Genomic DNA, 174,618 nt, shown 5'->3' with positions numbered 1-174,618 from the left:
CGTTTTATCTCCGTTTACCTTTCCTTCCTGGGGATTTTGGTGGGGGGTGTTCGGGGGTCGGGTCTCTGGGCCTCCCCCCCCCCCCCGCGGGCGGGGGGGGGGGGGCCCCGGGGCCCCCCCGCCTCCAGTCCGTCGTGGGGTCGCGTCGCGACGTTCCTGCCCATCGCACGCGGCATGGAAGGCAGAATCGCGCGTGGTGGGTCGGAAGGAACGACCTCCTACGAGCGGAACGACCTCCTGCGAGCGGAACGACCTCCGACGAGCGGAACGACCAGGGACGCGTGGAACGATCTGCCGCGGGTCAGAGGGAGTCGCGCAGCTCCGTGACCAGGTGCCGCACGACGGCACGCAGGTCGCCGCCGTGCTCCTGCGCGACCTGCAGCTGCCGCTGGTACGACGCACCCCGCTCGATCATGGTGTCGAGGTGGTGCAGTTCCTCCTGGCAGCCGAGGCGTTCGGCGATCGGGTCGAGCCGCTGCACCAGGTCGTGCACCTCGTCGGTCACGAGCCGCTCGTCGCCGGCGACGTTGGTGATGATCTCCGCCTCCATGCCGTAGCGGGCCGCACGCCACTTGTTCTCGCGGATGAACCACGGCTGCATCGTGGGCAGGGTCTCGCCCGCGTCGAGCCGGTCCGAGCAGGCGGTGACGAGGCACTGCACGAGCGCGGTGACGGCGCCGACCTCGTGCAGGGTCGAGATGCCGTCGGACACCCGGTTCTCGAGCGTGCCCCACTTCGGCGACGGGCGGATGTCCCAGCGCAGGTCCGCGACGCCCTCGACGACGCCGGTGTGGGTGAGGTCGCCGACGACCTCCTCGAAGTTCGCCCAGGCGCCGAGCTGCGGGGGCAGGCCGCCGGTCGGGAGCTGCTGGAACATGAGCGCCCGGTTCGACGCGTAGCCGGTGTCGGTGCCGGCCCAGAACGGGCTCGACGCGGTGAACGCCTGCAGGTGCGGGACGTAGGCGAGCATCGCGTTCATGATCGGGACGGCCTTGTCGCGGTGGTCGATGCCGACGTGCACGTGGACGCCCCAGATGAGCATCTGCCGTCCCCACCAGCGCGTCCGGTCGATGAGCGTCGTGTAGTGCTCGCTGTCCGGGGTGATCTCCTGTTGGTCCCACTGCGCGAACGGATGCGTCCCGGAGCACATGACGTCGGCGTCGAGCGGATCGGCCGCGTCGATGACCTCGCCGATCGTGTCGGACAGCTCCGCGGTGGCACCCCGCACGGTGTCGTGGACGCCCGTGACGACCTCGACCGTGTTGGTGAGGAGCTCCTCGGTGACCTTGTCGTGGTCGCCCAGTCGCTCGTGCACGGCGGCGATGACGGCGGGGGCCCGTGGGGCGAGGTCGCCGGTCGCGCGGTCGACCAGCGGGAGCTCCCACTCGACGCCGATGGTCGACGGGCGGGACTCGGTGAAGCGGATGTCCATGCTGTACATCCTGCCCGGATCGTTGTCGGACACGCACAACGAACCCCGGTCCCGGTCGTCGGGATCCGATTCCCAGGAGATCCACACCGGGCGTACCGTGGAAGCGCTAACAGGGAAGAGGTACGCATGCAGTTGGTCGTGCGCGGGACGTCCGCACCGCTCGTCGGGGAACTCGACATCCCGGTCTCGAAGTACCACGCGCACCGCGCGCTGGTGCTCGCGTCGCTGGCGAAGGGGACGAGCATCGTCTCCGGCATCAGCGCCACCCGGCAGGTCGAGTGGACCGTCGGGACGCTCCGAGCGCTCGGGGTCGACATCAAGCGGCGGGGCAACGAGTACCACGTCACCGGGCTCGGCGGCCGGTACGAGGCCACCGACGTGGTCGACCACGGGTCCCGCGGTGCCGACGGCGTCCTCAACATGGGGTCATCCGGCACGACGCTCTACTTCATGACCGGCCTGGCGTCCCTCGCGGACAAGCCGATGACCCTCTCCGGCATGAAGTACTTCCAGCGGCGCCCGATCAAGGCGCTGCTCACCTCGCTCGCCCAGATGGGCATCGAGCTCGAGGCCACGAACGACTGCCCGCCCGTCACCGTCCAGCCGAAGCGCCCGCGCGGCGGGGACGTCCAGATCGCCGGCACCCTGTCGCAGTGGATCTCCGGCCTGCTCCTGGTGGCACCGTTCGCCGAGCAGGAGACCCGGATCCACATCACCGGCGGACGCCTCAACGAGCAGCCCTACGTCGAGCTGACGGTCCGCATGATGCGGCAGTTCGGCCTGACGGTCGAGGTCTCCGACGACTGGCTCGAGTACCGGATCCCGGCGAACCAGCAGGCCACCCCGCACGACTACGTCATCCCGCCGGACATCGGCTCGGCCGCGTTCGGCATCGCCGCTGCCGGCATCCGCGAGTCGAACGTGCTGCTCCGCGGCATGACGGCGTTCACGACCGCCGAGACCGACCACCCGGAGAGCGAGTTCCTCGACCTCGCCACGGCGATGGGTGTCCCGATGCGGATCGACGAGGAGACCGGCTTCGTGCGCATCGAGCACGACGGTTCGCCGCTGCGGCCCCTCGACATCGACTGCCAGCCGATCCCGGACCTGCTGCCCGTCCTGTCGACGATGGCGACCTTCGCCGAGGGCACGACCCGGCTCTGGAACGTGGCGCACATCCGACTGAAGGAGTCCGACCGCGTCGCGGCGATGCTCCAGCTGAACCGGATGGGCGGCCGTGCCGAGCAGGGCGCCGACGAGCTCCGGGTGACCGGTGTCCGACCGGGCGAGCTGCACGGCAGCCCGATGTCCTCGTTCAACGACCACCGCGTGCTGATGTCGCTCGCGGTCGCCGCGTCGAAGGCCGAGGGCACGTCCTCGCTGACCTATCCGCGCGCGTACCGGATCTCGTACCCGACCTTCCTCGAGGCGATGAACGCCGTCGGGCTCGACATGGAGGTCGGCGACGGCCTGGCGGCCCAGGTCGCCCGCGACGACCGGATCGACGCGGCCGAGTCCGAAGCGCCCGAGCGCACCGACCTGGGGGAGTCGCGTGACGCCCCGGTGGCGCCGCAGGACCGCCCCGCGGCCGTGCTGCCCGAGCTCACCGGTGTCGACGCGGACCCGCTGGTGCTCAGCGAGAAGGTCCGCGCCCTGTCCGAGCAGGACCCGGACGGCCTGGCCGTGATCGAGGTCGGCGGCCCCGAGCCGGTGAACACCACGTGGAAGCAACTGCAGGACGAGGCCGACAAGGTCTCCGCGCTGCTCCTCGAGCTCGGTGTCCGGCGGGGCGAGTCCGTGGCGATGCAGCTGCCGAACTGGCGCGAGTTCGTGTCGATCACCCTCGGCGCCATCCAGATCGGCGCCGTCGCGACGCCGATCATGCCCGTGTTCGGTCCCCGTGAGACCACGATGACGCTCGCCCGGTCCCGGGCCCGCGTGGTGTTCCTGCCGAACCTCTTCCGGAAGCGCCGTCCCGCGCTCGAACTCCTCGACGTCATCGACGAGGCGCAGGCGCAGCAGCGTCGACTCGCCGTCGAGCACGTCATCGTGCTCCGTGCCGAGGCCCGGGGGATCGCGGACAGCCCGACGAACCAGGCACCCCTGCCGGCCGACGCCGCCGAACGCGTCGCGGCGAGCGACTGGAACTGGCGCTACTTCGACACGGCGCTCGAGGCGGTGCAGGTGGACGTCGACCAGATCCGGTCGCACGCCCCGGGCCCGGACGACGTCTGCCAGCTGCTGTTCACCTCCGGCACCACCGGCGAGCCGAAGGGCGTGCAGCACCCGCACCGCACCCTCGGCCTGGCGACCGCCATGCACGTCGCCCAGTCCGGCCTGACGAGCGAGGACCGGATCTACATCCCGTCGCCGCTCGCCCACCAGACCGGCTTCCTGTACGGCATGCTGCTCGCGTTCCGGCTCGGCGCCCCGCAGGTCATCCAGCCGGTGTGGGACGGCACCGTCGCGCTCGAGCAGGCGTTCGGCGCCGCGGGGGCGACCTTCGTGCAGTGCGCGACGCCGTTCCTGACGGACCTCGTCGACCTGGTCGAGGCCGGTGCGCCGCAGCCGGAGTCGCTCCGGATCTTCGTGCCGACGGGCGCCGCGGTGCCCCGGGCGCTGGCCCAGCGTGCGAGCAGTGTCCTCGGCAGCGCGATCCTCGGTGCGTTCGGCACGAGCGAGACCTGCCTCGGAGCCCTGTCGAGCCCGTCGGACGACCCGGCGGACGCCTACGGCCACGACGGCCGCGCGCTGCCCGGCATCTCGATCCGCATCGTCGACGACGAGGGTCACGAGCTGCCGGCCGAGACCGAGGGCAACTTCGAGCTGTTCTCGCCGACGATGTTCGACGGGTACCTCGACCGGCCCGACCTGACCGACGACGTCTTCACCGCGGACGGCTGGTACCGCACCGGCGACCTGGCGAAGGTCTCCGACAAGGGCTTCCTGTCGATCACGGGGCGCATCAAGGACGTCATCAACCGCGGCGGCGAGAAGATCCCGGTCGTCGAGATCGAGAACCTGCTCTACCAGCACCCGCTCGTCACCGACGTCGCGATCGTCGCGATGCCGGACGCCCGGCTCGGGGAGCGTGCCTGCGCGTTCGTCGTGCCGGCGGCGGGTGCCGAACGGCTCGACTTCGCCGGGATGCAGCGGGCGCTCGACAAGGCGGGCGTGAGCAAGTACTACTGGCCGGAACGACTCGAGTACATCGCCGAGCTGCCGCGCAACGCGGTCGGCAAGGTCCAGAAGAACGTCCTGCGCGAGCAGGCAGCCGCGCTCGTCGCGACGAAGGAGAACGAGACACGATGACGCTGGTCACGGAAACGGCAACCGAGCAGGACTTCCAGCAGCTCAAGACCGAGGTCACCGAATGGGTTCGCGGTCGCGGCGAGGAGTGGGCCGAGGAGATCGAGCGCACCGGACAGGTCGCGCCCGAGCTCTTCCAGGAGCTCAAGGACAAGGGCTGGCTGTCCCTCGCGGCGCCGACCGAGCTCGGCGGGCGCGACATCCCGTTCTCGCGCTACCTCGAGGTCATGGAGATCGTGTCGCGCTCGCACGCGTCGATCCGCATGCTCGTCCACGTCATCAACGGCACCTGGCGCGCGATGCAGCCGTACGCGACGCCGGAGCAGATCGAGCAGGTCGTCAAGCCGAGCGTCGCGGGGGACAAGCTCGTCGCCTTCACGCTGACCGAGGCCACCGCCGGCACCGGCGCGGACATCCGCACCACTGTCCGGCGCGAGGGCGACACCTACGTGATGAACGGTGAGAAGCACCTCATCACGTTCGGCGTGAAGGCGGACTACTGGCTCATCGCCGCGCGCCTCGAGGGCACCAGCGGCCAGGACGGCACGGTCGCGTTCCTGATGCCGAACTCCGGCCTGCCCGGGGCCGAGGTCGTCGACGACTCCGACACGATGGGCATCCGCGGCACTGACCACGCGATCCTGCGCTTCACCGAGACGCCGATCCCGGCCAGCGCCCGCCTGGGCGAGGAGGGCCAGGGCCTCGAGGTCGCGCTCGGCGGGTTCCTGCTGCCGAGCCGCGTGTCCGTCGCGATGAGTGCCGTCGGCCTGGCCGAACGGGCGAACGAGCTCGCCGTCGAGTACGCGAACAAGCGCGAGACCTTCGGCAAGAAGCTCTCCAGCCGGCAGGCGATCCAGTTCTACCTCGCCGAGAACTACGCGGACATCGCCGCCGCCCGCGCGCTGGTGCTCGAGGCCGCGCGCGCCTACGAAGAGGGCCGTCCGGACGCCGGCACGCTCTCCAGCGCCTCGAAGATGGTCGCCGTCGACATGCTCGCCCGCGTCACCGACAAGGCGCTGCAGGTGCACGGCGGTCAGGGCTACTGGAAGCGCAACGCGATCGAGCGCGTCTACCGCGACGCGCGCGCGCAGCGCTTCGAGGAGGGCACCAACGAGATCCAGAAGCTGGTCGTCGGCCGTGCCGTCGTGACCGGCCAGGCCGGGTTCTAGACCGCAACCCAGTACCGGACTGGAGGCGCGGTGCGGCCCCGCACCGCGCCTCCCGTCCGTCACCCACTCCCGCAACGCAACCCAGAAGGACCGACGTGACCGACAGCACCACCGCCCCCATCGCACTCATCACGGGCGCCTCGCGCGGCATCGGACGACTGCTCGCCCAGAAGCTCGGCCAGCGCGGCGTCACCGTCGTCGTGACGTACAAGGGCAACGCGGACCTGGCCGAGGAGTCACTGGCCGACGTGAAGGCCGCCGGTGGGGACGGCATCACGGCGCAGGTCGACATCGAGCAGCCGGAGTCGATCGACGCGCTCTTCGACCTGGTGCGGGACACCTACGGTCGGCTGGACTACTTCGTCGCGAACGCCGCCGCCAGCGCGTTCAAGCCGGTGAAGGAGCTCAAGCTGCACCACCTCGACCGCAGCTACGCGACCAACGCGCGCTCGTTCGTGCTCGGCGCGCAGCGTGCCGCCGAGCTGATGGACCGGGGTGGCCGCATCGTCGTCGTCACCTCGTACGGGTCGCTCCGCGCGTTCCCGACCTACGCCGCGCTCGGTGCCGCGAAGGCCATGAGCGAGTCCTACATGAAGTACATGGCGGTCGAGTTCGGTCCGCGGCAGATCACCGTGAACGCGGTCAACGGCGGCCTGATCGACACCGACTCGCTCGAGTACTTCTACACGAAGGTCCCCGGCCAGGCGCCGATCGAGTCCGTGTTCGAGAAGCTCCCGCTGCAGCGCCCCGGCACGGCCGACGACATGGCCGACGCGGTGGACTTCCTGCTGTCCGACAAGGCCGGCTACATCACCGGGCAGGTGCTGTCGGTGGACGGCGGCCTGACCGTGATCGCGCCGCCGTTCTGGGCGGACACGACGTCGCCGCTCCGTGACGCGGTGCTCCCCGCGGCAGAATAGGCGCATGAGCAGCGTCGCTTCCGCCCCCGTCGTGCCGGACTCCCTCCGGACCGTCTCCTCGCCGTGGACGCTCGGCCCCGTGACCATGCCGAACCGGGTGGTGATGGGGTCGATGCACACCGGGCTCGAGGTGCACGACGACGGCGGGGCCGGGATGGCGGCGTTCTACCGCGAGCGTGCCGCCGGCGGCGCCGCGTGCATCATCACCGGCGGCATCGCCGTCAGCGACGAGGCCCGCGGCGGTCCGGACTTCGCCGTGTTCGGCGTCGGGGGATCGGACGAGCGGTTCCGTGCCGCGGTCGAGGCCGTGCACGACGAGGGGTCCGTCATCCTCGCGCAGCTCTTCCACGCCGGCCGGTACGCGCTGGCGTCGGGGATGGTCGACCGCCACGGCGACCCGCAGCGCGTGGTGGCGCCGTCGGCCCTGCCGTGGGCAGCCGCCCGCGGCGTGGTGCCGTCCGCGCTCACGGTCGCCGAGATCGAGCGGACCATCGAGGACTTCGCCGCCGCCGCCCGCTCCGCACGGGACATCGGGTTCGACGGCGTCGAGATCATGGCGTCCGAGGGCTACCTCATCAACCAGTTCCAGTCGCCGCTGACGAACCTGCGCGACGACGAGTGGGGCGGTTCGCCCGAGCGTCGGCGGCGGTTCGCGGTGGCGGTCGTCGCCGCTGTCCGTGCGGCGGTGCCCGACCTGGCCGTGACGATCCGGCTCTCCGGCGCCGACCTGATGCCGGGGTCCTCGACGGACGACGACGTCGACGCCCTCGTGCACGACCTGCTGCCGCTCGGGCTCGACGGGATCTCGGTCGGCATCGGCTGGCACGAGTCCCGCACGCCGACCGTGCAGGCCGCGGTCCCGCACGGCGCCTGGCTGGCCTACGCCGCGCGCATCGCCGGGGTCGTCCGCGCCTCCCCGTACCCGGACGTCCGGGTGATCGCGTCGAACCGGATGACGGACCTCCGCGACGGCGAGGCCGTGCTCGCCGACGGGCTCATCGACGCGGTGGCCCTCGCCCGGCCGTTCCTCGCCGACCCGGCGATCGTGTCCCGCTCGCTCGCGGGCCGGTTCGCGCTGGTGAACACCTGCATCGGCTGCAACCAGGCGTGCCTCGACCGGTCGATCATCGGCCAGCCCGTGTCCTGCCTGGTCAACCCGCGCGCCGCCCGCGAGGTCGCGTTCCCGGCACGCCCGACGACCGACCCGAAGCGCGTCGACGTGGTCGGCGGTGGGCCGGCCGGGCTCGCGGCGGCCGTCGACGCCGCGCGCCGCGGGCACACCGTGACGCTCTGGGAGGCCACCGACCGGCTCGGTGGCCAGTTCGACCTCGCCGCCCTCGTGCCCGGGAAGGAGGACTACGCCGCGACGGTCCGGTCCGCCCGTGCGGAGCTCGAGGAACGCGGCGCGACGATCCACCTCGGTCGGGCCGCGACCGCCGCCGACCTGGCCGGCAGCGACGCGGTCGTCCTCGCCCCCGGCGTGGTCCCGCGCACGGTCGACATCCCCGGGTCCTCCCTCCCGCACGTCCGGACCTACGAGCAGGCACTGCGGGAGGGCGTCCCCGCGGGCACCGTCGCGGTGATCGGCGGCGGGGGGATCGGCGTCGACACGGCGGCGTTCCTCACCGAGTCGCCCGACGAGGCGCACCGTGCGACCCAGTTCGCCGCCCGCTGGGACCTCGACGTGTCCGAGGTCGTCGTCGGCGACGTGCCGCAACGGCTCCCCGCGGCGACCCGCACGCTCCGACCCGGCGGCGACGTCACCGTGCTCCGGCGCTCGGGCAAGTTCGGCCAGGGGATCGGCATCACGTCGCGCTGGGTCGCGATCGGCCGGCTCCGTGACACCGGCGTGCACCTGGTCGGCGGCGTGCAGGAGTACCTGCGCATCGAGCCGGGCGCGCTCTGGATCCGCGACGAGCACGGCGACGAACGGGCGGTGCCGGCGGACCACGTCGTGCTCTGCGCCGGGCAGGAGCGCGGGCCCGTCGACGGCCTCGTGGCGGCCCTCGAGGACGCCGACGTGCCGCACGCCGTCGTCGGCGGTGCCCGGGACGCCCGGAGCGTCGACGCGGTCCGTGCGACCTCCGAGGCACTCGAAGCCGTCCGACGACTCGCCCCGTAGCGAGTCGACTCGCATCCCGGCCGGGAATCTGTAAGAATGAACGGTCGAATCGCGCCTGCTCGACCCTCTATCCAGCTGTGCGCGACTCATTCCGAGCTTTCACCGTGTGTGCCCCCACGCCCGCGGTTCCGGTTCAACCACAACATCACGCAACAGGAGTAATTGTGGCTGTCAAGATCCGTCTCAAGCGCCTCGGCAAGATCCGTGCGCCGTACTACCGCATCGTCGTCGCCGACTCGCGCACCAAGCGCGATGGTCGTGTGATCGAGGAGATCGGCAAGTACCACCCCACCGAGGAGCCCTCGTTCATCGAGGTCAAGTCCGACCGTGCGCAGTACTGGCTCGGCGTCGGCGCGCAGCCGACCGAGCAGGTCGCGGCGCTCCTCAAGCTCACCGGCGACTGGGCCAAGTTCAAGGGCGAGAAGGACACCGAGTCCAAGGTCAAGGTCAAGCAGCCGAAGGAGCCCTTCGTCGTCGACTCGTCGAAGAAGGCCGTCCTGAAGCCGAAGTCGGAGAAGAAGGCCCCGGCCGCTCCGGCCGAGGCCGACGACGCAGCAGAGACGACCGAGGCGTAATTCCTTGCTCGCTTCCGCGCTGACGCACCTCGTCAAGGGGATCGTCGATCACCCTGACGACGTGCGCGTCGCCAGCTCCACCTCCCCACGCGGCGAGGTCCTCGAGGTGCGCGTGCACCCCGAGGACCTCGGCCGCGTGATCGGTCGCGCCGGACGGACCGCAAAGGCGCTGCGCACCCTCGTCTCGGCTCTGGCCGACGGCAAGCGGGTGCGTGTCGACGTGGTCGACACCGATTCCTAGGGAGACGACCCAGCTCCGGGTGGGTCGCATCACGAAGGCGCACGGGCTCAAGGGCGGCATCAAGCTCGAGCTCTACACCGACGACCCGGATCGTCGGTTCAGCCCGGGCGCCACCTTCACGCTCCAGGTCCCCGACGACTCACCGTGGTCGGGCAAGACCCTCGAGCTGGACGAACTCCGCTGGTACAACGGTCACCCCGTCGCGTTCTTCGCCGGGATCGACGACCGCACCGCGGCTGAGTCCCTCGCGCGCATCATCCTCTGGGTCGAACAGGACGCCGACGCCGAGACCGGCGAGGACGACGCCTGGTACGACCACCAGCTGGTCGGGCTCCGCGTCCTCCGCGACGGCGTCGAGGTCGGCACCGTCGCGCGGGTCGACCACCTGCCCGCGCAGGACCTGCTCGCGATCGACACCCCGTCCCGCGGCGAGGTCCTCGTGCCGTTCGTCTCGGCGATCGTGCCCGCGGTCGACATCGCGGCGGGCACCGTCACGGTGACGCCGCCGACGGGCCTCTTCGAAGAGCCCGAGGACACCTCGCGTCCGGAGACGGTCACACCGCCGGCCACGCCCCCGGTCACGCCCCCGGTCTCGTCGCCCGACGAGGACTGACCCGCGTGCGCATCGACATCGTCACGATCTTCCCCGAGTTCTTCTCGGTGCTGGACGTGTCCCTGCTCGGCAAGGCCCGGCAGGACGGCCTGCTCGACGTGCACGTGCACGACCTCCGCTCGTGGACGACGGACCGGCACCGCACCGTCGACGACACCCCGTACGGCGGGGGAGCGGGCATGGTCATGAAGCCCGAGCCGTGGGCGCTCGCGCTCGAGTCCATCCTGCGACCCGACGGTTCCTCGACCCTGGTCGTGCCGACGCCGGCCGGCACCCCGTTCCGGCAGTCGACCGCGCGGTCGCTGGCGTTCGAGCCGCACCTCGTCTTCGCCTGCGGGCGGTACGAGGGCATCGACGCCCGGGTGTTCGAGTGGGCCGCGTCACGCTGCTCCGTCGTCGAGCTCTCGCTGGGCGACTACGTGCTGAACGGTGGCGAGGTCGCCGCGATGGCGATGATCGAGGCCGTCGGGCGGTTGGTCCCCGGGGTCGTCGGCAACCCCGAGTCCCTCGTCGAGGAGTCGCACGAGGACGGTCTCCTCGAGTACCCCTCGTACACGAAGCCGGCGTCGTGGCGTGGCCTCGACGTGCCGGACGTGCTGCTGAGCGGGCACCACGCGCGTGTCGGTGCCTGGCGGCACGAGCAGCAGATGGAGCGGACGCGGCGCGTCCGTCCGGACCTGCTGCCCGACGCGTAGCGCGCGGCGCGCGCGTCGCGACCGTCTACCGGTCGCGCTCGTCTGCTGGTCGCGCCTGTCCGCCCGGTTCGCGAAAGCGACAGATGGCCGCGGAAGATCCGCGGCCATCTGTCGCTTCGGCGGTCCTGTCGCGGCGCGACCCACGGGATCCGTCGCGGTGACGGGGTGGTGGCGACGTGCAACGGACTGGAGGCGCGGTGCGGGCTGGCACCGCGCCTCCTGGCCCGCTACTGGTCGCGCTGGGCGCGACGGAGGGTGAGCACCTCGGGACCGGTCTCGGTCACCGCGACCGTGTGCTCGACGTGGGCGGCACGTGAGCCGTCCACGCTCCTGAGCGTCCAGCCGTCCGCGTCCTGGTAGAGCTCGTCGGTGCCCTGCATGAGCCACGGCTCGATGGCGACCACGAGCCCCGGCCGCAGCTTGAGCCCGCGGCCCGGACGACCGTCGTTCGGCACGTGCGGATCGCCGTGCATCGTGTGCCCGACGCCGTGACCGCCGAACTGCAGGTTCACGTCGTACCCGCCGTCGTGCGCCACCCGCCCGATCGCGTACGAGACGTCCCCGAGCTTGTTGCCCGGCCGGAACTGCGCGATGCCCGCGACGAGCGCGCGCTCCACGGTGTCGATGAGTGCCTGGTCCTCGTCACGGGGCGTCCCCAACTGCACCGAGACGGCGGAGTCGGCGACCCAGCCGTCGACGCTCGCGGCGAAGTCGAGACTGACGAGGTCGCCGTCCACGAGCGTGTAGTCGTGCGGCAGCCCGTGCAGCGCCGCGTCGTTCACCGAGGTGCAGAGGTTCTTGCCGAACGGCGACTTGCCGAAGGACGGGTGGTAGTCGACGTAGCAGCTCTCGGCGCCCCGGTCGGCGATCATCCGTGCGGCGACCCGGTCGAGGTCGAGGAGGTTCACTCCGACGTCGACGGTGTCGAGCAGCTCGTCGAGGACGTCGGCCACGAACCGGCCGGCGACACGCAGGCCGTCCAGCTCGGCGGGGGTGCGGAGTTCGATCATGCGTCCATCCTCGCGTGTTTTGCGCCGGCGGTCGTCTGTGGCAAGATGGGGAGCTGTGCCCTGGCTGGACTCTGCCACGGGGGAGTCGCCGACACCGGGCACACCACCACTTACCGAAATCGATCCGCGGCGACCCGTGTGCGTCCGCAGAGAGTGACCCAAACATGAGCCAGCTCCTCGACCACGTCGACGCAGCATCGCTGCGTACCGACGTCCCGGACTTCCGTCCCGGCGACACCATCAAGGTGCACGTCAACATCATCGAAGGCACGCGCTCGCGTGTCCAGGTGTTCCAGGGCGTCGTCATCGGCCGCCAGGGTCACGGCCTCGGCGAGACCTTCAAGGTCCGCAAGGTGAGCTTCCAGGTCGGCGTCGAGCGCTGGTTCCCGGTGCACTCGCCGATCATCGACCACATCGAGATCGTCACCAAGGGTGACGTCCGTCGTGCGAAGCTCTACTACCTCCGCGAGCTCCGCGGCAAGGCGGCCCGCCGCAAGATCAAGGAGAAGCGCGACAACTGATCGCCTTCACAGCGAGCGTCCGCGAGCCGGACAGCGCTGTCGGCCCCTCGTCCATGTACGGTTGTGCATCGACGGGGGGCCTTCTTCGTGCTGGCCCTTCGTGCTGACCCTTCACGGGTCTCGCGGGGTCGTGGCGGCTCCTCGAGGGTTTGTGGTGTGTGAACGAGAGCGGAAATGACGGACACGACTGACGAAACCGGGCAGCGGCCCCGGATCGAGAAGCGGCGCAACGGTGTCCTCACCTTCATCCGCGACCTCGTCATCATCTTCCTCGCGGCCCTCCTCGTCTCGTTCCTCGTCAAGACGTTCCTGATCCGCTCGTTCTACATCCCGTCGGCGTCGATGGAGAACACGCTGCAGATCAACGACCGCGTGATCGTCAACGAACTCGTCCCGAACGTGGTGTCGCTGAAGCGCGGCGACGTCGTGGTGTTCAAGGACCCGGGCGGGTGGCTCACCGGCTCCGAGGTGCCGAGCGTGACGCCCGACACCCAGCCGGCGAAGGCCATCGACTGGCTCCTCACCCAGGTCGGTCTCGGCACCGGCGACAGCGACGACCACCTCATCAAGCGCGTCATCGGGTTGCCCGGCGACAAGGTGTCCTGCTGCAACGACCTCGGACAGATGTCCGTCAACGGCGTCCCGATCAAGGAGCCGTACCTCAAGCTGCCCGCCGGTGCCCCCGCGTCGGCGACCGACTTCTCCGTCACCGTGCCGAAGGGCACCATCTGGGTGATGGGGGACAACCGGAACGACTCGAAGGACTCCCGGTACAACGGCGACACCCCGTCGAAGGGCTTCGTCCCGCTGTCCGACGTCACCGGTCGGGCGTTCGTGATCTCCTGGCCGTCGAGCCGGTGGACCTGGCTCGACGACCACCCCGAGGTCTTCGCCGGCGTGGAGGAGAAGGACCAGTGACCGCGGTCCGGCCGTCGCTCCGGCTCGAGAAGAAGCTCCTCGGCGAGGGGCGTCTGACCGTGATCGGCATGGACGAGGTCGGCCGTGGCGCGATCGCCGGCCCGGTCGCGGTCGGTGTGGCCGCGGTGACGATCGACATCGGCCGGGTACCGCAGGGGCTGGCCGACTCGAAGCTGCTCACCGCGCAGCGGCGCGAAGCACTCGACCCGGTCGTGCGTCGGTGGACCCGGACCGCGGTGGGCATGGCGTCCGCCTCCGTCGTCGACGAGCAGGGCATCATGCCGGCGCTCGGGCAGGCGGGTGCCGCGGCGCTCCACACCCTCGTCGACGAGGGACTGTCGCTCGAGGGCGCCGTGGTCGTGCTCGACGGTTCGTTCGACTGGCTCACCCCCGCCGTTCCGCTCGCCCTGCGGACGCTGTCCGATCCGCTCGAGGTCGTCGTGCGCGTCAAGGCCGACCGGGACTGCGCCTCCGTCGCTGCCGCCTCGGTCGTCGCCAAGGTCACGCGCGACGCCCTGATGACGGCGGCGCACGACGAGGCCCCGCACTACGCCTGGGCGTCGAACAAGGGCTACGGGTCGACGGCGCACTACGACGCGATCCGGTCGGTGGGAGCGCACGCGCTGCACCGGAAGAGCTGGCTGCACCAGGCGTCGAGCGTCGCGCTGGACGGGTTCGCCGAGTTGGACGCGCTCGCGGGCTGAGCGGGGCGGGGTCGTTCGGCGCGGGCGCGGGTGCGCGCGTGCTGGCGCGGGTGCGGGTGCGGGTGCGCGGGTGCGCGGGTGCGCGCGGCTGCGCGGGTGCGCGGGTGCGCGGGTGCGCGGGTGCGCGCGGCTGCGCGGGTGCGCGGGTGCGCATGTGCGGGTGCGCGCCGGGCAGGTGCGGGTGTGCGCGGGGGTTGTGCCGCGGGTGCCCGTGTCGCCGTAGACTGTGGGCGCGATGGATGACGACGAATTCGACGACTACGACCGCGAGGTCGAACTTGCCCTGTACCGCGAGTACCGCGACGTCGTGTCGCAGTTCCGGTACGTGGTCGAGACCGAGCGGCGTTTCTACCTGGCCAACGAGGTGGAACTCGCCCGCCGGGACACCGAGCACGATTTCTACTTCGAATTGACGATGAACGACGTGTGGGTCTGGGACGTCTACCGTTCCGATCGATTCGTGAAATCCGTGCGTGTGCTCACGTTCAAGGACGTGAACGTCGAGGAACTCACCTCTCGTGAACTCGAGCTGCCGAAGGAACTCGCACTCGACGAGTGATCTTCACTTCTAATGCAATCACGGGGAATCGCCGAGGATCGGTGACCCGGAATGCATTGTCGCGCTAATGTGGTGGGGATTTCCGTCCCCGACCCAGGAGTACGCCATGGCACAGAAGGTCACCGTTCAGCTCGTCGACGACCTCGACGATTCGCCCATCACCCCCGGTGAAGGCCGCACGGTCGAATTCGCGTTCGACGGCTCGTCCTACGAGATCGACCTGACGGACGACAACGTCGACAAGTTCCGCGAAGCGATCTCCGACTACGTCGCCGCGGCGCGCAAGGTCTCCGGCCGCCGTTCCTCCGGCGGTGCTTCGGCGCCGAAGTCGGCCCCGAAGCGCGGCAACTCCGAGGAACTCGGCAAGATCCGCGAGTGGGCGAAGGAGAACGGGTACGAGGTCTCGACCCGTGGCCGCATCTCCACGCAGGTGCAGGAAGCGTACGCAGCCGCGCACTGAGTGCGGTGCTGGAGGACCCGGACGACTTCGGTCGTCCGGGTCCTCTGCTTTGTGCCGCTCCTTCGTCTGCTTTGCGTGCGCGGCTCCGTCTCCTTTGCGCGCGCTGCTCCCTCCTCCACAGAAACCGATATCGGAGCCACTCTCCACAATCCTCGACGCTGCGCCCCGTCGCTCGTCCCGCTGCGCGAACCTCGCAGCGGAGGCAACGACATGGAGCAAACACCGCTGCGGAACGGCAGTCTCGGACGGTTCGGTGAAGACCGAGCGGCTGAATGGTTGGAGGAGCGCGGATTCCGTCTGGTCGAACGCAATTGGCGATGTGCCCGGGGAGAGGTGGACATCATCGCGTGGCACTCGTGCACGCTGGTGTTCATCGAGGTGAAGACCCGCTCGGGCATCTCGACCGGGCACCCGTTCGAAGCGATCACCGCATCGAAGATGTCCCGGCTGCGACGGCTCGTGCCGGCGTGGTTCGACGATCACCCCGAGGTCTCGGCGCGCGCCGTCCGGATCGATGCCGTCGCGGTGCACGTCGACGGGGACCGGGTCGTGGTCGAACACCTCGAGGGCGTCCGGTGACCGGCATCGGACGGGCCGCAGCCGTCGCGCTGGTGGGGGTCTCCGGTCGGCGCATCGAGGTCGAGGCGCACCTCACGAGCCAGCTCCCGGCGTTCAGCATCATCGGGCTGCCGGACACCTCGCTCGGTGAAGCCCGCGAACGGGTCCGGGCTGCCGCGGCGAACGCCGGGTGTCCGCTGCCGGCGCGGCGCATCACCGTGAACCTGACGCCGGCGGCGATCCCGAAGCGGGGGTCGGGGTTCGACCTGGCCATCGCGATGGCCGTCCTGGCCGGAGCGGACGTGGCGCCGAACGTCTCCGAGCGGATCGTGTACATCGGTGAACTCGGGCTGGACGGGCGGGTCCGACCGGTCGCCGGGGTCATCCCGATGGTGGTCGCAGCGCGCGACGCCGGCGCCGAACGAGTGGTGTTGCCGGTCGGGAACCTCGCCGAGGCACGCGTCGTCGGGGGCGTCACCTTGACCGGGGTCGACTCCCTGCGCGCCGCGGCCATCGACGCCGGTGCGCTCCTGCCCGGCATCGAGGTGGACGCCGTCCTGCCGATCGCCGCACCGCCGGAACGCCGTCCGGTCGCCGAGCTCGCGGACGTCGTCGGCAACCCGATCGGCGTGCGCGCGGTGATCGCCGCGGCGGCGGGTGGTCACCACGCGCTGCTCCTCGGGCCGCCGGGGGCCGGCAAGACCATGCTGGCCGAGCGGCTGCCCGGGCTGCTGCCCGACCTCGACGAGGACGCCGCGCTCGAGGTCGCGACGGTCCGGTCGATCGCCGGGCACGGCGCGGCGTCCTGGACCACGCGGCCCCCGTGGGAAGCACCGCACCACTCGGCGTCCACCATCGCGCTCGTCGGCGGCGGCACCGGTGTCATCCGACCGGGCGCGGTGTCCCGGGCGACCCAGGGCGTGCTGTTCCTCGACGAGGCGCCGGAGTTCCCGCGGTCGGTGCTCGACGCGTTGCGGCAGCCCCTGGAGTCCGGTCGGATCACGGTGCACCGCGCTGCCGGAGCCGCCGAGTTCCCGGCGCGGTGCCAGGTGCTCCTCGCCGCGAACCCGTGCCCGTGCGGGAACTCCGGCGACCGGCTCCACCCCTGCGAGTGCACCGCGGCCACGGTGCGGCGGTACCTCGGGCGGATCTCCGGTCCGCTGCTCGACCGCATGGACATCCGTGTGCGGGTCCCGCGGGTCACGACCGGGCACATCCGGAGCTCGGATGGCTCGACCCCGACGACCGCAGAGGCCCGTCGGGTCGTCGAGGACGCACGCGCCCGGATGCGGGAACGACTGCGGGGGACCGGCTGGTCACGGAACGCCGAGGTCGCCGGGTCCTGGCTCCGCGGTGCCGGGCGCGCTGAACCCGGCGCGACGACGGCCCTCGACTCAGCGCTCGACCACGGTGCGTTGACGATGCGCGGGTGGGACCGGGCGATGCGCTTGGCGTGGACCCTGGCCGACCTGCAGGGCGCGGAACGGCCCGGCGACCGGCACGTCAGGGAAGCACTCGCGCTCCGGGGCGCACTGTGACCGGCCGTGGCGGCGATCTCCTCGGTGCCCTGCGGACGGCGCTCGGGTCGATCGGGTCGGAGGTCGACCTCGTGCAGGCGGCATCGCGGGTGGCGTGGTCGTCGATCGCCGAACCGGGCGATGCCGTGGCGGGGGAGCTCGTGACGGTGCTCGGCGCGGAGCGGGCGCTCGGGCTCGTGCTGCGGGTGGTCGACGAGGACGGCCCGGACGCGATGGTCGCGGCCTGCGCCGAGGCCGGGGTCGCGGGCTCGGAGGCCCCGGACGAGTTCCGGCCCGTCGTGCGCGCCGCACTCGACCGCTGGCGCCCGCGGCTCGGACGATCGGACGTCGGGGACGTGCTCGCGGCGGCGCGGAGCGTGGGTGCGCGACTGCTCGTCCCGGGTGCGGACGGGTGGCCCGACCGGGTCGACGACCTCGGTCCGCACGCCCCGATCGTCCTCTGGACACGGGCCGCGGCCTCCGAGGCGCTGCCGTCGCTCGCCGTCGTCGGCTCCCGGGCGAACACCGTCGCCGGTGCCGAAGCCGCCGCCGAGATCAGCTCCGTGGGGGCAGACGCCGGCTGCGCGATCGTCAGCGGCGGCGCCTACGGGATCGACGCGGTGGCGCACCGGGTGGCCATCGCCGCGGGTGCTCCGACGATCGCGGTGCTCGCCGGGGGCATCGACCAGCTGTACCCCGCCGGCAACGTCGACCTGCTGCGGAACGTCGCGCGGCAGGGTGCGCTGCTCGCCGAGTCGCCGCCCGGCACGCGGCCGACGCGGTGGCGGTTCCTCGCCAGGAACCGGCTGATCGCGGCACTCGCGGACGCCACCGTGGTCGTCGAGGCCGGAGCCCGCTCCGGCGCGCTCAACACCGCGCACCACGCGGGGCAGCTCGGACGCCCGGTGTTCGCGGTGCCCGGGGCGTTCTCCTCGTCGGCGTCGGTCGGGTGCCACCGACTGGTCGCGCAGGGCCGCGCGCAACTCGTCGTCCACCCGCGGGACCCGGCCGACGCGGTGCTGGCCGGCGGACTCGGTGCCGGTGGCGCAGTCGTCGACGAGCCGCTGGTCGGCGCGCGGCACGACCCCGAGGTCCTCCGCGTGCTCGACGCACTCGGACGGCGGGCGATGAGCGACCACGACGTCGCCGTCCGGTCCGGGATGTCGCTCGCCGAGGTCGCCGACGCCCTCGCCCTCGCACAGCTCCAGGGACTCGTCGCGCAGACGTCCGGCGGGTGGGCGCGGGCGTGACGGGGGCCGGACCTACGCTGGGGCCGTGGCGGAGCGGACAGACGGACGGTTGGCGGTGGCGGTGGACGCCTTCCTGTCGCACGCCCGCCACGGACGCGGCCTCAGCGAGCAGACCGTGCGGGCGTACGCCAACGACCTCGAACAACTCGTCGCGTTCGGTGCTGCGCGGGGCGTGGAGTCGGTCGACGACCTGGGGCTCGAACTCCTCCGCGACTGGCTCTGGGACGCCGACCACCGCGGGCTCGCGCGGTCGACCATCGCCCGGCGGTCGTCGTCGGTCCGGGCCTTCACCCGGTGGGCGAGCGAGTCCGGCGTGCTGGCCGTCGACCCGGGCGCACGACTCCGTGCGCCGAAGGGGGCGTCACACCTGCCTCGCGTGGTGTCGGCGGATCAGGTCCGGTCGATCCTCGACGGTCTCGCGGGCCGTGCCGCGGCGGACGACCCGGTGGCGTTGCGCGACCTGGCGGTCGTCGAGCTCCTGTACGCGGCGGCCATCCGGGTGAGCGAACTCGTCGGCATCGACGTGCTCGACGTCGACCGTGGGCGGCTCACCGTCCGGGTGCTCGGCAAGGGTGGTCGCGAACGGGTCGTCCCGTTCGGGGTGCCGGCCCGCGACGCGCTCGAGGCGTGGCTCGACCGGGGCCGTCCCGCGCTGCTGGCACGCTCGGAGCAGCCGGAGACGCGCGCGCTCTTCCTCGGCGACCGGGGCGCTCGGCTCGGTGTCCGCGGTGCGTACCGGATCGTGGCGCGGGTGCTGCAGGACCTCCCGGGTGAGGGGCCGAGCGGCCCGCACACCTTTCGGCACACCGCGGCGACGCACCTGCTCGACGGGGGAGCGGACCTCCGTGCCGTGCAGGAGCTGCTCGGGCACGCGAGCCTCGGCACGACGCAGATCTACACGCACGTCTCCTCGGCACGCCTCCGCGAGGTCTACCGGACGGCGCACCCGCGCGCCTGACCCGGCCCGTGACCGTGCGGTGGTCAGCCGGTCCAGGTGCTCTCCGGCAGCAGGACTGGCCACTCAGCGGCCGGCAGGTACGGCGTCGGGTCGACGTACCGGCCGTCCACCCGTGCGCCGAGGTGCAGACACGGCTCTGACGCGGGGCAGTGCCCGACCGAGACGGAGCCGACCACGTCGCCCTGCGCCACGACGTCCCCGGCGGCAACCGACGGCGTGACGGAGTCGAGCGTGCTGACCAGTCCGTCGCCGTGGTCGACCGTCACCACCTGTCGCCCACCGACCGAGCCGGCGAACGCCACGGTGCCGTCGTCGACCGCCGCCGCGCCCGCGCCGAGCGCCGCCGGGACGTCGATGCCCCGGTGGCCCGCCGCGTAGTCGTCCGCGGGGGCTTCCCACGGTCGTGCCACCACTCGGGTCCCGGTGGGCCACGCCCACGGTGCGGCCCCGGTGGCCTGTGCGGCGACGAGCGCACCGGTACTGGATGACGACACGGGCCCGGCGACCGCACCCGGCGGCACCGGCGCGCACGACACGACCGTGCACGACACGACGAAGCACGACACGGCGCGGCACGACACGGCGAGGCGCGACCGAACCGCGCGTGGCGCGAACCCGCGCGACCGAACCGCGCGTGACACCACCGCGCGGGCACCGGCGACGAAGAGCACACCCGCCCGGGGTGGAGGTCGTGAGTCGATCCGCATGGAGCAAGCGTCGCGCGGTGGGCCGCGGGCGGGGGCGGGGGTGGGCGGATCTGTGGGTGGTGGGTCGCGCCTCCAGGCCTGTGGAGGAGGCGCGTGCGCAACGGACGACAACGCCGATGTCGCACGACGACGACCGTGTCGTCACCCCGCGGCTGCAACCGTTGCGGACGCGCGGTTGCGACACGATGGTTGTCGTACGACGTCGACGGTGTCGTTCCGAGTCGCCAGAGCGCACCCGCACCCGCACCCCGCCCCGATTGCACCCCCGCCCCGAACGGGGAGTACAGTCAGGGCCGCTCCGGAACACGCAACGCCGCTCGGACGGCGAACCAGCCGACCGCCGGGGCAGCGTGCGCCCAGCAGCACGGCGGCAGAACCCAGGAGCATCGTGTCGAACGCGACCACGCAGCACGGCGAAGACCGTGCGTTCAAGGGGAAGGTCACGCTGTTCGCCATCGCGGCAGCGGTCGGCGGGTTCCTCTTCGGATTCGACTCGTCCGTCATCAACGGTGCGGTCGACGCCATCAAGGGGGAGTTCGACCTCTCCGAGGGCGCGAGCGGCTTCGCCGTCGCCTCGGCCCTGATCGGCTGCGCGTTCGGCGCCTACTTCGCCGGTCGGCTCGCTGACCGCTGGGGTCGCACCCGGGTGATGTTCTGGGCGGCGGTGCTCTTCCTCGTCTCCTCGATCGGGTCCGGCTTCGCGTTCGCCACGTGGGACTTCGTCCTGTGGCGCCTCGTCGGCGGTCTCGGCATCGGCACCGCGTCGGTCATCGCGCCGGCCTACATCTCCGAGGTCTCCCCGAAGGCGATCCGTGGGCGGCTGGCCTCGTTCCAGCAGCTCGCGATCACGCTCGGTATCTTCGCCGCCCTGCTCTCCGACCAGTTCTTCGCGGTCACGGCGGGCAGCGCGTCCGCCGAGGTCTTCGGCCTGCCGGCCTGGCGCTGGATGTTCCTCGTCGGCGTGATCCCGTCGGTCGTCTACGGCATCCTGGCGATCACGCTGCCGGAGTCGCCGCGCTTCCTGCTCGCGAAGGGGCGGACCGATGACGCGCGTGAGGTGATGACGAAGATCGTCCCGCGCGACACGGTGAACACCAGCCTCGAGGAGATCCAGGACGGCATCAAGAAAGAGGCGAACGAGAAGAAGGGCTCCATCCGGGGCAACCGCTTCGGCCTCCAGCCCATCGTCTGGGTCGGCATCATCCTGGCCGTGCTGCAGCAGTTCGTCGGCATCAACGTGATCTTCTACTACTCGACGACGCTCTGGCAGGCCGTCGGGTTCAAGGAGAGCGACTCGTTCCTCATCTCGACGATCACCTCGGTCGTCAACGTGGCCGTCACCTTCATCGCGATCTTCCTGGTCGACAAGGTCGGTCGGAAGCCGCTCCTGGTGGCCGGTTCGGCGGGCATGTTCGTGTCGCTGACGATGGTCGCGATCGCGTTCTCGCAGTCCACCATCGTCGACGGTGCGCCGAGCCTGCCCGGCTCGTGGGGCGTCATCGCGCTGATCTTCGCGAACCTCTTCGTGGTGTCGTTCGGCGCCACGTGGGGTCCGCTCATGTGGGTCCTGCTCGGCGAGATGTTCCCGAACCGCATCCGTGCGACCGCGCTCGGAGTCGGCTCGGCGGCGAACTGGATCGCGAACTTCATCGTCACGATCTCGTTCCCGGTGCTCTCCGGCTTCAACCTCACGGTGACGTACGGCATCTACGCCCTGTTCGCCCTGCTCTCCCTGTTCTTCGTCATCGCGAAGATCCCGGAGACGAAGGGCCGCTCCCTCGAGGAGATGGGCATCACTGCCGAGGGCGAGACGGTGAACGCCAAGTCCTGACACACCCAGATCACCGGCCTGGAGGCCCGGATCACGTGAGCCGATCGGCGCACGTGATCCGGGCCTCCCGTCTGCTACGATTTCTCCAGCAGTGCGCTGATGCGCGCTGACTTCGCGTGTCCACTGAGCTGACGACGGAGCGACGTCTTCAGCTTGGCCCCGACCACCGGTCCCGCTCTCACGAGCGGGCGGTCGTGTGCCAGGGCACCAGGGATCACGACCTCCGGTCGTGCTCGACACAACCGCAACAGGGGCACAGTTCAGCTGTGCGCCGAGAACACAGAAGGAGGACGGCACATGGCCGTCGTCACCATCCGCCAGCTGCTCGACAGCGGCGTCCACTTCGGACACCAGACCCGTCGGTGGAACCCGAAGGTGAAGCGCTTCATCCTCGCCGAGCGCTCGGGCATCCACATCATCGACCTCCAGCAGTCGCTGGCCTTCATCGACCGTGCGTACGACTTCGTCAAGGAGACGGTCGCGCACGGCGGCACCATCCTCTTCGTGGGCACCAAGAAGCAGGCGCAGGGCTCCATCGCCGAGCAGGCGACCCGCGTCGGCCAGCCGTACGTCAACCAGCGTTGGCTCGGCGGTCTGCTCACGAACTTCCAGACGGTCTCCAAGCGCCTCGCGCGCATGAAGGAGCTCGAGGAGATCGACTTCGACGACACGACGAAGGGCTTCACCAAGAAGGAGCTCCTCATCAAGAAGCGCGAGCTGGACAAGCTCCACAAGACCCTCGGTGGTATCCGCAACCTCACGCGGACCCCGAGCGCGCTCTGGATCGTCGACACCAAGAAGGAGCACCTCGCCGTCGACGAGGCGCAGAAGCTCGGTATCCCGATCATCGGCATCCTCGACACCAACTGCGACCCGGACGAGATCACCTACCCGATCCCGGGCAACGACGACGCGATCCGCTCCGTCGGCCTCCTCACCCGCATCGTCGCCGACGCCGCGGCCGAGGGCCTGAAGACCCGCCACAACGGTGGCGACGACGAGGCAGCGGCCGAGCCGCTCGCCGAGTGGGAGCAGGAGCTCCTCGGCGGCGAGACCGCGACGCCGGCCGCCGACGCAGCGCCCGAGGGTGCGACCGTCGAGGGCAGCACCGTCGCAGAGAATGACGCTGACGCGCAGGTCGCCGCGAAGGAGATCGGTGAGCCGATCCCCGACGAGGCGAAGAACGCCGAGCCCACGGCCGAGGCCGAGGCTGCAGCGGAGACCACCCCCGCCGAGTGATCACCGGGGGCGTCGGGCCGATCGGTCCGGCGCCCCTTTCCTCTCTCGCGAACGCACAGTTCGCACACCGAACGCTCAGTCCAGAAAGGACTCCAGTCAATGGCCAACTACAGCCTTGCTGACGTGAAGAAGCTCCGTGAGGACCTCGGGGCCGGCATGATGGACGCCAAGAACGCCCTGGTCGAGGCCGACGGCGACTACGACAAGGCCGTCGAGCTCCTCCGCATCAAGGGCGCGAAGGCCGTCGCCAAGCGCGACGACCGTGCGACCTCCGAGGGTGTCGTCGTCGCGACGACCGAGAACGGTGCCGCCACCGTCGTCGAGCTCGCGAGCGAGACCGACTTCGTCGCGAAGAACGAGCGCTTCACCTCGCTCGCCGACAAGGTCGTCGCCGCGGTCGCCGCCGCCGGTGCCGCCGACGTCGCAGCCGGCAACGCCGCGCCGCTCGACGGCAAGACGGTCGCCGAGGTCATCGACGAGAACGCCGCCGCGCTCGGCGAGAAGCTCGAGCTCCGCACGGTCACCCGTGTCGAGGGCGAGAACTTCGAGGTCTACCTGCACAAGACCAGCCAGGACCTCCCGCCGCAGATCGCCGTCGTCATCGCCTACTCGGGCTCCGACGCCGCCGAGGCACGCTCGATCGCGCAGCACGTCGCGTTCGCGAACCCGACGTACCTCACCCGCGACGAGATCCCGGCCGAGGCCATCGAGAAGGAGCGCGCGACCGTCGAGGCGATCACGCGCGAGGAGGGCAAGCCCGAGGCCGCCCTGCCGAAGATCGTCGAGGGCCGCCTCAACGCGTACCGCAAGCAGGTCGCGCTCCTCGAGCAGGACTACGCGAAGGACAACAAGATCTCCGTCGCGAAGGCCGCCGAGAACGCCGGCATCACGATCCAGGGCTTCGCCCGCGTCAAGGTCGGCGCGTAACGAACCCGTGACGGGGTCAGGAACCAATCGGTTCCTGGCCCCGTTTTCGCGCCCCGGCTGGGCCGCGAGTAGATTCCCACGAGACATCCGACGAAGGGCATGGACCACATGACGAACGAGAAGACCGGCCGCCGCCGCGTCCTGCTGAAGCTGTCGGGGGAGGCGTTCGGCGCCGGATCGCTCGGGGTGAACCCGGACGTGATCAGCACCATCGCGAAGGAGATCGCGGTCGCCGCCCAGGAGGTCGAGGTCGCGATCGTCGTCGGCGGCGGCAACTTCTTCCGCGGTGCCGAGCTCTCGCAGCGCGGCATGGACCGTGGCCGCGCGGACTACATGGGGATGCTCGGCACGGTGATGAACGCCCTCGCCCTGCAGGACTTCCTCGAGCAGGCCGGTGCCGCCACGCGCGTGCAGTCGGCGATCAGCATGACCCAGGTGGCCGAGCCGTACATCCCGCGGCGCGCCGAGCGGCACCTCGAGAAGGGCCGCATCGTCATCTTCGGCGCGGGTGCCGGCCTGCCGTACTTCTCCACCGACACCGTCGCGGCGCAGCGTGCGCTCGAGATCGACGCGCAAGAGGTCCTCGTCGCGAAGAACGGCGTCGACGGCGTGTACACGGCTGACCCGAAGAAGGACGCCACCGCCGAGAAGCTCCACCACGTCACCTACCAGGACGCACTGCTCAAGGGCCTCAAGGTCGTCGACGCGACGGCCTTCTCGCTCTGCATGGACAACGGCATGCCGATGCACGTGTTCGGCATGGAGGGTGACGGCAACGTCGCGGCGGCGATCCGGGGCGAGCGCATCGGCACCGTGGTCAGCAACTGACCCCCGCCGCTGACTAGACTCGACGCCAGTACCGAAGGAGAACCACCGTGATCAGTGATGTCCTGACCGAAGCCACCGAGAAGATGGCGAAGGCGGTCGAGGTCGCCAAGGACGACTTCTCGACCGTCCGAACCGGCCGCATCAACGCCGCGCTCTTCCAGAAGATCCCGGTCGAGTACTACGGCACGCCGACGCCGCTGGCCCAGCTCGCGTCGCTGCAGACGCCCGAGGCCCGCACGCTCATCGTGACGCCGTACGACAAGTCGGCGCTCAAGGAGATCGAGCGCGCGATCGCGACGTTCCCGAACCTCGGCGCGAGCCCGTCGAACGACGGCGAGATCGTGCGCGTCACGATCCCGGAGCTCACGCAGGACCGCCGCAAGGAGTTCGTCAAGCTCGTGCGCAGCAAGGGCGAGGACCACAAGGTCGTCATCCGCAACATCCGGCGCCGCGCCAAGGACGACCTCGACGCGCTGAAGGGTGAGATCTCCGACGACGAGATCTCGCGTGGCGACAAGGACCTCGAGGCCCTGACGAAGAAGCACGTCGATCAGATCGACGACGCGCTGAAGAAGAAGGAAGCCGAACTCCTCGAGGTCTGATGCCCCGTCCAGACCAGGGCGGCGATGACCGCCCCACAGCACAGAAGCGTTCCGCCAAGGGGCTGCGCCAGGACTTCGATGCGCGGGCACGAGCTGCCCGCACGGACTTCGAGGCGCAGCTCCGGCAGCGGAAGGCCGACTTCGGCGCCCGCAACGAGGCGCTGACCGCTCGCACCGGCCGCAACCTGCCGGCGGCGATCGGCATCGCGCTGGCGTTCGCCGTGGTCATGCTCGGGTCGCTCCTCATCTGGACCCCGTCGTTCATGGTCGTCGCGGCGTTCCTGCTCGGCGTCGGCGTGTACGAGCTCGCGAGCGCCATGCGGTTCGCCGGGCGGGACGTCCCACGGATCCCGAGCGTGCTCGTGGCGGTGGGCGTCGTGCCGGCGGCGTTCCTCGGCGGACAGATCCCGGCGCTCTTCACGCTGCTCGGCGGCATCGTCTTCATCAGCCTGTGGCGACTGGTCGAGGTCGCGTTCACGCGCCCGAAGCCGCCGGCGGGCAACGTCTTCCGCGACCTGACGAACGGGCTGTTCGTCCAGGCCTACATCACGCTCCTCGGTGCCTGCGTGGTGCTGCTCTCGGCCCAGCGCGACGGCCAGCTCTGGGTGATCGCGTTCATCCTCGTCGTCGTGGCCGTCGACACCGGTGCCTACGCCACGGGGCTCAACCTCGGGAAGCACCCGATGGCGCCCCGGATCAGCCCGAAGAAGACGTGGGAGGGCTTCGCCGGCTCCGTCGCGGCGAGCATCCTGGTCGGCATCATCGTCGTGTGGCTCATGCTCGGGCTGCCCTGGTGGACCGGCATCATCCTCGGCGTGCTCATCTCCGGGTCCGCGACGCTCGGCGACCTCACCGAGTCGATGATCAAGCGCGACCTCGGCATCAAGGACATCTCGTCGTTCCTGCCCGGGCACGGTGGCCTGCTCGACCGGATCGACAGCATCCTGCCGTCGGCCGCGGTCGCCTACGTGCTGTACCTCGTCGTCAACCACTGACGGGTCGGTCGTCAACCACTGACGGGTCGGCACCGGCGGACTGGCACCGCGGAGCTCTCACTGCGGGGCTGAACGGCTCGCACCGCGCGCCCAGGTCATGCCCGGGTCCGGTCCTGGCAGAATGTCGCCGTGGCCACCACCTTCCCGAACGCAGACCGCTCCGCCCTCGGATACGACGTCGACGAGGTCGAGCGTTTCCTCGAGGACGCGCGTCGTGCCTACACGGCGAACGACAGCGCTCCCGGGATCGAGGCGGCGAAGATCCGCGCGACCGCGTTCTCGATGCGGAAGGGCGGGTACTCGACCGCGCACGTCGACGCCGCCCTCGAACGCCTCGAGGACGCCTTCGCCGCCCGCGAGCGCGACCGTGAGATCGCCGACGTCGGGCAGAAGGCCTGGTACGCCGAGGCCCGGGCGAAGGCCTCGGACGTCGTCGCCCGGCTGGAGCGCCCGGACGGCCAGCGGTTCAGCCGCGTGAGCTTCCTCGGCACCGGCTACCACCCGAAGGACGTCGACGCGTTCGCGAAGCGCCTCGCCGGCTACTTCAAGGAAGGCAAGGCCCTCAGCCTGACCGAGGTCCGCTCGATCGTCTTCCGACCGAAGCACGGCGGCTACCGCGAAGCGCAGGTCGACGCGCTGCTCGACGCCGTCGTCGAGGTCATGCTCGCGGTCCGCTGACGACGCGCTGGTCACGGGTGCTTCGCTTTCCGTGATCGTTCCGTTATCCTGGTCGAACTCATGGGCAGGCACACGGCAGACATCAGCTCCGACCGCGACACCAACGAGCACCTCGGCCTCACGGCCGCGGGTGAGCGCCGCGCGGCACTGAACCGAACCCGCACGGCGGAGAACTCGGTCCTCCCGGCGAACCCCGACGTGGTGACGGCATCGGTGCCGACCGCCCCGGTCAGCGCCCCCGGACCGCGCAGCGCTTCCGAAGGGCACAGCGTCTCCGAAGCGCACAGCGTCTCCGAAGCGCACAGCGCCCCAGAACCGCACAGCGCTCCCAAGTCGGTCGCCGCCGACCGCGTGTCGGACACGTCGACCCTCGCGGCCCGCGCCGCGACGCCTTCGGACCCCCGCATCGTCAAGCAGCGCCGCACGCGCGCGATCGCAGCGCCGTCGAAGCCGACCGCTGTCCGCGGCGTCAACTCCTTCATGCGCAAGCGCGCGACCATCCCGGCGCTGTCGTTCTTCGCGGTGTTCGGGTTCGTCGGCGGCTCGCTCTTCAACCCGATGCAGCCCGACGTGGCGCAGGCCGCGGTCTCCGCGCCGGTGCTCGTCAAGGCGCCGGCCGAGCCGCAGCAGTACACCGCGCACGGCACCTACGCCGCGTTCGACGTCACCCGTGACGCGTACGGCGTGACCCTGCCGAAGCCGAAGGTCGTCGAGAAGCCCAAGGTCGAGGCGACCACCGACACCGACGACGCCACCACCACCGACGAGCCGGTCAGCGCGTCGAACACCCTGGCTGCCGCGGCTGCGACGCCCGACCCGGGCAGCGCCCAGGCGATCGCGCAGCAGATGGTCACCGCCCGTGGGTGGGGCGCGGACCAGTACAACTGCCTCGTCTCCCTGTGGAACAAGGAGTCTGGCTGGCGCGTCAACGCGTACAACCCGAGTGGCGCGTACGGCATCCCGCAGGCTCTGCCCGGCAGCAAGATGGCCTCGGCGGGTGCCGACTGGCAGACGAACCCGGCGACGCAGATCACCTGGGGCCTCAACTACATCTCGGGTGTGTACGGCACCCCATGCGGCGCCTGGGGTCACAGCGTCGCGAACAACTGGTACTGATCGGCACGTCGAGTGCCGCGCAGCAACCGGCCGCGGCGCCCTCGCGGCCGCGTCTTCGGTCCTGAGGAGGAGCCAGCCGGTCTCGACCGGTTGATGAGCTCCTGGAAGCGCACCGAGGTCCGTCGGGGGCGCGAGTACCTGGTGCAGCCGATCTCGGCGGCGTCGGCGCAGAAGGAGTACATCTGCCCGGGCTGCGGCGGGACGGTGATGCCCGGGGTCGCGCACGTGGTCGTCTGGCGCGCCGACGGGGTCCTGGGCGACGAGGCCGACCTGGCGTCGCGCCGTCACTGGCACAACCACTGCTGGAGCATCGCATGAGCACCCGGACGACGTCGTGAGCACCGAGCTCGAGGAGATCCGTTCGAACACGGAGCTGCCCGCCCGACGCACCGAGGTCGAGCTCGTGACCGACGATCACCTCACCCTCGTCGGGGAACTCGCGGAGCCGCTCGACCGACCGGCTCGCGGCACGATCGTCACCCTCCACCCGCTGCCGACCGCGCACGGGTTCATGGACTCGCACGTCCTCAAGAAGGCTGCGGCACGGTTGCCCGCCCTCGCCGACATCGCGGTGCTCCGCTTCAACTTCCGGTCGGTCAGCTCACCGCGTGGCACCTCCGAGGGCACCTTCGGCGACGGTGTCTCCGAGGGCTTCGACCTCCGAGCCGCCGTGGCCGACGTGGTCGACCGCGGGCTGCCGACGCCGTGGCTGGTCGGCTGGTCGTTCGGCACCGAGGTGGTCCTCAAGCACGCGCTCGAGCACGTCGAGGCCGGTCACGTCGCCGGCGTCGTCCTGCTGTCCCCGCCGCTGCACCGCACCACGGACGAGGAGCTCGCACGCTGGGCCGACGTCGCCGTGCCCGTCGTGGCGCTCGTACCCGAGCACGACGACTTCCTGCAGCCGGACGAGGCCGCCCGACGCTTCGCGGCGGCGCCGAACGTCCGCGTGGTCCCGGTCGAGGGCGCCAAGCACCTGTGGGTGGGGGAGCGGTACGTGCGCATCGTGCTCGACGCGATCGCCGACCTCGTCGTCCCCGGCAGCGCGCCGTTGCCGACGCACCTGCCGTTGTAGAGCGGGCCGCTTCGGGCCGCGGGCCGACCTGGAGGCGCGGGGCCGCCCTCCCGGGGTCGGTCCGGTCAGCGCGTGGTCGCTGCTGCGTCCTCGTCGGCGTCGTCGTCCGCCGCGGCGCCCTCCGGCGCGGTGCCGAGCAGACCGGTCGCGTGCGTCAGCACACCCCGCAGGTTCTCGAGGTAGCCGGCCACGGCGTCGCGCTCCGTGCGGATCGCCGCGAGGCGGTCCTCGGACTCGGCGAAGATCGCGGCGGTGCGCTCCTCGGCGTCGGCGACCATCCGGTGCACGCGGTCCTGCGCGTCGGCGACGATCGTGCGGGCGTGCTCCTGCGCCTCGGTGGTGCTGGTGCGCTCGAGGTCGTCGGCCTCTTGCTGCAGGCGTTCGGCGCGCTCCCGGGCCTCGCTCGCCCGGCGCGTGGCCTCGGCCAGCTGCAGGTTCGCCTCGTCGAGGTACTTCTGGGTCTCGGTCACGGTCTCGTGGTGCTTCTGCAGGTAGTCCTGCTCGGCGTCGTCACGGCGTGCGGCGAGCTCGGACTCGAGCGTCGTCCGCGCTTCGTCGCGCTCACGGGCGATCTCGGAGCGGACCTCGTCGCGCTCCTTCGCCAGGTCGGCGCGGGCGGTGTCGATCTCCTCGCGCAGCGCGGACCGCTCGGCCTCGAGGGCGCCGAGTTCGGCGGTGCGACGGTCGGCGATCTCGGTGTCGACCTCGGCGTGCTCGCGGTCGCGGCGGGCGGCCAGTTCGTTCTCGTGCTCGCGGGCGGCCCGCTCGGCCTCGGCGTCGGCCTCGGCGCGTTCGCGTTCGATGCGGGTGGCGTGCTCGTCGAGCTCGCGCGCGATGCGGTCGGCGGTCTCCTGCACGAGACGCTCGTTCTCGGCGCGGGTCTGCTCCTCGTCGACGCGGAGCTGGGCCCGGGCGGCCTCGATCTCCTGCTCGAGCGCGGTACGGGCCCCGGCGAGCTCACGGTCCCACTCGGCGCGGGCGGCGGCGAGTTCCTCGTCGAGCACACGACGGCGGTCGGCCAGCTCGGTCTCGAGCGCGGCACGGCGACCGTCGACCTCGGATGCCAGGTCGGCACGACCGGTCTCGAGGGCGAGCGCGTGCGCATGCTGCTCCTCGTCGCGTTCGCGGTGCCAGGCGGCACGGCCCTCGGTGACCTCGCGCTCGAGGGCGTCGCGGCGCGTGCGCTCCTCGTGGTCGAGGTCGTCGACCCGTCGGGTGTGCTCGGCCTCGAAGACGCTCCGGCGGTGCTCGGTCTCGCGGTCGAGGTCGGCCGCGGCCTGGCGGGCGTCGGCGGACTCGCGCTGGGCGAGTTCTCGGAGCTCGGCGACCTCGTGCTCGACCTGGGCGCGGAGCGCGTTGGTCTCGCGGATGGCGACGGAGCGGACCTCGGCCGCCTCGGTCACGGCGGCCCCGCGGAGGGCTGCTGCCTCGTTGCGGGCGTCCTGCACGAGCAGACCGGCCTCGGCGCGGGCGCGCTCGATGGTGTCGGCCGACTCGGCACGGGCGCGGGTGAGCTCGTTGGTCGAGCGGGTGCGGGCGTCCTCGAGGGTGTCGCGGGCTTCCTCCTGCGCCTCGCGCAGGGTGCGCTCGGCCTCGGCCCGGCTCGAGGCGCGGAGTCGCTGCGCGTCGATGTCGGCCTGGCTGATGAGGCGGGTGGACTGTTCCTCGGCGACGCGGAGGGTGGACTCGAGGCGCGTGCCGAGTCCGCTGTACGTGGGGGTGCCGGCCTCGTCGAGCTCACCCTGGAGCTCGGAGACGCGGGACTGCAGGAGACGGATCTCCTTCGCGGCGTCGGCACGGTCGTTGTTCGACTTGATCAGCTCGCGGCGCAGGTCGTTCAGTGCACGGTCCACGTCGTCGCGGCGGTACCCGCGCAGCTCGTTCCCGAACTCGGCCTCGTCGTTCGCCACGTGTTCGCTCCTGGGTGCTCGGCGGAGGGCCCGATCCGGCCCGGGCACGATTGTAGTGGCGGCCGCGGACGGGCGGCTGTGACCGCGGACAGCGGTGGGGGATGCGCCGTCCAGGCTCGCTCGCTATCCTGGGGCGCTGATTCGCGCGCCGTCACCCCCACCCCGGCGCGGTAGGGAGAAGATCCGTGCGATTCGTCCTGGCGATCGTCAGTTTCGTCATCGGTCTGCTGCTGGTCGCGCTCGCGGTCGGGCAGCGGACGGTGTTCGAACCACCGTCGTCGCTCGTCGCGGCATCGTCCTCGAAGAGCTCGGCACCGGTCACGGTCATCCCCGGCTCGACCCTCAACGCGAACCCCGGCTACCAGCGCATCAACGTGTCCGGCTCCGGCAAGGTGTTCGCCGCCTACGGCAAGTCCAGCGACGTCGACGCCTGGGTGGGCGACGCCGAGCACACCACGATGCGCTTCGACGCCGAGCAGGACCGCCTCGTCGGCAAGACGACCGGCAGCGAGTCGAGCGTGCCCGACCCCGCCGGCAGCGACCTCTGGTACCAGGAGTACGACGGCGCCGGGCAGTTCACCGTCCGCCTGCCGAAGGACGTCTCCGTCATCATCGTCGGCGACGGGAAGTCCGCGGCGCCGAGCGACGTCTCCGTCACCTGGCCGCGCGACACCGCGACCCCGACCGTCGGGCCGCTCCTGGTGGCCGGCGGCGTCTTCCTCGTGGGCGGACTCGTCCTGCTCGTCTGGGCGTTCGTGCACCAGCGCCGTGGCCGTGGCCCGCGCCGCCGGAGCGGAGGATCGCGCCCGCCGCGCGTCCGCGCCTCGCGCCGTGCCGCAGCGGCCGGCGCGCAGGTGCCCGCCCGTGGCCGTCGCGGTCGTCGTGCCTTCGTGGCCGTCCCGGTGCTCCTCGTCGCCGCCCTCGGCCTCGCCGGGTGCTCGTCGGACTACTGGCCACAGGGCAGCTCGGCCGCCACGCCGACGCCCACCGCCACCGCGACCGGTGCCGCCGCGCAGACCGAACCCACCGCGGCGACGAAGCAGCAGATCGCCCGCATCGTCGACCGGGTCGCCGCCGTCGCGAAGCAGGCCGACGCCGCACGCGACGCGAAGGTCGCCGGCACCCGCTTCACCGGTGCCGCGCTCGAGCTGCGCGAGGCGAACTACACGATCCGCGGCAAGGACGCCGACGTGGACGCCCCGCCGGCGATCTCCGCCGAGCAGGTCTGCGTCGCGCTCCCGCAGCAGACCGACTCGTGGCCGCGCACCGTCTTCGCGGTCGTCGCCGAGGACTGCGACGCCAAGTCCGCGCCGCAGGCCCTGACGCTCGTGCAGGACTCCGCGCGCGACGACTACAAGGTCGCGTACGACGTCTCGCTCGAGGCCGCGGCGAAGATCCCGAGCCTCGCCCCGACGTCGATCGGTGCCGCGCTGCTGGCGCCGAACACGAAGCTGCTCTCGATCGCGCCCGACCAGATCGGCAGCGCGTACGGCGACATCCTGTCGAAGGACAAGGACAGCTCGTACGCGTCGGTCTTCCAGGCCGACGGCGACGGACTCCGCTCGACCATCGGCAAGGCGTACAAGGACAAGAAGTCCGAGTCGCTGCCGGACACCGCGAAGATCGAGTACTCGTCCGAGGTCCCGGAGGACAGCGCCGTGGCGATCGCGACCGACGGCGCCGGTGCACTCGTGTCCGCCGAGCTCAACGAGATCGAGAAGGTCACGCCGACCGCGGCCGGCGCCGAGGTGAACACCGAGGGTGCGGTCAAGGCGCTCTCCGGCGTCGACTCCAGCACGAAGGGCATCACCGCCACGTACGGCGTGCAGCTGCTCTTCTACGTGCCCCCGGTGGGCACCGATGACAAAGTGGTCCTGCTCGGCTTCACGCAGGGCCTGACAGCAGCGAGTGAGGTGCAATGACCAACGTCCCCCCGACCCCGTCCGGTCTCCGCGGAGCGGTCGACCTGTCGTCCCTGGTCGACCGCGCGCAGCGGCCGCCGCAGCCGTCCGCCGGTCCCGCGGGTGCTCCTGCCCCGGCCGGCGTGCCCGGTACGCCCGGCAGCGAGGGCGCCACGGACCTGACCGTCCCGTCGCTCGTCCTCGACGTCACCGACCAGACCTTCCAGGACGTCCTCCAGCTGTCCACGATCGTCCCGGTGATCGTCGACATCTGGGCCGAGTGGTGCGGGCCGTGCAAGCAGCTCTCGCCGATCCTCGAACAGCTCACGGCCGAGTACGACGGCCGCGTCCTGCTCGCCAAGGTGGACGCCGACACGAACCCGCAGCTCGTGCAGGCGTTCCAGGCGCAGTCGATCCCGACCGTCGCCGCGCTCATCGGCGGACGCCCGCTCGGGCTCTTCGTCGGCGCGCTGCCGGAGGCACAGGTCCGCGACGTCTTCGAGCAGGTGCTCGTCGCCGCCGAGCAGAACGGCGTCTCCGGTCGCGTGACCGTCGACGGTGCTGCCCCGGCCGACGCCGTCGAGCAGGGTGAGCCGGAACCGGAGCCCCTGCCGCCGCACCACCAGGCCGCGTACGACGCGATCGAGCAGGGCGACTACGCCACGGCGATCACCGAGTACAAGACCGCCATCCTGCAGGACCCGCACGACCAGATGGCCGTCGCCGGGCTCGCACAGGTGTCGCTCCTCGACCGGTTGAACGGCCACACCGCCGACGACATCCGTGCGGCTGCCGCCGCCGGGCCGTCGGACGTGACGGCGCAGCTCGCCGTCGCGGACCTCGACATCTCGGGCGGGCACGTCGACGACGCCTTCGGGCGGCTGCTCGACCTGGTCCCGACGGTGTTCGGGGACGACCGTGAAGCCCTGCGCGTGCGGCTCGTCGAGTACTTCGAGCTGATCGGTGCCGAGGACCCGCGCGTCGTCGCGGCCCGCCGTCGCCTGGCGAGCGCCCTGTACTGACCGCCTGGCGAGCGCCCTGTACGAGACGCACGCCCAGAACGGACGGGAGGCGCGGTGCCAGCTGGCACCGCGCCTCCCGTCCGTCTGTGGCCGCGTCGCGGGCCGCAGCCGGCCTACCGGGCCAGCTTCAGCCAGACCGCGCCGAGCGGGGGCACCACCACGTGGGCCGAGGCCGGGCGGCCCGCCCACGGGGTCTCGTCCGCCGTGACGACGCCGAGGTTCCCCACACCGGACCCGCCGTACTCGGCGGCGTCGGTGTTGAGGACCTCGTGCCACGCCCCGGCCGCAGGGAGCCCGAAGCGCCGCTCGACCGGCACGCCGGAGAAGTTCACGAACACCGCGAGGCGGTCGTCCCCGTCCTTCCGGAGGAACCCGAGCGTCGAGTGCGGCGCGTCACCGCCCTCGATCCACTCGAAGCCGTCGGAGGTGGCGTCGTGGGTCCAGAGCGCCGGGGTCTCGCGGTAGACCCGGTTGAGCGAGGCGACGAGGTCCTGCACGCCGCGGTGTCCCGGGTCGTCGAGGAGCCACCAGTCGAGCCCGCGGGCCTCGGACCACTCGGTGGGCTGGGCGAACTCCTGGCCCATGAAGAGCAGCTGCTTGCCGGGGTGCGCCCACATGAAGGCCAGGTAGGCGCGGACGTTCGCGCGCTTCTGCCACTCGTCGCCGGGCATCTTGCCGTAGAGCGAACCCTTGCCGTGCACGACCTCGTCGTGGCTGATCGGCAGCGTGAACTGCTCGCTGAACGCGTAGACGAACGAGAACGTGATCTCGTCGTGGTGGTAGCTCCGGTACACCGGCTCGCGCTCGATGTACTGCAGCGAGTCGTGCATCCAGCCCATGTTCCACTTCTGGCCGAAGCCGAGCCCGCCGGCGCTCGTCGGCTGCGTGACGCCGGGCCACGAGGTGCTCTCCTCGGCGATCATGACGATGCCGGGGTAGCGCTTGTAGGCCGTGGCGTTGGTCTCCTGCAGGAACGAGATCGCCTCGAGGTTCTCGCGACCGCCGTGGACGTTCGGCAGCCACTCGGTCCGTGAGTAGTCGAGGTACAGCATCGACGCGACGGCGTCGACGCGGAGCCCGTCGATGTGGAACTCCTCGAACCAGTACAGGGCGTTCGCGACGAGGAAGTTCCGCACCTGCGGCTGCCCGAAGTCGAACACGTAGGTTCCCCAGTCGAGCTGCTCGCCGCGGCGGGGGTCCGGGTGCTCGAACAGCGCGTGGCCGTCGAACTTGCCGAGCGCCCACTCGTCCTTCGGGAAGTGTCCGGGGACCCAGTCCATGATCACGCCGATGCCGGCCGAGTGCAGTCGGTCGATGAGGTACCGCAGGTCGTCCGGGCTGCCGAACCGGGAGGTCGGCGCGTAGTAGCCGGTGACCTGGTAGCCCCACGAGCCGCCGAACGGGTGCTCGGCGAGCGGCAGGAACTCGACGTGGGTGAACCCGAGGTACTGCACGTGCCCGATCAGCTGGTCGGCGGCGTCGCGGTACGACAGCCCCGGGCGCCACGAGCCGAGGTGCACCTCGTAGACGCTCATCGGGCGGTCGTGCGTGGTGGTCTTCGCCCGGTGCTCCATCCACTGCGCGTCGCCCTCGGACCACGTGTAGTCGGAGCGGGTGACGACGGAGGCGGTGAGCGGCGGGACCTCGGCGCGGCGTGCGAACGGGTCCGCACGCTCCACCCAGCCGGCGTCCGTGAGGATCTGGAACTTGTACCGCTGTCCGACCATCGCGCCCGGCCAGAACAGCTCCCAGACGCCGAGGTCGGTGAGTCGGCGCATCGCGGTGGTGCGGCCCTCCCAGCCCTCGAAGTCGCCGAGCACGCGGACGGCCGTGGCACGCGGTGCCCAGACGGTGAACGCGACCCCGTCGACGCCGTCGACGGTCTTCGCGTGCGCGCCCAGGTGGTGCCAGAGCTGCTCGTCGCGGCCCTCGCCGAAGAGGTGCAGGTCGAGCTCGCCGATCGTCGGCGGGAAGCGGTAGGCGTCGTCGGTCGTCCAGGTGATGTCGTCGGTGTCGATCGTCGGGTTCTGGTCGTAGTCGGCCTCGACCCGGTAGCGCCCGAGCGTGCCGACGGTGGCGCCGGCCCAGAGACCGTCGCCCTCGTGCGTCAGCTCGATGTCGTCGCCGTCGAGACGGACGATCCGGACCGCGGTGGCGAGGTGCCGGACGACTCGGACGCTCGTGCCACCGTCGACCGGGTGCGGCCCGAGGACGTCGTGCGGCTGCGACCAGCGTGCCTCGGCGACCTGCTGGCGGAGCCACTCCTCGACCGGAGCGGGGCGCGGCTCGACAGTGCCCGTGCCCGTGCCAGTGCCCGTCGACGGGGTCGTCGCACGGCCCGCTGCCGCGCCGCCGGTCGCTGCGAGCGGACTGCCGCCCTCGCTGGTCGGTGCGTCCGCACCGTCGCCGGGTCCGGCGGAGGCCTCGCCGGACGGTTCGCCGGACGGTTCGTCGGTTGGTTCGTCGGCCGGGCGCTCGGCGGGCGCGTTCGTCCGCACCGCCTCGACCGCGATGTGCCGGGGGTGTTCGGCGTCCGCCGCGTGCCCGGCGAGCGTCGCCGACTCCGGCACGTCGCGGTCGGGCGACTCACGCTGGGCGGGAGGCGCTCCGGGCAGGTCCTCGCCGGGGCCGGACACGAGCGGCTCGTACCGCGGTGCGGCCGCCTTCGGAGCGGGCACCTGTGGCTGGGCGGCGGCGTCGGGCGCGACGTGCTGCGCGGGATGGGTCGGCCGGGGCGTGTCCGCCGGCATCCGACGCGGGAGCACGGGCGGCGGGGGCGGGGGGACCGGCGGCACACTGGGGCCCTGGCCCCGGTCCGTCGGCGCTGCCTTCGGTGCGTCGTCCTCGGGGTGGGTGTCGGTCATCGGTGGGGTCCCTCCACGACGAGCAGGTGCACGGGTTCCTGGAACGCGTCCAGGCGGACGTAGTTCGACGATCCCCAGACCCAGCGCTGGCCGGTCACGACGTCGCGGACGTCGAACTGCTGCTCGGGGTCGAGCCCGAGCGCGGCGAGGTCGAGGTGGACCGTGGTCTCACGGGCCGAGTGGGGGTCGACGTTGGCGACGACGATCACGGTGTCGTCGCGGCCCGACCGGATGAACCGGCCGGGCAGGTGCTTCGAGTAGACGACGACGGCCGGGTCCTCGGCGTCGTGCACGTGCAGGTTCCGGAGCTGCCGGAGCGCGGGGTGCGCCTGCCGGAACCGATTGAGCATCGTGACGTACGGCGCCAGGCTGGCACCCTCGGCCTCGGCCAGGGCGAAGTCGCGCGGCTTGTACTCGTACTTCTCGTTGTCGATGTTCTCTTCCGAACCCGGACGGGCGACGTCCTCGAAGAGTTCGTAGCCGGAGTACATGCCCCACGTCGGAGCACCCGTCGCCGCCAGCGCGGCACGGATCTTATAGCCGGCACGACCGCCGAACTGCAGGTACTCGGTGAGGATGTCCGGGGTGTTCACGAAGAGGTTCGGGCGCAGGTACGCGCTCGTCTCGTGCGACAGCTCGTCGAAGTAGTCGGCGATCTCGTCCTTCGTGTTCCGCCACGTGAAGTACGAGTACGACTGCTGGAAGCCGACCTCGGCCAGCGCCCGCATCATCGCCGGGCGGGTGAACGCCTCGGCGAGGAACACGGTGTCGGGGTGCTCGTCGCGGATCTCGCGGATCACGCGCTCCCAGAACCAGAGCGGCTTCGTGTGCGGGTTGTCGACGCGGAAGATGCGGATGCCGAACGCGATCCAGTGCCGGAGCACCCGGAGGACCTCGGCGACGATGCCCTCGGGATCGGTGTCGAACTGGATCGGGTAGATGTCCTGGTAGCGCTTCGGCGGGTTCTCGGCGGTCGCGATCGACCCGTCGGCCCGGACCGTGAACCACTCCGGGTGCGCGGTGACCCACGGGTGGTCGGGGGAGCACTGCAGCGCGAAGTCGAGCGCCACTTCCATGCCGGTGTTCTTCGCCGTCTCGACGAAGTCGCGGAAGTCGTCCTCGGTGCCGAGGTCGGGGTGGATGGCGTCGTGGCCGCCCTCGGGGCCACCGATGGCCCACGGGCTGCCCGGGTCGTGCGGGCCGGGCGTGAGCGTGTTGTTCGGCCCCTTCCGGGCGGTCGTGCCGATCGGGTGGATCGGCGGCAGGTAGACGACGTCGAAGCCCATCCGTGCGACCCCGGGCAGCCGGCGGGCCGCGGTGCGGAAGTCGCCGCTCTTCCACGAGCCGTCGGGGTTCTTCTTCGCGCCCTCGCTGCGGGGGAAGAACTCGTACCAGGCGCCGACGCCCGCGCGGGTGCGCTCGACGTCGAGCAGCTGCGTGGGGGAGTGCGTCCGGAGCGAGGTGAGCGGGGCGTCCTCGACCTCGCCGGTGATCCGGGGGTCGTCGACCGCGGCGAGCCGCTCGGCCGGGTCGAGGTCGGTGTCGCGCACACGTTCGGCGGCGCGGCTGGCGGCGGGGGAGTCGGTCTCGTCGGCGAGGCGGTCGAGCAGCAGTGCGCCGTCGAGCAGGGTCGCCTCGGTGTCGACGCCGGCCGCGATCTTCAGGCGTGCGGCGTGCAGCCACGTCGCCCAGTCGTCGGAGTAGGACTCGACGTGCCACGTCCAGACGCCGACGTGGTCGACCTGCACGGTCGCTTCGTAGCGGTCGGTGCCCGCGGCGACGAGGACCATCTGCACGGTGCGCGTGCCGCCGTCCGGGCGCTCGATCACGAGGTCGGCGCCGATGACGCCGTGCCCTTCGCGGAAGACGGTCGCACCGAACGTGATCACCTCGCCGTCGAACGCCTTGCCGGGGAATCCGTTCGGGGTCGTGGGGGCGAGCTCGGTGATCGGGATGCGCCCGATCTTCGGACGGCGGGGTCGGTCTGCGGTGGCCACGGAGCCGACGCTACCCGGCGAGCGCCTCCACGTTCCCCGGAATCCGCCCTCTGTGGAGGGCCGGGCGTGCCGTGGAGCTGTGGAGGGACGGCCCGGAAGCACGTTGCGGACCCGGCCACGCACCTCCAGGCCCGGTGGTGCGGCGAGGCGGACGCGAGCCGTCTTACGCGATCTCGAAGACGTGGATCCCCGGCCCGTAGGCCGTGAACACCTGCCCGGCGGGACGGAGCCGCTCGTGGTCACGGTGCTTCTCACTCGACCAGACCAGCCGGTAGCCGACGACGTCCTCGCGAACGGGCAGGGTGAGGTCGCGCGTGCGACCGCTGCCGTGCACGACGATGAGGACACGGTCGTACGGCTCGTGCTCCGGCGTCGACTCGACGAAGTACTGCAGCGCCCGGTGGATCGGCTGGTCCCAGCCCTCGAGCGTCATCGGGTGCCCGTCCGGCCCGTACCAGGACATCCGGGACGCCCCTGGCGTCTCCTGCCCCTCGACGCCGAAGCGCGTCGGACGGAGCGCGGGGTGCGCGGCCCGCAGCCGGACGAGGGCGGCGACCACCTCGGTCATGGCGTCGGCGTCCTCGTCGTCCGACCAGTCCACCGGCGTGAGGTCCTCGGACACCACGTACGCGTTGTTGTTGCCGTGCTGCGTGCGGCTCCGCTCGTCGCCCGCGGTGAGCATCGGCACCCCGGCGGAGAGCAGCAGCGTGCCGAGCAGGTTCCGCATCGAGCGGCCGCGGGCGGCGCGGACGCCACGGTCGGCGGTGTCACCCTCGATCCCGTGGTTGAACGACCGGTTGTCGTTCGAGCCGTCGCGGTTCTCCTCGCCGTTCGCCTCGTTGTGCTTGTGGTCGTGGGCGACCAGGTCGAGCAGCGTGAACCCGTCGTGCGCGGTGACGAAGTTGATGCCGGCGAGCGGACCGCGGGCGGTGCCGAACAGGTGCCGCGACCCGGTGAGGGCGCCGGCGAGCGCGCCGATGCCGGTCGCGGGGGTGCCGTTGCGGCGTTCCTCGGCGATGTCGGTGAGCCAGAACTGCCGCACGGTGTTGCGGAAGCCGTCGTTCCACTCGCTCGTCCGTTCCCCCGCGGCGCCGAACGAGCCGGTCTTCCAGCCGTCGGGCCCGACGTCCCACGGTTCGGCGATGACGAGCGTGTCCTGCAGGTCGGGGTGGTTCCGGATCCGGTCGAGGAGCGGGTGCTGCGGGTCGAAGACGTGGTGGGCGTCGCGCGCGAGCGCGGCCATCAGGTCGAAGCGGAACCCGTCGACCTGCACCTCGCGCGCCCAGTAGGCCAGGCTGTCGACGATGAGGTCCGCCGTGGCCCCGTCCGAGGTGTCGAGGGTGTTCCCGCAGCCGGTGGTGTCGAAGTACGAGGCGGCGTCGGGGTCGTCACCGGCCGGCGCCCACCGGTACCGGTTCGCCCCGTCGATGCCGCGGAGCGACGAGGTCGGGCCGCCCAGGCCCTCTTCGGCGGTGTGGTTGTATACGACGTCGAGGACGACCTGGATGCCGGCCTCGTGCAGCAGCCGGACCATGCCCTTGAACTCGCGGAGGACCGCCGAGGCCCCGGCCGCTCGGGCGCCGGCGGAGGCGTGGGCCGCGTGCGGGGCGAAGAACCCGAGGGTGTTGTAGCCCCAGGCGTTCTCGCGGCCGGCGTCCTGCAGCCAGTGCTCGGTGTCGAAGGCGTGCACGGGCAGGAGCTCGAGCGTCGTCACGCCGAGGCGGTGGAGGTGCGCGATGGTGCTCTCGTGCGCGATCCCGGCGTACGTGCCGCGCAGGTCCTCGGGCAGGTGCGGGTTCGCGGCGGTGAGGGTGCGCACGTTCGCCTCGTAGACGAGGGTCCGGTCGAGCGGGGTGCGCGGCTTGACCACGCCGCCCCAGTCGAAGGACTCGTCGACGACGACGCTCGTCCAGTGGGCGGGCGGGCGCGCCGGGCCCGTCCCTGCTGCGCTCGTTGCTTCCGTGCCGGTCGTTCCTGCGCCCGTCGCGGCGCGCGCGATCCCGCGCGCGGCCGGGTCGAGCAGCGGCCGGGTGGCGTCGAACTCGTGCCGCGGCCCGGTCGGCCCGTCGACGAGCAGGTGGTACGTGTCGCCGGGTTCGACCCCCGGAACGTCAGCCGCCCAGGTGTCGCCCGTCCTGGTCAGCGGGAAGGATCCGCGCCCGTCCACCACCACGGTCACCGAGGTCGCCGACGCCGACCGCACCGAGAACCGCGGCTCACCGGCGCCCAGGTGGAACCCCGGGACCTCGTCCACAACCGTCTCGCGCATGAGGACCAGGGTACGAGGACCCGCGGGTATCCTGGAATCGCTCGTTCGGGAGGGTGCAGCTTGACGGTCTACCTCGACCACGCCGCGACGACGCCGATCCTGCCGGAGGCGCTCGCCGCGTTCACGGCTGCGCTCGGCACCGTCGGCAACCCGTCGTCGATCCACAGCGCGGGGCAGCAGGCGAAGATGCTGCTCGAGGACGGCCGCGCCGCAGTCGCCCGGTCGATCGACGCCGACCCCGTCGAGGTGGTCTTCACCTCCGGTGGCACCGAGAGCATCAACCTCGCGGTGAAGGGCCTGTTCTGGGCGCGGCAGCAGGACCGCGCGCGTCCACGCATCGTCGTCCCGGGTGGCGAGCACCACGCGACCGTCGACACGGTCGAGTGGCTCGAGCGCCACGAGGGCGCCGTCGTCGACGTGGTCCCGTTGGACGCGCAGGGTCGCGTCGACCTCGCCGGCCTGGAGGCGCGACTCACCGACGCCTCGGACGTCGCCCTGGTCACGTTCCTGTGGGCGAACAACGAGGTGGGCACCATCCAGCCCGTGGCGCGGATCGTCGAGCTCGCGCACGACGCCGGCGTGCCCGTGCACAGTGACGCGGTCGCCGCGTACGGGCAGGTCCCGGTGTCGTTCGCCGCGTCCGGCCTCGACGCGCTCAGCGTCTCGGCGCACAAGATCGGCGGGCCGGTGGGCATCGGCGCGCTGGTGCTCGGCCGGAAGGCCACCGTCGAGCCCCTCATCCACGGCGGTGGGCAGCAGCGGCAGGTCCGGAGCGGGACGCAGGACGCCCCGGCGGCCACGGCGTTCGGCGTCGCGGCCGGCGCGGCCGTCGCCGAACCGATGCCGCACCCGTCGCTCGTCGCCCTGCGTGACCGGCTCGTCGCCGGGGTGCGCGCGGCCGTGCCGTCCGCGGTCTTGATGGGGGACCCCGTCGACCGGTTGCCGGGCAACGCGCACTTCACGTTCCCGGGGTGCGAGGGAGACTCGCTCCTGTTCCTGCTCGACGCTGCGGGGGTCGCGGTGTCGACCGGTTCGGCGTGCCAGGCCGGCGTGCCCGAGGCGTCGCACGTGCTGCTCGCGATGGGGCTGTCCGAGCAGGACGCCCGTGGCGCGCTCCGGATCACGCTCGGGCACACCACCACCGATGCCGACGTCGACGCGTTCCTGGCGGCGCTGCCCGATGCCGTCGCGCGGGCCGGTGCTGCGGGGATGGCGTCGCGGGAGCCGCTGCTGGGGCGGTAGCCGCGGCGTCGTCCGTGGCCGCGGAGGGCTCGGGTCGTCCGTGGCCGCGGAGGGCTCGGGTCGTCCGTGACCGGGGCGCGCTCGCGTCGTCCGTGGGCGTGGGCGTGGCGTCCTACAGGGATCGACCGTCGGTCGCGCTGTCGGGCAGGACGTTCCCCGGGTTCCGCGTCACCAGCCGCACGACCAGGAGCACCGCGGCGACGAGACCCGCCGCCGCCACGACGGCGAGCGTCCCGATGACCGGCGCGCCCCCCGGGACCTGCCCGGCGAGATCGCGCAGGCCCGCGACGGTGACGGTGAACCGCTTCTCCTCGTAGAACCCCTGGTACGCGACCGAGAACCCGTAGACGGCCATCGCCGCCGACGTGATGACGAGCGCCGTGCTCACCCGCGCACGACCGTCGAGCGGCACGAACCGACGCCAGGCGAGGGCGCTGAGGCAGACGAGCGCCGCGAGGGCGACGAAGTAGTACCGGCCCTGGATCCCGGCCGGTTCGGTCGTCCGGACGTACGTCGTCCAGTTGTTCTGCAACCCTGCGACGAGCGTGATGAGCGGGAGCGTCACGAGCACCCACGCGGACCGGTCCGTCCGGCGGAGGCCCCAGACGAGGACGACGGCGAGGCAGACCACGGTCAGGGTGGCGATCACGAGGGGGCTCGACGGGTAGGCCAGGTCGCCGTAGTTGCCCCAGAAGGAGTTCGTGACCCGGGTCCAGAACGTGTTCGCGAAGCCACCGAGGTCCGGACCGCTCCCCACGGGCCACACCGCCTCGACGGTCGACCGTGGCAGGCCCGCGGGCTGCAGCGTGTGGTAGACGATCAGGTTCCGCACCCACCACCACGAGGTCAGCAGCACCGGGACCACGACGGCCAGTGCCGCCCACGGCCAGCGCCACCGTCCGCGCACCGACACGACGAGCGCGATGGCGGCGAACGGCACGACCGGGAACGCCGTGGCCTTGAACGCGATCGCGGCCGCGGCCGCCAGGACCAGCATCGACAGCGTGCGGACCCGTCGATCACCCGTGAGGACCCGGCAGACGAGCCAGGTGACGACCGCCCCGAGGACCACGACCGGTGGGTCGTTGTTCGCGGTCGCTCCGTTGTACGCCGCCTGCGGGACGAGCAGGAGCACGCTCGCTGCGACGACCGCTGCCCGGGGGGAGCGCGTCAGCCGACGGACCGCGGCCCAGACCAGCGCGGGCATCGTGGCGAAGACGACCGCGTTCAGGAGCCGGACCGCGAGCAGTGCGTCGTTCCACTGCAGGTCCTGAACGTGCAGGAGGCGCAGGAGGCCTGCGGCGATGAAGTACCAGGTGGGCGGGTGCTGCGACATCTGGTTGGTGAGGGCTCCGTCCGTACCCGGGTGCGCCACGAGCAACGCGCCGACGGACGAACGCGCCGAGGAGACCAGGTCCGCGGCCTCTGCGTGCATCTGCACGCTCGCGTTGAGGAGGTGCATCTGGAGCGGCGGCGGCCATCCGCCCCCGAGGGCGACCTGCAGGACCGCGTCGAAGTGCAGCCACTCGTCCGGTGCGTCGAACGCGGGGGTCAGGAACGCCCACACCACCAGCACGAGTGCGAACGCGCACGTCACCGCGATGATCGCGATCCGTTCGACCCGGCTGACGACGGGGTACGGGTCGGAGCGCATGCAGTCATCCTGCCGTACCCGGTGGGCGCGGCGGGGAGGACGGCGACCGGTCGGTCGCGCCGGTAGGATCGGTGACCATGGTCGAACTGGACTTCAACGAGCAGATCTCCGCCCTTCGCGAGACCTTCGGGAACATCCGCTCGGTGGTCGACGTCGACCGCCTGCAGCGCGAGATCGCCGAACTCAGCGAGCAGGCCGGTGCCCAGGACCTCTGGGACGACGTCGAGCACGCGCAGCAGGTGACGAGCGCGCTCTCGCACCGGCAGTCGGAACTCAAGAAGATCACCGACACGGAGCAGCGCATCGACGACCTCGAGGTGCTGGTCGAGATGGCGAACGAGGCCGAGGACCAGGACTCCGCCGACGAGGCCGTCGCGGAGCTCAAGGCGATCCAGAAGACGATGGGCGACCTCGAGGTGCAGACGCTCCTCGACGGCGAGTACGACGACCGCCCCGCCGTGATCACGATCCGCGCGGGCGCCGGTGGTGTGGACGCCGCCGACTTCGCCGAGATGCTCATGCGCATGTACCTCCGGTACGCCGAGCAGCACGGCTACAAGACCACCGTGATGGACACCTCCTACGCCGAAGAAGCGGGCATCAAGTCCGCGACCTTCGAGGTCGACGCCCCGCACGCCTTCGGCACCCTGTCGGTCGAGGCCGGCACGCACCGCCTCGTCCGGATGTCGCCGTTCGGCGCCGCCGGCAAGCGCCAGACGTCGTTCGCCGCGGTCGAGGTCATCCCGCTCATGCCGGAGACCGCCGTCATCGACATCCCCGAGAACGACATCCGCGTCGACGTGTTCCGCTCGTCCGGCCCCGGCGGCCAGTCGGTCAACACGACGGACTCCGCGGTCCGCCTGACCCACCTCCCGACCGGCACCGTCGTCTCGATGCAGAACGAGAAGTCGCAGATCCAGAACCGCGCCGCGGCCATGCGCGTGCTGCAGTCGCGCCTCCTGCTCCTGAAGAAGGAAGAGGAGAACGCGAAGAAGAAGGAACTCGCCGGCAACATCACGGCGAGCTGGGGCGACCAGATCCGTTCCTACGTCCTGGCGCCGTACCAGATGGTGAAGGACCTCCGGAGCGAGCACGAGGTGAACAACCCCTCAGCCGTGTTCGACGGCGACCTGGACGGCTTCATCAACGCGGGCATCCGGTGGCGGAAGCAGTCGGTCGAGTCCTGAGCCGCGCGCCTCGGTTGACTTCGAGGGCGGGCGACCTACCCTGATCCGGTCATGATCAAATTCGACCAGGTCACCAAGGTGTACTCGGGCAACCCGAGTCCCGCCCTCGACGCCATCTCCCTCGAGATCCTCAAGGGGGAGTTCGTCTTCCTCGTGGGTGCATCCGGGTCCGGCAAGTCCAGCTTCCTCCGCCTCGTGCTGAAGGAGGAGAAGCCGTCGCGCGGGCAGATCCACGTGCTCGGACAGCGCCTCGGTTCCCTGTCCTCGCGCAAGGTCCCGTACTTCCGCCGGAACCTCGGCGTGGTCTTCCAGGACTTCCGGCTCCTGCCGAACAAGAACGTCTTCGACAACGTCGCGTTCTCGCTGCAGGTGATCGGCAAGAGCAAGGGCTTCATCAGCGAGGCCGTCACCGACGTGCTGAAGCTCGTGGGCCTCGCCGGCAAGGCGACCCGCATGCCGCACGAGCTCTCCGGTGGTGAGCAGCAGCGTGTCGCGATCGCCCGTGCGGTCGTGAACAAGCCGGCGATCCTCCTCGCCGACGAGCCCACAGGCAACCTCGACCCGACGACCTCGGCTGGCATCATGGCGCTCCTCGAACGCATCAACCAGGGAGGCACCACCGTGCTCATGGCGACCCACGACGCCAGCATCGTGAACCAGATGCAGCGTCGCGTCATCGAGCTGTCGAACGGCACGATCCTCCGCGACGAGCAGTCCGGCGGCTACCAGACCCAGGCGGTCCCGATCCAGCGCGGCTCGGGCGTCTCGAACACCACCGGCATCCAGACCATCCCGGGGATCATCCGATGAGGCTCGGGCTCGTCATGTCCGAGGTCGGCTCGGGCCTGCGCCGCAACGCGTCGATGGTCGTGTCCGTCGTCCTCGTGACCTTCATCTCGCTCACCTTCGTGGGCACCGCGATCCTGCTCCAGATGCAGATCAACCAGATGAAGGGGTACTGGTACGACCGGGCGCAGGTCGCCGTCTACCTCTGCACTGACACCGACACCACGGGCAACTGCACCGGCGCGAAGGCGACGGACGACCAGCGCCAGCAGGTGCAGCAGCAGCTCGACTCGTCGACCCTCAAGCCGTACATCGAGAAGACGTACTACGAGGACCAGGACCAGGCGTACGACCGCTTCAAGCAGCAGTTCAAGGACTCGCCCGCGACCGAGTTCGTGAAGCCCGAGTACCTGAACGAGACCTTCTGGGTCAACCTGAAGAACCCGTCGCAGGCCGACGTCCTGGTGGAGAGCCTGTCGAAGGTCGCCGGCGTGCAGAGCGTGGTGGACCAACGCGGCTACCTGCAACCGATCTTCAACCTGCTCAACGCGTCGTCGTACACGGCGATCGGCATCGCCTCGCTGATGCTCATCGCGGCGGTGCTCCTCATCGCCACGACCATCAGGTTGTCCGCCTTCAGTCGACGGCGAGAGCTCGGCATCATGCGACTCGTCGGGGCGTCGAACCGGTTCATCCAGACACCGTTCGTGCTCGAGGGGGTGATCGCCGCGGCCATCGGGGCGGTCCTCGCGGGTGGCGCGATCGTGGCGGTGGTCTGGTTCTTCGTCCGGAACTACCTGTCGCAGCGGTTCTCCGGGACGGCGTTCATCGGCATGGGTGACGCTGCCATCGTGGTGCCGGCGGTGATCGTCATCGGGGTCGTCCTCGCGGCGCTCTCGGCGCTCATCGCGATCCGTCGCTACCTCAAGGTCTGACCCGGACGGTGTCCGGTACGCACTCGTGCACGAGGGGCGGCGCGCCGGGAAGGTGCGCCGCCCCTCGTCGGTTGAGTAGTCTGTAGGGCTGGCAACACCGCCGGTCGACCAGCACCGGGCAGCGAGAGGAGACACGCATGGCGAAGGAACGCGGCGAGAAGATCGTGGCGACGAACCGTCGTGCGCGTCACGACTACCTGATCGAGGACACGTACGAGGCCGGCATGGTCCTGTCCGGCACCGAGGTGAAGTCGCTCCGCGAGGGGCGAGCGTCCCTCGTCGACGGGTACGCCTTCATCGACGGTGGCGAAGCCTGGCTCGACGCGGTGCACATCCCCGAGTACACCGAGGGGACGTGGAACAACCACGCACCGCGGCGGAAGCGGAAGCTGCTCCTCCACAAGCAGCAGATCGTGAAGATCTCGCACAAGACGGCGCAGGGCGGGTACACGCTCGTGCCGCTGCAGATCTACTTCCACGACGGTCGGGCCAAGGTCGAGATCGCGATCGCGAAGGGCAAGCGCGAGTTCGACAAGCGCCAGGCCCTGCGGGAGAAGACCGACAAGCGCGAGGCCGAACGGGCGATGCGCACGCGGAACCGCGTCGGCGAGTGAGCCTGGCGTGTCCCGCCTTGGTCGACTAGACTGAGGGACTGCTCCTCCGGGGGCGTATTGGAAACTCAACAGTGTGACAGCGGCTCGCACGTCCGGCCCGCATGGGGATGATCGGTTTCGACATTGCCTGTGTGCCGACGGGAAGCGGGCCGAGGACCCACGGTCATCTCGTCAACGATCCGTGGAAAACAACAAGTGCCAATTCCAAGCGCACTGACTTCGCTCTCGCTGCGTAAGCAGCCCAGCACATGAAGTCCGTCGGCCAGGTGATCGTCTTCTAACCTGAGTTCCGGCGTCATCCAGAGGACTTGCTGCACGGTTGCGCCTCAGGGCCGTGCGGGACTTGCACTGAGACTGGGCCCGTCGTCCTAGAAGCCGGTAGCAAAGGACGGGGCCGAGCAGAACGAACTATCCGGATACGCCCGTAGAAGACGTCGAATTGCAGCGATGGACGGGGGTTCGATTCCCCCCATCTCCACCATTCGCCGGTCGTCGAGCCGCTGTCACACTGAACGCCCCGTCATCGTCCTCCGGACGAAGGCGGGGCGTTCGTCGTCGTGTCACGTCGGGGGACTACGCTCCGGGTCAGGCGCGGGAACTCGCTCGCGCCGATCGGCGAAACGAGAGGTCCGCACGTGGTGCAGGAGATCGCGATCCGTGTCCGTCTGCGCGAGCAGGAGCGAGTGGGGCTCGCTGAGTACGAGCGGATCGTGGGGTCCGTCGCCACGGTCGCCGCGGTGATCGCCTGGCTGCCGACGCCCGACGCCCGGTTGGTCGTCCGTGGGCGCGGTGCCGAACCGGTCCGCCTCGAGACGCTCTCGTACGGGTCGACGTTCGAGATGCTCGTCGTGCTCGACCAGCGGAGCGCTGCGGTCGAGCGTGCCGGTGCAGCGGTCGCGGCGCTGATCGAGTCCGTCCGCCACGAGCACGTCGAGGACGACGTGTCCGGGATCGCCGGCGAGCTGGACCGGCTCGACCGCTCCGCGCCCCGTGGTCGTTCCGTCGTCGAGCGGGCGCTCCGAGCGTTCCTCGAGGGTGCGCGTGCCGATGTGCTCGCCCGGAGGTCCACGACCCGGCTCCGCGCGGCCCAGGCGCTGCTCCGACTGGCTGAGGACGGGGCGGAGCTCGTCGTCGAGCGAGTGGACGACGCCCTCGCTCCGGTGGTCGAGGAGCAGCCGGTCGACGTGCTCGAGGACACCGGCAGTGCGGTCGTGGTCGAACCCGTCGACGGGCTGTCGCTGCCTGATGACGCCGACGCGGACGACACGGAGCAGCCGCGCAAGCAGAAGTCGTCGTCCAAGAAGAAGGAGTCCGAGAAGAAGGAGTCCAAGAAGAAGGACGCCAAGAAGGACGCGAAGAAGAAGGACGCCAAGAAGAAGGCGTCCAAGAAGCAGGACGCCAAGAAGGGCAAGTCCTCCAAGAAGTAGGCTGAGTGCTTGTACAGCACCATTGTTTCCATCGTGTTAAACAATCCGGCCAATCGGCTGACACGGTGCCAGAGTCGATGAGCGCGGTTCCTGTTCGCGGGGCCGCGCTCACTCGACAGGAGCAACAGTGGCTACAACGACACAGGCGCTGCCGGACTCCGGCCTCAAGCGCAACGTCGGCTTCATCGGGCTCATCTGGGCCTCGACGGGGTCGATCATCGGCTCCGGCTGGCTCTTCGGGTCGCAGGAGGCCCTGAAGACCGCCGGACCCGCCGCGATCATCTCGTGGCTCATCGGTGGCGTGGCGATCCTCGTCCTCGCACTCGTGCACGCCGAGCTCGGCGGCATGTTCCCGATCGCGGGCGGCACGGCGCGGTTCCCCCACATCGCCTTCGGCGGGATCGCCGGGGCCTCGTTCGGCTGGTTCTCGTGGCTGCAGTCGGTCACGGTCGCCCCGATCGAGGTCGAGGCGATGATCAAGTACGCGCAGCACTGGCAGTTCGCGCACCCGTGGCTGCACACCACGACGGTCGACGGCGAGACGCAGCAGCTCCTCACCGGCGCCGGCATCGCGGTCGCCGTGCTGCTCATGGCGGTGGTCACGGTGATCAACCTGCTGAGCGTCAAGGTCCTCGCGAACACGAACTCGGCGGCGACGTGGTGGAAGGTCGCCATCCCCCTGCTGGTCATCATCGTGCTGGCGTTCAGCGGCTTCCACGGCTCGAACTTCACCGCCGCCGACGGCTTCATGCCGCAGGGCGCGAAGGGCATCCTCGCGGCCGTGTCGACGTCGGGCATCATCTTCGCCTTCCTCGGGTTCGAGCAGGCGGACCAGCTCGCGGGCGAGGCGAAGAACCCGAAGCGCGACATCCCGCGTGCGGTGATCGGCTCGGTCGTCATCGGCCTCGTGATCTACCTGCTGCTGCAGATCGTCTTCCTCGGCGTGCTGCGCTCCGACGCGATCCAGGGCTCGTGGGCGACGGCCGACTTCACGAAGTACACGGGACCGTTCGCGGACATCGCGATGGCGGCCGGCCTCACCTGGCTGGCGGTGATCATCTTCATCGACGCGATCATCTCGCCCGGGGGCACCGGCCTGATCTACGTGACGGCGACGTCGCGCATCTCCTACGGGCTCAGCCGGAACGGCTACTTCCCGAAGGCGTTCGAGTGGACGACCAAGCAGGGCGTGCCGTGGGTCGGCCTCATCACGGCGTTCGTCGTCGGCTGCGCGTGCTTCGCCCCGTTCCCGTCGTGGCAGGGGCTGGTGAGCCTCATCACGAGCGCGTCGGTCCTCATGTACGCGGGGGCACCGCTGGCACTCGGCGCGTTCCGGAAGCGCATCCCCGAGATCGAGCGTCCGTACCGGATGCCCGCCGCGACCGTCCTGTCCCCGATCGCGTTCATCGTCGCGAACCTCATCATCCTCTGGACCGGGTGGGACACCGACTGGAAGCTCGGCGTCGCGATCCTCATCGGCGCCGTCGTGATCGTCCTGAACAACGTGTTCCGCGGCCGGACGAGTGTGCAGCCGCGCTGGGACTGGAAGGCGGCCCAGTGGCTGCTGCCCTACCTGATCGGCATGGGCCTCATCGTGTTCCTCAGTGACTTCGGGCCGCTGACGCACCCGGTGTTCCCGCTGTGGATCGACATCGTCGTCGTTGCGGTGTTCTCGCTGGTGATCTACTACTGGGCGATCAACTCGGCGTCCCCGCGCGAGGAGATCCTGCGCACCGCCGAGGACGTCCGCGACGTGGAGGAATCAGGAGTGGTCGAACCGGTCCACCACTAGGAGTCGAACCGGTCCACCACGAGTCGAACCGGTCCACCACTAGAAGTCGAACAGGTTCGCCCGGATGCCTCCGGCGCCGTACTCCCGACGGAGGAGCCCACGGCGCCGGAGCACCGGCACGAGGTCCCCGAACATCCGGTACACCTGCGCGGGGTGCAGGTCGCCGGAGAAGATGATGCCGTCGTTGTCGGCGTCCGTGCCGAGCTCCTCGATGAAGTCCGCGAACTCGTCGGCGGTCCCGACGAACCCCTCTCGGGAGGACACCCGCCCCTTGCGGGCCTTGCGCTCCAAGAGCGCGCGCAGCGGGGCGTCCGGGGTGTCGCCGACCAGCCCGCGGATCGTGCCCGCCGAGACGTGGTCGCCGAACGTGCCAGCCGGGATCGGCGCGTCGAGGTCGAGCGCGAGCAGGTCGGTCTCGGAGTCGCTCGACCACGCGATCGCCGCGGTGCGGAGGTCGTCGTCGGACGGGTGCCGGGACGCGTCGACGATCCGGTCGGCCTCGGCCGGCGACGACACGATCTCGGGCTTCAGGACGAACAGGATCCGGAGGTCCGCTGCGGTCCGCCCGGCCGCAGCGGCGGCGTCGACCACGCGAGCGCGGTAGTCGCGCACGGCGGCTGCGGACAGCGGCGCGAGGGCGAGCTGCACGTCCGAGTGCGTCCCCGCGAAGCCGAGCCCCCGCCCCGAGCCGCCGGGGGAGACGACGATCGGATCGGCGTCCATCGGCAGCGCGTTGAGCGGTCCGTCCGCGGTGAAGTACGTGCCCTCGTGGTGGAAGGCCTCGAGCGCGTCACCGTTCGCGAAGTGCCAGTCGTCACGCGAGCCGACGAACCCGTCGGGCCCCCACGAGCCCCACAGTCGACGGAGCAGGGTGATCCACTCCTCGGCGCGGTCGTAGGCCTGGTCGTGCGGCAGCGGCTCGAGGCCGGCGTGCCGTGCGCTGCCGGTGTCGGTCACGACGTTGATGCCGAGGCGCGACCCCGACAGGTGCGCCAGCGTGGCGAACTGCCGGGCCGCGAGGTACGGCGGCGTGATGCCCGCGTTCACGGTGGGCGCGATGCCGATGTGCGACGTCGCCGCGAACAGGTACGGGGCGAGGAGCAGCGGGTCGTGCTTCGGCCCGCCGTACGCCTGCCGGATCCGCAGGTCGAGGGTCGACGGGTTGCCGAGCGAGATCGCGTCCTCGGCGATGACCAGGTCCATCCCGGCCTGTTCGAGTGCCCGGACGGACTGCTGGTACAGGTCCGGCTTCGTCCAGTCGTGCCCCCAGTCCCAGTCCGCACGGCCCCACGCCTGCGGGCCGAACCCACGCGAGAAGAAGTACCCGAAGTGCTGCAGTCCGGCCATCGTCAGAGTTCCTCGGCGATGACGTGGTCCTGCGGGACGGCGTGCGTCAGGGACGCGCGTTCCGTGGCGGGGTCGACCCGCGCCTCCAGGCCGGATCCGTCTGCACGACCGCCGGCGCCGGCGGCACCGCGCACCGCGGCGAACCCGCGCTCCAGGTCGCGGACGAGGTCCGCGACGTCCTCGATGCCGACCGACAGCCGGATGAGGCCGTCGTCGATGCCCTGTTCGGCGCGCTCCTGGGCGGTGCGGCCGGCGTGCGTCGTCGTGGCGGGGTGCAGGATGAGCGACCGGACGTCGCCCAGGTGGGTCATCCGGCTGAAGAGCTGGACCGTGTCGATGAAGGTGCGCGCGGCGGCTTCGCCGCCCGCCAGCGTGAACGCGAAGACGGACCCGGCACCGCGCGGCAGGTAGCGCTGGGCGAGGTCGTGGTACGGACTGGAGGCGAGACCCGCGTGGTCGACGCTCGTCACGTCCGGCTGCTGGTCCAGGAACTCCGCGACGGCCAGCGCGTTCGCGCTGTGGCGTTCCACCCGCAGGCTGAGCGTCTCGATGCCCTGGCGGAGCAGGAAGGCGTTGAACGGCGACGGGGTGGGGCCGATGCGCGAGGCGACGACGTCGCGCGCGAACACGATGTACGCCCGGTTGCCGTAGCGCTCGACGTAGCTCTGCCCGCCGAGGGAACGCTCCGGGCTGGTGAGGTGGGTCCAACGCTCGGGGGAGGCGGACCAGTCGAAGGTGCCGCCGTCGACGACCACGCCGCCGAGGCCCGCACCGTGCCCGGAGAGGAACTTCGACGCCGAGTGCACGACCATGTCGGCACCGTGCTCGACCGGCCGGACGAGGTACGGCGTCGCCAGCGTGTTGTCGACGATGAGGGGGACCCCCGCACGGTGCGCGGTGTCGGCCACACCGGTGATGTCGAGGACGTCGTTCTTCGGGTTCGGGATCGTCTCGGCGAAGAACGCCTTCGTGTTCGGACGGACCAGGCGCGCCCACTCGTCGAGGTCGCGCTGGTCGGCGACGAAGTCGACCTCGATGCCGAGCCGGCCGAGGTTCTGCACGAGCAGGCCGCGCGTGCCCTCGTAGATGCTCCGCGCACTCACCACGTGGTCGCCGGCCTGCAGGACACCGAGGAACGCGATCGTCGCCGCCGCCTGGCCGCTGCCGACCAGGATCGACTCGACACCACGCTCGAGCAGGGCCACCCGGCGTTCCACGTCGGCGTTCGTCGGGTTGCCGAGGCGCGTGTACGTGTAGCCGTCGTCGGTGCCGGCGAAGCGGTCGCGCGCCTGGTCGAAGTCCTCGAACAGGAAGCCCGACGACATGTGGATCGCGGGGACCCTCGCGCCGTGGCCCGCGTCGGGCTCGAACCCGCCGTGCACCTGTTCGGTCGCGAAACCGTGCTCGTCCGCCATGGGACACCTCCTGCCGTCGTCGTCCCGGTACTCTCGCAGGCTTCGCCCCCGCCGCTCCTGATTGCGGCGTCCGGTTACGAGCCGGGCCGATCGGGGTTCGGCGGATCGGGTCCTGCCGATCGGGCGCCGGCCGAGCCGGGCCGATCGGCCCTGGTCGGCGGCGCGTCCTCGGTCGGCGCTCTGCCACCATGGAGGCATGGTGGACGAAGACGCGACCCTGCTCATCCGCGACGTGCGACCGTGGGGAGGGGACCCGGCCGACGTCGTCGTCGCCGGCTCCCGCATCGCCGCCGTCGCCGCTCCCGGCACGGTCCCCGACGGCACCGCGACCGTGGTCGACGGCCGCGGGCGGCTCGCGCTCCCCGGGCTCGTGAACACGCACGCGCACGTCGACAAGAGCTGGTGGGGCCACCCGTGGGAGTCCTACGGCGGCGAGGGCGGCACCGAGGGACGCATCGCCCACGAGCGCGCCCGCCGCGACGCGCTCGGCATCCCCGGCGAGGCCGTCGCCACCCGGGTCCTCCGCGAGTCCCTCCGCACCGGCACCACGCGCGTCCGCACCCACGTGGACGTCGACCTCGGGGTCGGGCTCCGCGGGATCGAGGCCGTCCGGGCCGCCGGCGCCGCACTCGACGACGCGGTCGAGCTGTCGATCGTCGCGTTCCCGCAGGACGGCGTCCTCCGTCGGCCCGGTGTCCTCGACCTGCTGCGGCAGGCGGCGCTCGCCGGTGCGGACCACATCGGCGGGCTCGACCCGTCCCTCATCGACCGCGACCCCGTCGGGCAGCTCGACGGTCTCTTCGCGATCGCCGCTGACACCGGCTGCGGCATCGACGTGCACCTGCACGAGCCCGCCGAGCTCGGTGCGTTCTCGTTCGACCTGGTCCTCGACCGGGTGGAGCGCCTCGGCATCGCGCCCGGGAAGGTGAACATCGCGCACGGCTTCGCGATCGTCGACGTCGACCCCGTCCGGCGCCGTGACCTGCTCGCCCGCATGGCATCGCTCGGCGTCACGATGACGACCGTCGCGCCGGTGCGGCTCAAGCAGCTGCCACTGCACGAGTTCGACGCGGCCGGGGTCCGCTTCGGGTTCGGCACCGACGGCATCCGCGACCTCTGGAGCCCCTACGGCGACGGGGACCTGCTCGGCATCGCGTGGCAGTACGCGCGTGCCGGCGGGGTCGTCCGCGACGAGGACCTCACCCGGGTGGTGCAGATCGCCTCGCGCGACGGCGCCCGGTTCGTGACCGACGAGGAGCACGACATCGTCCCCGGAGCCCGCGCCGACGTCGTGCTCGTCGACGCCGAGAACCCGATGGACGCCCTCGTCCGGCGGGTGCCGCGGTCGCTCGTCGTCGCCGGTGGCCGGGTCTTCGACCCAGCGGAGCTGGCGCAGCACCCCTGGGAGTGACGCAGCACCGCTGGCACGGACCGCAGCACCCCTGGGAGTGACGCAGCACCGCTGGCACGGACCGCAGCACCCCTGGGAGTGACGCGCGGAACGTCCCACGGTGCGCACCGACGGCCTGGAGGCGCGTGGCGGGGCCGCCACGTGCCTCCAGGCCGTCGTCAGTCGCCGGACGCGACCGAGCGGACCACCGCGGCCAGGCGTGCCGAGAAGCCGTCGGGCACGGTGTCGGGCAGCGCGTCGAGCGGGAACCACCGGACGTCGTCGCTCTCGTCGCTGACCGTGGTGGTCGACGCCGGGTCGGCCAGGGCGACGAAGCCGACGTCCCAGTGCGCGGCGCAGGCGAAGCCCCCGTGCAGGTCGTGGCGGTCGAGGTCCACGACGGCGCCGTCGAGAAGCTCGAGGTCCACGATGCCGGACTCCTCGCGGGCTTCGCGGCGGGCGGCGTCGGCGAGGTCGAGGTCGTCGGGCTCGAGGTGGCCGCCGAACTGCACCCAGAAACGGCCCTTGCGGTGGAGGCAGAGGAGCACCTTCCGGAGGTCCGGCGACAGCACGAAGCACGATGCCGTGAGGTGCTCGGGGCCGCCGTCGCGTCTGAGGGCAGCGTCGCCGTGGGCCCGCACGAAGGACTCGAAGCCGTCGCGGTTCGGGGTCGTCGTCGCGGCGAGGGCAGTGGTCACGGCGTCGAGGTGCACAGTGTCATCCTCGCAGGGCTCGTGCGTCGCTCGCCGTACCACGCGTCGTTTGCGACACCGCGCCCGTCGATCGACGCGTGCCATGTCGACTCATGCACGTGCACACGGTGCGGACGCAAGGTTCGACACGATGCCGGTCGATCGACGATCGTGACGTCGAACGGTACACGTGCATCGGGGCGCGCCACCTGCGGGGTGGTGCGACAAGGCCGTTGTCGTACGACAGCGGAGTCGTCGTTCCCGCGCGCCTGCAACTGTTGTGCGCGCCGTGGTGCGACAAGGTCGACGTCGTACGACAGCGGAGTCGTCGTTGCGAGTCGGAACCCGCGACCACCGCAGCAGCAACCGGCTCACACGCCCGCGCGCGGGTCAGAACAGCGCGCGCACGCCCGCCGCGACCGTCGCCCACACCTCGAGGAGTGGGCCGCGCGCGAGCCACACCGCCACGGCGTTGACCGCCACGAACAGCACGAACCAGAGCGTCGCCGGCACGCGCATCTCCGCCGCCGCGATGTGGAAGTCGGTCTGCACGCGGGCACCGGTCAGCAGCCACCGCGCGACCTGCACCACCGAGCGCAGCCCGTCGACCACGAAGAACGCCCCGACGGCGGCGACGACGAGCACCGTGGTGTCCGAGGGACGGAGCGCGACCCAGAGCGCGAGCACGTCGAAGCCGATGACGACCAGGAGCCCGAACCAGTTCCGGACGAACGCGAGCGCCACGAGCCCGACGACGCCGAGCACCACGACGGGCAACCACCGCGACCCGTGCAGCACCCCGGTGACGAGGAGCACCCCGGCCCAGAGCGGTGCGCTGTAGCCGGCGTACAGGTTGAGGACCCGGACGAGCCAGCGGATCCCGCCCGGCACCCGGCCGAGATGCACCCACGCCTCGCCGGACCCGTCCGGGTGCAGCTCGATGCGCTGGATGCGGCCGCCGAACGGCACGACGACGACGGCGTGGCCGACCTCGTGGGCGATGGTCGCGGCGATGCGCGCCACGCGGCCGACGACGGGCACGAACGGCAGGACCGCCCCGACCAGGAGCGCGACGAACACGAGTGACGGGGCGACGAGGGAGGGGGCTGCGGTGGTCAAGGGACCATGATCGCAGCCCCCTCCGGGGAGGAGCCGAGGACGCTCGGGACGCTCAGGGTGCTCAGGAGGTCCAGGACGGCACCAGCGCCACCGCGATCACGACGATCGTCGCGATGATGGCGAGCGCGGTGAGGACGGCGAGGAACACCGTCAACCGGTTCATGCGGATGTGCCTGGCTATTCGACCGTCACCGACTTCGCGAGGTTCCTCGGCTTGTCGACGTCGCAGCCGAGCTGCAGCGCGAGTTCGCGGGCGAGCATCTGCAGGGGGACGACGGCCTCGAGCGGACCCCACGGTGCCGTCGCACGGCCCCAGGCGAGGTCCCCGGCGGCACGTCGACCGAGCGCCGGGATGTCCGACCCCTCGCCGCCGATGGTGATGACGAAGCCGCCGCGGGCCCGGACCTCGGCGATGTTCGCCTGCAGTCGGGGTTCGCCGTGGTCGATGACGACGACCGGCGTGCCCTCGTCGACCAGGGCGAGCGGTCCGTGCTTCAGCTCGCCCGCCGGGTAGGCCTCGGCCCACCGGTAGCTGAGCTCCTTGAGCTTCAGGGCACCCTCGGCGGCGTACGGCAGCCCGGCACCGCGGCCGAGGAACAGGAAGCCGGTGGCCTCCCGGACGCTCGACACCAGGAGCGGGATCCGGTCGGCGGCGATCTCGGCGGCGTGTTCGATGCGGGCCGGCAGGTCGGTGAGCTCGGCCACCAGCGCGGCGGCCCGGTCGGCGTCGATCCGGCCGGACGCGACGAGCGCGGAGATCATCGCGGCGACGCCGACGACCACCTGCGCGGTGAAGGTCTTCGTGGCGGCGACCCCGATCTCGGGGCCGGCGTGGCAGTCGAGCACCGCGTCGGCACGGCGGGCGAGCGACGAGTGCACGTTGTTCGTCAGCGCGAGCACCGGGTGCCGGTCCTCGAACCGGTCGAGCGCACGGAGGACGTCCGCGGTCTCGCCGGACTGGCTGATGGCGACCACCAGGGTGCCCGGGCCGAGCACGACCTGCTCCGCCTCGCTCGCCACGACGATGTCCGTCGGCACGCCGCCGATCCCGCGGAGGGCGGTGGCGATCACCTGACCGGCGTTGAGCGAGGTCCCGCACGCGACGATCGCGAGGCGGTGGAAGCCGGGCAGCCCGAGGCCGACCCACATGCTGCCGTCGGCGGCACGGCGGGCCACGCGGTCGAGGATCGAGGCGACCACGGCGGGCTGCTCCTCGATCTCCTTCGCCATGTGGTCGGGGTGGTCGCCGAGGTCGAGCGCGGCACCGGCGAACGGCGCGGGCGTCGGGAACGGCACCGGCACGGTGACGCCGGCGGACGACCATGTCCACGCCTCGCCGAGCTCGACGACGTCGCCGTCGCGGAGGGCGACGAACGTCTCGCACCACTCGGCGATCGCGCCGATGTCACTGGCGACGAAGTCACCGCGGGCGGACCGGGCCACGACGAGCGGGGAGCGGTCGGCGGCGGCGACCATGCGGCCGTCCCGGGCGTCGAGGACGACGATCGCCCAGGACCCCTCGAGCTGCGCGGTCGCGATCTGCACCGCGAGCATGAGGTCCGGGTCGACGGCGAGGGCCCGCTCGACGAGGTGCGCGATGACCTCGGAGTCGACGTCGGACGCGAACACGTGTCCCTGCCGCTCGAGGTTCGCCCGCAGACGGTCCGCGTTCTCGATGATGCCGTTGTGCACGATGCTGATCCGTCCGGAGCAGTCGGCGTGCGGGTGGGCGTTCGCCTCGCGGACGATGCCGTGGGTGGCCCAGCGCGTGTGGCCGATGCCGGTGCCGGTGAGGGCGTCCCCCGACCGTGCGGCGACGAGCGTCCGGAGGTCACCGACACGCGACACGGACCGGATGGTCTCGGTGCCGCCGGTGGCGGTCCGGACGGCGACCCCCGCGGAGTCGTAGCCGCGGTACTCGAGGCGTTCGAGTCCGTCGAGCAGGTAGGGCGTCGCGTCGTCGGAGACGCGGGCCGCGATGATGCCGCACATCTGGGGTCCCTTCGGGTGGGAGAGCAGCGGGGGTGTTCGGGGAGTTCGGGGGAGTGGTGCGGCACCGACCGCCGTCGGGTCTGCCGTGCGTCCGGGGCCGGCGACCGGGGCCGGCGCCCGTCCTCGGATCAGGCGAGGACGGACGTCGGCTTCCGCGGCCGACGGTTCGGGTACCGGACGGGGTACCACGGGCTGTCCCCGGGGGAGGGGAACGGCGGTCGGTGCAGGAGAAGCCTCACCCGGGGAAGGTGACACGGCAACAGTCGTCGACCGCTCTTGCGGTTCCCCGCGCCCGGGGTGCGATCCGGTGCGGCCGCGTGCGGACTCCCGCAACCACCCGCGCGCGGCCCGTCGGGTGGGTGCGGACGCACGGAAAAACGGACTGGAGGCACGGTGCCAGCTGGCACCGTGCCTCCAGTCCGTCGTGGAGTCGCGTTCAGATCACGTGAGGAGCGCGACCAGGTGCGAGCGCGACCGCGCCCCCACCTTCCGGTAGATCTGCGTCAGCCGCAGCTCCACCGTCCGCTGCGACATGAACAGCGACGAGGCGATCTCGCGGTTGCGGTACCCCTCCGTCACCTTCTGCACGACGGCGCGCTCCTCCGCGGTCAGCGAGGTGAGCACCGTCGACGCGTCCGGCGCACTCCGGGGCGTCCCGGGCATCGACGCGGACAGCACCGGGCCGGAACGGAGCGACGACTGCAGCCCGAAGGACGGCATCGCCGCCGACGCGACCGGAGTGGCGAGCGGACGCCGGAGCCCCGCCGCCTCGTACGCCGCCGCGGCAGCCGCACCGAGACGCGGACGCTCGTTCACGCTCCCGACGGCCGCGAGGGCCGCGAAGGTGCGAGCCCGCTCGAACTGCGAGTCGTGCGGCTGGAACAGCTCCAGCGCACGCCGACGCGCGGTCTCACGGGTCGTGTCGTCGGCCACCAGGGCCAGGCTGCGGGCCAGCACGAGCGCACCCCAGCGGGACGGCCGTGCGTGGTGGTCCGCCGCCAACCGGGCCGCGACGGTCCGGGCGTCGTCGATCCGGTCGAGGCGCGTGTACGCCTCCACCAGGTCGCCGAGGTGCCGGAGCACCGCGGGGTTCCGCAACGACCGGCCGATGGCGTCGGCGGCCTCGAGGGACGCGGCGGCCTCCTCGAGCCGGCCGTCGAGCAGCAGCACCCGCCCACGGAGGGCGTGCAGCTTGGCGGTGGCACCCCACAGGCGGTTCGTGGACCGCTGCGCCAGGCACCGGTCGACGACCTCGAGGGCCTCGGGGGAGCGCCCCTCGGCGAAGTGCCGCCACGCGATCGCGATCGCACGGGACGGCTCACGGAGCCGCTCGACGACCGACGAACCGGCCTCCCACACGTCGATCGCGCGGAGCGCCTGCCGGAAGTTCCCGGAGCGCACCTCGTTCTCGGCGGACAGGTAGCGGGCCGCCTCGGTCCACACCGGCTGCGCCTCCTGGCCCCGTGCGAGGACGAGGGCGAAGACCCGGCGTGCACTGCGGTACCGCTCGGCGATGCTCAGCGCGTGGGCGAGGAGCAGCAGGGCGGGGTCCGACATCGCGACGAGCGTCGTGGTCGACAGTCCTTCGTGCAGGTCCGCGTCGGCCGGCAGGGACCCCTCGACGGCGGCGATCAGCTCGCGTGCCGTCTGGGTGATCTCAACCGTGTGCACCGACGCGGAGCGACGGAGCGGCTCGGCACGGGCGAGGAGGTCCTTCGCCTGGTCGAGCTCCCACGCCTCGGCACGGAAGCAGGCGACCATCGCGAGCAGACCACCCACGGCGTCCGCCTCGGCGGCGTCCGTCGGGTCGACCGGCACGAGGAGCTCGTCCGCGTGCACGGCGTCACCGCTGAGGTACTGCACCGAGTACTCCAGGCGGAGGCGACGGGTCTCGTCGGCCATCGCCCGGAACGGTCGGATCGCGGCGAGGTACCGCGCGGCGAAGCCGAGCAGCCGGTTCGCCAGCAGGGCCTCGGCGACCCCGAGCAGCGCACCGTGCTCGTCCTCGGTGCCCCCGCCGATGTGCAGTGCACGCTCGGTGAGGACGACCGCGGCCTGGGCGTTGCCGTCCACCACGTAGGACCGAGCGGCCCGGAGCAGCGCGACCACGTCCGGGACGTCGTCGACGAAGCTGCGGTGCCAGGCGGCCGCACGCGGATCGCAGTCGGCGCTCGCCGCGGCCATCTCGGTGTGCGCAGCCCGCCGGTCACGTGCCGGCATCCGCCAGTACAGCGCGGAGCGGACGAGGGGATCGCGGACGGAGACGGTCTGCCCCTTGACGGACGTGAGTCCGGCGTTGGCCAGGTCGTCGAGTTCGTCCCGGTCCCACCCGGTGGTCTTCGCCACGGGGACGAGCGCCAGTCGTGCGAGGACGTCCAGATCGCGTCCCGCGACGGTGCCGAGCGCCAGGGCCGCGATGGCCTCGGTGGTCGGCGTGGGGCGGAGCGGCAGCACGAGCGGCTCGGAGCCGTTCAGCTGCTCGCGGCTGAGCACGGCGAGCTGCTCGCGCAGCGCGCCGGGGTTGCCACCGGTCTCCTCGGCGAGGACGGCGAGGACGCCGTCGTTCGCCTCTTCCGGAGCCATGGCACGGGCGAGCACGAGTGCCTCGTCCGCGGGCAGCGGTTCGATCCGGAGCATCGGCAGGGCCGCGAGCGGACCGTTCGACGGCACCGTGCGGACCGTTGCCACGACGCGGAGTGCGGTCCCGGCGAGCCGGCTCGCCAGGAACGCGATGAGCTCTTGGCTCTCCACGTCCATGCGGTCCAGGTCGTCGATGAGCACGAGCGTCGGCGGCAGGGTGAGGGCGTGCACCGCGTCGAGGAAGTCGTGCGCCGCCGCGAGTCCCGGCGTCTGCCGGTCGGCGGGCGCGTTCCCCTGCAGGAGGTGCGCGATGTGGGCCGTCGCCCGGGGGTCGTCGAGTGCGGTGAAGAGCGACGCCACACCGGCCAGGGGCCAGTGCGATTCGCTCCCGTTCACACCGACGCGGACGACGGGGAGGGAGACGCGGTTGGACACCGCGTCGAGGACGCTACTGCGTCCGGAACCAGGGTCGCCGACGACGACCATCGCGGACTCCCGAGGGAGTACGGCGAGGGTCGCGATCCGGTCGACCTCGAGACGGCGACCGGTGAGTCCCATGACTCACCGGCCTCCGGGTCCGGAAGCGGATGCAGCGAAGGAGGAGAGCCGGAACGTGGCGCGGCCGTTGGGCACGCGCAGAGCCGGACGAGAAGCGGCGAGGGTACGCGCGCCAGAACGGTCAGATCGGATTTCGGAATGCGGATGACGAGTGAGGGTGCACTCGGTTCCGCTCGGGAACGATGAAGTCATCGTCTGTATCACCCCTCGGGTTAGGGTCTTCGGACGAAGCACGACCGGTCCTGCTGTTGCCCGGATCTAGGGAATCCGAGACGTCGCTTGACCTGCCGCCTGGGAGCACGATAACTCAGGTTCGGACGCGGATGGCCGGTCTCCGCAATCCGATGTCACCCCCTCCTGACCCCAGTCCGGGGGGCCACGTGCCCCCCTCGGGGGGCGTTCGGGGGTGATCCGGTCATCGGTGGTCGGAGACCGTGGTACAGGAACGGGGTACAGCCCGGTTCGGACCGGTTCGGCCCGTTCCGTGTAGCACGGAACCTGATGTCCAGCGCCGATCCGACCGCCCCGACCGACTCCCGCCCCGACGACCGCACCCGGTGGCGGGCCTTCGCCGTCTGCGTCGCCGTCGCGGCGCTCACCATCCTCGACCTGTCGAAGGTCAACGTCGGGCTGCCGTCGATCGAGCAGTCCCTCGGCGCGACCAGCTCGTCCCTCCAGCTCATCGTCGCGGGGTACGCGCTGGCGTTCGGGCTCGCGCTCGTGCCGGCGGGCCGGCTCGGCGACCTCAAGAGCCGTCGAGCGCTGTTCATCGTCGGGCTCGTCGCGTTCACCACGTCGAGCCTGCTGTGCGCGATCGCCCCGAACATCCAGGTCCTCATCGTCACGCGCATCCTGCAGGGGTTCGCCGCCGGTACCCAGATGCCGCAGGTGATCGGGCTCGTGCAGCAGCTGTTCCGCGGGCCCGAGCGCGGCCGGGCCTTCGGGCTGTTCGGCGCGATGATCGGCATCTCCACCGCGCTCGGCCCCACCATCGGTGGTGGCCTCATCGCGATCGGCGGTGAGGAGTCCGGCTGGCGGCTGCTGTTCTGGATGAACGTGCCGCTCGGCATCGCGGCGCTGGTGTTCGCCCTGAAGCTCCTGCCCCGCGGGTCGCAGGGCCGCCCGAAGGACCGGGAACTCGACATCGTCGGCATCCTGCTGCTCGGAGCGGCGATCATCACCCTGATGCTGCCGTTCGTCCTCACGACCGGCGCCGGCGACTCCCAGGCGCGGTGGTTCTGGCTCGTCGGCTTCGCCGTGTTCGTCGCCGCGTTCGTCCGGTGGGAGAACCGCTACAAGGCGCAGGGCAAGTCGCCGGTCATCCACTTCGAGCTGTTCCGGCTGTCGTCGTACCGCAACGGGCTGTCGATCGTCGCGGTGTACTTCGCCGCGCTGCCGGCCTCGTTCCTCATGGTGACGCTGTACCTGCAGGAGGGCCTCGGGCTCGCGCCGCTGTTCGCCGGCATGGTGAGCATCCCGTTCGCCGCGACCAGTGCCGTCGGCTCCTACATCGGCGGGCGCATCGTCGACCGGGTCGGTCGGGCGCTCGTCGTCGCGGGGCTCGGCTTCGTCGTGATCGGGTTCCTGCTGCTCGTGCTCGCCGCGACGCTCACCCCGCCGGACGTGACGCCGTGGGCCATGGCCGGCGCGTTCCTCGTCGGCGGGCTCGGCGGCGGGTTCGTCGTGTCACCGAACCAGACGCTCACCCTGGCCGAGGTGCCGATCGAGCAGTCCGGTGTCGCGGGGTCGATGCAGCAGCTCGGGCAGCGCGTCGGGACGGCGATCGGGACCGCGGTGGCGACGAGCATCTTCTACGGGATCGTGCGCGGGGAGACGGCGGGGGCCAGCGGGGCCGCTCGCCTGGATGCGTACCACGACGCCTTCCGGAGCGGGACGACGTTCACGGTGTCGCTCATGGCGCTGGCGCTCGTGCTGGCCGTCAGCGACCTGGTCGTGCGGCGGCGGGCCGCGAAGCGGGCGGCGTCGGCGACGGCCTAGCGGCGGATGACCTCGACGACGGCGTCGTGCACCAGACCGTTGGTCGCGAGCGCGCTGCCGTGCCACGGCCCCGGGTCGCCGTCGAGCGACGTGAAGCGGCCACCCGCCTCTTCCACGATGGGCACGAGCGCCGCGATGTCCCACGGCTTGAGGTCGGGCTCGCCGGCGACGTCGAGGACCCCCTCGGCCACCATCATGTACGGCCACATGTCCCCGTACGCCCGGGTCCGCCAGACCTTGCGGGACAGGTCGATCAGCGGCTGCAGCCGGTCGTCGTCGTCCCACTGCTGGATGCTGTTGTAGCTGAGGCTGGCATCGGCGAGGGTGTCGACGCCGGACACCCGGAGCGGTCCGTCGAACGAGTGTGCGCCGAGGCCGTCCGCCGCCCACCAGCGCTTGCCGAGGGCGGGGGCGCTGACCACGCCGAGCACTGGGCGCCCGTCGACGGCGAGGGCGATGAGGGTCGCCCAGACCGGCACCCCGCGCAGGTAGTTCGCGGTGCCGTCGATCGGGTCGACGACCCACTGCCGGTGGCCCTCGCTGACGGCCTCGGCACCGGTGTCGGCCGTGGTCTCCTCGCCGAGGAACGCGTCGTCCGGACGCTCGGCGGCGAGCCGTTCGCGGAGCGCCCGCTCGACGGCCTGGTCGGCGTCGGTCACGTGCGTGCTGTCGGCCTTCCGGGACACGTGCAGGTCGGCCGCCCGGAACCGTTCGAGGCTGATCGCGTCGGCGGTGTCGGCGAGGGAGCGGGCGAAGTCCAGATCGGCACTGAGGTCCACGACGGTCAGCGTACCGGTGACGGCGTCAGGCGGCGACGACCTCTTCCTCCTCGAGACGGGTGACCTCGCGCTCGCGGGCGATCCGCGTCCGACGGGCGACGAGCCCGTGCACGACGACGCAGAGGAGCACCGCGACGGTCAGCCAGAGGGCCAGCACGAGTGACGGACGTCCGAGCGAGGCGCCGGGGAAGTACAGCAGGTCCTGCGCGGCCCGCAGCCAGGCGGCGCCGCTCCAGAACGTGTTGAGACCGGCGAAGAACCCGGGCTGGAAGGCGGGCTGGAAGATGCCGCCGGAGGACGTGAAGTTGAGCATCACGAAGAGCATCGTGAGGACCGGGGTCGTCCAGCGGCCGAGCAGTGGGTGGAGCCCCACGCCGAGGGCCACGATGATCGCGTCGTACATCCACGCGAACAGGAAGACCTCCCACTGGTGCGTCGTGATGATGCCGTAGATCGGTCCGGCGATGACGACGCCGATGCCCGCGACGACGCCGGCGGTGACGAGGCCGACCGCGGCGGTCCACAGCGGGCGGAGCCGGGTCGCGAACGCGGCGACCGCGATGGCCGACGCGTAGCCGCCGACGCTCAGCGCCACGAGCAGGAAGAAGAGGCCCTGTCCGGTGGTGTCCTCGTCGCCGGTCGGCACGACGTCCTGCACGGTGAACGGCAGGTGTGCCTGGTAGGCGATCGGCATGAAGATCTTCTGCGCCGCACTGGCGGTCGTCTCCGAGGCCGCGGTCGACACGTAGAGCGTCGCACCGGTGGCGCCGGGGGCGTACACGGCGGCGAGGTCGCGGTCGCGGACCTGCTCCCTCGCCTCGGCTGCCGAGCGGACGACGTGCGCGACGAGGGCGCCGTCGGACTGGTCGGTCACGGTCTGCGCGAACACCTGGGTCGCGGCGCTCTGGCCGACGATGCCGACGGGCAGGTCGTGCGGGGTCGGGGCGTGGAAGGCGCCGAGGTAGGCGAGCCCCATGCCGACGGCCAGGAAGAGCGGCACGAGGATGTGCGAGCCGAAGGACAGCAGGACGCGACCGAGTCCCTGCGGGCGGACGACCGACGGGCCGATCGGCTGCCGGCTCGACCGCGGCGTGCGGGGAGCGGCGTGCGAGTGCTGGTGCGCCTGCACGTGCGGGTCGGCAGGGGAGGAGGACGGAGCGTCGACGGCGGGGGTCGGCGCAAAGTTGTACTTTGCAACTTCTGACACGACGGGCAACTGTACAACCACGATGCACACTTGTCGACTCCGAGTCCGGCGCTCGGCCAGTTCGCCGACGCCGAGATCGCACTTCGGCGGGCCTCGACGTCACCGACACCCGCCGAAGTGCGATCTCGGCGAGCGGGGTGCCGGGACCGCTGGCGCGAGTTCGTCGCCGGGCTGGCGGCGTCGAGCGGGCACGACGTGCCGCGTGCGGTGCGCCGAGATCGCACGAAGTGCGGTGCGTGGGCGCTGAGCGTGACGTTTTGTGCGATCTCGGCGAGACCGGTCGGCGCGCGGCACGGGCGCGGCACGGGGGCGGCGAGCCCGCGGCGTCGAGCGAGTCGCCGCGCCGGCGCTGCCGAGATCGCACGACACGCCGCGTGCGTCACGCCGAGGTCGCAGAACGTGCCGCTCGAGCGCGCCGAGCGCGACGTTTTGTGCGATCTCGGCGGGCACCACGGGTGCGAGACGGGTCGGCGGGCGCACGGCGGCGCGCCCGCACCGCGGCACGCGCGCGGGCGCGGCGCGGCGCGCGGCCGCGCGGGCTACTCCGTGCCCGGGTCGGACGCGCCCATGCCGGTCAGGAGCGCCCGGAAGGAGTCGAGCCGCTCCACCCCGGTCGGCCCGAGCTCGCCGGCCTGCACCCGGTCGACGATCTCCCAGTCGTGCGCCTGGTCGAGCGGGATCCCGCTGTCCGACGGTACGACGGTGATCGCGTGCGAGGCGAACGCCCGGAAGACGTTCGCCGGGTCGACGTGCCCGAGGCCGAACGACCGCACGCCCGGGGTGTCGATGATCCAGCCGCCGTCGCGCACCCGCAGGGCGATCGACGACGACGAGGTGTGCCGGCCGCGCCCGGTGACCGCGTTCACGACACCGATCGCGCGCGTCGAGCCGGTCAGGGCGTTCACGAGCGTCGACTTGCCCACGCCGGAGTGCCCCACGGTGACCGTGACCTTGTCGTCGAGGACCTCGTGCAGGGCCTCGAACGGCACGTCGTCGGAGCGACTCGTCACGATGCGGAGGTCGAGGCACGCGAAGTGCGCCAGGAACGGTGCCGGGTCGGCGAGGTCGGTCTTCGTGATGCAGAGGACCGGGTCGAGTCCGGCATCGAAGGCCGCCACCAGGTAGCGGTCGATGAGTCGCGTGCGGGGCTCGGGGTCGGCGGCCGCCACGACGATGAGCATCTGATCGGCGTTCGCCACGATGACGCGCTCGACCTCGTCCGAGTCGTCGGCGCTCCGGCGCAGCAGCGTGGTGCGGTCGGCGACCTTCACGATGCGGGCCAGGGACCCGGCGTCGCCGGAGACGTCGCCGGCGAGGGACACGTGGTCGCCCGTGACGACGGACTTCTTGCCGAGCTCGCGTGCCTTCGTGGCGGTGATGACGTGCTCGTCCGGCGTTCCGGAGCCGACCAGCACGCCGAATCGCCCGCGGTCGACGTTCGTCACCCAGCCGACCGGAGCGTCGTCGTACGTCGGCCGGACCTTCGTGCGCGGCCGGTTGCCCTTCGGGTTCGGACGCACCCGCACGCTCGACTCGTCGTACTGCCCGTACGGCTCGTCGACGTCGGAGACGTCACCGTCGGCGTCCTCCCACCAGCTCACGGGTCAGTCCCCACTCGTCGAGGAACCGACCAGCGCGGCCCAGAGCTCCGGGAACTGCGGCAGCGTCTTCGCCGTCGACCCGATGTCGTCGACGGCGACGCCGTCGACGACGAGGCCCACGATCGCACCCGCCGTCGCCATCCGGTGGTCGTCGTACGCGGCCCAGTCGCCGCCGTGGAGCGGAGCCGGCTCGATCCGCAGGCCGTCGTCGAGTTCGCGGACCGCGCCTCCAGACCGGTTGAGGTCGTCGGCCAGGGCGGCGAGCCGGTCCGTCTCGTGCCCACGCAGGTGGCCGATGCCGGTGACCTCCGTCGGGCCGGCGGCCAGCGCCGCGAGCGCGACGAGCGCGGGGGCGAGTTCACCGCCGCGGCTCAGGTCGAGTTCGAGCCCCGGAAGGGAGGCCCCACCCCGGATCCCGACGCCGCCGTCGACGACCAGGTCGTCACCGTCTCGGACCACGGTCGCCCCCCACAGGGGCAGGAGCGTCTCGAGGTCGGCGCCGACCTGCGTCGTCTCGGAGGGCCAGGTGCGGATGCGGACGGAGCCGCCCGCGACGAGCGCTGCGACCGCGAACGGCGCGGCGTTCGACAGGTCCGGCTCGATGGTGACGTCGCGGGCGGCGATCGGACCGGGGTGCACGACCCACTCGCCGACGGCCGGCTCGTCGACGCGGACGCCGCGGGCGCGGAGTGCCGCGACCGTCATGTCGATGTGCGGCAGGCTCGGCAGCCGCTCGCCGACGTGGGTGAGGTGCAGCCCCTCGTCGAAGCGCGGCGCGGAGAGGAGCAGGCCGGAGACGAACTGGGACGACGCCGAGGCGTCGATGGACAGGGTGCCGCCGCGGACGGACCCGGTGCCGGTGAAGGAGAACGGCATCGCGCCGGCGCCGTCGTCCGTCACGTCGACGCCCAGGTCGACGAGCGCCCGGATGATCGCGTGCATCGGGCGCTTCCGGGCGTACGGGTCGCCGTCGATCGTCACCGGACCGACCGCCAGCGCGGCGAGCGGCGGCAGGAAGCGCATCACGGTGCCGGCCAGCCCGCAGTCGACGCGGACGTCGCCGTGCATCGGCGCGGGCGTGATCCGGAGGTCGGGGCCGTACGGGTTCGGCTGCTCGCCGGACGCGGGGACGACCTCGTCGATGCCGACGCCGAGCGCGCGGAGCCCCGCGATCATCAGTGCTGAGTCGCGCGAGTGCAGGGGCAGCCGGATCGTGGCGGGACCGTCCGCGAGGGCGGCGAGCACGAGCTCGCGGTTGGTCAGCGACTTCGAGCCGGGGAGCGACACGTCGCCGCGCAGGGGACCGCGCGCGACCGGTGCGGTCCAGGGGTCGGTCCGGGGCTGGGAATGCGTCGTGGCTGCCATCGGTTCACAAGGGTACTGAACGCACCGGGAGGATCAGTGGCGACAGCAACACTCGCACGAGAGCGGACAGCCGCGACCAGCGTGCTGACCGCCGTGCCGACGACGCTCGGCGGCCCACTCGGCGCTGCGGCGCACGGCCCGCTGGGCGCTGCGGAGCGGAGCCCGCTCGGCCTAGACTTGGCGGCGATGACGACCGACGAACCGCACGCCGAAGTACCGAACGACCTGGTCGAGGAGACCGAGGCGCAACTCGACGCGGTCACCGAGGAGCACGAAGCGCTCGAGGACGACGAGGCGGCGGACGACGCCGCGGCGGACGACACCGAGGCCGACGTCGTCGACGCGAAGACCGTCTCCGAGGGCGAACTCCGGTCCCTCTTCGAGGACCAGGCGCTGCCGTTCATGGACCAGCTCTACGGCGCTGCGATGCGGATGACCCGCAACCCCGCCGACGCGTCCGACCTCGTGCAGGAGACCTTCGTCAAGGCGTTCGCCGCGTTCCGGCAGTTCAAGCAGGGCACGAACCTCAAGGCCTGGCTGTACCGGATCCTCACGAACACGTTCATCAACACGTACCGCAAGAACCAGCGGAACCCGTACCAGGGCACCATCGACGAGCTCGAGGACTGGCAGCTCGGCGGCGCGGAGAGCGTGACGCAGTCGATCTCGGCGCGTTCCGCCGAGGCCGACGCCATCGATCACCTGCCGTCCTCCGCCGTGAAGGACGCGCTCCAGGCCATCCCCGAGGACTTCCGGATGGCCGTGTACTTCGCCGATGTCGAAGGGTTCTCGTACCAGGAGATCGCCGACATCATGAAGACCCCCGTGGGGACGGTCATGAGCCGCCTCCACCGTGGTCGCCGACTCCTCCGGGGGCTCCTGGCGGACCACGCACGTGAGACCGGCATCGTCCCGGACGCAGCGTCGACGGCGACGATGCGCGGGCGGGGCCGGAAGGTTGCCGCGACCTCGGGTCGCGTCGAAGGGAAGGAAGCACGATGAGCGGCTGCGACTGCTCGAAGGCGAAGGCCGAGCTCGAGGAGTTCCTCCACGACGAGCTCCGCCACGAGGACGCCGCGGACATCCGCGAGCACATGGAGGGGTGCGAGGACTGCACCACCGAGCACCGCGTCGGTGTCGTGCTCATGGAGACGGTCCGTCGTGCCTGCAAGGAGACCGCTCCGGACCAGCTGCGCGGCGAGATCCTCGCGCGCATCCGGCTGGAGCAGGCGACCCACTGAACGTCCTGGCAGCCGTCGTCACACGGCCGGACCGGTCGGTAGTGTCGCGGGCATGACCCTCTCCGTCGAGTCGATCACCGCCTGGTCCGACACGGACGTCGCCGACGTCACCGCTCTCGTCCGCCTGCTCGGCCACGTGGTCGACGAGTCCGCGATGCGGGCCCGCCTCGAACGGCTCACGCCCGAGGCCGGGCACCGCACCTGGCTGATCCGCGACGACGACGGCCGTGCAGTCGCGGTCGCGGGCGCGCAGGTCACGTGGGCCTACGCGAGCGACGAACCGACGGCGCAGCTCCTCCTGCTGGTGGTCGACCCGTCAGCCAGGAGGCTCGGCACCGGTTCCGCACTCATCGGCACCTTCGAGACGTGGGCCGTCGAGCAGGGCGCGCGTCGCCTCAGCGCCGTCAGTGCAGCCGCGACGGACAGCGCGCACCGCTTCTACCAGAAGCGCGGGTACCACGACGCCGGGGTGCGCTACACGAAGATCGCGTAGCAGTCACGTTCCTCGCGAACGTCGAAGCGCCCCGTGCAGGAGTCCCTCGGACTCCCGCACGGGGCGCTTCCTGACGCTCAGGCCGACGCGCCCAACGCCTTCGCGATGACCTCGGCGGCTTCCTGCGCCGAGCGCTTCGACGAACCCGTCGCCGGCGCGGCACTCGCGGCACGAGCGGCGACCGTCAGCGGCCGACCGCCCAGGTGCGGCCCGAGGTTCATGCAGACGAACGGCCACGCGCCCTGGTTCTCGGGCTCTTCCTGCGCCCACACGACCTCGGCGTCCGGGTAGCCGCCCAGGACGTCGAGGATGCGGTCGAGCGGGAGCGGCGCGAGCTGCTCGAGCCGGACGAGGGCGACGTCGGTGGCCCCGCGCTTCTCGACCTCGGCGCGCAGGTCGTGGTGGACCTTGCCCGAGTGCAGGACGACGCGGCGCACGGCCGACCGGTCTGCCACGCGGTCGTCGTCGAGGACTTCCTGGAAGGTGCCGTTCGTGAAGGCGTCCACGCCGCTGGTGGCCTGCCGGAGCCGCAGCATGGCCTTCGGGGAGAACACGACGAGCGGCTTCTGCGGCTTCGCCCACGCCTGACGACGCAGCAGGTGGAAGTACGACGCCGGGGTCGACGGCCGCGCCACCACCATGTTGTCCTCGGCGCAGAGCTGCAGGTACCGCTCGATGCGGGCCGACGAGTGGTCCGGCCCCTGGCCCTCGTAGCCGTGGGGGAGCAGGAGCACGAGGCCGGAACGCTGCCCCCACTTCTGCTCGGCGGACGAGATGAACTCGTCGATGACGGTCTGGGCGCCGTTCGCGAAGTCGCCGAACTGCGCCTCCCAGAGCACGAGGGCCTCGGGTCGCTCGACCGAGTAGCCGTACTCGAACGCCATCGCCGCGTACTCGCTGAGGAGCGAGTCGTAGATGTAGAGCCGGGCCTGGTCCTCGGTGAGGTTCGCGAGCGGCAGCCACTCCTGGCCGTTCACCCGGTCGTGGAACACCGCCTGGCGCTGCACGAAGGTGCCACGGCGGGCGTCCTGGCCGGCGAGACGGACGGGCTTGCCCTCGACGAGCAGCGAACCGATCGCCATGAGCTCGGCCATCGCCCAGTCGACGCCGCCGTTGCGCGTCATGTCGGTGCGCTTCGTCAGCAGCTGCTGCAGCTTCGGGTGGATCGAGAAGCCGGCGGGCGGGTTGCTGTGCGCGTCGCCGATCGCCCGGACGAGGTCCTCGGACACCGCGGTGTCGTGCACCTCGTGCTCGGAGTCGTCGCGCTGCGCCGCCGGGCGTTCGAGCCCCTGCACGGCACCGTCGTCGTCGACCTGGATCACCGGGATGGTGCCGGTCTGCGCCTCGTGCGTCTCGGCGAAGGCGCGCTCCAGGCGGTCCTGGAAGTCGCGGTGCGCCTCGTCGTACTCCTCTTGCGTGATGTCGCCGCGGCCGACGAGGGCCTCGGTGTAGAGGGTGCGGACGGAGCGCTTCGCCTCGATGAGGTTGTACATCATCGGCTGCGTCATCGAGGGGTCGTCGCCCTCGTTGTGGCCGCGGCGGCGGTAGCAGATGAGGTCGATGACGACGTCGCGCTTGAACTCCTGCCGGTACGCGAACGCCAGCTCGGCGACCCGTGCCACGGCCTCGGGGTCGTCGCCGTTCACGTGGAAGATCGGCGCCTGGATCGTCTTCGCGACGTCGGTGGAGTACACCGAGCTGCGCGCCGACTCCGGCGGGGTGGTGAAGCCGACCTGGTTGTTGATGACGAGGTGCACGGTGCCACCGGTGCGGTAGCCGCGCAGCTGCGACATCTGCAGGGTCTCGACCACGACGCCCTGCCCGGCCATCGCCGCGTCGCCGTGGACCAGCACGGGCAGCACGCCGAAGGTGCCGGGCGCCTCTCTGTCCTGCTTGGCGCGGACGATGCCCTCGAGCACGCCGTCGACGGCCTCGAGGTGGGAGGGGTTCGCGGCGATCGTGACCGGGATGGCCGTGCCGTCGCTGGCGCGGAAGACGCCCTCGGTGCCGACGTGGTACTTCACGTCGCCGGAGCCCTGTCCGGAGACGGCGCCGGGGAGCGAGGAGCCCTCGAACTCACGGAAGATCTGGCCGTAGGTCTTGCCGGCGATGTTCGTCAGCACGTTGAGGCGGCCGCGGTGCGCCATGCCGATCGCGACTTCGTCGAGGCCCGACGTGGCGGCGTGCTGGATGAGGGTGTCGAGGAACGGGATCGTCGACTCGCCGCCCTCGAGCGAGAAGCGCTTCTGCCCGACGTACTTCGTCTGCAGGAACGTCTCGAACGCCTCGGCCTCGTTGAGCTTGCCGAGGACGCGGAGCTGCTCGTCCTTCGAGGGCTTCGAGTACGGGACCTCGATGTGGGCCTGCACCCAGCGGCGCTGCTCCGGGTCCTGGATGTGCATGTACTCGATGCCGACCGTGCGGCAGTAGGCGTCGCGCAGGATCCCGAGGACGTCGCGGAGCGGCGCGTTCGTGGTGCCGGCCAGACCGCCGGTGACGAACTCGCGGTCGAGGTCCCAGAAGGTCAGCCCGTGGCTCTCGATCTCGAGGTCGGGGTGCGTGCGCTGCCGGTACTCGAGCGGGTCGATGTCCGCCATCAGGTGCCCGCGGACGCGGTAGCTGTTGATGAGCTCCTGCACGCGCGCGGTCTTGTTGACCCGGTGCGCCAGGTCGACGTTGATGTCGTTCGCCCACTGGATCGGCTTGTACGGGATCCGGAGGGCCGCGAAGATGCCCTCGTAGAAGCCGTGCTCGCCGATGAGGCGCTCGTGCACCTTCTTGAGGTACTCGCCCGACCCGGCGCCCTGGATGACGCGGTGGTCGTAGGTGCTCGTCAGGGTGATCGTCTTGCCGATGCCGAGCTCGACGAGGGTCTTGTCGGCGGAGCCCTGGAACTGCGCCGGGTACTCGAGGGCGCCGGCGCCGATGATCGCGCCCTGGCCCTTCGTCAGCCGCGGGACGGAGTGCACGGTGCCGATGCCGCCCGGGTTGGTGAGCGAGATCGTCGTGCCCTGGAAGTCCGTCGGCGTGAGCTTGTTGTCGCGGGCGCGCTTGACGAGGTCCTCGTAGGCGGAGAGGAACTGGCCGAACGTCAGCGTCTCGGCGCGCTTGATGCTCGGGACGAGCAGGGAGCGCGTGCCGTCCTTCTTCGGGACGTCGATCGCGATGCCGACGTTGACGTGCGCCGGCTGCACCACGAAGGGCTTGCCGTCGCGCTCCTCGTAGAAGACGTTCTGGCTCGGGAAGTCCTTGAGCGCCTGGACCATCGCCCAGCCGATGAGGTGCGTGAACGAGATCTTGCCGCCGCGGGCTCGGCGCAGGTGGTTGTTCACCACGATGCGGTTGTCGATCATGAGCTTCGCCGGGATCGTCCGCACGCTCGTCGCGGTCGGGACGGTCAGCGAGGCGTCCATGTTCGACGCCAGGGTCTTCGCCATGCCCCGGAGCGGGGTGGCGACGTCCTCGTGGGTCTCCTCGTGGTCGTCGGCCTCGTCGTTCGCCTCGGCCGGGATCGGCTGCGGGGTCGGCTGGCGCGACGTGGTCTTCGCCTGGATCGGGCCGGACTTCGCCTCACCGGGGACGTCACCGGTGGCGGGCTGCTGCGTGGACGACTGCTCCGCGGGGGCCGTTCCCGAGGGTGCCGGAGCAGGAGCACCAGTGGCGGGAGCCGGAGCGGCGGGAGCGTCAGGGGCCTGGGTGCGGTGGTAGCTCTCGAGGACCGGCCACCAGGACTTGTCGACCGACTCCTTGTCCGCGACGAACTGCTCGTAGAGCTCGTCGACGAGCCACTCGTTCGCCCCGAATTCGCCCGCGGTCTCGTCCGTTCCGGTCAGATGGCTCGACACAGCCGATCGCCCACTCTCCGTCGATAGATGCTCGTGTGTGTCGTGCGCGGCAACCCTGCCCCGCACAGGTCCCCAGCCTAGCCGCTCGCAGATGTCCGTTCGGTGTCAGGCACGACGCGAGTCGGGCCTCCAGGCGGGGGTGCCGCGTGTCGCGCCGGAGGCGTGCCGGACCGTCCAGACCGGCCACCCAGCAGAGCCGTACAGTGGGGGCCATGAGGTTCTACGAGACGCGGCCGACACACGACCTGACCTACTCCGACGTCTTCCTCGTGCCCAGCCGATCCGCGGTCACGAGCCGCTTCGACGTGGACCTCCGGGCGAACGACGGTTCCGGCGCCACCATCCCGATCGTCAGCGCCAACATGAACTCCGTGACCGGCCCGCGCCTCGCCGCGACCCTGGCCCGCCGCGGTGGTCTCGGGGTGCTGCCGCAGGACATGCACCTGCAGGACCTCGACGCGGCCATCCGCTGGGTCAAGGACCAGCCGGTCGACTTCGACACCGCCTACGACATGGGCGCGGACACGACCGTAGCCGAGGCGAACGAGCACCTCCTGCCCGTCGCCGGACGCGGGGTCGTCGTGCGCGACGCCGAGGGGGAGTACCTCGGCTGCGTGCCCGCCGGCCGACTCGGCACCGCCGGGCCGGACGCCACGCTCCGCGACCTGCTGCACGGTCCCTCCACGGCGATCGACGCCGAGGACGCCGGCACGCCCCGCCACGTGTACGACGTGCTCACCGCCGCCGGGGTCGACTTCGCCCCGGTGACGCGCCACGGCAAGGTCGTCGGCACCACCAGCCAGACGAGCGCGATCCGCTCGGACATCTACACGCCGGCGGTCGACGCCTCCGGACGCCTCCGGGTCGCGGCCGCGATCGGCATCAACGGCGACGTCGCCGCGAAGGCAACGGCCCTCGCCGCCGCCGGGGTCGACGTCCTCGTCCTCGACACCGCGCACGGCCACCAGGAGGGCATGCTCCGCGCGCTCCGGACCGTCGCCGCCCTCGGGCTCGACGTCCCCCTCGTCGCGGGCAACGTCGTCACCGCCGACGCGGTCGCGCACCTCGTCGACGCCGGAGCCGACATCATCAAGGTCGGCGTCGGCCCCGGCGCCATGTGCACCACGCGCATGATGACCGCCGTCGGGCGTCCGCAGTTCTCCGCCGTGCTCGAGACCGCCGCCGCGGCGCGTTCGCTCGGTGCGCACGTCTGGGCCGACGGTGGCGTCCGGTACCCACGCGACGTGGCGCTCGCGCTGGCCGCGGGTGCGTCCGCCGTGATGATCGGCTCGTGGTTCGCCGGCACGCTCGAGGCGCCGGGAGTCCTGCGTCGCGACGCCGCGGGCAAGGCGTACAAGGAGAGCTGGGGCATGGCCTCCGCGAAGGCCGTCCGCGAGCGCTTCGAGCGGCTCGACCCGTACGAGCGGGCGCGCAAGGCGCTCTTCGCCGAGGGCATCTCGTCGTCCACGATCTACCTCGACCCGGAGCGCCCGAGCGTCGAGGACCTGCTCGACATGATCACCACCGGCGTCCGGAGCTCCGCGACCTACGCGGGCGCGTCGTCGCTGGCCGAGTTCTCCGAGCGTGCCCTGGTCGGCATCCAGTCCGCCGCCGGGTACGAAGAGGGCAAGCCCCTGCCCGTCAGCTGGTAGCGCGCCGGCCTGGAGGCGCGTGGCGGGCTGACACCGCGCCTCCAGGCCCGTCGCCGCTCGCCAAAGCGACAGATCCCTGCGGAAGGTTTGCAGGGATCTGTCGCTTTGGCGGACCTGACGGGGCAGCGCCGGTGCGCCCTGTCGCTTTAGCGGACCTGACGCGGCAGCTCCGCGCGTCACCGGCGCCGGGTGGCGTCCTCGACCTCGCCGACGAGCTCCTCGAGGATGTCCTCCAGGAAGAGCACCCCGACCGTCCGCCCGTCGGCGTCGAACGCCCGCGCCACGTGGCGACCGGCGGCACGCATCGTCGCCAGGGCGTCCTCGAGGTCCATGGCCGTGTAGAGCGAGATGAGCTGCCGGATGCGCTTCGGCGGCACCGGCTCGTCGTACTCGTCCGGGCGCAGGTCGATGACGTCCTTCACGTGCACGTAGCCCGTGGGGTCACCGTCGTCGCCGACGAGCACGTAGCGCGAGAAGCCGCGCTGGGCGACCGCACGCTCGACGTCGGCGGGGGTGGCGTCGTCGGGCAGCGTGACCAGTTCGGCCATCGACACGGCGACGTCCTTGACCTTCTTCTCGGTGAACTCGAACGCCATCGCGAGCTTGCCGTCGTCGGTGAGGGTGCCCTCGCGGCGGGACTGCTCGACGATCGTCTGGACCTCTTCCACCGTGAACGCGCTCACCGCTTCGTCCTTCGGTTCGACGCGGAACAGCCGGAGCACGCCGTTGGCGACCTCGTTGAGGCCCACCACGACCCAGTGCAGGCCGTGGCCGATGTACCAGAGCGTCGGCACGAGGAGCAGTGCTGCGCGGTCGGGCATCGAGAACGAGATGTTCTTCGGCACCATCTCGCCGAACACCACGTGCAGGAACGACACCAGCAGCAGCGTGAACACGAACGCGACGATGCCGATGACCTCGGCGCTCCACCCGGTGAGGTGCAGCGGGACCTCGAGCAGGTGGTGGATCGCCGGCTCGGAGACGTTGAGGATGAGCAGCGAGCACACGGTGATGCCGAGCTGCGTGGTCGCGAGCATGCGGGTGGCGTGCTCCATCGCCCACAGGGTCATCTGCGCGGCGCGCGACCCCTCTTCGGCTCGGGGCTCGATCTGGGAGCGCCGCGCGGAGATGACGGCGAACTCGGCGGCGACGAAGAACGCGTTCCCCGCCAGCAGCACGAACAGCCAGAAGATGCCCCACCAGTCCGAGCTCATCGGGTGGCCCCCTTCGTCTTGGTCGCCGGGATGATGATGCCCGTGACGGGCGCGGACTCCGGAGTCGGTTCCGGTGGGGTCGGGGTCCAGCGGATCCGGTCGACCCGACGGCCGTCGAGCCGTTCGACGCGGAACACGCCGCCGTCGAGCGCGACCTCGTCGCCGACGACCGGCAGCCGGCCGAGCGTCGACATGACGAACCCGCCGACGGTCTCGTACGGCCCGTCCTCCGGCACGGTCACACCGGCGCGGTCCTCGAGCTCGTCCGGGCGCAGGAGCCCCGGGAACGTCAGCCAGTTGCGGGAGCGCACCACGTCGATCCGGGCGCGGTCGTGCTCGTCGGAGACCTCGCCGACGAGTTCCTCGACGAGGTCCTCGAGCGTGACGACCCCGGCGGTCCCGCCGTACTCGTCGACGACGATGACCATCTGGTAGCCACGGCCACGGACCTCGGCGAGCAGGGCGTCACCCGGCATCGTCTCGGGGACGCGCTCGGCATCGGTCATGAGCGCCCCGACGGGCACCTCCGGACGCTTCTCGCGCGGCACGGCGACGGCCTGCTTGACGTGCACGATGCCGACGACGTCGTCCGCGTCCTCCTCGATGACGGGGAAGCGGCTGAAGCCGGTGCGGCGGGCGAGGGCGATGACGTCCTCTGCCGACTCGGACACGCGGATCGTGGAGAGTCGGGGGCGCGGGGTCATCACGTCGCTGGCGCTCAGCTCGGAGAACGAGATCGTCCGTTCCAGGAGCGTCGCGGTGTCCTGCTCGAGCGAGCCCTCGGACGCGGACCGGCGGAGCAGCGAGGTGAGTTCCTCGGCGCTCCGGGCGCCGGACAGTTCCTCCTGCGGTTCGATGCCCATCGACCGGAGCACGGCGTTCGCGGTGCCGTTCAGCACGGCGACGGCCGGCTTGAACACCGTCGTGAAGGCCACCTGCAGCGGCACGACGAGCTTCGCGGTCTGCAGGGGGAGCGCGAGCGCGAAGTTCTTCGGCACGAGCTCGCCGAGGATCATCGACAGCAGCGTCGCAATGACGAGCGCCACGATCGACCCGACGGTCTCGACGACCGCCTCCGGCAGCCGCATCGCCAGGAACGGTGCTTCGAGCAGCGTCGCGATGGACGGCTCGAGCAGGTAGCCGGTCAGCAGCGTCGTCAGCGTGATGCCGAGCTGCGCGCTGGACAGGTGCGTCGAGGTGACCTTCAGCGCGCCGATGACGGGCGCGAGGCCGGCCTCACCGCGGTCGCGCCGGGCTTCGACGTCGGCGCGGTCGAGGTTGACGAGCGCGAACTCGGACGCCACGAAGACGCCCGTGCCGAGCGTCAGCAGGATGCCGCCGACCAGCATGACGATGTCGATCGGACTCATGATTCACCTCCCGCAGGGCGCGAGGCAGTGCAGCTCACCGAGTGAGCGGCGGATGAGTGAGGCGAAGAACTGTTCGGGGGATCGTCCACAGTGGGACCAATCGTACTGCGTGGGACGCGACCAAGCCGAGAATCCGTACAGAACGCGAGTCGCGCCTCCCGGCTGGTCGCGGTGACCGCCCTGGAGGCGCGACTCGCGCCACACGGACCGGCCTACGCCGTGACGCGCGCGCGGTGGTACTGCTGCGGCTCGTAGTCGATCGTCACGCCGAGCTCGACGGCGGCCCGCAGGGGGAACGCCGGGTCGCGGAGGAACTCGCGACCGATCATCACGACGTCCGCCTGGCCGGTGGCGACGATCTGCTCGGCCTGGAACGCGCCGGAGATCATGCCGACCGCGATCGTGCCGATGCCGGCGTCGCGCTTGATCGCCTCGGCGAACGGCACCTGGTAGCCCGGGCCGACCGGGATCGGGGCGCTCGCGACGTTGCCGCCGGTCGAGACGTCGGCCAGGTCGGCGCCGTGCTCGGCGGCCCAGCGGGCGACCTGTGTGGTCTCCTCGAGGGTGAGGCCGCCCTCGACCCAGTCCGTCGCTGAGAACCGGACGACGACGGGGAAGCCCTCGCCGACCTCGGCACGGACGGCGTCGACGACGTCGAGCAGCGCGCGGGCGCGGTTCTCGAGCGAGCCGCCGTACTGGTCGGTGCGCCGGTTGCTCAGCGGCGAGAGGAACTGGTGGAGCAGGTAGCCGTGTGCGGCGTGGATCTCGACGAGGTCGAACCCGGCCTCGACCGAGCGCCGTGCCGCGGCGGCGAACGCCAGCGCGACGACACGGATGTCCTCGGTCGCGAGCTCGCGCGGCTCGGCGTAGGCGTCGAAGGCCACCGCGGAGGGTGCGACGGTGCCCCACCCGCCCTGGTCGGTGGGGACGGAGCCGTGCGCGGCCTCCCACGGGCGGAACGTCGACGCCTTGCGGCCGGCGTGCGCGAGCTGGACGCCGGCGGCGGCACCCTGCGCGTGGATGAAGTCGACGATCGGCCGGAAGGCGTCACGCTGCTCGTCGTTCCAGAGGCCCAGGTCCTGCGGGCTGATCCGCCCCTCGGGCACGACGCCCGTGGCCTCGACCACGACCGCGCCGGCACCGCCCTTCGCGAACCCGCCGAGGTGCACGAGGTGCCACGGCGTCGGGACGCCGTCCTGCGCCTCGACCGAGTACTGGCACATCGGGGAGACCCAGATGCGGTTGCGGACGGTCAGGTCGCGGATGGTGATCGGTTCGAACAGGGCGTGCGTCACGCGGGCTCCTCAGGGGACGGGCGCCGGGGCGGGCTGCTGGCTGAGGTCCTGGAGGAACGTCCGCAGGCCGTCCGGCGACGTGTAGTGGTGGCCGACCGCTCCGATCGCTTCCGCGCCGGCGGCGTTCTCGGCCCTGTTGTCCACGAACACCATCTGACCGGCGTCGATTCCCAGACGCGTGCAGGTGTCGCGGTAGATGGACGGAGCGGGCTTGAGGACGTGCTCCTCGGCGCTCACCACGACGGTCTCGAACAGGGACCCCATCGGCGATCGGCGGTACGGGTCGCCGAAGTCGAAGCCGGCGTTCGACAGCAACGCCAGGCGGGTGCCGGCGTCGTGCAGCTCCTCGACGATCGCGAGGGTCTCCGGTTCGACCTCGAACCAGCCGGTGAAGTCGATCGCCCAGAACCGGTGGATCTCCGCCACGCTCCAGCTCCGACCGGTGCGCTCGGCGATCGCGCGCCAGTACGCCACGACGGAGAGGTCGCCGCGGTCGAGGTCGTGCCGGAGCTCCTGGTAGACGGGGAACAGCTCGTCGGCCGGGATCCCCGTCGCGTCGACCAGGGCGTCGCGGGAGGCGTGCGGCGTCCGGCTGATCACCTCGCCGTAGTCGAAGACCACCACGCGACCAGGCAGGAACAGGCTCATGCGGTCCACCGTAACGTGGCGGTCGTGAACGACTTCGTCCCCTTCGCCCCGACCGACGCCGCCGCCTGGACCACCGCCCCGGACGGGCGGTCCACGAAGTACCGCCGGGGCGTGCTCGGCGTCGCGACGGGGTCCGACCAGTACCCGGGAGCCGCCGTGATGGGCGTCGACGCGGCGGTGCACACCGGCGTCGGCATGGTCCGGTACGTCGGGCCGTCGCGGGCGTCCGACCACGTGCTCGCCCGCCGGCCCGAGGTGGTGGCCGGCATCGGACGGGTGCAGGCGTGGCTCGTCGGCTCGGGGATCTCGGCGTCGTCGTTGGACGACCTGGACGACACGACGGCCTCGGGGTTCACCCATGCCTCGGACGACGGGGTGCCGGTCGTGGTGGACGCCGGGGCCATCCCGCTCGTGGAGCTCGGGCCGCTCGCGGTGCTGACGCCGCACGCGGGGGAGCTCGCCGGCGTGCTCGACGTCCCGCGCGAGTCGATAGAGCGGGACCCGGCAGCGGCGGCGGTCCGTGCCGCGGCGCAGACCGGCAGCGTCGTGCTCCTCAAGGGTTCGGCGACGCACGTGGCGACGCCCGACGGGTCGGTTCGGCTGGTGGCCTCGTCGGCGACGCCGTGGCTCGCGGCCGCCGGTGCCGGGGACGTCCTCGGCGGGGTGCTCGGGGCGCTCGTCGCCGCGCGGCAGGGGGCGGCCGAGGCGTCCGGTTCGACGCTGTCGCCGTCCGACCTGGCGCACCTGGCAGCGTCGGCGGCGGTGGTGCACGGGATCGCGGCGCGGCGGGCGTCCGGTGGTGGGCCGTTCACGATGGCGGCGTTGATCGCGGAGCTGCCGGGCGTGGTGCGGGACCTCGTGGTCGAGGGCGACGCGCGCGAGTAGTGGGCGGGGCGTGGACGGCGCGCGGACGCGACCGGGGCCGGCCTGGAGGCGCGGGGCGGTGCCGCACCGTGCCTCCAGGCCCGCGGGTGGTGCGTTGCGGACGGGGCCGCCCCCGCGGCCGGCTACGAGGCGGGCGTCGCGTGCACGAGGAACTCCACGGCTCCGGAGTCGTCCACCTTCACGAAGCCGAGGTCCGGGGCCTGCACGCCGTAGTCCGAGAACGTGATCGGGATCGAGCCGGAGATGTCGACGCCGTCGCCGTTGAGGCCGACCTCGACGGTGGCGGTCACCGGCTTCGTGACGCCGTGCAGGGTGAGGTTGCCCGTCGCCTCGACCTTCGTCGTGCCCGAGCCGCTCGGGACCGCGTTCGCGATCGGTTCGGTCAGTGCGAACGTCGCCGTGGGGAAGGCCGCGGCGTCCATCGCGGAGTCGCGGAAGTAGGAGTCGCGCTGGTTCGAGTCGGTGGCGATGTCGGCCACCTGCACCGTGATCTCGGCCTTCGTGATCGCCGAGCCGTCGACCGTGGCGCTGCCCGTGACGCTGTCGGTGCGTCCGGTGACGGTCACGTCGGAGCCGTTGAGGACCTCGTGGACGCGGTACCCCGCCTCGGAGTCACCGCCGACCGTCCACGCACCGGACAGGTCCGCGTCGTCGAGCGTCGACGGTGCGCGACTGGCGGCGACCGACGGCGCCGCCGATGCCTTCGCGTTCTCGTTGCTCGTGTAGAGGTTCGTGCCGACCACCGCCGCGACGACGCCGAGCACGACGACGGCGGCGATGACGGAGATCCAGATGACGGCCTTGCGGCGCTTGCGCGGGGTGTCGGAGGTCACGAGGACGACGGTGACACGTCATGCTCTGGGGAGGCTGGGACTCTCCGGCCGCTACGCTCGTCCGGTGCGGAGGACGGCGGGATGACGGCGGGGACGACGGTGCGTCGGTCCCGGTGGCTCGAGGCCGCCGTGTTCGTGGTCGCATTCCTGGCCGTGCACGCGCTCCTCTGGTACCTGACCGCGGTGTCGGCGAACCTGCCGCTCGGCGACGTCACGATCACCTACAAGCGGTGGATCGAGACCGGGCACACCGATCACTTCTGGGTCGGGATCGACGCCGACTGGGTGTACCCGATCCTGGCGATCGTGCCGATGGCCGCCGCTGCCCTGGGTGGTGTCGGGTCGATCGGCACCGGGTGGCTGCTGCTCGTGGTCCTGCTCGACGCCGTGGCGTGCGCGTTCCTCTGGCGGTTCCGCGGGCTCGGCGTGCGGGTGGTGTGGTGGTGGCTGGCGTTCCTCCTGGCGCTCGGGCCGATCGGCCTCGGGCGCATCGACACCGTCGCGACCGTGCTCGCCCTGGTCGGGGTGGCCTTCGTCGCCACCCGGCCGGCCGTGGCCTCAGCCCTCTTCACCGCCGGCGCGTGGACGAAGGTGTGGCCTGCCGCGCTCGTCGGCGTGCTCCTGCTGCTCCGCCGCGGGCACCGTCGCGGGGTCATCGGCGGCGCGCTCGTCCTCACCGCGCTGATCGTCCTCGTCGACGTGCTCTACGGCGGAGCGGCGCACCTGTTCTCGTTCGTCGGCCAGCAGACCGGCCGGGCGCTGCAGATCGAAGCGCCGCTCGCGACGCCGTTCATGTGGGCGGCCGCGTTCGGGGTGCCGGGGGCCGCGGTCTACTACAACCAGCAGATCCTGACGTTCGAGGTCTCCGGTGCGGGCACCCACGCGGCCGCCGCCGTCTCCACGCCGCTGATGGCCCTGGTCGTCGTGGCCGGGGTGGTCGTGGCGCTGTGGGCCGTCCGACGGGGCGCGCACCGCACCGAGGCCGCGCCGCTCCTCGCCCTGCTGTTCGTCGCCGCGCTCGTCGCCACGAACAAGGTGGGGTCGCCGCAGTACGTCGGCTGGTTCGCCGTGCCGATCGTCTGGGGGCTCGTGGCCGGTCGGCCGAGTGCGCGGCGCTTCCTGCCGATCGCGGTGGCCGCGCTGCCGATGGCCCTGCTCACGCAGATCGTCTACCCCGGGTTCTACGACCAGGTGCTCACCGTGCAGCCCTGGGTCCTCGTGGTGCTGACGCTCCGGAACGCGCTCGAGGTCGCGCTGCTCGTCTGGAGCGTCGTGGCGCTGGTGCGGCTCGGGCTCTCGGCGCGGTCGCGTGCGGCGATCCCCGCGCACACGGTGCCCGAGCGGGGCAGGATGGACCCATGATCGTCGCGTTCTCCGTCGCTCCGTCCGGTGGTCCCTCCGCATCGTCGGACGGGTCCGTGCACGACGCCGTCGCGGCGGCCGTGCGGGTCGTCCGCGAGAGCGGGCTGCCGAACCGCACCTCGTCGATGTTCACCGAGGTCGAGGGGGAGTGGGACGAGGTCATGGACGTCGTCAAGCGCGCCACCGAGGCCGTCGGGGCGTACGGCACGCGGGTGTCGCTCGTGCTGAAGGCCGACATCCGGCCGGGGCACGTCGGGGAGATCGACGGCAAGCTCGAGCGGCTCGAGGCGGCGCTCGACGCCTGACCTCGGCGGGGTGGTGCGTGCCCCCGGTCGGCGCTGACTGCGCGCCTGCTCCGCGCCTGCTCCGCGCCTGCTCCGTGCCCGGGCGACACGCCGGGGGCCTCCCGTGGATGTCGGTGGTCGGGTGTCTCATGGTCCACATCGAGCCGCACCGGGCGGCCCCGAGACGACGAGGAGCGCGTGATGATGCACGACGGCTGGTGCCCCGACTGCGACCTTCGAACGGTCGTCATCGACACCGACGAGCAGGGCGACCACGCCTGGGCGAGCTGCAGCGAGTGCGGGTCCGGATGGGTCCACCGCGACGAGCTCCCCGAGCTGGTCGGCGCCCCCGTCGCACAGCCCGAGCGTCGCGCCGCCTGACCGCGGTCGAATCGATTCGTCACCCGACTTCCGTTCGGGCGTTGGAGCGGTCTACACTGCTGAGACCGGTCGCCTGAGGCGGCCGGTCGTCCCCGTTCGCCGCTGAACCAGGGCCGTCCTCCGTCCGGTGTCGGGCTCACCCTCGGTGCTCGCGCCGAAGCGTCCAAGCATCCCGGCGTCCAGCGCCTGGGTGACGGGGTTCCTGGTTTCCAGCGCCTCGGACCGGAGGCCCGGTGCCGTACCGCGCGCACCGACGGTCCCAGCCGACTCGCCGTCGCGAGCCGACGTCCGGAACCCGTCCCGCTCCTCCCGTCCGAGAACAGGCACCATGTCCCAGCTCACGCCTGCGCGCCGCGCACTCGCGCTCATCGCCCTCGCCCTCGGTGGCTTCGCCATCGGGTCCACCGAGTTCGTCGCGATGGGCCTGTTGCCGAACATCGCCGCAGCGCTCCTGCCGCACCAGTACGGCGTCGACCCGGACGCCGGGATCGCGCACGCCGGCTGGCTCGTCAGCGCCTACGCGCTCGGCGTGGTCGTCGGTGCGCCGACGATCGCCGCGATGTCGGCGAAGTTCCCGCGCAAGGGCCTCATCCTCGTGCTGCTCGTCGGGTTCGTCGTGGCGACGGTCGCGAGTGCGATCCTGCCCTCGTTCGGCCTCGTGCTCGTCGCACGCTTCGTCGCCGGGCTGCCGCACGGTGCGTACTTCGGCATCGCGTCGATCGTCGCGGGCGACATCATGGGCCCGGGCAAGCGCGGCAAGGGCATCGCGATGGTGCTGCTCGGCCTGTCCGTCGCGAACGTCATCGGCGTGCCCGCGATCACCTGGGTCGGGCAGGTCGCGAGCTGGCGCATCGCGTACGGCGTCGTCGCCGTGCTCTTCGCGCTGACGTTCCTGGCGGTGCTGGCGTTCGTCCCGCGGAGCGCCCGCGACGAACACGCCACGATCGGCCGCGAGCTGCGGGCCTTCCGGGTGCCGCAGGTCTGGATGGTGATGGGCCTCGGCGCCGTCGGGTTCGGCGGGTTCTTCGCCGTGTACTCCTACATCTCACCGCTCGTGCAGAACGTCACCGGACTGCCGGAGTCGTTCGTGCCCCTCGTGCTCGTCGTGGTCGGCATCGGCATGGTCGTCGGTGGCATCCTCGGCGGCCTGCTGGCGGACCACAGCGTCAAGCGCACGATCTACGTCGGCATGTTCGCCCTCATCGCGGCCCTGCTCGTCACCGTCCTCACCGCGCAGTGGGCGTGGGGCATGTTCCTCGGCGCGTTCCTGCTCGGGGCGACGTCGTCCGCGATCCCGCCGGCGGTGCAGTCCCGCCTGATGGACGTCGCCGGTGACGCCCGCACCATCGCGGCGGCGCTCAACCACTCGGCGTTCAACATCGGCAACTCGCTCGGTGCGGCCCTCGGCGGCGCGGTCATCGCCGCCGGGTTCGGGTTCCTGGCGCCGGGGTGGCTCGGCATCGTGCTCGCGCTGCTCGGTGTCCTCATGACGATGGTCAGCTACGGGGCCGAGCGGCGGAGCAGCCGTCGTGCGGCGCTCCGCTCGTCGTCGCCGAGCACGGGGCCGATCACGTCGCCGGTGCCGATCGTCTGACGCGGGCGGGCGGGCACGTCGCACCGTCCACCGCTCCCGAAAGCGACAGTTCGCCGCGGAACTCCCGCGGCGGACTGTCGCTTTCGCGTGGGGGACGCGACCGGCGGGTGGGGACTGTCGCTTTGGCGGGATCAGCGCCGCCGACCACCCGACGGGAGGCGCGGTGCCAGCCCGTACCGCGCCTCCAGGCCGTCGCACGGTGCGGGCCACCGCACGTGGCGAGCAGGAGAGGCCGGGTCCCGTGACGGGACCCGGCCTCTCCGGCGAGCACGCGCGCTACAGCCCGACGGGGCTGCCGTCCTGCACGATGATGCCGTCGGTGATCGCCCGCTTCCGGAGCGCCACCTTCGTGCCGACGTCGAAGCCGGCCACGCGGTACTTCTCGCGGATGCGCTTGAGGTAGCTCTTCGCGGTCTCCTCCGAGATGCCGAGCTGGTACGCCACGCTCTTCACGGGCTCGCCGCCGCCGTACAGGGCCATCACGCGACGCTCCTGGGCGCTGAGCTTCGGCACGCCGCCGACGTCGCCGCTGTTGATCGCGAGGTCGAGCTCCGCCGAGACGTACTGCTCGCCGCGCTGGGCCGAACGGATCGCCTCGACGATCATCTCGGCGTCCTCGCTCTTGACGAGGTAGCCGAGGGCGCCGGAGGCGAGGGCCTCGCGGACGACGTTCGGCTCCGAGTAGGTGCTCATCACGACGGTCTTCACGCCGGCGGTCTTGAGCGTCGAGATCTTCAGCGAGACCGGGATCGAGTCCTTGAGGTCGAGGTCGAGCAGCACCACGTCGACCGGGAACGCGGGGCTCGTGAGGAGCTCCGGCCACGTCGTGACGGCCGCGACGAGGGTGATGTCGTCGGCGGCGTTCCGGATCCACTCCGTCAGCGCGCCGAGGAGCATCCTGTGGTCGTCGACGAGTGCGAGTCGGATCGGTTCCTCTGGAGTCGCCATGCTGGCGTCCTTTCTACGGGGCAGTCGTGGCAGATCCTAGGTGGACGGGCCACGTGACACGGGCAGGCTGGTCAGGGTGTCCGGCAGTTTCGGGCCAGCCGGGTCCGTGCGACGACTACATCGACGGATGTCGGTCGACGACGCAGTGCGCGACGACGTGGAGCACGCCCTCCCGCACGGTGTCGGTGTACGGACCGATCCGCTGGAGGGCACTCCACGCGGTGGGGCCGAGTCGACGACGGGGGACGCCGCGCGACTCGAACACGATGGGGACGTCCATGGTCTCGTCGGTGACGGGGTGACCGTCGGAGCCGACCGGGCCGAGCGTGACGGACACGACGGGCGAGCCGGCCTGGGAGCCTCGGCCCTCGGCAACCCCGACCATCTGCCAGAGCGCCTGCAGCAGCCCGTCGCGTTGGGCGGGGGAGAGGTGCCCGGCGAGGGACTGCGGATCGGCGACGCTGACCGACCGGCCGAGGTTGTCCGACTCCGTGATCGCGTGGTACAGCCAGGTCTCGCGGCGGCCCTCGATGAGGTGCAGGCGGAGCTCGGTCGCGAGCGAGGCGGCGACCGACGCCGACGCGTCGGAGAGCGGGAGCGGATCACTGCCGTTCGCGACGGCGTCGAGGAGCTTCTCGGCCGCGAGGTCGAGCCGGGCGAGTTCGTCCGAGGCGAGCATGCCGACCGCGAACTGCGGCGCCTGCACGTTGCTCTGCACGAGGACGCGGTCGAGTTCGCGCTGCACGAGCTGGCGGAACCGCTGCACGACGAAGATCGCGATGGACGGCGGCACCACGACGAGCGAGAGCGTCGACACCAGGCCCGGCAGGGTGTCGCTCGTGATCGGGGTCGAGGCGATCGCCATCCCGATGAACGCCAGGGCGAGGACGGCGATGGCGGCGGCGACCTCGCGTGCGGGCCGCAGCGTGGCGACGGGGAGCAGTGCGAACCCGGCGGCGACCGACGCCGACGCGGTGTGCACGAGGTCGTGCTCCGGCCAGATCCCGACGAAGTCGAGCGTCACCACGCAGCCGAGGACCACGCAGATGAGCCCGAAGGCCAGTCCGGTCAGCCGTTCGCCGTAGTTGAGCAGGCTGAGCCCCACCCCGACGGCCGCGATGAGGTACAGCGCCCACGCGGCGGCGGGCAACCACGGGTTCGTGAAGTCGTCCCAGCGGATGAGGAAGAAGACGATGCCGGCGACGGCCTCGATGCCGGTGAGGACGGCAGCGCCGAGCCCCAGGTACCCGGCGCCGAGCGATGCCCCCGGCTTGGCGGCCTGCCGCAGCGAGCGTGCACCGGTGGAGGTGGAGGGCAGACCGCGGGCCTGTCGACGTTCGCTGCCCCGGTACCGTTCACGGGCCTCCCGGCGGGTGCGCGGTGCGGGCTGGACGGGCTCACCGGGCAGGCCGCGGCTGATGGTGTCCTCGGGGATGCGGCTCATCGGGGCGCCTCCAGCACGACGGTCGTGCCGGAACCCGGCGCGGAGAACAGCTTCGCGTCGCCGCCGACCTCGCGGAGGCGGTTCACGACGCTCTCCTTGAACCCGAGGCGTTCGGCACTGATCTCCCCGAGCTCGAAGCCGACGCCGGAGTCGGTGACCATCGCACGGACCATCTCGTTGTCGTGGACGATCGTGACGTGGGCCTCGCCGACCCCGGCGTGCCGACGGACGTTCTCGAGGCACTCACCGAGGGCGAGGAGGAACGCGTCGAGCACGTGCGACGGCAGCAGGACCTGGCCGGTGCCGTGCCAGCTGACCTCGAGGCCCATCCGGCCGAAACGCTGCTTGACCGACTCGAGGGTCTGCCCGAGGGGCGACTCCTCTTCTCGCGTGAGCGAGTAGTCGCCGGACTGCTGCGGCTGGGGCGTCGCGCCGAGGCGCAGGTGGCGGAGGAGCCGTGCGTCCTCGGCGGCCTGCTCGCGCATCGCCTGCTCGGAGACGCCGACTCCGGAGTGTGCGAGGAGCGTCAGCGTCGCGAGCACCGTGTCGTGCAGGAGCCGCGCACCCTGGCGTCGCTGCGCCTCGGTCTCGCTGGCCTGCCGTTCGGCGCGGTGCGCGGTGCCGATGCTGTAGATGCGGCGGGCGACCCGGGGGATGCTCCGCGAGATCCAGATCGTGACCACCGCGATGAGGACCCAACCGAGCAGGGCGCCGGTCACGGGGGCGGCGAGGATGCCGCCGCTCGCCCAGGTCATCGCGACGACGACGATCCCGCCGGTGGCGATCGTCAACCCGAGGCCGACCGGGTGCCCGCGCTGCGCCATGAGCGGGGCGGACAGGGTGCCGGCGGCGAGCGGGACGACGGCCGACGCGATGACCGGGCGGACGGTGTCGTCGACGCCGAAGAACAGCAGTGCGAGGGCGCCGAGCCCGGACGCCAGGATGAGGGCCGTCCACCAGACCGCGTTGTTCCACCCGAAGACGAGCAGCGCGCCGATCATGATCGCGATGCAGGCGAGGGCACCGACCAGCGGGACGGCGGGGACCGCGAGCGCGGAGATGATCCCGATGACGGAGACGAGCGCGCACACGATGCCGACGACACGGGTGGTGGACCGCAGCAAGCGGTCGCGTTCCTGTGCGATGAAGTCCATCGATGTCCTGGTTGGTGACGGGGAAACTGGTGGTGCCGGGTCGTGCGTGGTGCGGCGTCGTGCCGGGAAAACCGAGCCTCGGTCAGGCCGGGGCACCACGCCATCATTCCACGCGCGACACCCGTTGGGGGGTGTTCGGCGCGCGGTGCCGCGTCGGATGGTTCTGTGATCGTTATTGCACGCGTTATGCGAACAGCGGAAGGGCCGGTCACCGGCGCCGGCACCCCGCCCCGCCTACCCGTCGAGCAACCGCCCGAGGTGCGCCCCGACCGCCTCGTGCTCGATGAGGAACCCGTCGTGCCCGAACTCGCTCTCGATCACCGCCGCACGGTCGCCGTCGAGCGTGTCCGGCACGCCGGCCGCGATCCGGTGCTGGTCCTCGATCGGGAACAGCCGGTCGCTCGACACCCCGACCACCAGGGTCCGCGCCGTCACCAGGGCGAGCGCTGCCGCCACCCCGCCGCGACCGGCCCCGACGTCGTGCGAGTCCATCGCGTGGGTGAGCGTCACGTAGCTCGATGCGTCGAACCGCCGGGTGAACTTGTTGCCGTGGAAGTCGAGGTAGCTCTCCACCGAGAACCGGCCGTCGTCGCCGAGCGGGGACACGTCGCTCTGCCACGACCGGGCGAAGCGGCCGTTGAGCTCGTCGGACGCGCGGTAGGTCATCAGCGCCATCCGCCGCGCGAGGGCGAGCCCGCGGTGGGGTCCCTCGCCCGCGTCGGCCTCGTAGTAGTCGCCGCCGGCGAACGCGGGGTCCATCTGGATCGCTGCGCGCTGCAGCGAGTTCGCGGCGATCTGGTCGGCCGTGGTCTGCGCCGTCGAGGCGAGCACGGCCAGCCGCTCGACCCGCGAGGGGTGCGACACCGCGAACTCGAGCGCGTGCATGCCGCCCATCGACCCGCCGACGACCGCGGCGAAGGTCTCGATGCCGAGCCGGTCGGCCAGCTGCGCCTGCACGGACACCTGGTCGCGGACCGTGACGAACGGGAAGCGTGAGCCCCACTCGAGGCCGTCCGGTGACACCGACGACGGACCCGTCGTGCCCTGGCAGCCGCCGAGCATGTTCGGGGCGATCACGAACCAGCGGTCGGTGTCGATCGCGCGGCCAGGTCCGACGACGTCGCCCCACCAGCCGGCGGTCCTGTGGCCGGGTCCGGGCAGTCCCGCGACGTGCGAGTCGCCGGTCAGCGCGTGGAACACGAGGACGGCGTTGTCCCGCGCTTCGTTGAGTTCACCCCAGGTCTCGTAGGCGACGCGGACGGCGGGGATCCGTCCGCCGCGGACCCACTGCTCGCCGAGCGCCGCGAAGTGGCGTGCACCCGGGTGGTCACCGGGTCGCCATGCGCCGGTCACGGGTGGCTTGCCGAGCGTGCCGAGTTCGGTGCCGGGCACGAGGGTGGACGGCACGGAGTCCTCGGGGGTCGTCTGCCAGTCCATCGGGTCCAGTCTGCCGGGAGGCGCGGGTCGCCGCCGCCGTGTTACGTCACGTCCGCCCCGTGGCCGGGTCCCGGGCACGTGGCCGGGTCGGTCGCGCGCGCTGCGGCCGGGCGTCCCCGCGCTGCGGCCAGGAGTCCTCGCCGCGCTGCGGCCGGGTGTCCTCGCGCTGCAGTGGAACGACGTGGCTGTCGTCGTACGACGTCGACGGTGTCGCACGGCGCTCACGCATCCGATGCGTGCGCAACGAGCGACGTCCCACGAGTCGATCGACTCGTGGGACGTCGCAACATGCACAGGCATCGAGCGCGCCGTGCCTCGGTGCCCGGGCGGGAGGAACGCTAGGCGCGCAGCCCCTCCTGCGAGACCGCACGCGCCGCGGCCAGCCCGGCCTCGAGGTCGGCCTTCAGGTCCTCGATGTTCTCGATCCCGACCGACAGCCGCACCAGGCCCGGCGTGACACCGGTGGTCAGCTGCTGCTCCGGGGTGAGCTGCGAGTGCGTGGTCGACGCGGGGTGGATGACCAGGGAGCGCACGTCGCCGATGTTGGCGAGGTGCGAGAACAGCTGCAGGTTGTCGACGAACGCCTTGCCCGCCGGCACGCCGCCCTTGAGCTCGAACGACAGCACCGCACCGACGCCCTTCGGTGCGTACTTGTTCGCCGCCGCGTACCAGGGCGAGGTCGGCAGGCCCGCGTAGGACACCGACGCGACGTCCGGGTGCCGGTCGAGCCACTCGGCGATCTCCTGCGCGTTCGACACGTGCCGCTCGATGCGGAGCGACAGCGTCTCGATGCCCTGCAGCAGCGCGAAGGCGGTGTCGGGGGAGTTCGACGCCCCGAGGTCGCGGAGCAGCTGCACGCGCGCCTTGATGATGTACGCCAGCGCGTTGCCGACGGCCTGCGCGAACACGGCGCCGTGGTACGAGGGGTCGGGCGTGTTGAACTCGGGGAAGCGCTCGGCGTGCTCCGACCAGGGGAACGTGCCGCCGTCGACGATGACGCCGCCGATGACGGTCCCGTGTCCGCCGAGGAACTTCGTCGCCGAGTGCACGACGATGTCGGCCCCGTGCTCGAACGGACGGATGAGGTACGGCGTCGCGATGGTGTTGTCGACGATGAGCGGCACGCCGGCGTCGTGGGCGATCCCGGACACCGTGGCGATGTCGAGGACGTTGATCCGCGGGTTGCCGATGGTCTCGGCGAAGAACAGCTTCGTGTTCGGGCGGACCGCGCGACGCCACTCCTCGGGGTCGTCCTGGTCCTCGACGAACGTGGTCTCGATGCCGAGCTTCGCGAGCGTGTACTTGAACAGGTTGTACGTGCCGCCGTAGATCGACGACGAGGACACGATGTGGTCACCGGCCCCGGCGATGTTGAGGACCGCATAGGTCTCGGCGGCCTGGCCGCTCGCGACGAGCAGTGCCCCGGAGCCGCCCTCGAGCGCCGCGATGCGCTGTTCGACGACGTCGTTCGTGGGGTTCATGATGCGCGAGTAGATGTTGCCCGGCTGTGCCAGGGCGAACAGGTCGCGAGCGTGGTCGGAGTTCTCGAACACGTACGAGGTCGTCTTGTAGATCGGGGTCGCGCGGGCACCCGTGGTCGGGTCCGGCTGCGCGCCGGCGTGGATCTGCGTGGTCTCGAACCGCCAGGCGGCGGCGTCGTTCGTGGTCATCTCGTGCTCCTGTCCAGTGCGATCGGGTGGTGGGTTCAGGTGAGCTCGAGGGGGCCACGCCGGCCGGTCCCGAGCAGACGCGCCAGCGGCTGGTCGGCCGTGCCCGGTGGGGATGCGCCTTCACGTCGGAGGCCACGGTACGCACGTGGCCGGGCGGGTACCAGCGCACCCGCCTCGGGACGTAACGCGCGGGGCGGAGACGACCCGCGCCTCCAGGCCAGCGCCGGCCACGCACCGAGCGGGGCCGCACCGTTCGAGGGGAGCGACTAGGCGGGGTCGCGGCGGAAGAGCCAGTCGACCTTCGGCTCGAGCAACCAGCGCATCCCGCGGCGGACGAACGGCTGCGCGAGGAACAGGCTGACGGCGCAGGCGAAGCCGACCATGAGCAGGACGTACGGCCACGCGGAGTGCGGACCCGCGAGGATGCCGGACTCGCGGACCGGGTAGAGCAGGAAGGTGTGGAGCAGGTAGACGTACATCGTCGCCGCGCCGAACTGGGTGATCCACACGTTCCGACGGGGGACGAGCAGCAGGAACGACGCCGTCAGCAGCGCCGCCAGGAGCATCAGGCCGAAGCGCACCGCACCGGCCCACCAGGCGTCCTCGCCGAGGCCCGAGTAGGAGTCGTCGTAGAAGAACCAGTGGTGGAGGTCGAACTCCTTGAACTGCGGGATCCAGAGCGCACACGCCACCGCCCAGGCCACGAACACCGCGGCCGCTGCGATCCGGACCCGCACGACGATCCGCCGGGGTGCGTCGTACCAGCGGTCGAAGACGCCCCACTGCTTCACCTGCCAGCCGAGCAGGAAGAACGGCAGCAGGCTGATCGCGCGCGACAGGGAGAGGGTCGAGTCGACGTTGTCGAAGTAGCCGACACCGATGCTGAACACGACGGCCCAGAACAACGGCCACCGCAGCTGCGCGAGGTACGGCAGGATCAGCTTGAAGATCCCCAGCGCGAGCAGGAACCACAGGGTCCAGGTCGGCTGCGTCGGGTTGAACTTCTTGCCGCCCTCGAAGAGGCCCTGCACCACCGTCCAGATCGTCTGCATGATGATGTACGGCACGACGATGTCGGTGATCGTCCGGCGCATCCGCTTCGCCGTCGGGGTGTCGGCGGAGGAGAAGTACCCGCTGATCACGCCGAACGCCGGCATGTGGAACGCGTAGATGAATGTGTACAGCGCGAGGGCGTGCTCGCTCGCCGTCGTCTGCCGCTGGATCGCGTGTCCGATGACCACGAGCGTGACCGCGAGGAACCGCGCCGTGTCCCACATCGGGATACGACGCTTCGCGCGGCCGGGCTCGAGCTCGGTGGCGGGCGCCGAGGGCGCTGGAGGGGCGGCATCCGTCGTCATCCCCGGTCACGTTACCGGATCGTGATGTCCGGGGATCGGTACGGTTGCAGGGGAACCCCCGCCCGACCCAGGAGGAAGCACATGGCACCACGTCGCGCAGTCGTCACCGGAGCGAGCTCGGGCATCGGGGCGGCGACCGTCCGGCTGTTCCGCTCCCACGGGTGGGACGTCCTCGCCGTCGCGCGGCGCGAGGCGAAACTGCAGGCGCTCGCCGAGTCCACCGGCGCGGACGTGCTCGTCGCGGACATCACGGACGCCGCCGACGTCGAGGCGCTCGCCGCGCGGGTCGACGAACTCGGGGGAGCGGACGTGCTGGTGAACAACGCCGGCGGCGCCCTCGGCTCGGCGAGTGTCGAGGCCTCCGACGTCGACGACTGGCGCGCGATGTTCGAGGTGAACGTGATCGGGACGAAGCGCGTGATCGCGGCCCTGCTCCCGCACCTGCGGCGGCGCGCAGTGACCGCGGGGAACGCGGACATCGTCACCGTGACGAGCACCGCCGGGCACGTGGCGTACGAGAACGGCGGCGGGTACAACGCCGCGAAGTTCGCCGAGCACGCCCTGGTGGCCGCACTCCGGCTCGAGCTGAACGGCGAACCGCTCCGGGTCGTCGAGGTCGCCCCGGGGCTGGTGAAGACCGACGAGTTCGCACTGACCCGCTTCCGCGGCGACGCCGAGAAGGCCGCGGCGGTGTACGACGACGTGCCGGAGCCACTGGTCGCCGAGGACGTCGCCGAGGCGATCGTGCACGCGGTCGAGCTGCCGGCGCACGTGAACCTCGACCTCGTGACGATCCGGCCGGTGGCGCAGTCGGCGCAGCACAAGCTCGCACGCGGGACGCTCACCCCGCGGGTCTGAAGCGACGGGCGTACGCGCCCGGGTGCACCTGCGGGTCGCGGGCGCGGGGTCCGTGCCGGTACCGTGGTCGGATGCCGATCAGCAGCGACTCCGGGCCATCCGCCCAGGCTCCCTCGACCGTGACCGTGACGAGCGGGCCCGAGGTGCTCGGATGGCTGGAGTTCGGTGACGCGGCTCGCCTGCTCGCCAAGGACGTCCTGTCCTCCGGCTTCGAGCCCGAGGTCGTCGTCGCCGTCGCCCGCGGCGGACTCATCATCGCCGGGGCCGTCGCGTACGCCCTCGGCACCAAGGAGTGCGGCTCGATCAACGTCGAGTTCTACACCGACGTCGAGCAGCGCCTCGAGGAACCGGTCATCCTGTCGCCCGCCCTCGACGCCCCGAGCCTCGCCGGCAAGCGCGTCCTGATCGTGGACGACGTGTCCGACTCCGGCCGCACCCTCCGCCTGGTCGTCGACATCGTGCGGAACGCCGGCGCCGACGTCCGCAGCGCCTGCCTGTACTCGAAGCCCGGCACCGTGCTCGAGCCCGACCACGTCTGGCGCCGCGTCGACGGGTGGATCACCTTCCCGTGGAGCGCCCTCGCCCCGGTGACGGCCGAGTCGTGAGCATCCACCTGGTCGGCGGCGGACCCTTCGCCGCCGCGGACGCCGCAGCGCCCTTCCTCGCCGAGGCCACGGCACGCTCGGCAGCCGTCGGCCGGACCGTCCCGCGCATCGGCCTGCTGTCGGTCGCGAGTTCGGTCGGCGCGAGCCCGAGTTCGACCGCGGACATCGCAGAGGTCCTCGGCGGCGCCCGTCAGGCCGAGGTCCTCGTGTCCGAGATCGCCCCGGGCGAGGTCTTCAGCACCACCGTCCTCAGTGACGTCGACGCACTCGTCGTCGGGGGTGGGGTCACCCCGCACTACCTCGACGCCGTCGCCCCGCTCGTCGACCAGATCCGCCTGCTCGTGGCCGACGGCCTGCCCTACCTCGGCTACTCCGCCGGCGCGATGATCGCGGCCGACCGTGCCCTGGTCGGCGGCTGGCGCATCGGCGGCGTGGAGATCTGCCCGGAAGAGGCCGCCGAGGGACTCGACGAGGTCGAACTCCGCGAAGGCCTCGGGCTCGTCGACCTGACCATCGACGTGCACGCCGTGCAGGCCGGCACGCTCGCGCGGCTGATCGCCAGCGCCGAGGCCGAGTTCGTCACCGCCGGCCTCGCGATCGACGAGGACACCACGCTCGTCGTCGGTGAGGGCGCGCTCGAGGTCCGCGGCACCGGGAGCGTCTGGCGCGTCGTCGCCGGTGACGAGTCCGTCTCCGTCGCCACCATGGGCGCCTAGGCACCGACGACCGTGCAGCCGCGCCCGCTCGCCGACCTGGTCGACCCGGGCTGGGCCCGTGCGCTCGCCCCGGTCGAGGACGACGTCCACCGGATGGGCTCCTGGCTGCGCGACGAGGTGGCTGCCGGTCGGCACTACCTGCCCGCCGGCGACCACGTGCTCCGCGCGTTCGCCGACCCGTTCGACGCCGTGAAGGTCCTCGTCATCGGGCAGGACCCGTACCCGACGCCCGGCCACCCGATCGGCCTGTCGTTCGCCGTCGACCCGCACGTGCGGCCGGTCCCGCGCAGCCTGGCGAACGTCTACAAGGAGCTCGAAGCGGACCTCGGCGTGACGCCGCCCGCGCACGGCGACCTCCGGCCCTGGTCGGCGCAGGGCGTCCTGCTGCTCAACCGGGTCCTCACCGTGCAGGCGGGCGAGGCCGGCAGCCACCGCGGCAAGGGGTGGGAAGCCGTCACGGACCAGGCCGTCCGCGCCCTGGTCGCCCGGGGCACGCCGCTCGTCGCCGTGCTGTGGGGTGCGCAGGCCGGGTCCGTCCGACCGCTCCTCGGAGACACCCCGGTGGTGGCATCCGCGCACCCGAGTCCGCTCAGCGCGTCGCGGGGGTTCTTCGGCAGTCGCCCGTTCTCGCAGGTCAACGAGCTGCTCGTGGCACAGGGAGCGGACCCCGTGGACTGGGCGCTGCCCACGGTCGCGCCCGCGGCATAGGCTCGGTCCGTGCTCGAGGAGGAATACCAGCGGCGGCGGGTCCTGCCACGACACCTGCGTGCCCCCGTGCCCGCCGAGGCTGCGTTCGTGTACTCGATCCGCGCCGCCGAACCCACGGACCTGCCCGACATCCGCGAGATCCACACGCACTACGTCCGGAACTCGTCGGTGACCTTCGACCCGTCGGCGTTCACGTTCGCCGCGTGGAAGCGGCGGTACGACGACATCCGCAAGCGGAAGCTGCCGTTCCTCGTCGCCGTGAACCCGTCCGGCCAGGTGCTCGGGTACGCGCTCGTCGACGCGTGGAACCCGCGCGACCGGTCGAACCGCGTGGTCGAGGACTCGATCTACCTCGGCGCGGCGTCCGGCGGGAAGGGACTCGGTCGCGCGCTCATGGAGGCCCTCATCGACGAGTGCCGTTCGGCTGGCGTCCGTGAGGTCGTCGCCGTCATCGCCGACCGGCAGGCCGAGGCCTCGATCCGCCTGCACGAGCGGCTCGGCTTCGAGGAGGTCGGACGCATGGGCAAGGTCGGCTACAAGTACGACCGTTGGCTCGGCACCGTCACGATGCGCCTGCGGCTGCGTGGACCCCGGCTGTTCCGCGGTCGGCCGGAGCGCGCGTAGGGGGCGGTTTCGCGCGGAGGAGGACGTTTCGCGCGTAGGAGGCAAGTCTTTTCGACCTCCGACGAGCGGAACGGCATCCCACGTCGGGTGCGATGGGCAGGAACGCCCACGCGTCAGCCGGCAGGCGCCTCCGCGATGAACTCGTCGCGCGTGACCCGCACGAGCTCGGTCGTCGCAGCCGATGCCCCGGCGACGTCACCGGCGACCACGGCCTGCGCGGCGGCGAGGTGTCGTGCCGCGGCATCGTGCGTCCACCGCGTGATGGTGTCGCGCGACTCGGAGGTGCGGGTGCGGAGCAGCGCCTCGACGGTGCCGGCGAAGTGGGCGAACACCGCGTTGCCCGAGGCGGTCAGCAGCGCTCGGTGGAACCGGACGTCGGCTTCGAGGTAGGCGCGGCTGTCCTCCGCGGCGCAGGCGTCGAGCATGTCCTCGGCGGCCCGGAGCACGGCGGGCGCCCCAGCGCCCCCGGCAGGGCCGCCGCCCGCGGCACCCCCGCCCGCCAGCGCCCCGACGGCCCCCGCCGCCAGCGCCGCGGCCACCGGCTCGACCCCCAACCGGAGCTCGAGCAACTCCCGCTGCTGCACGAAGTACGACGGAGACGCCCCCCGCCACCGGATGACCGTCGGCGCGAGGAGCTCCCACGACCCGATGCCGAGCACCTGCGTGCCGACACGCTGCCGCGGTTCGACGAGCCCGAGCGACTGCAGCACCCGCAGCGCCTCGCGCACCACCGATCGCGACACCCCGAACTCGTCCGCCACCAGCTCGGGCCGGAGCACCGACCCCGGCGAGATGCCCCCGTCGACGATGCGCTGCCCGAGCACGTCGAGCACGTGGCCGTGCAGTCCGCGACCGCGCAGTTCGGGGCCGTGGGAGCCGTTCGTGCGTGGTCCGGTCGGCATCGTTCCTCCATGCAGTACGCCGCACGCGGTGAGCGTGACGTCGGGTCCATCGAATCGGCAGACTGCCCGAGAGGGCGGATGCCGCGCGGCGGATCGTCGTATAGTCTGATTAATCAGATTATTGACGGTCGGCGCGCAGGGCGCCAGACCGCACTCGACACCAAGGCGACGGAGCCGCGCGGCAGCGGCTCCAGGAAGGGGCACCGATGCCTCACGCGCTCCAGGACCACGCGGCCGCACTCGCGGCTTCCCCGCTCGCGTCCGCACCGCACGCGTCCGCACCACACGCGTCCGCACCACACTCGGCAACGTTCCTCGCAGCCAGCGGTGGCGGCACGCCGACGGTCGACCCGTCCGGCCCCGTGGCCCAGCTGATCATCGCGGCGCTCATCGGCATCGTCGTGATCATCGTCCTGATCACCTGGCTCAAGGTCCACCCGTTCATCGCGCTGACCATCGGCGCGCTCGGCGTCGGCATCGGCGCGGGCCTCGCACCCGACGCCTCGGTCACGAGCTTCGGCAACGGCTTCGGCGCCACGATGACCAGCGTCGGCATCCTGGTCGGCCTCGGCTCGATGTTCGGCAAGATGCTCGTCGACTCCGGTGCGGCCGACCGCGTGGTCGACACCCTCGTGCGGAGGTCGTCGAAGGCGGCGCTGCCGTGGACGATGGCCCTGATCGGTGCGCTCATCGGCCTGCCGATGTTCTTCGAGGTCGGCCTCGTGCTCCTCATCCCGATCATCGTCCTGGTGGCGAAGCGGAGCGACGTCCCGATCATGAAGATCGCCGTGCCGGCCCTGGTCGGTCTGTCGACGATGCACGCGTTCGTGCCGCCGCACCCCGGTCCGCTCGTCGCGATCTCGACGGTCGGTGCGAACCTCGGCACCACCCTCGCCTTCGGCATCGTGCTCGCCATCCCCGTCATCGTCCTGGCCGGCCCCGTCTTCGCCCGCTTCGCGGCGCGCTGGGTCGACATCCCCGCACCGGACATCTTCGGGTCGCGTGGGGACGGCGGCTCCGGTCCGCAGGACCCCGCGCACGACGGCCGGGAGGCGCGGCGCGGCCCCGCCACGCAGGACACCGCCTTGCTGCCCCACGGCAAGAGCGACTTCACCCGCGTCATCAGCGAACCGCGCAGCCCGTCGTTCACCGTCGCGCTCGTCGGCATCCTGCTGCCCGTCGTGCTCATGCTCGCCCAGGCGATCCGCGAGGCGACGGTGCCCGACGCCTCCGGCGCGTGGGTCAGCCTGCTCGACTTCCTCGGGTCGCCGATGATCGCGATCGGGATCGCCGCCGTCTACGCGATGGTCTTCTTCGCCATCGGCGGCGGCATGGACCGTTCGGCCGTCTCGAAGTCGCTCGAGAGCGCGCTGCCGCCGGTCGCTGGTGTGCTGCTCATCGTCGGCGCCGGTGGTGGCTTCAAGCAGGTCCTCATCGACACCGGGATCGGCGGGGTGATCGCCGACGCCGTGAAGGACTCCGGCATCTCGGTGCTGCTCGTGGCCTGGGTGGTCTCGGCGCTGGTCCGCGTGGCCACGGGCTCGGCCACCGTCGCCACGGTCACCGCAGCGGGCATCATGGCCCCGATCGCGCACGACCTGTCGACGCCGATGACCTCGCTGCTCGTGCTCGCGATCGGTGCCGGTTCGGTGTTCCTGTCGCACGTGAACGACGCCGGCTTCTGGCTGGTGAAGGGGTACCTCAACACCACGGTCGGGCAGACGTTCAAGACGTGGACGGTGCTCGAGTGCCTCATCTCGGTGCTCGGCCTCGCCGGGGTCATGCTCGCGGGGGTGTTCATCCATTGAGTACCGACAAGGAACTGCGTCCCGACAAGGAGCTGCGTCCCGACGGGGAGCTCGACGCACGCGTCCTCGTCGTCATGGGTGTCTCCGGTTCGGGGAAGTCCACCGTCGCCGCGATGGTCGCCGAGCAGCTCGGGTGGGACTTCGCCGAGGGTGACGCGATGCACCCGCAGGCGAACGTCGACAAGATGCACGCCGGCACGCCGCTGACGGACGACGACCGCTGGCCCTGGCTCGACGTCGTCGCGGCGTGGATCCGCGACCACCTCGACCGCGGTGTGCCGGGTGTCGTGACGTGTTCAGCGCTCAAGCGCTCGTACCGCGACGTCCTGCGGGCACCCGGCGTGGTGTTCGTCCACGTCGCTGGCGACGGTTCGCTGATCCAGGACCGCATGTCCCAGCGCTCCGGCCACTTCATGCCGACGTCGTTGCTGGCGTCGCAGCTCGCCACGCTCGAGCCGCCGCAGCCGGACGAGGCACACGTCACGATCGCCGCCGACCGTACCCCCGAAGAGGAGAGCGCCGAGGTCGTCGAACGGCTCGGGTTGGGGCCGGCTACGCCTCGGTGACCCGCCCGGCCTCGACGTGCCACTGCCGGTCGAGCCGCACGGTCTCGAGCATGCGGCGGTCGTGCGTGACGAGCAGGAGGGTGCCGTCGTAGGAGTCGAGCGCCTGCTCGAGCTGCTCGATCGCCGCGAGGTCGAGGTGGTTCGTCGGCTCGTCGAGCACGAGCACGTTTACGCCGCGGGCCTGCAGCAGCGCGAGGCCGGCCCGGGTCCGTTCGCCGGGGGAGAGCGCTCCCGCCGGCCGACCGACGTGGTCCGCCTTGAGCCCGAACTTCGCGAGCAGGGTGCGGACGTCGGCGGTCGTGTACTCGGGGACGACGGCCTCGAACGCGTCGGCGAGGGGCTGGTCGCCGGTGAACGCCGCACGGGCCTGGTCGATCTCGCCGACGGCGACGCTCGACCCCCGCGAAGCCGTGCCGGTGGTGGGCTCCTGCTTGCCGAGCAGCGCCCGCAGCAGGGTGGACTTGCCGGCGCCGTTCGGTCCGGTGATGCCGATCCGGTCGCCGCCGTCGACCTGCAGCGAGACCGGGCCGAGCGTGAAGTCGCCCTGCGTGAAGGTGGCGTCGGCCAGCGTGGCGACGACGGCGGACGAGCGGGGCGCGTTGCCGATCGTGAACTCGAGCTGCCACTCCTTGCGGGGTTCCTCGACCTCGTCGAGGCGGGCGATGCGCGACTCCATCTGCCGGACCTTCTGCGCCTGCTTCTCGCTCGACTCGCTCGCGGCCTTGCGCCGGATCTTGTCGTTGTCCGGGGCCTTCTTCATGGCGTTGCGCACGCCCTGGCTCGACCACTCCCGCTGCGTCCGGGCGCGGGAGACGAGGTCGGCCTTCGTCGAGGCGTAGTCGTCGTAGGCGTCGCGCTTGTGCTGGCGGGCGATCTCGCGTTCCTCGAGGTACGCGTCGTAGCCGCCGCCGAACAGCCGGTTCGACGACTGCGCGAGGTCGAGCTCGAGGACGGCCGTGACGGAGCGTGCGAGGAACTCGCGGTCGTGGCTGACGAGCACGACACCGCCGCGGAGCCCCCGCACGAAGCCCTCGAGCCGGTCGAGCCCGTCGAGGTCGAGGTCGTTCGTCGGCTCGTCGAGCAGGACGATGTCGAAGCGGGACAGCAGGAGCGCGGCGAGCCCGACGCGGGCGGCCTGACCGCCGGACAGCGCGGTCATCAGGGACTCGGGGCCGACGCCGTCGTCGTCCGTGCCCACGACCAGGCCGAGGTCGGCGAGGACGACGGGGATCCGCTCGTCGAGGTCGGCCGCTCCCGATGCGAGCCAGCGGTCGAGCGCTGCCGAGTACGCGTCGGCCGCCGCGTCCCCTGCGCCGGGCTCACCGAGCGCGGCAGCCGCGGCGTCCATCGTCGCGGTCGCTTCGGCGCAGCCCGTCCGACGGCCGATGTAGGCGCCGACGGTCTCGCCGGCGACGCGCTCGTGCTCCTGCGGCAGCCAGCCGACGAACGCGTCCGTCGGGGCGAGCGACACCGTGCCGGCGAGCGGTTCGTCGACGCCCGCGAGGAGCCGGAGCAGGGTGGACTTGCCGGCGCCGTTCACCCCGACGACGCCGATGACGTCACCCGGGGCGACGGTCAGGTCGAGGGAGTCGAACAGCGTGCGAGCGGCGTACCCGCCGGCGAGGCCCTTGGCGACGAGCGTGGCGGTCATCCCGCAATCGTCCCATGTCCGGCAACTGCCCCGGCGCAGCCTCGATCAGTGCAGTGGCATGGTCTTGTCGAAGGTCCGCTTGACGGGCGGCGACGCGACCACGTCCCGCAGCGCGGACGCCCCCTCCGGCGTCGCACGCCAGGCGACGTAGGCGTCGTGGTCAGCCGAGGTCGTCCAGCGTTCGAGGACGACCACGCGGGTGGGGTCGGCGTCGTCGACGAGGACCTCGAGGGACTCGTTCCCCGGGAACGCGCCGGTCTGCGCGAGTGTCTCGCGGACGGCGGTCTCGACGGTCTCGGTGGGGAGGTCGCTCCGGAGCTGGGCCTCGAGCAGGACGGTCATCGACATGGTGCACCCTTCGTCATCGGTCTCCGATCCAACCGCAGACGCTGCCCGTGTGTTCCGGGTCCGGTCGGAGCGCACCCGGCAGACTGGCCCGATGGAACCGTGCCCCTTCTGCCGCATCATCGCCGGGGACGCGCCGGCCTCGTGGGTCGAGCGCGAGGAGCACGCGGTGGCGTTCGCACCGCTGCCGGAGTCCCTGCTCGCTCCGGGGCACACCCTCGTCGCGCCGGTGGAGCACGCCGACGACCTGCTGCGGGCCGGGCCGGTGGCGTTGTCGGCGACGTTCGCGCTGGCGCAGCGGGTCGCGCGGGCGATGCGGGGCGCGCTCGGTGCGACCGGCACGGTGCTCCTGCAGGCCTCCGGGGCGGACGCCGGGCAGAGCGTCCGGCACCTGCACGTCCACGTCGTCCCGTGCTGGTCGGACGACGGCACGGTGCACTGGCCGGAGCGGCCGTCGGCGCACGTCGTCGACGGTGACCCCTACGCCGCCCTCGCCGCGATGTTCGACTGAGGGCCGTGCCCCTCGGCTCGCCGGCCCGTCAGCCCGTGATCCGGAAGCGCAGCGCGTCGCCCGGCCGCAGCTGCGCCGCGCGGTCGACCGCGGCCGGGGTGAGCACCGCGACGACGGGGTAGCCGCCGGTCACCGGGTGGTCGGCGAGGAACAGGACGGGGTGCCCGTCCGGCGGGACCTGCAGCGACCCGGTCTCGACACCCTCGCTCGGCAGCTCACGGGTCACCGCGCGGACGAGCGGCTCCGCCGAGGTCGTCCGGACGCCGACCCGGTCGCTGTCCGGCGTGACGTGGTGGACCTGCCCGGTCAGGGTCGCGTGCCACGCCGGGGTGAACCAGTCGTCGCGCGGACCCGGCGTCACGTCGAGCACCACGGGCTCGCCCGGCGGCGTGCCGAGCGGCGGCGCGACGGCGTCGACGACCGGCCAGGCGTCGGCGTCGTCCCCGACGGGCAGGACGTCCCCGACCGACAGCGGCGGCGGGCCGAGCCGCGCCAACGAGTCCCACGACCGGCTGCCGAGCACGGGCTCGACCGCGAAACCACCCCGTACGGCGACGTAGACGCGCAGACCCGTGGCCGGCTGCCCGACGCGGAGGACGTCGCCGGGGGCGAGCGCCAGCACCTCGTACGGGGCCGCACCGCGGACCCTGCCGTCCGCCGAGGTGACCTCGACCGGGCCGGCGGCACCGGTGGTGGCGGCGACCAGGTGCGCGTCGGCGCGGAGCGTGACGGAGCCGAGCAGCGCCTCCAGGACGGCCGCGTCGGGACGGTTCCCGACCAGCCGGTCGGCGAGGGCCGCCGCGCCACGGTCGGCGGCACCGGCGGAGCCGAGGCCCACGTCGCTGTACCCGGGACGGCCGCGGTCCTGCACCGACGTGCCGGGGCCGACCTGCAGGACGGTGAGCGTGCTCATGCCGGACGTGCCTCGACGAAGCGCAGGCGGGTGCCGGCGGGGGCGAGCGCGGGCGGGTCGCGGTCGAGCGACCACATCGGGACCTCGGTCCGGCCGATGAGCTGCCAGCCTCCCGGCGAGGACCGCGGGTAGACGGCGCTGAACTCGCCGGCGAGGGCCACTGCGCCGCTCGGCACCGCGGTGCGTGACGTGGTGCGGCGTGGCACGTCGAGCGACGGGGCGGTGCCGGTGAGGTAGCTGAAGCCGGGCGCGAAGCCGCAGAAGGCGCTCGTCCAGACGTGGCCGGTGTGCCACGCGACGAGCTCGGCGCGGGTCATGCCGGTGGCGCTCGCGACGACGTCGAGGTCCGCGCCGTCGTACGTGACGGGGACGACGAGCGGCGTGACGGAGGCTCCGTCGGCGGCTGAGGCGGCGGACGACCCGGCCGACACCGGCGTGACCCGCGCGAGGGTGGTGCCGAGTCGAGCGGCGTCGGTCCGGTCCGGGTCGAACCGCAGCAGCAGGGTCCGGGCGCCGGAGACCACCTCGGTGAGTCCGGGCACGGCGGTCGCGCGGAGTCCCGCGCGGAAGGCGACGACGTCGTCCAGCGAGTCGAACGTCGCCAGCAGCGCGGTCCGGCCAGCCGGACGGACGTCCACCATCAGGAAGCGGCGCCTGCGGCGGCCGGCGCGAACGGCGCGATCCTCACCCCGTGCTCGGTGAGCAGCGCCCGGATCGCCCGCGCCATCTCGACCGCGTCGGGGGAGTCCCCGTGCACGCACACCGAGTCGACCTGCACCCGCACGTCTGACCCGTCGACCGCGGTCACGACGCCGCCGGTCACCATGCGCAGCACCCGGGCAGCGACGGCCTCGGGGTCGTGCAGCACCGCGCCCGGCGTGCTCCGCGACACCAGTGAGCCGTCGGGCTCGTAGGCGCGGTCGGCGAAGACCTCGCGGACGGCCCGGAGCCCGTGGCTCTCGGCGGCCCGCAGCAGTTCGGAGTCGGGCAGCGCGAGGACCGCCAGGGTCGGATCGACGTCCGCGACGGCGCGGGTCACCGCCTCGGCCTGCACCGGGTCCGCGCAGGCGGTGTTGTACAGGGCGCCGTGGGGCTTCACGTAGGTCACGGCGGTGCCGGCGACGCGGGCGGTCGCGATGAGCGCGCCGAGCTGGTGCACGACGTCGGCGTAGAGCTCGTCGGGGGTGACGTGCACCGGACGGCGCCCGAACCCGGCGAGGTCGCGGTACGCCACGTGGGCGCCGACGGCCACGCCCCGTTCGGCTGCGGCGCGGCAGGTGTCGAGCATGATCACGGGGTCACCGGCGTGGAAGCCGCAGGCGACGTTCGCCGACGAGACCACGTCGAGCATCGCGCGGTCGTCGCCCATGCTCCAGGCGCCGAAGCCCTCGCCGAGGTCGCTGTTGCAGTCGATCGTCGTCACCTCGCCAACCTACCGGGGCGCCGTCAGCAGACGTCCGATGCGGGTGCATGGTGCGACGTCCCACCAGTCGATCGACTCGTGTCCTGTCGCTGCACGAGGGCGCCCGGCCAGCGCCCGGCCAGCGCCCGTCCGGCACCCGGCGAGCCCGAGCGGTCAGGACGGGCGGCCCGACCCCGTATCCTGCGGCAGTGGAAGCGACACAGCCCTCCGGCACGACGAAGCGCCGCGTGGAACTCCGGATCACCCGCCCGCCGTTCACCTGGTTCGCCCGGCCGACCGTGACGATCGACGGCGTCGGGCACCCGGCGCAGTGGGGGATCGGCACGTGGGCGGTGCCCGACGACGGCGGCACCGTCATCGGCGTGTACCTCTACAACCGTGCCTGGCGGTTCGGAGCGGCGACGCAGACGGTCGGAGCCCGCACCGGAACCGGAGCCGGAACCGGAACCGGAACCGGAACCGGCACCGGCACCGGAACCGGAGCCGGCACCGACGCCGGCGCAGACCGGTTCGTGTACCGCGCCGGGTGGCTGCCGTTCGGTGGCGGACGTCTGGTCACGGACGCCGTCTGAGGCGGACACTGGGCGCATGACGACCAAGATCACCCTCATCATCGACAACCCGACCGATCCCGCGGCGTTCGAAGCGGCCTACCCGGCGCTCGAGGCCGCCGCAGCGGAGCTCCCGGGGCTCCGCCGACTCGAAGCCGGCAAGGTCTGGCCCAAGGAGGACGGCACGCCGACCCCCGCCCACCGAACCCTCGACCTGTACTTCGACTCGTACGACGACGCCTCGGCTGCGGTCGCGGGCGCCGAGGCGGGCGCCTTCTTCGGGCAGCTCGGCGCCACCGGAGCGACCTTCACCGGACTCTTCTCCGACGTCGAGAAGGCCTGACGCCACCGATCGCGCGCGGCGCGACCAGCGGCTCCCGACCGGACCAGCAGACGGACGGGAGGCGCGGTGCCAGCTGGCACCGCGCCTCCCGTCCGTGCTGCGCAGCCACCTGCAGAGCGTCACCCGCGTCGCGTGGTGACGGTCCGGTCGGCGACCGCGACCCTGCTGCTAGGCGTTCGCGCCGGACCCGTCGTCGCTGCTCTCGGTCGACTGGTCGTCGCTGTCCGACCCGCTGTCGTCGGACACGCCCTCGATGGTGATCTTCGCGGGGAAGTCCGCCGCCGGCACCGAGCCGCCGCCGATGATGTTCGCCGCGCGACGGTGCTGGCTGATGGTGAAGCCGGAGTCGCCGGTGCTCGGCTTGACGAGGAACGGCACCCACCCGGTCGTGCTCTCACCCGACGAGATGTAGCCGTCCTCGGTCAGGCCCGGGAAGCCCTTCTCGGCGAGGGCGGTCGCGACGTCCGCGTTGGAGTAGCGGTCGAGCTTGTCGCCGTCAGCGGTGATGAGCTGCAGGTCGCTCGGCGCCCACCCGGAGGTGTAGACGCTGCCGGCGTCCGCGGTGATGTGGACGGCGACGATGTGACCGCTCTCGTAGTCGACGGCCGCGGGCAGCGGGAAGTTCGTGATGACCTGGTCGACTGTCACGGTGTTCTTCGTCACGTCGTCCGTGCTCTTCGCGGAGGCCTTCTTCGGCGTCGCGCCCTCCTTCGCGGCGGTGACCGCGGAGTCAGCGCCGGTGTTCGTGAGGAGCGGTGCCGTCATGGTGCGGGCCGGGTACTTCTTGCCCGACTCGTAGTCGGTGTGCTTCGCGCGCTTCCACGTCAGGTCCGCCGACTTCGCGGTGTCGAGCAGCTGCAGGGCCACCCACCCGGTCTTCGTCGAGCCGGTCGAGACGTAGCTCGGCAGGGCCGCGTAGCCCTGCGCTTCCATCGCGGCCTCGAGCCCACCGGCGTAGAGGTTCGACGAGGTGGTGTCCTGGTCGTCCTTCAGCCCGATGTCCGTGGTCGAGACGGAGTAGCCGTCGTCGGGCACGGTGACCTTGAGCTGCACGAGGACGACGTCGCCCTGCGAGCTCTTGAGCGACTTCACGTTGTCGGTGTCGAGCTTCGTCGAGACCTTCTTGATCTCGACGCGGTCGCCGACCTGCGTGTCGGTGAGGGTGACCCCCACCTTCTTCTCGACGTCCTTCGTCAGGTCGACCTTCGCGGCCGAGCCGCTGACGGGCTTCGCGTCGCCGCCGGACTTCCCCTCGGACGCCCCGCCGCCACCGCCGCTGCAGGCGGTGAGCGTGAGGCCGATCACGACGGCGGTGGTCGCGGACATGGCAATGGTCTTGAGTTGCACGGTTCCCCCTGGATGCGCCACCCCAACGGTGGTCAGTGCAGACCATTCTGCCGGAATCCTCAGGCTTCGTCCGCACGTGCCGCACGGAGGGTCCGGAACACGACCGCCGGACCGGCTCGGCGTACCCGGTCCGCAGTACACCCGTAGCGTGGCGGCATGACCACCACCGTCCTCGTCGCCGGCGCCACCGGCGACCTCGGCGGACGCATCGTCCGTGCGCTCCGGCAGCACGACACCAGCGTCCGCGTCCTCACCCGCACCGCCGGAAGCCCCGCCGCCGAACGCCTCGCCGCCGAGGACGGGGTCGAGGTGGTGCGGGCGGACTACGGCGACCACGCGGGCCTGGTGTCGGCCCTCGCCGGGGTCGAGGTCGTGGTGTCCGCGGTGAGCGGGACGCGTGCGGTGATCGTCGACGCGCAGCGGGCGCTCCTCGCGGCCGCGGTCGAGGCCGGCGTCGCGCGGTTCATCCCGTCCGACTACGCCGCCGACTACCGCTCGATCACCCCGGGGACGAACCGGAACTTCGAGCTGCGCCGCGAGTTCGCCGCGGACGTGGACGCCGCCCCGATCCGGGCGACCTCGATCCTCAACGGGGCGTTCACCGACATGCTGACGGGGCAGGCGCCGCTCATCCTGTTCGACCGGCAGCGGGTGCTGTACTGGTCGTCGCCGGACCAGGTGCTCGACTTCACCACGAAGGACGACGTCGCCCGCACCACGGCCCTCGTGGCGCTCGACCCGGCGGCGCCGCGGGTGGTCGAGGTCGCCGGGGACCGCGTGACCTCGCGCAGCATCGCCGACACCCTGTCACGGCTGACGGGCACGCCGTTCCGGCTGCAGTGGGCGGGCACCGTGGGAACGCTCTCGGCGATGGCACGGGTCGGTCGCCGGCTGTCGAAGGCGGGGGATGACGAGCCGTTCCCCGCGTGGCAGGGTATGCAGTACTTCGTCAGCATGTTCAGCGGCGAAGCCGAGCTGCACCACGTCGACGACGACCGGTACGGCCCGTACGAGTGGACCAGCGTGCAGGACGTGCTCGCGGCGCACCTCGCCGCCTGACCGGCCAGCCAGCCCGGCCGGCCGGCACGTTCGGCCGACCGGCGCGTTCGGCCGGTCCGCTCGACCCTCCTGCCGCACGACCAGACCGGGGACCCCGATGACGGACACCACCTGCCACATGTCGATCTCGCTCGACGGGTTCGTCGCCGGTCCCGACCAGAGCCTCGAGCAGCCGCTCGGCGCCCGTGGCGGTGAGCTGCACACCTGGCACATGCCCGGCGCCGAGGAGACCGACGCCGACCGAACGGCCGCCGGCTGGCTGATGCGGCCCCGGGGCGCGTACGTGATGGGGCGGAACATGTTCGGCCCGGTGCGGGGCGAGTGGGACCGTGACTGGCAGGGGTGGTGGGGGTCCGAGCCGCCGTACCACGCGCCGGTGTTCGTGCTCACCCACCACCCGCACGACCCGATCGCGCTCGAGGGCGGCACGACGTTCCACTTCGTCACGGACGGGTTCGACGCGGCCTACGCGCAGGCGCTCGACGCGGCGGGGGACCGCGGCGTCGACATCGCGGGCGGGGCGTCGACCGTGCGGCAGGCGCTCCTCGCCGGGGTCGTCGACGAGTTGACGATCGACATCGCACCCGTGCTCCTCGGCTCCGGCGAGCGGATCTTCGACGCCGAGGTCGCGGGGGCTGCCCCGTTCGACTTCGTGCCGGTCGAGGTGCTGCACTCCCCGCTCTCGACGCACATCCGGTACCGCCGCCGGAGCTGACGCTCAGCGGGGATGCTCGTCCGGCCCGGGGCCCATCTCGTCGGGGCCCATCTCGTCCGGACCCATATCGTCGGGCCCCGGCACCGCCACGATCCGGTTCTGGTACGCCCACACGACCGCCTGCAGCCGGGAGCGCACCCCGAGCTTCGGCAGCATCCGCGCCAGGTGCGACTTCACCGTGGAGACCTCGACGACGAGCGCCGCCGCGATCTCCTCGTTCGACATCCCCTGCGCCAGCAGCATGAGGACGTCCCGCTCCCGTGCGGTGAGCACGCCGTCGACCCGGTCGCCCGTCACCGGCTGCAGGCTCCGCCGCGACACGAACTCGCGGAGGACCCGCCGGGTGAGCGACTGGTCGATCGTCCCGTTCCCGGCGGCGACCTGCCGGACGGCGTCCACGATGACGTCGGGCTCGGCGTCCTTGAGGAGGAACCCGGACGCCCCCGCCTCGAGCGCCCCGAACACCAGGTCGTCCACGTCGAACGTCGTCAGCATGAGGACCGGCACGGCGGGGTCCGCGTCCGGTGCGCAGAGCTCCCGGGCCACCTCGATCCCGTTCCGGACCGGCATCCGGATGTCCAGGCAGGCGACGTCCGGCCGGGTGCTCCGCGCCAGGGCGAGCGCCTCGCCGCCGTCGGCGGCGACGCCGACCACCTCGATGTCCGGCTCCGCCCCGAGGAGCGCCGAGACGCCGGCGCGGACCAGCGGCTGGTCGTCCGCCACCAGCACCCGGATCACCGGACCACCTCGGGATCGCTGGCCGTCCCGTCGGACGCGGGGCGCGCCTCCCGGTCGACCACCAGGGTCACCACCCAGCCACCGGTCGCGGTGGGACCGACCTGGAGGCGCGCCCCGACCAGGTCCGCCCGCTCACGCATGCCACGGATCCCGTTCCCACCCGCCGGGCTCGTCCCGACGGACGGCACGGTGGCCGCGCCGTTCTCCACGCGGATCTCGAGGCGGTCCGCGTCGCGGTCGTCGAGGACGACCGAGCACGCCGCGCCGGGTGCGTGCAGGGCGACGTTCGCGAGGGCCTCCTGGACGGTGCGGTACGCGGCGAGCTGGGTGAGCGGGCCGATCCCGTCGGCGAGGGGGTGGTCGCCCGGTCGGACCTCCAGGTCGACGGCCGTCCGGGTGCGGGCGCGCTCGACGAGGTCGACGATGCCAGCCACGGTCTCCACCGCACGCTCGGCGGGGGCGTCGTCGCGGAGCAGGCCGACCAGGCGGCGGAGGTCCTCGAGGACGGCGGTGCTCTGCTCCCGGACCTGACGGACGCCCTCGTGCGCGCCGTCCGGGTCGGTGTCGATCTGGCGGTCGATGACGGCGGACATCAGGGCGATGCCGGACAGGTGGTGTGCGGCGATGTCGTGGAGCTCACGGGCCATCGCGGCGCGTTCGCGGGACACCGCTGCCTCGACCCGGGCGTCGTGCTCGCGGTCACGGGCGTCCGCCTCGCGGTCGACGGCGGTGGCCTCGGCGCGGCGGGCGGAGCGGACCTCCCGCCGGGAGCGGACGAGGAGGGCGACGACGAGCGGCAGGCCGACCGCGCCGACCGCCTGCAGGACGCCCTGCCCGCCGGACCCGGTGATGCCCTGCGCGGTGCTCGCGCGGAACGCACCGGACCCGATCGCCCACGACGTGCCGCTCCCGACGACCACCAGGGCCGCCGTGACCGCGAGGGGGACCCAGAGTCGAGCGAGCGGGACACGGAGGGTGGCGAGCACCACGGCGACGACCACCGGCAGGGCGGTGAGCCCGAAGAGCGTGGACGGAGCGAGCGCAGCCACGAGGACCGGGATCGCTGCGACCACGACGAGTGTCGTGCGCGGGGCGCGGCGTGCTGCGAGGAGCACCGCGGACTGCGCGAGCAGCCCGAGTGCGAGGAGGTTCCACACGGCGCCGCCCGGTGCCGGGTAGACCGTGCCGGTGCCGTCCGGGTCGGCGGCGTCGAGCGGGGGCAGCGCCAGCATCAGGCCGATCGCGACGAGGGCGGTGAGGGCGGCGATGCGGACGTCGGCGCGGGTGGCGCGGCGCGTGTCGCGTGCGGCTGTGCCGGTGTCGCTCGTGGTTGTGCCGGTGTCGCGCGCGGCTGTGCTCGTGTCGCGCGGGTCAGCGGGTGCCATCGTTCGATCCTAGGAGTCGGGCGGTCCCGGTGCGTCGTGGGAAGCCGAGGCGGCCCCGGGTCGCGACGAGGAGGACGACGGCGGCCACGGTCGAGACGATCGCGAGGCCCTGCATCATCGTGCCCGCGGTCATCCCCGGGTACATGTCGGCCCAGAGCGTCGAGATGGTGTTGTTCACGCCGACGTGCAGGAGCATCACGACCGGCAGGCTCTCGCCGGTGCGGTTGAACACCCACGTGATGACGACGTTGAACGTGATCGTGAAGAGGGCGAACACGAGCGGTTCGGTCCAGTGCGCGTCCGGCCAGCCGCCCCAGTCGGAGAAGTAGAGCGGCATGTGCCAGAGCGCCCACAGCGGGCCGAGCACGGCCGCGGCGCCGAGCGGACCGAAGCGCTCCTGCAGCCGGGGCAGGGCGAAGTCGCGCCAGCCGGGCTCCTCGGACAGGCCCGTGGTGAACAGCTGCACGACGAGCCCCGGCACGAGGGCGACCAGCGCGAGGAGCGATGGTGCCTGCACCTGGCCGCCGGCGAAGGGCAGCCCGGTGACGACGATGAGCGCCGGGACCCCGACGAGCGCGAGGGCGTACCAGTACCACGCCACCCGCCAGCGCCAGAGGCGACCGACCCAGCGGCGGAGCCCCGGGCGTCCGTCGGCGACCGCGGTGACGAGGAACGCGCCGCCGAGCGGGCCGAGGAGCGCACCGGGCAGGACGCCGGAGAACTGCGCCGTGCCGAGGAACTCCGGGAAGTGCAGGTCCCAGACGCCGAGGCCGTGCGGGGACAGGATGTACGGGATCCACGCCAGCCAGCTGAGGCCGAGGGCGAGGACGGCGAACGAGGGCAGCGGGTGCCGTGCGACGACTCCGCCGAGCCCCGTCCGGCGGGCGGGATCGGTGCCGGCGGTGGGCCGGACTTCGGTGGTGGTGGTCATGGGTACGACGCTAGGAACGGCAGCGCCGCGGGACGACCGGCGAACGGACGCACCTGGCGGGGTTCCTCCGAAGGATGCAAGTCCCGCGGGAGCACCGCCGAATAGGCTCGGGGCCGTGTTCGAACTCCACCACCTCGCCGCGCAGGAACTCTGGGACTGGATCCGCCGCGGCGAGGCCACCGCGCTCGAGGTGACCGAGCACTACCTGGCCCGCATCGAGCGCCTCGACCCGGAGCTCGGCGCCTTCGTGACCGTGACCGCCGACGCAGCACGCGACCGAGCCGGCCACCTCGGCGACCGGGTGCCGACGTCGCGGCCGCTGTGGGGCCTCCCGTCCGCCGACAAGGACCTGTACGACCGCGCCGGCGTCCCCACCCGCAGCGGGACCACCGCGTTGCCGGCCGTGCCCGCCGAAGCCGACCACCCGCTCGTCGCCGCGATGGACGCCGCCGGCGCCGTGAGCGTCGGCAAGACGGCGTCGCCCGAGTTCGGCATGTCCTCGTCGTCGGAGACCCGCTTCGGCGTGACCCGGAACCCGTACGACACGTCCCGCGCGCCCGGGGGATCGTCGAGCGGCGCCGCGGTCGCGGTGGCCGCCGGGCTCCTGCCCGCCGCGGTCGGATCGGACGGCGGCGGGTCGGTGCGGATCCCGGCCGCGGCGAACGGGCTGGTCGGACTCAAGCCGAGTCGCGGCCGCGTGCCCGCGATGCCCGGTCGGTCGGGCGTCGGCGGCCTGTCGGTCGCCGGGCCACTCACCCGGAACGTGGCCGACGCCGGGATGCTGCTCGACGCGCTCGTGGCCCCGACCGGGCTCCCCGAACACCACCCGTACGCCCTCGTCACCCCCGACGTCGGCGACGGTCCGTTCACCGCGGCGGCCGTGCGCGGCGAGGGGCGCTTCGTCGTCGGACTCCTCGACGGGTCGCCGTGGGACGACACCGTCGACGTCGTGGTCGACCCCGCCGCCCGCGCCGCCGTCGAGACCGCGGTGCGCGTCCTCGGCGAGGTCGGGCACGGCGTCGAGGACGTCGCGATGCCCCGCGCTCCCTACGCCGACGCGTTCCGGGTGGCGTGGGAGAGCTCCGCGGCGCGGCTGCCGCTCGTGCCGGGCATCGACCTGTCGGCGCTCACCCCGCTCGTGTCGTGGCTCGTCGCCCGCGGTCAGGCGCTCACCGGCACGCAGGTCCTCGACGCGATGACGGCGCTCGACACCTTCTCGGCAGAGCTCATCGGCGCGTTCGACCGCTTCGACGCGGTGCTCACGCCGACGCTCGCGATGACGCCGCGGCCGCTCGGCTGGTACGGCGACGACCCGGAGGAGGACTTCCGCCGGCAGTGCGCGTACTCACCGTGGACGTCGATGGCGAACGTGTCGGGGCTCCCGGCGATCACGCTGCCCGTCGGGGTCACGGAGGACGGCCACCCCGACGGCGCCGGCCTGCCCATGGGCGTGCAGCTCATCGGGCGGCCGGGCGGGGAGCGTGTCCTGCTCGCGATCGGCGCCCAGCTCGAGCGGCGCCTGCGGTGGCAGCGCCGGCACCCGTCGATGTGGTGACGCGCCGGCCCTGACCGCCCGCTCGTCTGTCCCCCTCCTTCGCCCCTTCGCCCCTGTCCGTCCGTCGCTGTCGAAACATGCACACGCACCCGTTGCGCGCGCATGTTCCGACGTTCCACGCGTCGTTCGACGGGTGCGAAGTCGCATCATGCACGCGCGGGGTGGCGACACCGTCGATGTCGTACGACGACGATGGTGTCGTTCCCGTGCGTCCGCAACGGTTGCGCGCGCGGGGTTGCGACGCAGTCGCTGTCGTACGACGACGATGGTGTCGTTCCGAGTCGCCGCCCGCGACGCCGCCCGCCCGCCAGGACCCCGCCCGCGCCAGCGCGCGCCCGCGACGCCCCGCGCCTCACGGCAGCGTCGGCGCCGCCTCCACCAGGGCCCGCGTCACCGGGTGCGTCGGCGCATCGAGGAGCGACACCGGCCCGTGCTCGACGATCCGGCCCGCCGACATCACCGCCACGGTGTCGCACAGCCGCTGCACCACGCCGATGTCGTGCGACACCAGCACGAGCGTCAGCCCGAGGTCGTCGGCGAGTGAGCGGAACAGGTCGATCACGCGCGCACGGACCACCACGTCGAGGGCGCTCATCGGCTCGTCCCCGAACAGGATCCGGGGGGAGTGCACGACGGCCCGGGCGATCGCGATCCGCTGCCGCTGCCCGCCGGAGAACTCGTGCGGGTACCGGTCGACGACGTCCGCCGGCAGGTCCACCCGCTCGAGCACGTCACGGACGAGCGTGGCACGAGCCTCCGCTGAGGCGCCGATGCGCAGCGCCCGCAGGGGTTCGGCGACGATGGCGCCGACGCGCATCCGCGGGTCGAGGGAGGCGTACGGGTCCTGGAACACCACCCCGGTCTCGCGACGGAACCAGCGCATCCCGGCCGCGGGGCCGGACGCGACCACCGGACGACCGGAGGCCGTCACGGTGCCGGCGGAAGGTGCCTCCAGGCCGGCGAGCAGCCGCACCAGGGTGGACTTGCCGGATCCCGACTCACCGATGACGCCGAGCCGGGCGCCGGGGACGACCGTCAGGTCGACGCCGTCGACGGCGGTGCGCACCGGGCCGGGTTCGAAGGGCCCGCGGCGGGGGAGTCGGTAGGTGCGGTGCAGCCCGGTGGCGTCCAGGATCGCGGTCATGCGGCACCTCCGGAGGGACCGGCTCGACGGGCGGTGGCACGAGCGGCGTCGACGAGGGCGATCGTGGCGGGGTGCCGGGGCGCGGCCAGGAGCGTCGCCACCGACCCCTGCTCGACGATCCGACCGGCGTCGAGCACGACCGCGGTGTCGGCGATCCGGGACAGCACCGCGAGGTCGTGCGTCACGAACACCATCCCGGCGGGCAGCCCCTCGAACAGCTCGAGGATGCGTGCCTCGGTCGTCACGTCGAGCGCGGTCGTGGGTTCGTCGGCGACGAGGTACGACGGCTGCCCGGCCATCGCCATCGCGATGCAGATGCGCTGCCGCTGCCCACCGGACAGCTGGTGCGGGTACTGCCGCAGGAGCGACTCCGGGTCGGGCAGCCCGACCGAGGCCGCCAGCTCCACGGCGGCCACGGACGCCGCACGACGGTCCAGTCCGCGGTGCAGCCGCAGCGGTTCGGCGATCTGCGCGCCGACGCGGCGCAGCGGGTCGAGGGCGGTGCCCGGCTCCTGGAACACCATCGCGATGCCGGATCCACGGTGGCGGGCGCGCTCGCGGTCGGACAGGCCGACGAGTTCGGTGCCGTCGAGCCGGATGCTCCCGCTGACGGCGGCGCCGGTCGGCTCCAGCCCCATCAGGGCGAGCGAGGTCATGGACTTCCCGGATCCGCTCGCGCCGATCACGCCCACGCGACTGCCTGGAGGCACGGTGAACGTCACGTCGTCGAGGATCGTCCGTCGGTCGATGCGGACCGTCAACCCCTGCACCTGCAGTCCGGTGGGTGCGGTCGCGTCGGACATGCTGTCGGTCACGCGGTCACCCCCGTGCTCGTCGTCGCGGGATCGGTGGGGTCGCCGCTCGCTGGGTCGCCACGGCCGGTCGTTCGGTCGCCGGACCCGTCAGTCGTCGGGTCGGTGGGGCCGGCGCCGGCGGCGCGGTCGTTCGTCGTGAGCCGCGGGTCGGTCGCGTCCCGCACCGCGTCGCCGAGGAGCGAGAGGGCCGCGACGACGAGGGCGATCGCGGCGCCCGGCCAGGTGGCGCTCCACGGGTGCACGCCGATGTAGGTCTGCAGGTCGGACAGCATGCTGCCCCACGACGCCGTGTTCGACCCGGCGCCGTAGCCGAGGTAGGACAGACCCGCCTCCGCGAGGACCGCGGTCGCCATCGCGAGCGACAGCTGCACGGTGAAGAGCGGCGCCGCGTTCGGCACCAGGTGCCGGAAGAGCACGCCGGCACCGCCCACGCCGGACGCCCGCGCCGCGGTGACGTAGTCGCTCCGGGCGATGCGGCGGATCTCGCCGCGGGCGACCCGCGCGATGGTGACGCCGAAGGACAGCCCGACGCTGACGATCACGACGCCGAGGGAGCCGCCGGCGATGGCGGTGAGGAGCATCGCGGTGAGGAGCGTCGGGAACGCGACGAGGATGTCGAGGAGGACCGCGGTGCCCTCCCGGACCCAGCGGGCGGTGAGCGAGCCGATCGCGGTGAGGACGATGCCGACGACGCTCGCGATCACCCCGGACCCGATCGCGACGAGGACCGTGGTGCGGGTGCCGGCGAGCAGGTAGCTGGCGATGTCCCGGCCGGAGGCGTCGGTGCCGAACCAGTGCGCGGCGCTCGGTGCCTCCCACTGGTGGAACGGGTCGGTGCGGAACGGGTCCTGCGGGGTCCAGAACAGCGACACGACGGCGAGCACGACGAGCAGGCCGAGGACGACGACGGCGAACACCCCGGTCGGCCGGGCGAGGAGACGGCGGATCACTCGGACACCTCCCGCTGCCGGGGGTCGAGGGTGCGGTGCACGACGTCGACCGCGAAGCCGACGAGCAGCACGAGGCCGGTGAGCACGAGGAGCTCGGACTGCACCTTCGCGATGTCGCGACGCCCGACGTCGGTGACGAGCATCCGCCCGACGCCGGGCAGCGAGAACAGTTGTTCGACGACGACCGCCCCGACGAGGAGCCCGGCGATCTGCACCCCGAGGACGGCCAGCACGGTCAGGGCCACCGACGGCAGCCCGTGCCGGAGGAGCGCCTGCGTGCGGGTCAGGCCGATCGCGGCGGCGGTGCGGACGTGGTCGGCGTCGAGCACGCCCAGCGTCGCGGACCGCGTGAACCGCAGGATGACCGCGCCCTCGACCGCGCCGATCGTCAGCGCCGGCAGCACGAGCGACGCGAACGCGCGCCCGGGTTCGTCCCAGCCGTCGAGCGGGAAGCCCTGGGTCGGCAGCCAGTGCAGCGTCACGGCGAAGAGTGCGACCAGGAGCATCCCGGCCCAGACGATCGGGACGGCGGCCACGGCCTGCGCGACGAAGCCGATCACCGCGCCGCCCGGACGACGACGGAGCACCGCGGCGAGCACGCCGAGCGGCACGCCGATGACGAGCGCGGCGACGAGGGACATCCCGGCGAGCGGCAGTGTCACGGACAGCTTCTGCGCGATCTCCGGCGCGACCCGGCCGTCGGTGACGAGCGAGCGGCCGAGGTCCCCGCGGAACACGCCGCCGATCCAGTCGAGGTACTGCACGACCACGGGGCGGTCGAGCCCGAGCTGCTGCCGGAGCTCGGCCACCTGCGCCGGGGAGGCCTGGGTGCCGGCGACGATCTGCGCCACGTCGCCGGGGAGCACCCGCAGGGTGGCGAAGATGATGATGCTCGCCACGAGCAGGCCGACGACGAGCAGCAGCAGCCGCCCGACCAGGAACCGGGTCACGACACCGATGCTACGGGAGCGGCCGGCCTCACTTGACGGCGAGCTTCGACAGGTCGAGTCGGGAGTTCGTGCCGTCGTAGGGCACCCCGGTGACGCCCTTCCGGACGGCCGTGATCGACGTCGCCGTGTAGAGCCACTCGCCGCCGGCGTCCTCGCTGACGATCTTCGCGGCCTTGCGCAGGTCGGCGTCCTTCTCGGACGCGCTCGTCGCGGCGACCGAGTCGGCGTAGAGCGACTGCACCTCGGCGTTGTCGTACCCGAAGTAGTACTCCGGGTTCGCCCAGTTGCCGAAGTCGCGCGCCTCGACGTGGTTCACCATCGACAGGTCGAAGTCGTGCTTCTCGAAGACCTGCGACAGCCACGTGGCGAAGTCGACGCGCTTGACCGTCAGGGTGATGCCGACGTCGGCGAGCTGCGACTTCAGGACGTCGCCGATCGTCGCCGAGTAGATGTTCGCGTAGGTGAGCGTGAGCTTGAGGTTCGTCGCACCGGCCTCGGACAGGAGCTTCTTCGCGTTGTCGGGGTCGTACGCGTCGATGTCGGTCAGGTCCTCGTAGCCCGGGTCGAGCTCGGGGATGGGGCCGCCCTGCTCCACGCCGGTGCCGCCGATCGCCTTGATGATCGCCTTCGAGTCGATCGCCTGCCGGATCGCCTGGCGCACCTTCACGTCGGTGAACGGCGTCTTCGCGTCGTTGAACGCGAGCGTGTACTTGTCGGTCGTCTTGCCGGTGTGCAGCGCGATGTCGGCGTTGCCCTGCAGCTGGCTCTTGAGCGTGCCGTCGACGGAGGTCTGCACGTCGAGGTCACCGTTCGCCATCGCGTTCACCGCGGTGGACGGCTGCGTGATGTAGCGGAAGACGACCTTCGCGACCTTCGCCTTCGTGCCCCAGTAGTCGGGGTTCCGCTTGAAGGTGAGCGAGTCGCCCTGCTTCCAGCTCGCGACCTCGTAGGGGCCGGTGCCGTTCGCGGTGTCGGACAGGTCGTTCTTCGCGGCCTGCTCGAGCACGAGCCCGGCGCGGCCGGTCAGGTTCCAGAGCAGGTCGGAGTCCGGCTTGGCGAGCTGCAGGACGACCCTGCCGTCGGACGGCGACGTGATGGACGTCACGTTCGCGAGCTGGGCGGAGTCGACGTAGGACTCGTTCGACTTGACCTGCTGCAGCGACCACACGACGTCGGCGGCGGTGACGTCCTTGCCGTCCTGGAAGGTCGCGCCCTTGCGGAGCGTGAACGTGTAGGTGAGCCCGTCGTCGGAGACCTCGTGGCTCGAGGCCAGGACGTCGCGGACGTCCCCGTCCGCCGTGCGGCCGACGAGCCCCTGGTAGACGTTGTCGATGAGGACCTGGTCGAGCGCGGCACCGGACTGGGTGCGGATGTCGAGGCTGGTCGGTTCGAGCACGAGCCCGACGCGGACGGTGGCGTCGGCGCCGCCGTCCTCGTTCGACGAACCGGAGCAGCCGGTGAGCACGAGGGCCGAGGCGACGGCGACCGCGGTGGCGGCGATGGCCGCACGACCGAGGCGGGACGTGCTGCGAGCAGGGAGCGGACTCATGGGTGGTGGGTTCCTTCCGGCGTGGAGGCGACGGTCGTCGCGCGCGCTTGGACGAGGTTAGCGGCGGCCGGTGTCGTCCGGCGACGGTTCTTCGATCCGGTGCAACAAACCGTTACCTTCCGCCCATGCCCGGATCGCCGACGCCAGTTCGAGGGGCGCCTGGTTCTGCACCGCGTGCCGGGCCTCGACCGTGACGATCTCGGCGCGCGGCAGGCGCTCGGCGAACTGCGCGTGCAGCTTCGGCGAGACGTAGCCGCGGTCGCCGCGGACGAGCAGGATCGGCACGTCGAGTGCCTCGAGGTCGGGCCACGCGTCGGCGAACCGCCCCACCGACGACGTCCGTCCGGTGGGCAGGTGCGGGAAGTGGTGCCGGCGGACCAGCCGGCCGTCCGAGCCGAGGCGCGTGGTGTGCCGCGCCTCACGGAGGAGCACGTCGCGGTCGTCGCCGACGCGGGCCTCGACGGCCCGGTCGACGACCTGCTCGAGGGACGCGAAGGGCTCCTCGGCCTCGAGTGCGCGGGCGATGCGGTCCACGGCGCGCTGCGCGAAGTCCGGCGACATGTCGACGAGCACGAGGCCGGTCACGCGCTCGGGAGCGGTCGCGGCGAGCCGCGCCGCCAGGATCGCGCCGAGGGAGTGCCCGACCACGATCCCGGGCGGCACCGCGAGGGCGTCGAGGGCGTCGAGGACGCTCGGCGCCGTGACGGCGGCCGCGTAGTCGGCGTCGTCGCGCCAGCCGGACCGGCCGTGCCCGGGCAGGTCGACGGCGACCGCCGGCTCACCGACGGCGATCGCCGTCTGGTCGAAACTGTGCGCGTCGATACCGAGCCCGTGCAGGTAGGTGATCCGTGCCTCCAGGCCGTCCGCCGTGTCCCACCGGATCGCGGCGATCTCCTGTCCGTCCGTGGTGCGGACCACCTGCCTGGAGGCGCGGAGCGGCTCCGTCACGCCGCTCGCGTGGGCGAGGTCGGCCAGGTCTGCGAATTCGTCGTCGGCATCGGGCACGGGGTCGATCTTCGCACCGTCCGGGGCCGCGTTCTGCCCTGGAGAGGTGAGGTAAGGCATGCCATACTTGGTCATCGTGGCAGCCCGGTACCGTGTCTTCTCCGTCCGCGTGGCAGCCGTCACGTCGCTCACCCCGTCCTTCGTGCGGGTGACCCTGACGGGTGACGCCCTCGCCGAGTTCTCCTCCGTCGGGCTCGACCAGCGGATCAAAATCGTGCTGCCGATCCCGGGCCACGGGTTCACCGACCTGCCTGACGGCGAGGACTGGTACGCCGCCTGGCGCGCGCTGCCCGACGCCGTCCGGAACCCGCTCCGCACCTACACCGTGCGGTCCTTCCGCCCCGACGCCCGCGAACTCGACATCGACTTCGTGGCGCACGGCGACACCGGCCCGGCCTCGCGCTGGGTCTCGTCCTGCCGCGTCGGCGAGGAACTCCGCATCGTCGGCCCCGCCGTGCCGTCCTCGCCCGCCGAGCTGCCGACCGGCGCCGCCGAGTTCGACCCGGGCTCGGCCGACCGCATCCTGCTCGCCGGGGACGAGACCGCCGCCCCGGCCATCTGCGCCATCCTCGAGGCGCTCGACGTCGCCACCGTCGGCCACGTCTTCATCGAGGTGCCGACCGACGACGACCGGCTGCCGGTGACCGCGCCCGCCGGGGTCGAGGTCCGGTGGATCGCCCGGAACGGGGCGTCGCACGGCGTCCGGATGACCGACCAGGTGCACGCGTGGGCGTCGACGGTCGCTTCGGCTTCGGCTTCGGCTTCGGCTTCGGCTTCGGCTTCGTCTTCCGTCTGCGCCGATGGCGTGGAGCTCGCCGACGTCGACGTCGACGAGCAAGTGCTCTGGGACATCCCGTCCTCCGAGGCACCGCGGCCCGTCTACGCCTGGATCGCGGGTGAGGCCGGCTGCGTCAAGGAACTCCGCCGGCACCTCGTGCGCGGCGTCGGGCTGGACCGCAAGCAGGTCGCCTTCATGGGGTACTGGCGGCACGGCAAGGCCGAGAACTGAACGCCGCAGCCGGGCTCCCGACCACCTCGCTCGGAGCCCGCGGACTGACGCTCGCCTACGACGACCGGGTCGTCGTGCACGGGCTCGACGTCGACATCCCGGACGGCGAGCTCACGGTCATCGTCGGGCCGAACGCGTGCGGCAAGTCGACGCTGCTGAAGTCGTTCGCGCGGACCCTGAAGCCGAGCGCGGGCACGGTCTACCTCGACGGCGCCCCGATCTCGTCCCTGCGGCCCAAGGCCGTGGCGCGCCGGATCGGCATGCTGCCGCAGACGCCGATCGCTCCCGACGGCATCACCGTGCGCGACCTGGTGTCCCGCGGACGGTTCCCGCACCAGGACCTGCTGCACCCGTCCTCCGGGTCCGACCGGATCGCGGTGCAGGCGGCGCTCGAGCAGACGTCGACCGTCGAGCTGGCCGACCGGAGCGTCGACGAGCTGTCCGGTGGCCAACGGCAGCGCGTGTGGATCGCGATGGTGCTCGCGCAGGAGACCGACATCGTCCTGCTCGACGAGCCCACGACGTTCCTCGACATCGCGCACCAGTACGACGTCCTCGAGCTCGCGTCGGCGCTGCACGCGGCCGGTCGTACGGTCGTCGCCGTGCTGCACGACCTCAACCAGGCCGCGCGGTACGCCACGCACGTGATCGCCATGCGCGACGGGGTGATCGTCGCGGAGGGGCCGCCGGCGTCGGTCGTGACGGCGGACCTCGTCGAGGACGTCTTCGGCCTGCCGTGCGTGGTCGTCCCCGACCCGGAGACGGGCACGCCCCTCGTGGTGCCCCGCCGCCGAGCGGCCTGACGCGCCCCGAGCTCGCGCTGCCCGCGCCCCGCGCGGCGCGGGTCAGCGGTAGTTGCCGTCCTCGAGGCCGGCCTCGATCTCGAACCGGTTTCGGAGCGGGTCCCGCCCGGCCAGGGCGTACACGAACGGCATGAGCATGCCGTACCGGCGCCACTGGTCGACGTGCACCCGCTCGTGACGGAGGACCCGGTCGCCGTCGTTGTCCCGCGTCAGGTACACCGAGCCGACGCAGGTGCCGCCGCGGCGGAACACCCACCGCGGCAGCCCCGTGCAGACGATCAGCCCGTCGACGACCCGGACCGGCCCGGTGGACAGCGGCACGCCGACGGCCAGGCCGACCGCGGTCGCGAACGCCCACCCGGCGCGGGACACGGGGGAGTCGAGCAGGACGTTCCGCACCGCTACTCCGGGCGGCCGTAGGTCTCGAGCAGGCGCAGCCAGATCTCGTTCATCGTCGGGTACGCGGGGACGGCGTGCCAGAGCCGGTCGACCGGGACCTCGCCGACGACGGCGATCGTGGCTGCGTGCAGCATCTCGGCGACGTCCTGTCCGACGAAGGTGACCCCGACGACGACCCCGCGGTCCTCGTCGACGACCATCTTCGCGCGCCCGGAGTAGCCGTCGGCCTGCAGCGAGGCGCCCGCGACGTTGCCGAGCTCGTACTCGACCGCGCGCACGTTCAGTCCCTGCTCGCGGGCCTTCGACTCGGTCAGACCGATGCTGGCGACCTCCGGGTCGGTGAAGGTGACCTGCGGTGCGGCGGCGTGGTCGGCGGTGGCGACGTGGGCACCCCACGGCTCGGTGTGCAGCGGCGTGCCCTGGATCCGGGCGGCGATCGCTTCACCGGCCGCACGGGCCTGGTACTTGCCCTGGTGGGTGAGGAGCACGCGGTGGTTGACGTCACCGACGGCGTACAGCCAGTCGGTGCCGTGCACGAGCATGGTGTCGTCGACCTGCAGCCAGTCGCCGGGGGTCAGACCGACGGAGTCGAGCCCGAGGTCCTTCGTGTGGGCGGCACGACCGGTCGCGGCGAGCACCTCGCTCGTCACGACCGTGGTGCCGTCGTCGAGGGTCGTCGTGACGAGCCCGTGCTCGTCGCGGTCGACGCGGGTCGGGTTGACGCCGGTGCGGACGTCGATACCGAGCTCGCGCATGGCGTCGGCGACGAGTTCGCCGGCGAAGGGCTCCATCCCGCCGAGCAGCCCGTGGCGGGCGACGAGGGTGACCTTCGCGCCGAGGGACGCCCAGGCGGTGGCGAGTTCCGAGCCGGAGACGCCGCCGCCGATGACGAGGAGGCTCTCCGGGACCTGCTGCGCGCTGGTGGCCTCGCGCGTGCCCCACGGCTTCGCGTCGGCGAGCCCCGGGACGTCGGGCAGGATGTGCAGCGAGCCGGTGACCACGGCGATCGCGGCGGCGGTGTACGTCGTCCCGTCGACCTCGAGGGTCTTCTCGCCGGTGATGCGGGCGTGGCCGCGGATCAGGTCGATGCCGGCGGAGTCGAGCCACGACACCTGGCCGTCGTCCTTCCAGTCCGACGTGAACGAGTTCCGGCGGGCGAGGACGTGCGCGGCGTCGAGGTCGCCGGTGACGGCCTGCTTCGCCCCGTCGAGCCGCTTCGCTGCCGAGAGGGCGTGGCCGCTGCGGAGGAGTGCCTTCGACGGCATGCACGCCCAGTACGAGCACTCACCGCCGACGAGCTCGGCCTCCACGATCGCGACGCTGAGGCCGCGCTTCTTGGCGTAGTCCGCCACGTTCTCGCCGACTGCGCCGGCGCCGATCACGATGAGGTCGTAGTCCGTCATGCTGCCGAGCGTACGCGGCGCGGCAGCACGCCCGCCGAACGCGACGCCCGCCGGAGCGGCACCGCCGTGGCCGGACGTGCCGCCGTGCTCGTCAGGCCGAGCGCGACGCGCTGGTGAGGGCGCCGACCGCCCGCAGGATGACACCGAGGTCGTCGACGGCACGGTCCGGGTCGACCGGGGCGAAGCCGGTCAGCGCGGCTCCGGCCAGCCGTCGTCCGCGGGTGGCCGCCTGGATCCGTTCCACCAGGCCCGCTCCGTCGAGGCCGAACGGCACCGGTTCGAGCAGTCCGTCGACCTCGGACGGGTCGAGGGCGTCGAGGTCGACGTGCACGAACACCGCCTCGGCGCCGGTGGCGTCCACGGCCGCGGCGATGGCGTCCGGTGTGGCGGCATCGACGTCGAGGTGCACGATGCCCGCGCGGTCGAGGGCGTTCGTCTCGGACTCCTCGATGCCACGGACCCCGGCGAGCACGATCGACGAGGCAGGCAGGGTCGGCAGCGCGGGGAAGAGGTCGTCGGGGCGGTCGACGAGGATCCGGAGCACGGCGGTCTCGGCGGCGACGGGCTGCGCCCGGTTCAGGGCACGGAAGCCGCTCGACCCGGCGATGCGCACGAACGCGGTGTCGGGTCCGAGCCCGGTCGTGGCGCCGAGGACGCTCGCACCGTCCCCGCCGACGACGAGCACCGGTTCGCTGGCGACGGCGGTCTCCTCGGCGACGCGGTCCGCGACGGTGAGCACCGAGGTGTAGCGCGCGATGGCCGTCTCCAGCCGGTCACCCGCGCCGGCCGGGACGTCGACGACGGTGGTCGACGCGCGGGGGAGGTCGGCCGCGATGGCCGACGCCCCGTCCCCGAGGCGCATCGCGCGCGACGACGCCGAACCCTGCCACTGACCGACCACGAGGAACTGCATCGTGTCAGTCTGTCAGCTGGGGTCCGGCGTCGTCAGGGGGAGTGTCAGAGGCTGGGCGAGCCGCCGGACTTCAGCGCCGCGAGACGCGCCTCGACCTCGGCGTCCTTGCCGACGTCGTCGAGGCTCTCGAACTGCGCGTCGAGGCTCGACGACTGCAGCTCCTGCTGGCCGAGCACCTTTGCCTCTTCGCGACGGACCTTCTCCTCGAAGCGGCCGAGGTCGCTCGTCGGGTCGAGCACGTCGATGTTGCCGAGCGCGTCGTTGACCTTGGACTGCGCCTCGGCCGTCTTCGAGCGGGCGACGAGGTTGTCCCGCTTCGCGCGGAGCTCCTCGAGCTTCTGCTCCATGCCGGCCAGGCCGGCCTTGAGCTTCTCGACGGCCTCGTTCTGCGAGGCGAGGTTCGGCTCGGCGTCCTTGACCTCCTGCTCGGCGGCGATCTGCTTGCCGATGGCGATCTTGGCGAGGTTGTCGAACTTGTCCGCGTCGGCGCCCTTGCCCTCGGCGCGGTACTTGTCGGCGGCGGTCGAGGCGTTGGCGGCCTTCTGCCCCCACTCGATGGCGGCGCGCTTGTCCTCCTCGTGGTCCTGCTCGAGCAGGCGGACGTTGCCGATGGTCTGCGCGATCGCGGTCTTCGCGTCGGCGATGTTGTTCGTGTAGTCGCGCACGAGCTGGTCGAGCATCTTCTGCGGGTCTTCGGCGTCGTCGATGAGCTGGTTGATGTTCGCCCGGACGAGGGTCGAGATGCGACCGAAGATCGTCTGCTTTGCCATTGCTGTTCCCTTTCCTGGGGATCGGTGTGGTGCTGGTGTCGTTGCCGCTGGTGGTCGTGGTGTCAGAACCGGCCGCCGCCGGAGAAGCCGCCGCCGCCCCCGCCGCCGCCTCCTCCGCCGAAGCCACCGCCCCCGCCGAAGCCGCCGCCGAAGCCTCCGCCGCCGCCCCCGAAGGAGCCGCCGCCGTAGCTCCCGCCGCGTCCGCCGAGGAGGCCGCCGAGGACGATGCCCGTGACGAGCCCGCCGAGCTGCGCGCCGTTGCCGTTGCCGCCGCCGAAGCCGCCGCCTCCGCCGCCCCAGCCGCCCATGTCGTCGTTCGCGGCGTCCATCGCCGCGGCGGCGTACTGCTCCGCGGCTCGTGCGGCCTGCAGTGCCTGACCGGGGTCGGTCGTGGCGAGCTGGACCGCGTCGTCGAGCGCTCGTTCGGCTTCGGACAGGCGGGTGCGGGCGGTCGGTCCGACGCCGCCGCGGTGCAGCGAGATGAACTCGCGCGCCTGGCTGATCCGGTTGCGGGCGTCGCGGAGCGCGTCGTCGAGGGCCCGTGCCGCGCGTCGCTGCTGCTCCTCGGCACCGCGGGCCGCGGCGATCGCCTGATCGATCTCGGTGTTCGCCTTGGTCAGCGCGTCGACGGCCGCGATCGGGTCCTTCGGGTCGAGTCCCTGGCGCAGGACGGTCTCGGCGCGGACGACCGCGGCGGAGAGCTCGGGTCCGCCCGCGGTGAGGGATCGTGCGGCGGCGACGTCGCCCGCGATGTCCGCCTGCATCGCCTCGGCACGTGCGGTGGCCTCGGCGAAGCTCCGCTCGGCGGCGCTGGCGCTCGACGTGAGCTGCTGGACCTGGGCCAGGGCGTGCTGGGCGTCCCGCACGGCGACGACGGCCTCGCCCTTGTCACCGGCGGCGATCGCGGCGGTGGCTGCCTGTGACCGCTCGGTGGCGTAGGCGAGCACCTGCTGCGCCTGGTCGACGCTGTCCGACACGGTGGCCAGGGTCCGGCCGGTGTAGTCCCGGCGGACCCGGTCGAGGGACGCGGCGGCCGTGCTGACCGAGGCTGGGGCGGCGGCGACGGCCTGCGCGAGGGCGACCGCGGCCTCGTCGACGCCGTCCTCGAGCGACCGGAGCTGGTCGAACGACTCGGTCTGCTCCTCGATCGCGGCGTGCGCCTGCTCGCAGATCGCGATGATCTGGTTCGCCCAGTCGGCACGCTGCTGCGGGGTGTCGGGGATCTCGTCGTCGAGCTGCTGCTGGAAGGTGAAGGCCTTGCGGACGGCCTGCTGGGCGGCGGCGACGGCGTCGGCGAAGGGCTTCGCGGCGTCCGCGCCGAACTGCGCCGTGGCGAAGCCGACCTCTTGTTCGGCGGTCCGCAGTTCGTCGTCGATGGTGACGAGCGCACCGCCGGCGGCTCGCTCGAGTTCGGCGAGGGAGGCTTCTTGGGCCTTGGTGGCGGCGGCCGTCCGGCGCTTGTTGCGTCCGCGGATGACGAGCACCACGACGATGCCCCCGACGACGATGACGAGGAGCAGGATCCAGAGCCAGGTGAGGTTCGGCGGCGCCTGCGTGTCCGCCAGGCCGTTCGCGAACGCGAGGGCCGCGCCGGACCAGTCGCTCTGCTTGAGCGCGGGCAGCAGGTCGTCGTCGACGGCGCTCTGCACGTCGGACGCGGAGATGCTCGTCTCGTTGGTCTGCTGGACGTCGTAGTTCCGGTCGTCGACGGCGACGGACAGCAGGATGCCGTCGGAGTCGATCTGGTTCTTCGACAGCGTCGCGGACCCCCAGGCGGTGTGTTCCGTCGGGTCCGAGAAGCTGGGGACGAAGACGACGTAGAGCTGGGTCTTCGTGTCGGAGTAGAGGTCCTGGATCGCGGACTCGATGCGGGACTGCTGCGAGGAGCTCAGCACGTCTGCCTCGTCGACGACGTAGGCGCCGCCGAGGTCGACGGGGGCGGTCGCCCGAGCCGTCGCCGCCGGCGCCAGCACGATGAGCATCGCGAGGAGCGCCGCAGCCACGCGGCCGATCAGTCGCGGTGTCCCCCTGTTCGTGCTCGTCCTGCCCGTGGCCGATCCACCCTGGACCGCTCGCATCCGTCCTCCGTCCTCCGCCGGTCCGCCGGTCCGAGTGCCCCCGGAACCGCGCCCCGGAGCGCTGTTGCCCGGAGTCTATCCACGGTGCGCAGCCGTCGGACAGACTGTGGGCGAACCCTCGTGGAACGCTGATCCTGTGGGGGTGTTGTCCCCCGGTCGGGGTATGCTCGGGCACGCGTTCGACGACGAACGAGACAGGGGAACAGCAATGGAGCGAACAACCAGCACCGAGGTCGTCCCACTCGAGGACGGCTACCACCGCGTGTCGACACCCGCGAGCGGCGTCATCGGTTTCGTGCGCGAGCACAACGGCCGGTACGAGGTCCTGCGCGGCCGAGTCCGCCAGGCCACCCGGTCCGAGGGGCTCTACAGCACCATGAACGTCGCGCTCATCGCGCTCACGCACGCGTAGACCGCACCGCACGGACCGCCGACCGTAGGCTCACCGTGTGAGTCTCCCGCGCCTCCCGCACGTCGTCCTGACGCTCGTCCCCACGGGCGCGACCAGGGACGTCGACCGGGAGGCGCTGCTCGCGGCCGTCGCGTCGGCCCACGACGTCGACCCGTCGCGCCTGCGCGCGGGGCGCGTCTGCGGGCACTGCGGCGGGACCGACCACGGCCGCCCCTGGGTCACCGTCGACGGCTCCGCCGTCGGCGCCGGCCTCGCCCGGACGACCGGTGTCGTCGTCCTCGCCGTGAGCCCCGACCCCGTCGGCGTCGACGTCGAACGGGTGTCGCGGGTCGCGGCCGCACCACTCGACGTCTTCACCGCGGGCGAGCGGGACCGAGCGGACGGTGACGTCCGGGTCCTCGCCGCCTGCTGGGCCGCGAAGGAGGCAGTGCTGAAGCGCGACGGCCGCGGGCTCCGGGTGGATCCGGCCGACGTCGACGTGGACGTCCGCCGGGGCACCGCCGTGTTCGAGGGGGTCGAGCACCCGGTCACGCTGTCGTTCCCGGACACGGACACGGACATCGTCGTCGCGATCGCCGCCGGGGGACTCCCCGTCCGGACGGCGCCCGACGGGTGCAGCGCGGTCGACGGCGTCAGCGCGGGAGGGTGAGCACCTCGGCGCCGGTCTCGGTGATCGCGATCGTGTGCTCGGTGTGCGCCGTCCGCGCTCCGGTGGCGCTGCGGAGCGTCCACCCGTCCGGGTCGGTCACGAGCACGTCGGTGTCCGCCATCACCCACGGCTCGAGCGCGAGGAGCAGGCCGGGCCGCAGCGTGTAGCCGCGGCCGGGTCGCCCGGTGTTCGACACGTGCGGGTCCTGGTGCATGGTCGACCCGATCCCGTGCCCGCCGAACTCGACGTTGACGGGGTACCCGGCGTCCTGCAGGACGGTGCCGATGGCGTGCGAGAGGTCACCGATCCGGGCACCGGGCCGCGCGGCGGCGATGCCCGCGGCGAGGGCGTGTTCCGTCGCGGCGATCAGCGCGGTGTCGGCGGGGTCGGGCGTGCCGACGACGAAGCTGATCGCGGCGTCGGCCGCGATGCCGTCGAGGGACACGGCGAGGTCGAGGGTGAGGAGGTCGCCGTCGGCGAGCACCCGGTCGTGGGGGAGACCGTGCAGGACGGCGTCGTTGACGGCCGTGCAGACGTGGTGGCCGAACGGCCCGCGCCCGAACGACGGCGCGTAGTCGACGTAGCAGGAGTCGGCGCCGGCGTCCTCGATCATCGTCCGCGCCCAGCCGTCGATCTCGAGCAGGTTGGTGCCGACCCGGGTGCGGTCGCGCAGGGTCTGCAGGATCGTGCCGACGAGGGCACCGGTGGCGCGGGCACGGTCGACCTCGGCCGGGGTGAGGATCTCGATCATGGTATGACCATACCGGTATTGTCTGCCCGGTACTGTTCGACCGGTATTAGTGTCGGGGCATGGTCCGACTCCCGCTCAGCCCCGACGAGGTCGCTCGTGGTCGCCGCCTCGGTGCGCTGCTCCGCCGTGCTCGTGGTCCGCGCTCGATGCTCGACACGGCGCTCGCGGCCGGCATCTCGCCCGAGACCCTGCGGAAGATCGAGACGGGGCGGATCGCGACGCCGGCCTTCTCGACGATCGCGGCCGTCGCCGGCGTCGTCGGTCTGTCGCTCGACGCCGTGTGGGCCGAGGTCAGCGAACCGGACCTGGCCGAGACCGCCGGCTAGCGCCCGAGCGACGGGACCCCGGGCTCCTCGATCCACGGCGCCGTCAGCGCTCGCACCGCCGCGACGCCGGTACCCGCGGCCTCGGCGAACGCCGCCAGCACGTCCTCGGGTCGGACGGACCCGTACCGATGCCGTTCGGTGATCGTCCAGAGCCCGCCGAAGAACGCGTCGTCGCCGATCGACCGGCGGACGGCGTGCAGCGCCAGTGCGCCGCGCTTGTAGACCCGGTCGTCGAACATGTCGGCGGCTCCCGGGTCGCCGACGACGAGGTCCTGGGGCTGGTCGAGCAGGCCCTGCCGGTACCGCTCGGCCAGGACGTCCGCAGAGTCCCCGCCGCGGTGCTCCGACCACAGCCACTCCGCGTAGCAGGCGAAGCCCTCGTGCAGCCAGATGTCCCGCCAGCGGGCGACGGTGACGGAGTTGCCGAACCACTGGTGGGCGAGCTCGTGCGCGATGAGCCGGTCGGTGCCGTGCTCCCCGTCGACGTGGTTCCGCCCGAAGACGGCGAGACCGTGCGCCTCGAGCGGGATCTCGAGCTCGTCGTCGGTCACCACGACGCCGTACGCCGGGAACGGGTAGGGGCCGAACCGGTCGGCGTAGAGCGCGAGCATGTCCGGCACCCGGCCGAAGTCGGTCTTCGCGGCGCCGGCGAGGTCGGCGGGGTGGTGCAACGTGACGGGGACGTCCGCGCCGCGGAGCTTCGTCGTCCGGTAGCGGCCGATCTGCACGGTCGCCAGGTACGTGGCCATCGGCTCCGTCGTGGCGTAGGTCCACGTCGTGCCGCCGCGGGCGCGCTCCTTGCCGAGCAGGTCGCCGTTCGCGACGACGTCGTACGCCGCGTCGGCCGTGATCTCGAACCGGTAGGTGGCCTTGTCGTCCGGTCGGTCGTTGCACGGGAACCAGGACGGCGCCCCGGTGGGCTGCGCCGCGACGATGACGCCGTCGGTCAGCTCCTCCCAGCCGATCTGGCCCCAGGGGCTCCGGAGCGGGTGCGGGGTGCCGCGGTACTTCACGTGCACCGTGAACTCGGTCCCCGCGGCGATCGGCGCGGCCGGTGTCACGGTGAGCTTGTGCGTCGCCGTCGAGGTCTTCTTCGCGCGCTTGCCGTCGACGTCGACCCGCTCCACGGTCAGGCCGTGCAGGTCGAGCACGACGCGGTCGAGGTCCTCGACGGCGCGGGCGGTGACGGTGGCGGTCGCGTCGAGGCGGTTCGTCGCGACCCGGTACTCCAGTCGGAGGTCGTAGTGGCGGGCGTCCCACCGCCGGTCGCCGCTGTGCGGGGTGTACGGGTCGGGGGCAGCGGTCGTCGGCACGGCGTTCGTCGGGGTCACGGTGCCGGTCAGTCTGCCACGGCGGGTGCTCCGGATGTCCACGGAGCGATGGGGTTGCCCGCCCAGTGGGTCCCGCCGGGCACCTGCTCGCCGCGCATCACGAGCGACGCCGGGCCGACGGTCGCCCCGGTGCCGATGCCCGCCGCGGGCAGGACGACGCTGTGCGGGCCGAGGGTCGCACCCGCGGCGAGCGTCACCGTGTCCAGCTGCATGACCCGGTCGTGGAACAGGTGCGTCTGCACGACGGTGCCGCGTGCGACCGACGCGCCGGCGCCGATCGTGACCAGGTCGGCCTCGGGCAGCCAGTACGTCTCGAGCCAGGTCCCGCGCCCGATCATCGCCCCGAGGCTCCGCAGCCAGGCGGCGAGCGCCGGCGTCCCGGTGGCCTGCTCGGCGAACCACGGCCGTGCGACGGTCTCCACGAAGGTGTCCTGCACCTCGTTGCGCCAGACGAACGACGACCAGAGCGGGTGTTCCCGCGCGGCGATCCGGCCGACGAACACCCACTTCGCGACGGTGGAGACGAGGGCGGCGACGGCGCCGGCGACGATGAGCACCGGGCCGGCGAGGAGGACGGTCCAGCCGATGCCGACGGCGGACCAGAGCGCGAGCAGGCTGCCGACGACGCCGAGGGCGATGGCGGCCGACACCATCGGTGCGACGAGGCGGAGCAGTTCCCAGCACCCGCGCGCGACCTTGAGCGACCGCGGCGGCCGGAAGGTGCGTTCCTCGTCGAACTCCGCGGTCGCGCGCCGGAGCCGGACCGGGGGTGACCCGAGCCACGACGAGCCGCGCTTGGCCTTCTTCGGCACGGCGGACAGCACGGCGACCAGGGCTTCGCGGGGCACCGATCGGCCGGCGCCGGACATGCCGCTGTTGCCGAGGAACGCGCGCCGTCCGATCTTCGAGCGGCCGATCCGGATGCGCCCGCCGCCCAGTTCGTAGGTGGCGACCATCGTGTCGTCGGCGAGGAACGCCCCCGAGGCGATCTGGGTCAGCGAGGGGATGAGCAGCACCGTCGAGATCTCGGTGTTCCGCCCGACCTTCGCCCCGAGCAGCCGGAGCCACACCGGGGTCACGAGCGACGCGTACAGGGGGAACAGCAGTGTGCGCGCGGCGTCGAGCACCCGTTCGGTCGACCACGCCTGCCACCCGATCCGGGACCGCACCGGGTGGCGGCCCTCGACCAGGCCGATGCCGAGCAACCGCACCGACACGACCACGAGCAGCGCGTACACGGCACCCGCCACGACCGTCGCGAGCGGCACCGAGACCAGGGCGCGGAGCAGCGCCTCGCCGAGCGAGTCCGCCGTCCCGACGAGGAGCCACGCGACCGCCAACCCGGCGGCGACGCCGATCACCGGCAAGCCGGCCACGGCCACCGACCCGGCCCCGTACGCCAGCAGCCACCGGCGTCGGGTGGCGGGGCGCGCCTCCCGGTCGTGTCGGGCCGACCCGATGCGTTCCGCCGGCGAACCCGCCCAGCGTTCGCCGTCGGGGACCCGGCCGGTCACGGCCGACCCGGCCTCGACCTCGGCACCCACGCCGACGTGTGCCCCGGGGAGCAGCGTCGTCCGGCTGTGCACCACGGCGTCGGCGTCGACCCGCACGTGCCCGAGCCGGAAGACGTCGCCGTCCACCCAGTGCCCGGCGAGGTCGACCTCGGGCTCGATCGAGGCACGCTTGCCGATCGTGAGCATCCCGGTCACCGGCGGCAGCGTGTGCAGGTCGACGTCGGCGCCGATCCGGGCACCGAGCGCCCGCGCGTAGTAGCTGATCCACGGAGCGCCCGCCGTCGACGGGCCGTCCACCGCCTCGGCGATCCGCTCCGCCAGCCACACCCGCAGGTGCACGGACCCGCCGCGTGGGTGGTCGCCGGGACGGACGCCCGCCAGCAGGAGCCGCGCGAGCACGACGGTGATCGCCATCTTCCCCACCGGCGTCACGAACAGCAGCAGCGCGACGACCAGCACCGGCCACGGCAGCACCGGCAGCCACGGCAGGGTCGTCGCGTGCAGGACCGCTGCGACGAGCGCCGTCCAGCTGAGGACCCGCAGCCCGCGGAGCACCTGCACGGGCAGCCCGAGCAGCGTCATCACGAACCCGGTCGCCGGCGGCACCGGACGCACGTCGCGGGGGACCGAGACCGTCGGCCCGGAGTCGTCGAGCGCGTCCGCGAGCGCTCCGATCCGCGGGTGGTCGTACACGTCCGCCACCGTCGTGGTCGGGAACCGCTCCCGGATCGCGGACACGAGCTGCGCCGCCGTCAGCGAACCGCCGCCGTGCGCGAAGAAGTCGTCGTCGACGCTCGCGACCGGCACACCGAGGATCGCCGACCACCGCTCCGCGATCCACGCCACCGTGTCCGGCAGCACGGCGGCCCCGGCCGACCCGGGCGACCCCGATCCGGGCAGCGGCCACGGCAGTGCTGCGCGGTCCACCTTGCCGGACGTCCGCGTCGGCAGGGCGTCCACCACCGCGAGCAGCGGCACGAGCGCTGCCGGCAGCTCCTCGCGCAGCCGGGCGTTCGCCGCGGCCACGTCGACGGATGCCCCCGCCACCGGGGCGACGTAGCCGACGAGCACCTGGTTGCCGGCCGGGGTCCGCTGCACCACCGCGGCACCACCCGCCACGTCGTCGAGCGCCTGCAGTGCCGCGTCGATCTCACCGAGCTCGATCCGCCGCCCACCGAGCTTCACCTGGTCGTCCGCCCGCCCCTGGAACACCAGCCCCTCGGGGTCGTACCGCACCAGGTCACCGCTCCGGTACGCCCGCGCCCACCCGAGCTCCGGGAACGGCGCGTACTTCTCCGCGTCCTTCGCCGGGTCGAGGTACCGGCCGAGCCCCACCCCGCCGATCACCAGCTCCCCGACACCACCCGGCTCGACCCGCTGCCCCGCGGCGTCGACCACCGCCAGGTCCCACCCGTCGAGCGGCAGCCCGATCCGGATCGGCGTGCTCCCGTCCAGCAGGGCACCGCACGCCACCACCGTCGCCTCGGTCGGACCGTACGTGTTCCACACCTCACGCCCCCGGCTCGCGATCCGCGCCGCGAGCTCCGGCGGGCACGCCTCACCGCCGAAGATGACGAGACGCACCTGCTCGAGGGCGTCGTCCGGCCAGAGCGCCGCGAGGGTCGGCACCGTCGACACGACCGTGATCCCGTGCGCGATGAGCCACGGCCCCAGGTCCACCCCGGTCCGCACCAGCGACCGCGGCGCCGGCACCAGGCACGCCCCGTGCCCCCACGCCAGCCACATCTCCTCGCACGACGCGTCGAACGCCACGCTCAGCCCCGCCAGCACCCGGTCGCCCGGCCCGATCGGCGCCGCCTGCAGGAACATCCGCGCCTCGGCGTCGACGAACGCCGCCGCCGACCGGTGCGTCACCGCGACGCCCTTCGGCACCCCGGTCGACCCCGACGTGAAGATGATCCACGCGTCGTCCTCGAGCGTGGGGGCGTCGGCGCTCGCCGCGGGGTCGACGACCGGGGACGGCTCGGCATCGGGCGCCCCCGACCGTCGCAGCACCCCGCCGGCGCCGATCACGCCGACGACGGCGGCCTCGCCGAACACCAGGGTCGCGCGCTCCTCGGGGTCGTCGGCGTCCACCGGCACGTACGCAGCACCCGCGGCGAGCACCGCCAGGATCGACACGTACAGGTCGCGTCCGCCGGAGGGGATCCGCACCCCGACCCGGTCGCCGCGCCGGACCCCGCGCCGTGCCAAGTCGTCCGCCTGCTCGTGCACCCGCTCCAGCAGGGTCGCGTAGTCGAGGGTGCCGGCCGGGTCCTCGAGCGCGAGGGCGTCCGGGTGCTCGGCCGCGGTGGCGGAGAGGACGTCGAGCAGGGTCCGGGGCGCCGGTGCACGGTCGCCGGCGGCGAGTTCCGCCTGCGGGTTCCCGGTGGCGCTGGTGGTGGCGCTGGTCATCGAGTCCTCTTCCCGGCCGGGTGGTCGACCGGCCCGTGATCCTAGGGGGTCGAGGTGTCGCGTTCGGAAACAGACGCCGCGGCCCCGGTGCCGAGGTCGGCACGGGCCGCGTCGAGCGCCCCCGCGGTCCCGATCGAGTCCTCGAGCGAGTGCACCGGCGACTCCGTCCGGCCGTCCGCCACGTACCGGGCGAGCGCGGCCGCCTGCCACACGAGTCCCTGTCGCCCTCGCAGCCCGGTCGGCTCCGCCCAGCGGTCCTCCCCGCCCCGGTGGTGCACCGCGAACGACGCCGGGAACACGAAGTGGTCGGTGTACCGCACGGTGGCCCGGCTGCCCGCGATGGCCGCGAGCCCCGGCGTCCACGCCGTCATCGACGTGGCCACCACCGCCTGCGCGCCACCGTCCGCCGTCGACACGGTGACGGACTGGAGGTCGACCCCGCGATCCGAGACCACCCCCGTCGTGCGGCTGGTCACCGGGGCGCCGGTGGCGAACCGTGCGAACCAGTGCCCGTAGACACCGGCATCGAGGAGCGCGCCCCCGCCGGCGGCGGGATCGAACATGCGGTCGGCCGGGTCCGGGTCGTGCGGCCAGCCGACGTCCACCGTCGCGAGCCGGACGTCGCCGAGGGCGCCGTCCGCGAGCAGGCGGGCGATCACCGTGGAGCCGGGCAGGTACCGGGTCCACATCGCCTCCATCGCCAGGACGCCCGCGGCCCGTGCGGCGTCGGCGAGGGTGCGGGTGTCCGCGGCCGAGGTCGTCATCGGCTTCTCGACGAGGACGTGCTTGCCCGCGGCGATCGCGAGCAGCGCGTGCCCGAGGTGCTGCGGGTGCGGGGAAGCCACGTAGACGACGTCGACCGTGGGGTCCGCGACGAGGGCCTCGTACGAGCCGTGCACCCCGGGGACGCCGTGGCGTCCGGCGAAGGCGGCGGCACGCTCGGGGGAGCGGGACCCCACGGCGACGACGCGCTGGTCCGAGTTCGCGTGCAGCGTGGCCGTGAAGTCGTTCGCGATCTCCCCGGGGCCGATCACGCCCCACCCGAGCGTCGGCCCGCCTCGGAGTGCGTGGACCTCGGGCTCCGGGAACGTCATCGTCATGCCGGAACGCTACCGGGCGGACCCGACCCGCATCGAGTCATCTGACCCAACCGTCCCGTGCCGCAGTCGATCACAATCGGATCCGTACCCCTGCCCGGTCGGGCGCCGGGAGCTCGAGGAAGGTCGTCATCGGATGCCCACACCGCAGCCGCCACGCATCGACCGCGACGTGCGGTACTCGGACCAGCACGAGTCACTGGTCCTCGACGTGCACCGTCCGGGCCCCGGATCGCCCGCGAGCGTCGGCGCCGTCGTGCTGGTGCACGGCGGCGGCTGGTTCCGCGGGGACAAGGCCAAGGAGGACGGACTCTCCGCGCGGCTCGTGGACGCCGGGTACACCGTCTTCGTGCCGAACTACCGGCTGGCGCCGACCGACGTGTTCCCCGCCAGCAGGGACGACGTGCTGACCGCGTACGAGTGGGCGCTGCAGTCCGACGTCCCGTTCGACCGGAGCAAGGTCGCGTTCTTCGGGGGATCCGCCGGCGGCAACCTCGCCGTCGAGGGCGGCATCGCGACCGGCCGCCCCGCCGTGAGCTGGTCGGGGATCTTCGGCCTCGCGGACATCATCCGAGCGACCGACGGCACGGTCGACGCCGCGCCGACGACGCAGGACCTCGACGCGATGCGCAGCGCGGACATCGACCAGACCGGGCGGGACGACGCATTCCTCCGCTGGGTGATCCTGCAGGAGGTCGGCGGCGATCGATCGGCGCTCGACGGCGCATCCACGGTCGGGCACGTCACGGCGTCGACGGGCCCGGTGTACCTCGCCAACTCCCTCGAGGAGTGGGTCCCACGGTCGGACCCGATCGCCCTGCAGGCAGCGCTCGCCGCGGTCGGCGTACCGAGCACCCTGCAGCTGATCCCGGGCCTCCGGCACGCCGAGGGCTACACCGACCACGCCCTCCCCGGATCGCTCGCGTTCCTCGCGCAGGCACTCGAGGTCGAGCACCGGTGAGCGGAGCGCCGCGCACGACCCCCACGGCGAGCGCCCCGCGAGCGTCGGCGTCCGCGTGGGCGCCGATGGCGAGCACCGCGTTCCGCGTCCTGTGGTTCGCGCAGCTCGGCAGCAACATCGGCGGCTGGATGCAGACGGTCGGCGCGCAGTGGTTCCTCGTTGAGGCATCGGCCGGTCCGACCGTGATCGCCCTCGTGCAGACCGCGAGCCTCGCACCCGCGGTGCTCCTCTCCCTGCTGGCCGGGGTGCTGGCCGACTCGTACGACCGGCGTCGACTCCTCATCGCGGGCTCCGTGGCCAGTGCGGTGCTCGCCGGCGCGCTCGCCGCGATCTCCGCCACCGGCGCGCTGACCGCGGTGCTGCTCCTCGGGTTCACGTTCCTGCTCGGCGTCTCGTCGACCCTCACCTCGCCCGCGTGGCAGGCGATCCAGCCCGAGCTCGTCCCACGCGAGCAGATCGGTGCCTCGGCGGCGCTCGGCGGCCTCACCGTCAACGGCGCGCGTGCGATCGGTCCGGCCCTGGCTGGTGTGGTGCTGTCGGCGTTCGGTGCTCCGGTCGTCTTCGGCATCAACGCGCTCTCGTTCCTCGTCGCCGTCGCGGCCCTGCTGTGGTGGAAGCGGCCCCCGCAGGCCGGCCTCGAGGACCGCGAGCACTTCGGACCCGCGCTCGCCGCCGGGCTGCGCTACGTGGCGTCGGCGCACCTCGTGCGGCGGATCCTGCTCCGCTCTGCGCTGTTCGCGCTGCCGGCGAGCGCGCTCTGGGCACTGCTCCCGCTCACCGCGACCCGGTTGCACCTGGGGTCGAGCGGGTACGGACTGCTGCTGACCGGGCCGGGCGTCGGCGCCGTCCTCGGCATCGTGCTGCTGCCCGCCGCGCGCCGACGACTCTCGGACAACTGGATCATTGCGATCAGTGCGCTGCTGTACGCGGCGGGAGCGGCGGCTGCGGCGTCCCTGCCGCTGGTGCCCACCCTGCTGCTGCTCGTGCTGGCGGGCATCGCGTGGATCGGCACGCTCACCGTCCTGAACACGGCGCTGCAGCTCACCCTGCCGCAGTGGGTGCGCTCACGCGGTGCGGCGACGTACATCCTCGTCTTCATGGGGACGATGGCGGTGGGCTCGGTGCTGTGGGGTGCGCTCGCCTCGGCCATCGGCACCCCGCTCGCGCTCACCGTCTCGGCGGTGATGCTCGCGCTCGTGGCGGTCAGCGTGCTCCGGCTGCCGCTCCTGCCGGGCACCGGGGTGATCGACCGGTCCGCCCGCCTCGCCTGGGACTCGCCGACCCTCCTGTTCGAACCGGCGCCGTCGGACGGTCCGGTGCTGATCACGGTGGCCTACACGGTCCGCGCGGCGTCACGGCACGAGTTCCAGGAGGCGATGACCGCGCTCGGCGCCTCCCGACGCCGGACCGGCGCCTTCCGCTGGCGGCTGTACCGCAGCGGCGAGGAGGAGGACGTGCGGCTCGAGACCTTCATGCTGCCGTCGTGGAGCGAGTACCGGCGTCAGCAGACCCAGCGCTCCACCGGGCGCGACCGTGAGATCGAGGCGCGGGCCCTCGCCGCGTGCGAGGGAGCGCCGCGCTGGCACCACTACTTCGCCGGCGAGACCGACGACACCGGAACCACCGACGACACCGGAGCGCCGACGCCACCGCCGCACCAGCCCACGACGAAGGAGAACCCGCATGCCTGAGGACCCCGCAACCCCGCTCACGATCGGCCCCGTCGGCAACGTGTTCCTGTTCGTGGACGACCTCGACGCCGCGGTCGCCTGGTACTCGGCGAGGCTCCGCCGCGAACCGGTCGTCCGCGGCGGCGCGCTCGTCGCGTTCGACATCGGCGGCGTCCGCTTCACGCTGCACCGGACCGACGAGCTGAACACACCGGGGCCCTCGGGCACGGTCCCGTACTGGACCGTTCCCGACGTCGACGCCGTCGTCGAGGACTGGGTCGCGAACGGTGCCGTCGCACACCGGGGGCCGAAGACGGTGTTCACGGGGGAGCGGCTCTGCCAGCTGCTCGACCCGTTCGGGAACCTGTTCGCCGTGCGAGCCGAGCCCCGGTGACCACCGAGTCGGCGCCTGCCGCCGCTTCCGCCCCGCGGGCGACTGCGACCCTGCTCGTGCTGTGCGCCGCCCAGTTCGTCCTGCAGCTCGACTTCAGTGTGGTGAACGTCGCGCTCCCGACTATCCGCTCGGGACTCGGGTTCTCAGCGTCGGGGCTGCAGTGGATCGTGACCGGGTACGCCCTCACCTTCGGGTCGCTCCTGCTGCTGGGCGGCAGGGCAGGGGACGTGTTCGGTCAGCGGCGGGTCCTGCTCATCGGGCTCGCGCTGTTCGGCGTCGCCTCGCTCGGGTGCGGGCTCGCACCGGCGCCGGAGTGGCTCGTCGCCGCCCGCTTCGTGCAGGGGGCCGCGGGGGCGCTCATCGCCCCCGCAGCGCTCTCGTCCCTCACACTCCGGTTCGCGGACGGTCCGGCGCGGGTCCGCGCGCTCGGCATCTGGCAGGCGGCCACCGCCGCCGGCGGGACGGCTGGGATCGTGCTCGGTGGGCTGCTCGTCCAGCTGGTCGGGTGGCGCAGCATCTTCGTGATCAACGTCCCGGTCATCATCGCCCTGCTCGTGCTCGTCCCCCGGGTGGTGGCACCGCGCGTCAGCACCGACCGGGGGTCGCTCCGCGTCGGGCCGTCGCTGCTCGTCACCGCTGCGATCGCGTCCGTGATCCTGGGGCTCAGCGCCCTCGAGACGGCCGGACCGACGAGTCCGTCCACCGTCGTGCCGGTCGTCGTCGGACTCGCACTCGCGGCGACCTTCGTCGTCCTGCAGGCACGGTCGCGGAACCCGTTGGTCCCGCGGACCGTCCTCGCATCACGGATGCGACGCGGAGCGCTCGTGACCATGGTGATCACCGGCGCGGTGCTCGCGGGGTACGTCTACTTCGTCTCGCTGTTCCTCCAGACGGTCCTCCGCTTCGACCCACTGGCGACCGGGCTCGCGCTGCTGCCGGCGACCGTCCTGATCGTGGTGCTGTCGTCGCTCGTCGCCCGCCGGGTCATCGCCCGGGTGGGCCTGCGGCCGACCGCGCTGACGGGGGTGGCGCTGATCGTCGCGGGGCAGACGGTGTTCTCGTTGCTGTCCCCCGAGGCGACGTACCTCGCCAACGTGCTGCCCGGCCTGGTCCTCACGGCGCTCGGGATCGGCGTCCTGCTGCCGGCGCTGTCCATCGCCGCGACCGCGGACATCCCCGCCGCGGTGCAGGGCGAAGGAGCGAGCCTGTTGACGACCGCGCAGCAGATCGGCGCGGCCCTCGGCGTCGCGACGCTCGCCACCATCGCAGCCACCCGGACCGCGACGGGCGCGTCGACCGCCACGGGCTACGCGACCGCGTTCCTCGTCTCGGCGTGCGCCATGGCGCTCGCGCTGGTCGTGGTCGCCGTCTCGTTCCGGAGCGCCACCCCGAGCACGACGGGCTCCACGGGCGTGTCCACGCACGTCGGTGACGCCCCCGGACGGGCCTGACCCGGATTCGCCCACACCACCCGAAGACCGACAGGAGTCCACCGAGATGACCGATCCCACGCCCGCGTCGCCGGGCTTCGCCACCGACGTCCGGCCGCTGTTCCGGCAGCAGGACCGTGACAGCATGCTGCGGGCGTTCGACCTCTGGAACGTCGACGACGTGCGCCGGCACCAGGACGCGATCTTCGCTCGACTGGCCGACGGCACGATGCCGTGTGACGGTGCATGGCCGCCATCGGACCTCGCCGTGCTCCGCGCGTGGATCGACGGCGGATCACGGCCCTGATCCGCATCGCGCGCAGCTGCCATCGCGCGCAGGTGACTGTGCGAAGCGAAGACACCTGCTTGCGCGGGGATGTGACTGTGCCCCCAGGAGGATTCGAACCTCCGCCCCTGCCTCCGGAGGGCAGTGCTCTATCCCCTGAGCTATGGGGGCCCTGGGTGGGATCAACCGTAGCAGGTCGACGACGGCGCCCAGGACACGGTGCGTCCGTCTCCGCGTGTCGGCCAGGAGGCGCGTGGCGGCGCCGCCACGCGCCTCCAGGCAGTGGGTCGTCGCGTCAGCCGGCCGGCGTCGCGGACGCACCCGGCTGCACGACGCCCCGGACCGCGTCGATGACCGGCTGCGCGCCGCCGGGCTCCGTGAACAGGGGAGACGACGCGGTGATCCAGTACGGGTCGGCGAAGGCGTCGGCGCGGCCGACGCCGTCGGTGAGGGAGAAGTACCCCTCGACGCGGTAGGTGGGCACCGAGCCGCCCCGCTCGTAGAGGGCGTCCTTGAGGTTCGTGAGCGACTTCTCAGGCAGGTCGGCGACGGCCAGCGTGACGGTCGTGGCGGCGTCGTCGGTCGCCACCCAGCGGCAGACGCGGCCGCGCTGCTCGGCGATCCGCGCGGCAGGGGACCCCTTTGCCGGGCGGTAGTCGCGGTCGATCGTGAAGGTCTTCCCGTAGACGTCGAGGGACCCGGACGGCAGCAGCTCGCCGCACGTCTGCGTGACCCGCTTGCCGACGGGGCCCGCGGTGGCGCTCGGGCTCGCGTCGCCACCGCCGGAGCACGCCACGAGGGACACGGACGCGGACACGGTGAGCAGGGCGACGCCGATCGCCCGGACGCGGCTGCGGGAGGTCATCCCGACATGATGGTGCATCGGCCGGAGAGGACCGTGGGCGTCCCGGTAGACTCGACCCTCGTGACTCCTGCCGAACTCTCCGCCGCGTACCTGTCGATCCTGACCGGGATCGTCGAGCGACGAGGTGCCTCCGACGCCGTGACGATCGACGAGTCCCACGTGGAGCTCGAGCGTCCGAAGAACCGGGCGCACGGCGACTGGGCGTCGAACGCGGCGATGCAGCTCGCGAAGCGCCTCGGCACGAACCCGCGCGAGCTCGCGACCGAGATCGCCGGCGAGCTGACCGAGCTCGACGGCGTGGACACGGTCGACGTCGCCGGTCCGGGGTTCATCAACATCACGCTCGAGGCCGCGGCCGCGGGGGAGATCGCCCGCACGATCGTCGAGTCCGGCTCGGTCTTCGGCGACGGCGACCTGTACGACGGCGTCCGGATCAACCTCGAGTTCGTGTCCGCGAACCCGACCGGGCCGATCCACATGGGCGGCGTGCGCTGGGCCGCGGTGGGCGACAGCCTCGCTCGCGTGTTCCAGGCGCAGGGCGGCATGGTCACCCGCGAGTACTACTTCAACGACCACGGCGCGCAGATCGACCGCTTCGCCCGCTCCCTCGTCGCCTCGGCGCTCGGTGAGCCCACGCCGGAGGACGGCTACGGCGGCGCCTACATCGCGGAGATCGCGGCGCGGGTCATCGAGACCCTCGAGCCGGCCATCGACGTGCGCGACCTGCCGCGCGACGAGGCGCAGGAGGTCTTCCGCCGCGAGGGCGTCGAGTTCATGTTCGCCGACATCAAGTCGTCGCTGCACGACTTCGGCGTCGACTTCGACGTGTACTTCCACGAGAACGCCCTGCACGAGTCGAAGGCCGTCGAGCGCGCCATCGAGCGACTGCGGTCGGCGGGCGTGATGTACGAGGCCGAGGGTGCCGAGTGGCTCCGCACCACCGACTTCGGCGACGACCGCGACCGCGTCGTCATCAAGTCCGACGGTGAGCCGGCGTACATCGCGGGCGACCTGGCGTACTACCTCGACAAGCGCGAGCGCGGCTTCGACCGGAACCTCATCATGCTCGGCGCCGACCACCACGGCTACGTCGGCCGGATGATGGCGATGTGTGCGGCCTTCGGCGACGAGCCGGGCAAGAACCTCGAGATCCTCATCGGCCAGATGGTCAACCTGCTCAAGGACGGCGAGCCGATGCGCATGTCGAAGCGCGCGGGCACGATCGTCACGATGGAGGACCTCGTCGACGCCGTCGGCGTGGACGCCGGCCGGTACTCGCTCGTCCGGTTCGCCAGCGACACCGCGATCGACATCGACCTCGACCTGCTCGTGAAGCGCACGAACGACAACCCCGTCTTCTACGTGCAGTACGCCCACGCCCGCACGCAGTCGGTCGCCCGGAACGCCGCCGCGTCCGGGGTGGACCGTTCGGCCTTCGACGCCTCGCTCCTGACGCACGAGACCGAGGGCGCCCTCCTCGGTGCCCTCGCCGAGTACCCGCGCGTGGTGCGGCAGGCCGCGGAACTGCGCGAGCCGCACCGCATCGCCCGCTACATCGAGCAGCTGGCGGGGCTGTACCACCGCTGGTACGACTCCTGCCGCGTGACGCCGCTCGGCGACGAGGCCGTGACGGACCTGCACCGCACGCGCCTTTGGCTGAACGACGCCACCGGGCAGGTCGTCCGCAACGGCCTCGGGCTGCTCGGGGTGACGGCGCCCGAGCGCATGTAGCGCGCTGCGCGCCGCGCGCGCAGCGCTGCGCGCCGCGCGCCCCGCGACCCGTCGCACAACCGAAGTCACCCCGAGCCGCGCATCGCCGCGGCTCGGGGTGACTTTCGTTGTGCGGCGCGCGCACGCGGCGCCCCCGCGCCCCGCGCGCCCGCAGGCGGCGCCCCGCGCCCCGCGCCCCGCGCGACCCCGCGCCCGCCGCGACGCGCGCGCCGGGCGCACGCCGCGCCTCCAGGCTGGCTGCCGGGGGACCCTGGCAAGGTGGGACGCATGTCCGCCGCCACCGAGCCCACCCGGAAGGGCCGCCGCTGGCCCGTCGTCCTCATCGTCGTCGTGGTCGTGCTGGCCGTGCTCGTGGTCGTCGCCGAGTTCGTCCTGCGCGGTGTCGTCGACCGCATGATCGCCCAGCAGGTGGAGCAGTCGCTGCCCGCCGGAGCGACCGGCACGGTCCAGGCGCACGCGAACGGCGTCGTCATCCCGCAGCTCATCGGCGGGTCCCTCGACGAGGTCGAGATCTCCTCCGAGAAGCTGACGATCGACGGCGTCCCGCTCGCCGCCGACGTCACCGCGCACGACGTGCCGATCGACGGCAAGGGCGACGTGCGCGACGTCGACGGGCACGTCACGCTCGCATCGTCGAGCGTGAAGGACCTGGCGAAGTACAGCCCGCTGTTCGACCGGCTCAGCCTGGCCGACGGCGGCGTCGAACTGTCCGGCACGAGCGCGGTGCTCGGGTACGACATCACGTACGCCGCGAAGGGCGCCGTCGTCGCGCAGGACGACGGCAAGGGCATCACGATCACGCCGAAGACAGTGCGGATCACGAACTCGGCGCTCGGCCTCAAGGTGGACTCGATCCCTGGTGTCACGAACGTGCCGGTCGAGGTCTGCACCGCCCGGTTCCTGCCGTCGCAGCTCCGGGTGCGCTCGCTCGACATCACGTCGTCGCAGGCCTCGGTGCGGGTCACGGCCGACTCGCTGCCGCTCAACGAGCAGGGCCTCCAGACGGTCGGCAAGTGCTCGTAGCCGACGGGGTGCGTCACACGGCCTGGAGGCACGGCTCGGCTCGGTAGGATCGGGTCCCGTGAGCGAGAACCCCCTTGCCCCGCAGCGACTGCGGTTCCCGACGGACCCGTCCGCGCTCGAGGCGCGCATCTGGCCCGCGTCCGCGACGCGCACCGACGACGGCGAGCTCGCCGTCGGCGGGCTGACCGCGTCCGATCTGGTGGCGCAGTACGGCTCGCCCCTCTACGTGGTGGACGAACACGACGTGCAGTCGCGGGCGGTCCGCGTGCGGAACGCCTTCACCGAGGCGTTCGAGCGCATCGGCACCCGGGCGCACGTCTACTACGCCGGCAAGGCGTTCCTGACGACGCACGTCGCCGGGTGGATGGCCGCCGCCGACCTGCGCGTGGACGTCTGCACGGGCGGGGAGCTCGCGGTGGCGCTGGCCGGCGGGGTCGACCCGGCGATGCTCGGCTTCCACGGCAACGACAAGTCCGACGCCGAGATCGCCCGCGCGGTCGATGTCGGTGTCGGCACGATCGTCCTCGACAGCCACGAAGAGGTGCAGCGCGTCGCACGGGCGGCCGCCGCAGCCGGGGTCGTGCAGCGCGTGCGGATCCGGATCAACAGCGGCGTCCACGCCTCGACGCACGAGTACCTCGCCACCGCGCGCGAGGACCAGAAGTTCGGCATCCCGTTGTCCGAGGCGGTCGACGCAGCGGCAGCGGTCCGGGCGCAGCCGTCCCTGGCGTTCGTCGGGCTGCACTCGCACATCGGCTCGCAGATCTTCGACGAGTCCGGCTTCCGCGAAGCCGCTCGGCGCCTGATGGACGTGCACGCGACCCTGGTCGAGTCCGGCCCGGTGCCCGAGCTCAACCTCGGCGGCGGCTGGGGCATCGACTACACCGAGGCCGACTCGGCCTTCGCGCCGGAGGACGTCGCCGACGCGCTCGCGACCATCGTGGCCGAGGCCTGCGCCGAACGGGACGTCCCGGTGCCGGAGATCGCGGTGGAGCCGGGCCGGTACATCGTCGGCCCGCCCGGGATCACGCTGTACCGGGTCGGCACGATCAAGCCCGTGACGCTGGAGTCGTCGGAGCAGGAGTCCGCCACCCGCACCTACGTCTCCGTCGACGGCGGCATGAGCGACAACGCCCGACCCGCCCTGTACGGCGCCGACTACACCGCACGGCTCGCCCGCACCTCGGACGCCCCGGCCGTGCTCACCCGCGTCGTCGGCAAGCACTGCGAGAGCGGCGACATCGTCGTGAACGACGAGTACCTGCCCGGCGACGTGCACCGCGGCGACCTGCTCGCCGTAGCCGCGACGGGTGCCTACTGCTGGAGCCTCGCGAGCAACTACAACCACGTGGGCCGCCCGCCCGTCGTCGCCGTCGCCGACGGTGCAGCCCGTATCCTCGTCCGGGGCGAGTCGATCGACGACCTCCTCGCCCGCGACACCGGGGTCGTGCCCGGGGCCTGACCCCGCGGCAACGACCCGACTCCCCACGAACAGGACCCGCACCAGATGATCGAATACCGCAACGTCCGCGTCGCGCTGCTCGGAGCCGGCTCGGTCGGTTCCCAGGTCGCGCGGCTGCTCCTCGAGCACGGTGACGAACTGGCCTCGCGTGCCGGAGCCGGCCTCGAGCTCGTCGGGATCGCCGTCCGCGACGTCGATGCCCAGCGGGACGTCGACCTGCCGGCGGAGCTCTTCACGACGGACGCGGAATCGCTGATCCTCGGCGCGGACATCGTCGTCGAGCTGATCGGCGGCATCGAGCCCGCGCGCACGCTCGTGCTGCAGGCGCTGCAGTCCGGCGCGGACGTCGTGACCGGCAACAAGGCGCTCCTCGCGACGCACGGCCCGGAGCTCTTCGCCGCGGCGGAGCAAGTGGGCGCGCAGCTCTACTACGAGGCCGCCGTCGCCGGCGCGATCCCGATCATCCGACCGCTGCACGACTCGCTCGCCGGGGACCGCATCGTGCGCATCATGGGCATCGTCAACGGCACCACGAACTTCATCCTCGACCTGATGGACAGGGAGGGCGCGACCTTCGAGGACGCCCTCGCGACCGCGACCGAGCTCGGGTACGCCGAGGCCGACCCCACCGCCGACGTCGAGGGCTACGACGCCGCGCAGAAGGCCGCGATCCTGGCCTCGCTCGCGTTCCACACCTCGGTCCCGCTCGCTGCCGTCCACCGCGAGGGCATCACCTCGGTGACGATCGAGCAGGTCCGGGCCGCACGGAAGGCCGGGTACGTCGTGAAGATCCTCGCGACCGCCGAGCGCCTGACCGACGAGGACGGCACCGAGGGCGTCAGCGCCCGCGTGTACCCGGCCCTCGTGCCCGAGTCGCACCCGCTCGCCAGTGTCCACGGCGCGAAGAACGCCGTGTTCGTCGAGGCCGAGGCCGCGGGCGACCTCATGTTCTACGGCGCCGGCGCCGGCGGCGTCGAGACCGCCTCGGCCGTCCTCGGCGACCTGGTGTCCGCCGCGCGCCGCCACGTCATCGGCGGCCCCGGTGTCGCCGAGTCGACGCAGGGCGCGCTGCCCGTGTTCCCGATCGGCACCGTCCGGACCCGGTACCAGATCACGCTGCACGTCGCGGACGCCCCCGGGGTGCTCTCGACCGTCGCCGGCGTGCTGGCCAAGCACGGTGTCAGCGTCGAGACCGTCGAGCAGACCGTCGCCTCCGGAGCGGACGCCACGGCGACGCTCGTGATCGGCACGCACCTGGCGCGCGAGTCCGACCTGGCGAACACCGTGGTGGCGCTCCGCAACGAGGACGTCGTCGTCGAGATCACCAGCGTGCTCCGCGTCGTCGGCGCCTGACCGTCCCGGTCCCCGACCCACCCCCGACTGCAACACCGAACAAGGAGAGCCTCATGGCCCACCAGTGGCAGGGAGTCCTGCGCGAGTACGCCGACCGACTCGACGTGACCGAGGCGACGCCCGTCGTCACGCTCGGTGAGGGCGGGACCCCGCTCATCCCCGCGCGCCGGCTGTCCGAGCGCACCGGCGCCGAGGTCTACGTCAAGTTCGAGGGGATGAACCCGACCGGTTCCTTCAAGGACCGCGGCATGACGATGGCGATCTCGAAGGCCGTCGAGCACGGCGCGAAGGCCGTCATCTGCGCCTCGACCGGCAACACCAGCGCGTCGGCCGCCGCCTACGCCACCCACGCCGGCATCACCGCCGCGGTGCTCGTGCCCGAGGGCAAGATCGCGATGGGCAAGCTCAGCCAGGCCGTCGCCCACGACGCCCAGCTGCTGCAGGTGCAGGGCAACTTCGACGACTGCCTCGACATCGCGCGCGACCTCGCCGCGAACTACCCGGTGCACCTGGTCAACTCCGTGAACAACGACCGCATCGAAGGGCAGAAGACCGCCGCGTTCGAGGTCGTCGACGTGCTCGGTGACGCGCCGGACTTCCACTTCCTGCCGGTCGGCAACGCCGGCAACTACACGGCGTACTCCCGCGGGTACCGCGAGGACGTCGCCGCCGGCCGCACCACGAAGCTGCCGCGCATGTTCGGCTTCCAGGCCGCCGGCTCCGCCCCGATCGTCCGCGGCGAGGTCGTGAAGCACCCGGACACCATCGCCTCGGCGATCCGCATCGGCAACCCGGCGTCGTGGCAGTTCGCGCTCGAGGCCCGTGACGAGACCGACGGCTACTTCGGCGCGATCTCCGACGAGGCGATCCTCGCCGCGCACCACATCCTCTCCGCCGAGGTCGGCGTGTTCGTCGAGCCCGCCTCCGCCATCGGTGTCGCCGGACTCCTCGAGCGTGCCGACGCCGGCGTCGTGCCGAAGGGCGCGAAGGTCGTCATCACGGTGACGGGCCACGGCCTCAAGGACCCGCAGTGGGCGCTCCGCACGCAGGACGGCGGCGAGGTCACCCCGACGAGCGTGCCCGTCGACACGGCGTCGATCGCGGACGTGCTCGGACTGGTCGCAGCCCGGTGAGCCACGACCGCTCGTCCGGACCGGGGGAGGGCCTGACCGCCCACGACGCTGTACCGGCCGGACGGGCGGTCCGCGCGGTGCCGGCCGGGCACGCGGTGCGCGTGCTGCCGGCCGGGCGCGCGGTGCGGGTGCGCGTACCGGCCACCTCCGCGAACCTCGGGCCGGGCTTCGACTCGCTCGGCCTCGCCCTCTCGCTGTACGACGAGGTCGTCGTCCGCGTCCGCCCGGAGCCCGGCGCGACCGTCACGGTCGACGGCGTCGGCGCGGGTGAGGTCGCGACCGACGACACGAACCTGGTCGTCCGCGCGGTCCGTCGGGGGCTCCAGCACGCCGGTGTGGCGCAGCCCGGACTCGAGCTGCACGCCGTGAACGCCATCCCGCACGGCCGCGGGATGGGGTCGTCCGCCGCGGCGATCGTCGCGGGCCTGATGGCTGCCCGAGGACTGCTCGAGGGCATCGTCGACCTCGACGCCTCGACGCTCCTGACCCTCGCGACCGAGATGGAGGGGCACCCCGACAACGTGGCACCCGCCCTGTTCGGTGGACTCACCATCGCGTGGATGACGGCCGAGGGGCCCGCGTACAAGCGGCTCCTGGTGCACCGCGGTGTCTCGCCGGTCGTGTTCGTGCCGACCTCGACGCTGTCCACGAAGCTCGCGCGGTCACTGCAGCCGGCGAGCGTCCCGCACGCCGACGCCGCGTTCAACGTCTCGCGCTCGGCCCTGCTCGTCGCGGCGCTCATCCAGAGCCCGGAGCTCCTGCTCGCCGCGACCGAGGACCGGCTGCACCAGGCGTACCGGGCGAGCGCGATGCCGGAGACGGACGTGCTCATCGGGCTGCTGCGGCAGGAGGGGCTCGCCGCCGTGGTCTCGGGCGCCGGACCGAGCCTGCTCGTCCTCGGCAGCGACCCGGCCCAGCGCCTCACCGCCGCGGAACTCGTGACGCGGCACGGGGTGTCCGACTGGCGGGCGCTCATGCTGGCCGTCGATCTGGGTGGTGCTACAGTGGTGCCGCACTCGGCGCTCGAAGCCGAACTCGCGTCGGCAGAACCCACGTAGGCAACAGGATCCCTCCTCGCCACGACCAGTTCTCGCCGCGTCGGGTCCGGTGCGCGGGGGCACATCTCTTTCTGATCACCGAATCCCGGTCCGTCGTCTGAACGACGGTCGATGCATACCCGTGCATCCGGGACGGTGGAAACTCTCCGCGTTCTGCGGTTCGAAAGGAAACACCGATCTTGACCAACAACGACTCCACTCCGGTGGAGATCCCCAGCGACCTGCGCGCCCTCCGTCTCCCGGAGCTCCAGCGCATCGCCTCCTCGCTCGGCATCACCGGGCTCTCCAAGCTCCGCAAGGGCGACCTCATCGCCTCCATCGAGGACAAGCGCCCGGCGACGGACGACGCGGCACCGGCCGACGCCGCCCCGACGACCACGGCCCCGACCGCTTCGGCACCTGCTGCGGCGCCGACCGCTTCGGCACCTGCTGCGGCGCCGACCGCTTCGGCGCCCGTCGAGCAGCCGACGCTGCCCGAGCCCGCCGAGGCCCCGGCCGCACCGGCTGCCGACGCGACCGAGACCCCGGCCGAGCCGGAGCAGCCCGCCACCTCGCGTGCCCGCCGCTCCCGCCGTGCCTCGTCGGGCGGCACCGTGAACGCCGCGCCGACCTCGGCCGCCGAGCACACCAACCACGCGCAGACCGGCACCGAGGACCTCCTCGCCGGCCTCGACCAGGTCCGTGCCGAGAAGGACGCGCAGGAAGCCGCCCAGACCTCTGGTCAGCGACGCGGTCGTGGCCAGCGCGGTGCCCAGGGCGCCCAGCAGGCCGAGCAGCAGGCGCAGCCCGAGCAGGAGCAGGTCGCTCCGCAGCAGGACCGCCGGGACCGTCGCGACCGCGGCGCCCAGCAGGCGCAGGCCGAGTCCTCCGAGCAGACCACCGACGCCTCGGACGAGAACGACCAGAACGACCAGAACGACCAGAACGGCGAGGGTGGTTCGCGTCGCGGCCGTCGCAGCCGTGGTCGTGGCCGCGGCCGTGGCCAGAACGCCGAGAACGGCGAGCAGGGCGGCGACCAGAACGGTCAGCAGAACGCCGGCCAGCAGAACCCCCAGCAGAACGGCCAGCAGAACGCCGGCCAGCAGAACGGCCAGCAGAACGCCGGCCAGCAGAACGGCAAGGCGCAGCAGGCCGAGCAGAAGCAGGGCCAGCAGCAGAACGGCCAGCAGGACGACAAGGCCGAGCCGAAGCAGCAGAACGGCCAGCAGAAGCAGACCCAGCAGCAGAAGCAGCAGCAGGCTGCCGAAGAGGCCGAGAGCGGCCGCAGCCGTCGTCAGCGCGACCGCAAGCGCGGCCGTGGCGGCCAGAACGACGAGTTCGAGCCGGAGATCAACGAGGACGACGTCCTCATCCCGATCGCGGGCATCCTCGACGTCCTCGACAACTACGCCTTCGTCCGCACCACCGGCTACCTGCCGGGCCCGAACGACGTCTACGTCTCGCTCGGCCAGGTGAAGAAGTACCACCTGCGCAAGGGCGACGCCGTCGTCGGTTCGATCAAGCAGCCGCGGGACAACGAGCAGCAGAGCCGCCAGAAGTACAACGCCCTGGTCAAGGTCGACTCGGTGAACGGGCAGACCGCAGAAGAGGCCGCCGCGCGCGTCGACTTCCAGGACCTCACGCCGCTGTACCCGAACGAGCGTCTGCGCCTCGAGACCGAGCCGGGCAAGCTCAGCACCCGGATCATCGACCTCGTGTCGCCGATCGGCAAGGGTCAGCGCGGCCTCATCGTGTCCCCGCCGAAGGCCGGCAAGACCGTCGTGCTGCAGGCCATCGCGAACGCGATCGCCAAGAACAACCCCGAGGCGCACCTCATGGTCGTCCTGGTGGACGAGCGGCCCGAAGAGGTCACCGACATGCAGCGCACGGTGAAGGGCGAGGTCATCGCCTCGACCTTCGACCGCCCCGCCGAGGACCACACCACGGTCGCCGAGCTCGCCATCGAGCGTGCGAAGCGCCTCGTCGAGCTCGGCCACGACGTGGTCCTGCTCCTCGACTCGATCACCCGCCTGGGTCGCGCCTACAACCTGGCGACGCCGGCCTCCGGTCGGGTGCTGTCCGGTGGCGTCGACTCGTCGGCCCTGTACCCGCCGAAGCGCTTCTTCGGCGCGGCGCGCAACATCGAGGACGGCGGCTCGCTGACCATCCTCGCGACGGCGCTCGTCGAGACCGGGTCGAAGATGGACGAGGTGATCTTCGAGGAGTTCAAGGGCACCGGCAACATGGAGCTCCGCCTCAACCGTCACCTGGCGGACAAGCGGATCTTCCCGGCCGTCGACGTCAACGCCTCCGGCACCCGTCGCGAGGAGCAGCTGCTCTCCGCCGACGAGGTCAAGATCACCTGGCGTCTGCGCCGTGCCCTCGCGGGGCTCGACCCGCAGCAGGCCCTCGAGATCGTCCTGCGGAACCTCAAGGAGACGCAGTCGAACGTCGAGTTCCTGGTGCAGGTGCAGAAGTCGGTCCCGACGACCGGCGGCCACCACAACGGCCACCAGGAGTAACGCGTGTTCGAGTCGGTGGCGGGGCTGCTGGCGGAACACGAGGACCTGACGCAGCAGCTGTCGGACCCCGCGCTCCACGCCGATGCGGCCCGGGCGAAGAAGGTGAACCGGCGGTACGCCGAGCTCAACCAGATCAAGTCCGCGTACGAGGCCTGGAAGGCGGCGGGGGACGACCTCGCCGCCGCCCAGGAGCTCGCGCGTGAGGACGAGGCGTTCGCGGACGAGGTCCCGGCGCTCGAGGAGCAGCTGACGGAGCGCCAGGAGCGTCTCCGCCGGCTGCTCATCCCGCGCGACCCCGACGACGGGCGCGACGTGATCATGGAGATCAAGGGCGGCGAGGGCGGCGAGGAGTCGGCGCTGTTCGCGGCCGACCTCCTGCGCATGTACTCGCACTACGCCGAGTCCAAGGGCTGGAAGATCGAGATGCTCGAGCGCACCGAGTCCGACCTCGGCGGCTACAAGGACGTCCAGGTCGCGATCAAGTCGAACACGACCGATCCGTCGCAGGGCGTCTGGGCGCACCTCAAGTACGAGGGCGGCGTGCACCGCGTCCAGCGCGTGCCGCAGACCGAGTCGCAGGGGCGCATCCACACCTCGACCACCGGCGTGCTGGTGTTCCCCGAGGTCGACGAGCCCGAAGAGGTCGCGATCAACCAGAACGACCTGAAGATCGACGTGTACCGATCGTCCGGTCCCGGCGGGCAGTCGGTCAACACGACGGACTCCGCGGTCCGCATCACGCACCTGCCCACGGGCATCACCGTCGCGATGCAGAACGAGAAGTCGCAGCTGCAGAACAGGGAGGCGGGCATGCGCGTGCTCCGCGCCCGCATCCTCGCGAAGCAGCAGGAGGAGCTCGACGCGATCGCCTCGGACGCGCGCAAGTCGCAGATCCGCGGCATGGACCGTTCGGAGCGCATCCGCACGTACAACTTCCCGGAGAACCGCATCGCGGACCACCGCACCGGGTACAAGGCGTACGACCTGGACCGCGTCATGAACGGTGCGCTCGAGCCCGTCATCCAGTCCGCCATCTCGGCGGACGAAGAGGCACGCCTGGCCGCCATCGGCGACCAGGACGCCTAGACCCGCCCTGGAGGCACGGATCACCTCCGACAGTCAGCCCACGTACGCAGCGGATCGCCTCCTGGACGAGGCGACCGCTGCGCTCGTCGCGCACGGGGTCCCGACTCCGCGCGTGGACGCCGAACTCCTGCTCGCCTGGGCGACCGACACGTCGCGCGGCGCCGTGCAGGCGCGTGCACTGACCGGCGGTGCGATCGGCGCCGAGCACGTCGACCGCTTCCGGCACGCCGTCGCCCGGCGCGCCACCCGCGAGCCGCTGCAGCACATCACCGGCGAGGCGCACTTCCGGATGCTGACCCTCGCGGTCGGACCCGGGGTGTTCGTTCCGCGGCCCGAGACCGAGGGCGTCGTGCAGTTCGGCATCGACGCGCTCCGCTCGGTCGCGGTGCCCGAGCCGGTCGCCGTCGACCTGGGGTCCGGCAGCGGTGCCATCGCGATCGCCATGGACACCGAGGTGCCGAACGCCGTCGTGTACGCCGTCGAGCGGTCGCCCGAGGCCCTGCCGTGGACCCGTCGGAACATCGACGCCCACGGCGGCACGGTCCGACTCGTCGAGGGCGACCTCGGCGACGCGCTGCCGGAACTCGACGGCACGGTGTCCGTCGTCGTCTCGAACCCGCCGTACGTCCCCGACGACGCGGTGCCGATCGACCCCGAGGTCCGCGACCACGACCCGGCGATGGCGCTCTACGGCGGACCGGACGGCCTCGACGCCGTCCGTGCCCTGGCCGAGACCGCGTGGCGGTTGCTCGTGCCCGGGGGAGTCCTCGTCATCGAGCACGCCGAGCAGCAGGGCGCCGGCGTCCGCGACGTGCTCGCGCGCCGGGGGTTCCGTTCCCCGGAGACGCACGTCGACCTGACCGGACGCGACCGCACGACCACCGCGACCCGCTAGGACGATCCGAGCCGCGCCTCCCGGCCGTCCGGTCGTCTACGCGACGGGTGCCGCCGCGCGTTCCTGCGCCGCGACGAAGGCACGCACCTCGTCACGGAGGTCGGTGTCGTGCTCGACGAGCACGGCGTGGATGCCGACGCTCCGTGCACCCGCGATGTTCTCGGGCATGTCGTCGGCGAAGAACGTGCGCTCGGCGGGGACCCCGTGGTGTGCCAGCGCACGGCGGAAGACCTCGGGTTCGGGCTTCCGGGCGCCGAAGTTGCTCGAGGTGTCGAGGTGCTCGCCGAAGAGCGGCGGGAGCGACGGCGCCCAGCGGTGGATCCAGCGGCCGGCGAGGGGACCGTTGTTCGTGAGGAGGCCGACGCGACCGTGCTCGCTCGCGATCCGGACCGCCTCGATGCGCTCCGGCAGTTCGGTCATGGCGGAGCCGCGGATGCGGGCCCACTCGGCCTCGGGCACGTCGCAGCCCATCGCCCGCTCGAACGCGGCGAGGTACTCGTCGCCGTCCGCGAAGCCACCGGCCTCGGCGCGCTGCTCGTTGCCGCAGTCCCACCAGCGTCGGCGGAGCTCCTGGAACTCGTGTCCGGTGAACTCGGAGAGGGCGGCCATCCGCACCTTCCAGTCGTACCGGACCAGGACGTCGTCCATGTCGAAGAGGAACAGGAGCGGGGGCGCGGAGGTCTCGTTCACGATGTCCTCCATTGTGTCGCACTATCATCGTCGAGTCATGGCATCCCGATACGACTGCACCGACTCCGACGGGCTCCTGACCGGGATGCGGCTCGCACGTGCCGCACTCGGGCGCGGAGAACTCGTCGTCGTCCCCACCGACACCGTCTACGGCGTGGCCGCCGACGCCTTCAGCGCGGCCGCCGTCCAGCGCCTGCTCGACGCGAAGGGCCGCACGCGCCAGTCGCCGCCGCCGGTCCTCATCCCCGGTCCGCCCACGCTCGAGGCGCTCGCGAGCGACATCCCGCAGCAGGTGCGCGACCTGGTCGACGAGTTCTGGCCCGGCGGCCTCACCGTGATCCTCCGTGCCCAGCCGTCGCTCGACTGGGACCTCGGCGAGACCCGGGGCACGGTCGCCCTGCGGATGCCGGACTCCCGGATCGCGCTCGAGCTCCTGCAAGAGGTGGGGCCGCTCGCGGTCTCCTCCGCGAACTCCACCGGCGACCCCGCGGCGATGGACGTCGACCAGGCCGAGGCGATGCTCGGCGACAGCGTCGCCGTCTACCTCGACGGCGGTCCACTCGAGGTGCACGAGGGCTTCGCGGCCTCGACGGGGTCCACGATCGTCGACGCGACCGGCCTGTCCGACGGCGGGAAGCTCCGCATCGTCCGGCACGGCGTGGTCTCCGACGACGACATCACCCGGGTCGTCGGAGCCGACCTCGTCGGATGAAGTACTACCTGCTCGCGGGGGCCATCGCGGCGGTCGTGAGCTTCTGCGTCAGCTGGATCGTGTGGAAGCTGGGGTTGAAGTACAAGTGGTACCCGAAGGTCCGCGAACGCGACGTGCACCGCACGCCGACTCCGCGGCTCGGCGGCATCGCGATGTACATCGGCGTCATCGTGTCGCTGCTCGCCGCCTGGTTCCTCTTCCCCTCGATCGCGGGGACCGACTACTTCCGGCTCGTGTTCTCCGAGCCGAACCGCGTCCTGGCCGTGCTCGGCGGGGCGACGATCATCGTGGTGCTGGGCGTCGCCGACGACATCTGGGACCTCGACTGGATGACGAAGCTCGCGGGGCAGATCATCGCCGCGGGGATCCTGGCGTGGCAGGGCGTGGCGATCGTGTCCCTGCCGATCGGCAACACGCTCGGCGTCGGCTCGTCCTACATGAGCCTCATCTTCACCGTGCTGGCGGTGGTGCTCGTGATGAACGCGGTCAACTTCATCGACGGCCTGGACGGCCTCGTCGCAGGGGTCGCGATCATCGCCGGCGGCGTGTTCTTCCTCTACACGTTCTTCATCAACCGGGTCGTCGTGCAGACGGAGTTCTTCTTCAACCTGCCGTCCCTGCTCACCGCCGTGCTCGTCGGCGCGTGCTTCGGCTTCCTCATCCTGAACTGGCACCCCGCGAAGCTGTTCATGGGCGACGCCGGCGCGCTCCTCGTCGGCTTCCTGATGGCGACGAGCGCGGTCTCCGTGACGGGCAACATCGACCCGGCCGCGGTGCAGACACGCCAGGCGCTCCTGCCGGCCTTCATCCCGATCCTGCTGCCGTTCGCGATCCTGATCGTGCCGATCCTCGACTTTGGGCTCGCCGTCACCCGGCGGCTCAGCGCGGGGAAGTCGCCGTTCTCGGCCGACCGGAAGCACCTGCACCACCGCTTGCTCGACATGGGGCACTCGCACTTCCACGCGGTGCTCATCTTCTACGCGTGGACGGCCACCGTCGCCGTCGGCTGCCTGCTGTTCCTCTTCGTGGACTGGTACTGGGTGGTCGTCTTCGTCGCCGTCGGGTTCACCGTGTGCGCGATCGCCACGTTCGCCCCGCTCGGTCGGAAGCGCGCCGAGATCGCCGCGCAGACCGCCACCCGGTCCACCACGGTGGTGGACGCCAGCCTCGACCCGCTCGACCGGGCCGCCAACGACCGCACGATCCCAGGAGACATCACGTGACCGCACCGAACGCGCTCGACCACGTCCGGCCGGTGTTCCGCCGCATCATCACCTGGGGAGCCGTCCTGGCCGTCGGGCTGGCCGTCGTCGGGGGAGTGGTCGGCCTGCTCGTCGCCGGCGGCCCCGGGCTCGTCGGTGGCCTGCTCGGAGCCGTCCTCAGCGTGGTGTTCCTCGGCCTGACGGCGGTGAGCGTGCTCGTCGCGCTGCGGGTCTCGAAGGGGCAGATGATCTCCGGTGCCTTCTTCGGCATCGTGATGGGCACCTGGCTCCTGAAGTTCATCGTCTTCATCGTGGTGCTCGTGCTGCTGCGGGACCGCGACTGGGTGGACTTCCCGGTGCTCGCGATCGTCATCATCGCGGGGGTCGTCGGGTCGCTCGTCATCGACGTCGTCGCCGTGGCCAAGGCCCGGATCCCGATCGGGGTGTCCCTGCCCGGAGACTCCGCTTCTCCTGAGAGGGACGCGCCCCGCAACTGAGAGACCGGGAAGCCTCTCGCACCTGATAGGCTTCTCGGAGTCCGCGTCCGGAGCTTTGCTCGGAGCGGACGAGCCTCCACAACGTCCACCATCGCGTGCCATGATGTGCGCGCGCCGACACAGGAGACAGCGCTGCTATCCCACGCTCTTCCCCTGTCCCTCACCGCTGCGGCCAACACCGTGGCGGCGGGGAGCAGCAAGGCCGCCGAGTTCCATGGTCCGTCGATCAACGAGTTCTTCCCGGATGCGATCTTCTTCGCTGGGACGCCCTTCGAGATCGATCGCGTCGTCATCATCCGCTTCATCGCGGTCGCAGTGCTCGTGGTGTTCGCGTTCGCGGGAACCCGTGCGCTGAAGCTGGTCCCGAACCGCGGGCAGGCGTTCATCGAGTACGGCTTCGACGTCGTCCGCCGGAACACCTTCGACAACCTCGGTGAGAAGGACGGCAAGCGGTTCCTGCCGCTCCTCGCGTCGATCTTCTTCGGCGTGCTGTTCATGAACCTGACGGGTCTCATCCCGGGGCTGAACCTCGCCGGCACCAGCCGCATCGCGATGCCGATGATCCTCGCGATCATCGCGTACGTCGCCTTCATCTACGCGGGTCTCCGCAAGCACCCGGGCACGTTCCTCCGGAACGCGCTCTTCCCGCCCGGGGTGCCGTGGTACCTGTACATCATCGTGACGCCGATCGAGCTCGTCTCGACCTTCGTCCTCCGCCCGGTGACGCTGACGCTGCGACTCCTGATGAACATGGTCGTCGGGCACCTGCTGCTCGTCCTGTTCTTCTCGGCCACGCAGTTCTTCTTCTTCGACGCCTCGCTCGGCTTCAAGGCCTTCGGCATCGGGACGATCGCCTTCGGCATCGCGTTCAGCTTCTTCGAGATCCTCGTCGCACTGCTGCAGGCGTACGTCTTCATGCTCCTCACCGCCGTCTACATCCAGCTGGCGCTGGCCGACGAGCACTGATTCCTCACTGACCCCCTACGGGTCCGGCATCCGTCGGACCCGCACCTCGAAAGGAAAACACGTGGACGCAACGACCGTTCTCGCGGAGATCAACGGCAACATCGCGACGGTTGGCTACGGCCTCGCAGCGATCGGCCCGGCCATCGGTGTCGGCATCGTCGTCGGCAAGACGATCGAGTCCGTCGCTCGCCAGCCCGAGCTCCAGGGCCGCCTGACGACCCTCATGTACATCGGTATCGCCTTCACCGAGGCCCTGGCCTTCATCGGCATCGCCACGTACTTCATCTTCACCAACTAAGGTTCCTCGATGCAGAACGCACTCATCATCGCGGCGGAGGAAACGCACAATCCGCTGATCCCGCCGGTGTACGACATCGTGTGGTCCGCGGTGGCCTTCGTCATCATCTTCCTGGTGTTCTGGCGTGTCGTCACGCCGCGCATCACGAAGATGCTCGATGAGCGCACCGAGGCCATCGAGGGCGGCATCAAGAAGGCCGAGGCCGCTCAGGAGCAGGCCGCTGCTGCGCTCGAGGAGTACAACAAGCAGCTCGCAGATGCACGCGCCGAGGCGTCGCGCATCCGTGAGCAGGCCCGTGCCGACGCGAACGCGATCGGCAACGAGCTCCGCGAGCAGGCGCAGGCCGATGCAGCACGCATCGCCGCCAACGCGCAGGCGCAGATCGAGGCAGAGCGTCAGAGCGCTGTCCAGTCGCTGCGGAGCGAGGTGGGCACGCTTGCCCTCGACCTCGCCTCCGGTGTGATCGGGGAGTCCCTCAAGGATGACGCCAAGTCGACTGCGGTCGTGGACCGGTTCCTCGCCGACCTCGAGGCCTCGCAGGCCACGAAGACGGGGGAGCACTGAGCATGCGCAGCGCCACCAGGGAAGCACTGGCGTCCACGAGGGCGGTGCTCGCCGACCTCGGCGGGTCGGCCGACCTCGCCGCCGGTGCCGAGATCCTCGCCGCAGGGCGTGCGATCGCCGGTGCGCCGCAGCTGCTCGGTCTGCTGTCCGACCCGACGGCCGACCCGGTCGGCAAGAAGGTGGTCGTCGACCGCGTCTTCGCCGGCCAGTCGGTCGCGACGCGTGCGGTCCTGACCGCGGTGGCCGGCTCGCGCTGGTCCTCGCACCAGGACCTGCTCGTCGGCATCGAGGACGCGGGCATCCGCGCCGTCGCCGCCACGGCTCCGTCGGACGTCTCCCTCGAGTCCGAGCTGTTCTCCTTCGAGACCGCCGTCCGTTCGGACGCCGACCTCGAGCTGGCACTGGGCACCAAGCTCGGCAGCCCGGCTGAGAAGAGCGCGCTCGTCGAGCGGCTGCTCGGCGGCAAGGTCTCGGCGCAGACGATCACGATCCTGTCGCACCTCGTGCAGCAGCCCCGTGGTCGCCGCATCGGCGAACTCGTCCGTGATGCCTCGCGCATCGTGGCCGAGCAGGCGGACAAGCTCGTCGCGACGGTCATCACCGCCACTCCGCTCTCCGCAGGCCAGGCGGCTCGTGTCGCCCGCGGTCTCGGCGAGCAGTACGGCAAGGACATCAGCATCAACCACGTGGTCGACCCGTCGGTCGTCGGCGGGGTCCGGGTGCAGATCGGCGGCGACGTCATCGACGGCACCGTCGCCACGCGTCTCTCGGAGCTCCGGCTCCAGCTCGCCGGCTGAGCGTACGGTCGAAGCCGCCCCTCCCAAGTCCACAACGGGAACTGCCGAGTCAGGCAGCATCACCCTCTCGGAGCCGAACGGCCCCGGAAACCAACAAGGAAAATCCCATGGCAGACATCACCATCAGCCCCGATGAGATCCGTGATGCCCTGAAGGACTTCGTCTCGAACTACGAGCCGACGAAGGCCTCCACGGCCGAGGTCGGGCACGTCATCGACGCCGGCGACGGCATCGCGCACGTCGAGGGCCTCCCCGGCGTCATGGCGAACGAGCTCATCCGCTTCGAGGACGGCACGCTCGGCCTCGCGCAGAACCTCGACGAGGACTCGATCGGCGCCATCGTGCTCGGCGAGTTCGCCGGCGTCGAAGAGGGCCAGGAAGTCACGCGTACCGGCGAGGTCCTCTCGGCCCCCGTCGGCGACGGCTTCCTCGGTCGCGTCGTCGACCCGCTCGGCGCCCCGATCGACGGTCTCGGCGAGATCCCGGCCGAGGGTCGTCGCGCCCTCGAGCTCCAGGCCCCCGGCGTCATGTCGCGCAAGTCGGTCCACGAGCCGCTGCAGACCGGCATCAAGGCCATCGACGCGATGATCCCCGTCGGCCGCGGTCAGCGTCAGCTGATCATCGGCGACCGCCAGACCGGCAAGACGGCCATCGCGATCGACACGATCATCAACCAGAAGGCCAACTGGGAGTCGGGCGACGAGGACAAGCAGGTCCGCTGCATCTACGTCGCCATCGGTCAGAAGGGCTCCACGATCGCCTCCGTCAAGGGTGCGCTCGAGGACGCCGGCGCGATGGAGTACACCACCATCGTCGCCGCTCCGGCCTCCGACCCGGCCGGCTTCAAGTACCTCGCCCCGTACACCGGTTCGGCCATCGGCCAGCACTGGATGTACCAGGGCAAGCACGTCCTGATCATCTTCGACGACCTGTCGAAGCAGGCCGAGGCCTACCGCGCCGTGTCGCTGCTCCTCCGTCGTCCGCCGGGCCGCGAGGCCTACCCGGGTGACGTCTTCTACCTGCACTCCCGTCTGCTGGAGCGTTGCGCGAAGCTGTCCGACGAGCTCGGCGCCGGCTCGATGACGGGTCTCCCGATCATCGAGACCAAGGCGAACGACGTCTCGGCGTACATCCCGACCAACGTCATCTCGATCACCGACGGCCAGATCTTCCTGCAGTCGGACCTCTTCAACGCGAACCAGCGTCCGGCCGTCGACGTGGGCATCTCGGTGTCCCGTGTCGGTGGTGACGCGCAGGTGAAGTCGATCAAGAAGGTCTCCGGCACGCTGAAGCTCGAGCTGGCGCAGTACCGCTCCCTCGAGGCGTTCGCGATGTTCGCGTCCGACCTCGACCAGGCGTCGCGTCGCCAGCTGGACCGTGGTGCCCGCCTGACCGAGCTCCTCAAGCAGCCGCAGTACTCGCCGTACCCGGTCGAGGAGCAGGTCGTCTCCATCTGGGCCGGCACGAACGGCAAGCTCGACACCGTACCGGTGCCGGACGTGCTCCGCTTCGAGTCCGAGCTGCTCGACCACCTGCGTCGCAACTCCGACGTCCTCACGACGCTGCGCGAGACCAACCAGCTCAGCGACGAGACCGTCGCCGAGATGTCGAAGCAGATCGACGAGTTCACGAAGAGCTTCCAGACGAGCGACGGCAAGACCCTCGGCTCCGAGCAGTTCGACGCGGCTGACGCCGAGGACGTCGACCAGGAGCAGATCGTCAAGGGTCGTCGCTAGATGGCAGCGCAGGTCCGGGTCTACCGACAGCGAATCAAGTCCGCGAAGACCACGAAGAAGGTCACTCGCGCGATGGAACTGATCTCGGCGTCGCGGATCCAGAAGGCGCAGGCCCGCATGGCTGCGTCCGGCCCGTACTCGCGAGCCGTGACGCGCGCGGTGTCGGCCGTGGCGACGTTCTCGAACGTCGACCACGTGCTGACCACCGAGCCGGAGTCGTCGACGCGGGCAGCCGTCGTGCTGTTCACGTCGGACCGGGGCCTGAACGGCGCGTTCAGCACCAACGTCCTCAAGCAGGGCGAGGAGCTCGCCTCCCTGCTCCGCAGCGAGGGCAAGGACGTCGTGTTCTACCTGGTCGGGCGCAAGTCCGTCGGGTACTTCGCGTTCCGTGAGCGTGCGTCGGAGCAGCAGTGGGTCGGCAACACCGACCAGCCCGAGTTCTCGACGGCCAAGGAGATCGGCGACGCCGTCGTGGCGAAGTTCCTCCAGGACACGGCCGAGGGCGGCGTGGACGAGATCCACATCGTCTTCAACCGCTTCCTCAGCCTGGCGACCCAGGAGCCGCAGGTCGTGCGCCTGCTCCCGCTCGAGGTCGTCGAGGGTGTCGAGGAGCCGTCGGACAACGAGCCGCTCCCGCTCTACGAGTTCGAGCCGGACGCCGATGCGGTGCTCGACTCGCTGCTCCCGGTCTACATCGAGAGCCGCATCTTCAACGCCATGCTCCAGTCGGCTGCTTCCGAGCACGCCGCCCGGCAGAAGGCGATGAAGGCGGCCAGCGACAACGCGGACTCGCTGATCCGTGACTTCACCCGACTCGCGAACAACGCGCGTCAGGCCGAGATCACGCAGCAGATCTCCGAGATCGTCGGCGGCGCCGACGCCCTCTCGTCGAAGAAGAAGTAGTCCGCGTCGTTCGCGGACAGATACCCACCCTCAGGAAGGCACCAGCCATGACCGACACCGCAACCACCGCGGTCGAGACGTCGTCGGCGCCCGGTGTCGGCCGGATCGCCCGTGTCACGGGTCCCGTCGTCGACATCGAGTTCCCCCACGACGCAATCCCGGAGATGTACAACCTCCTGTTCACGACCATCACCATCGGTGACTCGTCGCAGGAGATCGGCCTCGAGGTCGCGCAGCACCTCGGCGACGACCTCGTCCGTGCCATCTCCCTGAAGCCGACCGACGGCCTGGTCCGTGGCCAGGAGGTCCGTGACTCGGGCGCTCCGATCTCGGTCCCCGTCGGCGACGTCACCAAGGGCAAGGTCTTCGACGTGCTGGGCAACGTGCTCAACACCGACGAGAAGCTCGAGATCACCGAGCGCTGGCCGATCCACCGCAAGGCCCCGGCCTTCGACCAGCTCGAGTCCAAGACCTCGATGTTCGAGACCGGCATCAAGTCGATCGACCTCCTCACCCCGTACGTGCAGGGTGGCAAGATCGGCCTCTTCGGTGGTGCGGGCGTCGGCAAGACCGTCCTCATCCAGGAGATGATCCAGCGCGTCGCGCAGGACCACGGCGGTGTCTCGGTGTTCGCCGGTGTCGGTGAGCGCACCCGTGAGGGCAACGACCTCATCGGCGAGATGGAAGAGGCGGGGGTCTTCGACAAGACCGCCCTCGTGTTCGGCCAGATGGACGAGCCGCCGGGAACGCGTCTGCGCGTGGCCCTGTCGGCGCTGACGATGGCGGAGTACTTCCGCGATGTCCAGAAGCAGGACGTGCTCCTCTTCATCGACAACATCTTCCGCTTCACGCAGGCCGGTTCCGAGGTCTCGACGCTGCTCGGCCGCATGCCGTCCGCGGTGGGCTACCAGCCGAACCTCGCCGACGAGATGGGTGTGCTCCAGGAGCGCATCACCTCGACGCGTGGTCACTCGATCACCTCGCTGCAGGCGATCTACGTGCCGGCTGACGACTACACCGACCCGGCGCCGGCCACCACGTTCGCGCACCTCGACGCCACCACGGAGCTCTCCCGCGAGATCGCGTCGCAGGGTCTCTACCCGGCGATCGACCCGCTGACCTCGACGTCGCGCATCATGGACCCCCGGTACCTGGGCGCCGACCACTACGAGACGGCCACGCGCGTCAAGCAGATCCTCCAGAAGAACAAGGAACTGCAGGAGATCATCGCCATCCTCGGTGTCGACGAGCTCTCCGAAGAGGACAAGATCACGGTCGAGCGCGCTCGTCGTATCCAGCAGTTCCTCTCGCAGAACACGTACATGGCGAAGAAGTTCACGGGTGTCGAGGGCTCCACGGTGCCGCTCAAGGACACCATCGAGTCCTTCCGCGCCATCGCCGACGGCGAGTTCGACCACGTTGCGACGCAGGCGTTCTTCAACGTCGGTGGCATCAACGACGTGGAAGAGAAGTGGGCACAGATCCAGAAGGAGAACCGCTGACATGGCGGGTCTCAGCGTGAGCGTCGTCTCGGCCGACCGTGAGGTCTGGTCGGGCGACACCACCATGGTCGTCGCACGCACGACAGAGGGCCAGATCGGCATCCTCGCCGGACACGAGCCGATGCTCGCGATCCTGGCGCAGGGGCAGGTCCGCATCACGCGGGCCGACGGCTCGACCGTCGCGGTCGACGCCGAGGACGGCTTCCTGTCGGTGGAGCACGACACGGTGACGATCGTCGCGCGGCAGGCCGCGCTGGCGTCCTGACCGGACTGACCGTCCTCCTCCCACCTTCGGAGACGAAGCGGGAGGGCGGGGACACGGAGCGCACGCTCGACCTGCGTGCGCTGACGTTCCCGGAACTGGCTGCAGAGCGGGCCGCGGTGATCACCGCGGCCCGCTCCGTCAGTTCCGAGGAGTCCTCGGCCCGGACGGCCCTGAAGCTCGGCCCGAAGTCGATCGAGGAGCGGTACCGCAACCTCGAGCTCGAGACCTCGGGCACGATGCCTGCGATCGACCGCTACACGGGCGTGCTCTACGACCCGCTCGGCGCCCTCGACGCCGATCCCGCCACGCGAGCGTGGTGGTTCGACCGCGTCATCGTGCAGTCGGCGATGTTCGGACCCATCGGTGGCGGCGACCCGATCCCGGCGTACCGCCTGTCGCACGACTCCCGACTCGGGTCGATCCGGCTGGCCGCGCACTGGCCCGCACCATCGACGCGTGCGCTCGGTGAACGCGCCGCGGACGGGCTCGTGCTCGACCTGCGCTCCGAGGGCTACCGCCAGCTCGGTCCGGTTCCCGAGGCGGTCGCCCCACGGGTCGTGAGTGTCGACGGGGCCGGTCGGCGGAAGGCGCTCAACCACTGGAACAAGACCGCGAAGGGTCGCCTGGTGGCGTTGCTCGCGCGCACCGGAGCAGCGGTCGCGTCGATGGCGGAGCTCGTGGAGTGGGCGTCGGCCCACGGCGTCGTCCTCGAGGAACGCGACGGCGGCTGGGACCTCGTCGCGGAGAGTCTCGAGCCCGTCGCCGTCTGACGCGCGACTCACCTCCGGCACACCTGACCCCACTCGTCCTCCACAGCACTTGTCCTCCACAGCACTTGTCCTCCACAGGGGCGGGTGGGGTTCGTGCGTTCCACAGATGGTCGGTGGGTGCGGGCCAGGAGGCGCGGGGTGCGTTTCGATGGCGTGCATGATCCCCACGACGACACGAGTCCACCCCGAAGCCGCAGTCCGCTACCCCCGCGAGATCGCGGCTGCGGTCACCCTCCGCGCGGCGTGCGCCGCGCTCGTCCGGCCCGGAGCGGACGCGTTGCCGCGGACCGCGGCGATCGCCGTCATCACCGCGTGCGGTGCACTCGCGCCGCGCTTCGCGATGCTGGCGTTCATCGCGGCACGGGGCGCGCCGGACCCCCGCGCGGTGGCGGCCTTCGACCCGTTCCACGACCCCACTCCGCCAGCGTTGCGTGGTTCCGGACCCGAGCCCGACCGCGACCGGGTGCGCATCGCGGGGGACCGGTGCGCCGAGGCGTGGCAGCGGTGGCGGGCGGAGGACCTGTCCGCGGACACGGCGACCGGAGCTGCCGGGGCGCTGGCGATGGCGGCGTGGTGCTCGTGGGCGTTGGGTTCGGTGGCACGGGCGCAGACCCGGGCGCAGTACGCGCTCGAGACCCGGCCGGACGATCCGCTCGCGGCCGTCGTGCTGCGCTCCGTCCGTGCCGGCAGTGCTCCGGGGTGGGAGCGTCGATGAGGCGAGGCGGACCGGATCGTCTACGGTGGTGTGGACCACCGCCCCCAGGAGGCCTCGCGTGCGCGACGACGACATCGATGACACCGTCATCCGTCGACCCGGCGCCCCGCGCGTCGACTCCAGCGTGGACGACGCCCTCGGCGACACGGTCATCCGACCGGTGACCGGCGGGCACCCCGACGGATCGGCGGCCGAGGACACCATCGTCCGGGTGCCGACGCGACCCGGAGCCGGGGGTGGGATGCCCGACGGGGCCGCACCGCGCCTCCCGTCCGCTCCGGACCTGCTGGCACCACCGACCGCGCCGGTGCGTCGGGTGCCGTCCATCCGGATCGGCGACCGTGTCCTCCCGCTGGACCGTCCCGTCATCGTGGGGCGGCGCCCCGCGCTCCCGCGGATCACACGCGGCCCGACTCCCGAGCTCGTGACGGTCCCGTCGGCCACCGGCCAGGTGTCGTCCTCACACGTCCTCGTGCACGCCGAGGGGGAAGCCGCCGTCGTCGACGACCTCCGATCGACCAACGGCACGGTGGTGCGCCCGGCGGGCGCGGCACCGTTCCGGATGCCGGCGGGTGCGTCGAACGTCGTCCTGACGGGTACGGTTGTCGAGATCGGAGACGGCAACGTCATCGAGGTCCTCTCGCCGCACCTGCGGGTCGCACCGCCGGCGGGGGACCTCCCACCACTTCCCCCGTGGCCCTCCGATCCACCAGCTGGCCAGCCCCGAACCCCCAGAGAGCGATCCTGAAACGTGACCGAACTCGGCCGAGCAGCGACTGCGCACGCCATCGACGTCCCCGGTGCCGACGGCGCCACCCTGACGCTCTCGTGGGGAGCATCGACCGACGTCGGTCGGCGCCGTGACCACAACGAGGACAGCTACATCGTCGCGGCGCCGTTCTTCGTCGTCGCCGACGGCATGGGCGGGCACCTCGCGGGCGACCGGGCGAGCGACGCCGTCGTGCGTCGCCTCGAGCAGGCGACCGAGAGCGCGTTCACGACCCGGCAGTCGATCCAGCGGGCGCTCCTGCTCGCCACCGCGGACATCGAGCGTGCCGCTGGTGGCAACGCCATCGGTGCCGGCACCACGGTGACGGGCATCGCCCTCGTCGCATCGCACGGGCAGCCGGCGGCGCTCGTCTTCAACGTCGGCGACTCGCGCACCTACCGCATCGACGGCGGAGTCCTCCGTCGCGTGACGGTCGACCACTCGGTCGTGCAGGAGATGGTCGACGCCGGGCTCCTCCGAGCAGAGGACGCCGAGCGTCACCCGGACAGCAACGTGATCACCCGCGCCGTCGGGTTCGGCGAACCGCCGGAGCCGGACTGGTGGACCCTGCCGCTCCGCGCCGGCGACCGCTACATCGTCTGCTCGGACGGTCTGACGAAGGAACTCGGCGACGCCGGCATCGCCCGCATCGCGGCGCGGGTGCCCGGCGCGCAGGACCTCGCTGAACGGTTGGTCGGCGACGCGGTCGTCGCTGGCGGCCGCGACAACGTGACGGTGGTCGTCCTGCAGGTCGACGCCGCACCGGACGACGGCGACGTCGAGGACACGCTCCCGCGTCACTGAGTGACCCCCGAACTGGGGTCCGGCAGGCGTTCCGCTCTGAGCGGTGTGCGGAATGTCGGTCACCCGCGGTTCGTACAATGGCATGGCCGTGACGAGAGAGCTGGCCGCTCGGCCGGGGAGGAGGGCACGATGGCGCGACGTCTGCCGTCCAGCCCGCCCGTGATCGGCGGCTTCAGCCCCGTGCACGTCCTCGGGTCCGGCGGGTTCGCCGACGTGTTCCTCTACGAGCAGGACATGCCGCGTCGGCAGGTCGCCGTGAAGGTGCTGCTCGACGAGGTCGTGGACGACCGGGTCCGGCAGATGTTCCAGGCCGAGGCCAACCTCATGGCCCGCCTCAGCACGCACCCCTCGATCCTCACGGTCTTCCAGGCGAGCGTGGCGTCGGACGGTCGGCCGTACCTCGTGATGGAGCTCTGCTCCTCGTCGCTGAGCGAGCGCTACCGCCGCGAGCCCATCCCGGTGTCCGAGGTCCTGTCGATCGGCATCCGGATCGGGTCCGCGCTCGAGACGGCGCACCGCGAAGGCGTCCTCCACCGCGACATCAAGCCCTCCAACATCCTGCTCACGGCCTACGGTAACCCGGTGCTGTCGGACTTCGGCATCGCGGCCACGATCGGTGAGGCCGACCCGGACGAGCCCGTCGGCATGTCGATCCCGTGGTCGGCGCCCGAGGTCCTCATCGACGAGTCCCGCGGCACGATCCAGTCCGAGGTGTACTCCCTCGCCGCCACCGTCTACTCACTGCTCGCCGGACGCAGCCCGTTCGAGATCCGCGGCGGCAAGAACGGCGCCGCAGACCTGATGGGTCGGATCGACAAGGGTGGGGTGAAGCCGACCGGCCGGACCGACGTCCCGCCGTCGCTCGAGCGCCTGCTCGCCGCCGCCATGTCCCGCAAGGTCTCAGGCCGTCCGTCCACGGTGATGGAACTCGTGCGCGGGTTCCAGCAGGTCCAGGCGGAGCTCGGCATCCCCCAGACCGCGGCCGACGTCGCGGTCGAGGCCTGGGCCGTCGCGACCCCGACGCCGGATGGCGACCGCACCATGATCCGCGAGCTCCAGCCGCCGTCGCGCGTCGGCGCCCGCCGTCGCACGCGGAAGGCCGTCGTCGGCGGGTCCTCGGCCGCCGCGTCGCAGAGCGTCGGGACCGTCCACCGCACCGGGTCCGTCACGCGTGCTCGTCGTCGGTCGCGCTCCACGCTCGTGTGGGCGACCTCGCTGACGGTCGTGGTCGTCGCAGCCCTCGCGATCGCGACGGTCATCGTCGTGGGGCGCCTCGGTGCCGGCGCGATCCCCGTCGTGTCGGACGTCCGCGCCGAGACCACGCCGGCGTCGGTGACGTTCACCTGGGCGGACCCGGGCCTCCGGAACGGCGACACCTACGTCATCTCGTCGAACGGCGCCGCCAGCCAGCAGACGGGCGCGAGCTTCGTCGTGTCCGGCAAGAAGGGCGACGAGGAGTGCATCGCCGTCGCCGTGAACCGCGACGGCAAGACCGGGGTCGCCAGCGCCCAGAAGTGCGCGACGATCGGGAGCACCGGGTGATCCGGGCGTTCCTCGCGAAGCACCGCTCGGCGGCCGTCACGGTGGGTGCCTCGGTGCTCGTCGGTGCCGTCGTGGCCACGGCAGCGGTCGCGTCCACCGGCTACCACACGCAGCGCGTCGACCTCGGCGACGGGACGGTCTGGGTGCCGTCGGCCGAGTACGGGGCGGTCGGCCGGGCGAACACCGGCGTCCTGCAGCTCAACACCGCCGTCGAGACCGCGAGCGACAGCCTGTCGGTGCTGCAGCGCGGGGCGATGGTCTACAGCGTCGACCAGACCAAGGGCACCGTCGCGAAGGTCGACGTCGCCGACGCCACCGTCGCCGACCCGGTGACCCTGCCCGCCGGCTCACCCCAGGTGTTCTTCGCCGGGTCGACCGCGGTCATCGGCAACGCCGACACCGGCGAACTGTGGGCGACCCCCGCGAAGGACCTCGGCGAGTTCGACGCGTCGACCAAGGCGGACCTGACCCTCGGCGCCGACGCCGTGTTCGACGCCTCGGACGACCACGTGGCCGTGTACTCGCCACGCACCGGGACGGCATCGCTCGTCGACGTCGGCACCACGCTCACGGTGCAGCAGCGCTGGACCGTCAAGATGGACCGCGCCGACAACTTCCAGGTCGCGTCGTTCGGTGACCACGTCGCCGTGCTCGACCGCACCTCGGGGGAGCTCTCGGTCGACGGCGACACGATCGACCTCGGCGACCGCGTCGGGACCTCCCCGGCCCTGCAGCGCTCGGCCGACGGCGCCTCGCGGGTGACCGTCGCCGGGACCGCGGGACTGGTCCGTGTCTCGGCCTCCGGCGACGTGGACACCACCGCGCTGCAGGTCTCCGGTCGAGCCGCCCGCCCCACCGTCGTCGGGTCCTGCACCTACGCGGCCTGGGCCGGCGGGCAGGCGATGGACAGCTGCCAGGGGAGCGGACTGCAACGCCTCGCCGACACCGCGGGCGCCGGCGAGCTGCAGATCCTGCACAACGGGCAGACCGTCGTCGCGAACGACGCGCGGAGCGGACGCTCCTGGGCGATCGACCGCAGCGGCCAGGTCATCGACAACTGGGCCGACCTCATCAAGAAGGACGACGACCAGCAGCAGGAGCAGGTCTCCGACGACGACCCCGAGGTCGACAAGGACCAGAAGCCGCCGGTCGCGGTCGACGACGACCTGGGCGCTCGTCCGGGACGCACCACGAGCCTCCCGGTCCTGCTCAACGACTACGACCCCAACGGCGACCCGATCGTCATCAGCGAGGTCGGGCAGATCGACGACGCCGTCGGCGACGTCGCGATCGTCGGCGACGGTCAGCGCCTGCAGATCACGCTCGCCGCGCGCGCGGCGGGAACGGTCTCGTTCCCGTACACGATCACCGACGGCAACGGGGGATCGGACACCGCGACCGTCACGGTGCGCGTCCGCCCGGACTCGGCGAACGACCCGCCCCGGCAGGTGCGGGACACCTCAGCGGACGTCGTGCAGAACGGGCACGTCGTGACGAACGTGCTCGGCGACTGGGTCGACCCCGACGGCGACCCGGTCTACCTGAAGTCCGCCAGCGCGGGCGACGGCGACCGCGTGTCGACGACGCCGGACGGGCTGCTCGACTTCCGGAACGCGAGCGGCAAGACCGGCGACCGCTCGGTCCAGCTCGTCGTCAGCGACGGCCGCGCCGACGGACGCGGATCCGTCACGGTGCACGTCGCGAAGCAGGGCAGCGTCCCGCTCTACGCCGACCCGTTCCCCGTGCAGGGGTACGCGGGCAAGGCGTTCACGGTCGACCCGCTCGAGCACGTGCGCGGCGGCAACGGCACCGTGACGCTGACCAGCGTGTCCTCCGCCGCCGGACTGACCGTCACGCCGAGCTACGACGCCGGCACGTTCCGCGTCCAGGGAGCGAGCGCAGGGGACCACCAGCTCGAGTACACCGTCACCGACGGCACGAAGACCTCGAGCGGGATCGTCCGCATCACGATCCTCGCGCCGCCGGACGCGTCGAGCGCACCCATCACCACGCCGAAGACCGTCTTCGTCAACACCCTGTCGACGAAGGACACGGACGTCACCGCGACCGACATCGACCCCGCCGGTGGCGTGCTGCTCGTGACCGCGCTCGACGGACCGGACCGCGGGTCGGGCGTGCAGGCGAGCATCCTCGACCAGCACACCGTCCGGGTCACGCTGACCGCTCCGCTCGACGGGCCGGTCTCGTTCCGGTACACCGAGACGAACGGCCTGGCGTCGGCCACCGGCACCGTGACCGTCGTCGAGATCCCGAGGCCCGACCGGATCCAGCCGCCCGTCGCACAGCCGGACACCGCCACGGTGCGGGTCGGCGACGTCGCGAACATCGACGTCCTCGACAACGACACCCAGCCCGAGGGCGAGCCCCTCACGCTGCTGCCCGACCTCGTCCAGAACGTGCCGGGCGACGGCGGTCTGCTCTTCGTCTCCGGCGACCACCTCCGGTACCTCGCCCCGACCACCCCGGGCAACTACACGGCCGTGTACCGCGTCGCCGGGCCCGACGGCCAGTACGCCGACGCGACGGTGTCGATCTCGGTGCGCGAGCAGGACGCCGCCACGAACAATCCGCCCGTCCCGCAGACCGTCACCGCACGGGTCGTCGCCGGACAGTCGGTCCGTGTCTCCATCCCGCTGAACGGCATCGACCCCGACGGCGACTCCGTCCAGCTCGTCGGCGTGGCCTCGAACCCCGACAAGGGCTCGGTGAGCGACGTCGACTCCGACTCGCTGACGTACGAGGCCGGCGACTACTCGGCCGGCACCGACGAGTTCACGTACACCGTCGTCGACGCACTCGGCGCGCGCGCGACCGGCACGGTCCGGGTCGGCATCGCCCCACAGGCCGAACAGGCGTCGAACCCGGTGGCCGAGGCCGACCACGTCACGATCCGCCCCGGCGGCTCGGTGACCGTTCGCGTCCTGCAGAACGACTCCGACCCCGAGGGCGGTCAGCTGACCGTCACCAAGGCGGAGCCCACGGCGCAGGACGTCACCGCGAAGGTCCTGCGGAAGCAGCAGATCCGGGTGACCCCGCCGAAGTCGGCGACGCGCGGCGACTACGCCGTGCTCTATACCGTGGCGAACGAGACCGGCGGCGCGAGCACCGCGTTCCTCACCGTCACCGTCGACGAGGACGCACAGCCCCTCCGGCCCGAGGTCGACGACACCACGCTCGACCTGCAGGACATCATGCACCGGCAGAGCGTCACGGTCGACGTGCTCGACAACGTCTTCTTCGCCGAGGGCACCGCGGCCGACCTGCGCGTCGGCGTGGTGGACGGCTACGGGGACACCGCCCGCGCCACCGACGACCAGCGCATCGCCGTCCGGCTGACCGACGAGTCGCAGGTGATCCCGTTCTCGGTCGCCCTGGTCGACCACCCGGACATCGTGTCCTACGGCTTCATCCACGTGCCCGGGTTCGACGACGCCCTGCCGCAGGTGAACCGCAGCGCGGGCGCCATCACGGTGAAGAGCGAGGCCACCGTCCGCATCCCCCTGTCGAAGTACGTCGTGACGGCGAACGGGCAGACAGCGAAGATCACCGACGACGGCACCGTGAAGGCGACCCACGCCAGCGGGCAGGACCTGGTGGTCGACTCGTCGACGCTGCAGTTCACCTCGTCGAAGCTCTACTACGGCAACGCCTCGATCTCGTTCGAGGTCACCGACGGCTCCAACGCGAACGGCGGCAAGGGTCGCGTCGCCACGCTCGTGCTGCCGATCAAGGTCACCCCGCGCTCGAACCAGCCCCCGGCGTTCACCGGGTCGGCGATCGACATGCAGCCGGGGGAGTCGCGCACCGTCGACCTCACCAAGCTGACCGACTACCCGTACCCGAAGGACCTGCCGGAGCTGCGGTACTCGGTGGTGAGCCGTCCGGGCAACGGGACGACCGCGACCATCTCCGGGCAGCAGCTCACCGTGAAGGTCGCCGACACCGCCAAGAAGAACACCTCGGCCACGATCGGCATCGGTGTCGCCGACGACGCGAACGCCGGCCGGTCCGGATCGATCACGGTGGACGTCGTCGCGTCCACCAGGCCGCTCGTCCAACCAGGAGCGGACAAGTCCGTCACGAAGCGCGGTGCGACGACGACCATCGACGTGCTCGCCAACGACCAACCGACGAACCCGTTCCCGGAGCAGCGGCTGCGCGTCGTCAACATCCGGGGCCTGTCGGGCGGCCTGCCTAGCGGTGTGACGGTCACCCCGAGTGCCGACAAGTCGCGGCTGCAGGTGAGCGTGTCCGCCAACGCCAAGCCCGTCGACGCCCACCTGCAGTACCAGGTGGCCGACGCCACGGACGACCCGGACCGGTACGTGTGGGGCGACGTGACGATCTCGGTGCAAGACGTGCCCGACGCTCCGGGCGCGCCGAGCCGCACCGGCTCCTACCAGGGCGGCCAGGCGACCCTGACGTGGGCGACCCCGCAGGCGAACAACTCACCCATCACCGGCTACCGGATCCAGGGCACGAACGGCGTCGCGAAGGACTGCGGCACCGCGACCGTCTGCACGATCACCGGGCTCGACCCGAAGTCGTCGTACCGGTTCAGCGTCATCGCCCGGAACGCCGTCGGCGACTCGAAGCCGTCGGGGGAGTCCTCGCCGGTCAGCGCCGACTTCGTCCCCGCACCGCCGAAGGGCATCACGGTCAGCCCGAGCACGAGCACCCCGAACCAGCTCGACGTCTCGTGGAACCGGGTCGACGCCCCGAACAACGGCACGCCGGTCGACAACTACGTCGTGACGATCGAGGGCCCCGGGCTCTCGTCGACGCGGAGCACGGGCACCGCGACGAGCACGTCGTTCACCGGCGCGCAGAGCGGAATGCCGTACACCGTCACCATCTCGCCGCGGAACGCCGCCGACCGCAACGGCACCGTCGTGCAGTGGAACTCGGCGTCCGCCAGCGGCACCGCGATCGGCAGCCCGGGTGTTCCACGACTGAGCGCGAGCGGAAATCGGCAGGGCACGCAGACCGCCGTGGTGCTGAGCGCCAGTGAATCGGACTGGGGCGGCGGCAATCAGAGCTGGCGTATCGCCAAGTACTCGGCCAGCACACCCATCCCGTCTGGCTGCTCGACTCAAGGAGCCGAGTTCGTGTGGACAAGCGCTTCCGCGTCCGACTCGATCTCCAGCCAGTACCGTTACGTGGCCCTCGCCGGCAATGGTCTGTTCTGCACCGCATCGCAGCC

The 174,618-nt window shown here is 71.9% G+C and carries 153 protein-coding genes, 1 tRNA gene and 1 other RNA gene (1 of these 155 only partly in view); 97 read left to right on the top strand and 58 right to left on the bottom strand.

Going from position 1 to position 174,618, the window contains the following annotated elements; all coding sequences use genetic code 11:
• Nucleotides 1–301: 301 nt before the first annotated feature.
• The gene (locus EDF64_RS08695; RefSeq protein WP_208108869.1) at nucleotides 302–1,441 is read right to left on the bottom strand and encodes a glutamate--cysteine ligase; all 1,140 of its coding nucleotides are present in this window, start codon (nucleotides 1,439–1,441) and stop codon (nucleotides 302–304) included.
• Nucleotides 1,442–1,558: 117 nt separating this feature from the next.
• Between EDF64_RS08695 and aroA (EDF64_RS08690) the strand changes: the two genes are divergently transcribed.
• From aroA (EDF64_RS08690) to trmD, 8 genes are all read left to right on the top strand, one after another.
• Complete coding sequence (gene aroA, locus EDF64_RS08690) at nucleotides 1,559–4,744, top strand: 3-phosphoshikimate 1-carboxyvinyltransferase (protein WP_133519587.1); 3,186 nt, start codon at nucleotides 1,559–1,561, stop codon at nucleotides 4,742–4,744.
• Entirely contained in the window at nucleotides 4,741–5,910 is a 1,170-nt protein-coding gene (locus EDF64_RS08685) for an acyl-CoA dehydrogenase family protein (protein WP_133519586.1), read from the top strand. The genes aroA (EDF64_RS08690) and EDF64_RS08685 overlap by 4 nt, the downstream gene beginning before the upstream one ends.
• Before the next feature lie 95 nt (nucleotides 5,911–6,005).
• Complete coding sequence (locus tag EDF64_RS08680) at nucleotides 6,006–6,830, top strand: SDR family oxidoreductase (protein ID WP_133519585.1); 825 nt, start codon at nucleotides 6,006–6,008, stop codon at nucleotides 6,828–6,830.
• Between the two features lie 4 nt (nucleotides 6,831–6,834).
• Nucleotides 6,835–8,952, top strand: coding sequence for an FAD-dependent oxidoreductase (locus tag EDF64_RS08675; protein WP_133519584.1), 2,118 nt, complete (start codon nucleotides 6,835–6,837; stop codon nucleotides 8,950–8,952).
• Nucleotides 8,953–9,116: 164 nt separating this feature from the next.
• On the top strand, nucleotides 9,117–9,527 hold the full coding sequence (gene rpsP, locus EDF64_RS08670; protein ID WP_071292877.1) for a 30S ribosomal protein S16: 411 nt from the start codon (nucleotides 9,117–9,119) through the stop codon (nucleotides 9,525–9,527).
• Between the two features lie 4 nt (nucleotides 9,528–9,531).
• Nucleotides 9,532–9,768: an RNA-binding protein gene (locus EDF64_RS08665; protein WP_071292878.1), complete on the top strand. Its 237-nt coding sequence runs from the start codon at nucleotides 9,532–9,534 to the stop codon at nucleotides 9,766–9,768.
• A gap of 19 nt (nucleotides 9,769–9,787) precedes the next feature.
• Nucleotides 9,788–10,381: a ribosome maturation factor RimM gene (gene rimM / locus EDF64_RS08660; RefSeq protein WP_208108868.1), complete on the top strand. Its 594-nt coding sequence runs from the start codon at nucleotides 9,788–9,790 to the stop codon at nucleotides 10,379–10,381.
• Between the two features lie 5 nt (nucleotides 10,382–10,386).
• Nucleotides 10,387–11,076 (top strand): tRNA (guanosine(37)-N1)-methyltransferase TrmD, encoded by a 690-nt coding sequence (trmD, locus tag EDF64_RS08655; protein ID WP_133519582.1) that lies wholly within the window; start codon nucleotides 10,387–10,389, stop codon nucleotides 11,074–11,076.
• Nucleotides 11,077–11,303: 227 nt separating this feature from the next.
• On the opposite strand, the gene map (EDF64_RS08650) is transcribed toward trmD, so the two are convergent.
• Nucleotides 11,304–12,086 carry a type I methionyl aminopeptidase gene (map, locus tag EDF64_RS08650; RefSeq protein ID WP_133519581.1) on the bottom strand — a complete coding sequence of 261 codons (783 nt, stop codon included), beginning with the start codon at nucleotides 12,084–12,086 and terminating at the stop codon, nucleotides 11,304–11,306.
• Nucleotides 12,087–12,250: 164 nt separating this feature from the next.
• Here map (EDF64_RS08650) and rplS point away from each other — a divergent pair, with 164 nt between their 5' ends.
• The 9 genes from rplS to EDF64_RS08605 all read left to right on the top strand — a co-directional run bounded on the left by rplS (nucleotide 12,251) and on the right by EDF64_RS08605 (nucleotide 19,531).
• Nucleotides 12,251–12,607, top strand: a complete 357-nt coding sequence (gene rplS, locus EDF64_RS08645) for a 50S ribosomal protein L19 (protein WP_071292881.1) — start codon at nucleotides 12,251–12,253, stop codon at nucleotides 12,605–12,607.
• A gap of 174 nt (nucleotides 12,608–12,781) precedes the next feature.
• Nucleotides 12,782–13,525, top strand: a complete 744-nt coding sequence (gene lepB, locus EDF64_RS08640; protein ID WP_133519580.1) for a signal peptidase I — start codon at nucleotides 12,782–12,784, stop codon at nucleotides 13,523–13,525.
• Nucleotides 13,522–14,229, top strand: coding sequence for a ribonuclease HII (locus EDF64_RS08635; protein ID WP_133519579.1), 708 nt, complete (start codon nucleotides 13,522–13,524; stop codon nucleotides 14,227–14,229). The genes lepB and EDF64_RS08635 overlap by 4 nt, the downstream gene beginning before the upstream one ends.
• A gap of 235 nt (nucleotides 14,230–14,464) precedes the next feature.
• Nucleotides 14,465–14,788 (top strand): DUF2469 family protein, encoded by a 324-nt coding sequence (locus EDF64_RS08630; protein WP_070419101.1) that lies wholly within the window; start codon nucleotides 14,465–14,467, stop codon nucleotides 14,786–14,788.
• Between the two features lie 106 nt (nucleotides 14,789–14,894).
• On the top strand, nucleotides 14,895–15,248 hold the full coding sequence (locus EDF64_RS08625) for a histone-like nucleoid-structuring protein Lsr2 (RefSeq protein WP_071292884.1): 354 nt from the start codon (nucleotides 14,895–14,897) through the stop codon (nucleotides 15,246–15,248).
• 75 nt (nucleotides 15,249–15,323) lie between these two features.
• A complete protein-coding gene (locus EDF64_RS08620; RefSeq protein ID WP_347813181.1) occupies nucleotides 15,324–15,827 on the top strand; it encodes a YraN family protein in 504 nt (167 codons plus the stop codon).
• A complete protein-coding gene (locus tag EDF64_RS08615) occupies nucleotides 15,824–17,344 on the top strand; it encodes a YifB family Mg chelatase-like AAA ATPase (RefSeq protein ID WP_133519578.1) in 1,521 nt (506 codons plus the stop codon). The genes EDF64_RS08620 and EDF64_RS08615 overlap by 4 nt, the downstream gene beginning before the upstream one ends.
• Nucleotides 17,341–18,573 carry a DNA-processing protein DprA gene (gene dprA, locus EDF64_RS08610; RefSeq protein ID WP_243736303.1) on the top strand — a complete coding sequence of 411 codons (1,233 nt, stop codon included), beginning with the start codon at nucleotides 17,341–17,343 and terminating at the stop codon, nucleotides 18,571–18,573. Before EDF64_RS08615 ends, dprA begins: the two co-directional genes overlap by 4 nt.
• Before the next feature lie 25 nt (nucleotides 18,574–18,598).
• Complete coding sequence (locus EDF64_RS08605) at nucleotides 18,599–19,531, top strand: tyrosine recombinase XerC (protein ID WP_133519577.1); 933 nt, start codon at nucleotides 18,599–18,601, stop codon at nucleotides 19,529–19,531.
• A 23-nt stretch (nucleotides 19,532–19,554) separates the two neighbouring features.
• On the opposite strand, the gene EDF64_RS08600 is transcribed toward EDF64_RS08605, so the two are convergent.
• On the bottom strand, nucleotides 19,555–20,025 hold the full coding sequence (locus EDF64_RS08600) for a murein hydrolase activator EnvC family protein (protein WP_166645656.1): 471 nt from the start codon (nucleotides 20,023–20,025) through the stop codon (nucleotides 19,555–19,557).
• 601 nt (nucleotides 20,026–20,626) lie between these two features.
• Here EDF64_RS08600 and EDF64_RS08595 point away from each other — a divergent pair.
• From EDF64_RS08595 to EDF64_RS08550, 10 genes are all read left to right on the top strand, one after another.
• The gene (locus EDF64_RS08595; protein ID WP_243736302.1) at nucleotides 20,627–22,069 is read left to right on the top strand and encodes a sugar porter family MFS transporter; all 1,443 of its coding nucleotides are present in this window, start codon (nucleotides 20,627–20,629) and stop codon (nucleotides 22,067–22,069) included.
• 297 nt (nucleotides 22,070–22,366) lie between these two features.
• On the top strand, nucleotides 22,367–23,308 hold the full coding sequence (rpsB, locus tag EDF64_RS08590) for a 30S ribosomal protein S2 (RefSeq protein WP_133519575.1): 942 nt from the start codon (nucleotides 22,367–22,369) through the stop codon (nucleotides 23,306–23,308).
• Nucleotides 23,309–23,407: 99 nt separating this feature from the next.
• Nucleotides 23,408–24,235, top strand: a complete 828-nt coding sequence (tsf, locus tag EDF64_RS08585; RefSeq protein WP_133519574.1) for a translation elongation factor Ts — start codon at nucleotides 23,408–23,410, stop codon at nucleotides 24,233–24,235.
• Between the two features lie 108 nt (nucleotides 24,236–24,343).
• Complete coding sequence (gene pyrH / locus EDF64_RS08580; protein WP_070416390.1) at nucleotides 24,344–25,063, top strand: UMP kinase; 720 nt, start codon at nucleotides 24,344–24,346, stop codon at nucleotides 25,061–25,063.
• 47 nt (nucleotides 25,064–25,110) lie between these two features.
• Nucleotides 25,111–25,665, top strand: coding sequence for a ribosome recycling factor (gene frr / locus EDF64_RS08575; protein WP_079236320.1), 555 nt, complete (start codon nucleotides 25,111–25,113; stop codon nucleotides 25,663–25,665).
• Entirely contained in the window at nucleotides 25,665–26,660 is a 996-nt protein-coding gene (locus tag EDF64_RS08570; RefSeq protein ID WP_208108867.1) for a phosphatidate cytidylyltransferase, read from the top strand. Before frr ends, EDF64_RS08570 begins: the two co-directional genes overlap by 1 nt.
• Nucleotides 26,661–26,789: 129 nt before the next feature.
• On the top strand, nucleotides 26,790–27,338 hold the full coding sequence (locus EDF64_RS08565) for a DivIVA domain-containing protein (protein ID WP_133519573.1): 549 nt from the start codon (nucleotides 26,790–26,792) through the stop codon (nucleotides 27,336–27,338).
• A gap of 60 nt (nucleotides 27,339–27,398) precedes the next feature.
• Entirely contained in the window at nucleotides 27,399–28,454 is a 1,056-nt protein-coding gene (locus tag EDF64_RS18665; RefSeq protein WP_432207022.1) for a transglycosylase SLT domain-containing protein, read from the top strand.
• Between the two features lie 12 nt (nucleotides 28,455–28,466).
• Nucleotides 28,467–28,772, top strand: a complete 306-nt coding sequence (locus EDF64_RS08555; protein WP_208108866.1) for a hypothetical protein — start codon at nucleotides 28,467–28,469, stop codon at nucleotides 28,770–28,772.
• A 16-nt stretch (nucleotides 28,773–28,788) separates the two neighbouring features.
• Entirely contained in the window at nucleotides 28,789–29,526 is a 738-nt protein-coding gene (locus EDF64_RS08550; RefSeq protein WP_133519571.1) for an alpha/beta hydrolase, read from the top strand.
• Nucleotides 29,527–29,591: 65 nt separating this feature from the next.
• Here EDF64_RS08550 and EDF64_RS08545 read toward each other — a convergent pair whose 3' ends face one another.
• Nucleotides 29,592–31,436, bottom strand: a complete 1,845-nt coding sequence (locus tag EDF64_RS08545; protein ID WP_133519570.1) for a hypothetical protein — start codon at nucleotides 31,434–31,436, stop codon at nucleotides 29,592–29,594.
• A 185-nt stretch (nucleotides 31,437–31,621) separates the two neighbouring features.
• Here EDF64_RS08545 and EDF64_RS08540 point away from each other — a divergent pair, with 185 nt between their 5' ends.
• Both EDF64_RS08540 and EDF64_RS08535 read left to right on the top strand, forming a co-directional pair.
• Nucleotides 31,622–33,358 (top strand): hypothetical protein, encoded by a 1,737-nt coding sequence (locus EDF64_RS08540; protein WP_133519569.1) that lies wholly within the window; start codon nucleotides 31,622–31,624, stop codon nucleotides 33,356–33,358.
• Nucleotides 33,355–34,359 carry a tetratricopeptide repeat protein gene (locus tag EDF64_RS08535; protein ID WP_133519568.1) on the top strand — a complete coding sequence of 335 codons (1,005 nt, stop codon included), beginning with the start codon at nucleotides 33,355–33,357 and terminating at the stop codon, nucleotides 34,357–34,359. Before EDF64_RS08540 ends, EDF64_RS08535 begins: the two co-directional genes overlap by 4 nt.
• Before the next feature lie 113 nt (nucleotides 34,360–34,472).
• Here the strand turns inward: EDF64_RS08535 and glgB are convergent, their stop codons facing one another.
• From glgB to EDF64_RS08520, 3 genes are all read right to left on the bottom strand, one after another.
• A complete protein-coding gene (gene glgB, locus EDF64_RS08530; protein ID WP_243736301.1) occupies nucleotides 34,473–37,223 on the bottom strand; it encodes a 1,4-alpha-glucan branching protein GlgB in 2,751 nt (916 codons plus the stop codon).
• Entirely contained in the window at nucleotides 37,220–39,220 is a 2,001-nt protein-coding gene (locus EDF64_RS08525) for an alpha-1,4-glucan--maltose-1-phosphate maltosyltransferase (RefSeq protein ID WP_208108865.1), read from the bottom strand. Before EDF64_RS08525 ends, glgB begins: the two co-directional genes overlap by 4 nt.
• Before the next feature lie 163 nt (nucleotides 39,221–39,383).
• Complete coding sequence (locus tag EDF64_RS08520) at nucleotides 39,384–41,489, bottom strand: glycogen debranching protein (protein ID WP_133519567.1); 2,106 nt, start codon at nucleotides 41,487–41,489, stop codon at nucleotides 39,384–39,386.
• A 60-nt stretch (nucleotides 41,490–41,549) separates the two neighbouring features.
• Here EDF64_RS08520 and EDF64_RS08515 point away from each other — a divergent pair, with 60 nt between their 5' ends.
• The gene (locus EDF64_RS08515; protein WP_133519566.1) at nucleotides 41,550–42,731 is read left to right on the top strand and encodes a cysteine desulfurase family protein; all 1,182 of its coding nucleotides are present in this window, start codon (nucleotides 41,550–41,552) and stop codon (nucleotides 42,729–42,731) included.
• Between the two features lie 112 nt (nucleotides 42,732–42,843).
• On the opposite strand, the gene EDF64_RS08510 is transcribed toward EDF64_RS08515, so the two are convergent.
• Nucleotides 42,844–44,385: a glycosyltransferase family 39 protein gene (locus tag EDF64_RS08510; RefSeq protein WP_133519565.1), complete on the bottom strand. Its 1,542-nt coding sequence runs from the start codon at nucleotides 44,383–44,385 to the stop codon at nucleotides 42,844–42,846.
• A gap of 77 nt (nucleotides 44,386–44,462) precedes the next feature.
• Between EDF64_RS08510 and prfB the strand changes: the two genes are divergently transcribed.
• The 7 genes from prfB (at nucleotide 44,463) to EDF64_RS08475 (ending at nucleotide 51,126) form a co-directional block, all read left to right on the top strand.
• Nucleotides 44,463–45,572: a peptide chain release factor 2 gene (prfB, locus tag EDF64_RS08505; RefSeq protein ID WP_133519564.1), complete on the top strand. Its 1,110-nt coding sequence runs from the start codon at nucleotides 44,463–44,465 to the stop codon at nucleotides 45,570–45,572.
• Nucleotides 45,573–45,623: 51 nt separating this feature from the next.
• Entirely contained in the window at nucleotides 45,624–46,382 is a 759-nt protein-coding gene (gene ftsE, locus EDF64_RS08500) for a cell division ATP-binding protein FtsE (protein WP_071293327.1), read from the top strand.
• Entirely contained in the window at nucleotides 46,379–47,293 is a 915-nt protein-coding gene (gene ftsX, locus EDF64_RS08495) for a permease-like cell division protein FtsX (protein ID WP_133519563.1), read from the top strand. The genes ftsE and ftsX overlap by 4 nt, the downstream gene beginning before the upstream one ends.
• 137 nt (nucleotides 47,294–47,430) lie before the next feature.
• A complete protein-coding gene (gene smpB / locus EDF64_RS08490; protein ID WP_079236308.1) occupies nucleotides 47,431–47,907 on the top strand; it encodes an SsrA-binding protein SmpB in 477 nt (158 codons plus the stop codon).
• Nucleotides 47,908–48,010: 103 nt separating this feature from the next.
• Nucleotides 48,011–48,388: a transfer-messenger RNA gene (gene ssrA, locus EDF64_RS08485) on the top strand.
• Between the two features lie 154 nt (nucleotides 48,389–48,542).
• Nucleotides 48,543–49,334 (top strand): hypothetical protein, encoded by a 792-nt coding sequence (locus EDF64_RS18155; RefSeq protein WP_166645655.1) that lies wholly within the window; start codon nucleotides 48,543–48,545, stop codon nucleotides 49,332–49,334.
• A gap of 127 nt (nucleotides 49,335–49,461) precedes the next feature.
• Complete coding sequence (locus EDF64_RS08475) at nucleotides 49,462–51,126, top strand: APC family permease (protein ID WP_208108864.1); 1,665 nt, start codon at nucleotides 49,462–49,464, stop codon at nucleotides 51,124–51,126.
• 39 nt (nucleotides 51,127–51,165) lie between these two features.
• Here EDF64_RS08475 and EDF64_RS08470 read toward each other — a convergent pair whose 3' ends face one another.
• Together EDF64_RS08470 and EDF64_RS08465 are read right to left on the bottom strand one after the other, a co-directional pair.
• Entirely contained in the window at nucleotides 51,166–52,473 is a 1,308-nt protein-coding gene (locus tag EDF64_RS08470) for an LLM class flavin-dependent oxidoreductase (RefSeq protein WP_133519562.1), read from the bottom strand.
• Between the two features lie 2 nt (nucleotides 52,474–52,475).
• Nucleotides 52,476–53,888 carry an O-acetylhomoserine aminocarboxypropyltransferase/cysteine synthase family protein gene (locus EDF64_RS08465; RefSeq protein WP_243736300.1) on the bottom strand — a complete coding sequence of 471 codons (1,413 nt, stop codon included), beginning with the start codon at nucleotides 53,886–53,888 and terminating at the stop codon, nucleotides 52,476–52,478.
• A gap of 196 nt (nucleotides 53,889–54,084) precedes the next feature.
• Between EDF64_RS08465 and EDF64_RS08460 the strand changes: the two genes are divergently transcribed.
• Nucleotides 54,085–55,299: an amidohydrolase family protein gene (locus EDF64_RS08460; RefSeq protein ID WP_133519561.1), complete on the top strand. Its 1,215-nt coding sequence runs from the start codon at nucleotides 54,085–54,087 to the stop codon at nucleotides 55,297–55,299.
• A 158-nt stretch (nucleotides 55,300–55,457) separates the two neighbouring features.
• Here the strand turns inward: EDF64_RS08460 and EDF64_RS08455 are convergent, their stop codons facing one another.
• From EDF64_RS08455 to EDF64_RS08440, 4 genes are all read right to left on the bottom strand, one after another.
• Complete coding sequence (locus EDF64_RS08455; RefSeq protein ID WP_243736299.1) at nucleotides 55,458–55,991, bottom strand: NUDIX hydrolase; 534 nt, start codon at nucleotides 55,989–55,991, stop codon at nucleotides 55,458–55,460.
• A gap of 369 nt (nucleotides 55,992–56,360) precedes the next feature.
• Nucleotides 56,361–57,089: a M50 family metallopeptidase gene (locus EDF64_RS08450; RefSeq protein WP_133519559.1), complete on the bottom strand. Its 729-nt coding sequence runs from the start codon at nucleotides 57,087–57,089 to the stop codon at nucleotides 56,361–56,363.
• 177 nt (nucleotides 57,090–57,266) lie between these two features.
• Nucleotides 57,267–59,081: a glutamine--fructose-6-phosphate transaminase (isomerizing) gene (glmS, locus tag EDF64_RS08445; RefSeq protein WP_133519558.1), complete on the bottom strand. Its 1,815-nt coding sequence runs from the start codon at nucleotides 59,079–59,081 to the stop codon at nucleotides 57,267–57,269.
• Nucleotides 59,082–59,522: 441 nt separating this feature from the next.
• Nucleotides 59,523–62,219: a helix-turn-helix transcriptional regulator gene (locus tag EDF64_RS08440; RefSeq protein ID WP_133519557.1), complete on the bottom strand. Its 2,697-nt coding sequence runs from the start codon at nucleotides 62,217–62,219 to the stop codon at nucleotides 59,523–59,525.
• Between the two features lie 501 nt (nucleotides 62,220–62,720).
• Between EDF64_RS08440 and EDF64_RS08435 the strand changes: the two genes are divergently transcribed.
• Nucleotides 62,721–64,217 carry an MFS transporter gene (locus EDF64_RS08435; protein ID WP_133519556.1) on the top strand — a complete coding sequence of 499 codons (1,497 nt, stop codon included), beginning with the start codon at nucleotides 62,721–62,723 and terminating at the stop codon, nucleotides 64,215–64,217.
• On the opposite strand, the gene EDF64_RS08430 is transcribed toward EDF64_RS08435, so the two are convergent.
• The 4 genes from EDF64_RS08430 to aroA (EDF64_RS08415) all read right to left on the bottom strand — a co-directional run bounded on the left by EDF64_RS08430 (nucleotide 64,214) and on the right by aroA (EDF64_RS08415) (nucleotide 69,169).
• Nucleotides 64,214–64,996 carry an inositol monophosphatase family protein gene (locus tag EDF64_RS08430; RefSeq protein ID WP_133519555.1) on the bottom strand — a complete coding sequence of 261 codons (783 nt, stop codon included), beginning with the start codon at nucleotides 64,994–64,996 and terminating at the stop codon, nucleotides 64,214–64,216. The genes EDF64_RS08435 and EDF64_RS08430 overlap by 4 nt on opposite strands.
• A 25-nt stretch (nucleotides 64,997–65,021) precedes the next feature.
• Nucleotides 65,022–66,203, bottom strand: a complete 1,182-nt coding sequence (locus tag EDF64_RS08425) for a hypothetical protein (RefSeq protein WP_133519554.1) — start codon at nucleotides 66,201–66,203, stop codon at nucleotides 65,022–65,024.
• Nucleotides 66,204–66,742: 539 nt separating this feature from the next.
• The gene (rsgA, locus tag EDF64_RS08420) at nucleotides 66,743–67,804 is read right to left on the bottom strand and encodes a ribosome small subunit-dependent GTPase A (RefSeq protein WP_133519553.1); all 1,062 of its coding nucleotides are present in this window, start codon (nucleotides 67,802–67,804) and stop codon (nucleotides 66,743–66,745) included.
• Nucleotides 67,805–67,807: 3 nt separating this feature from the next.
• Nucleotides 67,808–69,169 (bottom strand): 3-phosphoshikimate 1-carboxyvinyltransferase, encoded by a 1,362-nt coding sequence (gene aroA / locus EDF64_RS08415; protein WP_133519552.1) that lies wholly within the window; start codon nucleotides 69,167–69,169, stop codon nucleotides 67,808–67,810.
• Between the two features lie 186 nt (nucleotides 69,170–69,355).
• Between aroA (EDF64_RS08415) and EDF64_RS08410 the strand changes: the two genes are divergently transcribed.
• Genes EDF64_RS08410 through EDF64_RS08400 form a run of 3 tightly spaced genes read left to right on the top strand, consistent with a single transcriptional unit; the run spans nucleotide 69,356 to nucleotide 70,903 of the window.
• A complete protein-coding gene (locus EDF64_RS08410; RefSeq protein ID WP_133519551.1) occupies nucleotides 69,356–70,171 on the top strand; it encodes a sigma-70 family RNA polymerase sigma factor in 816 nt (271 codons plus the stop codon).
• A complete protein-coding gene (locus tag EDF64_RS08405; protein WP_133519550.1) occupies nucleotides 70,168–70,410 on the top strand; it encodes a zf-HC2 domain-containing protein in 243 nt (80 codons plus the stop codon). Before EDF64_RS08410 ends, EDF64_RS08405 begins: the two co-directional genes overlap by 4 nt.
• 52 nt (nucleotides 70,411–70,462) lie before the next feature.
• Entirely contained in the window at nucleotides 70,463–70,903 is a 441-nt protein-coding gene (locus EDF64_RS08400; RefSeq protein ID WP_133519549.1) for a GNAT family N-acetyltransferase, read from the top strand.
• Nucleotides 70,904–70,980: 77 nt separating this feature from the next.
• On the opposite strand, the gene EDF64_RS08395 is transcribed toward EDF64_RS08400, so the two are convergent.
• On the bottom strand, nucleotides 70,981–74,748 hold the full coding sequence (locus EDF64_RS08395) for a multifunctional oxoglutarate decarboxylase/oxoglutarate dehydrogenase thiamine pyrophosphate-binding subunit/dihydrolipoyllysine-residue succinyltransferase subunit (protein WP_208108863.1): 3,768 nt from the start codon (nucleotides 74,746–74,748) through the stop codon (nucleotides 70,981–70,983).
• Nucleotides 74,749–74,960: 212 nt separating this feature from the next.
• On the opposite strand from EDF64_RS08395, the gene EDF64_RS08390 reads away from it, so the two are divergent.
• Nucleotides 74,961–76,400 (top strand): GuaB1 family IMP dehydrogenase-related protein, encoded by a 1,440-nt coding sequence (locus EDF64_RS08390; protein ID WP_133519548.1) that lies wholly within the window; start codon nucleotides 74,961–74,963, stop codon nucleotides 76,398–76,400.
• A 176-nt stretch (nucleotides 76,401–76,576) separates the two neighbouring features.
• On the opposite strand, the gene EDF64_RS08385 is transcribed toward EDF64_RS08390, so the two are convergent.
• The 4 genes from EDF64_RS08385 to EDF64_RS08370 form a co-directional block, all read right to left on the bottom strand.
• A complete protein-coding gene (locus EDF64_RS08385; protein WP_133519547.1) occupies nucleotides 76,577–77,614 on the bottom strand; it encodes a hemolysin family protein in 1,038 nt (345 codons plus the stop codon).
• Nucleotides 77,611–78,984, bottom strand: a complete 1,374-nt coding sequence (locus EDF64_RS08380) for a hemolysin family protein (RefSeq protein WP_133519546.1) — start codon at nucleotides 78,982–78,984, stop codon at nucleotides 77,611–77,613. Before EDF64_RS08380 ends, EDF64_RS08385 begins: the two co-directional genes overlap by 4 nt.
• 212 nt (nucleotides 78,985–79,196) lie before the next feature.
• Nucleotides 79,197–80,279: an NADH:flavin oxidoreductase/NADH oxidase gene (locus EDF64_RS08375; protein ID WP_133519545.1), complete on the bottom strand. Its 1,083-nt coding sequence runs from the start codon at nucleotides 80,277–80,279 to the stop codon at nucleotides 79,197–79,199.
• A 9-nt stretch (nucleotides 80,280–80,288) separates the two neighbouring features.
• Nucleotides 80,289–80,927 (bottom strand): HAD family hydrolase, encoded by a 639-nt coding sequence (locus EDF64_RS08370; RefSeq protein ID WP_133519544.1) that lies wholly within the window; start codon nucleotides 80,925–80,927, stop codon nucleotides 80,289–80,291.
• Between the two features lie 24 nt (nucleotides 80,928–80,951).
• On the opposite strand from EDF64_RS08370, the gene EDF64_RS08365 reads away from it, so the two are divergent.
• On the top strand, nucleotides 80,952–81,812 hold the full coding sequence (locus tag EDF64_RS08365; protein WP_133519543.1) for an ADP-dependent NAD(P)H-hydrate dehydratase: 861 nt from the start codon (nucleotides 80,952–80,954) through the stop codon (nucleotides 81,810–81,812).
• Nucleotides 81,813–81,934: 122 nt separating this feature from the next.
• On the opposite strand, the gene EDF64_RS08355 is transcribed toward EDF64_RS08365, so the two are convergent.
• Entirely contained in the window at nucleotides 81,935–82,645 is a 711-nt protein-coding gene (locus EDF64_RS08355) for a YceI family protein (protein ID WP_133519542.1), read from the bottom strand.
• Nucleotides 82,646–82,726: 81 nt separating this feature from the next.
• Here EDF64_RS08355 and EDF64_RS08350 point away from each other — a divergent pair, with 81 nt between their 5' ends.
• The 4 genes from EDF64_RS08350 (at nucleotide 82,727) to EDF64_RS08335 (ending at nucleotide 86,266) form a co-directional block, all read left to right on the top strand.
• Nucleotides 82,727–84,007 (top strand): glycosyltransferase 87 family protein, encoded by a 1,281-nt coding sequence (locus EDF64_RS08350; protein WP_133519541.1) that lies wholly within the window; start codon nucleotides 82,727–82,729, stop codon nucleotides 84,005–84,007.
• A complete protein-coding gene (locus EDF64_RS08345; protein ID WP_133519540.1) occupies nucleotides 84,004–84,312 on the top strand; it encodes a thiamine-binding protein in 309 nt (102 codons plus the stop codon). Before EDF64_RS08350 ends, EDF64_RS08345 begins: the two co-directional genes overlap by 4 nt.
• A 180-nt stretch (nucleotides 84,313–84,492) precedes the next feature.
• On the top strand, nucleotides 84,493–84,672 hold the full coding sequence (locus tag EDF64_RS08340) for a hypothetical protein (protein WP_133519539.1): 180 nt from the start codon (nucleotides 84,493–84,495) through the stop codon (nucleotides 84,670–84,672).
• A gap of 328 nt (nucleotides 84,673–85,000) precedes the next feature.
• The gene (locus EDF64_RS08335; protein ID WP_133519538.1) at nucleotides 85,001–86,266 is read left to right on the top strand and encodes an MFS transporter; all 1,266 of its coding nucleotides are present in this window, start codon (nucleotides 85,001–85,003) and stop codon (nucleotides 86,264–86,266) included.
• Nucleotides 86,267–86,542: 276 nt separating this feature from the next.
• Here the strand turns inward: EDF64_RS08335 and EDF64_RS08330 are convergent, their stop codons facing one another.
• From EDF64_RS08330 to EDF64_RS08305, 6 genes are all read right to left on the bottom strand, one after another.
• Nucleotides 86,543–87,214, bottom strand: a complete 672-nt coding sequence (locus EDF64_RS08330) for a response regulator (protein WP_071293030.1) — start codon at nucleotides 87,212–87,214, stop codon at nucleotides 86,543–86,545.
• A 115-nt stretch (nucleotides 87,215–87,329) separates the two neighbouring features.
• On the bottom strand, nucleotides 87,330–88,658 hold the full coding sequence (locus EDF64_RS08325; protein WP_133519537.1) for a hypothetical protein: 1,329 nt from the start codon (nucleotides 88,656–88,658) through the stop codon (nucleotides 87,330–87,332).
• Entirely contained in the window at nucleotides 88,655–89,812 is a 1,158-nt protein-coding gene (locus EDF64_RS08320) for a sensor histidine kinase (RefSeq protein ID WP_133519536.1), read from the bottom strand. Before EDF64_RS08320 ends, EDF64_RS08325 begins: the two co-directional genes overlap by 4 nt.
• A gap of 234 nt (nucleotides 89,813–90,046) precedes the next feature.
• The gene (gene metX, locus EDF64_RS08315) at nucleotides 90,047–91,249 is read right to left on the bottom strand and encodes a homoserine O-acetyltransferase MetX (RefSeq protein ID WP_133519535.1); all 1,203 of its coding nucleotides are present in this window, start codon (nucleotides 91,247–91,249) and stop codon (nucleotides 90,047–90,049) included.
• Nucleotides 91,250–91,587: 338 nt separating this feature from the next.
• Nucleotides 91,588–92,919: a bifunctional o-acetylhomoserine/o-acetylserine sulfhydrylase gene (locus tag EDF64_RS08310; RefSeq protein WP_133519534.1), complete on the bottom strand. Its 1,332-nt coding sequence runs from the start codon at nucleotides 92,917–92,919 to the stop codon at nucleotides 91,588–91,590.
• A gap of 266 nt (nucleotides 92,920–93,185) precedes the next feature.
• Entirely contained in the window at nucleotides 93,186–94,277 is a 1,092-nt protein-coding gene (locus EDF64_RS08305) for an acyltransferase family protein (protein WP_133519533.1), read from the bottom strand.
• 81 nt (nucleotides 94,278–94,358) lie between these two features.
• Here EDF64_RS08305 and EDF64_RS08300 point away from each other — a divergent pair, with 81 nt between their 5' ends.
• The 5 genes from EDF64_RS08300 to EDF64_RS08280 all read left to right on the top strand — a co-directional run bounded on the left by EDF64_RS08300 (nucleotide 94,359) and on the right by EDF64_RS08280 (nucleotide 97,788).
• Entirely contained in the window at nucleotides 94,359–95,135 is a 777-nt protein-coding gene (locus EDF64_RS08300; protein ID WP_133519532.1) for an SDR family oxidoreductase, read from the top strand.
• Between the two features lie 71 nt (nucleotides 95,136–95,206).
• On the top strand, nucleotides 95,207–95,740 hold the full coding sequence (locus EDF64_RS08295; protein ID WP_243736298.1) for a phosphoribosyltransferase: 534 nt from the start codon (nucleotides 95,207–95,209) through the stop codon (nucleotides 95,738–95,740).
• Nucleotides 95,737–96,456, top strand: a complete 720-nt coding sequence (locus EDF64_RS08290; RefSeq protein ID WP_166645654.1) for a Type 1 glutamine amidotransferase-like domain-containing protein — start codon at nucleotides 95,737–95,739, stop codon at nucleotides 96,454–96,456. The genes EDF64_RS08295 and EDF64_RS08290 overlap by 4 nt, the downstream gene beginning before the upstream one ends.
• 12 nt (nucleotides 96,457–96,468) lie before the next feature.
• Nucleotides 96,469–97,164, top strand: a complete 696-nt coding sequence (locus EDF64_RS08285) for a uracil-DNA glycosylase (RefSeq protein ID WP_133519530.1) — start codon at nucleotides 96,469–96,471, stop codon at nucleotides 97,162–97,164.
• A gap of 9 nt (nucleotides 97,165–97,173) precedes the next feature.
• Nucleotides 97,174–97,788 (top strand): GNAT family N-acetyltransferase, encoded by a 615-nt coding sequence (locus EDF64_RS08280; RefSeq protein WP_133519529.1) that lies wholly within the window; start codon nucleotides 97,174–97,176, stop codon nucleotides 97,786–97,788.
• A 113-nt stretch (nucleotides 97,789–97,901) separates the two neighbouring features.
• Here the strand turns inward: EDF64_RS08280 and EDF64_RS08275 are convergent, their stop codons facing one another.
• Nucleotides 97,902–98,690 carry a FadR/GntR family transcriptional regulator gene (locus tag EDF64_RS08275; RefSeq protein ID WP_133519528.1) on the bottom strand — a complete coding sequence of 263 codons (789 nt, stop codon included), beginning with the start codon at nucleotides 98,688–98,690 and terminating at the stop codon, nucleotides 97,902–97,904.
• 206 nt (nucleotides 98,691–98,896) lie between these two features.
• Between EDF64_RS08275 and EDF64_RS08270 the strand changes: the two genes are divergently transcribed.
• Together EDF64_RS08270 and EDF64_RS08265 are read left to right on the top strand one after the other, a co-directional pair.
• Nucleotides 98,897–100,498: a GntP family permease gene (locus EDF64_RS08270; RefSeq protein ID WP_243736297.1), complete on the top strand. Its 1,602-nt coding sequence runs from the start codon at nucleotides 98,897–98,899 to the stop codon at nucleotides 100,496–100,498.
• A 74-nt stretch (nucleotides 100,499–100,572) separates the two neighbouring features.
• Nucleotides 100,573–101,064, top strand: coding sequence for a gluconokinase (locus EDF64_RS08265; RefSeq protein WP_166645661.1), 492 nt, complete (start codon nucleotides 100,573–100,575; stop codon nucleotides 101,062–101,064).
• Here EDF64_RS08265 and EDF64_RS08260 read toward each other — a convergent pair.
• Both EDF64_RS08260 and EDF64_RS08255 read right to left on the bottom strand, forming a co-directional pair.
• Nucleotides 101,051–102,715, bottom strand: coding sequence for an ABC-F family ATP-binding cassette domain-containing protein (locus EDF64_RS08260; RefSeq protein ID WP_133519526.1), 1,665 nt, complete (start codon nucleotides 102,713–102,715; stop codon nucleotides 101,051–101,053). The two genes, EDF64_RS08265 and EDF64_RS08260, sit on opposite strands and share 14 nt — an antisense overlap.
• A 45-nt stretch (nucleotides 102,716–102,760) precedes the next feature.
• Complete coding sequence (locus EDF64_RS08255; RefSeq protein ID WP_133519525.1) at nucleotides 102,761–103,063, bottom strand: putative quinol monooxygenase; 303 nt, start codon at nucleotides 103,061–103,063, stop codon at nucleotides 102,761–102,763.
• A 91-nt stretch (nucleotides 103,064–103,154) separates the two neighbouring features.
• Here EDF64_RS08255 and EDF64_RS08250 point away from each other — a divergent pair, with 91 nt between their 5' ends.
• Entirely contained in the window at nucleotides 103,155–103,571 is a 417-nt protein-coding gene (locus EDF64_RS08250; RefSeq protein WP_166645653.1) for an HIT family protein, read from the top strand.
• 28 nt (nucleotides 103,572–103,599) lie between these two features.
• On the opposite strand, the gene EDF64_RS08245 is transcribed toward EDF64_RS08250, so the two are convergent.
• From EDF64_RS08245 to EDF64_RS08235, 3 genes are read right to left on the bottom strand one after another with little or no spacing between them, the layout of a single operon-like run.
• Complete coding sequence (locus EDF64_RS08245; protein WP_133519523.1) at nucleotides 103,600–104,484, bottom strand: biotin-dependent carboxyltransferase family protein; 885 nt, start codon at nucleotides 104,482–104,484, stop codon at nucleotides 103,600–103,602.
• Nucleotides 104,481–105,125: a 5-oxoprolinase subunit B family protein gene (locus tag EDF64_RS08240; RefSeq protein ID WP_133519522.1), complete on the bottom strand. Its 645-nt coding sequence runs from the start codon at nucleotides 105,123–105,125 to the stop codon at nucleotides 104,481–104,483. Before EDF64_RS08240 ends, EDF64_RS08245 begins: the two co-directional genes overlap by 4 nt.
• Nucleotides 105,125–105,907: a LamB/YcsF family protein gene (locus tag EDF64_RS08235; protein ID WP_133519521.1), complete on the bottom strand. Its 783-nt coding sequence runs from the start codon at nucleotides 105,905–105,907 to the stop codon at nucleotides 105,125–105,127. Before EDF64_RS08235 ends, EDF64_RS08240 begins: the two co-directional genes overlap by 1 nt.
• 188 nt (nucleotides 105,908–106,095) lie before the next feature.
• On the opposite strand from EDF64_RS08235, the gene EDF64_RS18440 reads away from it, so the two are divergent.
• Together EDF64_RS18440 and EDF64_RS08225 are read left to right on the top strand one after the other, a co-directional pair.
• Nucleotides 106,096–106,479 (top strand): hypothetical protein, encoded by a 384-nt coding sequence (locus tag EDF64_RS18440; protein WP_208108862.1) that lies wholly within the window; start codon nucleotides 106,096–106,098, stop codon nucleotides 106,477–106,479.
• Nucleotides 106,480–106,495: 16 nt separating this feature from the next.
• A complete protein-coding gene (locus tag EDF64_RS08225; RefSeq protein ID WP_133519520.1) occupies nucleotides 106,496–106,801 on the top strand; it encodes an EthD family reductase in 306 nt (101 codons plus the stop codon).
• A 168-nt stretch (nucleotides 106,802–106,969) separates the two neighbouring features.
• On the opposite strand, the gene EDF64_RS08220 is transcribed toward EDF64_RS08225, so the two are convergent.
• Entirely contained in the window at nucleotides 106,970–108,127 is a 1,158-nt protein-coding gene (locus EDF64_RS08220) for a hypothetical protein (RefSeq protein WP_133519519.1), read from the bottom strand.
• Between the two features lie 177 nt (nucleotides 108,128–108,304).
• Between EDF64_RS08220 and EDF64_RS08215 the strand changes: the two genes are divergently transcribed.
• A complete protein-coding gene (locus EDF64_RS08215) occupies nucleotides 108,305–109,207 on the top strand; it encodes an NmrA family NAD(P)-binding protein (protein ID WP_133519518.1) in 903 nt (300 codons plus the stop codon).
• 97 nt (nucleotides 109,208–109,304) lie between these two features.
• Nucleotides 109,305–109,922: a dihydrofolate reductase family protein gene (locus tag EDF64_RS08210; protein ID WP_133519517.1), complete on the top strand. Its 618-nt coding sequence runs from the start codon at nucleotides 109,305–109,307 to the stop codon at nucleotides 109,920–109,922.
• Between the two features lie 3 nt (nucleotides 109,923–109,925).
• Here the strand turns inward: EDF64_RS08210 and EDF64_RS08205 are convergent, their stop codons facing one another.
• Genes EDF64_RS08205 through EDF64_RS08195 form a run of 3 tightly spaced genes read right to left on the bottom strand, consistent with a single transcriptional unit; the run spans nucleotide 109,926 to nucleotide 112,976 of the window.
• Nucleotides 109,926–110,660 (bottom strand): response regulator, encoded by a 735-nt coding sequence (locus tag EDF64_RS08205; RefSeq protein ID WP_133519516.1) that lies wholly within the window; start codon nucleotides 110,658–110,660, stop codon nucleotides 109,926–109,928.
• Nucleotides 110,657–112,045, bottom strand: coding sequence for a sensor histidine kinase (locus tag EDF64_RS08200; protein ID WP_133519515.1), 1,389 nt, complete (start codon nucleotides 112,043–112,045; stop codon nucleotides 110,657–110,659). The genes EDF64_RS08205 and EDF64_RS08200 overlap by 4 nt, the downstream gene beginning before the upstream one ends.
• Nucleotides 112,032–112,976, bottom strand: coding sequence for a CPBP family intramembrane glutamic endopeptidase (locus tag EDF64_RS08195; RefSeq protein WP_133519514.1), 945 nt, complete (start codon nucleotides 112,974–112,976; stop codon nucleotides 112,032–112,034). The genes EDF64_RS08200 and EDF64_RS08195 overlap by 14 nt, the downstream gene beginning before the upstream one ends.
• 115 nt (nucleotides 112,977–113,091) lie before the next feature.
• Here EDF64_RS08195 and EDF64_RS08190 point away from each other — a divergent pair, with 115 nt between their 5' ends.
• On the top strand, nucleotides 113,092–114,531 hold the full coding sequence (locus EDF64_RS08190) for an amidase (protein ID WP_133519513.1): 1,440 nt from the start codon (nucleotides 113,092–113,094) through the stop codon (nucleotides 114,529–114,531).
• Between the two features lie 352 nt (nucleotides 114,532–114,883).
• Here EDF64_RS08190 and EDF64_RS08185 read toward each other — a convergent pair whose 3' ends face one another.
• From EDF64_RS08185 to EDF64_RS08160, 6 genes are read right to left on the bottom strand one after another with little or no spacing between them, the layout of a single operon-like run.
• Complete coding sequence (locus EDF64_RS08185) at nucleotides 114,884–115,675, bottom strand: ABC transporter ATP-binding protein (protein ID WP_133519512.1); 792 nt, start codon at nucleotides 115,673–115,675, stop codon at nucleotides 114,884–114,886.
• Nucleotides 115,672–116,490: an ABC transporter ATP-binding protein gene (locus EDF64_RS08180; RefSeq protein WP_243736296.1), complete on the bottom strand. Its 819-nt coding sequence runs from the start codon at nucleotides 116,488–116,490 to the stop codon at nucleotides 115,672–115,674. Before EDF64_RS08180 ends, EDF64_RS08185 begins: the two co-directional genes overlap by 4 nt.
• The gene (locus EDF64_RS08175; RefSeq protein WP_243736295.1) at nucleotides 116,487–117,440 is read right to left on the bottom strand and encodes an ABC transporter permease; all 954 of its coding nucleotides are present in this window, start codon (nucleotides 117,438–117,440) and stop codon (nucleotides 116,487–116,489) included. Before EDF64_RS08175 ends, EDF64_RS08180 begins: the two co-directional genes overlap by 4 nt.
• Complete coding sequence (locus EDF64_RS08170) at nucleotides 117,437–118,390, bottom strand: ABC transporter permease (RefSeq protein ID WP_133519511.1); 954 nt, start codon at nucleotides 118,388–118,390, stop codon at nucleotides 117,437–117,439. The genes EDF64_RS08175 and EDF64_RS08170 overlap by 4 nt, the downstream gene beginning before the upstream one ends.
• Nucleotides 118,391–118,418: 28 nt before the next feature.
• Nucleotides 118,419–119,939, bottom strand: coding sequence for an ABC transporter substrate-binding protein (locus tag EDF64_RS08165; protein ID WP_133519510.1), 1,521 nt, complete (start codon nucleotides 119,937–119,939; stop codon nucleotides 118,419–118,421).
• 57 nt (nucleotides 119,940–119,996) lie between these two features.
• Nucleotides 119,997–121,004, bottom strand: a complete 1,008-nt coding sequence (locus EDF64_RS08160) for an alpha/beta fold hydrolase (RefSeq protein WP_166645652.1) — start codon at nucleotides 121,002–121,004, stop codon at nucleotides 119,997–119,999.
• On the opposite strand from EDF64_RS08160, the gene EDF64_RS08155 reads away from it, so the two are divergent.
• Nucleotides 121,003–121,953: a siderophore-interacting protein gene (locus tag EDF64_RS08155; RefSeq protein WP_133519508.1), complete on the top strand. Its 951-nt coding sequence runs from the start codon at nucleotides 121,003–121,005 to the stop codon at nucleotides 121,951–121,953. The two genes, EDF64_RS08160 and EDF64_RS08155, sit on opposite strands and share 2 nt — an antisense overlap.
• Nucleotides 121,950–122,756 (top strand): ABC transporter ATP-binding protein, encoded by an 807-nt coding sequence (locus EDF64_RS08150; protein WP_133519507.1) that lies wholly within the window; start codon nucleotides 121,950–121,952, stop codon nucleotides 122,754–122,756. The genes EDF64_RS08155 and EDF64_RS08150 overlap by 4 nt, the downstream gene beginning before the upstream one ends.
• Before the next feature lie 42 nt (nucleotides 122,757–122,798).
• Here EDF64_RS08150 and EDF64_RS08145 read toward each other — a convergent pair whose 3' ends face one another.
• The 5 genes from EDF64_RS08145 to EDF64_RS18595 all read right to left on the bottom strand — a co-directional run bounded on the left by EDF64_RS08145 (nucleotide 122,799) and on the right by EDF64_RS18595 (nucleotide 128,244).
• A complete protein-coding gene (locus EDF64_RS08145) occupies nucleotides 122,799–123,155 on the bottom strand; it encodes a Fe-S oxidoreductase (RefSeq protein ID WP_208108861.1) in 357 nt (118 codons plus the stop codon).
• 2 nt (nucleotides 123,156–123,157) lie between these two features.
• A complete protein-coding gene (locus EDF64_RS08140; protein WP_133519506.1) occupies nucleotides 123,158–124,558 on the bottom strand; it encodes a dihydrolipoyl dehydrogenase family protein in 1,401 nt (466 codons plus the stop codon).
• Between the two features lie 91 nt (nucleotides 124,559–124,649).
• On the bottom strand, nucleotides 124,650–125,471 hold the full coding sequence (locus tag EDF64_RS08135) for an arginase family protein (RefSeq protein ID WP_133519505.1): 822 nt from the start codon (nucleotides 125,469–125,471) through the stop codon (nucleotides 124,650–124,652).
• Nucleotides 125,472–125,515: 44 nt separating this feature from the next.
• Nucleotides 125,516–126,241: a PspA/IM30 family protein gene (locus EDF64_RS08130; protein ID WP_133519504.1), complete on the bottom strand. Its 726-nt coding sequence runs from the start codon at nucleotides 126,239–126,241 to the stop codon at nucleotides 125,516–125,518.
• Between the two features lie 62 nt (nucleotides 126,242–126,303).
• A complete protein-coding gene (locus tag EDF64_RS18595; protein WP_208108860.1) occupies nucleotides 126,304–128,244 on the bottom strand; it encodes a TPM domain-containing protein in 1,941 nt (646 codons plus the stop codon).
• Between the two features lie 283 nt (nucleotides 128,245–128,527).
• Here EDF64_RS18595 and EDF64_RS08110 point away from each other — a divergent pair, with 283 nt between their 5' ends.
• Both EDF64_RS08110 and EDF64_RS08105 read left to right on the top strand, forming a co-directional pair.
• Nucleotides 128,528–128,731 carry a hypothetical protein gene (locus EDF64_RS08110; RefSeq protein WP_071291810.1) on the top strand — a complete coding sequence of 68 codons (204 nt, stop codon included), beginning with the start codon at nucleotides 128,528–128,530 and terminating at the stop codon, nucleotides 128,729–128,731.
• Between the two features lie 37 nt (nucleotides 128,732–128,768).
• Nucleotides 128,769–129,380 (top strand): 4'-phosphopantetheinyl transferase family protein, encoded by a 612-nt coding sequence (locus tag EDF64_RS08105; RefSeq protein WP_133519503.1) that lies wholly within the window; start codon nucleotides 128,769–128,771, stop codon nucleotides 129,378–129,380.
• Here the strand turns inward: EDF64_RS08105 and map (EDF64_RS08100) are convergent.
• Entirely contained in the window at nucleotides 129,364–130,131 is a 768-nt protein-coding gene (gene map, locus EDF64_RS08100) for a type I methionyl aminopeptidase (RefSeq protein WP_133519502.1), read from the bottom strand. The genes EDF64_RS08105 and map (EDF64_RS08100) overlap by 17 nt on opposite strands.
• 59 nt (nucleotides 130,132–130,190) lie before the next feature.
• Between map (EDF64_RS08100) and EDF64_RS08095 the strand changes: the two genes are divergently transcribed.
• Complete coding sequence (locus EDF64_RS08095) at nucleotides 130,191–130,457, top strand: helix-turn-helix domain-containing protein (protein ID WP_133519501.1); 267 nt, start codon at nucleotides 130,191–130,193, stop codon at nucleotides 130,455–130,457.
• Here EDF64_RS08095 and EDF64_RS08090 read toward each other — a convergent pair.
• Genes EDF64_RS08090 through EDF64_RS08080 form a run of 3 tightly spaced genes read right to left on the bottom strand, consistent with a single transcriptional unit; the run spans nucleotide 130,454 to nucleotide 136,817 of the window.
• Nucleotides 130,454–131,788, bottom strand: a complete 1,335-nt coding sequence (locus EDF64_RS08090) for a M1 family metallopeptidase (RefSeq protein WP_243736294.1) — start codon at nucleotides 131,786–131,788, stop codon at nucleotides 130,454–130,456. The genes EDF64_RS08095 and EDF64_RS08090 overlap by 4 nt on opposite strands.
• 8 nt (nucleotides 131,789–131,796) lie before the next feature.
• Nucleotides 131,797–135,717 carry a Pls/PosA family non-ribosomal peptide synthetase gene (locus EDF64_RS08085; protein ID WP_133519499.1) on the bottom strand — a complete coding sequence of 1,307 codons (3,921 nt, stop codon included), beginning with the start codon at nucleotides 135,715–135,717 and terminating at the stop codon, nucleotides 131,797–131,799.
• Nucleotides 135,718–135,758: 41 nt separating this feature from the next.
• Nucleotides 135,759–136,817, bottom strand: coding sequence for a Gfo/Idh/MocA family protein (locus tag EDF64_RS08080; protein WP_243736293.1), 1,059 nt, complete (start codon nucleotides 136,815–136,817; stop codon nucleotides 135,759–135,761).
• Nucleotides 136,818–136,950: 133 nt separating this feature from the next.
• Between EDF64_RS08080 and EDF64_RS08075 the strand changes: the two genes are divergently transcribed.
• Genes EDF64_RS08075 through EDF64_RS08060 form a run of 5 tightly spaced genes read left to right on the top strand, consistent with a single transcriptional unit; the run spans nucleotide 136,951 to nucleotide 141,576 of the window.
• Nucleotides 136,951–137,775: an alpha/beta hydrolase gene (locus EDF64_RS08075; RefSeq protein WP_166645651.1), complete on the top strand. Its 825-nt coding sequence runs from the start codon at nucleotides 136,951–136,953 to the stop codon at nucleotides 137,773–137,775.
• Nucleotides 137,772–139,466 (top strand): MFS transporter, encoded by a 1,695-nt coding sequence (locus EDF64_RS08070; protein ID WP_279512727.1) that lies wholly within the window; start codon nucleotides 137,772–137,774, stop codon nucleotides 139,464–139,466. The genes EDF64_RS08075 and EDF64_RS08070 overlap by 4 nt, the downstream gene beginning before the upstream one ends.
• The gene (locus EDF64_RS18150) at nucleotides 139,459–139,839 is read left to right on the top strand and encodes a VOC family protein (RefSeq protein ID WP_166645650.1); all 381 of its coding nucleotides are present in this window, start codon (nucleotides 139,459–139,461) and stop codon (nucleotides 139,837–139,839) included. Before EDF64_RS08070 ends, EDF64_RS18150 begins: the two co-directional genes overlap by 8 nt.
• Nucleotides 139,836–141,290, top strand: coding sequence for an MFS transporter (locus EDF64_RS08065; protein WP_166645649.1), 1,455 nt, complete (start codon nucleotides 139,836–139,838; stop codon nucleotides 141,288–141,290). The genes EDF64_RS18150 and EDF64_RS08065 overlap by 4 nt, the downstream gene beginning before the upstream one ends.
• A gap of 46 nt (nucleotides 141,291–141,336) precedes the next feature.
• Nucleotides 141,337–141,576 carry a hypothetical protein gene (locus tag EDF64_RS08060; protein ID WP_133519496.1) on the top strand — a complete coding sequence of 80 codons (240 nt, stop codon included), beginning with the start codon at nucleotides 141,337–141,339 and terminating at the stop codon, nucleotides 141,574–141,576.
• A gap of 78 nt (nucleotides 141,577–141,654) precedes the next feature.
• Here the strand turns inward: EDF64_RS08060 and EDF64_RS08055 are convergent.
• Both EDF64_RS08055 and EDF64_RS08050 read right to left on the bottom strand, forming a co-directional pair.
• Nucleotides 141,655–141,726: transfer RNA gene (locus EDF64_RS08055), tRNA-Arg, on the bottom strand.
• 124 nt (nucleotides 141,727–141,850) lie between these two features.
• The gene (locus EDF64_RS08050) at nucleotides 141,851–142,420 is read right to left on the bottom strand and encodes a hypothetical protein (RefSeq protein WP_133519495.1); all 570 of its coding nucleotides are present in this window, start codon (nucleotides 142,418–142,420) and stop codon (nucleotides 141,851–141,853) included.
• Nucleotides 142,421–142,480: 60 nt separating this feature from the next.
• Between EDF64_RS08050 and argS the strand changes: the two genes are divergently transcribed.
• From argS to prmC, 9 genes are all read left to right on the top strand, one after another.
• Nucleotides 142,481–144,151: an arginine--tRNA ligase gene (gene argS, locus EDF64_RS08045; protein WP_133519494.1), complete on the top strand. Its 1,671-nt coding sequence runs from the start codon at nucleotides 142,481–142,483 to the stop codon at nucleotides 144,149–144,151.
• A gap of 267 nt (nucleotides 144,152–144,418) precedes the next feature.
• Nucleotides 144,419–145,174: an LmeA family phospholipid-binding protein gene (locus EDF64_RS08040; RefSeq protein ID WP_133519493.1), complete on the top strand. Its 756-nt coding sequence runs from the start codon at nucleotides 144,419–144,421 to the stop codon at nucleotides 145,172–145,174.
• 58 nt (nucleotides 145,175–145,232) lie between these two features.
• Nucleotides 145,233–146,636, top strand: a complete 1,404-nt coding sequence (gene lysA, locus EDF64_RS08035; RefSeq protein WP_133519492.1) for a diaminopimelate decarboxylase — start codon at nucleotides 145,233–145,235, stop codon at nucleotides 146,634–146,636.
• A gap of 45 nt (nucleotides 146,637–146,681) precedes the next feature.
• Nucleotides 146,682–147,989 (top strand): homoserine dehydrogenase, encoded by a 1,308-nt coding sequence (locus EDF64_RS08030; protein ID WP_133519491.1) that lies wholly within the window; start codon nucleotides 146,682–146,684, stop codon nucleotides 147,987–147,989.
• A gap of 53 nt (nucleotides 147,990–148,042) precedes the next feature.
• Nucleotides 148,043–149,122, top strand: a complete 1,080-nt coding sequence (gene thrC, locus EDF64_RS08025) for a threonine synthase (RefSeq protein WP_133519490.1) — start codon at nucleotides 148,043–148,045, stop codon at nucleotides 149,120–149,122.
• A 101-nt stretch (nucleotides 149,123–149,223) separates the two neighbouring features.
• Nucleotides 149,224–150,180 (top strand): homoserine kinase, encoded by a 957-nt coding sequence (gene thrB / locus EDF64_RS08020; RefSeq protein ID WP_133519611.1) that lies wholly within the window; start codon nucleotides 149,224–149,226, stop codon nucleotides 150,178–150,180.
• 179 nt (nucleotides 150,181–150,359) lie between these two features.
• The gene (rho, locus tag EDF64_RS08015) at nucleotides 150,360–152,681 is read left to right on the top strand and encodes a transcription termination factor Rho (protein ID WP_133519489.1); all 2,322 of its coding nucleotides are present in this window, start codon (nucleotides 150,360–150,362) and stop codon (nucleotides 152,679–152,681) included.
• A 3-nt stretch (nucleotides 152,682–152,684) separates the two neighbouring features.
• Complete coding sequence (prfA, locus tag EDF64_RS08010; protein WP_133519488.1) at nucleotides 152,685–153,767, top strand: peptide chain release factor 1; 1,083 nt, start codon at nucleotides 152,685–152,687, stop codon at nucleotides 153,765–153,767.
• A gap of 19 nt (nucleotides 153,768–153,786) precedes the next feature.
• Nucleotides 153,787–154,662, top strand: a complete 876-nt coding sequence (prmC, locus tag EDF64_RS08005; protein ID WP_166645660.1) for a peptide chain release factor N(5)-glutamine methyltransferase — start codon at nucleotides 153,787–153,789, stop codon at nucleotides 154,660–154,662.
• Nucleotides 154,663–154,698: 36 nt separating this feature from the next.
• Here the strand turns inward: prmC and EDF64_RS08000 are convergent, their stop codons facing one another.
• Nucleotides 154,699–155,352, bottom strand: a complete 654-nt coding sequence (locus EDF64_RS08000; protein ID WP_166645648.1) for an HAD family hydrolase — start codon at nucleotides 155,350–155,352, stop codon at nucleotides 154,699–154,701.
• A gap of 37 nt (nucleotides 155,353–155,389) precedes the next feature.
• Between EDF64_RS08000 and EDF64_RS07995 the strand changes: the two genes are divergently transcribed.
• The 17 genes from EDF64_RS07995 to EDF64_RS07915 form a co-directional block, all read left to right on the top strand.
• On the top strand, nucleotides 155,390–156,064 hold the full coding sequence (locus EDF64_RS07995) for an L-threonylcarbamoyladenylate synthase (protein ID WP_133519485.1): 675 nt from the start codon (nucleotides 155,390–155,392) through the stop codon (nucleotides 156,062–156,064).
• On the top strand, nucleotides 156,061–157,287 hold the full coding sequence (locus EDF64_RS07990; protein WP_133519484.1) for an MraY family glycosyltransferase: 1,227 nt from the start codon (nucleotides 156,061–156,063) through the stop codon (nucleotides 157,285–157,287). Before EDF64_RS07995 ends, EDF64_RS07990 begins: the two co-directional genes overlap by 4 nt.
• Nucleotides 157,284–157,763 carry a hypothetical protein gene (locus EDF64_RS07985; protein WP_243736292.1) on the top strand — a complete coding sequence of 160 codons (480 nt, stop codon included), beginning with the start codon at nucleotides 157,284–157,286 and terminating at the stop codon, nucleotides 157,761–157,763. The genes EDF64_RS07990 and EDF64_RS07985 overlap by 4 nt, the downstream gene beginning before the upstream one ends.
• A 180-nt stretch (nucleotides 157,764–157,943) precedes the next feature.
• Nucleotides 157,944–158,729 carry a F0F1 ATP synthase subunit A gene (atpB, locus tag EDF64_RS07980; protein WP_133519609.1) on the top strand — a complete coding sequence of 262 codons (786 nt, stop codon included), beginning with the start codon at nucleotides 157,944–157,946 and terminating at the stop codon, nucleotides 158,727–158,729.
• Between the two features lie 61 nt (nucleotides 158,730–158,790).
• Nucleotides 158,791–159,027 carry an ATP synthase F0 subunit C gene (gene atpE / locus EDF64_RS07975; protein ID WP_027465781.1) on the top strand — a complete coding sequence of 79 codons (237 nt, stop codon included), beginning with the start codon at nucleotides 158,791–158,793 and terminating at the stop codon, nucleotides 159,025–159,027.
• Nucleotides 159,028–159,036: 9 nt separating this feature from the next.
• Nucleotides 159,037–159,591: a F0F1 ATP synthase subunit B gene (locus tag EDF64_RS07970; protein WP_133519483.1), complete on the top strand. Its 555-nt coding sequence runs from the start codon at nucleotides 159,037–159,039 to the stop codon at nucleotides 159,589–159,591.
• A gap of 2 nt (nucleotides 159,592–159,593) precedes the next feature.
• A complete protein-coding gene (locus tag EDF64_RS07965) occupies nucleotides 159,594–160,388 on the top strand; it encodes a F0F1 ATP synthase subunit delta (protein WP_133519482.1) in 795 nt (264 codons plus the stop codon).
• 107 nt (nucleotides 160,389–160,495) lie between these two features.
• Entirely contained in the window at nucleotides 160,496–162,124 is a 1,629-nt protein-coding gene (gene atpA, locus EDF64_RS07960) for a F0F1 ATP synthase subunit alpha (RefSeq protein ID WP_133519481.1), read from the top strand.
• Nucleotides 162,125–163,027: a F0F1 ATP synthase subunit gamma gene (locus tag EDF64_RS07955; RefSeq protein ID WP_071291787.1), complete on the top strand. Its 903-nt coding sequence runs from the start codon at nucleotides 162,125–162,127 to the stop codon at nucleotides 163,025–163,027.
• Nucleotides 163,028–163,074: 47 nt separating this feature from the next.
• Nucleotides 163,075–164,529 carry a F0F1 ATP synthase subunit beta gene (gene atpD, locus EDF64_RS07950; RefSeq protein ID WP_065959250.1) on the top strand — a complete coding sequence of 485 codons (1,455 nt, stop codon included), beginning with the start codon at nucleotides 163,075–163,077 and terminating at the stop codon, nucleotides 164,527–164,529.
• A gap of 1 nt (nucleotide 164,530) precedes the next feature.
• The gene (locus EDF64_RS07945; RefSeq protein ID WP_027465776.1) at nucleotides 164,531–164,794 is read left to right on the top strand and encodes a F0F1 ATP synthase subunit epsilon; all 264 of its coding nucleotides are present in this window, start codon (nucleotides 164,531–164,533) and stop codon (nucleotides 164,792–164,794) included.
• Complete coding sequence (locus tag EDF64_RS07940; protein WP_347813182.1) at nucleotides 164,791–165,564, top strand: YaaA family protein; 774 nt, start codon at nucleotides 164,791–164,793, stop codon at nucleotides 165,562–165,564. The genes EDF64_RS07945 and EDF64_RS07940 overlap by 4 nt, the downstream gene beginning before the upstream one ends.
• 157 nt (nucleotides 165,565–165,721) lie before the next feature.
• Nucleotides 165,722–166,279 carry a hypothetical protein gene (locus EDF64_RS07935; RefSeq protein ID WP_133519479.1) on the top strand — a complete coding sequence of 186 codons (558 nt, stop codon included), beginning with the start codon at nucleotides 165,722–165,724 and terminating at the stop codon, nucleotides 166,277–166,279.
• A gap of 58 nt (nucleotides 166,280–166,337) precedes the next feature.
• On the top strand, nucleotides 166,338–167,027 hold the full coding sequence (locus EDF64_RS07930) for an FHA domain-containing protein (RefSeq protein ID WP_133519478.1): 690 nt from the start codon (nucleotides 166,338–166,340) through the stop codon (nucleotides 167,025–167,027).
• Nucleotides 167,028–167,030: 3 nt separating this feature from the next.
• Nucleotides 167,031–167,852, top strand: coding sequence for a PP2C family protein-serine/threonine phosphatase (locus EDF64_RS07925; protein WP_133519477.1), 822 nt, complete (start codon nucleotides 167,031–167,033; stop codon nucleotides 167,850–167,852).
• A gap of 129 nt (nucleotides 167,853–167,981) precedes the next feature.
• Complete coding sequence (locus EDF64_RS07920; protein ID WP_133519476.1) at nucleotides 167,982–169,394, top strand: serine/threonine-protein kinase; 1,413 nt, start codon at nucleotides 167,982–167,984, stop codon at nucleotides 169,392–169,394.
• Nucleotides 169,367–174,618: the 5' portion of an Ig-like domain-containing protein gene (locus EDF64_RS07915; protein ID WP_133519475.1), read on the top strand. Its footprint extends 565 nt past the window's final position; 5,252 of the gene's 5,817 nt are visible here — the first part of the coding sequence; it begins with the start codon at nucleotides 169,367–169,369; its stop codon lies off the right edge, out of view. The genes EDF64_RS07920 and EDF64_RS07915 overlap by 28 nt, the downstream gene beginning before the upstream one ends.

The organism is Curtobacterium flaccumfaciens (assembly GCF_004361695.1).
Lineage (GTDB): Bacteria > Actinomycetota > Actinomycetes > Actinomycetales > Microbacteriaceae > Curtobacterium > Curtobacterium flaccumfaciens_B.
The sequence above is the reverse complement of the archived record's forward strand: the minus strand, read 5'-3'. Positions and strand labels throughout refer to the sequence as shown.

Bases quoted from the DNA above. Each gene is read 5' to 3' on its own strand.
- EDF64_RS08695 (WP_208108869.1), bottom strand. From the start codon at position 1,441: ATGTACAGCATGGACATCCGCTTCACCGAGTCCCGCCCGTCGACCATC.
- aroA (WP_133519587.1), top strand. From the start codon at position 1,559: ATGCAGTTGGTCGTGCGCGGGACGTCCGCACCGCTCGTCGGGGAACTC.
- EDF64_RS08685 (WP_133519586.1), top strand. From the start codon at position 4,741: ATGACGCTGGTCACGGAAACGGCAACCGAGCAGGACTTCCAGCAGCTC.
- EDF64_RS08675 (WP_133519584.1), top strand. From the start codon at position 6,835: ATGAGCAGCGTCGCTTCCGCCCCCGTCGTGCCGGACTCCCTCCGGACC.
- map (WP_133519581.1), bottom strand. From the start codon at position 12,086: ATGATCGAACTCCGCACCCCCGCCGAGCTGGACGGCCTGCGTGTCGCC.
- rplS (WP_071292881.1), top strand. From the start codon at position 12,251: ATGAGCCAGCTCCTCGACCACGTCGACGCAGCATCGCTGCGTACCGAC.
- lepB (WP_133519580.1), top strand. From the start codon at position 12,782: ATGACGGACACGACTGACGAAACCGGGCAGCGGCCCCGGATCGAGAAG.
- EDF64_RS08630 (WP_070419101.1), top strand. From the start codon at position 14,465: ATGGATGACGACGAATTCGACGACTACGACCGCGAGGTCGAACTTGCC.
- EDF64_RS08625 (WP_071292884.1), top strand. From the start codon at position 14,895: ATGGCACAGAAGGTCACCGTTCAGCTCGTCGACGACCTCGACGATTCG.
- rpsB (WP_133519575.1), top strand. From the start codon at position 22,367: ATGGCCGTCGTCACCATCCGCCAGCTGCTCGACAGCGGCGTCCACTTC.
- tsf (WP_133519574.1), top strand. From the start codon at position 23,408: ATGGCCAACTACAGCCTTGCTGACGTGAAGAAGCTCCGTGAGGACCTC.
- pyrH (WP_070416390.1), top strand. From the start codon at position 24,344: ATGACGAACGAGAAGACCGGCCGCCGCCGCGTCCTGCTGAAGCTGTCG.
- EDF64_RS08570 (WP_208108867.1), top strand. From the start codon at position 25,665: ATGCCCCGTCCAGACCAGGGCGGCGATGACCGCCCCACAGCACAGAAG.
- EDF64_RS18665 (WP_432207022.1), top strand. From the start codon at position 27,399: ATGGGCAGGCACACGGCAGACATCAGCTCCGACCGCGACACCAACGAG.
- EDF64_RS08535 (WP_133519568.1), top strand. From the start codon at position 33,355: ATGACCAACGTCCCCCCGACCCCGTCCGGTCTCCGCGGAGCGGTCGAC.
- glgB (WP_243736301.1), bottom strand. From the start codon at position 37,223: ATGACCGACACCCACCCCGAGGACGACGCACCGAAGGCAGCGCCGACG.
- EDF64_RS08520 (WP_133519567.1), bottom strand. From the start codon at position 41,489: ATGCGCGAGACGGTTGTGGACGAGGTCCCGGGGTTCCACCTGGGCGCC.
- EDF64_RS08510 (WP_133519565.1), bottom strand. From the start codon at position 44,385: ATGCGCTCCGACCCGTACCCCGTCGTCAGCCGGGTCGAACGGATCGCG.
- prfB (WP_133519564.1), top strand. From the start codon at position 44,463: ATGGTCGAACTGGACTTCAACGAGCAGATCTCCGCCCTTCGCGAGACC.
- ftsE (WP_071293327.1), top strand. From the start codon at position 45,624: ATGATCAAATTCGACCAGGTCACCAAGGTGTACTCGGGCAACCCGAGT.
- ftsX (WP_133519563.1), top strand. From the start codon at position 46,379: ATGAGGCTCGGGCTCGTCATGTCCGAGGTCGGCTCGGGCCTGCGCCGC.
- smpB (WP_079236308.1), top strand. From the start codon at position 47,431: ATGGCGAAGGAACGCGGCGAGAAGATCGTGGCGACGAACCGTCGTGCG.
- EDF64_RS08470 (WP_133519562.1), bottom strand. From the start codon at position 52,473: ATGGCCGGACTGCAGCACTTCGGGTACTTCTTCTCGCGTGGGTTCGGC.
- EDF64_RS08465 (WP_243736300.1), bottom strand. From the start codon at position 53,888: ATGGCGGACGAGCACGGTTTCGCGACCGAACAGGTGCACGGCGGGTTC.
- EDF64_RS08460 (WP_133519561.1), top strand. From the start codon at position 54,085: ATGGTGGACGAAGACGCGACCCTGCTCATCCGCGACGTGCGACCGTGG.
- glmS (WP_133519558.1), bottom strand. From the start codon at position 59,081: ATGTGCGGCATCATCGCGGCCCGCGTCTCCGACGACGCGACGCCCTAC.
- EDF64_RS08440 (WP_133519557.1), bottom strand. From the start codon at position 62,219: ATGGGACTCACCGGTCGCCGTCTCGAGGTCGACCGGATCGCGACCCTC.
- EDF64_RS08435 (WP_133519556.1), top strand. From the start codon at position 62,721: ATGTCCAGCGCCGATCCGACCGCCCCGACCGACTCCCGCCCCGACGAC.
- aroA (WP_133519552.1), bottom strand. From the start codon at position 69,169: ATGGCAGCCACGACGCATTCCCAGCCCCGGACCGACCCCTGGACCGCA.
- EDF64_RS08410 (WP_133519551.1), top strand. From the start codon at position 69,356: ATGACGACCGACGAACCGCACGCCGAAGTACCGAACGACCTGGTCGAG.
- EDF64_RS08405 (WP_133519550.1), top strand. From the start codon at position 70,168: ATGAGCGGCTGCGACTGCTCGAAGGCGAAGGCCGAGCTCGAGGAGTTC.
- EDF64_RS08400 (WP_133519549.1), top strand. From the start codon at position 70,463: ATGACCCTCTCCGTCGAGTCGATCACCGCCTGGTCCGACACGGACGTC.
- EDF64_RS08390 (WP_133519548.1), top strand. From the start codon at position 74,961: ATGAGGTTCTACGAGACGCGGCCGACACACGACCTGACCTACTCCGAC.
- EDF64_RS08385 (WP_133519547.1), bottom strand. From the start codon at position 77,614: ATGAGCTCGGACTGGTGGGGCATCTTCTGGCTGTTCGTGCTGCTGGCG.
- EDF64_RS08380 (WP_133519546.1), bottom strand. From the start codon at position 78,984: ATGAGTCCGATCGACATCGTCATGCTGGTCGGCGGCATCCTGCTGACG.
- EDF64_RS08370 (WP_133519544.1), bottom strand. From the start codon at position 80,927: ATGAGCCTGTTCCTGCCTGGTCGCGTGGTGGTCTTCGACTACGGCGAG.
- EDF64_RS08350 (WP_133519541.1), top strand. From the start codon at position 82,727: ATGACGGCGGGGACGACGGTGCGTCGGTCCCGGTGGCTCGAGGCCGCC.
- EDF64_RS08345 (WP_133519540.1), top strand. From the start codon at position 84,004: ATGATCGTCGCGTTCTCCGTCGCTCCGTCCGGTGGTCCCTCCGCATCG.
- EDF64_RS08340 (WP_133519539.1), top strand. From the start codon at position 84,493: ATGATGCACGACGGCTGGTGCCCCGACTGCGACCTTCGAACGGTCGTC.
- EDF64_RS08335 (WP_133519538.1), top strand. From the start codon at position 85,001: ATGTCCCAGCTCACGCCTGCGCGCCGCGCACTCGCGCTCATCGCCCTC.
- EDF64_RS08330 (WP_071293030.1), bottom strand. From the start codon at position 87,214: ATGGCGACTCCAGAGGAACCGATCCGACTCGCACTCGTCGACGACCAC.
- EDF64_RS08325 (WP_133519537.1), bottom strand. From the start codon at position 88,658: ATGAGCCGCATCCCCGAGGACACCATCAGCCGCGGCCTGCCCGGTGAG.
- EDF64_RS08320 (WP_133519536.1), bottom strand. From the start codon at position 89,812: ATGGACTTCATCGCACAGGAACGCGACCGCTTGCTGCGGTCCACCACC.
- metX (WP_133519535.1), bottom strand. From the start codon at position 91,249: ATGGACTGGCAGACGACCCCCGAGGACTCCGTGCCGTCCACCCTCGTG.
- EDF64_RS08310 (WP_133519534.1), bottom strand. From the start codon at position 92,919: ATGACCACGAACGACGCCGCCGCCTGGCGGTTCGAGACCACGCAGATC.
- EDF64_RS08305 (WP_133519533.1), bottom strand. From the start codon at position 94,277: ATGACGACGGATGCCGCCCCTCCAGCGCCCTCGGCGCCCGCCACCGAG.
- EDF64_RS08300 (WP_133519532.1), top strand. From the start codon at position 94,359: ATGGCACCACGTCGCGCAGTCGTCACCGGAGCGAGCTCGGGCATCGGG.
- EDF64_RS08295 (WP_243736298.1), top strand. From the start codon at position 95,207: ATGCCGATCAGCAGCGACTCCGGGCCATCCGCCCAGGCTCCCTCGACC.
- EDF64_RS08275 (WP_133519528.1), bottom strand. From the start codon at position 98,690: ATGCCGACCGGACCACGCACGAACGGCTCCCACGGCCCCGAACTGCGC.
- EDF64_RS08270 (WP_243736297.1), top strand. From the start codon at position 98,897: ATGCCTCACGCGCTCCAGGACCACGCGGCCGCACTCGCGGCTTCCCCG.
- EDF64_RS08265 (WP_166645661.1), top strand. From the start codon at position 100,573: ATGGGTGTCTCCGGTTCGGGGAAGTCCACCGTCGCCGCGATGGTCGCC.
- EDF64_RS08260 (WP_133519526.1), bottom strand. From the start codon at position 102,715: ATGACCGCCACGCTCGTCGCCAAGGGCCTCGCCGGCGGGTACGCCGCT.
- EDF64_RS08255 (WP_133519525.1), bottom strand. From the start codon at position 103,063: ATGTCGATGACCGTCCTGCTCGAGGCCCAGCTCCGGAGCGACCTCCCC.
- EDF64_RS08250 (WP_166645653.1), top strand. From the start codon at position 103,155: ATGGAACCGTGCCCCTTCTGCCGCATCATCGCCGGGGACGCGCCGGCC.
- EDF64_RS08245 (WP_133519523.1), bottom strand. From the start codon at position 104,484: ATGAGCACGCTCACCGTCCTGCAGGTCGGCCCCGGCACGTCGGTGCAG.
- EDF64_RS08240 (WP_133519522.1), bottom strand. From the start codon at position 105,125: ATGGTGGACGTCCGTCCGGCTGGCCGGACCGCGCTGCTGGCGACGTTC.
- EDF64_RS08225 (WP_133519520.1), top strand. From the start codon at position 106,496: ATGACGACCAAGATCACCCTCATCATCGACAACCCGACCGATCCCGCG.
- EDF64_RS08220 (WP_133519519.1), bottom strand. From the start codon at position 108,127: ATGTCCGCGACCACCGCCGTCGTGATCGGCCTCACGCTCACCGCCTGC.
- EDF64_RS08215 (WP_133519518.1), top strand. From the start codon at position 108,305: ATGACCACCACCGTCCTCGTCGCCGGCGCCACCGGCGACCTCGGCGGA.
- EDF64_RS08210 (WP_133519517.1), top strand. From the start codon at position 109,305: ATGACGGACACCACCTGCCACATGTCGATCTCGCTCGACGGGTTCGTC.
- EDF64_RS08200 (WP_133519515.1), bottom strand. From the start codon at position 112,045: ATGGCACCCGCTGACCCGCGCGACACGAGCACAGCCGCGCGCGACACC.
- EDF64_RS08195 (WP_133519514.1), bottom strand. From the start codon at position 112,976: ATGACCACCACCACCGAAGTCCGGCCCACCGCCGGCACCGATCCCGCC.
- EDF64_RS08185 (WP_133519512.1), bottom strand. From the start codon at position 115,675: ATGACCGCGATCCTGGACGCCACCGGGCTGCACCGCACCTACCGACTC.
- EDF64_RS08165 (WP_133519510.1), bottom strand. From the start codon at position 119,939: ATGAGTCCGCTCCCTGCTCGCAGCACGTCCCGCCTCGGTCGTGCGGCC.
- EDF64_RS08155 (WP_133519508.1), top strand. From the start codon at position 121,003: ATGCCATACTTGGTCATCGTGGCAGCCCGGTACCGTGTCTTCTCCGTC.
- EDF64_RS08160 (WP_166645652.1), bottom strand. From the start codon at position 121,004: ATGCCTTACCTCACCTCTCCAGGGCAGAACGCGGCCCCGGACGGTGCG.
- EDF64_RS08140 (WP_133519506.1), bottom strand. From the start codon at position 124,558: ATGACGGACTACGACCTCATCGTGATCGGCGCCGGCGCAGTCGGCGAG.
- EDF64_RS08135 (WP_133519505.1), bottom strand. From the start codon at position 125,471: ATGCAGTTCCTCGTGGTCGGTCAGTGGCAGGGTTCGGCGTCGTCGCGC.
- EDF64_RS08130 (WP_133519504.1), bottom strand. From the start codon at position 126,241: ATGGCAAAGCAGACGATCTTCGGTCGCATCTCGACCCTCGTCCGGGCG.
- EDF64_RS08110 (WP_071291810.1), top strand. From the start codon at position 128,528: ATGGAGCGAACAACCAGCACCGAGGTCGTCCCACTCGAGGACGGCTAC.
- map (WP_133519502.1), bottom strand. From the start codon at position 130,131: ATGATCGAGATCCTCACCCCGGCCGAGGTCGACCGTGCCCGCGCCACC.
- EDF64_RS08095 (WP_133519501.1), top strand. From the start codon at position 130,191: ATGGTCCGACTCCCGCTCAGCCCCGACGAGGTCGCTCGTGGTCGCCGC.
- EDF64_RS08085 (WP_133519499.1), bottom strand. From the start codon at position 135,717: ATGACCAGCGCCACCACCAGCGCCACCGGGAACCCGCAGGCGGAACTC.
- EDF64_RS08080 (WP_243736293.1), bottom strand. From the start codon at position 136,817: ATGACGATGACGTTCCCGGAGCCCGAGGTCCACGCACTCCGAGGCGGG.
- EDF64_RS08075 (WP_166645651.1), top strand. From the start codon at position 136,951: ATGCCCACACCGCAGCCGCCACGCATCGACCGCGACGTGCGGTACTCG.
- EDF64_RS18150 (WP_166645650.1), top strand. From the start codon at position 139,459: ATGCCTGAGGACCCCGCAACCCCGCTCACGATCGGCCCCGTCGGCAAC.
- EDF64_RS08060 (WP_133519496.1), top strand. From the start codon at position 141,337: ATGACCGATCCCACGCCCGCGTCGCCGGGCTTCGCCACCGACGTCCGG.
- EDF64_RS08050 (WP_133519495.1), bottom strand. From the start codon at position 142,420: ATGACCTCCCGCAGCCGCGTCCGGGCGATCGGCGTCGCCCTGCTCACC.
- EDF64_RS08040 (WP_133519493.1), top strand. From the start codon at position 144,419: ATGTCCGCCGCCACCGAGCCCACCCGGAAGGGCCGCCGCTGGCCCGTC.
- EDF64_RS08030 (WP_133519491.1), top strand. From the start codon at position 146,682: ATGATCGAATACCGCAACGTCCGCGTCGCGCTGCTCGGAGCCGGCTCG.
- thrC (WP_133519490.1), top strand. From the start codon at position 148,043: ATGGCCCACCAGTGGCAGGGAGTCCTGCGCGAGTACGCCGACCGACTC.
- EDF64_RS07995 (WP_133519485.1), top strand. From the start codon at position 155,390: ATGGCATCCCGATACGACTGCACCGACTCCGACGGGCTCCTGACCGGG.
- EDF64_RS07990 (WP_133519484.1), top strand. From the start codon at position 156,061: ATGAAGTACTACCTGCTCGCGGGGGCCATCGCGGCGGTCGTGAGCTTC.
- EDF64_RS07970 (WP_133519483.1), top strand. From the start codon at position 159,037: ATGCAGAACGCACTCATCATCGCGGCGGAGGAAACGCACAATCCGCTG.
- EDF64_RS07965 (WP_133519482.1), top strand. From the start codon at position 159,594: ATGCGCAGCGCCACCAGGGAAGCACTGGCGTCCACGAGGGCGGTGCTC.
- atpA (WP_133519481.1), top strand. From the start codon at position 160,496: ATGGCAGACATCACCATCAGCCCCGATGAGATCCGTGATGCCCTGAAG.
- EDF64_RS07955 (WP_071291787.1), top strand. From the start codon at position 162,125: ATGGCAGCGCAGGTCCGGGTCTACCGACAGCGAATCAAGTCCGCGAAG.
- atpD (WP_065959250.1), top strand. From the start codon at position 163,075: ATGACCGACACCGCAACCACCGCGGTCGAGACGTCGTCGGCGCCCGGT.
- EDF64_RS07945 (WP_027465776.1), top strand. From the start codon at position 164,531: ATGGCGGGTCTCAGCGTGAGCGTCGTCTCGGCCGACCGTGAGGTCTGG.
- EDF64_RS07935 (WP_133519479.1), top strand. From the start codon at position 165,722: ATGATCCCCACGACGACACGAGTCCACCCCGAAGCCGCAGTCCGCTAC.
- EDF64_RS07920 (WP_133519476.1), top strand. From the start codon at position 167,982: ATGGCGCGACGTCTGCCGTCCAGCCCGCCCGTGATCGGCGGCTTCAGC.